The sequence below is a fragment of the Pseudomonas sp. LB1P83 genome (assembly GCF_054897885.1).
In genome coordinates this window covers 6162631-6393316 of the sequence record NZ_CM142709.1, presented here as the reverse complement: position 1 = coordinate 6393316, position 230686 = coordinate 6162631, and the positions used below count along the sequence as shown (strand labels likewise).

General features: G+C 58.7%; 197 protein-coding genes, 2 tRNA genes, 4 rRNA genes and 3 pseudogenes (1 of these 206 cut by a window edge). 113 read left to right on the top strand and 93 right to left on the bottom strand.

The window, feature by feature from the left end; translation table 11 throughout:
• Positions 1-155: 155 nt before the first annotated feature.
• The 8 genes from ACYZTY_RS29375 to ACYZTY_RS29340 form a co-directional block, all read right to left on the bottom strand.
• Positions 156-1076, bottom strand: coding sequence for a LysR family transcriptional regulator (locus ACYZTY_RS29375; protein ID WP_461956534.1), 921 nt, complete (start codon positions 1074-1076; stop codon positions 156-158).
• A 202-nt stretch (positions 1077-1278) separates the two neighbouring features.
• On the bottom strand, positions 1279-2145 hold the full coding sequence (locus ACYZTY_RS29370; protein WP_438658301.1) for an ABC transporter permease: 867 nt from the start codon (positions 2143-2145) through the stop codon (positions 1279-1281).
• A 20-nt stretch (positions 2146-2165) separates the two neighbouring features.
• Positions 2166-3026 (bottom strand): ABC transporter ATP-binding protein, encoded by an 861-nt coding sequence (locus tag ACYZTY_RS29365; protein ID WP_461956533.1) that lies wholly within the window; start codon positions 3024-3026, stop codon positions 2166-2168.
• A 5-nt stretch (positions 3027-3031) separates the two neighbouring features.
• The gene (locus ACYZTY_RS29360; RefSeq protein ID WP_461956532.1) at positions 3032-4057 is read right to left on the bottom strand and encodes an ABC transporter substrate-binding protein; all 1026 of its coding nucleotides are present in this window, start codon (positions 4055-4057) and stop codon (positions 3032-3034) included.
• A 17-nt stretch (positions 4058-4074) separates the two neighbouring features.
• Positions 4075-4962: a TauD/TfdA dioxygenase family protein gene (locus tag ACYZTY_RS29355; RefSeq protein WP_461956531.1), complete on the bottom strand. Its 888-nt coding sequence runs from the start codon at positions 4960-4962 to the stop codon at positions 4075-4077.
• A gap of 322 nt (positions 4963-5284) precedes the next feature.
• A complete protein-coding gene (locus tag ACYZTY_RS29350) occupies positions 5285-6652 on the bottom strand; it encodes an HlyD family type I secretion periplasmic adaptor subunit (RefSeq protein ID WP_461956530.1) in 1368 nt (455 codons plus the stop codon).
• Entirely contained in the window at positions 6642-8798 is a 2157-nt protein-coding gene (locus ACYZTY_RS29345; protein WP_461956529.1) for a type I secretion system permease/ATPase, read from the bottom strand. Before ACYZTY_RS29345 ends, ACYZTY_RS29350 begins: the two co-directional genes overlap by 11 nt.
• Before the next feature lie 36 nt (positions 8799-8834).
• Complete coding sequence (locus ACYZTY_RS29340; RefSeq protein ID WP_461956528.1) at positions 8835-10187, bottom strand: TolC family outer membrane protein; 1353 nt, start codon at positions 10185-10187, stop codon at positions 8835-8837.
• Positions 10188-10543: 356 nt separating this feature from the next.
• Between ACYZTY_RS29340 and ACYZTY_RS29335 the strand changes: the two genes are divergently transcribed.
• Positions 10544-24385 carry a retention module-containing protein gene (locus tag ACYZTY_RS29335; RefSeq protein WP_461956527.1) on the top strand — a complete coding sequence of 4614 codons (13842 nt, stop codon included), beginning with the start codon at positions 10544-10546 and terminating at the stop codon, positions 24383-24385.
• A gap of 148 nt (positions 24386-24533) precedes the next feature.
• Entirely contained in the window at positions 24534-24872 is a 339-nt protein-coding gene (locus ACYZTY_RS29330; RefSeq protein WP_461956526.1) for a tryptophan synthase subunit beta, read from the top strand.
• A gap of 152 nt (positions 24873-25024) precedes the next feature.
• On the opposite strand, the gene lapD is transcribed toward ACYZTY_RS29330, so the two are convergent.
• A complete protein-coding gene (gene lapD, locus ACYZTY_RS29325) occupies positions 25025-26971 on the bottom strand; it encodes a cyclic di-GMP receptor LapD (RefSeq protein ID WP_461956525.1) in 1947 nt (648 codons plus the stop codon).
• A 14-nt stretch (positions 26972-26985) separates the two neighbouring features.
• Positions 26986-27678: a cysteine protease LapG gene (lapG, locus tag ACYZTY_RS29320; protein ID WP_461956524.1), complete on the bottom strand. Its 693-nt coding sequence runs from the start codon at positions 27676-27678 to the stop codon at positions 26986-26988.
• A gap of 220 nt (positions 27679-27898) precedes the next feature.
• Between lapG and ACYZTY_RS29315 the strand changes: the two genes are divergently transcribed.
• From ACYZTY_RS29315 to ACYZTY_RS29295, 5 genes are all read left to right on the top strand, one after another.
• Positions 27899-28609, top strand: coding sequence for a GntR family transcriptional regulator (locus tag ACYZTY_RS29315; protein ID WP_461956523.1), 711 nt, complete (start codon positions 27899-27901; stop codon positions 28607-28609).
• 713 nt (positions 28610-29322) lie between these two features.
• Positions 29323-30099 (top strand): DUF3050 domain-containing protein, encoded by a 777-nt coding sequence (locus tag ACYZTY_RS29310; RefSeq protein WP_461956522.1) that lies wholly within the window; start codon positions 29323-29325, stop codon positions 30097-30099.
• Positions 30096-31025 (top strand): diiron oxygenase, encoded by a 930-nt coding sequence (locus ACYZTY_RS29305; RefSeq protein WP_461956521.1) that lies wholly within the window; start codon positions 30096-30098, stop codon positions 31023-31025. Before ACYZTY_RS29310 ends, ACYZTY_RS29305 begins: the two co-directional genes overlap by 4 nt.
• Before the next feature lie 13 nt (positions 31026-31038).
• Positions 31039-34449, top strand: coding sequence for an amino acid adenylation domain-containing protein (locus tag ACYZTY_RS29300; RefSeq protein ID WP_461956520.1), 3411 nt, complete (start codon positions 31039-31041; stop codon positions 34447-34449).
• A gap of 27 nt (positions 34450-34476) precedes the next feature.
• Positions 34477-34944: an SRPBCC family protein gene (locus tag ACYZTY_RS29295; RefSeq protein WP_461956519.1), complete on the top strand. Its 468-nt coding sequence runs from the start codon at positions 34477-34479 to the stop codon at positions 34942-34944.
• Between the two features lie 128 nt (positions 34945-35072).
• Here the strand turns inward: ACYZTY_RS29295 and ACYZTY_RS29290 are convergent, their stop codons facing one another.
• Positions 35073-36953, bottom strand: coding sequence for a methyl-accepting chemotaxis protein (locus ACYZTY_RS29290; RefSeq protein WP_461956518.1), 1881 nt, complete (start codon positions 36951-36953; stop codon positions 35073-35075).
• A 377-nt stretch (positions 36954-37330) separates the two neighbouring features.
• Here ACYZTY_RS29290 and ACYZTY_RS29285 point away from each other — a divergent pair.
• Together ACYZTY_RS29285 and ACYZTY_RS29280 are read left to right on the top strand one after the other, a co-directional pair.
• Positions 37331-37500 (top strand): annotated as a pseudogene (locus ACYZTY_RS29285) (sigma factor-like helix-turn-helix DNA-binding protein); the annotation flags it as partial.
• A complete protein-coding gene (locus ACYZTY_RS29280; RefSeq protein ID WP_461956517.1) occupies positions 37500-38513 on the top strand; it encodes a FecR domain-containing protein in 1014 nt (337 codons plus the stop codon). The pseudogene ACYZTY_RS29285 and the gene ACYZTY_RS29280, both read left to right, overlap by 1 nt.
• A 129-nt stretch (positions 38514-38642) precedes the next feature.
• Here the strand turns inward: ACYZTY_RS29280 and rrf (ACYZTY_RS29275) are convergent.
• From rrf (ACYZTY_RS29275) to ACYZTY_RS29240, 8 genes are all read right to left on the bottom strand, one after another.
• Positions 38643-38758 (bottom strand): 5S ribosomal RNA (gene rrf / locus ACYZTY_RS29275).
• Between the two features lie 105 nt (positions 38759-38863).
• Positions 38864-38979 (bottom strand): 5S ribosomal RNA (gene rrf, locus ACYZTY_RS29270).
• A gap of 173 nt (positions 38980-39152) precedes the next feature.
• A 23S ribosomal RNA gene (locus ACYZTY_RS29265) occupies positions 39153-42044 on the bottom strand.
• Between the two features lie 239 nt (positions 42045-42283).
• Positions 42284-42359 (bottom strand) — tRNA-Ala (locus ACYZTY_RS29260).
• Positions 42360-42368: 9 nt separating this feature from the next.
• Positions 42369-42445 (bottom strand) — tRNA-Ile (locus ACYZTY_RS29255).
• A 123-nt stretch (positions 42446-42568) separates the two neighbouring features.
• Positions 42569-44107 (bottom strand): 16S ribosomal RNA (locus tag ACYZTY_RS29250).
• Together the 16S, 23S and 5S rRNA genes with 2 tRNA genes alongside form the textbook arrangement of a ribosomal RNA operon.
• 642 nt (positions 44108-44749) lie before the next feature.
• A complete protein-coding gene (locus ACYZTY_RS29245; protein WP_461956516.1) occupies positions 44750-45970 on the bottom strand; it encodes a CaiB/BaiF CoA transferase family protein in 1221 nt (406 codons plus the stop codon).
• Between the two features lie 13 nt (positions 45971-45983).
• Complete coding sequence (locus ACYZTY_RS29240) at positions 45984-47165, bottom strand: acyl-CoA dehydrogenase (RefSeq protein ID WP_010465741.1); 1182 nt, start codon at positions 47163-47165, stop codon at positions 45984-45986.
• Positions 47166-47322: 157 nt separating this feature from the next.
• Here ACYZTY_RS29240 and ACYZTY_RS29235 point away from each other — a divergent pair, with 157 nt between their 5' ends.
• The 11 genes from ACYZTY_RS29235 to ACYZTY_RS29185 all read left to right on the top strand — a co-directional run bounded on the left by ACYZTY_RS29235 (position 47323) and on the right by ACYZTY_RS29185 (position 57427).
• Positions 47323-48222: a LysR family transcriptional regulator gene (locus tag ACYZTY_RS29235; protein WP_461956515.1), complete on the top strand. Its 900-nt coding sequence runs from the start codon at positions 47323-47325 to the stop codon at positions 48220-48222.
• 435 nt (positions 48223-48657) lie between these two features.
• On the top strand, positions 48658-49779 hold the full coding sequence (locus ACYZTY_RS29230) for a Re/Si-specific NAD(P)(+) transhydrogenase subunit alpha (RefSeq protein ID WP_461956514.1): 1122 nt from the start codon (positions 48658-48660) through the stop codon (positions 49777-49779).
• A 15-nt stretch (positions 49780-49794) separates the two neighbouring features.
• Entirely contained in the window at positions 49795-50118 is a 324-nt protein-coding gene (locus ACYZTY_RS29225) for an NAD(P) transhydrogenase subunit alpha part 2 (protein ID WP_003187010.1), read from the top strand.
• Positions 50118-51554, top strand: coding sequence for an NAD(P)(+) transhydrogenase (Re/Si-specific) subunit beta (locus ACYZTY_RS29220; protein ID WP_461956513.1), 1437 nt, complete (start codon positions 50118-50120; stop codon positions 51552-51554). The genes ACYZTY_RS29225 and ACYZTY_RS29220 overlap by 1 nt, the downstream gene beginning before the upstream one ends.
• Positions 51555-51734: 180 nt before the next feature.
• Positions 51735-53228 carry an acetyl-CoA hydrolase/transferase family protein gene (locus ACYZTY_RS29215; RefSeq protein WP_461956512.1) on the top strand — a complete coding sequence of 498 codons (1494 nt, stop codon included), beginning with the start codon at positions 51735-51737 and terminating at the stop codon, positions 53226-53228.
• A gap of 383 nt (positions 53229-53611) precedes the next feature.
• On the top strand, positions 53612-53764 hold the full coding sequence (locus tag ACYZTY_RS29210; RefSeq protein WP_370694728.1) for a DUF1127 domain-containing protein: 153 nt from the start codon (positions 53612-53614) through the stop codon (positions 53762-53764).
• A 259-nt stretch (positions 53765-54023) separates the two neighbouring features.
• Positions 54024-54233, top strand: coding sequence for a DUF1127 domain-containing protein (locus ACYZTY_RS29205; protein WP_461956511.1), 210 nt, complete (start codon positions 54024-54026; stop codon positions 54231-54233).
• A gap of 144 nt (positions 54234-54377) precedes the next feature.
• Positions 54378-54695 carry a DUF2388 domain-containing protein gene (locus ACYZTY_RS29200; RefSeq protein WP_461956510.1) on the top strand — a complete coding sequence of 106 codons (318 nt, stop codon included), beginning with the start codon at positions 54378-54380 and terminating at the stop codon, positions 54693-54695.
• 107 nt (positions 54696-54802) lie between these two features.
• A complete protein-coding gene (locus tag ACYZTY_RS29195) occupies positions 54803-55120 on the top strand; it encodes a DUF2388 domain-containing protein (protein ID WP_461956509.1) in 318 nt (105 codons plus the stop codon).
• A 28-nt stretch (positions 55121-55148) separates the two neighbouring features.
• Positions 55149-55469, top strand: coding sequence for a DUF2388 domain-containing protein (locus ACYZTY_RS29190; RefSeq protein WP_094469762.1), 321 nt, complete (start codon positions 55149-55151; stop codon positions 55467-55469).
• Positions 55466-57427 carry a DUF7844 domain-containing protein gene (locus ACYZTY_RS29185; protein WP_461956508.1) on the top strand — a complete coding sequence of 654 codons (1962 nt, stop codon included), beginning with the start codon at positions 55466-55468 and terminating at the stop codon, positions 57425-57427. The genes ACYZTY_RS29190 and ACYZTY_RS29185 overlap by 4 nt, the downstream gene beginning before the upstream one ends.
• 54 nt (positions 57428-57481) lie before the next feature.
• On the opposite strand, the gene ACYZTY_RS29180 is transcribed toward ACYZTY_RS29185, so the two are convergent.
• The 3 genes from ACYZTY_RS29180 to trpB all read right to left on the bottom strand — a co-directional run bounded on the left by ACYZTY_RS29180 (position 57482) and on the right by trpB (position 60078).
• Positions 57482-57925 carry an anti-virulence regulator CigR family protein gene (locus ACYZTY_RS29180; protein WP_461956507.1) on the bottom strand — a complete coding sequence of 148 codons (444 nt, stop codon included), beginning with the start codon at positions 57923-57925 and terminating at the stop codon, positions 57482-57484.
• A 120-nt stretch (positions 57926-58045) separates the two neighbouring features.
• Complete coding sequence (trpA, locus tag ACYZTY_RS29175; protein ID WP_461956506.1) at positions 58046-58858, bottom strand: tryptophan synthase subunit alpha; 813 nt, start codon at positions 58856-58858, stop codon at positions 58046-58048.
• Positions 58858-60078, bottom strand: a complete 1221-nt coding sequence (trpB, locus tag ACYZTY_RS29170; RefSeq protein ID WP_461956505.1) for a tryptophan synthase subunit beta — start codon at positions 60076-60078, stop codon at positions 58858-58860. The genes trpA and trpB overlap by 1 nt, the downstream gene beginning before the upstream one ends.
• A gap of 112 nt (positions 60079-60190) precedes the next feature.
• Between trpB and ACYZTY_RS29165 the strand changes: the two genes are divergently transcribed.
• Positions 60191-61084, top strand: coding sequence for a LysR family transcriptional regulator (locus tag ACYZTY_RS29165; protein WP_461956504.1), 894 nt, complete (start codon positions 60191-60193; stop codon positions 61082-61084).
• Here the strand turns inward: ACYZTY_RS29165 and ACYZTY_RS29160 are convergent.
• Positions 61081-61407 carry an ElaB/YgaM/YqjD family protein gene (locus ACYZTY_RS29160; protein ID WP_010465712.1) on the bottom strand — a complete coding sequence of 109 codons (327 nt, stop codon included), beginning with the start codon at positions 61405-61407 and terminating at the stop codon, positions 61081-61083. The two genes, ACYZTY_RS29165 and ACYZTY_RS29160, sit on opposite strands and share 4 nt — an antisense overlap.
• Before the next feature lie 157 nt (positions 61408-61564).
• On the opposite strand from ACYZTY_RS29160, the gene ACYZTY_RS29155 reads away from it, so the two are divergent.
• Positions 61565-61780: a dodecin gene (locus ACYZTY_RS29155; protein ID WP_010465710.1), complete on the top strand. Its 216-nt coding sequence runs from the start codon at positions 61565-61567 to the stop codon at positions 61778-61780.
• A 122-nt stretch (positions 61781-61902) separates the two neighbouring features.
• Positions 61903-62124, top strand: coding sequence for a DUF1161 domain-containing protein (locus ACYZTY_RS29150; protein WP_461956503.1), 222 nt, complete (start codon positions 61903-61905; stop codon positions 62122-62124).
• 67 nt (positions 62125-62191) lie between these two features.
• On the opposite strand, the gene ACYZTY_RS29145 is transcribed toward ACYZTY_RS29150, so the two are convergent.
• Positions 62192-63193 carry an LLM class flavin-dependent oxidoreductase gene (locus ACYZTY_RS29145; protein ID WP_461956502.1) on the bottom strand — a complete coding sequence of 334 codons (1002 nt, stop codon included), beginning with the start codon at positions 63191-63193 and terminating at the stop codon, positions 62192-62194.
• 242 nt (positions 63194-63435) lie between these two features.
• Here ACYZTY_RS29145 and ACYZTY_RS29140 point away from each other — a divergent pair, with 242 nt between their 5' ends.
• Together ACYZTY_RS29140 and ACYZTY_RS29135 are read left to right on the top strand one after the other, a co-directional pair.
• Positions 63436-63867, top strand: a complete 432-nt coding sequence (locus ACYZTY_RS29140) for an OsmC family protein (protein WP_461956501.1) — start codon at positions 63436-63438, stop codon at positions 63865-63867.
• Between the two features lie 239 nt (positions 63868-64106).
• On the top strand, positions 64107-64340 hold the full coding sequence (locus ACYZTY_RS29135; protein WP_461956500.1) for a DUF1161 domain-containing protein: 234 nt from the start codon (positions 64107-64109) through the stop codon (positions 64338-64340).
• A 5-nt stretch (positions 64341-64345) separates the two neighbouring features.
• Here ACYZTY_RS29135 and ACYZTY_RS29130 read toward each other — a convergent pair whose 3' ends face one another.
• Complete coding sequence (locus ACYZTY_RS29130; RefSeq protein ID WP_461956499.1) at positions 64346-64762, bottom strand: PA0061/PA0062 family lipoprotein; 417 nt, start codon at positions 64760-64762, stop codon at positions 64346-64348.
• Between the two features lie 40 nt (positions 64763-64802).
• A complete protein-coding gene (locus ACYZTY_RS29125) occupies positions 64803-65225 on the bottom strand; it encodes a PA0061/PA0062 family lipoprotein (RefSeq protein ID WP_461956498.1) in 423 nt (140 codons plus the stop codon).
• A gap of 60 nt (positions 65226-65285) precedes the next feature.
• Between ACYZTY_RS29125 and ACYZTY_RS29120 the strand changes: the two genes are divergently transcribed.
• Positions 65286-66362: an aminopeptidase gene (locus ACYZTY_RS29120; protein WP_461956497.1), complete on the top strand. Its 1077-nt coding sequence runs from the start codon at positions 65286-65288 to the stop codon at positions 66360-66362.
• Positions 66363-66476: 114 nt separating this feature from the next.
• On the opposite strand, the gene ACYZTY_RS29115 is transcribed toward ACYZTY_RS29120, so the two are convergent.
• The 3 genes from ACYZTY_RS29115 to ACYZTY_RS29105 all read right to left on the bottom strand — a co-directional run bounded on the left by ACYZTY_RS29115 (position 66477) and on the right by ACYZTY_RS29105 (position 68345).
• Entirely contained in the window at positions 66477-66935 is a 459-nt protein-coding gene (locus tag ACYZTY_RS29115; RefSeq protein ID WP_461956496.1) for an REP-associated tyrosine transposase, read from the bottom strand.
• A 187-nt stretch (positions 66936-67122) separates the two neighbouring features.
• Positions 67123-67773 (bottom strand): HAD family hydrolase, encoded by a 651-nt coding sequence (locus ACYZTY_RS29110; protein ID WP_461956495.1) that lies wholly within the window; start codon positions 67771-67773, stop codon positions 67123-67125.
• Positions 67774-67799: 26 nt separating this feature from the next.
• On the bottom strand, positions 67800-68345 hold the full coding sequence (locus ACYZTY_RS29105) for a gamma carbonic anhydrase family protein (RefSeq protein WP_461956494.1): 546 nt from the start codon (positions 68343-68345) through the stop codon (positions 67800-67802).
• A 62-nt stretch (positions 68346-68407) separates the two neighbouring features.
• Between ACYZTY_RS29105 and prlC the strand changes: the two genes are divergently transcribed.
• From prlC to ACYZTY_RS29090, 3 genes are all read left to right on the top strand, one after another.
• Positions 68408-70486, top strand: coding sequence for an oligopeptidase A (gene prlC, locus ACYZTY_RS29100; protein WP_461956493.1), 2079 nt, complete (start codon positions 68408-68410; stop codon positions 70484-70486).
• Complete coding sequence (locus ACYZTY_RS29095; protein WP_461956492.1) at positions 70483-70770, top strand: YheV family putative zinc ribbon protein; 288 nt, start codon at positions 70483-70485, stop codon at positions 70768-70770. Before prlC ends, ACYZTY_RS29095 begins: the two co-directional genes overlap by 4 nt.
• Positions 70771-70881: 111 nt before the next feature.
• Complete coding sequence (locus ACYZTY_RS29090) at positions 70882-72924, top strand: M3 family metallopeptidase (protein WP_461956491.1); 2043 nt, start codon at positions 70882-70884, stop codon at positions 72922-72924.
• Between the two features lie 8 nt (positions 72925-72932).
• On the opposite strand, the gene ACYZTY_RS29085 is transcribed toward ACYZTY_RS29090, so the two are convergent.
• Complete coding sequence (locus ACYZTY_RS29085) at positions 72933-73577, bottom strand: phosphatase domain-containing protein (RefSeq protein ID WP_461959411.1); 645 nt, start codon at positions 73575-73577, stop codon at positions 72933-72935.
• A gap of 194 nt (positions 73578-73771) precedes the next feature.
• Between ACYZTY_RS29085 and ACYZTY_RS29080 the strand changes: the two genes are divergently transcribed.
• The 3 genes from ACYZTY_RS29080 (at position 73772) to ACYZTY_RS29070 (ending at position 77422) form a co-directional block, all read left to right on the top strand.
• Positions 73772-74830, top strand: coding sequence for a PA0069 family radical SAM protein (locus ACYZTY_RS29080; RefSeq protein WP_461956490.1), 1059 nt, complete (start codon positions 73772-73774; stop codon positions 74828-74830).
• Positions 74831-75073: 243 nt separating this feature from the next.
• Positions 75074-75805, top strand: a complete 732-nt coding sequence (locus ACYZTY_RS29075; protein WP_461956489.1) for a carbonic anhydrase — start codon at positions 75074-75076, stop codon at positions 75803-75805.
• A 90-nt stretch (positions 75806-75895) separates the two neighbouring features.
• Positions 75896-77422, top strand: a complete 1527-nt coding sequence (locus ACYZTY_RS29070; RefSeq protein WP_461956488.1) for a SulP family inorganic anion transporter — start codon at positions 75896-75898, stop codon at positions 77420-77422.
• Positions 77423-77519: 97 nt separating this feature from the next.
• On the opposite strand, the gene ACYZTY_RS29065 is transcribed toward ACYZTY_RS29070, so the two are convergent.
• The gene (locus ACYZTY_RS29065) at positions 77520-78170 is read right to left on the bottom strand and encodes a hypothetical protein (RefSeq protein ID WP_461956487.1); all 651 of its coding nucleotides are present in this window, start codon (positions 78168-78170) and stop codon (positions 77520-77522) included.
• Between the two features lie 371 nt (positions 78171-78541).
• On the opposite strand from ACYZTY_RS29065, the gene coxB reads away from it, so the two are divergent.
• The 4 genes from coxB (at position 78542) to ACYZTY_RS29045 (ending at position 82998) form a co-directional block, all read left to right on the top strand.
• Entirely contained in the window at positions 78542-79669 is a 1128-nt protein-coding gene (coxB, locus tag ACYZTY_RS29060; protein WP_461956486.1) for a cytochrome c oxidase subunit II, read from the top strand.
• Between the two features lie 82 nt (positions 79670-79751).
• Positions 79752-81338, top strand: a complete 1587-nt coding sequence (ctaD, locus tag ACYZTY_RS29055; protein WP_461956485.1) for a cytochrome c oxidase subunit I — start codon at positions 79752-79754, stop codon at positions 81336-81338.
• A gap of 195 nt (positions 81339-81533) precedes the next feature.
• Positions 81534-82085: a cytochrome c oxidase assembly protein gene (locus ACYZTY_RS29050; RefSeq protein ID WP_461956484.1), complete on the top strand. Its 552-nt coding sequence runs from the start codon at positions 81534-81536 to the stop codon at positions 82083-82085.
• 25 nt (positions 82086-82110) lie between these two features.
• Positions 82111-82998 carry a cytochrome c oxidase subunit 3 gene (locus ACYZTY_RS29045; RefSeq protein ID WP_461956483.1) on the top strand — a complete coding sequence of 296 codons (888 nt, stop codon included), beginning with the start codon at positions 82111-82113 and terminating at the stop codon, positions 82996-82998.
• A gap of 34 nt (positions 82999-83032) precedes the next feature.
• Here the strand turns inward: ACYZTY_RS29045 and ACYZTY_RS29040 are convergent, their stop codons facing one another.
• Positions 83033-83236 carry a twin transmembrane helix small protein gene (locus ACYZTY_RS29040; RefSeq protein ID WP_008152470.1) on the bottom strand — a complete coding sequence of 68 codons (204 nt, stop codon included), beginning with the start codon at positions 83234-83236 and terminating at the stop codon, positions 83033-83035.
• Positions 83237-83306: 70 nt separating this feature from the next.
• Here ACYZTY_RS29040 and ACYZTY_RS29035 point away from each other — a divergent pair, with 70 nt between their 5' ends.
• The 5 genes from ACYZTY_RS29035 to ACYZTY_RS29015 are packed head-to-tail and all read left to right on the top strand — an operon-like array spanning position 83307 to position 87215.
• Positions 83307-84047: an SURF1 family protein gene (locus tag ACYZTY_RS29035; protein WP_461956482.1), complete on the top strand. Its 741-nt coding sequence runs from the start codon at positions 83307-83309 to the stop codon at positions 84045-84047.
• Positions 84013-84606, top strand: coding sequence for a hypothetical protein (locus tag ACYZTY_RS29030; protein WP_461956481.1), 594 nt, complete (start codon positions 84013-84015; stop codon positions 84604-84606). The genes ACYZTY_RS29035 and ACYZTY_RS29030 overlap by 35 nt, the downstream gene beginning before the upstream one ends.
• A 10-nt stretch (positions 84607-84616) precedes the next feature.
• Positions 84617-85696: a COX15/CtaA family protein gene (locus ACYZTY_RS29025; RefSeq protein WP_461956480.1), complete on the top strand. Its 1080-nt coding sequence runs from the start codon at positions 84617-84619 to the stop codon at positions 85694-85696.
• Positions 85684-86583 (top strand): heme o synthase, encoded by a 900-nt coding sequence (gene cyoE, locus ACYZTY_RS29020; protein WP_461956479.1) that lies wholly within the window; start codon positions 85684-85686, stop codon positions 86581-86583. The genes ACYZTY_RS29025 and cyoE overlap by 13 nt, the downstream gene beginning before the upstream one ends.
• Complete coding sequence (locus ACYZTY_RS29015; RefSeq protein WP_461956478.1) at positions 86580-87215, top strand: SCO family protein; 636 nt, start codon at positions 86580-86582, stop codon at positions 87213-87215. The genes cyoE and ACYZTY_RS29015 overlap by 4 nt, the downstream gene beginning before the upstream one ends.
• Positions 87216-87363: 148 nt before the next feature.
• Here ACYZTY_RS29015 and ACYZTY_RS29010 read toward each other — a convergent pair whose 3' ends face one another.
• The 3 genes from ACYZTY_RS29010 to ACYZTY_RS29000 form a co-directional block, all read right to left on the bottom strand.
• A complete protein-coding gene (locus ACYZTY_RS29010) occupies positions 87364-88134 on the bottom strand; it encodes a MetQ/NlpA family ABC transporter substrate-binding protein (protein ID WP_131059103.1) in 771 nt (256 codons plus the stop codon).
• 61 nt (positions 88135-88195) lie between these two features.
• The gene (locus ACYZTY_RS29005; RefSeq protein WP_461956477.1) at positions 88196-88870 is read right to left on the bottom strand and encodes a methionine ABC transporter permease; all 675 of its coding nucleotides are present in this window, start codon (positions 88868-88870) and stop codon (positions 88196-88198) included.
• Entirely contained in the window at positions 88870-89877 is a 1008-nt protein-coding gene (locus ACYZTY_RS29000; protein ID WP_461956476.1) for a methionine ABC transporter ATP-binding protein, read from the bottom strand. Before ACYZTY_RS29000 ends, ACYZTY_RS29005 begins: the two co-directional genes overlap by 1 nt.
• Positions 89878-90137: 260 nt before the next feature.
• Here ACYZTY_RS29000 and katE point away from each other — a divergent pair, with 260 nt between their 5' ends.
• The gene (katE, locus tag ACYZTY_RS28995) at positions 90138-92276 is read left to right on the top strand and encodes a catalase HPII (protein ID WP_461956475.1); all 2139 of its coding nucleotides are present in this window, start codon (positions 90138-90140) and stop codon (positions 92274-92276) included.
• A gap of 120 nt (positions 92277-92396) precedes the next feature.
• On the opposite strand, the gene ACYZTY_RS28990 is transcribed toward katE, so the two are convergent.
• From ACYZTY_RS28990 to zur, 4 genes are read right to left on the bottom strand one after another with little or no spacing between them, the layout of a single operon-like run.
• The gene (locus ACYZTY_RS28990) at positions 92397-93113 is read right to left on the bottom strand and encodes a PA5502 family lipoprotein (protein WP_461956474.1); all 717 of its coding nucleotides are present in this window, start codon (positions 93111-93113) and stop codon (positions 92397-92399) included.
• Positions 93114-93150: 37 nt separating this feature from the next.
• Complete coding sequence (gene znuB / locus ACYZTY_RS28985; RefSeq protein ID WP_017341765.1) at positions 93151-93939, bottom strand: zinc ABC transporter permease subunit ZnuB; 789 nt, start codon at positions 93937-93939, stop codon at positions 93151-93153.
• Positions 93932-94717: a zinc ABC transporter ATP-binding protein ZnuC gene (znuC, locus tag ACYZTY_RS28980; protein ID WP_461956473.1), complete on the bottom strand. Its 786-nt coding sequence runs from the start codon at positions 94715-94717 to the stop codon at positions 93932-93934. The genes znuB and znuC overlap by 8 nt, the downstream gene beginning before the upstream one ends.
• Entirely contained in the window at positions 94717-95199 is a 483-nt protein-coding gene (zur, locus tag ACYZTY_RS28975) for a zinc uptake transcriptional repressor Zur (protein WP_461956472.1), read from the bottom strand. Before zur ends, znuC begins: the two co-directional genes overlap by 1 nt.
• Positions 95200-95265: 66 nt before the next feature.
• Here zur and ACYZTY_RS28970 point away from each other — a divergent pair, with 66 nt between their 5' ends.
• Positions 95266-96186: a zinc ABC transporter substrate-binding protein gene (locus tag ACYZTY_RS28970; RefSeq protein WP_461956471.1), complete on the top strand. Its 921-nt coding sequence runs from the start codon at positions 95266-95268 to the stop codon at positions 96184-96186.
• A gap of 88 nt (positions 96187-96274) precedes the next feature.
• On the opposite strand, the gene ACYZTY_RS28965 is transcribed toward ACYZTY_RS28970, so the two are convergent.
• A complete protein-coding gene (locus ACYZTY_RS28965; protein WP_461956470.1) occupies positions 96275-97225 on the bottom strand; it encodes a homoserine kinase in 951 nt (316 codons plus the stop codon).
• Between the two features lie 58 nt (positions 97226-97283).
• Entirely contained in the window at positions 97284-97574 is a 291-nt protein-coding gene (locus tag ACYZTY_RS28960) for a DUF2782 domain-containing protein (protein ID WP_034149452.1), read from the bottom strand.
• Between the two features lie 74 nt (positions 97575-97648).
• On the opposite strand from ACYZTY_RS28960, the gene polA reads away from it, so the two are divergent.
• Positions 97649-100420, top strand: coding sequence for a DNA polymerase I (gene polA / locus ACYZTY_RS28955; RefSeq protein ID WP_461956469.1), 2772 nt, complete (start codon positions 97649-97651; stop codon positions 100418-100420).
• A 286-nt stretch (positions 100421-100706) separates the two neighbouring features.
• On the opposite strand, the gene yihA is transcribed toward polA, so the two are convergent.
• Positions 100707-101351 carry a ribosome biogenesis GTP-binding protein YihA/YsxC gene (gene yihA, locus ACYZTY_RS28950; protein ID WP_109627074.1) on the bottom strand — a complete coding sequence of 215 codons (645 nt, stop codon included), beginning with the start codon at positions 101349-101351 and terminating at the stop codon, positions 100707-100709.
• A 191-nt stretch (positions 101352-101542) separates the two neighbouring features.
• Here yihA and ACYZTY_RS28945 point away from each other — a divergent pair, with 191 nt between their 5' ends.
• The 7 genes from ACYZTY_RS28945 (at position 101543) to ACYZTY_RS28915 (ending at position 108832) form a co-directional block, all read left to right on the top strand.
• Positions 101543-101833 carry a c-type cytochrome gene (locus tag ACYZTY_RS28945; RefSeq protein WP_008156007.1) on the top strand — a complete coding sequence of 97 codons (291 nt, stop codon included), beginning with the start codon at positions 101543-101545 and terminating at the stop codon, positions 101831-101833.
• 46 nt (positions 101834-101879) lie between these two features.
• Positions 101880-102491, top strand: a complete 612-nt coding sequence (locus ACYZTY_RS28940; RefSeq protein ID WP_461956468.1) for a c-type cytochrome — start codon at positions 101880-101882, stop codon at positions 102489-102491.
• Between the two features lie 200 nt (positions 102492-102691).
• Positions 102692-103333, top strand: coding sequence for a thiol:disulfide interchange protein DsbA/DsbL (locus ACYZTY_RS28935; protein ID WP_461956467.1), 642 nt, complete (start codon positions 102692-102694; stop codon positions 103331-103333).
• A 14-nt stretch (positions 103334-103347) separates the two neighbouring features.
• Entirely contained in the window at positions 103348-104223 is an 876-nt protein-coding gene (locus ACYZTY_RS28930; protein ID WP_461956466.1) for an endonuclease/exonuclease/phosphatase family protein, read from the top strand.
• Positions 104224-106260: a diguanylate cyclase gene (locus ACYZTY_RS28925; RefSeq protein ID WP_461956465.1), complete on the top strand. Its 2037-nt coding sequence runs from the start codon at positions 104224-104226 to the stop codon at positions 106258-106260. It abuts the gene before it with no gap.
• Between the two features lie 103 nt (positions 106261-106363).
• Entirely contained in the window at positions 106364-107143 is a 780-nt protein-coding gene (locus ACYZTY_RS28920) for an N-acetylmuramoyl-L-alanine amidase (RefSeq protein ID WP_461956464.1), read from the top strand.
• Between the two features lie 75 nt (positions 107144-107218).
• Positions 107219-108832 (top strand): EAL domain-containing protein, encoded by a 1614-nt coding sequence (locus ACYZTY_RS28915; RefSeq protein WP_461956463.1) that lies wholly within the window; start codon positions 107219-107221, stop codon positions 108830-108832.
• Between the two features lie 14 nt (positions 108833-108846).
• Here the strand turns inward: ACYZTY_RS28915 and ACYZTY_RS28910 are convergent, their stop codons facing one another.
• Both ACYZTY_RS28910 and algB read right to left on the bottom strand, forming a co-directional pair.
• Entirely contained in the window at positions 108847-110634 is a 1788-nt protein-coding gene (locus ACYZTY_RS28910) for an ATP-binding protein (protein ID WP_461956462.1), read from the bottom strand.
• A 7-nt stretch (positions 110635-110641) separates the two neighbouring features.
• Positions 110642-111988, bottom strand: coding sequence for a sigma-54-dependent response regulator transcription factor AlgB (gene algB / locus ACYZTY_RS28905; protein WP_010465602.1), 1347 nt, complete (start codon positions 111986-111988; stop codon positions 110642-110644).
• Positions 111989-112448: 460 nt separating this feature from the next.
• On the opposite strand from algB, the gene ACYZTY_RS28900 reads away from it, so the two are divergent.
• The 5 genes from ACYZTY_RS28900 (at position 112449) to ACYZTY_RS28880 (ending at position 116937) form a co-directional block, all read left to right on the top strand.
• Positions 112449-112736 (top strand): hypothetical protein, encoded by a 288-nt coding sequence (locus ACYZTY_RS28900; RefSeq protein ID WP_461956461.1) that lies wholly within the window; start codon positions 112449-112451, stop codon positions 112734-112736.
• Positions 112737-112818: 82 nt separating this feature from the next.
• Complete coding sequence (locus tag ACYZTY_RS28895; RefSeq protein ID WP_003177151.1) at positions 112819-112983, top strand: DUF1328 domain-containing protein; 165 nt, start codon at positions 112819-112821, stop codon at positions 112981-112983.
• A 2-nt stretch (positions 112984-112985) separates the two neighbouring features.
• Entirely contained in the window at positions 112986-113450 is a 465-nt protein-coding gene (locus ACYZTY_RS28890; RefSeq protein WP_461956460.1) for an inhibitor of vertebrate lysozyme family protein, read from the top strand.
• A gap of 701 nt (positions 113451-114151) precedes the next feature.
• On the top strand, positions 114152-115483 hold the full coding sequence (gltP, locus tag ACYZTY_RS28885) for a glutamate/aspartate:proton symporter GltP (protein WP_461956459.1): 1332 nt from the start codon (positions 114152-114154) through the stop codon (positions 115481-115483).
• A 224-nt stretch (positions 115484-115707) separates the two neighbouring features.
• Positions 115708-116937, top strand: a complete 1230-nt coding sequence (locus ACYZTY_RS28880) for a nucleoside recognition domain-containing protein (RefSeq protein WP_461956458.1) — start codon at positions 115708-115710, stop codon at positions 116935-116937.
• A 118-nt stretch (positions 116938-117055) separates the two neighbouring features.
• On the opposite strand, the gene ACYZTY_RS28875 is transcribed toward ACYZTY_RS28880, so the two are convergent.
• From ACYZTY_RS28875 to ACYZTY_RS28825, 11 genes and pseudogenes are all read right to left on the bottom strand, one after another.
• Complete coding sequence (locus ACYZTY_RS28875; protein ID WP_461956457.1) at positions 117056-117682, bottom strand: ABC-type transport auxiliary lipoprotein family protein; 627 nt, start codon at positions 117680-117682, stop codon at positions 117056-117058.
• Positions 117679-118617: an MlaD family protein gene (locus ACYZTY_RS28870; protein WP_461956456.1), complete on the bottom strand. Its 939-nt coding sequence runs from the start codon at positions 118615-118617 to the stop codon at positions 117679-117681. Before ACYZTY_RS28870 ends, ACYZTY_RS28875 begins: the two co-directional genes overlap by 4 nt.
• A gap of 1 nt (position 118618) precedes the next feature.
• A complete protein-coding gene (locus ACYZTY_RS28865; RefSeq protein ID WP_461956455.1) occupies positions 118619-119422 on the bottom strand; it encodes an ABC transporter ATP-binding protein in 804 nt (267 codons plus the stop codon).
• Entirely contained in the window at positions 119419-120567 is a 1149-nt protein-coding gene (locus tag ACYZTY_RS28860) for an ABC transporter permease (protein WP_461956454.1), read from the bottom strand. The genes ACYZTY_RS28865 and ACYZTY_RS28860 overlap by 4 nt, the downstream gene beginning before the upstream one ends.
• A 55-nt stretch (positions 120568-120622) precedes the next feature.
• Positions 120623-121651 (bottom strand): DUF5924 family protein, encoded by a 1029-nt coding sequence (locus ACYZTY_RS28855; RefSeq protein ID WP_461956453.1) that lies wholly within the window; start codon positions 121649-121651, stop codon positions 120623-120625.
• A 304-nt stretch (positions 121652-121955) separates the two neighbouring features.
• Positions 121956-123332, bottom strand: coding sequence for a M16 family metallopeptidase (locus ACYZTY_RS28850; RefSeq protein WP_461956452.1), 1377 nt, complete (start codon positions 123330-123332; stop codon positions 121956-121958).
• A 195-nt stretch (positions 123333-123527) separates the two neighbouring features.
• Positions 123528-125186, bottom strand: coding sequence for a Na/Pi cotransporter family protein (locus tag ACYZTY_RS28845; protein ID WP_461956451.1), 1659 nt, complete (start codon positions 125184-125186; stop codon positions 123528-123530).
• 283 nt (positions 125187-125469) lie between these two features.
• Positions 125470-126078 (bottom strand): hypothetical protein, encoded by a 609-nt coding sequence (locus ACYZTY_RS28840; protein WP_461956450.1) that lies wholly within the window; start codon positions 126076-126078, stop codon positions 125470-125472.
• 29 nt (positions 126079-126107) lie between these two features.
• Positions 126108-126746 (bottom strand): hypothetical protein, encoded by a 639-nt coding sequence (locus tag ACYZTY_RS28835; RefSeq protein ID WP_461956449.1) that lies wholly within the window; start codon positions 126744-126746, stop codon positions 126108-126110.
• On the bottom strand, positions 126743-127897 hold the full coding sequence (locus ACYZTY_RS28830; protein ID WP_461956448.1) for a DUF2515 family protein: 1155 nt from the start codon (positions 127895-127897) through the stop codon (positions 126743-126745). The genes ACYZTY_RS28835 and ACYZTY_RS28830 overlap by 4 nt, the downstream gene beginning before the upstream one ends.
• 19 nt (positions 127898-127916) lie before the next feature.
• A pseudogene (locus ACYZTY_RS28825) lies at positions 127917-128414 on the bottom strand (PAAR domain-containing protein).
• Positions 128415-128868: 454 nt separating this feature from the next.
• On the opposite strand from ACYZTY_RS28825, the gene ACYZTY_RS28820 reads away from it, so the two are divergent.
• Positions 128869-129150 (top strand): DUF6124 family protein, encoded by a 282-nt coding sequence (locus ACYZTY_RS28820; protein WP_461956447.1) that lies wholly within the window; start codon positions 128869-128871, stop codon positions 129148-129150.
• 150 nt (positions 129151-129300) lie between these two features.
• Here the strand turns inward: ACYZTY_RS28820 and ACYZTY_RS28815 are convergent, their stop codons facing one another.
• Both ACYZTY_RS28815 and ACYZTY_RS28810 read right to left on the bottom strand, forming a co-directional pair.
• Complete coding sequence (locus tag ACYZTY_RS28815) at positions 129301-130068, bottom strand: TerC family protein (protein WP_461956446.1); 768 nt, start codon at positions 130066-130068, stop codon at positions 129301-129303.
• 85 nt (positions 130069-130153) lie between these two features.
• Positions 130154-131461 (bottom strand): CitMHS family transporter, encoded by a 1308-nt coding sequence (locus tag ACYZTY_RS28810; RefSeq protein WP_461956445.1) that lies wholly within the window; start codon positions 131459-131461, stop codon positions 130154-130156.
• Positions 131462-131879: 418 nt separating this feature from the next.
• On the opposite strand from ACYZTY_RS28810, the gene ACYZTY_RS28805 reads away from it, so the two are divergent.
• Positions 131880-132281: a GFA family protein gene (locus ACYZTY_RS28805; RefSeq protein WP_461956444.1), complete on the top strand. Its 402-nt coding sequence runs from the start codon at positions 131880-131882 to the stop codon at positions 132279-132281.
• Here ACYZTY_RS28805 and ACYZTY_RS28800 read toward each other — a convergent pair whose 3' ends face one another.
• A complete protein-coding gene (locus tag ACYZTY_RS28800) occupies positions 132282-132608 on the bottom strand; it encodes a DOPA 4,5-dioxygenase family protein (RefSeq protein WP_461956443.1) in 327 nt (108 codons plus the stop codon).
• An 85-nt stretch (positions 132609-132693) separates the two neighbouring features.
• Here ACYZTY_RS28800 and ACYZTY_RS28795 point away from each other — a divergent pair, with 85 nt between their 5' ends.
• Positions 132694-133371 (top strand): NAD(P)-dependent oxidoreductase, encoded by a 678-nt coding sequence (locus tag ACYZTY_RS28795; protein ID WP_461956442.1) that lies wholly within the window; start codon positions 132694-132696, stop codon positions 133369-133371.
• Here ACYZTY_RS28795 and ACYZTY_RS28790 read toward each other — a convergent pair.
• Positions 133358-134308 carry a choline sulfate utilization transcriptional regulator gene (locus ACYZTY_RS28790; RefSeq protein WP_461956441.1) on the bottom strand — a complete coding sequence of 317 codons (951 nt, stop codon included), beginning with the start codon at positions 134306-134308 and terminating at the stop codon, positions 133358-133360. The two genes, ACYZTY_RS28795 and ACYZTY_RS28790, sit on opposite strands and share 14 nt — an antisense overlap.
• Positions 134309-134422: 114 nt before the next feature.
• Between ACYZTY_RS28790 and betC the strand changes: the two genes are divergently transcribed.
• The 3 genes from betC to ACYZTY_RS28775 all read left to right on the top strand — a co-directional run bounded on the left by betC (position 134423) and on the right by ACYZTY_RS28775 (position 138602).
• Positions 134423-135937 carry a choline-sulfatase gene (gene betC / locus ACYZTY_RS28785; protein WP_461956440.1) on the top strand — a complete coding sequence of 505 codons (1515 nt, stop codon included), beginning with the start codon at positions 134423-134425 and terminating at the stop codon, positions 135935-135937.
• 16 nt (positions 135938-135953) lie between these two features.
• Complete coding sequence (gene choX, locus ACYZTY_RS28780; protein WP_461956439.1) at positions 135954-136874, top strand: choline ABC transporter substrate-binding protein; 921 nt, start codon at positions 135954-135956, stop codon at positions 136872-136874.
• 159 nt (positions 136875-137033) lie between these two features.
• Positions 137034-138602, top strand: a complete 1569-nt coding sequence (locus tag ACYZTY_RS28775; RefSeq protein ID WP_461956438.1) for a SulP family inorganic anion transporter — start codon at positions 137034-137036, stop codon at positions 138600-138602.
• 103 nt (positions 138603-138705) lie between these two features.
• On the opposite strand, the gene aroE is transcribed toward ACYZTY_RS28775, so the two are convergent.
• Together aroE and hemF are read right to left on the bottom strand one after the other, a co-directional pair.
• Positions 138706-139527 carry a shikimate dehydrogenase gene (aroE, locus tag ACYZTY_RS28770; RefSeq protein WP_461956437.1) on the bottom strand — a complete coding sequence of 274 codons (822 nt, stop codon included), beginning with the start codon at positions 139525-139527 and terminating at the stop codon, positions 138706-138708.
• A gap of 11 nt (positions 139528-139538) precedes the next feature.
• Positions 139539-140453 (bottom strand): oxygen-dependent coproporphyrinogen oxidase, encoded by a 915-nt coding sequence (hemF, locus tag ACYZTY_RS28765; RefSeq protein ID WP_461956436.1) that lies wholly within the window; start codon positions 140451-140453, stop codon positions 139539-139541.
• 155 nt (positions 140454-140608) lie between these two features.
• On the opposite strand from hemF, the gene ACYZTY_RS28760 reads away from it, so the two are divergent.
• Complete coding sequence (locus tag ACYZTY_RS28760; protein WP_461956435.1) at positions 140609-141586, top strand: NADPH:quinone reductase; 978 nt, start codon at positions 140609-140611, stop codon at positions 141584-141586.
• Between the two features lie 128 nt (positions 141587-141714).
• Here ACYZTY_RS28760 and ACYZTY_RS28755 read toward each other — a convergent pair whose 3' ends face one another.
• The 3 genes from ACYZTY_RS28755 to ACYZTY_RS28745 form a co-directional block, all read right to left on the bottom strand.
• The gene (locus ACYZTY_RS28755; protein WP_461956434.1) at positions 141715-142272 is read right to left on the bottom strand and encodes an L-threonylcarbamoyladenylate synthase; all 558 of its coding nucleotides are present in this window, start codon (positions 142270-142272) and stop codon (positions 141715-141717) included.
• A 54-nt stretch (positions 142273-142326) separates the two neighbouring features.
• Positions 142327-143430: a DNA-processing protein DprA gene (dprA, locus tag ACYZTY_RS28750; protein ID WP_461956433.1), complete on the bottom strand. Its 1104-nt coding sequence runs from the start codon at positions 143428-143430 to the stop codon at positions 142327-142329.
• Positions 143431-143509: 79 nt separating this feature from the next.
• The gene (locus ACYZTY_RS28745; RefSeq protein ID WP_461956432.1) at positions 143510-144535 is read right to left on the bottom strand and encodes a LysM peptidoglycan-binding domain-containing protein; all 1026 of its coding nucleotides are present in this window, start codon (positions 144533-144535) and stop codon (positions 143510-143512) included.
• Between the two features lie 167 nt (positions 144536-144702).
• On the opposite strand from ACYZTY_RS28745, the gene def reads away from it, so the two are divergent.
• The 5 genes from def (at position 144703) to ACYZTY_RS28720 (ending at position 149400) form a co-directional block, all read left to right on the top strand.
• On the top strand, positions 144703-145209 hold the full coding sequence (gene def, locus ACYZTY_RS28740; RefSeq protein WP_109627010.1) for a peptide deformylase: 507 nt from the start codon (positions 144703-144705) through the stop codon (positions 145207-145209).
• A 57-nt stretch (positions 145210-145266) separates the two neighbouring features.
• Entirely contained in the window at positions 145267-146226 is a 960-nt protein-coding gene (fmt, locus tag ACYZTY_RS28735) for a methionyl-tRNA formyltransferase (protein ID WP_461956431.1), read from the top strand.
• A complete protein-coding gene (rsmB, locus tag ACYZTY_RS28730) occupies positions 146223-147533 on the top strand; it encodes a 16S rRNA (cytosine(967)-C(5))-methyltransferase RsmB (protein WP_461956430.1) in 1311 nt (436 codons plus the stop codon). The genes fmt and rsmB overlap by 4 nt, the downstream gene beginning before the upstream one ends.
• Before the next feature lie 22 nt (positions 147534-147555).
• Positions 147556-148929 carry a Trk system potassium transporter TrkA gene (gene trkA / locus ACYZTY_RS28725; RefSeq protein ID WP_461956429.1) on the top strand — a complete coding sequence of 458 codons (1374 nt, stop codon included), beginning with the start codon at positions 147556-147558 and terminating at the stop codon, positions 148927-148929.
• Positions 148930-149085: 156 nt separating this feature from the next.
• Positions 149086-149400 (top strand): tetratricopeptide repeat protein, encoded by a 315-nt coding sequence (locus ACYZTY_RS28720; protein ID WP_461956428.1) that lies wholly within the window; start codon positions 149086-149088, stop codon positions 149398-149400.
• On the opposite strand, the gene ACYZTY_RS28715 is transcribed toward ACYZTY_RS28720, so the two are convergent.
• From ACYZTY_RS28715 to tag, 3 genes are all read right to left on the bottom strand, one after another.
• Entirely contained in the window at positions 149401-149640 is a 240-nt protein-coding gene (locus ACYZTY_RS28715) for a PilZ domain-containing protein (RefSeq protein ID WP_461956427.1), read from the bottom strand.
• Positions 149641-149803: 163 nt separating this feature from the next.
• Positions 149804-150691 (bottom strand): lysophospholipid acyltransferase, encoded by an 888-nt coding sequence (locus ACYZTY_RS28710; protein WP_461956426.1) that lies wholly within the window; start codon positions 150689-150691, stop codon positions 149804-149806.
• Between the two features lie 40 nt (positions 150692-150731).
• Complete coding sequence (gene tag, locus ACYZTY_RS28705; protein ID WP_461956425.1) at positions 150732-151289, bottom strand: DNA-3-methyladenine glycosylase I; 558 nt, start codon at positions 151287-151289, stop codon at positions 150732-150734.
• 81 nt (positions 151290-151370) lie between these two features.
• Between tag and glyQ the strand changes: the two genes are divergently transcribed.
• From glyQ to ACYZTY_RS28685, 4 genes are all read left to right on the top strand, one after another.
• A complete protein-coding gene (glyQ, locus tag ACYZTY_RS28700) occupies positions 151371-152324 on the top strand; it encodes a glycine--tRNA ligase subunit alpha (protein WP_008155694.1) in 954 nt (317 codons plus the stop codon).
• A complete protein-coding gene (gene glyS, locus ACYZTY_RS28695; RefSeq protein ID WP_461956424.1) occupies positions 152321-154375 on the top strand; it encodes a glycine--tRNA ligase subunit beta in 2055 nt (684 codons plus the stop codon). The genes glyQ and glyS overlap by 4 nt, the downstream gene beginning before the upstream one ends.
• Positions 154376-154379: 4 nt before the next feature.
• On the top strand, positions 154380-154919 hold the full coding sequence (gene gmhB / locus ACYZTY_RS28690; RefSeq protein ID WP_461959410.1) for a D-glycero-beta-D-manno-heptose 1,7-bisphosphate 7-phosphatase: 540 nt from the start codon (positions 154380-154382) through the stop codon (positions 154917-154919).
• 82 nt (positions 154920-155001) lie between these two features.
• The gene (locus tag ACYZTY_RS28685; protein ID WP_461956423.1) at positions 155002-155781 is read left to right on the top strand and encodes a lysophospholipid acyltransferase family protein; all 780 of its coding nucleotides are present in this window, start codon (positions 155002-155004) and stop codon (positions 155779-155781) included.
• Between the two features lie 205 nt (positions 155782-155986).
• On the opposite strand, the gene dinD is transcribed toward ACYZTY_RS28685, so the two are convergent.
• From dinD to dnaA, 5 genes are all read right to left on the bottom strand, one after another.
• A complete protein-coding gene (dinD, locus tag ACYZTY_RS28680) occupies positions 155987-156823 on the bottom strand; it encodes a DNA damage-inducible protein D (RefSeq protein WP_461956422.1) in 837 nt (278 codons plus the stop codon).
• Positions 156824-156968: 145 nt separating this feature from the next.
• Positions 156969-159392: a DNA topoisomerase (ATP-hydrolyzing) subunit B gene (gene gyrB, locus ACYZTY_RS28675; RefSeq protein WP_008155700.1), complete on the bottom strand. Its 2424-nt coding sequence runs from the start codon at positions 159390-159392 to the stop codon at positions 156969-156971.
• A gap of 5 nt (positions 159393-159397) precedes the next feature.
• On the bottom strand, positions 159398-160501 hold the full coding sequence (recF, locus tag ACYZTY_RS28670) for a DNA replication/repair protein RecF (RefSeq protein ID WP_131059041.1): 1104 nt from the start codon (positions 160499-160501) through the stop codon (positions 159398-159400).
• A gap of 20 nt (positions 160502-160521) precedes the next feature.
• Complete coding sequence (dnaN, locus tag ACYZTY_RS28665; RefSeq protein ID WP_008155702.1) at positions 160522-161625, bottom strand: DNA polymerase III subunit beta; 1104 nt, start codon at positions 161623-161625, stop codon at positions 160522-160524.
• 39 nt (positions 161626-161664) lie between these two features.
• Positions 161665-163185: a chromosomal replication initiator protein DnaA gene (dnaA, locus tag ACYZTY_RS28660; protein WP_461956421.1), complete on the bottom strand. Its 1521-nt coding sequence runs from the start codon at positions 163183-163185 to the stop codon at positions 161665-161667.
• Positions 163186-163752: 567 nt separating this feature from the next.
• Between dnaA and rpmH the strand changes: the two genes are divergently transcribed.
• The 25 genes and pseudogenes from rpmH to ACYZTY_RS28535 form a co-directional block, all read left to right on the top strand.
• Positions 163753-163887, top strand: a complete 135-nt coding sequence (gene rpmH / locus ACYZTY_RS28655) for a 50S ribosomal protein L34 (protein ID WP_003213577.1) — start codon at positions 163753-163755, stop codon at positions 163885-163887.
• A gap of 16 nt (positions 163888-163903) precedes the next feature.
• Positions 163904-164305 (top strand): ribonuclease P protein component, encoded by a 402-nt coding sequence (rnpA, locus tag ACYZTY_RS28650; RefSeq protein WP_208492426.1) that lies wholly within the window; start codon positions 163904-163906, stop codon positions 164303-164305.
• On the top strand, positions 164298-164543 hold the full coding sequence (yidD, locus tag ACYZTY_RS28645) for a membrane protein insertion efficiency factor YidD (RefSeq protein WP_074872215.1): 246 nt from the start codon (positions 164298-164300) through the stop codon (positions 164541-164543). Before rnpA ends, yidD begins: the two co-directional genes overlap by 8 nt.
• A 2-nt stretch (positions 164544-164545) precedes the next feature.
• Entirely contained in the window at positions 164546-166231 is a 1686-nt protein-coding gene (gene yidC / locus ACYZTY_RS28640) for a membrane protein insertase YidC (protein ID WP_461956420.1), read from the top strand.
• Positions 166232-166309: 78 nt separating this feature from the next.
• A complete protein-coding gene (gene mnmE / locus ACYZTY_RS28635) occupies positions 166310-167680 on the top strand; it encodes a tRNA uridine-5-carboxymethylaminomethyl(34) synthesis GTPase MnmE (protein ID WP_461956419.1) in 1371 nt (456 codons plus the stop codon).
• Between the two features lie 551 nt (positions 167681-168231).
• Positions 168232-170130, top strand: coding sequence for a tRNA uridine-5-carboxymethylaminomethyl(34) synthesis enzyme MnmG (gene mnmG, locus ACYZTY_RS28630; RefSeq protein WP_461956418.1), 1899 nt, complete (start codon positions 168232-168234; stop codon positions 170128-170130).
• Positions 170127-170771 (top strand): 16S rRNA (guanine(527)-N(7))-methyltransferase RsmG, encoded by a 645-nt coding sequence (gene rsmG, locus ACYZTY_RS28625; RefSeq protein WP_102594524.1) that lies wholly within the window; start codon positions 170127-170129, stop codon positions 170769-170771. Before mnmG ends, rsmG begins: the two co-directional genes overlap by 4 nt.
• Positions 170772-170789: 18 nt before the next feature.
• Complete coding sequence (locus tag ACYZTY_RS28620) at positions 170790-171587, top strand: ParA family protein (RefSeq protein WP_027926208.1); 798 nt, start codon at positions 170790-170792, stop codon at positions 171585-171587.
• A 9-nt stretch (positions 171588-171596) separates the two neighbouring features.
• Positions 171597-172469, top strand: coding sequence for a ParB/RepB/Spo0J family partition protein (locus ACYZTY_RS28615; protein WP_008027541.1), 873 nt, complete (start codon positions 171597-171599; stop codon positions 172467-172469).
• Between the two features lie 148 nt (positions 172470-172617).
• Positions 172618-173025: a F0F1 ATP synthase subunit I gene (locus tag ACYZTY_RS28610; protein WP_007948092.1), complete on the top strand. Its 408-nt coding sequence runs from the start codon at positions 172618-172620 to the stop codon at positions 173023-173025.
• Between the two features lie 16 nt (positions 173026-173041).
• Positions 173042-173911 carry a F0F1 ATP synthase subunit A gene (atpB, locus tag ACYZTY_RS28605; protein WP_162437614.1) on the top strand — a complete coding sequence of 290 codons (870 nt, stop codon included), beginning with the start codon at positions 173042-173044 and terminating at the stop codon, positions 173909-173911.
• A 133-nt stretch (positions 173912-174044) separates the two neighbouring features.
• Positions 174045-174302, top strand: a complete 258-nt coding sequence (atpE, locus tag ACYZTY_RS28600) for a F0F1 ATP synthase subunit C (protein ID WP_002555987.1) — start codon at positions 174045-174047, stop codon at positions 174300-174302.
• 56 nt (positions 174303-174358) lie between these two features.
• The gene (locus ACYZTY_RS28595) at positions 174359-174829 is read left to right on the top strand and encodes a F0F1 ATP synthase subunit B (RefSeq protein WP_131059033.1); all 471 of its coding nucleotides are present in this window, start codon (positions 174359-174361) and stop codon (positions 174827-174829) included.
• A 12-nt stretch (positions 174830-174841) separates the two neighbouring features.
• Positions 174842-175378: a F0F1 ATP synthase subunit delta gene (locus ACYZTY_RS28590; RefSeq protein ID WP_109626976.1), complete on the top strand. Its 537-nt coding sequence runs from the start codon at positions 174842-174844 to the stop codon at positions 175376-175378.
• Positions 175379-175399: 21 nt separating this feature from the next.
• On the top strand, positions 175400-176944 hold the full coding sequence (gene atpA, locus ACYZTY_RS28585; protein ID WP_461956417.1) for a F0F1 ATP synthase subunit alpha: 1545 nt from the start codon (positions 175400-175402) through the stop codon (positions 176942-176944).
• A 50-nt stretch (positions 176945-176994) separates the two neighbouring features.
• On the top strand, positions 176995-177855 hold the full coding sequence (atpG, locus tag ACYZTY_RS28580) for a F0F1 ATP synthase subunit gamma (RefSeq protein ID WP_461956416.1): 861 nt from the start codon (positions 176995-176997) through the stop codon (positions 177853-177855).
• 27 nt (positions 177856-177882) lie between these two features.
• Entirely contained in the window at positions 177883-179262 is a 1380-nt protein-coding gene (gene atpD / locus ACYZTY_RS28575; protein WP_008155715.1) for a F0F1 ATP synthase subunit beta, read from the top strand.
• A 45-nt stretch (positions 179263-179307) separates the two neighbouring features.
• Positions 179308-179733: a F0F1 ATP synthase subunit epsilon gene (locus ACYZTY_RS28570; RefSeq protein WP_007969909.1), complete on the top strand. Its 426-nt coding sequence runs from the start codon at positions 179308-179310 to the stop codon at positions 179731-179733.
• Between the two features lie 116 nt (positions 179734-179849).
• A complete protein-coding gene (gene glmU / locus ACYZTY_RS28565; protein WP_461956415.1) occupies positions 179850-181217 on the top strand; it encodes a bifunctional UDP-N-acetylglucosamine diphosphorylase/glucosamine-1-phosphate N-acetyltransferase GlmU in 1368 nt (455 codons plus the stop codon).
• A gap of 238 nt (positions 181218-181455) precedes the next feature.
• Positions 181456-182235 (top strand): DeoR/GlpR family DNA-binding transcription regulator, encoded by a 780-nt coding sequence (locus ACYZTY_RS28560; protein ID WP_461959409.1) that lies wholly within the window; start codon positions 181456-181458, stop codon positions 182233-182235.
• Position 182236: 1 nt separating this feature from the next.
• Positions 182237-184069, top strand: coding sequence for a glutamine--fructose-6-phosphate transaminase (isomerizing) (glmS, locus tag ACYZTY_RS28555; RefSeq protein ID WP_461956414.1), 1833 nt, complete (start codon positions 182237-182239; stop codon positions 184067-184069).
• Between the two features lie 78 nt (positions 184070-184147).
• Entirely contained in the window at positions 184148-185050 is a 903-nt protein-coding gene (locus ACYZTY_RS28550; RefSeq protein ID WP_461956413.1) for a LysR family transcriptional regulator, read from the top strand.
• Positions 185051-185180: 130 nt separating this feature from the next.
• Entirely contained in the window at positions 185181-185807 is a 627-nt protein-coding gene (locus ACYZTY_RS28545) for a glutathione S-transferase family protein (RefSeq protein WP_461956412.1), read from the top strand.
• A 63-nt stretch (positions 185808-185870) separates the two neighbouring features.
• Positions 185871-187901 (top strand): 2Fe-2S iron-sulfur cluster-binding protein, encoded by a 2031-nt coding sequence (locus ACYZTY_RS28540; RefSeq protein WP_461956411.1) that lies wholly within the window; start codon positions 185871-185873, stop codon positions 187899-187901.
• Positions 187902-188249: 348 nt separating this feature from the next.
• Positions 188250-189302, top strand: a pseudogene (locus ACYZTY_RS28535) (hypothetical protein); the annotation flags it as partial.
• Positions 189303-189305: 3 nt separating this feature from the next.
• Here ACYZTY_RS28535 and ACYZTY_RS28530 read toward each other — a convergent pair.
• Positions 189306-189935, bottom strand: coding sequence for a LysE family translocator (locus ACYZTY_RS28530; protein WP_461956410.1), 630 nt, complete (start codon positions 189933-189935; stop codon positions 189306-189308).
• A gap of 145 nt (positions 189936-190080) precedes the next feature.
• Here ACYZTY_RS28530 and ACYZTY_RS28525 point away from each other — a divergent pair, with 145 nt between their 5' ends.
• Positions 190081-190554 (top strand): Lrp/AsnC family transcriptional regulator, encoded by a 474-nt coding sequence (locus tag ACYZTY_RS28525; RefSeq protein ID WP_461956409.1) that lies wholly within the window; start codon positions 190081-190083, stop codon positions 190552-190554.
• 127 nt (positions 190555-190681) lie between these two features.
• Here ACYZTY_RS28525 and lpdA read toward each other — a convergent pair whose 3' ends face one another.
• On the bottom strand, positions 190682-192082 hold the full coding sequence (gene lpdA / locus ACYZTY_RS28520; protein ID WP_461956408.1) for a dihydrolipoyl dehydrogenase: 1401 nt from the start codon (positions 192080-192082) through the stop codon (positions 190682-190684).
• A gap of 216 nt (positions 192083-192298) precedes the next feature.
• Between lpdA and hflK (ACYZTY_RS28515) the strand changes: the two genes are divergently transcribed.
• The 5 genes from hflK (ACYZTY_RS28515) (at position 192299) to cfaB (ending at position 199665) form a co-directional block, all read left to right on the top strand.
• Positions 192299-194260 (top strand): protease modulator HflK, encoded by a 1962-nt coding sequence (gene hflK / locus ACYZTY_RS28515; RefSeq protein WP_461956407.1) that lies wholly within the window; start codon positions 192299-192301, stop codon positions 194258-194260.
• Positions 194257-195315 (top strand): protease modulator HflC, encoded by a 1059-nt coding sequence (hflC, locus tag ACYZTY_RS28510; RefSeq protein WP_461956406.1) that lies wholly within the window; start codon positions 194257-194259, stop codon positions 195313-195315. Before hflK (ACYZTY_RS28515) ends, hflC begins: the two co-directional genes overlap by 4 nt.
• Positions 195312-196370, top strand: a complete 1059-nt coding sequence (gene hflK / locus ACYZTY_RS28505) for a protease modulator HflK (RefSeq protein WP_461956405.1) — start codon at positions 195312-195314, stop codon at positions 196368-196370. The genes hflC and hflK (ACYZTY_RS28505) overlap by 4 nt, the downstream gene beginning before the upstream one ends.
• Positions 196367-198277: a cation-translocating P-type ATPase gene (locus tag ACYZTY_RS28500; protein WP_461956404.1), complete on the top strand. Its 1911-nt coding sequence runs from the start codon at positions 196367-196369 to the stop codon at positions 198275-198277. Before hflK (ACYZTY_RS28505) ends, ACYZTY_RS28500 begins: the two co-directional genes overlap by 4 nt.
• Before the next feature lie 206 nt (positions 198278-198483).
• Entirely contained in the window at positions 198484-199665 is a 1182-nt protein-coding gene (gene cfaB / locus ACYZTY_RS28495; protein WP_461956403.1) for a C17 cyclopropane fatty acid synthase CfaB, read from the top strand.
• On the opposite strand, the gene cls is transcribed toward cfaB, so the two are convergent.
• A complete protein-coding gene (gene cls, locus ACYZTY_RS28490) occupies positions 199662-201101 on the bottom strand; it encodes a cardiolipin synthase (RefSeq protein ID WP_461956402.1) in 1440 nt (479 codons plus the stop codon). The genes cfaB and cls overlap by 4 nt on opposite strands.
• A gap of 131 nt (positions 201102-201232) precedes the next feature.
• On the opposite strand from cls, the gene ACYZTY_RS28485 reads away from it, so the two are divergent.
• Positions 201233-201754: a DUF3617 domain-containing protein gene (locus ACYZTY_RS28485; RefSeq protein ID WP_461956401.1), complete on the top strand. Its 522-nt coding sequence runs from the start codon at positions 201233-201235 to the stop codon at positions 201752-201754.
• Positions 201755-201840: 86 nt separating this feature from the next.
• Here the strand turns inward: ACYZTY_RS28485 and ACYZTY_RS28480 are convergent, their stop codons facing one another.
• Genes ACYZTY_RS28480 through folE2 form a run of 7 tightly spaced genes read right to left on the bottom strand, consistent with a single transcriptional unit; the run spans position 201841 to position 207989 of the window.
• Positions 201841-202746 (bottom strand): His/Gly/Thr/Pro-type tRNA ligase C-terminal domain-containing protein, encoded by a 906-nt coding sequence (locus tag ACYZTY_RS28480; protein WP_461956400.1) that lies wholly within the window; start codon positions 202744-202746, stop codon positions 201841-201843.
• Between the two features lie 31 nt (positions 202747-202777).
• On the bottom strand, positions 202778-204115 hold the full coding sequence (locus ACYZTY_RS28475; protein WP_461956399.1) for a dihydroorotase: 1338 nt from the start codon (positions 204113-204115) through the stop codon (positions 202778-202780).
• A gap of 2 nt (positions 204116-204117) precedes the next feature.
• Positions 204118-204678 carry a gamma carbonic anhydrase family protein gene (locus ACYZTY_RS28470; RefSeq protein ID WP_461956398.1) on the bottom strand — a complete coding sequence of 187 codons (561 nt, stop codon included), beginning with the start codon at positions 204676-204678 and terminating at the stop codon, positions 204118-204120.
• On the bottom strand, positions 204675-205550 hold the full coding sequence (locus ACYZTY_RS28465) for a metal ABC transporter substrate-binding protein (RefSeq protein WP_461956397.1): 876 nt from the start codon (positions 205548-205550) through the stop codon (positions 204675-204677). Before ACYZTY_RS28465 ends, ACYZTY_RS28470 begins: the two co-directional genes overlap by 4 nt.
• A gap of 11 nt (positions 205551-205561) precedes the next feature.
• Positions 205562-206428, bottom strand: a complete 867-nt coding sequence (locus tag ACYZTY_RS28460) for a metal ABC transporter permease (RefSeq protein WP_461956396.1) — start codon at positions 206426-206428, stop codon at positions 205562-205564.
• Positions 206428-207096 carry a metal ABC transporter ATP-binding protein gene (locus tag ACYZTY_RS28455; protein WP_461956395.1) on the bottom strand — a complete coding sequence of 223 codons (669 nt, stop codon included), beginning with the start codon at positions 207094-207096 and terminating at the stop codon, positions 206428-206430. The genes ACYZTY_RS28460 and ACYZTY_RS28455 overlap by 1 nt, the downstream gene beginning before the upstream one ends.
• Entirely contained in the window at positions 207093-207989 is an 897-nt protein-coding gene (folE2, locus tag ACYZTY_RS28450; protein ID WP_461956394.1) for a GTP cyclohydrolase FolE2, read from the bottom strand. Before folE2 ends, ACYZTY_RS28455 begins: the two co-directional genes overlap by 4 nt.
• Before the next feature lie 85 nt (positions 207990-208074).
• Between folE2 and ACYZTY_RS28445 the strand changes: the two genes are divergently transcribed.
• Complete coding sequence (locus tag ACYZTY_RS28445; protein WP_461956393.1) at positions 208075-209271, top strand: N-acetylmuramoyl-L-alanine amidase; 1197 nt, start codon at positions 208075-208077, stop codon at positions 209269-209271.
• Here ACYZTY_RS28445 and ACYZTY_RS28440 read toward each other — a convergent pair.
• Positions 209268-209645: a glutamine synthetase gene (locus ACYZTY_RS28440; protein WP_461956392.1), complete on the bottom strand. Its 378-nt coding sequence runs from the start codon at positions 209643-209645 to the stop codon at positions 209268-209270. The genes ACYZTY_RS28445 and ACYZTY_RS28440 overlap by 4 nt on opposite strands.
• 143 nt (positions 209646-209788) lie before the next feature.
• Between ACYZTY_RS28440 and zigA the strand changes: the two genes are divergently transcribed.
• Positions 209789-210997 carry a zinc metallochaperone GTPase ZigA gene (gene zigA / locus ACYZTY_RS28435; protein ID WP_461956391.1) on the top strand — a complete coding sequence of 403 codons (1209 nt, stop codon included), beginning with the start codon at positions 209789-209791 and terminating at the stop codon, positions 210995-210997.
• On the top strand, positions 210997-211647 hold the full coding sequence (locus ACYZTY_RS28430) for a DUF1826 domain-containing protein (protein WP_461956390.1): 651 nt from the start codon (positions 210997-210999) through the stop codon (positions 211645-211647). The genes zigA and ACYZTY_RS28430 overlap by 1 nt, the downstream gene beginning before the upstream one ends.
• Here ACYZTY_RS28430 and ACYZTY_RS28425 read toward each other — a convergent pair.
• Positions 211644-212000, bottom strand: coding sequence for an NADH:ubiquinone oxidoreductase (locus ACYZTY_RS28425; protein ID WP_461956389.1), 357 nt, complete (start codon positions 211998-212000; stop codon positions 211644-211646). The genes ACYZTY_RS28430 and ACYZTY_RS28425 overlap by 4 nt on opposite strands.
• Positions 212001-212027: 27 nt before the next feature.
• On the opposite strand from ACYZTY_RS28425, the gene ACYZTY_RS28420 reads away from it, so the two are divergent.
• Entirely contained in the window at positions 212028-212993 is a 966-nt protein-coding gene (locus tag ACYZTY_RS28420) for a CobW family GTP-binding protein (protein ID WP_461956388.1), read from the top strand.
• On the opposite strand, the gene ACYZTY_RS28415 is transcribed toward ACYZTY_RS28420, so the two are convergent.
• Entirely contained in the window at positions 212990-213403 is a 414-nt protein-coding gene (locus tag ACYZTY_RS28415) for a DUF3301 domain-containing protein (protein WP_461956387.1), read from the bottom strand. The two genes, ACYZTY_RS28420 and ACYZTY_RS28415, sit on opposite strands and share 4 nt — an antisense overlap.
• Before the next feature lie 120 nt (positions 213404-213523).
• Here ACYZTY_RS28415 and pdxY point away from each other — a divergent pair, with 120 nt between their 5' ends.
• The gene (gene pdxY, locus ACYZTY_RS28410) at positions 213524-214396 is read left to right on the top strand and encodes a pyridoxal kinase PdxY (RefSeq protein ID WP_461956386.1); all 873 of its coding nucleotides are present in this window, start codon (positions 213524-213526) and stop codon (positions 214394-214396) included.
• A 115-nt stretch (positions 214397-214511) separates the two neighbouring features.
• On the opposite strand, the gene ACYZTY_RS28405 is transcribed toward pdxY, so the two are convergent.
• On the bottom strand, positions 214512-214994 hold the full coding sequence (locus tag ACYZTY_RS28405; protein WP_131058986.1) for an acyl-CoA thioesterase: 483 nt from the start codon (positions 214992-214994) through the stop codon (positions 214512-214514).
• Between the two features lie 204 nt (positions 214995-215198).
• Between ACYZTY_RS28405 and ACYZTY_RS28400 the strand changes: the two genes are divergently transcribed.
• Positions 215199-216962: a cation:proton antiporter gene (locus tag ACYZTY_RS28400; protein ID WP_461956385.1), complete on the top strand. Its 1764-nt coding sequence runs from the start codon at positions 215199-215201 to the stop codon at positions 216960-216962.
• Positions 216963-217121: 159 nt separating this feature from the next.
• Here ACYZTY_RS28400 and ACYZTY_RS28395 read toward each other — a convergent pair whose 3' ends face one another.
• The 3 genes from ACYZTY_RS28395 to uvrD all read right to left on the bottom strand — a co-directional run bounded on the left by ACYZTY_RS28395 (position 217122) and on the right by uvrD (position 221022).
• Entirely contained in the window at positions 217122-217529 is a 408-nt protein-coding gene (locus ACYZTY_RS28395; RefSeq protein ID WP_007943369.1) for an SMI1/KNR4 family protein, read from the bottom strand.
• Between the two features lie 136 nt (positions 217530-217665).
• Positions 217666-218541, bottom strand: a complete 876-nt coding sequence (locus ACYZTY_RS28390; RefSeq protein WP_461956384.1) for a Tim44 domain-containing protein — start codon at positions 218539-218541, stop codon at positions 217666-217668.
• Between the two features lie 297 nt (positions 218542-218838).
• The gene (uvrD, locus tag ACYZTY_RS28385) at positions 218839-221022 is read right to left on the bottom strand and encodes a DNA helicase II (RefSeq protein WP_131058983.1); all 2184 of its coding nucleotides are present in this window, start codon (positions 221020-221022) and stop codon (positions 218839-218841) included.
• A 258-nt stretch (positions 221023-221280) separates the two neighbouring features.
• Here uvrD and ACYZTY_RS28380 point away from each other — a divergent pair, with 258 nt between their 5' ends.
• Entirely contained in the window at positions 221281-224151 is a 2871-nt protein-coding gene (locus ACYZTY_RS28380) for an EAL domain-containing protein (RefSeq protein ID WP_461956383.1), read from the top strand.
• A 52-nt stretch (positions 224152-224203) separates the two neighbouring features.
• On the opposite strand, the gene ACYZTY_RS28375 is transcribed toward ACYZTY_RS28380, so the two are convergent.
• The 3 genes from ACYZTY_RS28375 to ACYZTY_RS28365 are packed head-to-tail and all read right to left on the bottom strand — an operon-like array spanning position 224204 to position 228949.
• The gene (locus tag ACYZTY_RS28375) at positions 224204-224740 is read right to left on the bottom strand and encodes a hypothetical protein (RefSeq protein WP_461956382.1); all 537 of its coding nucleotides are present in this window, start codon (positions 224738-224740) and stop codon (positions 224204-224206) included.
• A complete protein-coding gene (locus ACYZTY_RS28370; RefSeq protein WP_461956381.1) occupies positions 224724-227414 on the bottom strand; it encodes an RHS repeat-associated core domain-containing protein in 2691 nt (896 codons plus the stop codon). Before ACYZTY_RS28370 ends, ACYZTY_RS28375 begins: the two co-directional genes overlap by 17 nt.
• Before the next feature lie 17 nt (positions 227415-227431).
• Positions 227432-228949 (bottom strand): DUF6531 domain-containing protein, encoded by a 1518-nt coding sequence (locus ACYZTY_RS28365; protein WP_461956380.1) that lies wholly within the window; start codon positions 228947-228949, stop codon positions 227432-227434.
• 370 nt (positions 228950-229319) lie between these two features.
• On the opposite strand from ACYZTY_RS28365, the gene hexR reads away from it, so the two are divergent.
• Both hexR and ACYZTY_RS28355 read left to right on the top strand, forming a co-directional pair.
• A complete protein-coding gene (gene hexR, locus ACYZTY_RS28360; RefSeq protein WP_008027445.1) occupies positions 229320-230186 on the top strand; it encodes a transcriptional regulator HexR in 867 nt (288 codons plus the stop codon).
• Positions 230187-230416: 230 nt separating this feature from the next.
• The gene (locus ACYZTY_RS28355; RefSeq protein WP_461956379.1) at positions 230417-230626 is read left to right on the top strand and encodes a PA3496 family putative envelope integrity protein; all 210 of its coding nucleotides are present in this window, start codon (positions 230417-230419) and stop codon (positions 230624-230626) included.
• Here ACYZTY_RS28355 and ACYZTY_RS28350 read toward each other — a convergent pair.
• Positions 230568-230686, bottom strand: partial view of a LysR family transcriptional regulator gene (locus ACYZTY_RS28350; RefSeq protein ID WP_131058980.1) — the end only. Its footprint extends 844 nt past the window's final position; only the last 119 of its 963 coding nucleotides appear in the window; the start codon falls outside the window, past its right edge; its stop codon occupies positions 230568-230570. The genes ACYZTY_RS28355 and ACYZTY_RS28350 overlap by 59 nt on opposite strands.

Below are 230686 nucleotides of genomic sequence, written 5' to 3'. Positions count from 1 at the left end.
GAAAATTGACTTATTGGCAGGTTATAAATGCGTTCGACGCAGCAATACACCCCCTGTAGGAGCGAGCCTGCTCGCGATAGCGGTGGATCAATCAACATCTAAGTTGAATCTGATGGCCCTATCGCGAGCAGGCTCACAGGGTTTGGGGGTGAACTTCAAGAGGGTTGCGCGGCCAGCCAGGTCTCGTCGCAACAGGCCTTGAGCGTTTCGCGCAGCCAGCGATGCGCCGGGTCCTTGTCGAAACGCGGATGCCAGGCCTGGGTCAGCATCAGGGTGGGCAAGGGAATCGGCAGGGTAAACGAGCGCAGCTTCAAACCCAGGCGCCGTACGCTCAGTAACGCTTCCTTGGGCACCGGCAAAATCAGGTCGGAATCCGGCAGCGCAAACATCGCCGCGTGGAAACTTGGCGCAATCACTGCCACCCGTCGCTCCAGCCCCAAGGTATTCAGTGCCGTATCGATCGGCCCTCGAGCAATGCCGCGACGGGACATGCTGATGTGGGAGAAACCGGCAAAGCGCTCGGCCGTGATCTCTTCGTCGAACAGCGGATGGTCCTCGCGAACCAGGCCAACGAAATGAGTGGAAAACAGATTCTGAACCTTCACTTCCGGGGTCAGCGGCCGGGTGTTGCTGATGTTCAGGTCGATGCGCCCTTCGCGCAGCGCTTCATCGTCGCCGTCGCCTTCGGGGACGAAACGCAGCTCACAATGCGGCGCCTGGCGGTCGAGGGTGTCAAACAGCTTGCCGCCATAGACACCGACGAAGAAGTCATTGGCACGGATGCTGAACCGACGACGCAACGAACCCAACTCCACCGCATCGGCCGAGCGAAACAGCAACGCAGCCTGCTCCACGACGTCGCGCACTTTCTCGCGAAGCTCCAGCGCCTTGGGCGTCGGGACTAAACCACGACCGGCGCGCACCAGAATCGGGTCGCCGATGGCCTCGCGGATACGCGTGAGCGTTCGGCTCATGGCCGCCGGGCTGAGGTTCATCCGCCGCGCAGCGCCCACCACGCTGCCCTCGTCGAGCAAGGCGTCGAGGGCGACCAAGAGGTTCATGTCCGGGAGTTGCATGCTGAGCACTCGTGTCTTGGCTGGATTGTTTCAGACGCAATGCTAGCAAACATCCTTGGGGTGGGTGTTGATTGGGCCGACGCCATCGCGAGCAGGCTCACTCCTACAGGGGTTTTGTGTTGAATACAAAATTTGCATTCGATGGAAATCCACTGTGGGAGTGAGCCTGCTCGCGATGAGGCCAGCTCAGACACCGCAGAACTTACCGCTGCATCCCCCAGCGCTTTACGGTCACCCGCTCCAGCGTGTCAAACACCAGGTTCTCCACCAGCAACCCAATCAAAATCACCACCGCCAACCCGGCAAACACCTTGTCGGTGTACAGCTCATTACGATTCTGAAAGATGTACCAACCCAACCCGCCCTTGCCGCTGGTGGCGCCAAACACCAGTTCAGCGGCAATCAACGTCCGCCACGCAAACGCCCAGCCGATTTTCAAACCGGCAAGGATCGACGGCAGTGCCGCCGGGATCAGGATGAACAGCACAAAACGCATGCCCTTGAGGCCGTAATTACGCCCGGCCATGCGCAGGGTTTCCGAGACGCCGAGAAACCCGGCATAAGTGTTCAACGCCAACGCCCAAAGCACCGAGTGCACCAGCACAAAAATCAGGCTGTTCTGCCCCAGACCAAACCACAGCAGCGCCAACGGCAATAGCGCAATCGCCGGCAGCGGGTTGAACATCGAGGTCAAGGTGCTCAGCAGATCACGACCGAACTGCGTCGACACCGCCAACGTGGTCAGGCCAAACGCCAGGACGATGCCAATCAAGTAACCCTTGAGCAGTACCACCAGCGAAATCCAGACTTTGCCCAGCAGTTCGCCGCTGAGCAAACCGTCATACAGCGCACTGCCGGTTTGCAGAAAACTCGGCAGCAGCAGGTCGTTGTTCTGTACGCGGGCAACCACCTCCCATAGCACCGCGAGCAAAATCAGGATCAGGCTCTTACGCAGCCAGGCCTGTTGCCAGAGGCGCTGGCCGAGCGGCAATTCCCGCTCCACCGGCACGCTGGTCAATGGCTGCAAAACGGTTTCGAATTCTTCACGCGCAGATGATAAATGGCTCATCGGGTACTCCTCTCAATGGCTCAATAAGCGATGCGAATGTCGGAAAAATCCAGCTCACGCTCGGTTTCCGGCGACTGGCCTTCATCGAACAACAGCCGATGAATGCGTCGCGCCGACTCCTGAAATGCCACGCCGCCGAGGCTGTGCAAATCGTATTGATGGCTGTGGACCTCTGCCCGCACCCGACCCGGGTGCGGCGACAGCAACAGAATGCGATTGCCCACCACCAGCGCTTCTTCGATGGAATGCGTGACGAACAGCAGCGTGAAACGCACCTCTTCCCAGAGCAGCAGCAACTCTTCCTGCATCTTGCGTCGGGTCAGCGCATCGAGGGCAGCAAAGGGTTCGTCCATCAGGAGGATCTTCGGCTGCATCGCCAACGCCCGGGCAATCGCCACTCGCGCCTTCATGCCGCCGGACAAGGTGTGCGGATAGGCATCGGCAAACGCCGCCAGACCGACCTTGTCCAGGTAGTGCAGCGCCCGTTCTTCGGCCTCTTTGCGCTTGAGGGTTTTCGAGGCCAGCAGCGGAAACATGACGTTCTGTTTGACGGTTTTCCAGGGCGGCAGTTGATCGAATTCCTGGAACACCACAATCCGGTCCGGCCCCGGCGCATGAACGGTTTGCCCTTGCAGCCGGATCTCGCCCTCGCACGGTTGAATGAATCCGGCGACCGCTTTGAGCAGCGTAGATTTACCGCAACCCGACGGTCCCAGCAGCACAAAGCGGTCTGCCGGATCGATTTCAAAACTGACTTGATGCGTCGCCCGAACCACACGCTGCGGCGTGCGGTATTCCAGGCTGACATTGTCGACGGACAGCAGTGCCTGGGCGGCTGCGATCGGGTTGCTGGCCGTGTGGCCTTGCAAAGGGGCGTTCATCTCGATCAGCTCCCTTGCAGCGGTTTGGCGTCCTGGAAGAAGTAATCCTTCCACGAATCCGGTTTGTTTTTGATCGCGCCGACGCGGTAGAGGAATTCGGCCAATGGGTAAGTATTTTTCGGCGTGACGCTGAATTCGAACTGCGGGTTATCGATGATTTTCAACAACGCGGCACGGTCGATTTTCGCCTTGGTGACACGGATGTACGTATCAGCGGCAGCGCCTTTATCGTTCTGGGCAAACTGCGCCGCTTCGGTCAGTGCGTCGACGAAGGCCTTATAGGTTTTGGGGTTCTCGTCGCGGAATTTCTCGGTGGCGAACAGCACCGTCGGCGAGTTCGGGCCGAGCAGGTCATAGGTATTCAGCACCACGTGCACGTTCGGGTTTTCCAGCGCCTGGTCCTGGAATGGCGGATTGGAGAAGTGCCCGCTCAACTCGGTGCCGCCGGCGATGAGCGCGGCCGTGGCGTCTGGATGCGGTACGGCAATGGTGTACTTGTCGAGGCGATTGAACTCCTTGTCACCCCATTGCTTGGCGGCCGCGTATTGCAGGAAGCGCGACTGCACCGAAACGCCGACCGCCGGCACCGCGATGCGGTCCTTTTCGGTGAAGTCGGCGATGGTTTTGACCTTGGGATTGTTGCTCACCAGGTAGTACGGGAAGTTGCCGAGGGAGGCGACGGCTTTGACGTTTTGCTTGCCGTGGGTGCGATCCCAGATGGTCAGCAGCGGACCGACTCCCGCACCGGCAATATCAATCGAGCCTGAGAGCAGCGCATCGTTGACCGCCGCGCCACCGGACAGCTGGGTCCAGTCGACTTTGATGTCGATGCCTTCCTGCTTGCCATACTTCTCGATCAGGTTCTGATCGCGCACCACGTTGAGCAACAGATAGACGATACCGAACTGCTCGGCGATGCGGATTTCACCTTCGGCGTGGGCCACGGTCGGCGCCACCAGACTGCCGGCGATCAGGCTGAATCCCAAACCGATGGCAGCGGCCAGCGGCGCGAAAGGAAGACGTTTGGACATGGAAGTTCTCCGACAAATCAGAAAGGCGCGTCGCCCTGGATGGTGGTGCGATACAGCTTGCGGCGCAGATGGCTTGGGCATCCGGCGGCGAGGTGGATCAGCGAGCGGTTGTCCCAGAACACCAGGTCGTGGGCCTGCCATTGATGGCGGTAGATGTTTTGCGGCAGCACGCTGTGGGCGTAGAGCTCATCAAGCAGTTGCTTGCTCTCGTCTTCCGGCAAACCAACGATGCGCGTGGTGAAACCTTCGCTGACGAACAAGGCCTTACGCCCGTTTTCCGGGTGCGTGCGCACGATCGGGTGAACCACTTCGGCCACTTGAGCCAGTTGCTCCGGCGTCAGGGTCGGGCGCCAGTTGCCTTCGAATTTGGTCTCGCTGTAGCGCGCCGTGTAGGAATGCGCGGCTGAGCGTCCTTCGACGGCATTACGCAGCGCCTCGGGCAGGTTGTCCCAGGCTTTGTGCATGTCGGCGAACAACGTGTCACCGCCTTCGGAGGGCAGTTCCTGGGCGTGCAGCATCGAGCCCAGGCTCGGCAATTCTTTATAGGAAAGGTCGGAATGCCAGAACTTGCCGGCGTCCCCGAGGCCGAGGGATTGGCCGTTTTCAATGATGTTGGAAACGATGAGGATTTCCGGGTGGCCGGCCAGCAGGAACTGCTTGAGCACATGGATCTGCAACACGCCGAATCGACGGCTGAAAGCGATTTGCTGCTCGGGGGTAATGCGCTGGTCGCGGAACACCACGACGTGATGATCGAGGTGCGCGCGGTGGATGCGGGCGAAATCCTGATCATTGATCGGGCGGGACAGATCCAGACCGATGATTTCGGCACCGACAGCGCCGCTGAACGGACGAATGTCGAAGGTTTGTGGCGCGATTGCGGGTGACGCAGAGACGGCTGACATAAAAATCACTCCCACGCATGGCACGCTTCAAAGCGCGCACGTCGATCAAGAAACTCACGGAGGTCCCGTGTTGGTTCGTGTCGTGCGGCGCGCCGATTGGTCGGCAGGTACGCAGGAGAGTGACTTTATAGGTATAAGAATCTAAATTTAAATACCGTTAGCGAATAACGATATGGCTTTTGAATTGTGACGCTTTTGAGGCCGCCTTCGCGGGCAAGCCTCGCTCCTACAGAGGTTTGTGTCGTATGCCAAATATGTGAACGATACAAATCCTGTAGGAGCGAGGCTTGCCCGCGAAGAGGCCATCAGCCGCGCTCGAGAACTATCGCTCGTGCAACGCCTCGGCCCGCGCCCGAATAATCGGTTTGAGCAAATAGCTGAGAACGGTCTTCTTACCGGTAATGATATCCACCGAAGCCACCATCCCCGGGATGATCAGCAACGGCTTTTCATCCGTTCCCAGGTGACTGCGATCAGTGCGCAGTTTGATGATGTAGTACGTGGTCTTCTTGTCTTCATCGGTGATGGTATCGGCACCGATCTGTTCAAGCCTGGCCTTCAGCCCACCGTAAATGGTGTAGTCGTACGCCGTGAATTTCACCGTCGCTTCCTGGCCTGGATGCAGGAACGCGATGTCTTGCGGGCGGATCTTCGCTTCCACCAGCAAGGTGTCGTCCAGCGGCACGATTTCCACCAGATCGCTGCCCGGCTGGATCACGCCGCCAATGGTGTTCACCAGAAGCTTGTTGACGATGCCGCGTACCGGCGATGTCACCAGCGTCCGGCTGACCCGATCTTCCAGCGCTTTGCCGGTGGCCTGGGCCTTGTTCAGGTCGGTACGCGCCTCATTGAGTTGAGTCAGGGCTTCGCTGCGGAATTTGCCGCGTGTCTCGTCGATCTTGCGCTGCACTTCCTTGATTGCCGATTCGGCGCGAGGGATCGCCAGCGTCGTGGCATCCAGTTGCCCACGGGTTTCGACCTCGGCACGCTTGAGTCGCAACACCTCAACCGGCGATACCGCGCCCTGGGCCACCAGCGGCTCGGACATGTTGATTTCCTGACGTTGCAACGACAGTCCATTGCGGTACTGCGACTGTTTGGAGGTGAATTCGCGCAGCTCTTGCTGACGCTGGATCAACTGCTCCTGTAAACCACCGATCTCATCGTGCAGTTGCTGACGACGGCTGATGTACAACGACTCCTCACTGGCCGCCTGACCGGGAACAGCCTTCAGCACATCGGCGGGGAAGTTCAGCGGACGGTCATCGACCTCGGCGCTCAAGCGCTCCACGCGCAGCAGCATCGACAGACGATCGGCTTCGGTCTCGCCGACGTTGGAGGCAAACCGCGTGTCGTCCAGGCGAATCAGCGGCGCGCCGGCGTCGACAATCTGCCCCTCTGTGACGTACAGCTCGGAGACGATACCGCCTTCAAGGTTCTGGATTTTCTGGATCTTTGACGACGGAATGGCCTTGCCGTCGCCCTTGGTGACTTCGTCGATCACCGCGTAATTGGCCCAAAGCATCAGGAACACGAAGAAACCGATGATCGCCCAGATCGTCAGCCGCACCACACGCGGGGCGTCTTCGATAAGGGCTTTATTGACCTCGGGAAGAGGCTGGCCATGCAGCGACTCGGAGCCTTTGAAGTAACGGCGGATCGAATCCTTGAAACCCGACTTAAGCAACACTGATCTGCCCCTTTTTCAACGCTTCCATCACGGCGGCTTTCGGGCCATCGGCGAGAATTTGTCCACGGTCGATGACGATCAGGCGATCCACCAGCGACAACAGCGATGCCCGGTGCGTCACCAGCACCACGGTCTTGTTTTCAATCACCGCGGCGAGGCGTTGCTTGAGACGTTCTTCGCCGGTGTTATCCATGGCGCTGGTCGGTTCATCGAGTAGCAGGATCGGTGGATTGAGCAGCAACGCACGGGCCAGGGCCACATTCTGGCGCTGACCGCCGGACAGGTTCTGCCCGCGCTCACCGACTTGCAGTTCATAGCCTTGGGGGTGCAGACGGGCGAACTCGTGCACGCCGGCCAGTTCGGCGGCTTGCAGCACCATTTCATCCTCTACATAGCGCGCACCCGAGACCAAGTTGTCGCGCAGGGTGCCGGCCAGCAGCTGGATGTCCTGCGCCACGTAGCCGATGTTGTGGCGCAATTCGCTGACGTCGATCTGACGGATGTCGACGCCGTCCACCAGCAAGGCGCCATCGTCCGGTTGATAGAGACCCACCAGCAGTTTGGCCAGGGAGCTTTTGCCCGAGCCGCTGCGACCGATGATGCCGATCTTCTCGCCGGGCTTGATGCTCAGGTTGATGTTGTTCAGCGCCGCGTTCTGCTGGTTCGGGTAAGTGAAGTTCATCTGCCGGCATTCGATGGCGCCTTGCAGCACCTTGCGGCTCAACGGGCGCTCTTCGAAGTTGCGCTCCTGCGGCAGCTCCATCATTTGATCGACCGAGGTCATGGTCACCCGCGCTTGCTGGTAGCGGGTCAGCAGGCCGGACAACGAAGCCAGCGGGCTGAGCGCGCGGCCACTGAGCATGTAGCAGGCAATCAGACCGCCCATGCTCAAGTTGCCGGCGATGATCTGGTACACGCCGAAGACAATCATGATCACCCCGGCCAGTTGCTGGATCAGCAAGGTGATGTTCATCGCCAATCCGGAGAGCATTTTCACCCGCAGTTCGAGGCGACTGAGGGTGCCGATGGTCTGTTCCCACTGATACTGGCGCTCGCTTTCGGCGTTGTTGACCTTCACCGCATCGAGGCCGGCGAGGGTTTCGATCAGGCTCGATTGACGCTCGGCGCCCAGGGCCATGGTTCGCTCCATGGTCGCCACCAACGGCTTCTGCAGCGCATAGCCGATCAGCAGGGCAATCGGGAACGCCAGCACCGGAATCCATACCAAGTGCCCGCCGAGAATGGCGATGACCATGAAGATCAGCAGCGTAAACGGCAGGTCGATCAGGCTGGTGAGGGTCAGCGAGGCGAGGAAGTCGCGCAGGCTCTGAAACTCATGGATGTTCTGGGCGAAGCTGCCGACCCGGGCCGGGCGGTACTTCATGGCCATGCCGACGATGCGCTCGAACAACGTCGCCGAGATGATCAGGTCGGTTTTCTTCCCGGCCAGATCCAGGCACAAACTGCGCAGGCTCTTGAGGATCAGGTCGAACAGATACGCCCCGGTGATGCCGATGGCCAGCACCCACAGCGTCGATTCAGCCTGGTTCGGCACCACGCGGTCGTAGACGTTCATCACGAACAGCGGCGCGGCCATGGCGATGATGTTGATCAGGAAACTGGCGGCGATGGCGTCGGCGTACAGCCAGCGCGAACGCTTGAGGGTGTCGCGGAACCACGAGCGCGCGCGGGGGATCAGCGTGCCGTGATTGACGTCGAATTTGTGCTGGGGTTGAGCGAAGAACACTTTGCCGATGTAATCGTCGGCCAGCAGTTCGCGACTGACGAGGCTTTCACCGCCGTCGCTTTCGCTGATCAGCAGGCGGGCCTGGTCGTCACCGTGCCAGCCAAGCAGGACGGCACTGCGACCATCCTTGAGCAGCAACAGCGCCGGCATCGCAATCGCCGGAATCTGCTCCAGCTTGCGTACCAGCACGCGCCCTTGCAGGCCGGCACGAGCGGCGGCGCGGGGCAGCAGCTCAACGCTCAGGCGCTGCTTGGGCAACGGCAGGCCGGTGGTCAGCATCGCGGCGCTGGCCGGCTTCTGATGCAAGGTGCAAAGGGCTAGCAGACCATCCAGTAACGGATCGTCGTGCAGCGCGCGTGGATCATGAATGAGTTGAACTCGACTGACTTCTGATTCCACGCTCGGCACTCTTGGCTAACAGTAAAAAGGGAAGACTCAATTCATCCCGGGTAGCTGGACCCTGGGCTTCACGTCGTTCTGCACAACGGACGCCAACGGTGCGACCACTCCCTGGCTCTTGAGCAACTCGCCCATGGTCGCCTTGATTCGGTACTGAGTAAATAACTGAATGTTTTTGATCTCCGCCAGGCGACGGGAAGCGGTGAACAGTTCGTTTTCACTGTCGAGCAGGTCAAGCAAAGTGCGTTCGCCCAAGCTGAACTGCTTCTGGTACGCGGTGCGCACGCTAGTGCTGTGATCGACATATTGCTGGGCGATCGGCACTTGGGCATTGGCGTTGTTCAACGCATTCCAGGCCAGGCCCAACTCTTCGTTCAATACACGCAGCGCGTTATTGCGGATATCCAGTGCCTGGCTGGACAGGTAGGACTTGGATTCCAGGTCAGCCTTGTTACTGCCACCGGCATACAGATTGAAGCGCATGCGCAACATGGCCTGCCATTCGTTGCTGTGACCGTTCTGACCGTCGACATCGTTGTCGGCGGAGCGGCCCAGTTCGGCATCGAAGCGCGGATAGAAGGACGACTTGGCGGCGTCGTACTGTTTTTCGGCCGCGGCGATGTCGGACTCGGCAGAGCGCAGGATCGGGCTGTTTTCCAGCATCTGCGCGCGTGCTTCATTCAAGTTGGCTGGCAACAATGCCAGGAAATCCGCAGGACGCTCCAGTTGATCGGGCATCTGGCCCACGGCGCTGAGGAAGTTGGTCTCGGCGTCAGCCAGATTGGTCTGTTCGGTGATCAGGTTGTTGCGCGCCTGGGCCATACGCGCTTCGGCCTGATCGAGGTCGGCACCGCTGCCGACGCCGCGCTGGGTGCGCAACTTGATCTGGTCAAAAATGCGTTCGTGGCTTTTCAGGTTGTCGGTGGCCAGGCGCACGAATTCGCGGCGGGTCAGTACATCCAGATAAACCTGGGCCACGGTCAGCGCGGTGCGTTCGGACGTGCCCAGCAAAGAATAGGCGCGGGAATTAACGGTGGCTTGTTGACGCCCCACTTCACTGGACGTCGCAAAACCGTCAAAGACCATTTGCGACAGGCGCAAACTTGACTCGCTGCGGTTCAGGGTTTCCCAGTGATTGTTGTTGCCGGCAGCACGCGTGGTGACGTTGTCAGTGCCTTCGCGACCGTAACCGCCCAGCAGATCGACCCGGGGAAGGTATCCACCTTTTGCTGCCTTTAACTGATAATCCGCGGCCAATCGACTATTAACACCTGCCTGGATCTCCGGATGGTCATCCAACGCCTGTTGCATGGCCTCCGGAAGTGACTGCGCCTGAACAAAACTGGCGGCAAGGGCGAAGGGTAAAGCCTTGAACAGGTGCAAACGCATGGTTGGAATTTCCCGGAATTGCTTGTCTTGAATCACTGCAGAACGTGCCGCTGCATCGGATGATGACCATCGGAATGACCGTGTGTCGGAAAGTTGGAATTTGGAACTGGGTCACACTCTTGGAGGCGGGCAGTTACCTAAATATCAATGTGACATTACTGGGACGAGTGTTTAGGATGACAACACTAAGGTCAATAGTTTGGCATATAGTTTATAGCGAAAAAATATAGCCAATTAGTTGACGATTACCCACGTCAAAGTTGGCCTCTAATATTTTGAAAGTACGTCCAGACTGATTGGCTACACGCCATCAGGTTTATGGAAGTCAACTGAACGTGACACCCGGAGAGTCTTCAATGAGCAGTGTTGTTGCCATCGTCAAAAGCATTGTCGGTCAGGTTTTCGCGGTGTCCCCAGAGGGCATTCGCCGCGTACTCGTTGAAGGCGACCGGTTGTTTGTCGGCGATCAGGTAGACACGGGCGCCGCTGGCGCCATTACGCTCGAACTGGCTGACGGCCGGACCCTGGACTTGGGCCGCGACACTCAATGGAGCGCCGCTGACCCGGATTCCAGCACTGACCTGTCAGAAGCCACTGCACAAGCCGCGCCATCGGTTGAAGAACTGCAGCAAGCCATCGCTGCCGGCGCGGACCCGACCACTGAACTCGAAGCCACCGCAGCCGGCCCGACAGCTGCGGGCTCGGGCGGTGCGGCAGGTGGCGGTCACAGCTTCGTGATGCTGGATGCAACCGCTGGCCGGGTCGACCCGACCATTGGTTTCCCGACGGCGGGCCTCACGACTGCGGCACTGGCCGCCCAGAACACCCTCGGCGGGCAGACGGCCAACACCAGCGCCAACGTGCAACGCGAATCGACCCTGAGCCTCAGCGCCACGCCGACCATTACCGAAGCGGGCGGCGTGCTGGTTTACACCGCGACCCTGACCCAGGCACCGCTGACCGACCTGACCATCACTCTGTCTAATGGCTCTGTGATCGTGATTCAGGCCGGCCAGTTGACCGGCACCGTCAACGTCCCGCTCGCACCAAACGACACCGTCTATAACGACCCGACCCAGATCAACGTGACCGTCACCGGCACCACGGGCGGCAACGGCATCACCGTCACCCCGCCGACAACCCCGGCCGTGACCCAGGTTACCGATACCGTCGACACCACCACGGTCACCTTGACCGCTGGTGCCAACGTCACCGAAGGCGGCCAGATCACTTACACCGCCACCCTGACCAATCCGGCTCAAACGCCGGTCACTGTCACCCTGTCCAATGGTTCGACCATTACCATCGAAGCCGGCAAAACCACCGGTTCCGTGAACGTCGACACGCCGGTCAACGACGTCTATCAGAACGGCAGCACCGTCAGCACCACGATCACTGGCGCCACCGGCGGCAATTTCGAGAACCTGGTCCCGAACACTACGCCAGCCGTCACGACCATTACCGACTCGGTCGACAACACCGGCCTGAGCCTCACCGCCACTGGCACCGTCGTCGAAGGTGGCCAGATCACCTACACCGCGACACTGACCAACCCGGCCGGCACGCCGATGACCGTGACCTTGAGCAATGGCTCGGTCATTACCATCGAAGCGGGCAAGACCACTGGCAGCGTTATCGTCGATACCGCGTCGAATGACGTCTACAACAACGGCAGCACCGTCAGCACCACCATCACCGGGACCACTGGCGGCAATTTCGAACAGCTGACCCCGAGCACCACGCCAGCCGTCACCACCATTGCCGACTCGGTCGACAACACCGGCCTGAGCCTCACCGCCACTGGCACCGTCGTCGAAGGTGGTCAGATCACCTACACCGCGACACTGACCAACCCGGCCGGCACGCCGATGACCGTGACCTTGAGCAATGGCTCGGTCATCACCATCGAAGAGGGCAAGACCACCGGCAGCGTGACCGTCGATACCGCCGCCAATGACGTCTACAACAACGGCAGCACCGTCAGCACCACCATCACCGGGACCACCGGCGGCAATTTCGAGCAACTGACCCCGAGCACCGAGCCGGCGCTGACCACCATTACCGACTCCAGGGACGACACCGACCTGAGCCTGTCGGCGTCCACCGAAGTGGCCGAGGGCGGTCAGATTCTGTACACCGCGACCCTGAGCAATCCGGCTGGCACGCCAGTGACCGTCACCCTGAGCAACGGCGCCGTAATCACCATCGCCTCCGGTGCCACCAGCGGTTCCGTGACCGTCAAGGCACCCGCCGACGACGTCTACAAAGACGCCGGCAAAGTCGAAGCGACCATCAAGGATGCGACTGGCGGCAATTTCGAAAACCTGGTCAAAGACCCGGCTGCGGCCGTGACTGATGTGACTGACACCCTCGATACCTCGACGGTCAGCCTGACCGCGACTTCTTCTGTCGCTGAAGGCGGCACCGTGGTGTACACCGCGTCCGTCACTGCTCCTGTGACCGGTTCGCCGGTTGTCGTGACGCTGTCCAACGGCCAGACGATCACCATTCCGGTCGGCGCCAGCAGCGCCAGTGTGAACTTCGTTGCACCGAATGATGCCTTGGCTGGCGGTGGATCCCTGAGCGTCAAAATCGACGACGCCAAGGGCGGCAACTACGAGAAGCTGGATGTCGACGGCAAGTCGGCGGATACCTCGGTGACTGATTCTGCGGACACAACCACTCTTAGCCTGACAGCTACCGATTCGGTCGCTGAAGGCGGTTCCATCGTCTACACCGCCAACCTGACCAATGCGGCCGGCACGCCAGTCACCGTGACCCTGAGCAACGGCGCGGTGATCACCATCGCCGCTGGCGCCACAAGCGGTTCCGTGACCGTCAAGGCACCTGCCGATGACGTCTACAAAGACGCCGGCAAAGTCGAAGCGACCATCAAGGATGCGACTGGCGGCAATTTCGAAAACCTGGTCAAAGACCCGGCTGCGGCCGTGACTGATGTGACTGACACCCTCGATACCTCGACGGTCAGCCTGACCGCGACTTCTTCTGTCGCTGAAGGCGGCACCGTGGTGTACACCGCGTCCGTCACTGCTCCTGTGACCGGTTCGCCGGTTGTCGTGACGCTGTCCAACGGCCAGACGATCACCATTCCGGTCGGCGCCAGCAGCGCCAGTGTGAACTTCGTTGCACCGAACGACACCTTGGCTGGCGGCAGTTCGCTGAGCGTCAAAATCGACGACGCCAAGGGCGGTAATTACGAGAAGCTGGATGTCGACGGCAAGTCGGCGGTCACCTCGGTGACTGATTCTGCGGACACAACCACTCTTAGCCTGACAGCTACCGATTCGGTCGCTGAAGGCGGTTCCATCGTCTACACCGCCAACCTGACCAATGCGGCCGGCACGCCAGTCACCGTGACCCTGAGCAACGGCGCGGTGATCACCATCGCCGCTGGCGCCACAAGCGGTTCCGTGACCGTCAAGGCACCTGCCGATGACGTCTACAAAGACGCCGGCAAAGTCGAAGCGACCATCAAGGATGCGACTGGCGGCAATTTCGAAAACCTGGTCAAAGACCCGGCTGCGGCCGTGACTGATGTGACTGACACCGTCGATACCTCGACGGTCAGCCTGACCGCGACTTCTTCTGTCGCTGAAGGCAGCACCGTGGTGTACACCGCGTCCGTCACTGCTCCTGTGACCGGTTCGCCGGTTGTCGTGACGCTGTCCAACGGCCAGACGATCACCATTCCGGTCGGCGCCAGCAGCGCCAGTGTGAACTTCGTTGCACCGAACGACACCTTGGCTGGCGGCAGTTCGCTGAGCGTCAAAATCGACGACGCCAAGGGCGGTAATTACGAGAAGCTGGATGTCGACGGCAAGTCGGCGGTCACCTCGGTGACTGATTCTGCGGACACAACCACTCTTAGCCTGACAGCTACCGATTCGGTCGCTGAAGGCGGTTCCATCGTCTACACCGCCAACCTGACCAATGCGGCCGGCACGCCAGTCACCGTGACCCTGAGCAACGGCGCGGTGATCACCATCGCCGCTGGCGCCACAAGCGGTTCCGTGACCGTCAAGGCACCTGCCGATGACGTCTACAAAGACGCCGGCAAAGTTGAAGCGACCATCAAGGACGCGACTGGCGGCAACTTCGAAAACCTGGTCAAAGACCCGGCAGCCGCCGTGACCAGCGTCACCGACACCCTCGACACGTCGACCGTCACCCTGACGGCCACCAGCACGGTGGCTGAAGGCGGCACCGTGGTTTACACCGCCTCGGTCGGCGCACCGGTCACCGGTTCGCCTGTGATCGTGACGCTGGCCAACGGTCAGACCATCACCATTGCGGTCGGCGCCAGCAGCGGCACCGTCAACGCCGTGGTCTCGAACGATGTGCAGAGCGGCCATGCGCCGGTGAGTAATTCGATCACCAACGTCAGCGGTGGCAACTACGAAAACCTGGTCGCCGATAAAACCCCGGTCAGTACCAGCGTGACCGACACCATCGACACCACCACTCTTTCGCTGACCGCCACTGGCAACGTCAATGAGGGTGGCTCGATCGTTTACACCGCGACCCTGACCAACCCGGCCGGCACTCCAGTCACTGTGACCCTGAGCAACGGTGCCGTGATCACCATCGCGGCCGGCAAAACCACCGGCACCGTGACCGTCGACGCGCCGAAAGACGACGTCTACAAAGACGCTGGCAAACTGGAAGTCACCATCAAGGACGCCGCCGGCGGCAACTTTGAAAACCTGGTGACCAGCCCGAACCCGGCCGTGACCAACGTCGCCGACACCACTAACACCACACAGCTGACCCTCAGCGCTGACAAGTCTGTACTCGAAGGTTCGCACATCACCTACACCGCGACCCTGACCAACGCCGCGCAAACCCCGGTGACCGTCAAGCTGAGCAACGGCGAAACCATCACCATCGCGGCGGGCAAGACCAGCGGTTCGGTCACCATCGCGGCGCCAAGCGACGACGTCTATAAGGATGCCGGCAAGCTCACCGTCAAGATGACTGACGCCAGCGGTGGCAACTTCGAAAAACTCGACATCAGCAAGGCGTCGGTAAGCACCACCGTCAAAGACACGGTTGACACCACGTCCCTGTCCCTGTCGGCCAGCCATACCGTGAGCGAAGGTGGCCAGATCACCTACACCGCCACCCTGAGCAACCCGACGGACACGGCGATGACCGTGAAGTTGAGCAACGGCGCAGTGATCAACATCGCCGCCGGCGCCACCACCGGTTCGGTCAATTTCGCCGCACCGGCCAACACGCCGTACATCGACGGCGGCAAAGTCCAGGCGACGATCGCCAGCCAGAGCGGCGGCAACTTCGAAAAAGTCGTCACTGATCATTCGCCTGCCGTCACCACCGTTACCGATTCGGCCGACACTACCGGCCTGAGCCTGAGCGCCACCGGCTCGGTCGCCGAGGGTGGTTCGATTGTCTACACCGCGACCCTGACCAATGCCGCTGGCACCGCCATGACCGTGACGTTGAGCAACGGTGCGGTGATCAACATTGCCAAAGGCGCCACCACAGGTTCGGTGAACTTCGCCGCACCCAAGGATGACGTCTACAAAGACGCCGGAAAAGTCGAAGCCAGCATCACCAAAACCACCGGTGGCAACTTCGAAAACCTGGTCGCCGACAAGACGCCAGCGGTCACCGACGTGACCGACACCATCAACAACAGCACCGTTTCCCTGACTGCCACGGCCAGCACGGTCGAAGGCGGCACGGTGGTTTACACCGCTTCGGTCAATGCGCCAGTGACCGGTTCTCCGGTGGTGGTGGCGTTGTCCAACGGCCAGTTCATCACCATCCCGGTTGGCGCGAGTTCGGCTAGCGTTAACTTCGTTGCACCGAACGATGCTCTGGCTGGCGGCGGTTCGCTGAGCGTGAAAATCGACGGCACCACCGGCGGCAACTACGAAAACCTGGTGGCGAATCAAACTCCGGCGGTCACGTCGGTAACCGACGTCAAAGACACCACCACCCTGAGCCTGAGCGCAACGGACTCGGTGGCTGAAGGCGGTTCGATTGTCTACACCGCGACCCTGACTAACGCTGCCGGCACCCCGGTGACCGTGAACCTGTCGAACGGTGCCGTGATCACCATCGCGGCCGGCGCGACTGTCGGCTCTGTGACGGTCAAAGCGCCTGCCGATGACGTCTACAAAGATGCCGGTAAAGTCGAAGCGACTATCAAAGACGCTAGTGGCGGTAACTTCGAGAACCTGGTGCCGAGCACTGTTCCGGCAGTGACTGACGTTACCGACACCATCAATACCTCGACGGTAAACCTGACCGCGACTTCCTCTGTCGCTGAAGGCGGCACCGTGGTTTACACCGCGTCCGTGACCGCTCCGGTCACCGGCTCGCCGGTCGTCGTGACCCTGTCCAACGGCCAGACCATCACCATTCCAGTTGGCGCCAGCAACGCCAGCGTGAACTTCGTTGCGCCGAACGATGCCTTGGCCGGCGGCGGATCCCTGAGCGTCAAAATCGATGATGCGAAGGGTGGCAACTACGAGAAGCTGGACGTCGACGGCAAGTCGGCTGACACCTCGATTACTGATACCGCAGACACCACCACCGTTAGCCTGAGCGCTACCGACTCGGTTGCGGAAGGCGGTTCGATTGTCTACACCGCGACCCTGACTAACGCCGCCGGCACGCCAGTCACCGTGAATCTGTCGAACGGTACCGTGATCACCATCGCGGCCGGCGCCACCAGCGGCTCCGTGACCGTCAAGGCACCAGCCGATGACGTCTACAAAGACGCCGGCAAAGTCGAAGCGACCATCAAGGATGCCAGCGGCGGCAACTTCGAAAACCTGGTGACCAGCCCGGCACCAGCCATCACTGAAGTGACTGACACGATCAATACATCGACGGTCAGTCTGACGGCAACGTCTGCCACTGCCGAAGGCGGCAACGTGGTGTACACCGCTTCCGTCACCGCGCCGGTCACTGGCAAGGACGTGATCGTCACGTTGGCCAATGGTGAAAAAATCACCATCGCGGTCGGTGAAAGTAATGCTTCGATCACCGTTAAAGCGCCGAACGATGCAGTGGTCGGCCACGAACCACTGACCAATGCCATCAAGGATGTAGCCGGCGGCAACTACGAGAATCTGGTCGCCGACAAGACCCCGACCTCGACCGCCATCAGCGATACCCTGGACACCACCAAAGTGACCATGACCGCCAGCGACTACGTGGTCGAGGGTGGCACCATCACTTACACCGTCAAACTCAGCAATGCCGCCGGCACTGACATGACGGTCAAACTGAGCAACGGCGAGAGCGTCGTGATCAAGGCCGGCGAGAAGTCGGGTTTCATCACTGTCCCGGCGCCGGCCGATGACGTCTACAAGGACGGCAGCAAGATCACCGTCGGCATCACCAGCACCGACGGCGGCAACTTCGAAAAACTCGACGTCAGCAAGACCACCCACACCACGACCGTCAACGACACCATCGACACCACCACGCTGAAACTCAGTGCCAATGTGAGCACCGTCGGCGAAGGTGGCCAGATCACTTACACCGCCACGCTGAGCCATCCGGCCGACACGGCCATGACCGTGACGCTGAACAACGGCCTGGTGATCAACATCAAGGCCGGCGAGTCCAGCGGTTCGGCGCCGTACACCGTGCCGAATGACGTCTACGCCGGCGCTTCGCCCGTCAGGGCAGCGATCGCAGACAGCTCTGGCGGCAACTTCGAAAAACTGGACACCGACCGCTCGGCCGTCGTCACCAAAGTGACCGACAGCGCGGACACCACGACGCTGAGCTTGAGCGCGACTGATTCGGTGGCTGAAGGTGGGTCGATTGTTTACACCGCCAACCTGACCAACGCTGCCGGCACGCCAGTGACCGTGACCCTGAGCAACGGCGCAGTCATCACGATCGCGGCCGGCGCTACTAGCGGTTCCATCACCGTCAAAGCGCCTGCTGATGACGTCTACAAAGACGCCGGCAAAGTCGAAGCGACCATCAAGGATGCGACTGGCGGCAATTTCGAGAACCTGGTCAAAGACCCGGCGGCGGCGGTTACCGATGTGACCGACACCGTCGACACTTCGACGGTCAGCCTGACCGCGACTTCTTCCGTGGCTGAAGGCGGCGCCGTGGTTTACACCGCATCCGTCACCGCGCCAGTAACCGGTTCGCCGGTCGTAGTGACCCTTTCGAATGGCCAGACCATCTCCATTCCGGTTGGCGCCAGCAGCGCCAGCGTCAACTACTCCGCACCGAACGACGCCTTGGCCGGCGGTGGTTCCCTGAGCGTCAAGATTGATGATGCCAAGGGCGGCAACTACGAGAAGCTGGATGTCGATGGCAAGTCGGCGGATACCTCGGTTACCGATAAGGCTGACACTACGACTCTTAGCCTGAGCGCGACGGATTCTGTGGCTGAAGGCGGTTCGATCGTTTACACCGCCAACCTGACCAATGCGGCCGGCACGCCGGTGACCGTGACGCTGAGCAACGGCGCGATGATCACCATCGCCGCTGGTGCGACTGCCGGCTCTGTGACCGTCAAGGCGCCTGCAGATGACGTCTACAAAGACGCCGGCAAAGTCGAAGCGACCATCAAGGATGCGACTGGCGGCAATTTCGAGAACCTGGTCAAAGACCCGGCGGCTGCGGTTACCTATGTGACCGACACCGTCGACACTTCGACGGTCAGCCTGACCGCCACGTCCGCTGTTGCTGAAGGCGGCACCGTGGTTTACACCGCTTCCGTCACTGCTCCGGTGACCGGTTCGCCGGTCGTCGTGACCTTGTCTAACGGCCAGACCATCACCATTCCGGTTGGCGCCAGCAGCGCCAGTGTGAACTTCGTTGCACCGAATGATGCCTTGGCTGGCGGTGGATCCCTGAGCGTCAAGATTGATGATGCCAAGGGCGGCAACTACGAGAAGCTGGATGTCGACGGCAAGTCGGCGGATACCTCGGTGACTGACACTGCCGACACCACCACCGTTAGCCTGACAGCAACCGATTCGGTTGCTGAGGGCGGTTCGATCGTCTACACCGCCAACCTGACCAACGTGGCCGGCACACCAGTGACCGTGACCCTGAGCAACGGCGCCGTAATCACCATCGCTGCGGGCGCAACTGCTGGCTCCGTGACCGTCAAGGCACCGGCCGACGACGTCTACAAAGATGCCGGCAAAGTCGAAGCGACCATCAAGGACGCCACCGGCGGCAATTTCGAAAACCTGGTCAAAGACCCGGCAGCTGCGGTTACCTATGTGACCGACACCATCGATACGTCAACTGTCAAACTCACCGCTACCGGCACTGCGGCTGAAGGTGGCATCGTCACCTACACCGCCACCGTCGGCGCGCCGGTCACCGGTTCGCCAGTGACCGTGTCGTTGGCTAGCGGCCAGACCATCACCATCGACATCGGCAAAACCACCGGCTTCGTGACCACCCTCGCGCCAAACGACGCACTGACCGGCCACACACCACTGACCAACGCCATCACCAACGTCAGCGGCGGCAACTACGAAAACCTGGTTGCCGACAAAACCCCGGTCAGCACCACCGTGACCGACACCACCGACACGACCAACCTGTCGCTGAGCGCGACCAACTCGGTCGCTGAAGGCGGTTCGATCGTCTACACCGCAACCCTGACCAACGCGGCCGGCACACCTGTGACCGTGACGTTGAGCAATGGCGCGGTTATCACCATCGACGCAGGCAAAACCACCGGCACCGTGACCGTTGATGCGCCAAAAGACGACGTCTACATCGATGCCGGCAGAGTCCAGGCGAACATCACCACCGCGACTGGCGGCAACTTCGAGAACCTGGTTCCGAACAAAACCGCGGTCGTTACCAGTGTCACCGACACTCTCGACACCTCGACCGTGACCCTGAAAGCCACCGCCTCGGCCGCTGAAGGCGGCACCGTCACTTACACCGCCACAGTTGGCGCGGCAGTGACTGGCAGCCCGGTCACCGTGTCCTTGGCCAACGGCCAAACAATCACCATCGACATCGGTAAAACCACCGGCTTCGTGACCACCCTCGCGCCAAACGATGCACTGAGCGGCCACACACCACTGACCAACTCGATCACCAACGTCAGCGGCGGCAACTACGAAAATCTGGTTGCCGACAAAACCCCGGTCAGCACCACCGTGACCGACACCACCGACACGACCACTGTGTCGCTGAGTGCGAGCAACTCGGTGGCCGAAGGCGGCCAGATCATCTACACCGCCACCCTGACCAACGCCGCCGGCACACCGGTGACCGTGACGTTGAGCAATGGCGCGGTGATCACCATCGACGCCGGCAAAACCACGGGCACCGTGAGCTTTGCCGCGCCGAAAGACGACGTTTACAAAGACGCGGGCACGGTCCAGGCGACCATCAGCAACACCACCGGTGGCAATTTCGAGAATCTGGTCAAAAGCCCGACGGCAGCCGTCACCAACGTCACCGACACCCTCGACAAGACCGAAGTGAGCATCACCGGCAGCACGTCGGTGACCGAAGGCCAGACCGCCAGTTACACCGTCAGCCTGACGAATCCGGCGCAGACCGAAGTCACCCTGAAGATCACCTACAGCGGCACCGCCGCCGACGGTTCGGACTTCACCGGCGTGTACACCGTGAAAATTCCGGCGGGCGCCAGCACGGCGAATTTCAACGTCGCGACCCTGGACGACAGGATCACCGAAGGCACTGAAAACTTCGTGGTCAAGATCGATTCGGCCACCGGCGGTAACTTCGAGAACCTGGCGATCAGCGCGGCCAACGGCAGCGTCAACACCTCGATCATCGACAACGATGCGCCGCCTGTGCTCGACCTGGATGCCAACAACTCCAGCGGTGCCACGGGAGCCAACTACAACGTGACCTTCACCGAAGGCACCACGGGCCAAGGCGTATCGATCGGTGACATCGACCTGAAAATCACCGACGCGGACAGCGCCATGCTGACCGGCGCGACCATCGTGCTGACCAACCGTCAGCCGGGCGATGCGCTGAACCTGGGCAACAGCGTCAACGGCATCACCATCAATGCCAACAGCAAGGATGGCACCGTCACGCTGACGTTGTCCGGCAACGCGACGCTGGCCGACTACATGCAACAGATCAAAAACATCAGCTTCACCAACGGCAGCGAAGACCCGAGCACCGTGCCGCGGATCATCACTGTGACGGTGACCGATGGCAGCAACTACTCCAACACCGCGACCACCACCGTCAACGTCGTGGCAGTGAACGATGCACCGGCCGCCGCACCGGTTAACGTCACCGGCACCGAGGACACCCCGCTGATCCTCGGCTGGTCGACCTTCGGCGTCAGCGATGTCGACAGCCCTGCCGCCAGCCTCGGTGTGAAAATCACCGGCCTGCCGGGCGAAGGCAAATTGCAGTACCTGAACGGCTCGACCTGGACCGACGTAACGACCAACCAGACCCTCTCCAAGGCTGACATCGACGCGGGCAAAGTGCGCTTCCTGCCGGATGCCAACGAATCCGGCGCCAATGGCTACGGCGGCACCGGCGTGGGCAACAATCTGACGGACTACGCACAGATCAAGTTCCAGCCAACCGACGGTTCGCTGCTGGGCAACACCGGCACGATCAAAATCGACATCACGCCCGTTGCCGATGCTCCGTCCCTGAGCGTTGCGGACAACAGCGTCAAATCCACCGGGCTGATCAAAGAAGTCTGGACCGGCCTGTCGGGCCTCGGCACCGATGGCAGCGGCGCCTCTTCGGGCACACTGAAAAGCGTCATCGATGGCGCGGGCAAACCGAACACCAGTGGCACGGTGACCAATGTGCAGTCCGACGGCAGCGTCGCGGCCGGCACGGCGTCGAAAACCTCCGGCCTGATCTACCTCGAAGCAGGCAAGACTTACACCTTCAGCGGTACCGGCGATGACAGCCTGCTCGTGACCATCGGCGGCAAAAACGTCGCGGCGATCACGTGGGGTGCGGGCGGCAAACTGAGCGGTTCGTTTATCCCGACCACCAGCGGTTATTACACGCTGGACATCTACCACCACAACCAGAGCGGCCCGGGCAGCTATGACGTCAACCTGTCGGTCAACGGCGGTGCAGCGGTCGACCTGAGCAGCGCTGGCGTGCCGCTGTACACTGGCGTAGCAGATCTGGCCGCTTCCGGCGTGACGGTTTCCGACCTGCACGGCACAAACGGCGAAGGCTACTACGACGGCTACAAGCTCAACGAAGCGGCCGAAGGCACCAGCGTTCACCTGTCTGCGATCAAGACTGCGCTCACAGATACCGACGGCTCCGAAAGCCTGATCGTGAAGATCAGCGGCATCCCGGCAGGCTCGGTGCTTACCGATGGCGCCGGCCACACCTTCACCGCCAGCACCACGTCGGGTGAAGCCAACGTCACCGGCTGGAACCTCGGTTCCCTGACCGTGACCCCGCCGCCGTACTACAACGGCCAGTTCAACCTGACCGTGACCTCGACCTCCACCGAGGTCCTCGGCGGCTCGGCGACAAGCACCGCGACGATCCCGGTCACGGTTTACCCGACGGTCTACAACGCCGTCACCGCTACCGCGGCCGACGACACCATCACCGGCACCGACGGCAACGACATCATGGTCGCCGACATTGGCGGGCTGACCGTGGTGCCGGGCACCAACTACAACATCGCGTTCATGGTCGACAGCTCAGGCAGCATGAGCGCGTCGTCGGTCAGCGCCGCCAAGGACTCGCTGACCTCGGTGTTCAACACCCTCAAGCAGAGCATGGGTGGCAACTCCGGCACCGTGAACATCTTCCTCGCGGACTTCGACAACCAGGTCAACAAGTCTGTCTCGGTGAACCTGAATGATCCGAATGCGCTGATCCTGCTCAACGCGGTGCTTGATTCCATGGTTTCCGGCGGCGGCACCAACTACGAGGACGTGTTCAAAACCACGGCGAACTGGTTCCAGAGTGCCGACGCCGTGGCGAACACCGGGGCGAAGAACCTCACGTACTTCATCACCGACGGTAAGCCGACCTACTACCAGAGCGGTGAGCAGACTAACCCGACCCTGTTCGGCAACGTGAAGCTCGATGACGTCATCACCACCACCAATTACAAGTTGGGTCAGACCTATTCCGGCTATCTGGACAGCACTCACTACTTGACCATCGATAACTCCGGCACCGTCACGCTGCAGACGTACAAGAACTCGAAGGGCGGTTACTGGAGCAGTGACGAACTGGGCACTATTCGCGCCGAGGGTAACGGCACGTACGAGCTGTCTTATCGCGATGGTAACGGCAGCAGCACCGGCTCCAGCGCCATCGACAACTCCACCGACAGCTTCGCGCTGCTGGGCAAGGTTTCGACGGTAGAAGCCATCGGCCTGAACAAAGACGTCACCCTAAACGACCTCAAGCCGTACGACACGGACAAGACGCCGCAAACCAACATCGATCCGAAAGACCTGGCCAACTCGATCATCGGCCACACCGAAGCAACCATGCCGGGTTCCGACACGGTCAATGGTGGCGACGGCAACGACATCCTGTTCGGTGATCTGGTGAGCTTCAACGGCATTGCCGGCGAGGGTTATCCGGCGATCCAGGCGTTCGTCGCGAAAGAGTCCGGCGTGGACGTCAGCAAAGTCTCGACCAGCAACGTGCACCAGTACATCACCGAGCACTACAGCGCCTTCGATGTGTCCGGTGCCCATGACGGCAACGACACGCTGCTGGGCGGTGCGGGCAATGACATTCTCTTCGGCTCGGGGGGCAATGACCTGCTCGACGGCGGCAAGGGCAATGACATTCTGCTCGGTGGCACGGGTAACGACTCGCTGATGGGCGGTCAGGGCAACGACATCCTGATTGGCGGTTCGGGCGCCGACACCTTCGTCTGGAAGGCTGGCGATACCGGCAGCGACGTGATCAAGGACTTCAAGGCGAGCGAAGGTGATCGCATCGACCTGCGCGATCTGCTGCAAGGCGAAACCGGCAGCACCATCGACAACTTCCTGAAGATCAGCACCGTGGATGGCGTGTCATCGTTGCAAGTCAGTTCCGGCGGCAAGTTCAACTCGGGCGATGCGGCCGCCGCAACGCCGGATGTGACGATCAAACTGGAAGGCAACAACTGGTCCAGTGCCAACATTCACACGTTGATTGCCGGCAGCGACCCGACCATCAAAGTCGACCACAACAACAGCTGATCCAACGAAAAACGGCCGCCCTTATGGGGCGGCCGTCACGTTTGCGCGCATGCCCCCGGTGACGATTTCGTCGCCGCACCGCATACTCGCGTCCAGTTGGCCTATGCTGCTGACAGCATGACGCTGGTTCATTTCTGAGGGATGCTCAATGTTCTACGTGCAACGCGATGCGCAAGGTCAGTTAGTGCGCGTGGAAGCCGCAGCCTACGCCGAGGCCACGGAAACGCTGCCGGCTGACCACCATGAAATCCAGGCCTGGTATGCCAACGAAGTGATGGAAACCAGCCTCAAACAGCTCAAGCAGAGCGACCTGGAAATGATCCGGGTACTCGACGACTTGATTCAGGTGCTGACCAGCAAAGGCGTGATCCGCGTCACCGACTTGCCGGCCGCTGCTCAGGCCAAACTGATGGACCGGAACCAGGCCCGTGAGGCGTTGGGTGGGTTGAGTCATTTGATTGATGATGATGAGACGGGGTTGATTTAAGACTCCGCCTTCGATGTTGGTTTTGCCGACGCCTTCGCGGGCAAGCCTCGCTCCTACAGGTTAACGTGTGCCGCAATCGCGCGAACACCCCGACCTGTAGGAGCGAGGCTTGCCCGCGAACGCGGACTCCCAGACGACCAAATCTTAAAGCCTCACTGCCAGGGCTTCGGTTCACCAAACAGCTGCCCCTGAACCCCATACAACCCCATCTCGCGAATCACCAGCAACTCCCCTTCGGTCTCCACCCGCTCGGCAATCAACGGCAAATCAATGCTATGCGCCGCACGCTGGATCGCCTCGATAAACAAGCGCTTGTCGCTTTCCTGATCAATCGCCCGGATATAACTGCCGTCAATCTTCAGATACGCCAACCCCAGCCGCGCCAGGTTGCCGATCATGCTGAAGCGCCCGCCAAACCGTTGCAGGCTCAGGGAGAACCCAAGCTCATGCAGACGCCGCGTCAGTTCTTCCAGCATCGCTTGCTCGGGCAATTGCTCCTCGCCGATTTCCAGCGTCAGCCGTGGACCGAGATCGGAGTGCACACGCAAAATCTCAAAAATCTTGTTCAGCGCCTGCGGATCGGCCAACGTCGCCGAAGACAGGTTCAGCGCCAGCGACTCTTGATGCTCGGCCATCTGCTCAAGCACCAGCTCCAACATCAGCCGATCCAGGCGCGCGGTCCAGCCAAAGCGCTCGAGCCACGGCAGGAAGCGTCCGGCGGGAATGGTCTGGCCGTCGTCGTCGATCAACCGTGACAGCACCTTGTAATGCAGGACCAGTTGCGTGTCCTGGCTGGCCACCACCGGCTGGAAATACAACTGGAAACGCCGCTGATTCAACGCCTGATCCAGCAAGTTATTCCAGGCGTGATGGTCATCGCCGACGCTGGCCGAGGCGCTGTGGTCGAGGCACGCCCAACTCTGTTCACCCTGCCCTTCAGCCTGAGCCAACGCCTGATCGCCCAACCCGAGCACCGCTTGCGGTGAGTCGCCATGAACAAACGGCGCGAGCCCGATCGACGCCACAGAGGCCACGTCAGTGGCGCCGGTGGCATGCAGGCTCGCCAAGGCACTGTCGAGGTTCTGCGCCAGTTGCAGCGCTTCTTCGCGCACCAGCCCCGGCGCCAGCACGGCGAACTCACCGCCACGGATCCGCGTGACGAGGTTTTGCGTTTCCGGGTACTTGGCGCACTCGCGGGACAGCTGCTCGCCCACCGCTTGCAACAATTGGTCGGTGCGTTGACCGCCCAGCCGCTGGTTCAAACCGGCCAGGTCCTTGACCCGCAACAGCAGCAAATAACCTGAACTCGCCTGCTCCGGATTGCTCACCCGGGCGTTCAACTGCATCTCGAAATAGCGACGGTTGGCCAGGCCCGTCAGGTTGTCCTGATAGGACTCGACCCGCAGCTTTTCACTGCGCTCGGCCTGTTCCTGAAACAGCGCCTTGAGCTTCTCGACCATCTGATTCATGGCCTGCACCACACGGCGCAGTTCCGGAGTGCGCGGCAGTTCCGGCAGGCTGAGGAATTCGCGGCGAGCGATGGCGTGGGATTGCTTGACCATGTAGTCCAGCGGCTTCAGTTGTCGACGCAGCAACAGCGCGCCCAACACCGCGCTCACCGCACCGCAGATCAGCAACCAGCCGAGGCTGCCCAACGCGCTCTGCCACAGTTTGGCCAACGCGAACATCGGATGGCTGACCACTTCGACCCGCGCAGCCTGTTCCCAGCCACGGCTGACCAGCGCATCGCCACCGGCCGGCTCCAGGCCAATCATTTTGACGAACCAGTCCGGCACGTTGTTCACCGCCGGAATGCCGCTGCGCTCGACGATGGTCTGGTCAGTCTTGAGGTCGACCACGCGGATGCTCGCGTAATAACCGCTGTCGAAGATCGAGCTGACCAGCAACTCGACCATCGCCGGGTCGTCGATGTTCGGCGTCAGGGACAGCGCCAATGCGGTCGCGGCGTCCTGGGCGTGGGAGCGCAACTGGTTGACGTACTGGGTGCGCGAGCTTTCCAGGCTGACCATGAAGCTGCCGGTGAAGGCGATCACCAGGAACAGACAGATAGCGATCAACAGCTGTTTGAACAAAGACATCTGAGCGCGTGCTCCTAGTTAGTCGTCTCGACCGGGAAACCTTCGGCCTGCATTTTCTTCAACACGTCCTGCCAACGAGACAAGCGTTTGGTATCACCGACTTTCTTGTTGCCCTTGGCGCCCGGCAACCACAACCCTTCGGCATTGAAAGAGTAGACCGGCAGCAGATCGGTTCGTTGGCTGGCCGGTTTAATCGCATCGATCAGGCTGTCGAGTACCAGCGGCATGGCCTCGGGGCTCGAGTAGTACGTCAGCACCATGTGCGCCCGGTTCAGGCGCAACGCCTTGACGTAGGTGATGCGCAGCTTGTCACTGGAAACGCCGAGATGGCGCAAGCTGAAGTACTTGGCGATTGCGTAGTCTTCACAATCGCCGGCGCCTTTCCACAAGGCTTGGATGGGGGTTTCCCAATAGTCGACCTCGTGCCACAGGTCGATGTCCTCAACGTAGCGCACCTGTTTGTTGAAAAACTGGTTGACCACATTGAGCTGTTCGAGCTCGCTGGCCTGTTTTTGCGTGGCCAGCAACTGCTGCCAGGCATCGATCCGCGGCTTCCCGTCGCCCAACGGCCCGTACAAGGCCTGCGCCTTGCGGCTGATCAGCGAAAAATCCCAATCGGCATGCAGCCCGCCCAGCATGGCGCCGGCCAGCAGCACCGCGCAGCACAGCCAGCGCAAAGTCCGAGGGATCGCGAAACGTACCGCCAATGCGAGGCATCCAGGTCAGGCAGGTGGAATTCGGTTGATGGTGCAGGTTAGCCCGTTAAAAGACAATGGCACGGTGCAATCACCGGCGGCGCGCTAGACTTTGAATGGTGAATGACATGAAAAGTCGCGGGCGGCGATCTTTTGTCCGTTTGACAAGCTGCATGGCAGTCACTAGTGTCCATTTGGATCCAAATATTTCAGCCAAACAGGGTGCGTAGTCGTGACACAGAAGCCCAACCCCCTCAGCAGTATCAAGGTCAACGGGCCGATTCCAGCTCACTTGGCGCGTTCGGTGATTGAAGAAACCCTGCGTTCGGCCATTCTCGACGGGCGTATTCCCTGCGGCACCGCGTTGCGCCAGCAAGATCTGGCCGACCTGTTCGGCGTCAGCCGCATGCCGGTGCGCGAAGCCTTGCGCCAGCTTGAAGCCCAGGCGCTGCTCAACGTTATCGCCCACAAAGGCGCAGTGGTTGCACCGCTGGTTCAGGGCGATGCCGTCGAAACCTATGCGTTGCGAATCCTGCTGGAATCCGAGGCCCTGCGCCTGTCGATTCCCTTGTTGGAGAAGGAAGACTTCGAACAGGCCGCCAGGCATATCGACGACATGGAAACGGAACACGATTACAGCGAGATCGGCCGCCTCAATCGCCTCTTCCACATGGCGCTTTATTGCAAGGCACCTAACGGCCGGCTGTTGCGGCTCGTCGAAGAAGGGCTGAACGAAGAAGAGCGCTTCCTGCGCTTCAACCTGGAAGCCATGGGCCTGGGCAAATTATCCCAGGAAGACCACCGAGCGCTGTTGCTTGCCGTCGAAGACCGCGACATCGAACGCTCGGTGAAGCTGCTCGAAAATCACCTCAATCGCGGTGTAGAGGTGATCACGCGTTACCTCAACAGCCCGGAAGCGCTGAACAAGAAAACATCCAGGTAAATCCCGACGCCAAACCTGGGCGCGCAGTTTGAACTGCGCGTCGGGTTTGCCGTGAATAATCTCCTTACACATCCCCTGTGCTCACACCGAGCTATCCAGCGACCGAACTTCCCTTCCCTAACGCCTTGCCATCGACAGACCTCCCTCAGTTCCATCAATACGCCAGCAAAGATGACGTCCGGGCGATAGCGGCGGCCGTGATTTACGCTCACTCTTGGGCTGCCAACGAATAATGAACGGGCGACGCACCGCATTGGCGGCGCAGTCCTCGCACCAAGAACCTACGGAAGGAGTCTTGTCACGGGAAAGGAAGCACCGGCGTCAATCCCAGCCAACTTCCACCCCTTGAAGCATTCAACGGAACAACTTTGAAAGTTGCTTTGAGTGAGGCATTCACTCTTTATTTGAATTTTGACGATACTTCGTCGAAAGGAGCAACTACGCCCAAATAAAACTGACACTTATAGTTTTATCGGAACTTGTCGCGCGCGAGAAAACACAACTTGCAAATTATATAAAAATAACTTGCCCGACTCTTTGTTCGTGTATTAGTTTTTCTCCGCCGCCAGAAAACACGGCACCGAAACGACTTTATCGCACTTGATGACATCAATTTAATTGAGGCATTCGCTCGCCAATAAAAAACGTTAACGACCGTCACTTATTGATCACAACACCCTTAACGGCATTTCAGATCACTTATAGGCTCGCTCATGAAAACGAATAAAGACCGCCTCATTCAGAAGAAAGCAGAACTTAGTGCGCACCCGATCTTTTCTGAAATTCATTCACTATCGGTACTTCAACGTTTCATGGAAACCCATGTCTTTGCGGTGTGGGATTTCATGTCGCTGACCAAGCGGCTGCAACAGGAACTGACCTGCGTTCAACTGCCTTGGCTGCCGCCGCGAGATCCGCAGGCCGCGCGTCTAATCAATGAGATTGTGCTGGGTGAAGAGTCCGACGATCGTCCGGCCCAGGGTCATTACAGTCATTTTGAGTTGTACCTGGATGCGATGCGCGAAGTCGGTGCCAGCACGGTCGCTGTCGAACGCTTCGTGGCGTTGCAACAAGAAGGCGTGAGTTACGACGTGGCACTGCAAAGCGTTGATGTCGATCCGGCGGCCGCGCAGTTCGTGCGGCACACCTTGCACACCGCGCTGCATGCGCCGGGACACAGTGTCGCTGCTGCGTTTTTGCATGGTCGTGAGAGTGTTATTCCACAGATGTTCCAGCGGATTCTCGACGACTGGGGCATTGGCATCGAGCAAGCGCCGACCTTCCGGTATTACCTGGAGCGGCACATCGAAGTCGACTCCGAGGACCATGGCCCGGCGGCAGAAAAACTCCTGGCACGGCTGGTCAATGGCGATTTGCAACGCGAAGAAGACGTCTACGCCAGCGCCATTGCCGCTGTGGAAAGCCGCATCGCCCTTTGGGACGGTTTGCGTCTGAGCATGAGCGAACCTATGCCTGAGGTGAACGCATGAACGCCGCCGACTACCAATCCTTCGCCGACGCCTGGGAGAGCCGCGCCACCATCCGCACGCGGCCACGGCGAGTGCTGGAGAACGATGACAAGCTGATCTATCCGTTGAGCCGCCAGCCACTGGTACTGAGTGAAACCTTCCTGCGCGAATGCCCGGAGCAACGGGACTTCGCGTTGGTGCAAACGCTCTACAAATTCATCAACGACGTGGTGATTTTCGAAACCGAGATCGTCGACAAGACTGCCCGCAGCATCGCCAAGAATCGCTTCGCCGTGGCGTTCCCGTTCGCCTGTCGGTATGACGCCATGACCGTGGTGGTGGACGAGGATTACCACGCGCTGGTGGCGATGGATTTCATGCAGCAGACCGTCGCCATGACTGGCATCACGCCGATCCAGCTGCCGGATGAAATCGAGCTGAGCCGGGCGATTCCGGCAGCCGTGGCCCTCGCGCCGGAACACTTGCGCAGCGCCGTGGAACTGATTTGCGTGGCCATCGCCGAGAACACCGTGACCGGCGATGTGGCGGCGTTCGCCAAGGACGACACGGTCAAGCAATCGATCAAGGGCCTGATGGCCGACCACTTGCTCGATGAAGGCCGCCACTCAGGGTTCTGGTCGCGGATGGTGCGCATCTATTGGCACACCGCGAGCGAAGACGACCGCCAGCAGATCGCACAGATTTTGCCGGTGTTCATCGGCCATTACCTGACCAACGACATCCAGAAGTCATTCGACTTCCGATTGATCGAATCCTTGCAGATCAGCGACGCGGCACGCCAGGCACTCAAGAACGAAATCTCGGGGATGGCCTTCCCGATCAATCGTCATCACCCGCTGGTCGCCAACATCGTGCGGTTTTTCCGCAGCAGTTCGCTGCTCGATTCGCCGTGCGTGCAAGACGCCCTCAGCGATTACCTGGTTTAACGAGGAGAACATCATGAGACGTCTCGACATTCTGCTCATTGGGCAAAGCCAGGCCTTGACCGACCTGGCGCAGGAACTTGAACAGCATGGTCATTCGCTGGCGCGGCTTGGGGCGTTCGACGAGCCGCCATCGTTTGATTTGCTGATCGATGATGCTAGCCAAGCGTTTTCAGTCCTGAGTGATGCGCCGCAACTGACATTGCAACTGGACGTCGGCGAGTCAGGCATCTGCGGGCTGCCGCCGATAGACCTGCTGTGCATGCACGGATCAAGACTGTTCACTCGCGTGCCGATTGCCGATGAACCTTCGGGAAACGGCCAGGCATTACGCCTGCGAGCTGTGGCGGAACTGGTGGATCACGTCGCGCTGCTGGTCAGCCGGTTCTCCCGGGATGAAGGCTATTTTCTGCACGCCGAACCGGCAGCGGCGGCTCGCTTCGAGCGGGTGGAAAGCCTGCAATTTCTAGAGGGCCTGGCGTTCATCCATCAACTCAACAACACGGCTCAACCGTGGCTGCAGCAACTCGCCCGGATCCCGATGATCGAGCGTCTGGAGCAGCGCTTCGTCGAGTCCGCCGAACGCCCTGCGCTTAACATCGACGGTACCTCGGTCAGCTATCGGCAATTGCACGCCCACAGCCGCGCGATCCAGCAGCGCTTGTTGCCATTGTTCGCTCAGCATCAAGGGCCGCTGGTGGTCGGGGTTTGCCTGCCGAAATGCAGTGCGCTGTATGCGGGGATCCTGGCGATTCTGGGCAGCGGCGCGGTGTACTTGCCGCTGGAGCCGAGCCACCCGCTGCAACGTCAGCAGTACATTCTTTCGAATGCCGGGGCTGTGTTGTTACTGCATGACGGCCAGCATCCCCTCGCCGACGAAATGCCGGGGCTGGACATCAGCCGCATCGACTTCGCAGACGTCGACCTCGGCCAACCCTTAATGCGCCAGCGACCCGACCTCGATGCGCCCTGCATGGCGCTCTACACTTCGGGCACCACCGGGCATCCCAAAGGGGTATTGCTCAGCCAGGCCAACCTCGCGCACTTCACCGCGTGGTACGCAGACTATGTGCAGCTGACCGAGCAAAGTCGGGCCTTGCAGTTTTCATCGTTGAGTTTCGACTCCTCGCTGATCGATATCTTCCCGACCCTGCTTCAGGGCGCCGAGCTGATCGTGCCGAGCGACGACCAGCGCCGCGATCCCTTGCAGCTGGTCGAGCTGATCCGCCATCAACGCCTCAGCCATGCGTTTTTGCCGCCGGCACTGTTGAGCATTCTGCCGCTGGATCAGTTGCAGGTTCTGGATCATGTGATGACCGGCGGCGACGTCTGCGAGCCCTATGTCATCGAGCAGCTCACCCGTCAGGGCAACCTCTACAACCTCTATGGCCCGACCGAAGCCACGGTGCTGATCACCGCGCGTCAGCTGCGCGCCGGCGACAGCAACCGCACACTCGGGGCGCCGATTGCCAACAGCCAGGTGCTGATTCTCGACGAAGCGTTTCAACCGGTGGCCGAGCAGACCGTCGGTGAGTTGTACATCGTCGGGCCGGGGGTGTGCCTGGGTTATCTGAACAACCCGCAGCAGACCGCCGAGCGTTACCTGGACTTGAACTTGCCGGACGGCCAGAGCCTGCGCGCCTACCGGACGGGAGACATGGCGAAATGGACCCGCGACGGTATCGAGCTGTGTGGACGGCGGGACAATCAGGTGAAAATTCGCGGCTTTCGGGTCGAGCCGGAAGAGATCGAACGCTGCCTGCGCGACAGTCAGTTGTACCGCCAGGTGGCGGTGGTCATCGACAGTCAGCGACGGATTCTGGCCTTTCTCGCACAACCTCAGGAGGCACACCCCGGCGTCGCTCGCGAAGCGTTGAAGGCTCATGCGACGCAGTTTTTGCCGGACTACATGCAACCCATCGCCTGGACCGAGCTGCCGAGTATGCCGTTCGCCAGCAACGGCAAGGTCGACCGCAAAGCGCTGCTGGCAATGCCGGTGAATGTTTCCGAACACACGTTGCGGCGCTTGCCCGTCAGTGCCGATGAAGCGCTGTTGCTGGAGATCTGGGCCGAGCTGCTGGAGCTGCCGACCAGTGATATTTCAACCGACGAAAGTTTCTTTAATCTGGGCGGTCATTCAATTCTGTTGTCACGGATGCTGCTGCGATTGCGTGAGGAATTCGGCCGCAGCATCTCGATCAACCGCTTCATTGAATTGCCGACCATTGCGAAGTTGGCAACGTTGGTACGCGGCTCCGGCACCGAGGAAGTCCTGAGCGCGCAGGCGCTGGCGGATGCCTTCCGCGAGCTGGATATTCAGCCGCTGCCCATCAGCCGCCTGGGCGATGTGCACAAGGTAATCGTCACCGGCGCCAACAGTTTTGTCGGTGTGCACATCGTCGAGGCGTTGCTGGCGTGGGGCGTCAGTGAAGTCGCCTGCCTGGTGCGCGATGGCGGCGGGCAATCGGCGGCGGAGCGCTTCGCTCACGCGTTGCGGGAAAACCGTTTGGAGCATCTGGACCTGAGTCGGGTGCAGGTTTACGCGGCGGATATTACGCGCCCGGCATTGGGTCTCGATGCGGACGTTTACGAGCGTCTCGACCGGGAGTTCGGCGCGTTGGTGCACAACGCCGCCAACGTCAATCACGTGCTCGATTACGAGTCTCTGGCGCGGGACAACGTCGAGCCGATTTTCGAATGCCTTCGGCTGTGCGAGGGGCGCAGCAAGAAGATCTTCAATTTTGTCTCCACGCTGTCGGCGTCCAGCACGATTGCCGACGACGGTCGGGTGCTGGAGTTGCCTGCCGCGCAGACCCCGCCGATCTACATCAAGAACGGCTACAACCTGTCCAAGTGGGTCGGCGAACGGATCCTCGAACGGGCGCGCGAGCTTGGGGTGCGGGTCAATCTTTATCGCCCCGGCAACATCAGTTTCAACAGCCTGACCGGCGTCTGTCAGCCGCATAAAAATCGCTTGATGCTGATGCTCAAGGGTTCGATCCAGCTCGGTCAGGTGCCGGAGTTCGCGCTGAACTTTGACCTGATGCCGGTGGACTTTCTCGCCCGCTTCATCGCCTTTCACGCCAGCCGATATTCGCCTGAAAAAGCGGTGTTCAACCTGCACAACCCTGAGCCCCTGAGTTGGGACGACTACGTCGCGTCATTCCGTGAGGCTGGGCGGGAGTTTTCCATGGTCAGCGTTGCCGACTGGCAGCAGCAACTGGGCCGGGTCGACAGCGACAACGCGCTGTTCGGCGTGCTCGGTTTCTACCTAAACGGCTTCGAGGAAGACATCGGCGACATCTCGATGATCGGCCACGACAACGCGCAGGCCGGCGTTCGGCAGATGGGCGCGCACTACCCGGAAAAATCCCCGGCGCTGCTGCGTCGCGGTTGCGATTACCTCAAAGAAATCAATTTCATCTGATTCACTCAAACCCAATGGAGCAAGACCATGAGCACTCTGCAACCCGATACCCTGATCAAAAACCCTCAAGGCTGCCACGTCGTGTCGTCAGTAGAAGTGCCGGCTGACTCAGCGAAGGTCTGGGCAGTGGTCGGCAATTTTGCCGGTTTCGATCAATTCATTCCGGCGCTGTCGCACATCGAGATGACGGGCGAAGGCGTGTCGTCGCTGCGCAAGAAATTCTTCAAGGACGGTAACGTGGTGGTCGAGCAACTCAACTCGCGGGATGACCAGGCGCTGAACATGACGTGGACCACGATTTACAACACGCTGGGCGTGGCCAGTTTGTGGGCGGCGATGAGTGTTGAACCGCTGGGTGCGGGCCAGTCGCGGGCGACCTGGACCATCATTGCCGAGCCGGCGCAGGGGGGTGATGAGGCGTTACCGGGGTTCAAGGATTTTGTGCAGGGGTTTGCGGATGATGCGATGAATAATGTGTTGAAGCTGTTTGCTTAAGGCTTAGGTTCAGCGGTGACTGGTCTACCGCTTTCGCGGGCAACCCTCGCTCCTACAAGGGCATCGTAAAACTCTGTAGGAGCGAAGCTTGCTCGCGAAGAACGATAACGCGGTAGAACTGACCTGAATCAGATCTTGAAGCTATCCACCAACTGCTTCAAACGGTTCGCCTGCAACGACAGCGCATCACAATCCTTCAACGTTTCATTGAGGTTGGCCACGCTCTGCTGGTTCAACAAGTTGATCTGGTTGACGTCGACGTTGAGGGTTTCCACCACGGCGGTCTGCTCTTCGGTCGCCGCGGCCACCGACTGGTTCATGCCGTCGATTTCGCCGATACGCTGGGTCACGCTGACCAGTCGCAGGCCCGCCTGGTTTGCCACTTCGACAGTCTCTTCGCTGGAGACCTGACTGGCGTTCATGGTCGTCACTGCTTCGCGAGAACCGATTTGCAGCGAGGTGATCATCTTGTGGATCTCTTCCGCCGACTCCTGCGTGCGATGCGCCAGGTTGCGCACTTCGTCCGCTACGACCGCAAAACCGCGGCCGGCTTCACCGGCACGCGCCGCTTCGATGGCGGCGTTGAGCGCGAGCAAGTTGGTCTGCTGAGAGATGCCTTTGATCACATCCAGAATGTGCCCGATGTTGTCAGTGCTGGCGTTCAGGGTTTCGATCTGGGTGCAGGACAGGCTGATTTTCTGCGACAGCTCGGTCATGGCCAGGATGGTTTTCTCCACCACCTGACGACCGTCGTCCGCCTGCTCGCTCGCGCCGCTGGCGTGCTGCGAAGCATCGGCGGCATTACGGGCGATTTCCTGAGTAGCGGCACCCAGTTGATTGATCGCCGCCGCCACGCTGTTGGTGCGCGCGCTTTGTTCGTCGGAACCGACGATCGATGCGTTGGACGATGCCATCACGCGCTGCGACAAATCGTGGACCTGACGGGTCGCCGAGGACACTTCGGAAATCGACGCGTGAATCCGCTCAACGAACTGGTTGAACGAACCGCCCAACTCGCCGAACTCGTCTTTGCTTTCCACGGCCAGACGACGGGTCAGGTCACCTTCACCCTGGGCGATGTCCTGCATCGCGCGGCCCATGGTGGTCAGCGGACGCATCAGCACGTTGATCAGCAGGCTCAGCAGCACTGCAATAACGCTGACGGCGATGAACATTGCGATCAGCGCCGAGGTACGGAATTGGCTCAGCGGCGCGTAGGCCTTGTCCTTGTCGATTGACAGACCGATGTACCACTCGGCATTCGGCAAACCGCTCACCGGAGTGAACGAGAGGATGCGGTCCTGCTTGTTCAGGGTGACGTCCTGATTACCCTTCTCGATGCGCACGCCGGAGTTTGGATAAATGTCCTTCAGGTTTTTCATCACCTGGTCTTTGTCCGGGCTGACGATCACCTGACCATCGGCGCTGACCAGGAACGCGTGGCCGATGCCACCGAAGTCCACCGAGTTGATGATCTTCACCAGGGTTTCCAGGCTCAGGTCACCGCCGACCACGCCCAGCAATTGGCCGTTCTTTTTCACCGGCATCGCGATCGTCACCACCAAACCACCGACGGCGGCCATATACGGCGGCGTCAGCATGGTCTTGTCGGCAGCCACGGCTTGTTTGTACCAGGGACGCTGACGCGGATCGTAACCGTCCGGCATCTTCGCGTCGGGGCGTTGCGTGAACACGCCATTGGCCTGGCCAACGTAGGTGAACTGGAAGTTCGAGGTGAAGGCTGGTTGATCAACCAGGCCTGGCAGGTCCGCGCTGGCGCCTTGATGAGCGACGTTCTGTGCGAGGTTTTCCAGCACCAGCACACGGCCGCTCATCCAGTTCTGCACGCTGCTGGCGGTCAGATCGCCGGCTTGCTGGACGGAGGATTCGAGGTTTTGCCGGATGGTGTTTCGCTGCAGATAGTCGTTGTACAAAGTGAACAACGCAAAAGCCAGCACCACGACGCCAGAGGCGGCCAGAAGGATTTTATGGCTGAATTTGAGATTCATTTCATGGGACTTCTTATGCAAAAAGTGGGGATGCGTTCCAGGTGCAACATTCCATGTAACAGCGCAGGCGGCATTCTTCGTCCGCTCTACTTTGGTGCACGCATGTCTCACCAGTCTGTCGGCACAAATCGGAGAAATCTTAGGGGTTTGTAAGAAATGCCCGGCATTCCCGCCGAACGGCACGCTAGAGCGATCGAATAGTATTTTTGTGATGACGGTTGTTAGACCGGCAGTTGCAAATTCCGTAACCCTTGATGACAATGCGACTAATTATCATTTGTGACGTTAGGGCTGCCGCGTTCATGTCCTCACCTGAGTTTGCCGTTCAGACGCTTTACAGTAGCCATCACGGTTGGCTCAACGCGTGGCTGCGCGATCGCATGCTTGAATGCCTGAAGCCGAAAGTGCGTCAGGCATTTTTGTTGGCTCAGTGCGAAGGACTTATTCACAAGCAGATTGCCGAGCAGATGGGCTTGTCCCTGAGTCGGTGGAACGTTATGTCGCTGATGCGCTGTATCACTGCTATGTCTTGCGGTATGAAGCGTGATGTCTGTGGATAACTCGTCACTTCACCGGCGCGGTGAACCTCAGCAGAAGGTGGTCAAACAGGCCATCAATTGGCTGCTGCGGCTGCGCAACAATGCGGCCAATCCAAGGTTGCGCCAGCAATGCGATGTCTGGCGCGCTGAGCATTTTGAACACGAATTGGCGTGGCGGCGTGTGCAGTCCCTGCAACACGAGTTGAGCAGCAATCTGCGTGCGGTGCCCGGTGCTCAAGTTGCTTTCAACACGCTGGAAAACAGCGCCCAGGGATTGGGACGTCGACAAGCTCTGAAGTTGCTGTCGGGCGCATTGCTGATGGGTTCTGTGGCATGGCTGGGCAAGGATGCGGTGGGTTGGCAACAATGGACCGCCGACTTCGCCACCGCCATGGGTGAGCGACGTGGTTTCCAATTGCCCGACGGCACCCGCCTTGAGCTCAACACTGCCAGCGCGGTGGATCTCGATTACACCGCGCAGCAACGGCTGATCAAACTGACGCGCGGCGAGATCATCGTGACCTGCGGCGGGAGCGATGAAGCGTCTTCATTTGACCGACCGTTGCGGGTACACAGTCGGCACGGCGTATATGAAGGTGTGGGTGCGCGGTTCATCCTGCGCCAGGACGATGACTGCACACGCCTCAGTGTCACCAGTGGCATGGTGGCGATTCATTCGCCACGGGCCGCCGACGGTGAGCCGATTCGGGTACAGGCCGGACAGAATTATTTGATCGATCACAACCAGGCGAAGCTGGCTCCGCCTCTGGATATGGATGCCGGGGCGTGGGTCGATGGCCTGATCGTCACTCGCAACATGCGCCTCGGGGATTTTCTCAATGAAGTCGCACGCTACCGGCACGGTTATCTGGCGTGCTCAGCGGACATTGCCGACTTGCGGCTGTCGGGAGTCTTCCGTTTGAAGAACACCGATAAGCTGCTGGCCATCCTTCCGCAAACCCTGCCCGTGCAGTTGCGCCACCGCACTCGCTGGTGGGTGACGCTGGAGCGGCAAGTCTGAATTATTGTTGGGCGTTGGTGGCTCGCAGAAGCAGTAAGGCGCGCAAAGAGTAGTCTGGAGTGAAGTTTTTAGAACTCCAGAACGACAAAACCCCTGTCTGCGTTAGCAGACAGGGGTTTCGGAATTCAATCTTGACGATGACCTACTCTCACATGGGGAAACCCCACACTACCATCGGCGATGCATCGTTTCACTGCTGAGTTCGGGATGGGATCAGGTGGTTCCAATGCTCTATGGTCGTCAAGAAATTCTGTGACCAGCCCGTTACAGCCGTAACGTGCCAGCAAAATTGGTGACTTCTACTAAAACAAAACCCCAACTGCTTGCGCAATTGGGGTTTCGGAATTTAATCTTGACGATGACCTACTCTCACATGGGGAAACCCCACACTACCATCGGCGATGCATCGTTTCACTGCTGAGTTCGGGATGGGATCAGGTGGTTCCAATGCTCTATGGTCGTCAAGAAATTCGGTAGCCGGGTCGTTCTCTCTTGCGAGGTCACGCTCCAGCGAATGGGTATGCGATAGTTTGGTGTTTTGTGAGTATCTCGAACTTTCGGTTCGTTTCGTCTTCACACACCGCAATCTGGCGCTCTTTCGCTTTTCAGCTCGAAGCATGCAAATTGCTTGGGTGTTATATGGTCAAGCCTCACGGGCAATTAGTATTGGTTAGCTCAACGCCTCACAGCGCTTACACACCCAACCTATCAACGTCGTAGTCTTCGACGGCCCTTCAGGGGACTCAAGGTCCCAGTGAGATCTCATCTTGAGGCTAGTTTCCCGCTTAGATGCTTTCAGCGGTTATCTATTCCGAACATAGCTACCCGGCAATGCCACTGGCGTGACAACCGGAACACCAGAGGTTCGTCCACTCCGGTCCTCTCGTACTAGGAGCAGCCCCTCTCAAATCTCAAACGTCCACGGCAGATAGGGACCGAACTGTCTCACGACGTTCTAAACCCAGCTCGCGTACCACTTTAAATGGCGAACAGCCATACCCTTGGGACCGGCTTCAGCCCCAGGATGTGATGAGCCGACATCGAGGTGCCAAACACCGCCGTCGATATGAACTCTTGGGCGGTATCAGCCTGTTATCCCCGGAGTACCTTTTATCCGTTGAGCGATGGCCCTTCCATACAGAACCACCGGATCACTAAGACCTACTTTCGTACCTGCTCGACGTGTCTGTCTCGCAGTCAAGCGCGCTTTTGCCTTTATACTCTACGACCGATTTCCGACCGGTCTGAGCGCACCTTCGTACTCCTCCGTTACTCTTTAGGAGGAGACCGCCCCAGTCAAACTACCCACCATACACTGTCCTCGATCCGGATAACGGACCTGAGTTAGAACCTCAAAGTTGCCAGGGTGGTATTTCAAGGTTGGCTCCACGCGAACTGGCGTCCACGCTTCAAAGCCTCCCACCTATCCTACACAAGCAAATTCAAAGTCCAGTGCAAAGCTATAGTAAAGGTTCACGGGGTCTTTCCGTCTAGCCGCGGATACACTGCATCTTCACAGCGATTTCAATTTCACTGAGTCTCGGGTGGAGACAGCGCCGCCATCGTTACGCCATTCGTGCAGGTCGGAACTTACCCGACAAGGAATTTCGCTACCTTAGGACCGTTATAGTTACGGCCGCCGTTTACCGGGGCTTCGATCAAGAGCTTCGCGTTAGCTAACCCCATCAATTAACCTTCCGGCACCGGGCAGGCGTCACACCCTATACGTCCACTTTCGTGTTTGCAGAGTGCTGTGTTTTTAATAAACAGTCGCAGCGGCCTGGTATCTTCGACCGGCATGGGCTTACGCAGTAAATGCTTCACCCTCACCGGCGCACCTTCTCCCGAAGTTACGGTGCCATTTTGCCTAGTTCCTTCACCCGAGTTCTCTCAAGCGCCTTGGTATTCTCTACCCAACCACCTGTGTCGGTTTGGGGTACGGTTCCTGGTTACCTGAAGCTTAGAAGCTTTTCTTGGAAGCATGGCATCAACCACTTCGTCACCCAAAGGGTAACTCGTCATCAGCTCTCGGCCTTAGAATCCCGGATTTACCTAAGATTCCAGCCTACCACCTTAAACTTGGACAACCAACGCCAAGCTGGCCTAGCCTTCTCCGTCCCTCCATCGCAATAACCAGAAGTACAGGAATATTAACCTGTTTTCCATCGACTACGCTTTTCAGCCTCGCCTTAGGGACCGACTAACCCTGCGTCGATTAACGTTGCGCAGGAAACCTTGGTCTTTCGGCGTGGGTGTTTTTCACACCCATTGTCGTTACTCATGTCAGCATTCGCACTTCTGATACCTCCAGCAAGCTTCTCAACTCACCTTCACAGGCTTACAGAACGCTCCTCTACCGCATCACCTAAGTGATACCCGTAGCTTCGGTGTATGGTTTGAGCCCCGTTACATCTTCCGCGCAGGCCGACTCGACTAGTGAGCTATTACGCTTTCTTTAAAGGGTGGCTGCTTCTAAGCCAACCTCCTAGCTGTCTAAGCCTTCCCACATCGTTTCCCACTTAACCATAACTTTGGGACCTTAGCTGACGGTCTGGGTTGTTTCCCTTTTCACGACGGACGTTAGCACCCGCCGTGTGTCTCCCATGCTCGGCACTTGTAGGTATTCGGAGTTTGCATCGGTTTGGTAAGTCGGGATGACCCCCTAGCCGAAACAGTGCTCTACCCCCTACAGTGATACATGAGGCGCTACCTAAATAGCTTTCGAGGAGAACCAGCTATCTCCGAGCTTGATTAGCCTTTCACTCCGATCCACAGGTCATCCGCTAACTTTTCAACGGTAGTCGGTTCGGTCCTCCAGTTAGTGTTACCCAACCTTCAACCTGCCCATGGATAGATCGCCCGGTTTCGGGTCTATTCCCAGCGACTAGACGCCCTATTAAGACTCGCTTTCGCTACGCCTCCCCTATTCGGTTAAGCTCGCCACTGAAAATAAGTCGCTGACCCATTATACAAAAGGTACGCAGTCACCCAACAAAGTGGGCTCCCACTGCTTGTACGCATACGGTTTCAGGATCTATTTCACTCCCCTCTCCGGGGTTCTTTTCGCCTTTCCCTCACGGTACTAGTTCACTATCGGTCAGTCAGTAGTATTTAGCCTTGGAGGATGGTCCCCCCATATTCAGACAAAGTTTCTCGTGCTCCGTCCTACTCGATTTCATGACTAAGAGATTTTCGCGTACAGGGCTATCACCCACTATGGCCGCACTTTCCAGAGCGTTCCGCTAATCTCAAAGCCACTTAAGGGCTAGTCCCCGTTCGCTCGCCACTACTAAGGGAATCTCGGTTGATTTCTTTTCCTCAGGGTACTTAGATGTTTCAGTTCCCCTGGTTCGCCTCTTAAGCCTATGTATTCAGCTTAAGATAACCATCTTATGATGGCTGGGTTCCCCCATTCAGACATCTCCGGATCAAAGTCTGTTTGCCGACTCCCCGAAGCTTTTCGCAGGCTACCACGTCTTTCATCGCCTCTGACTGCCAAGGCATCCACCGTATGCGCTTCTTCACTTGACCATATAACCCCAAGCAATCTGGTTATACTGTGAAGACGACATTCGCCGAAAATTCGATAATACTCAATTAAGAGCAACTCACAAATTTTACCTTAGCCTGATCCGTTACCAGTGAAAGTAACGTCCAGTCTATCTTTCTATCACATACCCAAATTTTTAAAGAACGATCTAATCAAAGACTAGAAATCAATATTCACTTCAGAATATTCATTTCTAAACTCTAACAGCAGAAGCAGTTAATGGTGGAGCCAAACGGGATCGAACCGTTGACCTCCTGCGTGCAAGGCAGGCGCTCTCCCAGCTGAGCTATGGCCCCATACAAAATTGGTGGGTCTGGGCAGATTCGAACTGCCGACCTCACCCTTATCAGGGGTGCGCTCTAACCAACTGAGCTACAGACCCAATTTCGAGCGCGTAACTGTTAGCTGTGAGCTATCAGCTTGGAGCTTAAAGCTGCTTCTATCGTCTTCTTCAATGAATCAAGCAATTCGTGTGGGAACTTATGGAGCAGCTGATGTCGTCGATTAAGGAGGTGATCCAGCCGCAGGTTCCCCTACGGCTACCTTGTTACGACTTCACCCCAGTCATGAATCACACCGTGGTAACCGTCCTCCCGAAGGTTAGACTAGCTACTTCTGGTGCAACCCACTCCCATGGTGTGACGGGCGGTGTGTACAAGGCCCGGGAACGTATTCACCGCGACATTCTGATTCGCGATTACTAGCGATTCCGACTTCACGCAGTCGAGTTGCAGACTGCGATCCGGACTACGATCGGTTTTCTGGGATTAGCTCCACCTCGCGGCTTGGCAACCCTCTGTACCGACCATTGTAGCACGTGTGTAGCCCAGGCCGTAAGGGCCATGATGACTTGACGTCATCCCCACCTTCCTCCGGTTTGTCACCGGCAGTCTCCTTAGAGTGCCCACCATTACGTGCTGGTAACTAAGGACAAGGGTTGCGCTCGTTACGGGACTTAACCCAACATCTCACGACACGAGCTGACGACAGCCATGCAGCACCTGTCTCAATGTTCCCGAAGGCACCAATCCATCTCTGGAAAGTTCATTGGATGTCAAGGCCTGGTAAGGTTCTTCGCGTTGCTTCGAATTAAACCACATGCTCCACCGCTTGTGCGGGCCCCCGTCAATTCATTTGAGTTTTAACCTTGCGGCCGTACTCCCCAGGCGGTCAACTTAATGCGTTAGCTGCGCCACTAAGAGCTCAAGGCTCCCAACGGCTAGTTGACATCGTTTACGGCGTGGACTACCAGGGTATCTAATCCTGTTTGCTCCCCACGCTTTCGCACCTCAGTGTCAGTATCAGTCCAGGTGGTCGCCTTCGCCACTGGTGTTCCTTCCTATATCTACGCATTTCACCGCTACACAGGAAATTCCACCACCCTCTACCATACTCTAGCTTGTCAGTTTTGAATGCAGTTCCCAGGTTGAGCCCGGGGATTTCACATCCAACTTAACAAACCACCTACGCGCGCTTTACGCCCAGTAATTCCGATTAACGCTTGCACCCTCTGTATTACCGCGGCTGCTGGCACAGAGTTAGCCGGTGCTTATTCTGTCGGTAACGTCAAAACAGCAAAGTATTAATTTACTGCCCTTCCTCCCAACTTAAAGTGCTTTACAATCCGAAGACCTTCTTCACACACGCGGCATGGCTGGATCAGGCTTTCGCCCATTGTCCAATATTCCCCACTGCTGCCTCCCGTAGGAGTCTGGACCGTGTCTCAGTTCCAGTGTGACTGATCATCCTCTCAGACCAGTTACGGATCGTCGCCTTGGTGAGCCATTACCTCACCAACTAGCTAATCCGACCTAGGCTCATCTGATAGCGCAAGGCCCGAAGGTCCCCTGCTTTCTCCCGTAGGACGTATGCGGTATTAGCGTCCGTTTCCGAGCGTTATCCCCCACTACCAGGCAGATTCCTAGGCATTACTCACCCGTCCGCCGCTCGCCACCAGGTACAAGTACCCGTGCTGCCGCTCGACTTGCATGTGTTAGGCCTGCCGCCAGCGTTCAATCTGAGCCATGATCAAACTCTTCAGTTCAAACATCTTTGGGTTTTTAAGAAACCCTAAACTTGGCTCAGCAATCGTTGGTTACATCTTTGATTTCTCGCGGAGTAACTTGTGATGCTGATAATCTTGTTGACTATCAGTCTGACTCCACAAGCACCCACACGAATTGCTTGATTCAGTTGTTAAAGAGCGGTTGGTTAAGATCTTTCGTCTCAACCGAGGCGCGAATTCTACAGCAGCCTCTGTTGCTGTCAAGCGGTTATTTTCAGAAGCTTTCAAAGTTTCCTTTGCAACTTCAACCACTTGCGCTTCCGATCTCTCGTTAGCGGGAGGCGAATTCTACAGCGTTACTCGCTGCTGTCAACACCTCTTTTTCTCCGCTTTCGACCGAGAAGATCGAACCGTCAATCAAGCCCTACAACCTTGCCTGATCAACTCCTTCTGGGCTTCGATGACCTGAAGCAACTCGCTGTCGAAAACTGCGTAACTCATTGTTTACCAAGGAGTTTTCCGTTTCGACTGCGCCGGAAGTGGGGCGAATTATAGACTTCTAGAATCTGCCGTCAACCCCTAATTTAGTCTTTCTATCAATAACTTGCAGAAAGCCGGAAAACAGACCGATTCCCTTCTATATAGGAGAGCAAAACCACTCCCTCTATATAGAAGAAGTCGTCAGAGCACCCCCGCCACTTTGAAAGCGGCGACCGCATCGGCGTCCAGACCCAATACACGCTGAAGAACCTCCAGCGTGTGCTCACCCAGTAACGGAGGCGCATTACGATATTCCACCGGCGTCTCCGACAGGCGAATAGGGCTCGCTACCTGCGGCACCATCCCGGCCAGCACATGGGGCAGCTCGATAGCCAACCCACGCGCCTTGACCTGAGGATCGGCAAACATCTGGGCCAAGTCATTGATAGGTCCACATGGCACACCCGCCTGCTCCAGCTGCAGCACCCATTCAGCCGTGGTCTTGAAGACCGTAGCCTGACGGATCAGCGGAATCAACACAGTACGATTCGCAACCCGCAGTTTGTTAGTCGCGAAGCGCGGGTCATCCGCCCACTGAGGCTGCCCAGCCACTTCCGCAAACTTGCGGAACTGCCCGTCATTACCCACGGTGAGGATGAAGTCGCCATCCGCCGTAGGAAAATCCTGATAAGGCACGATGTTCGGATGAGCATTACCCAGGCGCTTGGGCGCATTTCCTGTAGTCAGATAGTTCATCGCCTGGTTGGCCAGGCACGCCACCTGAACATCAAGCAACGCCATATCGATATGCTGACCGCCACCGCCATGATCCCTATGAGCCAGCGCTGCAAGGATCGCCACCGTCGAATAGAGCCCGGTCAGGATGTCTGTCAGCGCCACACCGACTTTCACCGGCCCTGCGCCCTCATCGCCTTCAGGCCGACCTGTCAGGCTCATCAGCCCACCCAAGCCCTGGATCATGAAGTCATAACCCGCACGCTTGGCGTAAGGCCCGGTCTGACCAAACCCGGTAATCGAGCAATAAATCAGATTCGGATTGATGGCCTTAAGCGACTCATAGTCCAGCCCATAGGCCGCCAGGCCACCGACCTTGAAGTTCTCGATCAGGATGTCGGACTTGGCCGCCAGATCACGCACCAGCTTTTGCCCCTCCGGACGCGTGAAGTCGATGGTCACCGATTGCTTGTTGCGATTGGCCGACAAGTAATAGGCAGCCTCGCTGGTGTTCTCGCCATAGGCGTCTTTCAGGAAGGGAGGCCCCCAGGCGCGCGTATCGTCGCCATTGCCCGGGCGCTCGACCTTGATCACTTCGGCGCCAAGGTCCGCAAGGATCTGTCCGGCCCAAGGCCCGGCCAGCACCCGCGATAAATCCAGTACCCGTAGATGCGAAAGCGCGCCCATGGACGTTCTCCTATTAATAGAACGCCTGGATGCCGGTCTGCGCGCGACCGAGGATCAGTGCGTGGACGTCATGCGTACCTTCATAGGTATTCACCACTTCCAGGTTGACCAGGTGGCGAGCAACCCCGAATTCATCGGAAATACCGTTGCCACCCAACATGTCACGCGCCATGCGCGCGATGTCCAGGGACTTGCCGCAGGAGTTGCGCTTCATCATCGAGGTGATCTCGACTGCCGCAGTGCCTTCATCTTTCATACGACCCAGACGCAGGCAGCCTTGCAGCGCGAGGGTAATTTCGGTCTGCATGTCGGCCAGTTTCTTCTGGATCAGCTGAGTAGCCGCCAATGGACGACCGAACTGCTGACGATCCAGGGTGTACTGGCGAGCGGTGTGCCAGCAGAACTCGGCTGCGCCCAGGGCGCCCCAGGAAATGCCGTAGCGTGCGGAGTTGAGGCAAGTAAAAGGGCCTTTCAAACCGCGGACATCAGGGAAAATGTTCTCTTCAGGGACAAACACGTTGTCCATGACTATCTCGCCGGTGATCGATGCACGCAAGCCAACCTTGCCATGAATAGCCGGAGCACTAAGGCCTTTCCAGCCCTTCTCCAGAACGAAACCACGGATGTCGCCCGCATCATCCTTACCCCAGACCACGAAGACATCGGCAATCGGGCTGTTGGTGATCCACATCTTGCTGCCGGTCAGGCTGTAGCCGCCTTCGACTTTGCGTGCACGAGTAATCATCGCACCCGGGTCGGAACCGTGGTTAGGCTCTGTCAGACCGAAGCAACCAATCCACTCGCCCGAGGCCAACTTCGGCAGGTACTTCTGCTTCTGGGCTTCAGTGCCGAACTCATTGATCGGCACCATGACCAGCGAGGACTGCACACTCATCATCGAGCGATAGCCAGAGTCGACACGCTCGACTTCACGAGCGATCAGCCCGTAGCTTACGTAGTTCAGGCCGCTGCCACCGTACTGCTCGGGAATGGTTGCACCCAACAGGCCCACTTCGCCCATCTCGCGGAAGATCGCCGGATCAGTCTTTTCATGACGGAAAGCTTCAAGAACACGCGGTGCAAGCTTCTGCTGAGCGAATTGCTCGGCAGTGTCGCGGATCATGCGTTCTTCTTCGGTGAGCTGTTGATCCAGCAGCAGGGGATCGATCCAGTTGAAGCTAGCTTTACCGCCCATGAGTGTGTCCTCTCGAATCGGGTCAAATAACGTGGACTGATCCTAGGCCGGGTTTGGCGCTACGGCAAACGAGGATTTTGCATACTGTTGTGCTAATTTCTCACTCCGTAACGTCGCGAAATAGCCTATATGCGATGTATTAGTGAGGTTGAAGTACATGCGCCGGAAAATCCCTAGCACCACCGCCCTAATCAGCTTCGAAGCGGCAGCGCGCCACGAAAGCTTTACCAAAGCGGCGCAGGAGCTTTCGCTCACTCAAGGCGCCATTTGCCGACAGATCGCCAGCCTGGAGGAGTTCCTCAGCGTTGAACTGTTCCGACGCTCAAGGCGCGGAGTGAAGCTGACGGAAGCCGGACTTTCCTACAGCCGCCGCGTAGCCACCCAACTCGACGCGGTGGAACGCGACACCTTGTCAGTGATGGGGCAACAAGGCGCCAACGTGATCGAACTGGCCGTCGTGCCGACCTTTGGCACCCAATGGCTGCTGCCAAGGCTAAAAGACTTCCAGCACAAACACCCGGAAGTGACGGTCAACCTCACCAACCGCACACGCCCCTTCCTGTTTGCCGACACCGACTTCGATGCCGCGATTTACTTCGGCGATGCGGACTGGTCGGGTACCGAATCCCACAGACTGATGGGCGAAAATCCGATGCCGGTGTGCAGCCCCACGCTACTGGGCAAAAAAACCAACCTGACTCCCGATCAAATCGCCGAATTGCCCCTGCTGCAACAGACCACGCGCCCTTATGCCTGGCGCCAGTGGTTCAACTCACAGCACCTTAATGTGCCGCGAGACATGACAGGACCGCGCTACGAGCTATTCTCCATGCTTGCCCAAGCGGCGATGCACGACATGGGGATCGCGCTGATTCCGCCATTCCTGATTCAACGCGAACTGGCGGAGAAGCGCCTGGTGATAGCCAACCCCCAAGCACTGTCGAGCATCAAGGCCTATTACCTGATGATTCCAGAGCGAAAGGTCGAATCGGCCTCCTTACGGGCCTTTCGCGATTGGCTGGTCACTCAGGCACAAAGCTACAGCCTAGAAGGATAAAGGCTTACACCCATTAGCTGACCCCGTAGTCAGCAAAACAAAAGCACTACAGATGTACGTATTTGTCGCATATTCGCAGACTGTATCGATAAGCAGTACAAACGTCCCACAAGTGCCTGCCGACGTGGCTTTGAGCCGCTATTCATCAGCAATGACGCCTCATTCACCGTGCCGATGTGTAAATTCTTGAAATTCGGCCAGAATCCTTACAAGGCACGGCCTGCAAGGGATTGAGGCGGCTGGTTGCGACATTCGGTCACGGGGTGACTTGTAGTTAATTTTCCGTCACCCGTCATAATCCCTTGAAGGGCACAAAGTTCGCCTGCAAAATGCCGCGCCCCGCCCAGATTTGGCGGGATCGTGCTGATCGGCCGCCCCAGCCGCACCATCCGAAGTGCCTGGGTTTACTCAATAAGATCACGCAGGAGATTTGACGTGCACATTGGTGTTCCTCTCGAAACCCAGACGGGTGAAACCCGGGTTGCTGCAACCCCGGAAACCATCAAAAAGCTGATCGGCCAGGGTCACAAGGTCACTGTACAAAGCGGCGCCGGCATTAACGCCAGCGTTATCGACAGTGCCTATGAAGCGGCAGGTGCAATTATTGGCAACGCCAACGATGCGTTTGGTGCCGAGCTGATTCTCAAGGTGGTCGCCCCCAGCGACAGCGAACTTACGCTGATCAAGAGCGGCACCGTTGTGGTGGGTATGCTCAACCCGTTCAGCAATGAAACCATTGCGAAGCTGGCTGAGTGCGGCATTACCGCGTTCGCGCTGGAAGCGGCTCCGCGCACCTCCCGAGCCCAAAGCCTGGATGTGCTGTCCTCCCAGGCGAACATCGCCGGCTATAAAGCCGTGTTGCTGGCCGCCCACCACTACCCACGTTTCATGCCAATGCTGATGACGGCTGCGGGCACCGTGAAAGCGGCGCGCGTGCTGATTCTGGGTGCCGGCGTTGCCGGTTTGCAGGCGATCGCCACGGCAAAACGCCTAGGTGCTGTGATCGAAGCGTCTGACGTGCGCCCTGCGGTAAAAGAGCAGATCGAATCCCTCGGCGCCAGGTTCGTCGACGTGCCGTACGAAACCGATGAAGAGCGCGAATGCGCTGTCGGTGTCGGCGGCTACGCCCGTCCAATGCCCGCCAGCTGGATGCAACGTCAGGCCCTGGCCGTGCACGAACGCGCCAAGCAGGCTGACATTGTCATCACCACGGCACTGATCCCGGGCCGCAAGGCACCGACGCTGCTGAGCGCGGAAACCGTGGCGCAGATGAAGCCAGGCTCGGTGGTCATCGACCTCGCGGCAGCTCAGGGCGGCAACTGTCCGCTCACCGTGGCCGACCAAGTCGTGGTCGAGAATGGCGTGACCATTTGCGGCCCGACCAACCTGGCCGGCGCAGTCGCGGCAGACGCTTCGGCCCTGTACGCACGCAACCTGCTGGACTTCCTGAAGCTGGTCTTCAATAAAGAAGGCCAGTTCGAGATCAACCTCGAAGACGACATCGTCGCCGCGTGCCTCATGTGCCGCGACGGCCAAGTCATCCGCAAAAACGCCTAAGCAGGGATTCAGACGATGGAAGAGCTTATCTCCCCCGGTATCTACAACCTGATCATCTTCGTGCTGGCGATTTATGTCGGTTATCACGTGGTCTGGAACGTTACGCCTGCACTGCACACGCCTCTGATGGCGGTTACCAACGCGATCTCGGCGATCGTCATCGTTGGCGCCATGCTCGCCGCAGCTTTGACCGTGACACCATTGGGCAAGACCATGGGCACACTGGCGGTGGCTCTGGCGGCAGTGAACGTGTTTGGTGGCTTCCTGGTGACCCGCAGGATGCTTGAGATGTTCAAGAAAAAAGCCCCGAAAGCCGTAAAAGAAGAGGCGCCGAAGTAATGAGCATGAATCTTGTAACGACGCTCTACTTGATCGCGTCGATCTGCTTTATCCAGGCCCTCAAAGGCTTGTCCCACCCGACAACCTCCCGTCGCGGCAACGTGTACGGCATGCTCGGCATGGCGCTGGCGATCCTCACCACCGTGGGCCTCATCTATAAGCTGGGCGCTGAGCTGGCAACCGCCGGTATCGGTTACGTCATCGTCGGTCTTCTGGTCGGAGGCACTGCCGGTTCGATCATGGCCAAGCGCGTTGAAATGACCAAGATGCCGGAACTGGTCGCCTTCATGCACAGCATGATCGGTATGGCCGCGGTGTTCATCGCGATCGCAGCTGTCGTTGAGCCGCAATCGCTGGGCATTGTTAAACAGCTGGGTGATTCGATTCCTGCCGGTAACCGCCTGGAGCTGTTCCTCGGCGCCGCCATCGGTGCAATCACCTTCTCCGGTTCGGTGATCGCGTTCGGCAAGCTGTCGGGCAAGTACAAGTTCCGCCTGTTCCAGGGCGCACCGGTACAGTTCGGTGGCCAGCACAAGCTGAACCTTGTACTGGGCCTGGCAACACTGGCGCTGGGTATCACCTTTATGCTGACCGGCAACCTCAGTGCCTTCGCACTGATGCTGGCACTGGCCTTCGTGCTGGGTGTGCTGATCATCATCCCGATCGGCGGCGCAGACATGCCGGTGGTTGTCTCGATGCTCAACAGTTACTCCGGCTGGGCAGCCGCAGGTATCGGCTTCTCGCTGAACAACTCGATGCTGATCATCGCCGGGTCGCTGGTGGGTTCGTCCGGTGCGATCCTCTCGTACATCATGTGCAAGGCGATGAACCGCTCCTTCTTTAATGTGCTGCTCGGCGGTTTCGGCAACACGGCGGACGTAGCTGGCCCTGCTGGCTCGAAAGAAGCCCGTCCGGTGAAATCCGGCTCGGCTGACGACGCGACCTTCCTGCTGACCAACGCCGACACCGTGATCATCGTTCCGGGTTATGGCCTGGCGGTGGCACGCGCCCAACACTCACTGATGGAGCTGGCGGAGAAGCTAACTCACCGGGGAGTCAACGTGAAGTTTGCGATCCACCCGGTCGCCGGCCGGATGCCAGGGCACATGAACGTCCTGCTGGCCGAAGCCGAAGTGCCTTACGAGCAGGTGTTCGAGATGGATGACATCAACTCCGAGTTCGGCCAGGCCGACGTGGTGCTGGTGCTCGGCGCCAACGACGTGGTCAACCCGGCGGCGAAGAACGATCCGAAATCGCCGATTGCCGGCATGCCGATCCTCGAGGCTTATAAAGCCAAGACCGTGATCGTCAACAAGCGCTCGATGGCCAGCGGCTATGCCGGTCTGGACAACGAACTGTTCTACCTGGACAAAACCATGATGGTCTTCGGCGACGCCAAGAAAGTTATCGAAGACATGGTCAAAGCCATCGAGTAAAACCTGCTCCAAAGCAATACCCAAAACCTCAGCCTTTAGTAGGCTGGGGTTTTTTTATTCCCCGTGAAACCCGACCAAAGGCTCTAAATCAGGGCTCTGCATTCGACCATGGTAGCGGGACGGATTTTTTTCAAATCACTAGACTGCACTCCTTGCTTCCGTTACCCGAGATAACCATCCATGTACCGTGATCGTATTCGCTTGCCTTCGTTGTTGGATAAAGTGATGAGCGCCGCTGACGCTGCCGCTCTGATTCAGGACGGCATGACTGTCGGCATGAGCGGTTTCACTCGCGCTGGCGAAGCCAAAGCCGTGCCCCACGCATTGGCCGAACGCGCCAAAATCACCCCGCTGAAAATCACTTTGATGACCGGCGCCAGCCTGGGCAACGACCTCGACAAACAGCTCACCGAAGCCGGCGTACTGTCACGGCGCATGCCATTCCAGGTCGACAGCACCCTGCGCAAGGCCATTAACGCCGGCGAGGTGATGTTCATTGACCAGCATCTCTCGGAAACCGTAGAGCAACTGCGTAACCAGCAGCTCAAGCTGCCGGACATCGCCGTGATTGAGGCCGTGGCGATCACCGAGCAGGGCCACATCGTGCCGACCACCTCGGTTGGCAACTCGGCCAGCTTTGCCATTTTCGCCAAACACGTGATCGTCGAGATCAACCTGGCGCACAACCCGAACCTCGAGGGCTTGCACGACATCTATATCCCGACTTACCGCCCGACCCGCACGCCGATTCCGCTGGTCAAGGTCGACGATCGCATTGGCAGCACTGCCATCCCGATTCCGCCGGAAAAGATTGTGGCGATCGTTGTCACCAATCAGTCCGACTCGCCATCCACTGTGCTGCCGCCGGACGTCGACACCCAGGCAATCGCGGATCACCTGATCGACTTTTTCAAGCAAGAGGTGGACGCAGGGCGCATGACCAACAAGCTTGGCCCGTTGCAGGCCGGGATTGGCAACATCGCCAACTCGGTGATGTGCGGGCTGATCGACTCGCCGTTCGAAGACCTGACGATGTACTCCGAAGTGCTTCAGGATTCGACCTTCGACCTGATCGATGCCGGCAAGCTGAGCTTTGCTTCGGGCAGTTCGATCACCTTGTCGAGCCGTCGCAATACCGATGTTTTCGGCAACCTTGAGCGCTACAAAGACAAACTGGTGCTGCGCCCGCAAGAAATTTCCAACCACCCGGAAGTGGTGCGCCGGCTCGGCATCATCGGTATCAACACGGCGCTTGAGTTCGACTTGTACGGCAACGTCAACTCCACCCACATCTGCGGCACGCGGATGATGAACGGCATCGGCGGCTCGGGCGACTTTGCGCGCAATGCGCACCTGGCAATCTTCGTCACCAAATCGATCGCCAAGGGCGGCGCGATTTCCAGCGTGGTGCCCATGGTCAGCCACGTCGACCATACCGAGCATGACGTCGACATCCTTGTGACGGAGATTGGTCTGGCGGACTTGCGGGGTCTGGCGCCGCGTGAGCGGGCCCGGGTGATTATCGATAACTGTGTGCACCCGGATTATCGCCAGGCACTGGATGACTACTTTACGGCGGCTTGCGCATTGGGCGGACACACCCCGCACATCCTGCGCAAAGCCCTGAGCTGGCACATGAACCTGGAAGAAACCGGGCGAATGCTGGCGGTCTGATCCAGGGGAAAAAACAGCTGACGCAAACACAATTGCGTCAGCTGGCCGTTGCCACATTCCATTCTGTAAAAAACTGTACTGCTGTACCGGTCTTTTCCTACAGCAATTGCTTACCAACCCAAGCCAAAACACCAATATCGCACCACGTTAGTGCGGACAGGTACAGTTGCCTCAATTTCGACCAGTACACCCCCTATTAACAGTTAACTGGTCCCTCACAATACAGGTGAACTGTATCTACAGAGACTAGCCAAACGAGAGGATCATTGGCATCAGTTAAACCACTACCTAATCCCGCCACAAGCGGAAGGATGTCAACCATGGAACGTACACTCAGTTCCGAACTGTTCTTCGAAGATACCGCTGCAAAAACCCAGGCTTCCATGCCTCTTCGCGTTATTGCCAACCTGATGCTGTGGCAGCGCCGCATCTCCAGCCGCCATCAATTGGCTCGCCTGGATTCGCGTCTGCTGGCTGATGCCGGGATTAGCGAAGCACAACGCTACGAAGAGCTGAGCAAGCCGTTCTGGCGCTAACTTAGCGTCGCTGGCTCTGACCCACCGGGTCCACCGCCAGCACTCCAAATTGAAAAAACAAAGCCCGTCGTGGGAAACCACGACGGGCTTTGTCGTTTTCGGCCTTCGTCAGTGCCGGTACAAAAGGAATAGCCGGCGACAGGTACAGTTCTTACAAATTGATGATTGCATCAGTACAATTTCATGGCGGTGTATCTGTATGTCCAGAAGTGAAGGGCTCAATATGGAAGTCCTGACTCGCCGGCAAAAGGATTGCGCCATGAATAACCTGCTGAATGCTTCTGCTCCCGCCCCCCAAATGAAGCCTCGACTCAACAGGCTTAAACGTTTGCTGAGGGTACTCGCCGCCAACCTTGAGAGAGCTCGAACCCGGCGTTTGCTGGGCCAACTCAATGATCAGCAACTCTCAGACCTGGGCATTAGCCACGCAGATCGGGTCAATGAATTGGATAAACCGTTCTGGCGCTAGGGTCCTGCTTTAACACAAGGGACTGTTCGAACCGATAAAAGCAGGCCTAATATCAAACCAGAACGTGGCGAGCGCTGTACGACAGGCGTCTGACTCAACAGCTACCTCATCACCTTTCAATCGGTTATCCAAAGGAGTTACACCATGTCCCGTCTTCGTCCGCTCAGCGCTGCAGCCCTGCTTGCCGTGGCTGCCAATTCCCATGCGACCAGCTTTATCGTAACCACGGACGCCGTTGTCGGCGCTCTGAAGTCCAGTTCCGATGCAACCTCCGATGTCACTTCTTCCTTTCGCGATGACAAGATCGTGCGCGCAGCCCGTGACGATGCCGCCAGCTTCGTCGCCAGCGAAGGCGCCATTCGTGGCGTGAAACTGGAAAGCGCACTTGACCACATTCGCCACCAGGCTCCTCAGATGAACGCCACCGATGCACAGCTGGCACAGGCCATCCTGACGATCTAAGCAACAGGTCTCACATGGGACACGACGGTCGTGTCCCAATGTTTCGGCACTGGCTCTAAACCGGGCATTGCGCTAGCCTTTGGACTCGCTTTCAGCAATCGAGTCTCATGCGTTTTCTTTCAAAACGGTTTTTCACTTCGGTAATTCTCGCGGCCTGCTGGTCGGGCTCGACCTATGCCTACGACGCGTTCAACCTGTCGACACAAGGCATTGTGGTCACCGGTTACGCTACGAGCATGGTGACCGCCGCCCCCTTCGACCGTAAGCTGCTGATTGCAGCACACGATGACGCTGCGGCGTTCATCGCCAGTGACGCCCAACTACGCGGGGCACAACTGGAATCCGCGCTGATTTACCTGCGCCGGACCCAGCCAAAACTTCATGCAAGCGACCTTGAACTGGCGCAGGCAATTCTCGTCCAATAGTTATCCTTTGTCCTTGCGGAGTCGTTCCATGCGTAGCCCTCTGATTGCTGTTGCCCTTGGCCTGCTTTTATTGGCCGATGTGACCCAGGCGCACACCCTGGTCGCCACCAGTAACATCATCATCAATGCCACCCAGCGCACCCTTGATTTCACGTCCGATACCACCACGTCGATCCGCGATTCGAAGATCATCCGTGAAGCCCACGACGATGCCGCCAGTTTCGTTGCCAGCGATGGCGACATACGCGGCGCGCACCTTGAAGCGGCCATCAACACGTTGCGCACCCGTGTGCCGGAAGCCCGGGATGCCAGTGATCAGGTGCTCGCCGAAGCCATCCTCGCACTGTGAAGTCGCCAAGTGCCTGGCTGCTGGCCGGGCTGATGTTGCTACTCTGCAACACGGCCCAGGCTGACCTGGAATTACGGCTCAAGACCGAGGGTCTGAGCCCCGAGCAACAGCAAGCCAGTCAGGCGTTGCTCGATGAAGCCATGCAAGCCTTGCCGCCACGCTTCATCGAGCGGCTGGATCGGCGCATTGATGTCGGCTGGACCGACGACATGCCGAGCAATGCCTATGGCCAGGCTTCACTGGTGTCCGAACTCGATTTGAACCGCAACCTGCTTGCCAGCCTCACGGACGGCAGCGCCGCGACAAAGAAGACCTATCGCCCCCACGGCACCGTCCGCCGCGAAATGCTCGCAACGGTGTTGCATGAACTCACCCACATTTACGACCGTTCGCGTCTGTGGCCAGACGCGGAGCGCACGCTGATCCAGCGCTGTACCCGGCGCAACAGCAGTTCAGGCCTGATCGGCATCCCGGATGAATGCCGTGGTCAATCCGACCGCCGCTTTACCCTTAGCGATGACCCGCGCCTGCTCGACCTGGCCGGCTGGCCGCAATACGTCGGTCGCCGTGGCGAGCGCGAACAGCACAACCGGCAAATCGCCCGCAGCCCGGACATCTACGAAACGAGCAGCCCCAAAGAGTTCGTCGCGGTCAACATGGAGTATTTCCTCCTCGACCCAAGCTATGCCTGCCGTCGTCCTGCGCTGTATCGCTACTACAAAGAACATTTCGGCTGGGCTCCCGCCGCCAAAGACGCTTGCGGCAAGTCCTTTGCCTTCCTCAATGCCGGCAACGACTTCGCCAAACAGCCACTGGGTCAGGTCGATCCGGAACGGGTGTACGCCGTCGACTATCTGCTGGCCGAAGCCAACCAGAACTGGGTCAGCCGCTGGGGGCACAGCATGTTGCGCCTGGTGATCTGCGCGCCGGGTCGGCCACGGGGACCGGACTGTCGACTCGATCTCGACCAGCATCTGGTCTTGTCCTACCGCGCCTTTGTCGGTGACGTGCAGCTCTCTAGCTGGGATGGACTGGTGGGTAAATACCCATCGCGGCTGTTTGTACTGCCGTTGGCCCAGGTGATCGACGAATACACCAAGACTGAACTGCGCAGCCTGGCTTCGGTGCCGCTGAACCTGTCGCGCAGCGAGATTGAAGACGTCGTGGAACACGCCGCCGAGATGCATTGGAGTTACGACGGCAATTATTATTTCCTCTCCAACAATTGCGCAGTGGAAGGCCTGAAGTTACTGCGCAGCGGCAGCAACAACGCGAAACTGGTCGGGCTCGACAGCATCATGCCCAACGGTTTGCTGGAAGTGATGAAGGGCCGCGGACTTGCGAATACCAGCGTGTTGGATGACCCACGCGAAGCGCTGCGCCTGGGCTATCGCTTCGACTCCTTTCGTGATCGTTATCAAGCGATGTTCGAAGTGCTGAAGAAGCACTTGCCGATCAAGCAGGAAAAAGTCGAAGACTGGCTGGCATTAAAAGCGGAAGAACGTCGGCAATGGTTTGAGCAAGCTGACTTGCGCACCAGTGCCGCATTGCTGTTGCTGGAGCAGGCAAGCTTCCGTCAACAGTTGGTGCTGGCCCAGGATGAAGTGAAACAGCGTTATCTGGGCGCTCGGGAATTGAAGAACGGCGGCATGGACAAGGCGAACGCGACCTTGCAGCAGATCCTCGCCAACAGCGGCTTCCTCAGCCGTCCGGCGGAGCTGCTCGGTACCGGAGGATATGGATTGCCCCAACCGAATGAATGGCAACGTCTGGAATCGGAAAGTAACCTGCGACAGAAGCAGCTTCAGGTGCTGACCGGCGATCTGGACAAGGAAGTCAGGGCACTGCTCGAACCGAGCCGGGCGGCCGAGATGGCCGCCAATGAAGCCAACCTGAAGCAAGTTGGCGAACATTTGCGCAAATTGCATAAAGCAGCGGGCGGATTGGAATTGCCATAAACAAGAAGGCTTCGTGGATGATCCAAGAAGCCTTCTTTTTGCCTGCACGTTAGATCAAAGCACGCCTTCCAGTATTTCATAGACGATCCCGGTGCCCACGGCGATCAGCACAATGTCGCCCCCCGCACGGCGCCATTCGTAGCCCGGGTAATACGGCAGTCGTCCCAAGGCTCGATTGTCCAGACGCTCACCGTAATAGCCGTGAGGCAACGGACGGCCACGGACCAGATGAATGCCGGGAGGAGGTGGTGCACCGCGCACGAAATAGCCGTGGTTATCGTGGATAGTCTGGCGCACCGGGTCGAAGTCGCGTGGCGGAGGGCCGCCGCGATGGTTGTCCTGCGGGCCTCGGTGGTCATCACCATGGTTATCGTAATGACCCTGCTGCGGGCCGCCGTGGTCGTGATCGTCGCGCTGATCGGCGCTCGCGTGCAGCAGCGGGGTGGCACTGAGCATCAGTACACCCAGGCTGGCAATCAGACGTTTCGGCATTTTCATCAGGTCTTCCTCACTGCACATACAGCAAAAAGGGCTTCAGAACGTAGTTCTGAAGCCCTCGGTCTTGCTGTTTAGTCTGTGCCGCGAGGCTCTAATTCCTCTGTATCAGGAACTTTACCTTCAGCTGACGCGCGCCTTACGCACGCCTTCAGCCAACGCCGAGCAAAGGCTCAGCACGCCATCAACCGCCTGGTCCGGCGTGGTGGCATTGGCGATGTGATCGATCAACGCCGAACCCACCACGACACCATCGGCCAGACGCGCGATGGAAGCCGCTTGCTCCGGTGTACGAATACCGAAACCGATGCTGATCGGCAGATCGGTGTGGCGACGCAGGCGGGCAACGGCCTCTTCAACGTGCTCCAGGGTCGCCGCGCCCGCACCGGTCACACCGGCAACAGACACGTAGTAGACGAAGCCGGAGCTGCCATTCAGAACGGTTGGCAGACGCACATCATCGGTCGTCGGCGTGGTCAGGCGGATGAAGTCCAGGCCCGCTAACTGAGCTGGGTCGCACAGTTCGCCGTTATGCTCCGGTGGCAGGTCGACGACGATCAAACCATCAACACCTGCTTCGACGGCGTCGGCAATGAAACGCGGCACGCCGTACATGTGAATCGGGTTGAAGTAACCCATCAGCACCAGCGGCGTCTCGGAATTGCCTTCACGGAACTCGCGAACCATTTGCAGGGTTTTCGCCAGGTTCTGCTTGGCGCCCAAGGCGCGGATGTTCGCCAACTGGATCGCCGGGCCGTCGGCCATCGGGTCGGTGAAGGGCATGCCCAGCTCGATCACATCGGCGCCAGCACCGGGCAAGCCTTTGAGGATCGCCAGGGAAGTGTCATAGCTCGGGTCGCCGGCGGTGACGAAAGTCACCAGGGCGGCGCGATTCTGTTCCTTGAGTTCGGCAAAACGCGTTTGCAGGCGGCTCATCAGTGTTTCTCCTGCTTTGATTGTTCCATGTGGTGCATCACGGTCTGCATGTCTTTGTCGCCACGGCCGGACAGGTTGACCACCATCAGGTGATCTTTCGGCAGGTTCGGTGCGCGTTTGAACACTTCGGCCAGCGCGTGGGCGCTTTCCAGTGCAGGAATAATCCCTTCCAGACGGCAGCATTTGTGGAACGCATCAAGGGCTTCGTCGTCGGTCACCGAGGTGTACTGAACGCGGCCGATGTCATGCAACCAGGCGTGTTCAGGGCCGATGCCTGGATAGTCGAGGCCGGCGGAAATCGAGTGAGCGTCGATGATCTGGCCATCGTCGTCCTGCAACAGGAAGGTACGGTTGCCGTGCAGTACGCCCGGCACACCGCCGTTCAGACTGGCGGCGTGCTTGCCGGTTTCAATGCCGTAACCGGCGGCTTCCACACCAATGATTTCGACGCTTTTGTCATCGAGGAACGGGTGGAACAGGCCCATGGCGTTGGAGCCACCACCGATGCACGCTACCAGGCTGTCCGGCAGGCGACCTTCCTGGGCTTGCAGTTGATCGCGGGTTTCCTTGCCGATAACGGCCTGGAAGTCGCGAACCATGGCTGGGTACGGGTGCGGACCGGCGACAGTGCCGATCAGATAGAAAGTGCTGTCGACGTTGGTCACCCAGTCACGCAGTGCTTCGTTCATCGCATCTTTCAAGGTGCCGGTCCCGGCCACGACCGGGATCACTTCGGCGCCCAGCAACTTCATGCGAAATACGTTGGCCTGCTGACGCTCGATGTCAGTGGTGCCCATGTAGATCACGCAATCCAGGCCGAAACGCGCTGCCACGGTAGCCGTTGCTACACCGTGCATGCCGGCGCCGGTCTCGGCGATGATGCGTTTCTTGCCCATGCGCCGCGCCAGCAAAATCTGGCCGATGCAGTTGTTGATCTTGTGCGCGCCGGTGTGGTTCAGCTCTTCGCGCTTCAGATAAATCTTCGCGCCGCCGCAAAATTCAGTCAGGCGTTCAGCGAAATACAGTGGGCTTGGACGTCCGACATAGTCGCGCTGGAAGTAGGCCAATTCTTCTTTGAACGCCGGATCTTCCTTGGCCAATTCGTATTCACGGGCCAGGTCGAGGATCAACGGCATCAGGGTTTCGGCGACGTAACGGCCGCCGAACGAGCCAAACAGGCCGTTGGCGTCGGGGCCGTTGCGCAGATTAGTCTGGGTCATGGGTCGCTCCAGTGGGATTCGTGAGATGACAATGACGGTCACTCTACCTCTGACGCCCCAGACTGAAAACCGATAAGATCGCCATAACCTGTCAGGAAAACTCACAGATCCCATGAGCCACGACCTTCCCCCCCTGAACGCTCTTCGCGCCTTCGAAGCCACGGCACGGCTGAACAGCGTCAGTCAGGCCGCCGAACAGCTGCACGTCACCCATGGCGCGGTCAGCCGGCAACTCAAGGTGCTTGAAGAGCACTTGGGCGTGAGCCTGTTCATCAAGGATGGACGCGGCCTGAAACTCACAGATGCCGGCGTCCGATTGCGCGATGCCAGCGCTGAAGCCTTTGATCGTCTGCGCACGGTTTGCGCGGAGCTGACCCAAAGCACCGCCGACGCACCGTTCGTCCTGGGTTGCTCGGGAAGTTTGCTGGCGCGCTGGTTTATTCCACGCCTGGGACGATTGAATGCGGACCTGCCGGACCTGCGCCTGCACCTGTCGGCCGGGGAAGGCGATCTCGATCCGCGTCGACCGGGGCTCGACGCCTTGCTGGTGTTCGCCGAGCCGCCCTGGCCGGCGGACATGCAAGTCTATGAGTTGGCCAGCGAACGAATCGGCCCGGTGATGAGCCCACGCTTCGCGGGTTATGAAAGGCTGCAAGGTGCGCCGGCCACAGCGCTATTGAATGAGCCATTGCTGCACACCACCTCGCGCCCACAAGCCTGGCCGAGCTGGGCACAGCAAAGTGGCCTCGACGCCAAGGCGTTGAAGTACGGTCAGGGTTTCGAGCATTTGTATTATTTGCTGGAGGCAGCAGTGGCGGGCTTGGGGGTAGCGATTGCACCTGAGCCGTTGGTGGCCGAGGACTTGAAGGCCGGTCGCCTGGTTGCGCCCTGGGGATTCAGTGAAACCCCGGCGCAACTGGCGTTGTGGCTACCCAAGCGCGCCGCGGACGGGCGCGCTCGGCAGTTGGCGCAGTGGCTCAAGGCTGAGCTGCACCAGACAGATTAGTCGCCGCGCTTGAACAGCAAGTACGCCGCGAGCAGACCCAGTGCACCCACAGCGACACCGGCTGTAGTCCAAGGGTGTTCCTGGGCGTAGTCCCGAGTGGCAATCCCGGTTTCGCGGGTTTTGACTTTGACTTCTTCATACGCATCGCTGAGCAGATGGCGCGAATGCTTCAGCGCGTTCTCGGCGTTGCCTTTCAGCGCTTTAAGGGTTTTACGCGACTCGTCCGAGGCGTCGTCCTTCAGGTTTTCCAAAGATTTCAGCAGACTCTCGATCTCGGCTTCCATGCTTTGCAATGAGGCTTTACGTAAAGAGGTGTTGGCCATGGTGGCTCTCCTTCATTGGTGATGAGTAGCGTGTGTTGGTTGGGACTTCAGGGGTTCGAGAAAGTGCAGTAAATCTGAACTTCTGCATCGCATGAGCCGACAGAAGTAATACGAAAAATCACTGCTAGGCTGTATTTCACACCCTGAGGAGAACGCCATGACTGATCATCACACCTACAAAAAAGTCGAACTGGTTGGCTCATCCACCAGCAGCATTGAAGATGCAATCAACAACGCATTGGCCGAAGCCAATAAAAGCATCAAGCATCTGGAATGGTTTGAAGTGACCGAAACCCGCGGGCACATCAAGGACGGCAAGGCTGCCCACTTTCAGGTGACGCTCAAAGTCGGGTTCCGGATTGCCAGCAGCTAAGTTTGAGCCAGTGTTCTGAACTTGCGCACTGGCCGCGTGCCATAGGGAATGGCAAAGCGCTATATGAGTACGTCCGGCTGAGGGCTGGATGCTCCCTTTGATCCGACCAGGGAATGCGACCGATGAAGCATTTTATTTTAGCGGTAGGTTTGTTGAGCCTTGCCGGAACAGCGTTTGCTGAGGGCAAGTCGTGCGAAGAGCTGAAAGCGGAAATCGCGGCGAAACTTGATGCCAAGGGTGTTTCCAATTATTCACTGGAAATCGTCGATAAAGGCGCTGAGGCCGGCGGTAAAGTCGTCGGCACCTGTGAAATGGGCAAAAAGGTCATCGTCTACACGAAGTAGGCTGACTCCTGCGCAAATCAAAAAGCCGACGCACTGCGTCGGCTTTTTTATGAGCGTCGTCCGAGCCTCAGCCCTTCATGACCTGCGCCAGCAGTGCATAGGAGTGCACGCGATCGGCATGTTCGTACAGGTCGCAGGTGAAAATCAGCTCGTCCGCTTGAGTCTGCTCGACCAGCACCTCAAGTTTGGCACGGATTTTCTGCGGACTGCCCACCATCGCAAGACCGAGGAAATCACCCACGGCCTCTTTCTCGTGCGGCAGCCACAGGCCATCCATGGTTTTCACGGGCGGACGTTGCACCAGGCTTTGGCCGCGCATCAACGCCAGGATGCGCTGATAGACCGACGTCGCCAGGTAATCCGCTTGTTCGTCAGTATCAGCGGCCACCAGCGGCACGCCGAGCATCACGTAGGGCTTATCCAACACCGCTGAAGGCTTGAAGTGATTGCGGTAGACGCGAATCGCCTCATGCATGAAGCGCGGTGCGAAATGGGAAGCGAAGGCGTAGGGCAAACCGCGCTCACCGGCAAGTTGAGCACTGAACAGGCTAGAGCCCAGCAGCCAGACCGGGACATTGGTGCCGGTGCCCGGCATGGCGATGATCCGCTGGTCCGGCGTGCGTGGGCCGAGGTAACGCATCAGCTCGGCGACGTCTTCCGGAAACTCGTCGGCGCTGCCGGAACGTTCGCGGCGCAAGGCGCGGGCAGTCATTTGGTCAGAGCCAGGCGCGCGGCCCAGACCCAGATCGATCCGCCCTGGATACAGACTTTCCAGGGTGCCGAATTGCTCCGCGATCACCAGCGGCGCGTGGTTGGGCAGCATCACACCGCCAGAGCCGACACGAATGGTCGAAGTGCCACCGGCCAGGTAGCCGAGCAGTACCGAGGTGGCCGAACTGGCGATGCCGTCCATGTTGTGGTGTTCGGCGACCCAGAAGCGGTTATAGCCGAATTTTTCGACGTGCTGCGCCAGGTCCAGGGAGTTGCGCAGCGACTGGGCCGCGCTGCCGTTCTCTCGCACGGGCACCAGATCAAGGGTCGAGAACTTGATATCGGACAGTCGTTTCATAAGCCTGCTTCTCCAATTGAGGGCGCAGGTTTTTCTCGCGAACGAAAACCTGCCGAATCTATAAGCGTGCTTCATGCAATGAGGGCATATACCCGAGTTTCAATAGCCAGGGCAAAAAAACCTAGGAAAACGGTAGGACTAATGAGATCAGGTGAACTTTGCACCACCGTCTATCCTCAGAACCCTAGCAACCGAAAACCACGAAGGTGCGACGTTTCGCGCCGGATCTTGAGGAGGCAGACATGGCTATTACGAAGAAAGCATCGGCTCATTGGGAAGGTGACCTGAAAACCGGTATCGGCTCGATCTCCACTGAAACCGGTGTACTCAGAGAAGCGCCCTACGGCTTCAAGGCACGTTTCGAAGGTGGTAAGGGCACCAATCCGGAAGAGTTGATCGGCGCGGCCCATGCGGGCTGTTTCTCCATGGCGTTTTCGATGATCCTGGGCGATGCCGGGCTCAAGGCTGACAGCATCGATACCAACGCTGAAGTCACGCTGGACCAGGTCGACGGTGGTTTTACGATCACGGCAGTGAAGCTGATCCTCAAGGCGAAAATCCCCGGGGCCACTCAGGCGCAATTCGAGGAGCTGAGCAACAAGGCCAAAGAAGGCTGCCCTGTGTCCAAAGTGCTGAATGCGAAGATCAGTCTGGATGCGACGTTGGTCAGCTGATAATAGGCGCTGAATGCACTGACGCCTTCGCGAGCAAGCTCGCTCCCACATTTTGAAATGCATTCCAAATGTGGGGAGCGGTCCTGTTCGCGAAGGCGATCTTGTAAGCGACTCAATACCTACGGCAAAAACATGCGCTTTGTGAGCGAAGTCAGAACTCGCTTCGCAAAACTGTGGTCGAATAAATGACAGCAGCCGAAACGCAATACCCTGCGCGCTGCCTCAATGGAGCTTCAACCATGAAACGTTTTGCCTTGGCGATTATCTGTTGCGCGCTGGCCACTTCGGCCCTGGCGGCACCGAAATCCTGTGAAGAACTCAAGGCCGAGATCGAGGCCAAGATCCAGGCCAACAACGTCTCGTCCTACACCCTGGAAATCGTCACCAATGACGAAGTACACGATCAGAACATGGTCGTCGGCAGCTGCGAGAGCGGCACCAAGAAAATCATTTACCAGAAGAATGACCGCTGATCGCCTCAGATGAGGCAATAGGACTCCCGATCTTCAGCGACGATCTCCCGCTTGGCGTTGTACAACCGGGCGCCAGGGGTGAACGCGATCGAACGGCCCTCCAGCACATAACGCTGGCCGGCTTCGAAATGATCGTAGTTGATGGTCAGGTAGCACAGCCGTTCCGCAGGAGAGCTCATCATTCCCCCGCCACCGGGCACTTCAAAGTCAAATCTGACGACCAGCTCATGGCTGCCGGGCGTCACCTGGAAAAAACGCCCGTCGCGCAATCGCTGTTTATCCAGTCGCTCCGCCATAAGCAATTTATCGTTGGGAAATGGCGTCGAGAACTCGATCCAGGCCATCTGCGGATTAACCGCCGGCAACGGGCTCTGGCAGCCTGCAACAACACTTGCAGCGAGCAACAGCATCAACCTGCGCATGATGAATGTCCCAAATGATGGTCATCCAGCATAACGCTGATCAGCTGCGTTGGCAGCCCGCCGGTGTACCCTGGCCAATCACTTTTCGTTGCTGATCATAGAGCTTTGCCCACGGCCGGAAACCGATATTCCCCGCTTGCAGCTGATACCGCTCACCGGCGTTGAAGTCGTTGAATTTCACATTCAACTGGCAGTCACGCCATAAAGGTTGCGCGTCGGGGCCAATGTTAGTGGGCTGGACCGGAAACTGGTAACGAACCGTCAGTTCATGACTGCCCGGATGAACCTCGAAATAGCGCTTGTCGGTGGAGATCTTGTCATCGACTTCCAGCGCTTGCAGCGCGGTGTCTTCTTGCTGTGATTCCAGGTCGATCCACGCTTGAGCCGGATCATGGTGAGGTAATCCAAATCCAGCACAGCCGGTCAGCATCAACAAGCCTCCCGTTAGCATCAACTTGCGCATGGCGGAGCTCCAGTCAGGCGGGATAGTCTTGCGGGCAGACTTTCCAGGGATGATTTTATTTTGATCAGGCCGCTTCCAAGCCTTGGGTTACTTGATCGCGTTTTGCGCGTTTTGTTTCCGGGTGTGTTGCTTTTATTGCTCAGCGGCTGCGCGGGCGTCAGCTATTACAGCCAATTGGCCAGTGGTCAGTTGCAACTGCTGCGAGCCAGGGAGCCGGTGGCCGAGGTGCTTGCCGATCCGTCTCGCGATCCTATGCTGCGTGCGCATCTGACCCACTCACAAAAGGCCCGGACATTCGCCAGCCAGCAACTGCATCTGCCGGATAACCAGAGCTACCGCCTGTACGCCGACATTGGCCGACCGTTCGTGGTCTGGAACGTCTTTGCCACGCCGGAATTCTCCCTGACTCCGCAAAATCATTGTTTCCCCATCGCTGGTTGCGTTGCCTATCGCGGTTACTACAGCCAGAGCGCTGCCCGCGGCGAGGCTGCCTTGCAGCGTTTGCAAGGTATGGACGTGTCGATCGGCGGCGTCGAGGCCTATTCGACGCTCGGCTGGTTCAACGATCCGATTATCAGTTCCATGATGGGTTGGGGCGACGAGCGGCTGGCGACATTGATCTTTCACGAGCTCGCTCATCAGCGCTTCTATGTAAAAGACGACACCGAGTTCAACGAGTCTTTCGCCACCTTCGTCGAGCAGGAAGGCACCCGGCAATGGCGCGCATCGCGGGGCTTGGCACCTGACAACGGTGCACAGGCGCAGCAACGGGACCAGTTCATTCAGTTGGTGCTGGACACTCGCGCACGGCTTGAAAAGCTCTACGCCCTACCAATACCCGCCGACCAGATGCGCCAACGCAAAGCGGCGGAGTTTGAACAGCTGCGCCATGAGTATCGACAACTGCGCGACAGCCGATGGGCCGGGGACAAACGCTACGACGCGTGGATCAATGCACCGATGAACAATGCTCGGTTGTTGCCGTTTGGGTTGTATGACCAATGGGTGCCGGCATTTGCGGCGTTATTCAGCCAGGTGGGTGGGGATTGGGTGAAGTTTTTTGAGGCGGTCGAGCAGCTTGGTGCGTTGCCGGTTGGGGAGCGCAAGACAGCTCTGAAGGCTTTGGCGGGATCATAAAAATTCGGCGGCTGAGAGGGCCTCTTCGCGGGCAAGCCTCGCTCCTACAGGAGCCAGGTGAGGCTACATAAATCCTGTAGGAGCGAGGCTTGCCCGCGAAGGCGTCTTCAAACTTCACAACCAAATCGCATCCCACAGCGGATAGTCCCCCACCTTCTCGACCAGGCCCGCTCGCAACGGATTGGCGACGATGTAGCGAGCAACCGCCTGTAGATCCTCTTCCTTACGAATGGCGCGATCGTGATAGCCATGTTGCCAAACCGGACCTTGGCGTCCTGCCAAGCGATTAAGCGTCACTGCGATGCGTGATTTGGTTCGAGCCATCAACTTGGGTAACTGAGTATTATGCAACTCGATCAGCCAATGGAAATGATCGGGCATGACGACCCAGGCCAGTGACGTCGCAAACCCTTCTCGCTCGGCAGTTCTCAGGGCGTCTACTACCAATCGCCCACTCTTGAAGTCGCGGAATAACGGTTCCCGATTCAAAACCACGGCGGTCAGCAGGCAGATCTGACCCGACTCTGAATATCGTCCAGTGCGTAATCGATGTGCATGTTTTAACTCTGGCAAAGATGATCCTCCTTGATCGTGGCCTCAGCTTTTGAGGCTAGGACGATTAGAAGGAACTTGAGTGATAACTGTTACTCAGGATGTGTCTGGGCGGACGCCTTCGCGGGCAAGCCTCGCTCCTACAGGGACGGTGTCGCTGTCATGTGAGCCATTGTAGGAGCGAGGCTTGCCCGCGAAGGCGTACTGATCAGCGCCGCAAAAACGCTTGATGCATCTCTTCAAGCGTTTCGAAGTGATAGGCCGGCGCTTCTGCGCTCAATTCTTCCCGGCTGCCAAAACCGTAACCAACGGCCGCCGCATCCAGCCCATTGCTGCGCGCGCCGATCAGGTCGTGCTTTCGGTCGCCGATCATCAGGGTGTTGGCCGGGTCCAGGCCTTCTTCAGCCATCAGGTGGGCAATCAACTCGACTTTGTTGGTACGCGTCCCGTCCAGTTCGCTGCCGTAAATCACCTTGAAGTGCTTGGCGAAGTCGAAGTGCCGGGCGATTTCCCGGGCGAAAATCCATGGTTTGGAGGTTGCGATGTACAACTGCCGCCCTTGCCCGCTGAGGGTTTCCAGCAGCGGTGTGACGCCGTCGAACACACGATTCTCGTACAGGCCGGTGACCTTGAAGCGTTCGCGGTAGAAGTTCACCGCTTCCCAGGCCTTGGGCTCGTCGAAGTCGTAGAACTGCATGAACGCTTGCAACAACGGCGGGCCGATGAAGTGTTCGAGCCTGGTCAGGTCGGGTTCATCAATGCCCAGTTTGCTCAGGGCGAACTGGATCGAACGGGTGATGCCCTCGCGTGGGTCGGTCAGGGTGCCATCGAGATCAAACAAAACGGTTGGGTAATGCATGTTGAATCCTGAATAAAGGCGCAGGGTCAGAGCTGGTCGTAGCCTTCAGCCAAGTGCAAATTCTTGAGCTTCACGTAGTTCGCAGCGCTGTAGGTGAAAAAGGCGTTTTCCTTGTCCGTCAGCGGGCGGATCTGCTTCACCGGGCTGCCGACATATAGGAAGCCGCTTTCCAGATGCTTGCCCGGCGGCACCAGGCTGCCGGCACCCACAATCACATCGTCCTCAATCACTGCGCCATCCATGACGATGCTGCCCATGCCGATCAGAATCCGGTTGCCGACGCTGCAGCCATGCAACATGACCTTATGGGCAATGGTCACATCGTCCCCGATCAAGCAGGGAAAACCATCGGGATTGAACGGCCCGGCGTGGGTGATGTGCAGCACACAGCCATCCTGAACACTGGTGCGCGCCCCGATTCGGATGCGGTGCATGTCGCCACGAATCACCGTCAGCGGCCAGACGGAGCTGTCTTCGCCGATTTCGACGTCGCCGATCACCACTGCCGAACCGTCGACAAAAGCGCCTTTACCCAGCAGTGGCGTGTGGTTCTGATACTTGCGAAGGGTCACGATAGGGTTTCTCTCTGTTGCCGATAGCTGCGGTGAGCGTCGATTGTAATTAAGATGGCCGCATGTTTCTTCCAGCCAAGGTGCCAACCGTGAGCGTGAACAACCCTCTTTTGCAGTCCTACGACCTGCCGCCGTTCTCGGCGATCCGTGCCGAACACGTGCAACCGGCCATTGAACAGATCCTGGCTGACAACCGTGCCGCCATTATCGAGATCCTCAAGACCCAGGGCAAACAACCGACCTGGGCCGGCCTGGTGCTGGCGATGGACGAACTGAACGACCGTCTGGGCGCGGCCTGGAGCCCGGTCAGCCACCTGAATGCCGTGTGCAACAGCGCTGAATTGCGCGAAGCCTACGAGTCCTGCCTGCCAGCGTTGAGCGCCTACTCCACCGAGCTGGGCCAGAACCGCGAGTTGTTCGAAGCCTTCGAAGCCTTGGCCAACAGCCCGCAAGCCGCCGGTTTCGACGTGGCGCAAAAAACTATCCTGGAACACGCCCTGCGTGACTTCCGTCTGTCGGGTATCGACTTGCCGGAAGCAGAGCAGAAGCGCTACGCCGAAGTGCAAAGCAAATTGTCGGAGCTGGGCAGCCGCTTCTCCAACCAACTGCTCGACGCGACGCAAGCCTGGGCCAAGCACGTGACCGACGAAACCATCCTCGCCGGCCTCACCGACTCGGCCAAGGCGCAAATGGCCGCGGCTGCCCAGGCCAAAGACCTGGACGGTTTCCTGATCACCCTGGAATTCCCAAGCTATTACGCGGTAATGACCTACGCCCAGGACCGCGCCCTGCGCGAAGAAGTCTACGCCGCCTATTGCACCCGTGCGTCGGACCAAGGCCCAAACGCCGGTCAGAACGATAACGGCCCGGTCATGGAAGAAATCCTCGACCTGCGCCAGGAGCTTGCAAAACTGTTGGGCTTCGCCAGTTTCTCGGAACTGAGCCTGGCCACCAAAATGGCCGAATCCAGCGATCAGGTACTGAGTTTCCTGCGCGACCTGGCCAAACGCAGCAAACCGTTCGCCGCTCAGGACCTGGAGCAGCTCAAAGCCTACGCCGCCGAGCAAGGCTGCCCGGACCTGCAAAGCTGGGACAGCGGTTTCTACGGCGAAAAGCTTCGCGAACAACGTTACAGCGTTGCCCAGGAAGCGCTGCGCGCTTACTTCCCGATCGACAAAGTGCTGGGCGGCCTGTTCGCGATCGTTCAGCGTCTGTATGGCATCGAGATCGCCGAGCTGAAAGGCTTCGACGCCTGGCACCCGGATGTTCGCCTGTTCGAAATCAAGGAAAACGGCCAGCACGTCGGCCGCTTTTTCTTCGATCTCTATGCCCGCGCCAACAAGCGTGGCGGTGCCTGGATGGACGGCGCCCGTGACCGTCGCCGCACGATCAGCGGCGTGCTGCAAAGCCCGGTGGCCAATCTGGTGTGCAACTTCACCCCGGCCGACAGCGGCAAACCCGCCCTGCTGACCCACGATGAAGTCACCACCCTGTTCCACGAATTCGGTCATGGCCTGCATCACTTGCTGACCCGTGTTGAACACGCTGGCGTGTCCGGCATCAACGGCGTGGCCTGGGATGCGGTCGAGCTGCCAAGTCAGTTCATGGAGAACTGGTGCTGGGAGCCGGAAGGCCTGGCGCTGATCTCCGGTCACTACGAAACCGGCGAGCCGCTGCCTCAGGATCTGCTGGAAAAAATGCTCGCGGCGAAGAACTTCCAGTCCGGCCTGATGATGGTGCGTCAGCTGGAGTTCTCGTTGTTCGACTTCGAACTCCACGCCACCCACGGCGACGGCCGCAGCGTGCTGCAACTGCTCGAAGGCGTGCGTGACGAGGTGTCGGTGATGCGTCCACCGGCCTACAACCGCTTCCCGAACAGCTTCGCCCACATCTTCGCCGGCGGTTACGCGGCGGGTTACTACAGCTACAAGTGGGCTGAAGTGCTGTCGGCCGATGCCTTCTCGAAGTTCGAAGAAGACGGCGTACTGAATGCCGAAACAGGTCGTGCGTTCCGCGAAGCGATCCTGGCGCGTGGCGGTTCTCAGGAGCCAATGGTGCTGTTCGTCGACTTCCGTGGCCGTGCGCCATCGATTGACGCACTCTTGCGCCATAGCGGCCTGAGTGAGGACGCGGCAGCATGAGTGAGGGACCTGTGATCACCAAGAAACGCTTTATCGCCGGGGCGGTCTGTCCGGCATGCAGCGAGCCGGACAAGTTGATGATGTGGAACGAAGACGAGGTCCCGCATCGCGAATGCGTGGCCTGCGGTTATTCGGACACGCTCAATGAACAAGGTCTGTCGGTGCCCAAGGAATTGGGCACACGGGTCAATACTTCGGCGCTGAAAGTACCGGACGCAAAGGTTCAGGCCGTGCAGTTCTTCCCGAACCCGAAGCTGAAGAAAAAGCCTGACCAGCAACATTGAGTCAACGCTACCTTCCACCCTTTGACGGGGTGGAAGGTGGTATCTATTTACCACCCTTCCCCCGCGCTTCCTCCTAGGCTGATTCCTTCAGCCCTATTCAAGGAAGACGCCATGCCTGATACCAATCCGCTGCTGCAGCACTGGGACCTGCCGCCCTGGACGGACATCCGTGCCGAACATCTGGTGCCTGCCATCGACACCCTTATTGCCGACAACCGCCAGGCCATTGCGAGGATTATCACGAGCCAATCCGCGATCCCGAACTGGGACGATCTGGTGCTGGCCGTTGATGAAACCGATGCGCGTCTGGATGAGATCATGGGCGTCATCGAAACCCTTTCAATGGTGAAACGCGAGGGCAAGGCTTGGGACCTGGCCAGCGGGACTTGCAGCGATGCCGCCGCGCAGTACACATCTGAAAAGATGGGTAATCACGCATTGTTTCGGGCTTATCAGCGGCTGGCGCAGAGTCCGGCCGCGGTGAATTACGATGAGCCGCGCAAAGCAGTTTTGAACAAAATTCTGCGCAGGTTTCGCTTGTCCGGCATCGACTTGCCCAGCGAACAACAGCAGAAGCTGGTCCGGCTGAACACCAACATCGGTCTGCTGCAAAACCTGTTTCTGAGCAACCTGGAAAGCGCCAGCGCCGCCTGGAGCAAGCGCATCGACGACATCACGCAATTGAGCGGTTTGTCCGCGGCGACACTGGAGCGACTGGCGCTCAACGCGAAACAGGCAGGGCATGAAGGCTGGCTGATGCGTCTGGACCAGGACACCTACACTCGCGTCATGGCCTATGCCGAAGACCGATCGCTACGCGAGGAATACTTTGTCGCCTATTCCACCCGGGCTTCCGATCAAGGCCCCCACGCCGGGCAATTCGATAATGGTCCGGTGCTGGAGGTGCTGTTGTCACTGCGTCACCAAAAGGCCAGGTTGCTGAGGTACGAGAACTTCGCGCAACTCAGCCTTGTAACGGAAATGGCCGATTCCACCGAGCAGGTAACCGGTTTCCTGCGGCGGCAAATCATGCAGGCAACGCCGGGCTTCGAGAGGGATGCACAGGCACTCAAGGCGTTTGCTCTGGAGCGCGGCATGACTGAGGTCCACCCTTGGGACCACGAGTTTCTCGCCGAACAATTACGCCAGCAACGTCTGGGCGGGGCGCTGAAAAACCTGCGAACGTACTTCCCGCTGGACGGGACATTGCAGCGGCTCTGCCTGTTCAGCGAACGCATGTTTGGCATCCAGATCGTCGAGCAGTCGGTATTCAGCCGCTGGCATGACAGCGTGCGCTTGTTAGAAATCAGCGAGCATGGCCAGGTCGTCGGGCACATTTACCTCGACCCTTTTCATCGGGATGAAGCGCCGGACTTTGCCTGGACCTCTACGCCACGCAATCGGCGGTTGGACGCCGAAGGTCGACTGACGCTGCCGATCGCTGTGCTTCATGGCAACTTCACACCCGGGAATGCCGAGCGGCCTTGCCTTCTCGCCCACCAGGATCTGCGCGTTTTGTTCCATGAGTTCGGCCATTGCTTGCAGCACATTCTTACCCGCTCGCCTCACCATCGGCTGTCGGGTATCACCCAGCTGGGACACGATACGGCAGAGTTCACGGGGCAATTGTTCGAGCTTTGGTGCCTGTCAGGGGAGTTTCTGCTGTGGCTGGCCGCTCATTACCAGACCGGCGAGCGCCTGAGCGAAGCGCGAGTCGACGCAGCGCTGACCGCCATTCACTCCCAGACCACTCGGCAAACTGCCGAGCTGTTAATGACCTCATTGTTCGACTTCGAATTGCACCGCAGCCAAGGAGATGGCCGCAGCGTTGAGCAAATCTTCGACGACGTGCTGCGCGAGATTCCCCACCTGCAACTGCCGCCCTACTGTCGATTCGCCAACAGCTTCGATTACATGGTGACCGGATACGCGGCGTCGGTTTACGCCTATAAATGGTCGGGTGTACTGGCGACCGAGGCGTTCAAACGGTTTCAACACGAATGGGTGTTCAACCCGCAAACAGGCAGGGCCTTTCGCGAAGCCTTTTTTTCACCGGGCGATTCGCGCTCGTTGCTGGTCGCCCTGGAAGAATTCCTCGGACAGCCGCTCGCCGAAGGTTTTTTCGCAACGCCACCCAGCAGTGGCTGCCGCTGAACTGATGCTTATTCGACGTGGGCAGATTTAAACCAACTCTTCATCGAGCAAGCCGCAAACGGGCTGGTGCTGCAATCACCGTTGGCTAGCGCGGTTCGAAGCTTGTCGGCATCGGCCTGCATCATGTAACGCACGCCATCCTTGAAATGGACACTGTCACCAAAGCCGCCCTGGGTCATTTCGTTCAGGGCGTCTTCCTTGCTCCAGCCTTGCACCACCACCCGATACATCGCCGCCATCAGGCCGGTGCGGTCCGAACCGTGTTTGCAGTGCATGAGCACCGGACCATTGGATTCGGCGGTCTGGATGGCACGAAGGGCCTTGAGCACTTGCGCATCATCGACGTGATTGGTGCGATAGGGCAGCTGCACCTGGGTAATACCCGGCGTGGACAACCAGCCTGAATCCGACTCGGGCAGAAAAGTGATCACGGTGGCGACGTTGAGTTTCTTCAACAACGGTACGGCTCCGCTGTCGGGCAAGGCGCTGCGGTAAAGCGTCGGGGACATCTGATAGAGGTTGTATTGCACCTCGACCGATTGGGCCCATTCCACCGGGCGCGGCAGGTCGGCGTCATCTGCGCGGGCCAGAGTCAGATTGAGCAATGCGATGATCGAAACACACATCACAGGGAAAAGACGCGATAGGGACATGCTCAAGGGTGACCGTCTGGGAGTTGAGGAGAGGCCATTAGATTGAACCTTCAGCGGTCAAAGGCCTGTGAGGCCGCTGTCAAAGAATCGTGAATCCGACTCTCTCTAGAGATGGAGATGCAGATGCCGAACGGCACTGGTCGCCATGCCCGATCTCGAATACTGTATGCACATACAGCAAAGAGTATTGAGCCATGAGCACGCCCTTGCCCCCTCGCGGCCGCGGCACCGCAACCAACCCGCACAACCGCTTCGCACCAAATCGCTCGGTGGCCGAGGATGATGGCTGGTATCAGGAAGCGCCGGTCACCCAAGGCACGGAAGTGCGCATCGAAACGGCGAAAACCATCATCACCCGCAACAATTCCCCGGACTTGCCTTTTGATCGTTCGATCAATCCCTATCGAGGCTGCGAGCACGGTTGTATTTACTGCTATGCGCGCCCCAGCCACGCCTACTGGGACATGTCTCCCGGGCTCGATTTCGAAACCAAACTGATCGCCAAGACCAACGCCGCCGATGTGCTGGAAGAACAGCTGTCCAAACGCGGCTATCAATGCGCGCCAATCAATCTGGGTTCCAACACCGACCCCTATCAGCCGATCGAACGTGAACACAAAATCACCCGCAAGACGCTTGAAGTGCTGCTGCGTTACCGGCATCCGGTCACGATCATCACCAAGGGCTCGCTGATTCTGCGGGATCTGGACCTGCTGGCCGAACTTGCCGAGCAAAGGCTGGTGGCGGTGATGATCAGCCTCACCACCCTCGACGATGAACTCAAACGCATTCTCGAACCGCGCGCGGCTGCGCCCAAGGCTCGGCTGCGGGCCATTCGAGTGATGCGCGAAGCCAGGATCCCGGTGGGCGTGCTGTGTTCACCGATGATTCCGATGATCAACGACAGCGAACTCGAAAGCCTGCTAACCGAGGCGCATGCCGCCGGCGCCCAGAGTGCGGCCTACATGATGTTGCGCCTGCCGCTGGAAGTGGCGCCGTTGTTCGAAGAATGGCTGGCCGCCCACTATCCTCAGCGTGCCGCTCATGTGTTGAGCCTGATCCGCCAGAGCCGTGGCGGGGAGCTCTACGACAGTCGGTTTGGCGCACGGATGCGCGGTGAAGGGCCGTTTGCCGATCTGTTGGCGCAACGTTTTGCCAAAACCATCAAACGTTTAGGGCTCAATCGTCGGGAAGGATTCGACCTGGACTGCGATGCCTTCTGTCCGCCGGGTCGCCAGATGTCATTGATTTGAGGACAATTAGCCTATTGTTGAGGTGTGGGAAAAGCGCTTGGCCATTAGGCTGGTCACGTTTTCTGTGACCTGGAACACACGTCCTAGAGCGCTTGATTCAGTTTGAGTTAAGTTTCGGCAGATACCTTGTTCGTCGAGTGACTGACGGGTCGAGATGTTCGACCTGAATGTTTTTTAAACAGCCACTGGCTTCACACCGGACAAAACGGGACAATTCCCTGACTCCGCCAAAGAGGATGAATCATGAGTGACAAGGATAAACAGCCGTTGGCTGCGTCGGTTCCAGCCCAACCCGAGGCGGAATCCGCCGATGCAGCGTTGAAGCATATTGTTGACGGCTTTTTGCATTTTCATCATGAGATCTTTCCGCAGCAGGAAGAACTCTTCAAAAAACTCGCTACGGCTCAACAGCCACGGGCGATGTTCATTACCTGCGCCGACTCGCGCATCGTCCCCGAACTGATTACCCACAGTTCACCGGGGGATCTGTTCGTGACCCGCAACGTTGGCAACGTCGTACCGCCTTACGGCCAAATGAACGGTGGCGTTTCCACGGCCATCGAGTACGCGGTCCTGGCGCTTGGCGTGCAGCACATCATCATCTGCGGCCACTCCGATTGCGGCGCGATGCGCGCGGTGCTCAACCCCGACAGCCTGGAAAAGATGCCCACGGTCAAAGCCTGGCTGCGACATGCGGAAGTCGCGAAAACCATGGTGCACGACAACTGCAACTGCACCGACGAAAACGAGACGATGCATATCCTCACCGAGGAAAATGTCATCGCCCAATTGCAGCACTTGCGTACTCACCCCTCTGTAGCCTCGCGCATGGCGAACGGTCATCTCTTCATCCATGGCTGGGTCTACGACATCGAAACCAGCGCAATCAAGGCTTATGACGCGGACCAGGGCGGTTTCCTGCCGCTCGATGGCAGCCATCCGATTCCGGTGGCGACGCCCAAAGCGCGCTTCTAAATCTTCCTAAAAATCTGTGTGGTTTGACCCCGGCCGCTGTTTCAGCGGTCCGGCCTTGCCATGCCTGAAGAAAACTTCGGGAGAATTGCCATGCGTGCTGCGCAACTCAAAGCTGTTCTGCCACGGGAGCTGCTCGCTTCAGTGGTTGTGTTTCTGGTCGCCCTGCCCTTGTGCATGGGCATCGCCATTGCCTCGGGCCTGCCGCCGGCCAAGGGTTTGATAACCGGGATCATCGGTGGCCTGGTGGTGGGCTGGCTTGCCGGTTCACCACTGCAAGTCAGTGGTCCGGCAGCGGGTCTGGCGGTTCTGGTGTTTGAACTGGTGCGCCAGCATGGCATTGCCATGCTCGGGCCCATATTGCTGCTGGCGGGTTTTCTGCAACTGGTGGCCGGGCGCTTGAAGCTGGGCTGCTGGTTTCGGGTCACGGCGCCTGCGGTGGTGTACGGCATGCTCGCCGGGATTGGCGTGTTGATCGTGCTCTCACAGGTGCATGTGATGCTCGACGCCGTGCCCAAGCCCTCGGGGCTGGATAACCTGGCAGCCTTCCCGGCCGCCGTCATCCAGGCCTTGCCCTCCCTTGGCTGGCAAGCCGGGTTGCTTGGGTTGTCGACGATTGCAGTGATGTGGCTGTGGGAGAAATTCCGCCCTCATTCCCTGCGTTTCATTCCCGGCGCACTCCTTGGCGTAGGTCTGGCGACAGTCGCCAGCCTGATGCTCGCCTTGCAGGTCAAACGCGTGGAGGTCCCGGCCAACCTGGCGGAGGCCATCGACTGGCTGAAGCCTGCCGACTTGCTCAATCTCGCCGACCCGACCTTGCTGATCGCCGCTTTCGCCGTGGCCTTCATCGCCAGCGCCGAGACCTTGCTCTCCGCAGCGGCAGTGGACCGCATGCACAGCGGCCAGCGCTCCGACTTCGATCGGGAATTGTCGGCACAGGGTGTCGGCAACATGCTCTGCGGTCTGCTCGGCGCGCTGCCCATGACCGGTGTGATCGTGCGCAGCTCGGCCAACGTCCAGGCTGGCGCCACCACGCGAATGTCGGCGATTTTCCACGGTCTGTGGTTGCTGGCTTTCGTGTTGTTGCTGTCCAGCGTGCTGCAAAGCATTCCGGTGGCGAGCCTGGCGGGTGTTCTGGTGTACACCGGTTTCAAACTGGTCGACCTCAAGGCTTTTCGTGGCCTGGGCCGTTATGGCCGGATGCCGATGTTCACTTACGCGGCGACTGCCCTGGCAATCATCTTCACCGACCTGCTGACCGGCGTGCTGATCGGCTTCGGGCTGACCCTGGCCAAACTGGCCTGGAAGGCTTCACGGCTGAAAATCAGCCTGATCGACCTCCCGGCGGAGGGTGAGATGGAGTTGCGACTGACGGGGGCAGCGACCTTTCTCAAGGTACCGGCGTTAACCCAGGTGTTGGGGACCATTCCCGCAGGCGCGACGGTGCATGTGCCGCTCAATAACCTGAGCTACATCGATCATTCGTGTCTGGAATTGCTTGAGGAATGGGGCCGGGCCAATGCGGCCAAGGGGTCGAAGCTGTTGATTGAAGCGCGGGGGTTGAAGCGCAGATTGGAAGGCCGTTTACGAACCACAGTCGGAGTCGGTTCCACCGCGTAGATAACACTCCCTGTAGGAGCGAGGCTTGCCCGCGAAGGCGTCCTCAAGTACGCCAAAAGCTTCGCGGGCAAGCCTCGCTCCTACAGGGGATGTTGCGTCAGGCGGCGGGCTGATCCAGCTCCAGGCCCACGCCTAACCGGCGAGACATGCAAGGCCAGCGTTTCCACGCAGCCCCCGTGTCCGGGCTGCTGAGCTTTCCACGGTAGATTTCCACCGACTCCAGCGCAAAGCTTTCATCGTCGAGCATGTTGTCCACCGCGTGGTGCACCACTTCATCCAGTTGGTTGGCGAACTCCTCACCGATGAGCTGGTGAGCAATCAGGTTGGCGACAGTCATGTCCAAGGGGATCAGTGGCTGGCCAAAGTGCTTGATGTACAGGTCATTGACCTCTTCGACAAACCGATGCGCCAGATAGGCTTCGTCCAGCAGGCTGTCGAGCCCGATGTGCCCCGCCATGATCATCGGCGGCTGGAGGAAGTACTGTTCGGCAATTTTCAGTACCGGTTTGATCTGTGACTCGATACCCGCTTCCCTGGCGACTTCATTGGCTGCATCCAGCAGATCAGGAACTTCTTCGATGTAGGCGGCGACAAAACGCGTCAGCACGCCATTGGCATCAGCCTCCGGCAATTGGATCGACGGGTGCAGATGAGGCAGTTTGCTTTCCAGCTGACGAGTCAGCAGGCCGGTATCGGCCTCGTGTTGTTGGGCTTTTTGGATCTGCTCGCGCAATGCGGCGGTGTTCATGAAAACTCCAGGAAACAAAGGCAATGAAATAGGGAAGACATAACTTAGCTGGCTTATGAAAAATGCTAAGACGCATTTGTCATAATTGTTTCATCCTTGAGACGCCTCCGTTATATCGATTTGCCACCACTCGTCTGCATCCTTCTCCATTCGTGACCTTGAACGCAAGTCCCAGCTGTTTCAGATCATTTACGCCATCACATTGCGAGGTAGCACTCCCTGTCTATACTCGGGTGGGAATGGAGTTAGCTGATGACGCCCGACTGCACATGCAGCAAGGCTCGGCGATTCAAGTTCGTAGTCTGAAAAAGCCGCTCCCTTGCCGCAGGTGAAAGCCGGCGGGATAACAAGAACGATAAGGGGAACCCGCAATGATGCGACATCCACACGTCTGGATGGGCCTCCTGTTGTGGTCGATTTTCAGTCAGGCGCAAGCCGCCTGGACTGTGAATATGGCGCCGGGAGCGACTGAAATCAGTCACGCAGTATTTGACCTGCACATGACCATTTTCTGGATCTGTGTAGTGATCGGCATCATCGTCTTCGGCGCCATGTTCTGGTCGATGATGGTCCACCGCCGCTCCACAGGGCAGGTGGCCGCAAAATTTCATGAAAGCACCACCGTTGAAATACTCTGGACCATCGTGCCCTTCCTGATCCTGGTGGCCATGGCGGTTCCTGCGACGGCAACCCTGATCAAGATGTACGACGCCAGTGAGCCGGATATCGATATCCAGGTCACCGGCTATCAGTGGAAGTGGCACTACAAATACCTGGGCCAGGACGTCGAGTTCTTCAGCAACCTGACGACCCCCGCCGACCAGATCCACAACAAGGAAGCCAAAAGCGAGCATTACTTGCTCGAGGTCGACAAGCCGCTGGTGCTGCCGATTGGCGCCAAGGTGCGCTTCCTCGTGACTTCCGCCGACGTTATCCACTCCTGGTGGGTGCCAGCTTTCGCGGTCAAGCGCGATGCGATTCCGGGGTTCGTCAACGAAGCCTGGACCCGCGTCGACAAGCCCGGCATCTACCGAGGTCAGTGCGCCGAACTGTGTGGCAAGGACCATGGCTTCATGCCGATCGTGGTTGAGGTCAAGGAAAAGGCCGACTACGAAAAATGGCTGGGCGAGCGCAAGGCCGAAGCCCTGCAGCTTAAAGAGCTGACCAGCAAGGAATGGACCCTCGACGAGCTCAAGGAGCGCGGCGACAAGGTCTACCACACCACCTGCGTCGCTTGTCACCAGGCCGAAGGTCAGGGCTTGCCGCCGATGTTCCCGGCGCTCAAAGGCTCGAAAATCGCCACCGGACCGATCAAGGAACACTTGAACATTGTCTTCCACGGCAAGCCAGGCACCTCAATGGCGGCGTTCGGCAAGCAGCTCTCGGAAGTCGATATCGCAGCGGTCGTGACCTACGAACGTAACGCCTGGGGCAACAACAAAGGCGACATGGTCACTCCTAAAGAAGTGCTGGAGCTGAAACAGGCGGAAAGCAAATGACCCGGTCTATTGCGCAACCAAGGAACCGGTCGGGGCAGCGCGCCCCGGCCTGCCCAGCCCATCTGTTTGCAGGAGACACGCCATGAGCGCCGTCATCGATGACCATGGTCATGCCGATCACGCCCACGGTCCCGCCAAAGGCCTGATGCGTTGGGTGCTGACCACCAACCACAAGGACATCGGCACGTTGTACCTGTGGTTTGCGTTCTCCATGTTCCTGTTGGGTGGCTCGTTCGCGATGGTGATTCGCGCCGAGCTGTTCCAGCCGGGACTGCAAATCGTCCAGCCGGAATTTTTCAACCAGATGACCACCATGCACGGCCTGGTCATGGTCTTCGGTGCGGTGATGCCGGCCTTCGTCGGCCTCGCCAACTGGATGATCCCGTTGATGATCGGCGCGCCGGACATGGCCTTGCCACGGATGAACAACTTCAGCTTCTGGCTGTTGCCGGCGGCGTTCATCCTGCTGGTGTCGACCCTGTTCACCCCTGGTGGTGGACCGAACTTCGGCTGGACGTTCTACGCTCCGCTGTCGACGACCTACGCACCGGAAAGCGTGACGTTCTTCATTTTCGCCATTCACTTGATGGGGATCAGCTCGATCATGGGCGCGATCAACGTGATCGCGACCATTCTCAACCTGCGCGCCCCCGGCATGACGTTGATGAAAATGCCGCTGTTCGTCTGGACCTGGCTGATCACCGCATTCCTGCTGATTGCGGTGATGCCGGTGCTGGCAGGGTGCGTGACGATGATGCTGATGGACATCCACTTCGGCACCAGCTTCTTCAGTGCCGCGGGTGGTGGTGATCCGGTGTTGTTCCAGCACGTGTTCTGGTTCTTCGGTCACCCCGAGGTGTACATCATGATCCTGCCGGCCTTCGGTGCCGTCAGCTCGATCATTCCGACCTTCTCGCGCAAGCCGCTGTTCGGCTACACCTCGATGGTTTATGCGACGGCAAGCATTGCGTTCCTGTCGTTCATCGTCTGGGCGCACCACATGTTCGTGGTCGGCATCCCGCTGGTGGGCGAGTTGTTCTTCATGTACGCCACGCTGCTGATCGCGGTACCCACCGGGGTCAAGGTGTTCAACTGGGCCAGCACCATGTGGCAGGGCTCGCTGACTTTCGAGACGCCGATGCTGTTCGCGGTGGCGTTCGTGATTCTGTTCTCCATCGGTGGCTTCTCCGGACTGATGCTTGCCATCGCCCCGGCGGACTTCCAGTACCAGGACACGTATTTCGTGGTCGCGCATTTCCACTACGTGCTGGTGCCGGGGGCGATCTTCGGGATCTTCGCTTCGGCCTATTACTGGCTGCCGAAATGGACCGGCCACATGTACGACGAAACCCTCGGCAAGCTGCACTTCTGGCTCTCGTTCATCGGCATGAACATGGCCTTCTTCCCGATGCATTTCGTGGGGCTGGCGGGCATGCCGCGGCGGATTCCGGACTACAACCTGCAATTCGCCGACTTCAACATGGTGTCGTCGATCGGCGCGTTCATGTTCGGCGCCACGCAGATCTTCTTCCTGTTCATCGTGATCAAGACCATCCGCGGCGGCGAGCCGGCACCGGCCAAACCGTGGGATGGAGCGGAAGGCCTTGAATGGAGCATTCCGTCACCGGCGCCATATCACACCTTCACCACACCGCCGGAAGTGAAATGAACACTTCAATCGGCGAAGCCCTTGTGGCGAGGGGATTTATCCCCGTTCGGCTGCGAAGCAGTCGTGAAACCCGCCCACACGCTATGCCTGGTACACCTCGATTGCAGGTTTTGGGGCCGCTTCGCAGCCCGACGGGGATAAATCCCCTCGCCACAGGTTTGTGGGCACCACAATTTGGTGTGGAGGGTTCGCACCATGGCTGATTCGATTTCGATGAAGAAGCTGGTCACCCGCCTGCTGTTGGTGGTGGTGGCGATGTTTGTCTTCGGGTTTGCCCTGGTGCCGATCTACGACGTGATGTGCAAGGCGTTCGGCATCAATGGCAAGACCGGCGGGCAGTACGATGGCGAACAAACGGTCGACACTTCGCGCCAGGTGCGCGTGCAATTTCTGTCGACCAATGCCGCCGACATGTCCTGGGATTTCTATCCAAAAAGTGACGAACTGACGGCCAACCCGGGGGCGGTGAACGAGATGATTTTCATCGCGCATAACCCGACCGATCGCCCGATGAGCGCCCAGGCGGTGCCGAGCATCGCGCCGAGCAATGCCGCGGCGTATTTCCACAAGACCGAATGTTTCTGCTTTACCCAGCAAGTGCTGCAGCCCGGTCAACGGATCGAGATGCCGGTACGTTTCATCGTTGATCGCGACATGCCCAAGGAAGTGAAGCACCTGACGCTGTCCTACACGCTGTTCGATATCACCGCCCGACATCCACCGGTGGCTGTAAACACTGGCGGCTGAGCGTGCCCGATAAGGAGAACAATAAATGGCAACTCATGAACACTATTACGTACCGGCCCAAAGCAAATGGCCGATCATCGCCACCGTCGGTATGTTCGTCACGGTGTTGGGCCTGGCCACCTGGTTCAACGACCTGAAGGCTGCGCGGCCGGAATCCCACGGCCCGCTGATCTTTTTCGTCGGTAGCCTGCTGCTGGCGTACATGCTGTTCGGCTGGTTCGGAACGGTGATCAAGGAAAGTCGCCAAGGGTTGTACAGCGCGCAGATGGATCGCTCGTTTCGCTGGGGCATGAGCTGGTTCATCTTCTCGGAGGTGATGTTCTTCATCGCATTCTTCGGCGCCCTGTTTTATGTGCGTCACGTGTCCGGTCCGGCGCTCGGCGGTGAAGGCGCGAAAGGCCTGGCTCACATGCTTTGGCCGAACTTTGAATTTGTCTGGCCGTTGCTGAACAACCCTGACTCGAAACTGTTCCCGCCGCCCAAGGACGTGATCAGTCCGTGGGGCCTGCCGCTGCTCAATACCGTGCTGCTGGTCAGTTCCAGCGTCACCGTGACCATTGCCCACCACGCTTTGAAAAAGGGCCATCGCGGCGCGCTGAAAATCTGGCTGGCGCTGACCGTATTGCTCGGTTGCGCATTTCTTGGTTTCCAGGCCGAAGAATACATCCACGCCTATCAAGAACTGGGCCTGACCCTGGGTTCCGGCATCTACGGCGCAACGTTCTTCATGCTCACCGGATTCCACGGCGCCCACGTGACCATCGGCACCATCATTCTGTTTGTGATGCTGATGCGGATCATGCGCGGGCACTTCGATAACGAGCACCAGTTCGGGTTTGAAGCGGCGAGTTGGTATTGGCACTTCGTGGACGTGGTGTGGATCGGGTTGTTCGTTTTCGTCTACGTGCTTTAAGAGCAGCTTCAAGCTTCAAGCTTGTAGCTTGTAGCTACCACGGAACGTGGGACACCAACTGGCCGCTGAAAAAACCCCAGGCGATCAAGCCGACGGTGATGGCGGCCAGCGCAACACGAACACTCAAGGCAATGACGAGGCGGTTCGAGCTGCTGTCGTCCTTGACCAGAAAAAACAGGCCGCTGAACAGGCTGACAACCGTGGCAATCAGCATCAGGACGATGGCTGCTTTGAGCATGGTGAGACTCCGGGGGAAAGGCGATGCACTTGAGTATAGCTATCGCGATTACTGACTTTCTGGCGACGCCATGAAGCGCTTTCGGCCGGGCATCGTGCCGACCCTGGTGGTCGCGTTGTTGCTGCCCATGCTGGTGTCACTCGGGTTCTGGCAATTGAGCCGGGGCGCGGAAAAAAGCGCGCTGCTGCAAAGCTATGCCGAGCGCCGGGCGGCGGAACCGATGGCCAGCACCGAGCTGCTACACACTGAGGATCCAGCCTTTCGCCGGGTCCGACTGCACGGCCAGTTCGATGCCGCACACAGCCTGTTGCTGGATAACCGCCAACGTGGCGGCAGGGTTGGCGTCGAACTGCTGCAACCGTTTCAGGACCAGGCGACCGGTCTCTGGCTGCTGGTCAATCGCGGCTGGCTGCCGTGGCCGGACCGACGCACCCCGCCGCAGTTCACTACCCCGGCTCAGGCCATGAGTCTCGATGCCTGGGTCTATGTCTCCCCCGGCGCCACCTTCCAATTGCACGCTGACCCGAACACCACCACGTGGCCACAACTGATTACCGCGGTCGAGCCGGCCAGGCTCTGGACGGCGCTGGATCGCGAAGGTTTTGCCTACGAATTACGCGCAGAAACCGGCCCCGCGTCCTATCAGGCCGATTGGCCGGTGGTGGCCATGGGGCCGGAAAAACACATCGCTTATGCCGTGCAGTGGTTCGCCATGTCGATCGCCCTGTTCGGCCTTTATCTCTATCTCGGCTGGCACAACGCAAAGGAGAAACACCATGGGAGCGGCCATGAATCCACCCAGCATGTCTGAGGCGAAAACGCCGGCGAGTCGGCGCAAGGGCCGCTTGCAGTTGCTGCTGATCCTGCTTGGAGTGATCGGTCCGATGATCCTCGCCACCGGCATGTACAAATTGCAGTTCTGGGTGCCGGAGGGCCGCAGTTATCACGGCGAGCTGATCGGCAACGGCCAGACCCGCGCCGACCTTGGCGTGCAGGCGCAAGAGGAGCGTTGGCAATTGCTGGTCACGGCGCCCAAGGAATGTTCGGTGGACTGCCAGCAGCTGGTTTATCTGGCGCGGCAGATCCAGATCGGTCTCGGCCGCGATGCCGGGCGTGCCAGTCACGCCCTGGCCGCGGCGCAACCGCTGACGGCCGATTACGACGCCAAGCTGACCCGCGAATACCCGCAACTGCAACGTTACCCAATGGACCTGACCACCTTCAGCAAGACCACCGGCGACAAAGCCGTGCCCCAGCTGTGGATCATCGACCCCCACGGCAATCTGGTGCTGCGCTACGACCCGACGGTGAAGGGTAAGGACCTGCTCAACGACCTGCGACATCTGCTGAAACTGTCGAACATCGGATAAGGGCATCGTCATGGCCAAACCTGGATTTCGCCTCGCGCTGTTTGCCACCTTGCTGGCACTGATTGTGGTGTTGCTCGGTGCATACACCCGCCTGACCCATGCCGGCCTCGGTTGCCCGGACTGGCCGGGTTGCTACGGCTTTATCAGCGTGCCGAAAAGCGAAGCCCAGTTGGCCCATGCCGAATTGCACTTTCCCGATGCGCCCGTCGAAGCCCACAAAGGCTGGAACGAAATGGTCCACCGCTACTTCGCCGGCACGCTGGGGTTGTTGATTTCGGTGCTGGCCGGTCGCGCCTGGGTGCATCGTCGTCATCCGGGCCAACCGGTGAAGTTGCCGTTGTTTCTGCTGGCGGTGGTGATCGCCCAAGCGGCGTTCGGCATGTGGACGGTGACGCTCAAGCTCTGGCCGCAAGTGGTGACCGGGCATCTGCTCGGCGGTTTTGCGACCTTGAGCCTGCTGTTTTTGCTGACCTTGCGCCTGTCCGGCGTACTGCCGGCGCTGACCGTGCCACGGCGCTTGCAGCACTGGGCGACGGCCGGGTTGCTGCTGGTGATCCTGCAAGTCGCCCTCGGTGGCTGGGTCAGTTCCAACTACGCGGCGGTGGCCTGCATCGACTTCCCGACCTGCCACGGGGAATGGCTGCCACCGGCTGATTTCGCCAATGGTTTTCACTTGACCCAACACATCGGCCCCAATTACCTCGGCGGGCAACTGGACAGCGATGCCCGTACGGCGATTCATCTGACTCACCGAATCGGCGCGTTGCTGGTGACGCTCGTGTTGCTGGGCCTGGCCTGGCAACTGAAAGTGGTCGGCATGACGCGCCTGGCAGGGCTGGTGCTGATCGCCCTCGCGGCACAGATCACGCTGGGCGTCAGCAACGTTCTCTTTCACTTGCCGCTGCCCGTCGCCGTCGCGCATAACGCGGGCGGCGCAGCCCTGTTGCTGACGATGGTGCTGGTCAATTATCACGCGCGGACCAGCCTGGTTCGGGTCAAACAGCAAAACCCTGCGCGCTGGCGTTTCAGCCCGCGTAAACACTCAGCCGGGCCCATAACAATAAAAGGAGAGATGCCATGGCGACTCTGATCGGCGAACGTCACAGCCAGGCGATCTGGCGTGACTACCTGGAGCTGACCAAGCCGAAAGTGGTGGTGCTAATGCTCATCACCTCGCTGGTCGGCATGTTTCTCGCGACCCGCGCCGGGGTGCCGTGGACGGTGTTGGTGTTCGGCAATCTGGGAATTGCCTTGTGTGCGGGCGGTGCGGCGGCGGTGAACCATGTGGTGGACCGGCGTATCGATGCGGTCATGGCCAGAACTCACAAACGTCCCTTGGCCGAAGGTCGGGTGTCACCGGCAGCGGCGCTGACGTTTGCCCTGGTATTGGCGGTGCTTGGGCAAGCCGTACTGCTGGCCTTCACCAACGCGCTGACGGCCTGGCTGACCCTCGCGTCCTTGCTCGGCTATGCGGTGGTCTACACCGGCTTCCTGAAACGCGCGACGCCGCAGAACATTGTCATCGGTGGCCTGGCCGGTGCTGCTCCGCCGTTGCTCGGCTGGACCGCTGCAACCGGTCATATCAGCGCCGAACCCTTGCTGCTGGTGCTGATTATCTTCGCCTGGACCCCGCCACACTTCTGGGCCCTGGCCATTCACCGCAAAGAGGAATACGCCAAGGCCGATATCCCGATGCTGCCGGTGACCCATGGCGAGCACTACACCAAGGTCCACATCCTGCTTTATACCTTCGCGCTGCTGGCGGTCAGCCTGATGCCGTACGTGATCCACATGAGCGGCATGCTCTACCTGATTTGCGCGCTGGGACTGGGCGCAAGGTTTCTGCAATGGGCCGTGGTGCTGTACCGTGGCACTCGACCGCACGCGGCGATCAACACCTTCAAGTACTCTATCTACTACTTGTTCCTGCTGTTTATCGCGCTGCTCGTAGACCACTACTTACTGTTGAACCTATGACTCGAACTCAGAAAACCGTCTTTATACTCGTCGCCCTGATCGCGCTGGTTCTGGGCCTGACCATCAATAAAGTGCTGTCCGGCAAAGGCCAGGGCGATCCGACGGCCCTGATCGACGCCGGGATCATTTTGCTGCCGCAAAGCCGCAACTTGCCGAACGTGACGATGACCGATCAGGACGGCAAGCCAGTCGCGGTCAACGAGCTGAAAGACAAATGGTCGCTGCTGTTCTTCGGCTACACCTTCTGCCCGGACATCTGCCCGACCACCCTCGCCCAACTGCGCCAGATCAAAAGCGAACTGCCGCCAGAGGCTGTGGCCAAGTTGCAGATCATCCTGGTCAGCGTCGACCCGAATCGCGACACGCCCAAGCAGCTCAAGCAGTACCTGGGTTACTTCGATCCGCAGTTTCAGGGCCTTACGGCTTCGTCGGTGGAAGACATCCAGAAACTGGCCAACGCGGTGAGCATTCCGTTCATTCCGGCGGACACCAGCAAGCCGAATTACACCGTCGATCACAGCGGCAACCTGGCGGTCATCGGGCCGGACGGGACACAGCGTGGTTTCATTCGCGCACCGTTGAACAACGCCAAGTTGGTGGCGCAGTTGCCGGTGATGCTTACCCGCAAGTAAGAAACACGCCCCCTGTAGGAGCCAGGCTTGCCGGCGAAGGCGCCCGTAAGACCGCCTTCGCCGGCAAGCCTGGCTCCTACAGGTCGGTGTTACAGGCATAAAAAATGGGGCGCATTCAATGCGCCCCATTTTTCGTTACAGCGTTAAATCAAAACGCCGGCAATACCGCGCCTTTGTACTTCTCGAGGATGAAGGCTTTCACTTCCGGGCTGTGCAGCGCAGCAACCAGTTTCTTCATGTCTTCGCTGTCCTTGTCGTCCGGACGGGCAACGAGGATGTTCACGTAAGGCGAGTCGTTACCTTCGATGACCAGCGCGTCCTTGGACGGATCAAGCTTGGCTTCCAGCGCGTAGTTGGTGTTGATCAGCGCCAGGTCGACCTGGGTCAGCACGCGCGGGATGGTCGCGGCTTCCAGTTCACGGAACTTCAGGTCCTTGGAGTTCTCGGTGATGTCCTTCACGGTCGCCAGGATGTTGTTCGAATCCTTCAACTTGATCAGGCCAGCCTTGGCCAGCAGCAACAGCGCACGGCCGCCGTTGGTGGCGTCGTTCGGGATCACCACGTTGGCGCCGCCTGGCAGCTCGGTCAGCGCTTTGTACTTGCTGGAGTAAGCGCCCAGCGGTTCCAGATGCACGCCGGCAACGGCAACCAGATTAGTGCTCTTGGCCTTGTTGAATTCATCGAGGTACGGCTGGTGCTGGAAGAAGTTGGCGTCCAGACGTTTTTCGGCGACTTGCACGTTCGGCTGAATGTAGTCGGTGAAGACTTTGACCTTCAGGTCCACGCCTTCTTTGGCCAGGGCCGGTTTAACGAATTCGAGGATTTCGGCGTGCGGAACCGGGGTGGCTGCGACGGTCAGGGTATCCGCGTGAGCGGAAAACGCGGCAACGGTAGCGAACGCGACGAGTAGTTTTTTCATTCAGCTAACTCCATGTGAGGCGCCTGTCTTTGGCGCCTGCCAGCGAATGGCCGGCTCAGTCTTATTTACGTGAGAAATGGACAACCAGCTTGTCGCCAACGGTTTGCAGCACTTGCACCAGCACCAGCAGCAACATCACGGTCACGACCATCACATCAGGCTGGAAACGCTGGTAACCGAAACGGATCGCCAGGTCGCCCAGACCACCCGCGCCGACCACACCGGCCATTGCCGTGTAGGACACCAGTGTAATCGCTGTCACCGTAATCGCCGCGAAGATGCCTGGACGGGCTTCCGGCAGCAATGCATTGGTGATGATCTGCCGTGTCGTGGCACCCATCGCCTGGGTGGCCTCGATGATGCCGCGATCCACTTCACGCAGGGCGGTTTCCACCAGTCGCGCGAAGAACGGCGTAGCGCCGATCACCAACGGTGGAATGGCACCGGCAACCCCGAGGGACGTGCCGGTGATCAACACGGTGAACGGGATCATCACGATCAGCAGAATAATGAACGGCAGTGAACGCAGGATGTTCACCATCAGCGACAGCATCGCGTAGACGCCTCTGGCTTCCAGCAACTGACGCGGGCTGCACAGGAACAACAGCACGCCCAACGGCAGGCCGAGCAAAACGGTGAACAACAACGAACCGAAGAGCATCAGCAGGGTGTCGCCGGTGGCCAGCCAGATTTCGAACCAGTCGATGTTTACGAAGAAACTTGTCAGGATTTCCATCAGCGCAGGACCTCCATGTGGACGTCAGCCGCGGTGAAGTGGGCGAACGCCGCCTCCATGTCGCCGCCGGTAACGGCCAGGGTCAACTGCCCGTAGGGGATGTCTTTGATGCGGTCGATGCGACCGGCCAGGATGCTGTAGTCCACACCCGTTTCCCGAGCGACGGTACCCAGCAACGGCGCGTAGGTCGCTTCGCCCTGGAAGGTCAGACGCACGATGCGGCCGGGCACGTGAGAGAAGTCGTCACGCTGTTCGCTTTCATCGATCTGTTCGTCTTCTTGCACGAAACGCTTGGTGGTCGGGTGCTTGGGATGCAGGAACACCTCGGCGACAGAACCTTGCTCGACGATCACACCGGCGTCCATTACCGCGACTTGGTCGCAGACCCGGCGGATCACGTCCATCTCGTGGGTGATCAGGACGATGGTCAGTTTCAGCTCGCGATTGATCTCGGCCAGCAATTGCAGGACCGACGCAGTGGTCTGCGGGTCCAGGGCGCTGGTGGCTTCGTCGCACAACAGGATTTTTGGCTTGGTCGCCAGGGCGCGGGCAATGCCGACACGCTGCTTCTGGCCGCCGGACAGCTGCGCCGGATACTTCTTGGCGTGGTCGGACAAGCCCACCCGCGCCAGCAACTCGGCGACACGCTGGTCGATCTCGCTACGTGACAGTTCACCGGCCAGGGTCAGTGGCAGCGCGACGTTGTCGGCCACGGTCTTGGACGCCAGCAGGTTGAAGTGCTGGAAAATCATCCCGACCTGCTGGCGGAAGCGTCGCAGGCTGTTGGCGTCGAGCGCCGTGACTTCTTCGCCGTCGACGAAGATCTTGCCGCCACTGGACTCTTCCAGGCGATTGATCAGACGCAGCAGGGTACTTTTCCCCGCACCGGAATGACCGATCAGGCCAAAGACCTGACCGTTCTCAATCGTCAGACTGGTCGGGTGCAGGGCGGGGATATCCTTACCGGCGACGCGGTAGGTTTTGTGGACGTTTTGAAACTCGATCACGTAGCGAACCTTGTGGGGCGCGTTGGAATAGGGTCAGCGGTTAGCCGGGCGCGCATTTTAGCCTGTCCGTATAGAGGTTATTAGCATTTATTCCGCATTCAACCTTCCATTTGGCAATAACGCGATCAAAGGTTAGAAAAAAGGAACGGCTAAAAAGCTCATCAGTCACTAATAAGGCAACTCGAAAACGCCCCCGGTGCCGTGCCTGGGGAATGCATATGAGTCCTGGCTACGGGATCGCAACGAGGAGTTTACGACTGATGAGTACTAAAAAGCCTGCCGCCCCCAAAAGCGCAATGGCCGGGACCGATACCCTGGACCGCGGCAACACCAACGCCAAGCTCGATAGCCTGGAAAAATTCCGCTCCGATGCCACCGAACAAGCCCTGCGCACCAATCAGGGCGTGAAGGTGTCGGACAACCAGAACACCTTGAAAGTCGGCGCTCGCGGACCGTCATTGCTGGAAGATTTCATCATGCGTGAAAAGATCACGCACTTTGACCATGAGCGCATCCCGGAGCGCATCGTCCATGCCCGAGGCACTGGCGCTCATGGTTTTTTCCAGAGCTATGAAAACCATTCGGTACTGACCAAGGCTGGATTCCTACAGGATCCGGGCAAGAAAACCCCGGTATTCGTGCGTTTCTCCACGGTGCAGGGCCCTCGCGGGTCGGGCGATACCGTGCGGGACGTACGAGGTTTCGCCGTGAAGTTCTTCACCGACGAAGGCAACTTCGACCTGGTGGGCAACAACATGCCGGTGTTTTTCATTCAGGATGCGATCAAGTTTCCTGACTTCGTGCATGCGGTGAAACCCGAACCGCATAACGAGATTCCTACCGGCGGCTCGGCCCACGATACCTTCTGGGACTTCGTTTCCCTGGTGCCGGAATCAGCGCACATGGTGATCTGGGCCATGTCCGACCGGGCGATCCCAAAGAGTTTGCGTAGCATGCAAGGCTTTGGTGTGCACACGTTCCGCTTGATCAATGCCGAAGGAAAATCACGCTTCGTCAAATTCCACTGGCGCCCTACCGCCGGTACTTGCTCGCTGGTGTGGGATGAAGCGCAGAAGCTCGCCGGTAAAGACACCGACTATCACCGTCGCGATCTGTGGGAGTCGATCGAGATGGGCGACTACCCGGAATGGGAACTGGGCGTGCAGGTCATCGAGGAAGAAAACGAACATAAATTCGACTTCGATATCCTCGACCCGACCAAGTTGATCCCGGAAGAACTGGTGCCGATTACCCCGTTGGGCAAAATGACCCTCAACCGTAACCCCGACAACTTCTTTGCGGAAACCGAGCAGGTTGCGTTCTGCCCAGGCCATATCGTGCCGGGAATCGACTTCTCCAACGATCCTTTGCTGCAAGGTCGACTGTTTTCCTACACCGATACGCAAATCAGCCGACTCGGCGGGCCGAACTTTCACGAAATCCCGATCAACCGCCCGGTGGCGCCGTTCCATAACGGCCAACGGGATGCGTTGCATCGCACCACCATCGACAAGGGTCGGGCGTCCTACGAGCCGAACTCCATCGATGGCGGTTGGCCGAAAGAAACGCCACCCGCCGCGCAGGACGGTGGATTCGAGTCCTACCCGGAGCGCATCGACGCCAACAAGATTCGCCAGCGCAGCGAGTCGTTCAGCGACCATTTCTCCCAGGCGCGCCTGTTTTTCCACAGCATGAGCAAGCACGAGCAGGAACACATCATCTCGGCTTACAGCTTTGAGTTGGGCAAGGTCGAGCGGGAGTTCATCCGGGCGCGTCAGGTGAATGAAATCCTGGCCAATATTGATCTGGAACTGGCCAAGCGCGTGGCACAGAACCTCGGCTTGCCGGCGCCAAAGGCTGGAACCGTCGAAGTGCGTAAAACCTCCCCGGACCGCTCACCGGCCTTGAGCCAGGCCAACCTGCTGCCGGCGGATATCAAAACCCGCAAAGTGGCGATTCTTGCGGCCAACGGTGTCGATGGTGCTGCGATTGATGCGATGAAGAAGGCGTTGAAGGCCGAAGGGGCACACGCCAAGTTGCTCGGCCCGACCTCCGCACCTGTGACCACCGCCGATGGCAAAACACTACCGGTAGATGCGTCGATGGAAGGGTTGCCGTCAGTGGCGTTCGACGCAGTGTTCGTGCCCGGTGGCGCGGCGTCGATCAAGGCGTTGAGCGGCGATGGCGTGGCGCTGCATTACCTGTTGGAGGCGTACAAGCACTTGAAGGCGATTGCGTTGCATGGCGAGGCGAAGCAGTTGCTGGATGTGTTGAAGCTTGAGGTGGATGCGGGGTTGATCGTGGGAGCGGATGCCAAGTTGATCAAACCGTTTTTTGCGGCGATCGGGCAGCATAGGGTTTGGGATCGGGAGCCGAAGGCCAAGGCGGTTCCGGCTTAGGTTTTACATCGATAGGAAGGACGCCTTCGCGGGCAAGCCTCGCTCCTACAGGGTTTCGCGTCGTTCGCCAATGTCGTGAACGATGGGATTCTGTAGGAGCGAGGCTTGCCCGCGAAGCTTTTAGGGTTTACGAGGGCTCAAGACCATCTGCGCCGGAACGTTGCGCAGGATCTGTCTTTCCAGATTCAACTCAAAATTCGAATCCAGCTTCTTCACCCGTTTGGTCAGCAACGTGGCCAACCAAGGGTAATCCTGGGTACGCGGCGCCTGAATACTCACGTCGCACTGGTAATTCACCACATCGGCGGCAATCGCATCCAATTGGCGGCGAAGCTTAGTCATATCGGTGAGGTTTAAAGCAACTGTGGTGCTTTCAGCAGTCGGATCGATCACTTTCGCCTGCGGTTTGGCCTCAGCAGCCAACAGCGCCGCTTCGGCCCTGTCCAGCTCGGCTTTACGCGCATTAACGATGGCGTTGTTGACCCCACCAGTCAGCGCCGGAGCCTTGGGCATCAACGCCCGAGCCCGGGCCAGCGCCGTGGCGGCCGCATTCACATCGCCTTTTTGCAGCACGATCTGGCTGCGGCGCAGATAGGCTTCGGCCAATTGCCGCTGATATTGCACGAGGGACGGGTCGTCGGGCGACTGGGCCTGCAAGGTCGCCAGTTGATCTTCGGCGGTGGCCAGCTCGCTGCTGGCCAGGTTTTGTTCCAGCTGCGCGATCGCCGTGGCGCGAGCATCGGTCGCCTCAGAGGTGGCCGATGGCGTGCTTTGGCAAGCGCCCAGTAGCAGCGAAAATGCGACAAGGAGCAGATAACGGGAGGCTAACAGCTTCATTCCTGCGACTCTCTATTTGCGCAAAAAACGAGCAAGTCTACACCCCTCGACGGGGCAGGACAAAACTCAGCAGAAACAGTGCGGCGGCCGTCACAACAATCGAGGGTCCCGCCGGGGTGTCCTTGAACCACGACAGCGCCAACCCGCCACAGACCGCGAGCATCCCCAGCAGGCTCGCGCCCAGTGCCATCTGCTCCGGCGAGCGGGCGTGACGTTGTGCCGCAGCCGCCGGAATGATCAACAGCGAAGTAATCAGCAAAACACCGACGATTTTCATCGCCACAGCGATCACCACAGCGATCAGCAACATCAGGGTCAGGCGCAGCGCCGGCACCGGCAAACCTTCCACTCTGGCCAATTCTTCGTGCACCGTGATTGCCAGCAATGGCCGCCACAATGTCACCAGCAAGGCTAGAACGGCCGCGCTGCCGCCGAGAATCCAGGCCAGATCGGTCGGGCTGATCGCCAGCAAGTCGCCGAACAGATAAGCCATCAGGTCGATCCGCACTTCGTGCATGAAGCTTAGTACGACCAGGCCCAGAGAGAGCGTGCTCGGTGCGAGAATTCCCAAAAGCGTGTCGGACGCCAGCGGCTGACGCTGTTGCAACGTCACCAGCAGCACCGCCAACAGCAAACAGCCGACGGTGACTGCCACGGTCGGGCTGACATCCAGCAAAAAGCCCAACGCCACGCCGAGCAAGGCCGCGTGGGACAGGGTGTCGCCGAAATAGGCCATGCGCCGCCAAACCACAAACGAACCCAGCGGTCCTGCGACCAGTGCCAAAGCCAGACCTGCAAGCAGGGCGTAGAGCAGAAAATCAGCCATGCTTGCAGCTATCTCCATGGACATGGGTGTGGGCCGCCGGGGCCGCGCTGACTACCGAGCCATGCAGGTCATGGGCGTGGTCGTGGTGGTGGTGATAAATCGCCAGGCTTTGTGCGTTCTTTCCGAACAGCTCGACGAACGCCGGATCACCGCTGACCTGTTCCGGGTGCCCGGAGCAGCAGACATGACGATTCAGGCAAACCACCTGGTCGGTGGTGCTCATGACCAGGTGCAAATCGTGGGAGACCATCAACACGCCGCAGCCGTGACGGTCGCGCAGTCGAGTGATCAGGCTGTAGAGCTCGGCCTGACCGGCCACATCGACGCCTTGCACCGGTTCGTCAAGCACCAGCAATTCCGGCTCACGCAACAAGGCCCGAGCCAGCAGCACCCGCTGCATTTCACCGCCGGAAACACTTTGCACCGGGCTGTCGATCACCTGCTCGGCGCCGACTTCCTTGAGTGCCGCCAAGGCTCGGGCGCGATCCACGCCCGGCACCAGACGCAAGAAGCGCAGCACAGACAACGGCAGCGTCGGATCGACGTGAAGTTTTTGCGGCATGTAACCGACCCGCAATTTCGGCTTGCGCCAGACGCTGCCGCTGTCCGGCTTCAACAGACCGAGTACGGCGCGCACCAGCGTCGTTTTACCCGCACCATTCGGGCCGATCAGGGTGACAATCTGCCCCGGCTCGACGCTCAGCTCGATGTTATCCAGCACGTTTTGCCCGGCAAAGGTGACGGCAACCTGCTCGAGGCGGATCAGCGCGTTGCTCATCAAGCCCCCTGGCAACCCGAACAGAGACCGACGACTTCAACGGTCTGGCCTTCGACGACAAACCCGACATCCTTGGCGCTGCTGATGATCGCGTCGCTGATGGATTTCTGTTCGAGCTCGATGGCGGCGTGGCATTCGCGGCAAATCAGGAACTGGCCCTGGTGGGCATGCTCAGGATAATTGCAGCCAATGAAGGCGTTCAACGAAGAGATGCGGTGGACAAGGCCGTTTTCCAGCAGGAAATCCAGCGCGCGGTACACGGTGGGCGGCGCGGCGCGGCGGCCGTCCTGCTCGCTGAGTACCGCGAGGATGTCGTAGGCACCCAGCGGTTTGTGACTTTGCCACACCAGTTCCAGCACCCGCCGACGCAAGGCGGTCAGGCGCAAGCCTTGACGTGCGCACAAGGCATCGGCCTCCGACAGAGCGCTATGCACGCAATGAGAGTGGTCGTGGGGACGGCTGGCAATCGGTGTTTTAGGCATGAGCGGCGACGAGTTTTGTGAGAGACGTTATTATGTTACCCGTTCTCGCCTCTTCGAGTGGTCATCGTGTCCCGACTTTTTTCTATCTTTGTCGCATTTGTCGCAACTTTTCTGTTGATGGGTTCGGCCCAGGCCGACGTCAAAGTCCTTACCAGCATCAAGCCGCTACAGCTGATTGCCGCTGCGGTGCAGGACGGCGTGGCGATTCCGGAGGTATTACTGCCACCGGGAGCTTCACCGCATAACTATGCCTTGCGCCCTTCCGACGTACGGAAGGTGCAATCGGTGGATCTGGTTTACTGGATTGGTCCGGACTTGGAAGGTTTCCTGCCTCGCGTGTTGAACGGTCGTACGCTGCCGAGCGTCGCCGTGCAAGATTTGCCGGGGCTGAAACTGCGCCGTTTCGCCGAGGACAGCCATTCCCACGCGGAAGAAGCCGACGAACATGACCACGATCATCGTCCAGGCAGCCTGGACGCGCATTTGTGGTTGTCACCGGTGAACGCCCGCGTAATCGCCCGCAAAATGGCTGCTGACCTGAGTGCGGCCGATCCAGCCAATGCGGCGCGTTATCAGAGCAACCTCAAGGCGTTCGATGAGCGTCTGGATGCGTTGGACCTGCGACTGAAGGCGCGCCTTGCGGGGATCGCGGGCAAACCGTACTTCGTGTTCCACGAGGCTTTCGACTACTTCGAAGAGGCTTACGGCCTCAAGCACACCGGGGTATTCAGCGTTGCAGCCGAAGTGCAGCCGGGGGCTCAGCATGTCGCGGCAATGCGCACGCGCTTGCAGGAAGTTGGAAAGACCTGTGTGTTCAGTGAGCCGCCGTTGCGTCCGCGCCTGGCGGAAACGCTGGTGGCCGGTCTGCCGGTGAAGTTGGCGGAGCTGGATGCGCTGGGCGGGTACACGCCGGCGACTGCTCAGGGGTATGAGCAGGTGTTGGAGAAGTTGGGGAATGATTTGGCGGGGTGTCTGGAGTCGTTGTAATTCCAGAATTGCGGCGCCCCATTCGCGGGCAAGCCTCGCTCCTACAGATCACACCAACCTGTAGGAGCGAGGCTTGCCCGCGAAGCTTTTAGAGGGCGAACGGCAGCGGTGTGCTGACCTTCTGCCGCTGCGCCAACCGCTGCTGGAACTCCATCGGATCGTGAATCAACACGTCCTGCCCGGCGAAAGATTCCGCGGCGATCAACCGTGACAACCAAAACCGCACACACGCCACGCGCAGCATGGTCGGCCACAGCTCGGCTTCGGCTGCCGTGAACGGCCGCAATGCCGCATAAGCCCCGAGCAATGCTCGCGCTCGCGGTCCGTCGATCAGACCGTCATCGTCTGAACACCAGTCATTCAAGGCAATCGCCACGTCGTAGAGCATCGGTCCCGAACAGGCGTTGTAGAAGTCGATCAGCCCGGTCAGGTGCGTGCCTTCGAACATCGCGTTGTCGCGAAACAGGTCGGCGTGGATGTTGGCCCTTGGCAACGCCAGAATTTTCGTTTTCTGCTGCGTGATTTCGTCCAGCGCCCGTTGCAGCAGATCGCTTTGCTCGGCATTCAGGTGGGACAGCAACTGCGTGCCCTCCTCCAGCATCCAGTCCAGGCCACGATCGGTTTTGCGCTTGATCATGTTGGCCTGGGTCGCCAGGTGCAGATGGCCCAGCAACTCGCCGACTTGAGCGCAATGCTGCGCGTTGGCGACCTTGATGTGCTTGCCGGCCAGACGTGGCTGCAACAGCGCAGGCTTGCCGGCCAGTTCGCGCAAGGCAACGCCATCGGTGGTGCGCAGCGCGTACGGCACCGGCAGATCGGCTTCGTGCAGCACGTCGAGCAGTTCGATGAAGAACGGCATCTCCTGAACCGGACCGCGCTCAACCAGGGTCAGGACAAATTCGCCCTGCTCCAGACTGATGAAGAAATTGGTGTTCTCACTACCGGCGGCAATCCCCTGGAAATCAAGCAGGCGGCCGAGCCCGTATGGGGCGAGAAAGGTTTCCAGCTCGGGCCGAGCCAGCGGGGTGAACACAGACATGTTTAAACTGCCAGTACGGGCGCCGCTGCTTGAGCCAGCGCCGATTGAAATTAAGAAACTACTTCCACTCAAAAATTTTCCACGACGGAATCAGCATATCCGGCTGATCCGAGCGGATGAAGTTTGCATCTGTACCGTCCGCACGCACCAGAAAATAGGGCGGTGCCCCCTTCGGCGTGACCTTGATCGCGTACAGGAAACCGTTTTGGCGGTATTCCTGAATGACCTTGTCCCCTTCCGTGCGGATCGTGACTTCCGGCTCCGGTGTCGGCGCATCGTCCGCCGCCATGACAGCCAAGGGAACGGTTGCAAACAAGCCAGCCAGCAACAGGCGATTTAGTGTGCGCATGATAACCTTGTCCCTTTGTCGTCAACGGTCCCGCTATTCTAGCGCCGGACCCGCCGAAAAGGTTGATCCTGCTCATGAGCCAAGCCCCCCTCGTCCTGGTGGACGGTTCTTCTTACCTGTACCGCGCCTTTCACGCCCTGCCGCCGCTGACCACTTCCAAAGGTTTGCCGACCGGAGCGGTCAAAGGCGTGCTGAACATGCTCAAGAGTCTGCGCAAGCAGTACCCGGGCAGTCCGTTCGCCGTGGTGTTCGACGCCAAGGGTGGGACGTTTCGCGATGACATGTACGCCGAATACAAGGCCAACCGTCCGAGCATGCCGGATGACATGCGCGTGCAGATCGAGCCACTGCACCAGAGCGTGATCGCGCTGGGCTTCCCGCTGCTGTGCGTCGAAGGCGTCGAGGCCGATGACGTGATCGGCACACTGGCCCGCAGCAGCGCGGCGGCTGACCGCCCGGTGGTGATCTCCACCGGCGACAAGGACATGGCGCAACTGGTCGACGGCCACATTACCTTGGTCAATACCATGACCGGTAGCAGCATGGACGTGGAGGGCGTGAAGGAGAAATTCGGCGTCGCTCCCGAGCAGATCATCGATTATCTGGCACTGATGGGCGATTCTTCCGACAACATTCCGGGCGTTCCGGGCATTGGTCCGAAGACCGCTTCGGGCCTGCTGGTCGGTGTGAACGGCGGCCTGACCGAGCTGTACGCACAGCTCGACATCGTCCCGACCCTGCCGATTCGCGGCGCCAAGACCCTGCCGGCCAAGCTCGAAGAGCACAAGGAGATGGCGTTCCTCTCTTATCAACTGGCGACCATCAAGATCGACGTGCCGCTGGACATCGGCCTCGACGACCTGCAAATGGGCCCGCCGGATCACGACAAACTCGCAGAGCTCTACACCCTGCTGGAATTCAAGAGCTGGTTCGACGACAACCAGCGCGACGCCAAGCGTTCCGGCCAGGAAGTCACCGCTCCGGTGGTTGAAGAAGCCGCTGTCGAGACTGAACTCAAGTACACCACGATCCTCACCCAGGCCGATTTCGACCTGTGGCTGAAGAAGCTCAACGACGCCAAGCTGATAGCCTTCGATACTGAAACCACTGGCATCGATGCGCAGCAGGCGCAACTGGTCGGGCTGTCTTTCGCGGTACAAGCCAACGAAGCGGCCTACATCCCGCTGACCCATTCCTACATGGGCGTGCCGGATCAGCTCGATCGCGATACTGTGCTGCGCGCGCTGAAACCGATTCTGGAAGACCCGAACAAACTCAAGGTCGGCCAGCACGCCAAGTTCGACATGAACATCCTGGCCAACTGCGCCATCGGTGGTGACCAGAGCTGCGGCATCACCGTGCAAGGCATCGCGTTCGACACCATGCTCGAATCCTACGTGCTGGATTCCACCGCGACCCGTCACGACATGGACAGCCTGGCGCTGAAGTACCTGAACCACACCACTACGAGCTTCCAGGACATCGCCGGCAAGGGCGCCAAGCAGCTGACATTCGACCAGATCTCGCTGGAACTGGCTGGGCCTTACGCCGCCGAAGACGCCGACGTAACGCTGCGCCTGCATCAAACCTTGCAGGAAAAGCTCAATGCCATCCCGAGCCTGAGCAAAGTCCTGAGCGAAATCGAAATGCCGCTGGTGCCGGTGCTGGCACGGATCGAACGCCAGGGCGCGTTGGTCGATGCCAACCTGCTGGGCATTCAAAGCGTTGAGCTGGGCGACAAAATGGTCGCACTGGAGCGTGAGGCATTTGCCATCGCCGGCGAAGAATTCAACCTCGGCTCGCCGAAGCAATTGGGCGTGATCCTGTACGAAAAGCTCGGGCTGCCGATCCTCAGCAAAACCGCCAAGGGCCAGGCATCCACCGCCGAAGCCGTCCTCGCGGAATTGGCCGAGCAGGATTACCCGCTGCCCAAAGTGCTGATGCAGTACCGCTCGATGAGCAAACTGAAAAGCACTTACACCGATCGCTTGCCGGAGCAGATCAACCCGCGCACCGGGCGGATTCACACGTCTTATCATCAGGCTGTCGCGGCGACCGGGCGTTTGTCGTCCAGTGATCCGAACTTGCAGAACATTCCGATCCGCACGGCTGAAGGGCGTCGGATTCGTCAGGCGTTCGTCGCGCCTAAAGGCTACAAGCTGCTGGCGGCGGACTATTCGCAGATCGAACTGCGGATCATGGCTCACCTGGCCAAGGACGAAGGTTTGCTGCACGCGTTCCGCAACGATCTGGACGTGCACAAGGCCACCGCCGCCGAAGTGTTCGGCGTGGAACTGGCCGATGTCACCACCGATCAGCGTCGCAGCGCCAAGGCGATCAACTTCGGTTTGATCTACGGCATGAGCGCGTTTGGCCTGGCCAAGCAGATCGGCGTGGATCGCAAGCAATCCCAGGCGTACATCGACCGTTATTTTGCCCGCTACCCGGGTGTTCTGGAATACATGGAACGCACCCGCGCCCAGGCGGCCGAGCAAGGTTTTGTCGAGACGATCTTCGGTCGTCGCCTGTACCTGCCAGAAATCAACGCGAAAAACCCGGCCCTGCGCAAAGGTGCCGAGCGCACGGCGATCAACGCCCCGATGCAGGGCACGGCGGCGGACATCATCAAGAAAGCCATGGTGGCGGTGGATAACTGGCTGACCTCATCGGGCCTGGACGCCAAAGTCATCCTGCAGGTGCACGATGAATTGGTGCTTGAGGTGCGTGAAGATCTGGTCGACCAGGTCCGCGATGAAATTCGCGCGCACATGAGCGACGCCGTGAAGCTGGATGTGCCGCTTCTGGTCGAGGTTGGCGTAGGCAATAACTGGGATGAGGCTCACTGAGCCATCTGAAAAGGCGTTTTCTGCTGCGGCATAGCGCCGCGGCAGAAAGTCGAAGGGCTCTTATTTCGAAAAATGCTTGGACTTATTCCGAATGGATTTTGATCGCCTGAGGAACTAAACCCGTGAACCGCCACTCAGAGTTACTGAATGGCTGGTGAAGCCCTTCGATGCTCCTATGTTGTGTTAAGTGTTGGCAGATATCTGGACCCCGCCCTAACGGTCCGGAACTTGAACCCCGGAACTTCCCCCTCCCCATAAGAAGTCCGGGGTTTTTTTTGCCTGCGATTTATTGCTGGGCAACTTCGGAGCCTTTGTCCGCCAGTTCCATCCAGCCTGCCAGTACAGTGTAGGCGTCTTCCAGGCCCATGCGTTTTGGCGCCGAAAACAGCTGAATACTGATCGCATCGCCCCACCCTTTGCGGATGTCTGTCTGGACCTTGAGCAGGACGTTTTTTGCCGCGCCGTAGGTCAGCTTGTCGGCTTTGGTCAGCAAAATGTGCATCGGCATGCCGCTGGCGACGGCCCAGTCGAGCATCAACAGGTCGAAATCGGTCATTGGATGACGGATGTCCATCATCAGAATCAGACCTTTCAAACTCTCGCGACCACCCAGATAAGCTTCCAGGTGACGCTGCCAGTGCAGCTTCAACGGGATAGGCACTTTCGCGTAACCGTAACCCGGGAGGTCGACCAGACGACGATCATCGTCTAGCTTGAAGAAGTTCAAGAGCTGCGTGCGACCCGGGGTTTTCGAGGTCCGCGCCAGGCTGGCGTGCGTCAAAGTGTTCAACGCACTGGACTTGCCGGCGTTGGAACGACCGGCGAAGGCCACTTCAAAGCCTTCGTCGTCGGGACATTGGTCGACTTTGGCGGCGCTGAGCATGAAGGTGGACTGTTGGCACAGGCCGAGGATGGGGTTCTTGAGTTGCATGGGATTTCCGATGTGGGCGGCGCCGGGAATGGACGCGGCAAGCGGTGTCGTTTCCGTTTCAGTGACGCCAGTATATAATGCCGCAGATTTTGTGTGCGCTTTGTCCCAGCGTAGGATGAAGTTCACGAGAGCGATTGACCTTGATTGCGCATTAGAACGCAGAACGCTCTCAACCCTGAAAAGGTCGTTTTATGACGAAATGGCTGCTAGCTGCCGGTGTCTTGATGCCGCTTTACAGCGCTCAGGCTACACAGGATCCGGAAGCTGTGTACAACCGTGTTTGTGGTGCCTGTCATTCCGGCCAACTCCCCATGGCGCCCAAAAAGGGCGATCAGGAAGCTTGGACGCCGAGGTTGGCGAAAGGTATGGAGACGCTGGTGCAACACGTGACCCAGGGTTTCAAGGCGATGCCGCCGCGTGGTTTGTGCATGGACTGCAGTGCCGAGGATTACCAAGCCATCATCCAGTGGATGAGCGAGTGATCCCGGCCCATAACTCTTTAACCCTTAGCCGTAGTTGGATTAGCTGATGAACAAATTGATCGTGAGTCTGCTGTTGACCGTGGGGATCTCCGGCATAGCCCATGCTGCAGGTGATGCAACTGCTGGTCAGGCGAAAGCCGCAGTATGTGGCGCCTGTCATGGCCCGGATGGCAACAGCATGGCGCCTAACTTTCCGAAACTGGCAGGCCAGGGCGAGCGTTATCTGAACAAGCAGCTGCACGACATCAAGTCCGGCAAGCGCACCGTTCTGGAAATGACCGGCCTGCTGACCAACCTGAGCGATCAGGACCTGGCCGATATCGCCGCCTACTACGCCAGCCAGAAAGGCAGTGTTGGCGCCGCCGACCCGAAAGTCGTGTCTCGCGGTGAAGCATTGTTCCGTGGCGGCGACCTGGCCAAGGGCCTGCCAGCCTGCACCGGCTGCCACTCTCCGGACGGCAAGGGCAACGCGGCTGCCGGCTTCCCGCACCTGGGTGGCCAGCATGCTCAGTATGTTGCCAAGCAATTGACCGACTTCCGCAAGGAAGAAGGCGGTCGTGCCAACGATGGCGATACCAAACCGATGCAGACCATTGCCAAAAAGCTGAGCGACGAAGATATCGCAGCGGTGTCCAGCTACATTCAGGGCCTGCATTAAGACCGGCGAATCGGGCGCCGCGCGGGGCTTACATCTCCTGCAACGTTAACGCTCCATTAATCCGTCGCAGCAAGTATAAAAAGGGTGGCTCAGGCCGCCCTTTTTTGTGGCCGCTGCCGTTACACTACAGAACTCAAGCCCGCCAGGACCTGTCTGAAAACAGGTCGCGCGAGGCGACCAAAATTGTCCAGGAGTAAAGCATGCGTAATCTGATCATCAGCGCCGCACTCGTCGCTGCCAGCCTGTTCGGCATGACTGCCCAAGCCGCCGAAGCACCCGCCGCCCCTTATGTCGAACTGAGCAACCCGGTTCCGGTCGCCGTGCCTGGCAAGATCGAAGTGGTGGAGCTGTTCTGGTATGGCTGCCCGCATTGCTACGCGTTTGAGCCGGTGATCAACCCTTGGGTCGAGAAGCTGCCTTCCGACGTGAACTTCGTCCGTATTCCGGCCATGTTCGGCGGCCCGTGGAACGCACACGGCCAGCTGTTCCTGACCCTTGAAGCCATGGGCGTCGAAAACAAGGTTCACGCTGCGGTATTCAACGCCATCCAGAAAGAACACAAAAAGCTAGTCGACAAGAATGAAATGGCAGACTTCCTGGCCACTCAGGGCGTAGACAAGGACAAGTTCCTGGCCACCTTCGACTCCTTCGCCATCAAGGGCCAGATCGTCAAGGCCACTGACCTGGCCAAAAAGTACGAAATCACCGGCGTTCCGACCATCATCGTCAACGGCAAGTATCGCTTCGACGTGGGCTCTGCCGGCGGCGCCGAGCAAGCATTGCAACTGGCCGACAAGCTGATCGACAAAGAGCGAGCGGCTAACAAGGCTGCTGCCAACTAAGCGCGGCGACTGCCATGCGCCGCTGGGGTACTGAACGCGTCGTTGGCCTGCATGATCCGCGGGTCAACGAGCATCATCTGGAATCGACGGGCCTGCCCGCAGACAGCCGTCTGCGTTTGCTCAGCTTCAATATCCAGGTCGGCATCAGTACCGAGCGCTATCGGCACTACCTGACTCGAGGCTGGCAGCATCTGTTGCCGCACACCGGTCGTGCCGACAACCTGCAAAAGATCGGCAATCTGTTGGGCGACTTCGACCTGGTCGCCTTGCAGGAAGCCGATGGCGGCAGCCTGCGATCAGGCTACGTCAATCAGGTTGAACACCTGGCGCAGCTCGGCGCCTTCCCCTACTGGTATCAACAACTCAATCGCAACCTCGGTCGCCTCGGCCAGCACAGCAATGGCGTGCTCAGCCGCCTGCGCCCGTGGGCGATTGAAGATCATCCGCTGCCGGGGCCCAAGGGTCGCGGGGCGATTCTGGTACGCTTCGGCGAGGGTCCGGAGGCGCTGGTAGTGGTAATGATGCACCTGGCTTTGGGCGCTCGGGCCCGCACCATGCAACTGGCTTACATCCGCGAGTTGATTGGCGGTTACAAACACCAGGTGCTGATGGGCGACATGAATACCCACGCCAGTGACTTGCTGCAAACCTCCCCGTTGCGTGACCTCGGCCTGCTAGCGCCGCAACTGGAAGCGACCTTCCCCAGCTGGCGCCCGCAGCGCTGCCTGGACCATATTCTGCTCAGCCCCACTCTGACCCTTGAAAAGGTCGAGGTGCTGGCACAACCGATTTCAGATCACCTGCCCGTCGCGGTAGAGATTCGTCTGCCGGGTTCGCTCACGGCCGATGCATTCCCCGCGTTGAGTCCTGCCCCTTCGCGGATCCCATGAATGAGCGACGAAACACAGCGCTGGAAAGAGAAATACCTTAAAAGCATCGAACAACAGGAAAAGCTCGAACGCCGATGGGACGCCCGGCTCGACTTGCTGCGTCGTGGGCTGGTGCGCAGTACGCTGGCCGCAGAAGGCACCGATCGCGCCGTTGACCTATGCATGAAGGAAATGCGCGAAGTCGTGCGCACCGATGACATGGACGCCGGCCTGGCCGCCCTGCTTCCGCGACTGGAAAAGGCCGTACTTGATTCCGAACAGCGCCGGGAAACCCGGGTCAATCAGACCAGCGCCGCACTGACAGCACTGGTCACTCAGCTGCAAACACTCCCGTTGCCTCGCGAAGTCAGCCGACCGCTCAAGAACTTTGCCAAACAACTGGACGGCCGAGTCAGTCAGGCGCGTGAGATTCCGTTGCTACTCAGCGAACTGAGCGGCCTGCAAGGCAAAGCCCTGCGCCAACTGGATACCCCGGCAGAACCTGATCGTCCCGGTTTTCTGCAACGACTGTTCGGCAATCGGGAAGCGGATGAAGCCGCGCCGCAAATCGCCGCTCCTGCGGTGCAAACGGCTACTGTCGAACCCGTTGCCGCGCCGCTGGCCGCAACCCCGAATGAAACGGTCGAACTCGCATCTGCGGTCGAGCAGCCGCCAGTCGTACCGCCAACGGTACTCGACGCCCAACCCGCCGCTGCCACTCCTGAAACCCTTGAGACACAGCCATCAGTCGCAGAGGCACCCTCTCCTGAAGTGGTGGCCTTTGTCCCGCCTGTGCTTCAGCCAGAGACTGCATCTGCGCAAACTGTAGAGCCACACGTACAGCCGAACATTGAACAACTGCAAGAGCCGGCGCTTCCAAACATCGTGCCAGCCGAGCTTCCTCAACAGGCAATCAACCCGGATGAATTGACCCCGGCATTGGCGACCATCGATGTGGGCCACCTCGAGCCAGAGCATATTCTTTACGCCCTGCCCGACTCGCCCGAGCCGTCCTACAGTTCGGTTGCCAAGCACATCGAAGACACGCTCCTTGGCCTGCTCGACGACCTGACGTTGCCCGAACGCCATCGACCGCAAGCCGAAGCAATGCGTGATCGCCTGCAAAACGGTTTGAACTGGTATGAGTTGATCCCGATCCTCGACGATCTGGCGACCTTGATGCTGGCGATCACCGACAGCGGTCAGCACGAATTCGAAGCTTACCTGCAGCAACTCAACGAGCGCCTCGAGTCGTTCCAGAGCAACTTGCAGGCTGCCAGCGACGGCCATGCCGACAACCGCTCTGCCGCGCGCGAGATGGATACGCAAATCCGTGAGCAAGTCGATGGCCTGCAGAGCAGCATGCAGGAGGCGGCGGACCTGGACGACCTCAAGCACGTCCTGGAGAACCATCTCGAAGGCTTGCTGGGCACCATGGATCAGCACCAGAAGCAGCGCGACGAACGTGAACAGGAAGTCGCGGCACGCTTGCACAGCCTGGCCGAACGCGTGGCGCACATGGAACAGGAAGCGCTGGGCTACCGCGAACACCTTGAAGAACAACGGCAGAAAGCCCTGATCGATCCACTTACGAGCCTGCCCAATCGCGCGGCCTGGAGTGAACGACTGGAGCACGAAATCCGCCAATGGCAGCAACACGGCAACACCCTGTTGCTGGCGATGCTCGATCTCGACCATTTCAAACGCATCAATGATAACTACGGCCACCTGGCAGGCGACAAGGTGCTGAAAATCATCGCCAACGTGCTGCGAACACGCCTGCGCGGGACGGATTTCATTGCGCGGTTTGGCGGTGAGGAGTTTGTCTTGCTGATGCCCGACACTTCGCTGCCAAACGGGGCAAAACTGCTGGAATCCCTGCGCGCATCAATCGAAGCCTGCCCTTTTCACTTCAAGGGCGAGCGGGTAACCATCACCATTTCCATGGGTGTGACTGCATTTAAAGCCGGCGAACACAGCGATTTGGTACTGAAAAGAGCCGATCAGGCGCTATACCGTGCAAAAAACGCCGGTCGCAATCGAGTTGAGGCAGGCTGACAGCCAATTGTTCCATTTTATTTAAAACAGCGCTTTTGCCCTCGGCGCGCAAGGCAGTACGTTACACTGTTGCATTACTGTCTTGCGTGTATGCCTTCTTGCCATGAAATGTCTTGCCCTTATCGTATCGCTGCTTCTGTTGGCCGGCTGTGCCAGCGGTCCCCGGATCGACACCCGCCACCCTTCAGCCAATCACGACAGTCGTATTCAGTTCGTGGTGGTGCATTACACCTCCGCCTCGCTCGAGCGCTCGCTGCAATTGCTGACCCACGGCGAAGTCAGCAGCCACTACCTGATCGGCGATGACAAAGGCGCCACCATCTATAAGCTGATGGATGAAAATCTTCGAGCCTGGCATGCAGGCGAAAGCGAATGGCAAGGCCGGACGTGGCTGAATTCCAGCTCCATCGGCATCGAGATCGTCAATCCTGGCTTCAAAGACACGCCCACCGGCCGCCTCTGGTATCCCTACAGTGAAGATCAGGTTCAGTCGTTGATCTTCCTGCTCAAGGACATCAGCAAACGCTACAACATCAACCCTCGCTCCATCATCGGCCATAGCGACATCGCGCCGCTGCGCAAGCTCGACCCCGGCCCGCTGTTCCCCTGGAAGCGCCTGGCCGCCGAAGGGCTCGGCGTCTGGCCAAACGAGCAGGCCGTCGCCCGCCAGCAATCCCAATTTGCAACAGAACTGCCGAGCATCAGTTGGTATCAGGGACAACTGGCTCGCCTGGGTTATGCCACGCCACAAACGGGCGAGCTTGATGTGGCCACGCGTCACGTACTGGCGGCCTTCCAGATGCATTTTCGCCCCTCCCGATTCGACGGCACACCGGACGCCCAGACTGCGGCGCTCCTGCAAATCTTGAATCAGACAAAATAATGACGCCCGCCCGACGGTAAGGGCTTTTTCTCAATCAGCAGCTATAACTCATTGGTAATTCTTCGGATATCCATAATGACTGTAGCTCGAGAGACGCTTCGTAGCTGGTTCTATCGCCCCTGGTTTTTGGCGATGCTGGCTGCTGCCTTGAGCGCAACACTGTTGATGGCCGCCAGCCTGTTTGTAGCGATGAATCAGGTCGAGCAGAGGGAAAGCCAGGAAATGAACGCCCAGGGCGAACGCTTCCTCGCCCGGCTGGAGCAGCTGTTCGGACAGCTGCGCGAAAGCCTCGACGATCTGGAAGCCCAGCCGCTGCGAGGCTGCGATGATGAAATGATCGCGACCTTGCAACAGGTCAGTTTCAACTACCGATTCGTTTACGAAGCCACTTACATGGATGCGTCGCGGATCTGCTCGAATCGCCCTCGCCAGGGAGGGCCGTCAATGATTCGCCCCCCGGACATCAAGGGCCCCACCTACAGTTTCTGGCTGAACACCACCACCGAACCCGATGAAAACCGTGCGGCGCTGATGCTGGGACGCGGCAATTTTCGGGTCGCAACGTCTCGCGGCCATTTGACCGACATGGTCGATCTGTCGCCGGGAAGCAGCCTTCTGGTGGTACTCGACCATGGCACACGCGCGATTCCTGTCCTGGGTGTCCCACAGGCCTGGCCACCCAAAGAGTCCTTGCCCCTGACAAGCCGCGACGCCTTGCAAGTGACACAAACCCGCTTGATTTACCGTATGCCCACCAACAATCCCGAATACCAATTAGTGCTGATCACCCCGCGCACGGGCATGCATGTGCCAGGAGTGTGGTGGTGGTTGCTGCCGGCCAGTCTGGCGCTAGGCATGTTAGTCGGTTTCATGGTGTTTCTGCTGGTGCGCCAGCGTCAGTCATTGGACGCTGAACTGAACGGCGCCATTCGACGAGGCGAATTACAGGTGTTGTATCAACCGATCTTCGATCTCGACAGTCGCAACTGTGTCGGGGCCGAAGCCTTGCTGCGCTGGCGAAGGCCGGACGGCACGCTGACCAGCCCTGACCTGTTCATTCCGATGGCGGAGAATACCGGCCAGATCCGCCAGATGACCGACTTCGTATTGCAGCGACTTCTCGAACAACTAGGGCAACTGCTACGCGCCAATCCGCAGTTGTACATCTCCGTCAACCTTGCAGCTTGCGACGTCATGGTGCCGCGTATCGGCCAGGTGATGGCACGCCTGCTGACCTTGCATCGGGTCGCGGCGAAGCAGATTGCCTTTGAGGTGACTGAGCGGGGCTTGATCGATGTGGTGGTGGCCAGGGAAAACCTGCAAGCCTTGCGCGATGTCGGGCATCAGGTGCTGATCGATGATTTCGGCACGGGCTATTGCAGCCTCGCCTACCTGCAAACCCTGCCGGTGGACTGCCTGAAAATCGACAAGGCGTTCATTGATGCCCTGGGCCATGACGCCGCCAGCAGCGGCGTGGCGCCGCACATCATTCACATGGCCCAGGCCCTGCAACTCAGGGTGATTGCCGAGGGCATCGAACATGAAGCGCAAGCGGCATTTCTGAGCAGCGAAGGGGTGAAGTACGGTCAGGGCTGGCTGTTTGCTCATGCACTGAGCGCCGTGCAGTTCATCGAACTGATTACCCGTGGTCGCCGGCTGAGCAATCGACGCCTGGATGATGAAGCCTGAGGAGACTGCCGGGGTTAAACCGCCAGCGCCATGTAGAACTGCGTACCCTGCCCCGGCCGCGAATAAACGCCCATCCGCCCGCCATGCAACTGCACGATTTCCTTGCACAACGCCAAACCAAGCCCGGCACCGCCCTTCTTGCGACCAACCTGAACAAAGGGTTCGAAGATCCTCCCCTGTTGACCATAGGCAATGCCTTCGCCGTTGTCTTCGACGCTGATAATCACCCGCTCCCCATGGCGTCGCGCCTGCAGACATATCAGTCCATCCTGGGCGGTATGGCGCAAAGCGTTATCGATCAAGTTATCGAGCACCCGGTCCAATTGCGCCTGATCGGCCTGCAATCTGGGTAACGGGCCCTGCACTTCCACCCGCATTTCGATGCCCTTCTGCGCCGCAGCCTCGGCAAAACGCGCCTGAGCCTCACCCAGTAAATCTTCGATTGAACACGGCGCCAGCGTGAGCTTCTGCAATCCGTTCTGGTAGCGAGAGAAATTCAGCAGATCGTTGATCAGCTGCATCAAGCGCTGCATTTCTTCGTTCACAGTGTCCAGCAAGTCGGCTTCGCGGGAATCCTCAGGAAATTTCGCCCGCTCGCGAAACAGGCCGAAGGCCATGTGCATCCCCGTCACCGGGGTGCGCAACTCATGGGAGGCGCGCAAGACAAACTCGCTGCGCACCCGCTCGAAGGCACGCTGTTCGGTGACGTCATGCAACACCATCACGGCGCCGAGGATATGGCCCTGTGTGTGGCTGACCGGGGTCAGGCTGTAAGTCAGTAACCTCGATTCACCATCGACCTCAATGCTCAGGTCTTCCGGCGCCCGCTCCAGGGTCCCGCCGCGCAGTACCAGTTGCAGCTGCTCATCGAGTTCGGGGCGATCGAGCGCTGTGCCCAGCCCTTGGCCGAGACGATCGGAGTCCCAACCCAACTGCCGCTGGGCCACTGGATTGAGGTGCTCCAAATGGCCTTCGCGGTCGATCATCAACAACCCATCGTCGATGCTGTCGAGTACCGCCTGCAAACGTTGCTGACCGGCGAGCAGCTCGTCGATATTCATCACCTGGTGCTCACGCAGCGCCTGCGCCATGATGCCGAAGCGCTTGGTCAGCTGGTTCATTTCCTCGGCGGAGGAAACCGGCAGGGTCACTTCGAAATTGCCCTGGCCGATGTTGTCGGCGGCCTGGACCAACGCTTCGATCGGAGCGCCAAACCGCCGGGCGATCGCGTGAGCAGTCACGAAACCGATGATCAGCACCGCCAACCCCACCAACCCGAGCAGACCGGCAATCAGCAACGCGCGTTCGCGGGCCTTACGCTCGGTATCGTTGATGTTATCCAGTGCGCGCTTTTGTTCAGTGACCAGACCGTTGCGCAAAATATTGAATTTTTCCGTCAGCGCCTCATTGCCGCTCAACGCAGGCGTCGGTGCTTGTGTCTGATCGTAGACCTGAAGAAAGTCGAGGTAGTCAGCCTTGGCCTGTATGAAACCGTAGCCGCCGTTACCGGATTGCTGAAGGGTGATGCCTTCTTTGAGCAACTCGAGGTAGTGTTGCCTGGTAGCCTCGAATGCCGCGGGATCAGGCTTGTCGCTGATCATGATCATGAGCTGGTCGCCCAGGGTCTGACGCAATTTCAACCCCAGGTCCAGCGTAACTAAATTGTTGCGAACCAGCACTTCCTGGGTCCCGGCCATCTGCATCACGCTGACCAGCCCGAGCAAGAGCCCGAGCAGTGCCACGGTGATCAGCGCCGAAATACTCAGAAACAGCCGAGTCCGCAGCTTCATCGCCAGTTTCATCGCAGGCTCACAAGTTGTACTGCTTGCGTTTGCGGTACAGGGTCGAGGCATCGATGCCGAGAGTCTTGGCCGCCTGGTCCAGCGTGTCGGCGGTGGCGAGGACGGCGCCGATGTGGGCTTTCTCCAACTCATCCAGGCTCAACGCCGCACCAATACGCGGCGCGTTATTGGTCGGGGTCTCGGCCATGCCCAAGTGGCTGATCTCGACCCGCTCCTGAGGGCAGATAATGCTCGCCCGCTCCACCACGTTACGCAGTTCGCGAATGTTGCCCGGCCAGCGGTAACCCAGCAATGCTTCACGGGCTTCATCGCTGAAGCCCCGTGCAGGACGCGCGTACTCCTTGACGAAGCGAGCCAGGAAACGGTCGGCCAGGTTCAGGATGTCTTCCCGGCGTTCGCGCAGTGGCGGCAAGTGCAACGTGATGACGTTCAGGCGATAGAGCAGGTCTTCGCGGAAACGGCCGTCGCGCACCATGTCTTCGAGGTTCAGGTTGGTCGCCGCAAGAATTCGCACATCGGCGCGGCGGGTCACCGGATCACCCACGCGCTCGTATTCCTTATCCTGGATGAAACGCAGCAACTTGGGTTGCAACGTCAGGGGAAAATCGCCGATCTCGTCGAGAAACAATGTACCGCCATCCGCTTGGTTGACTCGCCCCAAGGTGCTTTCGCTGGCACCGGTGAACGCGCCTCGGCTATGGCCGAAGAGTTCACTTTCCATTAATTCCGCCGTCAGCGACGGGCAGTTGATGGTGACGCAGGACTTCTTCTGGCGCTTGCTCCAGCCGTGAATGGCTTGGGACAGTTCACCTTTACCGGTGCCGGACTCGCCAAGGATCAGAATGTTGGCGTCGGTGCTGGCGACCTGGCGTGCGGTTTCGAGTACCACTTTCATCGCCGGGCTATGGGAATCCAGACCGTCCTTGGGTTTACGCACTTCGCCTTCAAGTGCTTCCAGGCGGGCCGAGAGCTGCCGCACTTCCAGCTGCTTGGCGGTGGCCAGTCGCAACTGGTCGGGGCTGCAAGGCTTGACGAGGTAATCGGCGGCACCGGCCTGGATCGCGTCCACGGCGGTGTCCACGGCCGAGTGCGCGGTGACGATCACCACCCGCATCCATGGCGCCTGGATGCGCATCTGGGCCAGCACATCCAGGCCATTATCTTCACCCAGGCGCAGATCGAGGAAGCACAGATCGAACACCTGACGTTGCAGCAAAGCATCGGCCTGCGCCGCGCTGTTCGCGGTGGCCACGCTATAGCCTTCATCTTCGAGGCAATAACGGAAGGTTCGCAGAATGGCGGATTCGTCATCCACCAGCAGAATGCGGCCTTGATGCTCAGTGGCTGATTCCATGTTCCTGCGCTCCTTTAATGAATGATCTTGGTCAGTCTAATGAATGATCTTGGTTAGTCCCGGAAAAATCGGGCAAGTTGCATGGTTGATTCTGATCCTTTCCAGCCATGGCAGGGTAGCTGTCTACTCAACCATTAGCTAATGGGCTGATTTCCCTGGTTTTTTACCAAAAGACCGCTTTCGGTGGTTACCCATACCCTTTTCTGACATCTGCGCCCTCCTCGCAATTCAAAAATAATCAAAGTCTCCGGATATCGATCGTGCAATACGCACGACCCTGCGCGGCCCATCGTGCAGGATGCGTCCACCGTGATTTCTACTAACAAACTAACATATTGATTTAAAACAGTTTTTTCCTGTGAAAAAGCTGGCATGCAGGCTGCAATAGTCTGGGTAATCAGGGCCATTTTGAATCGACGCCCTCTAACAAGATCACCACCAGAGTGGGAGGAGTTTCAGGATGAATCGCCAACGTGTCGCCCCATTGCGCATCTCGCCTTTGTATATTCAACAAGGACTGTTTGGCCTCCTGGCGCTGTTGATCACGCTGATCGCCGGCCAGCAGTTCCTTCTGTGGGAGCAGAGCCAGCAACCCGAGGCGCCGCACGTGTCGATTCAACGCGCAACCCAGACCCACTTCAGCGCCGTCAGCAGCCACCAGGCTGACCTCGCCCCAATGCGCATGATGGACGTCGACCAGGCTCAGCCTGTGGATGAGATGCCTCGTCAGGAACGTTGGGTGTTCTGAGCAAACGAACTTGGCGCGCTCGATGCGCCGGGAAAAGCACCTCAAGCAGCATCTCTAATATAGAAGCGTAAGGAGAATCACCATGTTGAGCTGGGCAATCACATTCTTGATCATTGCCATCATCGCCGCCGTACTGGGCTTCGGTGGTATCGCGGGCACCGCCACGGGTATCGCCAAGATTCTCTTTGTCGTGTTCCTGGTGATGTTCATTGCTTCGTTCTTCTTTGGCCGTCGCGGTCGAGGCTGAATATGAGCGTTACGTTAAAGACTCTGGCAGCCGCCCTGCTTCTGGGCGGTAGTGCCATGGCGACCGCGGCCAATGATGGCCAGACGCGGGCCAGCGAATTGCTGAATTCGGACCCGCAGTACCGTGAAACCTGGACTAAAGTCGTTAAAAAGGAAGAACGACTGCCGGAATGGGTGATGAACCTGTCTGGCGATGCCGAACAAATGAATGCTGTTGAAGAGGATGGCGACAAGTACCTGGTCGGGCCGCTTTGCGAAACGCAACCGACGTGCCTGAACAAGCGCCTGATCGTGGCCTTCAGCTTCGACAAAAAGGACGCCTACGCCATGCTGGTCGAAGTGCCTGCGGGACTGCCGGCCGACAAGTCGCCAACGCGACATGCCGATTACCGCTTCCTCGGGAAGCCAGACCAGGGCATGCAGGACCTGTTGATGGAACAACTCAAGAAAGATCCGAACTGGTACTGAGTTTGTAACACGAGAGGAGCAGCATGCTCCTTTCCAGTGCGCCACCCGAGGAAGGCAGGCGCATGACCAAGGGGTCGGGACGTTCTGCCTGTTTCTGGGGCGGAGTGACCTACGGGCACATGGAGTGTCTGCGCAAGGGCCGGGTCAGGTATGTATAAAGCTGCGACGCAAGTTCGCCAGCCCCGAGTGGCTCGACGGACTTGCGAAGAGCTTCAACGTGCAAAACGTTGATCTAGAGCACTGCGCTCATTCCCTTCTGCTGCATATTCCCCGCAAAACCGTTTCGCGGTGTTTCTTCACGACCGTATATCGAGAAACCTTCGACTTTCAGCGTGTGAGTTTTCCCCGTTAAACGTAGGCTTTTTCGCAAATTTTGCCCTGAATTCAACTGTTTAAAAATTGACCAACCTCCTCTGAAATGGCCGGTTCATGGCACTTATGCCTGCCGAAATGTCGTATTCGAACCGGTTGGGACGCGAGTTTCAATTAAAAAAGCTCATGCCGATTCGGCATGGGGTAGGCGTTTACGGCATTAGACGTCGCTTCCTTGCATCGGAATAGTTGCGCCTTTTTTCGCCTGCCAGAGAGCCGTAATAAAGCGCTCCGGGGCACCTTATACGGGGGCAGATGCACAGACTTTTTCGCCACAAGCGTTCCAGTTCTTGCATTCGCCTGAGTCAAACGCAAGTAAGGGTAAAGATATGAAGAAGGCAAAGCTCAGCCTCGCCTGGCAGATCCTCATCGGTCTGGTTCTGGGGATAGCAATCGGTGCGCTGCTCAACCATTTCAGTGCCGAAAAAGCCTGGTGGATCAGCAACGTCCTGCAACCGGCAGGCGATATCTTTATCCGTCTGATCAAGATGATCGTGATTCCGATCGTCATCTCCTCGCTGATCGTTGGCATCGCTGGCGTAGGTGATGCGAAGAAACTCGGGCGTATCGGCCTCAAGACCATCATTTACTTCGAGATCGTCACCACCATCGCCATCCTGGTCGGTCTGGTGCTGGCCAACGTGTTCCATCCGGGCACCGGCATCGACATGAGCACCCTGGGCACTGTGGATATTTCCAAGTACCAGGCAACGGCTGCCGAGGTTCAGCATGAACACGCGTTCATCGAAACCATCCTCAATCTGATCCCGTCGAACATCTTCGCGGCCATGGCCCGCGGCGAAATGCTGCCGATCATCTTCTTCTCCGTGTTGTTCGGTCTCGGCTTGTCGAGCCTGCAATCGGATCTGCGCGAGCCGCTGGTGAAGATGTTCCAGGGCGTGTCGGAAAGCATGTTCAAAGTCACCCACATGATCATGAACTACGCCCCGATCGGCGTGTTCGCACTGATCGCAGTGACCGTGGCCAACTTTGGTTTCGCGTCCCTGGTACCGCTGGCCAAACTGGTGATCCTGGTTTACGTCGCCATCGCCTTCTTCGCCTTCGTGGTACTGGGCCTGATCGCCAAGCTGTTCGGCTTCTCGGTGATCAAGCTGATGCGCATCTTCAAGGATGAGCTGGTGCTGGCTTACTCCACCGCTTCTTCGGAAACCGTGCTGCCGCGTGTGATCGAGAAGATGGAAGCCTACGGCGCGCCGAAAGCCATTTGCAGCTTTGTGGTACCGACCGGTTATTCGTTCAACCTCGACGGTTCGACCCTGTACCAGAGCATCGCGGCGATCTTCATTGCCCAGCTCTACGGCATCGACCTGTCGATCAGCCAGCAATTGCTGCTGGTGCTGACCCTGATGGTGACGTCCAAAGGCATCGCCGGCGTACCGGGCGTTTCCTTCGTGGTGCTGCTGGCCACGCTGGGCAGCGTGGGTATTCCGCTCGAAGGCCTGGCGTTCATCGCCGGTGTCGACCGCATCATGGACATGGCGCGTACCGCGTTGAACGTGATCGGCAATGCCTTGGCCGTGCTAGTCATCTCCCGCTGGGAAGGCATGTACGACGATGCCAAGGGCCAGCGTTACTGGAATTCACTGCCGCACTGGCGCAGCAAGGAAAAGCTGCCGGTAGGCGAAGTCTCCAGCAACTAACGCAAAAACCTGTAGGAGCATGGCTTGCCAGCGAAGAACGATAACGCGGTGTAACTGAAACACCGCGGCGTCCCATTCGCGGGCAAGCCTCGCTCCTACGGTACGAGGTAGCACGCACGTTATGTGTATGACGCAATCTCGCAAACAAACCCCGGAGAAATCCGGGGTTTGTCGTTTCTGGCTACCTCGCTATCATTCGCGGCATTCTTCGGGGGATTTAACTGATGCTCAATGGCCTGTGGCTTGGCTTCTTCATCGTGGCGGCCGTTTCGGCGCTGGCGCAATGGCTGATCGGCGGTAACGCCGGGATCTTCGCGGCGATGGTGGAAAGCATTTTCGCCATGGCCAAGTTATCGGTCGAGGTCATGGTCCTGCTGTTCGGCACCCTGACCCTCTGGCTGGGCTTTCTGCGAATCGCCGAGAAGGCCGGGATCGTCGAGTGGCTGGCCAAGGCGCTGGGCCCTTTGTTCTTGCGCCTGATGCCGGAAGTGCCGGCCGGTCACCCGGCCATCGGCCTGATCACGCTCAACTTCGCCGCCAATGGCCTGGGGCTGGACAACGCCGCCACGCCGATCGGCCTTAAAGCCATGAAGTCGCTGCAAGAGCTCAACCCCAGCGACACCATTGCCAGCAACGCGCAGATCCTGTTCCTGGTGCTCAACGCCTCATCGCTGACCCTGCTGCCGGTGACGATTTTCATGTACCGCGCCCAGCAAGGTGCGCCGGATCCGACGCTGGTGTTTCTGCCAATCCTCCTGGCAACAAGCTGCTCGACGCTGGTTGGCCTGCTGTCGGTGGCGTTCATGCAGCGTCTGCGCCTGTGGGACCCAGTGGTGCTCGCGTATCTGATTCCCGGTGCCCTGGCCCTCGGCGGCTTCATGGCGCTGCTGGCGACGCTCTCGGCGACCGCTCTGGCCGGGTTGTCATCGATCCTCGGCAACCTGACGCTGTTCGGGTTGATCATGCTGTTTCTGGTGATCGGCGCATTGCGCAAAGTGAAGGTCTACGAAGCGTTCGTCGAAGGTGCCAAGGAAGGCTTCGACGTGGCCAAAAACCTGCTGCCGTATCTGGTGGCAATGCTTTGCGCCGTCGGCGTGCTTCGGGCATCCGGGGCGCTGGATTTTGGTCTCGACGGCATTCGGCATCTGGTGGAGTGGGCCGGTTGGGACACGCGCTTCGTCGATGCGCTGCCGACGGCGATGGTGAAACCGTTCTCCGGTAGCGCCGCGCGGGCGATGCTGATCGAGACCATGAAGACCTCCGGGGTGGACAGCTTCCCGGCGCTGGTGGCGGCGACGATTCAGGGCAGTACCGAGACGACGTTCTATGTGTTGGCCGTGTACTTCGGTGCGGTGGGGATTCAGCGGGCTCGGCATGCGGTGGGGTGTGCGTTGCTGGCGGAGCTTGCCGGCGTTCTAGGTGCCATCGGGGTTTGCTACTGGTTCTTCGGCTAACCGAGATCCCCTGTAGGAGTGAGCCTGCTCGCGATAGCGGTGTAACAGTCAACATTTGTGGCGACTGTTACACCGCTATCGCGAGCAGGCTCACTCCTACAGGGGGTTTGTGTTGGCTTTAAGGGCGGGGTGGCGGGGCGACTTTCTGGCCTTGTTCAACCGCCCAACTCACCACCTGCGCCGTCAACTTGTCATTGGCCTGGCCAAACCCGACCACCACCGCCGGCACCTTCACATCGTTCAATGGCTGACGCACTTCAAAGCGTCGGCTGGCGAGTATTCGCTGGTCATACCCGCGCACCAGCAATGCATCCAGGCGCACGACCACGCTCGCGGCGGTGCCTTGGTATTCAGTCTGGAACGCTTGCAGACTTCCGCCCAATTCCAGATCCGCCTGGAAGTTACTGTCATCCGTACTCAGCAACGGCACCCGACCGTCCCGCTGGAAACCATCAAGCAGTCGATTACGCAGCAACACCGGCGCCGGATCGCTCCAGCGCGAGGCGGTGTAGCTGCTGATCAGATCACCTTGCGGGATCACGGCGATTTTCGGGCTGTTCAACGCTTCGCTGGCCTGAGGCTTGTTCAAGCGCAGCGACCAGCGTTGCGGCGCGCCGGGACTGGCCGATACGCTGCTCTGGCCCGACGGCAAGCGATAGACATCGGACGGCTCGGACTTGGGCAAGATCGAGCAGGCACTGACCAACGTGAAGCTGGCGAGGAGGGCGAGGGTCGCAAGCTTCATGGCGTGAACTCCTTGTTCTTGTCATTGCCCAGCAAGTAACCGCTGGGGTTGGCTTCCAGGCGTTGGGAGATGGCGCGCAACGACGTCAGGGTGTCGCGCAGTTCACGCACCGCCGGCGCCAGGCCATTGAGGCCCTGCATGCCGCTGTTCAGAGAATCCTGATTGGTCGTGAGCAAACTGTTGATGGTCGCGCTGCTTTGCTCCAGCGATTTCATCGCCTGCTCGGCGCTGCCGAACATCTGCTTGCCCTGATCGTTGAGCAGGCCATTGGCGTTGCGCATCAACGCCGATGTCTGCTCCAGCATGGCGCCAGCCTGCTTGCCGACCGACGCCAGTTGCTGCATCGCCTGACGAATATCACCGCGCTGATCGGCGATGGTGCCGGTGGTTTGTTCCAAGTGTTCCAGCGTCTTGCTGATGCGCTCGACGTTCTCCGTGGAAAACATCAGGTTGGCGTTATGCATCAGCGTGTTCACGCCGGCCATCAGGTCGCCGCTGTCGTTCAGCAGACGGGCGATGGGCGAGGGCGACGCGATAATCACCGGCAGATTGCCGTCCTTACCCTTGAGGGTCGGACTTTGCGGCGTACCGCCGCTGAGCTGAATGATCGACGTGCCGGTAATCCCCGTCAGCGCCAATATGGCCCGGGTGTCTTCCTTGATTGGCGTATCGCCGCCCAGGCGAATCCGCGCCAATACCCGGCGCGGGTCTTTCGGGTCCAGGCGCAGCGTCACCACGTCGCCGACCTTGATCCCGCTGTATTGCACGGCGCTGCCCTTGGACAAACCGCTGACCGCCTCGTTGAAAACGACTTCGTAATCCTTGAACTCGGTGTCGACGCTGGACTTGGCCAGCCACAAACCGAAGAGCAGGGCGCCTGCCACCACAATCACGGTGAACAGGCCGATCAATACATGATGGGCTCGGGTTTCCATGTCAGACCTCATTCAACTGTTGAGCGGCCGTCAGCGCCGCGCGGCCGCGAGGGCCATGGAAGTATTCGTGAATCCACGCATCGTCGGTTTCCGAAACCTTGTCGATGGCGTCCGCCACCAGCACTTTTTTCTGCGCCAGCACCGCCACCCGGTCGGTGATGGTGTAGAGCGTGTCGAGGTCGTGGGTCACCAGGAACACACTCAGGCCCAAGGCATCACGCAGCGTCAGGATCAGTTGATCAAAGGCTGCGGCGCCAATCGGATCGAGGCCGGCAGTGGGTTCGTCGAGAAACAGAATGTCCGGGTCCAGCGCCAAGGCCCGGGCCAGCGCCGCGCGCTTGATCATGCCGCCGGACAGCGAAGCAGGGTATTTGTCCGCCGCCGACAGCGGCAGCCCGGCCAACGCCAGTTTCACCGCCGCCAGGTGCTCGGCGTCTTCACGGCTCAGGCCGGCGTGCTCGATCAGGGGCAGGGCGACGTTTTCGGTCACGGTCAGCGAAGAGAACAGGGCCCCCTTCTGGAACAGCACGCCGAAGCGCCGTTCGACCATCGAACGCTCGCGTTCGGACAGGGTCGGCAGGTTTTTGCCGAAGACCTTCACCATCCCTTCGCTGGGCTGGCGCAAGCCGACGATGCTGCGCAACAGCACCGATTTGCCGCTGCCGGAACCGCCCACCACGGCAAGGATTTCACCTTTGTACAAATCGAGGTCGAGGTTCTCGTGCACGCTCTGGCTGCCGAAGCGATTGCACAGCCCACGGACTTCGATCACCGCCTCGGAGGGCGCTCGGGGTACTCGACTCACCAACCCATCTCCATGAAAAATAGCGCGGCCACGGCGTCGAGCACGATCACCACGAAAATCGACTGCACCACGCTCGACGTGGTGTGCGCACCCACGGATTCGGCGCTGCCACTGACCTTGAAGCCTTCAAGGCAACCGATCGCAGCGATCAGGAAGGCGAAGATCGGCGCTTTGACGATCCCCACCAGAAAGTGCTGAACGCCGATATCGGTTTGCAGCAGCGACAGGAACATCGCCGGCGAAATATCCAGCGACACCGCGCACACCACGCCACCGCCGATAATGCCCGAGAGCATCGCCAGAAAGGTCAGCATCGGCAGCGCCACCAGCAATGCCAAAACCCGTGGCACCACCAACAACTCCATCGGGTCGAGGCCCAACGTGCGGATGGCGTCGATTTCTTCGTTGGCCTTCATCGAGCCGATCTGCGCGGTGAACGCACTCGCCGTACGCCCGGCCATCAGGATCGCGGTGAGCAACACGCCGAATTCGCGAAGAAAGGAGAACGCCACCAGGTCCACGGTAAAAATACTCGCACCGAAACTCGCCAACACCGTCGCGCCGAGAAACGCCACCACGGCACCGACCAGAAAGGTCAGCAGGGCCACGATGGGCGCGGCGTCGAGGCCGGTCTGTTCGATGTGCGCAACCATTGGCGTGATGCGCCAGCGCTTGGGGCGAAACAGCCCACGAGCGATGGTTTCCAGAATCAGGCCGACGAAGCCCAGCAATTGCAGGGTGTCTTGCCAGACTGCGTCGACTGCGCGACCGATGCGGGTCAGCAGTTGAATGCCGACGCTGATTTCCGGTTCCTTGATCGGCACGCAGAAGTCGCTGAGCGAGCAATAAACCGTCTGCAGCAAGGCACGGTCAGGAGGGGACAACGTGCAATCGGGATGTTCGGCGGATCGGCCCAAACGCTCGGACCCGAGCAATTCGACCAGCAGCGACGCACCGGCAGTGTCGAGCGCACCGAGGCCATTGAGGTCAATGTGCGTGCTGTCGTCGTATTGGCCGCGCAGCTTTTCGCTCAGGTTCTTGAGATCGGCGTAATGGGCGAGCGTCCAGTCACCCGTGACCCGCAGTTGTGCGGGTGAGTGAGAGGCGTCTAGCTGGGCATTGCCGGCCGTAATGCTGTTGGTCATAAGCTCCGTGCTTGTTCGGCTATTTGCGCAGATCTACGTAATAGCACGAACCGGATTACTTTTCTTTGATCGGTGTGCTGTCCGTGATTTTGAAGCGCAACACACCGATCAACTGGCCGTCTTCGGTCAGCACCCGGACCTGCCATTTACCCGCAGGATTGCCCGGGAAATTCCGCTTGTGGGTCCAGGCGCGGTAGCCCTCCTTGCGCCCGCCGTGGATGTCCAGCGGGATGCGATCGACCTCTTTGCCGTTGAACTGCCAGACGTGATAAATCCGCTCATCCAGGCCGCGCGGGGCGTTGATCGCGGTGTAGGCGTACAGGCCGTCGCCACGGATCTGCTCGGCGCTGACTTCTTCCAGGCTTTTGCCGGGCGTGCGGTCCTGCATTTGGGTGCTGATCGCCACATCGGTCATCCACAGGGTTGCCGGCGGCACCCACGAACGCAGCACCCAACCCACGCCGCCGATGCCGACGGTGATACTCAGGATTGCCAACGCGTTGCGCACGGTTCGGATCGGGAAGATCGACGCCAGGCTCGGGAACGACAGGACGACGGCCGTGCCCAGCGCCAGTTTGAAGCTCTGGGAAGTGGTCAGGTGCAGGATGACGGGCAGGGCGGTCAGCAGCGCCGCGAACAAGGTCAGCGTGTGTAACGCCAGGAACGCCCAGCGACGCGGCGCCAGCCATTTGTAGTAGAGCGGATCAGTGATGGAAATCAGCGCGGCGATGCTCAGCAACCCGGTGAAGAACAACTGGCCGCTGTTCCAGGTGGTGGTGATGAAAAAGAACGGCAGGACGAAGAACAGGCTTTCCTGGTGAATCATCTGCGTGGCGTAGCGCAGCAACGGCTGGGGAATTTCGCGTTTGAAGATTCGGGTGAAAAGCTTGGTGAGGCTGTTTTCCAGCATCAGCCAAATCCAGCTGAGCACCATGATGATGGTGATCCAGGTCGCCAGGCCTTGCTGACGATCCACCAGCATGAAGCTGCCGACCCCGGAGATAAAACCGCCGAGCGCAATCACCCCGGGATAGCGCTTCATCAATTCCAGGATGCGCTGGGCGTAAAGGGTCAGAGTAGGCATTCGGCGGTTCACAATAGTCGTGGGAAAAATCCTCGACAGAGTACCGCCCGGGCGCAGGCGTGGCGAGGGTGCCGGTCACTTTGGTTGAACACAAAACCCGGATTGGAAATCTACTGTGGCGAGGGGATTTCTGTGGCGAGGGGATTTATCCCCGTTCGGCTGCGCAGCAGTCGCAGTCCAGTCAGAGCGGTGGGTCTGAAAAAACAGGGTCGCCCATTTTGGGGCCGCTTCGCAGCCCAACGGGGGTAAACCCCCTCGCCACAAAAGCCCCTTCACCACAAAGCTCCTCAGCCACAGGGATTAGCTATCGGCGGCGATGGACGCGCCACGCCAATACCCCGAGGACGAACAATCCAAACACCCCGGCCATCGCCCACATCAACTGGTCATAACTCATGACCGGCTTCTCGATCCGCAGATACCCCGGCTGCATGAGCAGCACGCGCATGGCCTTGTTCGCTTCTTCCAGCGTCACGCCTTGCAGTTCCCTGGCTGGGTCGGCGAAACGCCCGTCCTGGTAGTCCCCAAGCGCGCTCCAGTAATAATCGGCCAGCGCGCTGTTGCCTTGCACCGCCCAGGCCTGGCGGGCGATGGCAGCCTGTTTGAGGCGGTTGAAGGTGTCTGCATTGAGACCGTCCTTGAGCAAACCGGCCTTCAAATCCTCCAGCACTTGTTCGGCTTCAGGCACGTCGTCGCGCTCAAGGTCAGCGTTCAGGCTCATGAAGCCCACTCCGCCAAACACCTCGCGCTCGGCCGAGGGACCGTAGGACAAACCGTGGGACAGGCGTAATTGGCGATAGAGCGCCCAGTCCAGATAGTCCTTGAGCAGGTCGAAGGTTTCGTCGTGCTGATCCTCCAGCACGGGTTCCGGCACCAGCCAGTGCAACTTGGCACCACCGCCGACAAAGCCGTTGCTAAGCGTGCGCTCATGGGCAGCGCTGGCCTGGATTTCCGGCAAGGGCAGGTGATCGCTGGGGTCGACGGCTTCAAGTGCGCCATACGAGCGTTCCAGATACGCCGGCAACAACTTGTCGAGCTCGCCGACCACGATCAGCGTCATGTTGTTGGGCGCATACCAGGCCTTGCGCACCGCCTCCAGTTGCTCGCGGGTCAGGTAATCGACCTCGGCCCGCTCGGGGCATTTGAGGCCCAGCTCCACCGCCAGCTGATTGCTCGCCGTGTGGCCCAGGTCCTGACGGTCCAGCCAACGCTGCAAGTGCGAGTAATGGCCGCCGTCTTCGCGCTCGACCACTTGTTTGGCCGCGTTAATGGCGTTGTCGTCGATTCGGGTCTGCGTCAGCAGCGCCAGCAGCAGGTCGAGCACCTTGCGCTGGTTCTTCGCCGGGGCTTCGATGACGAACGTGGTGTCGGCGTTGCTGGTGAACGCGTTCCACTCACCGCCCAAGGCCTGCATCCGTTCTTCCAGGCCACCTTCGCCGGTGGCATCGATGCCGCTGAACAGCAAGTGCTCAAGCAGATGCGGCAGCTCCTTGTCGGCGCAGCTGAAATCATCCAGCCCAACGCCGACCACCAGACGGATCGCCACATGCCCGCGCTCGGTGCCGGGCTTAAGCAGCAATTGCAGGCCGTTGGGCAGCGTATAGCCCTCGACCTGAAAGCGATCCAGGGCAAACGAAGGAAATGAGCCAAGCAATAGACAGGCGAACAGCAGACAACGCATAGCAAGCTTCCAGGCAACCAATCGGAGATCCGTGTCGTCAGTCATGCCGCCTTCGCGAGCAAGCCCGCTCCCACAGTGGATCTTTGTTGCACTTGGAAACAGTGTCCGACTCAGATCACCTGTGGGAGCGGGCTTGCTCGCGAAGACGGCGTTGAGGCTGAGTACATGTTACTGACTGACCACACCGCCAGACGTTCAAGGCGAATGCGTGATGTCAGCCATATCGTCGACCGCCAGTGCACCCGTGTCCGACGTTTCCAGCACCGCATAAGCGCTGCTGCAGAACAGCGAATTCAAACGCTTCATGTCGGCGATCAGCTCCAGGTGCAGTGAACTGGTCTCGATACTCTGCACAATCTTACGTTGCAACCGGCTGACATGAGCATGGGCCAGGCGGCGTTCCTGTGCGCGAAAGCGACGTTTCTCACGCAGTAACTGGCGGGCGCTTTCCTTGTCCGCACTGAGAAATACCGACAACCCGAGACGCAGGTTTGAGATCAACTGGTTGTGCAACCCGGCCAATTCTTCCAGACCGACCTCGGAAAAAGACCGGCGCTGCGAGGTTTTCTGCTGCTGCACCTTGCGCAGCATGCGTTCGATCAGGTCACTGGCCAGCTTGAGGTTGATCGCCAGTTCGATGATTTCCGCCCAGCGCCGACTGTCTTGATCGCTCAGGTCTTCGCGGGGCATTTGCGCCAAATAGAGCTTGATCGCGCTGTAGAGCGCTTCGACATCATCCGTCAGTTTGCGCATTTCCTGGGTGATGGCGGATTGATTGCCGCGCAGCACGTCGAGCATCGCTTCGAGCATATTGTCGATCAAATCGCCCATGCGCAGGGTTTCTCGCACGGCGTTGGCCAGTGCCAGGCTGGGGGTGACCAGCGCTGTCGGGTCGAGGTGCCGGGGTTTCGCCATGCCGTTGAGCTCCGGCCGCTCCGGCAGCAGCCACGCGCAAAGCCTGGCCATCGGGCCGACGCTGGGCAGCAGGATCAGACAGCGCGCGGTGTTGTAGAGCAGGTGAAAGCCGATGACCATTTCCTGAGGACTGAAGTCGAGGCTGTCGATCCAGTGCACCAACGGGTCCAGCACCGGAATAATCAGCAGCAAGCCGATCAGCTTGTACAGCAGGCTGCCGAGCGCCACCTGGCGCCCGGCGGCGTTTTGCATGCTGGTGCTGAGGAACGCGAGGACGCCGCTGCCGATGTTGGCACCGATCACCAGGCCGATAGCCACCGGCAGACTGATCACGCCGGCGCCCGCCAGGGTCGCGGTCAGCAGGACGGCGGCCAGACTGGAGTAGGAAATCATCGCGAACAGCGCGCCAACCAGGGCATCGAGCAGGATGTCGCCGGTCAGCGAGGCGAAAATCACCTTCACGCCCTGCGCCTGGGTAATCGGCGCGGCGGATTCGACGATCAGTTGCAGCGCCAGAATGATCAGCCCGAGGCCGATGCTGACGCGGCCCATCTGACCCAATCGGGTCTGCTTGCGGGACAGAAAGAAAATCACCCCGAGGAAGATCAGCAGCGGCGACAACCATGACAAATCGAGCGTCAGCACCCGCGCCATCAACGCGGTCCCGACATCGGCGCCGAGCATGGTCGCAAGCGCGGGAGTCAGCGCCATCAGTCCCTGACCAACGAAAGAGGTGACAAGCATGGCGGTGGCGTTGCTGCTCTGGACCATCGCGGTCACGACGATCCCCGAGATGAACGCCAGCCAGCGTTTGGACATGTTTTGGCCGATCACATGGCGCAGATTGGAACCGTAGACCCGCAAGATGCCGGTTCGGACGATGTGCGTGCCCCAGATCAACAAGGCCACGGCAGATAACAAATTGAGCAGGGTGAGCATGCAGGCCCCCTGTGGTGGTAGCGCCCCAAAGGGGCAAGTTGACGGTGCCGCGACGTTCTACGTTCTGTTACTTAAGCTGTAGTTGGCTAACGGTCTGGGCGCCAGCATCGCATAGCTAAAGAAGTGTTTGAAACAAAACTGTCATAAAAACAGGTTCATGCGGAGATGAAAAAGGGATCCGAAGGTCTCAGCCGGACAGTTGAAAAGGTGCGCGGACACAAACCCTGTGGCGAGGGAGCTTGCTCCCGCTGGGCTGCGCAGCAGCCTCGTCTGGAGCGACTCTTCATTCGCTGTAGTAATCCGAACCGACGCTAAGGTCGATTAGGTACTTCGCCGTTTTCGGGTTGCGCTCATCGCACCGTGCGTAGCATTTGACGTTTAGCGCAAGACCATATTTGTGCGGAACCAGAAGCATCACAACAACAACTTGATCGAACAACAGGTTCTGCAAAGCATTTCTATTGACCTCATTACTTACCCTTAACCAAGCGTGGCTTTCATTATCCCGCGGTACCCATCCAGAATTTTTTAACATCTCCTGCAAATGGATGATTAAGGGAGCCAACTGATCGTAGGGTAGAGCCTCCAACATCGGAGAAGTAGTAAGAGTTGATACTTTCTCTCCTTTGTAACCTACAGCACCAAATTTCGTTGGCGGTAAGGTGAAGCCGTGTTGCGGGTCATCAAATTGGACAACAACTGGACTGCTAATCCAAGTTGAGTCCATTTCTGGTGGTTCACTTGGATATATCGCGGTTTTAGCTTTGACTGGAAATGATGAGTCACGCACGACTTCTATGTATGGCTTCCCGATATAAACGTTCAAAAAATCAACCGAATGGTGAAAGGAAGTCAGGCAAATGAACACCATAAAAAATGCTGCAATTTGCAAACATCGACGCCGCCGTCTGGAGCGACTCTTCATTCGCTGTAGTAATCCGAACCGACACTGACATCAATCAAATACTTCGCCGTTTTCGGGTCTCGCTCATCACAGCGGGCGTAGCATTTGACGTTTAGCGCAAGACTGTACTTGTGAGGTATAAGTAGCATCACAATAACAACCTGATCGAACAATTTACTTCGAAGCGAATTTCTTTCAGTTTCATTTGTTGTTACCAGCCAAGCATGATCACTGGTGTCTCGCGGTGTCCAACCTGCTTCTTTCAACATGGTCTGCATTTTGTCTAGAAGGGGCATGAGCTCCTCAAATGTCAAAGTCTCTAGCATTGGAGATGTGGTAAGGGTTGCAACTTTGCTCTTGTTGTACGTCACGGCACCAAATTTGGTTGGTGGCAAGATGAAGCCATGCTCGGGATCATCAAACCGGATTACAACAGGGCTGCTGATCCAGGTTGAACTTGGATGAGGTGGTTCACTGGGGTAAACGGCTGTCTTGGCGTGTACGGAGAACGTTGAGTCTCGTACTACCTCCTCGTACGCTTTACCAACGTGAACGCTAAGCACGTCTATGCTTCTATTTGAGTACGCCGCATAAGCAACGAGAGTAGTAGCGATGCCAACAACTAACAATCGAATATGCTTTGGGAGAATCCTCATTTGACGCCTCCGCCGTGGGATATCTCTGTTATGGATTTCTCCAATTGGGTATGTGTTAAGGAGTCTTTAAGTAAACGATCAAATTGCGCTGCAGCTCGAAGTACAAAAGCCATACGCTGATCTTTGTCCGACAAATCAGAGAATGGATTGCGACCAAATGTGACTTTATAATCAGGAGCCTTACATTGGCTGGCTAGAGTAAGTTGAATTTCTTCAGAAATTCCAGTGAATAAGCCAGTTACCACAGACACAACATCACCGGCTTGAGTGCCTTGCATAAGTCTTGCAAAGCGGGTCACGTCATACATGGCTGGCTGAAGAATATTTAGCTGCTCATGAGCAGCCATAAGCTCAACGCTTGTAGCAATGTCACCGGCCTCGATTGCCTTAAAGGTATCGGATACCTCTGTCCGGAACGCACCGAATTCAACTTTATCTGCAATGGGCCAAAGCACTTCATTTTTTAGACTGCTACGGTCAGGCAGACACTTCTCCATTTCCTTGAATCCTCGCACCATAAAAAACCGATGTAGTGGATACACATCTAGGAAAAGAGCCGTGTTTCCAAGTGCCAGCATTTCGTGAACGTATTGCAACTCTTCTTGCAGAAATGCAATCCCGTCACCTGACAGCGGATCACTCGTCAAGGGAACCGGGTTCTGCTGCTTAGCCTGATCCCACTGGTTCCAAAGCTCAGGATCCGAACGCAATTTGTTGACCACGATGCGTTCATACAAATCCTTAGACTGGCTGTCTTTTAATGTCTGGTATGCCTTTTTTTCCGCTTCGATTCTCTGGTCTAGCGTGGTGGCATGAATCAACCCACACCCCACCTGCTTAGAAGCAAACGCCGCCAACCCCGCCCATTGAAACCGGTTATCCGCCAGCCACAACTGCGCATAGGCCGCGTTGATCTTGCGGTTACGAGCTTGCGGGTCGGCAATCAACACGCCGCCCGGTGCGACCCACTCTTCGGCTTCTTTCTGAAACCTGCGCCACAGGCAGTTACAGGTCAGCAATGGCACTTCGACGCGGGTTTTCGGGTTGGGGCCGGCCTTGGTGGTTTCGCGCTTGCAGGCGGGGAGTTCGCAGGTGCTGTCCCACAGTTTCTTCATGTCCAGGTCGTCTGGGGCCATGCATTGTCCAGTCATTTCATTCTTCCTTGAGGCGTCAGACAGTCCAGCGGACTACGGCGAGGTCGGGCTGCAGGGTGGCGACGCTTTGGGTCATGCCCTCAGCGTTGGTCTGGCCTTTGACGATGCGGCCTTCGGCGGTTTCGATTTCGTAGTCCTGTTGGGCAATCGGCTCGCCATTGCCGGCGCTGACGGCTTTGAACTCGACCAAGGGCTGACCAATGATCGGCAGGGGCGGAGTGAACGGCGTGGGGGTATGAGAGCTGCCGATGATGACGTCGCCGGAGCCGCCAATCACCACACCGCCATGGCTGGTGGTGCTATCGAGCGTCATGGCGTTCAGGCCGTTGATGAACACGGTTGAAGAGAATCAGCCGTTCAGGGTCTGACCGCAGGTGCATGTGTCGCTGACCCGAGCGGCCGCAAGACCGTTGAAAAACACATCGGGAGAACCGCTGGCAATCGGGTTGGTGCCGTGGCCGGGGAGGGGGCAGGTGGTGGGGTCCGTGAGGCGTGCAGCCGGTTTTCCAGACATATGCATTCCTTGTCATGTCGGTTGAAGCGAGCGAGGGACGCTAACCACCAGAGCTCGGTGCGTCAACCTTTTGAAAAAAGCAGTCCGCTGTTTTGATGTGATTCACGCGTTTTTGCAGTGCGTGTTTAAAGACACCCGGCGTTACTTCTCGGAGGCTACAACGCCTTGCGTCGTTGCCTACGGCTACGCCAGAATCCGCCGGCTTGTGCGCCTTGACCCTGCTCTCTATCGTTTGTCCGTCGCTAAAAACAGCGATCGGGTTTGGTAGCCCGGAGTCTGGCGCATAGCCACTTTTGCGGACGCTTTTTCAGGTCGTAGATTATGGTGGCCATGCGCAGGGTCCCTTCGGGGGCGCCGGTTCCAGTACTCCGGTCTACCAACCTGTGTATGGCCACCACCCATCGTTTGGTAGCGAGAGTGAGGGCTCCAAGTAACCAGTACTGGAGTTCTATCTATGTTCAAGGCAACGCCCAACCCACCGGACACCGATCCGGTCGCTCACGACTTCCCACCACGCAAACCCAGCACGATCTTCTTCATAGACCCCAAGGTCGATAACGAAACCCTGCTCGCTCACGCCTGCGAATCGTTGGCGTCAGCCAGTGTCATGGCCAGTGATCTCGCCGCACGAATGGAAGGCACACACCGCAACACCCTGCTGGGGATTCAGCAAAACATCATGTTGGGGGAGTTGGCGGTGAATCGAGTGCTGGATAACCTCGATCCGCCTGGGTAACCACTGAGCAAAAAAAATGTGGGAGTGAGCCTGCTCGCGATAGCGGCCGCTCAGTCAACATTAAAGTTGAATGTAACGGCCTCATCGCGAGCAAACTCGCTCCCACAGGTTTTGTGCACTGACTGACACCAGCCAGTGCACAGGTTCGGGTTACTGCCCCGGAATGTCCTTGCGCAGCTTCACCGGATCTTGCTGTTTGCGTTTTTTCGCAATCGCGGTGCGCATCTTGATGTTGATCGCTTCCACCGCCAGCGAGAACGCCATGGCGAAGTACACGTAGCCTTTTGGCAAATGCACTTCGAAGGACTCGGCAATCAACACGGTACCGACCAGCAACAGGAACGACAGCGCCAGCATTTTCAGCGACGGGTGCTTGTCGATGAATTCGCTGATGGTGCCAGCCGCCAGCATCATCACCAGTACGGCGACGATGATCGCTGCGACCATGACCGGCACATGGGAAACCATACCCACGGCGGTGATCACCGAATCCAGGGAGAACACGATGTCGATAATCGCAATCTGGATGATGGTGTACAGGAAGCTGCCACCCTTGGCGGTCGGTTCCTCGTGGGTCTCATCCTCGCCCTCCAGCGCGTGGTACATCTCTTGCGAGCTCTTCCACAGCAGGAACAGACCACCGAAGAACAGGATCAGGTCTCGCCCGGAAATGCCCTGGCCGAACACTTCGAACAAGTCAGCGGTAAGGCGCATGACCCAAGTGATCGACAGCAACAACAGGATCCGCGTGACCATGGCCAGCGCCAGGCCGAAGATCCGGGTGCGCTGCTGCATGTGCTTGGGCATGCGGCTGACCAGGATCGAAATCATGATGATGTTATCGATACCCAGGACGATTTCCAGGGCGGTCAGGGTAAAGAAGGCAACCCAGATTTCAGGGTTGGTCAGCCATTCCATGTGTATTCCTTTGAGGATGTGTTAAACCACAAAAGGCCCGGGCTTCGAACAGCGAAGCCTGGACCCGTTGTGGTGAGTCTTGGGCTTATAGAGTGCTGAACAGCGGAAAAATCCCCATCAGCAATGCTGCAACCAGTATGCACATGCACACCAGCACTGCCCATTTCAGGGTGAAGCGCTGATGGTCACCGAAATCGATACCGGCCAGGGCCACCAACAAGTAAGTCGATGGTACCAGCGGGCTCAGCAAGTGGACGGGCTGACCGACGATCGAGGCACGTGCCATTTCAACCGCGGTTATACCGTAATGACTGGCTGCTTCGGCAAGTACTGGTAACACGCCGTAATAAAATGCGTCGTTCGACATGAAGAACGTGAACGGCATGCTCACCAGCGCAGTGATTACGGCCAGGTACGGACCGAGGAAATCAGGGATCACCGCCAGCAGGCTTTTCGACATGGCATCGACCATGCCGGTGCCCGTCAGGATACCGGTGAAAATGCCCGCGGCAAAGATCAGACCGACCACCGCCAGCACGCTACCGGCGTGAGCCGCGACGCGATCCTTCTGCTGTTGCAGGCAAGGATAGTTGACGATCATGGCAATACTGAACGCCACCATGAACAGCACCGGCAGCGGCAACAGACCGGCGATCAAGGTGCACATCAGTGCGAACGTCAGGGCGCCGTTGAACCAGATCAGTTTTGGACGACGGGCATCCGGGAACTGCGAAACGCTGATTTCGCTGTGGTCGATTTCGTCGCCCACCAAGTGCAGTTCACCCAGACGCGCACGTTCACGTTTGCCGTAGAAGTACGCGATAGCCAGGATGGCCAGGACACCGAAAGCCATCGCCGGAATCATCGGTACGAAGATGTCCGACGGGTCCACGTGCAGCGCACTGGCTGCACGGGCCGTCGGGCCGCCCCACGGGGTCATGTTCATCACGCCACCGGCGAGGATGATCAGACCGGCCATGATCCGCGGGCTCATGCCGATGCGGCTGTAGAGCGGCAGCATGGCGGCCACGCAGATCATATAAGTGGTCGCGCCGTCACCATCGAGGGAAACGACGAGCGCCAGTACGGCGGTGCCCACCGACACTTTCAACGGGTCGCCCTTGACCAGTTTGAGGATCTTGCGCACGGCCGGGTCGAACAGGCCGGAGTCGATCATCAGGGCGAAATACAGGATGGCGAACATCAGCATCACGCCGGTCGGCGCAAGCTTGGTGATGCCTTCGAGCATCATTGGGCCGATCTTCGGCGCAAAACCACCGAACAGGGCGAAGACGATTGGAATGATGATCAGGGCGATCAGCGCAGACAGGCGCTTGGTCATGATCAGGAACATGAACGTGATGACCATGGCAAAGCCAAGGAAAGTCAGCATGGGATTACTCCAGGCGTAGCGCGGCTAGGGAATGGGCGAACCGGGTGGGTCAGCGCAGAACGGGAAGCACGAGGCGTACGGGCGGAGTTGCAGCGAAGCGGCGGGTAGCAAAGGACATCAGGATCACCATTGTTGTTGTTAAATGGGCTGTGCGAGCGATAAAACACTGGCATTGGCCGACCGGTCTTTTGCCGGCAGTGGGGGCGATCCTAATCGGAGAAGCTTTCAGCCAGCTTTCGCTGGTGAAAGCATTGACCGGATGTGTGACCGGTCGTCGGACCGGGGCAGGGCATTAAACCGGGTTGAGCCCATCGCGAGCAGGCTCACTCCCACATTGGATTTACGTCGAACACAAATCCCCTGTAGGAGTGAGCCTGCTCGCGATGGCGTCGGTACATACGCATCAGGAGGAATGGTCATGAACGAACTTCACACCGGCGGCTGCCACTGCGGACAGCTGCGCTATCAATTCAGCGGTCCATTGCACGACATCGCCCACTGCCACTGCTCGATCTGCCGGCGAGTCAGCGGTGGGATCGTGACGACCTGGATCACCGTGCCCTCGTCGGCCTTCAAATGGCTGAAAGGGAAACCGGCTCAGTACGATTCCTCGACAACCTGCGTGCGCTATTTCTGCCCGACTTGTGGGGCGCAACTGGCGCTGACGACGCACCTCAGCCCCGAGAGCATCGACGTGACCATCGCCACCCTCGATCACCCGGAGCAGGCCCCGGCCGAGCGGCACATCTGGACCGACAGTCGTTTGCCCTGGCTGCACCTGGACGAACATCTGCCGGGCGAAGCCGAAGAAAGCGCCTGATCAAAAAATAGACAGATCCAGCGGCCGGATCGCACCCATCCAGATCGCGTGCTCGGTGTGGTCCAGCAAATCGTTGCCGGTGTCCGGGTGCAGGAACACCACCAAACCCTTGCGGTTGAGCGCCAGCCACGGCAGCACGTCACCGATGAGCTCCGGCCCGAACGCCAATTGGCAACTCCAGTCCGGGTGCGGGCCCACCGGGCGTTCGTGCACTCGGCCCATTTTCAGCGGGAACAATTGCGCCGCTTGCTCACACAACGCTCGCGCCTGATCAATGCTGCTGGCGTCGAAGTAGACATGGGCGTGGTAGCCCTTGATCTGTTGCATCTGAAACCCTCTAAATCCCAGTCGAACCCTCACCGATTCCTACAGGTCACACGACATATACGTCGGAAAACAAGGAATCCCAGCCATGAAAAATGCCGAAACCCCCGTGGTGAAAGTGGTGCTTTATGGTGCCATGAGTAGCCTGGGCAGTGCGCTGATGGCTGAAATGTTGCGGCGCCAACATGAAGTGATCGCGATTCTGGATGACCTGACGGCGCTCCCACCGCGCCCGGGTTTGCGCACCAAGACCGGCGATCTGTTCGAGGCTGAACGGGTCAAGCAAAGCGTGGCGGGCAGTTCGGCGGTTATTTGCCTGCTGGACGCACCAGGATTGCCGTTCAACAGCGAGTACGTGGAAAAAACCATCGTGCCAGGCCCGGTCGAGCAGGTGCTGGCAGTGGATGCCCTGATCGAGGGCATGCAGGCGGCGAGCATTGCCCGACTGTTCCTGGTGGGGGATTTCGCCGAACTCGACGAAACGGAGGCTGAAGCGCTGAATCCCCTTCAGCGGCATGCCGCCGAGGAAATCCTCGATGCGCTGCAAAGCAGTGCCTTGCACTGGACCTTGGTGAATGCACCTCGCGGCGTGCCGGGGCTGACGATCGAACATTTCAGCCATATCAGCAGCAGCCTTGAGCCCGGTCTGGCTGAACCGCTTGAACGGCTGAACCGCGTGGCGGTGGGGATTGCCGATGAGTTGCAGCTCAATCTTCACGTTCGCGAGCACGTGAACTTCGTTGCGACCGACCCTACACCGCGATAGACGGCAGGGGCATGCCTTTAAGCGATTGGGCGCTGCTAGCCTGCTCAGCCATCAACCAGTCCACAAACTGTTGAATCAGTGCCCCACGCCGTTTTCGCTGAGGCAGGACCACGTAATAGCCAAGCCTGGAAATCACCGTGTCGGCAATCGGTCGGCACAACAGACCTTGCGCCAGCAAGTTATCCACAAGGTGCCGCCAACCGATCGCCACGCCTTGGCCGCCGATCGCCGCTTGAATCAGCAGCGTGTAATTGTCGAAGCGCAATTGCCCGGGGGCCGGCGCCGACGTGATCCCCAACTCGCGAAATACGCCGCTCCAGTCGAACCAGTTACTGCTGTTTTCACCGCGCAAATGTAGCAGCGGGAATTCCAGCAATGACTGGGCCGGCAAGGGCAGGGGACGGTCCTTCAATAACAGTGGGCTGCACACGGGGAACACTTCTTCGCTGAACAGCCAATGGCTTTCGCCCTGTTTAAACCGGCCATCGCCAAACAACACCGCCACGTCGATATCGGTGCGCAGCATGTTGTGGCTGCGTTCGCTGGTGACGAGGCTGACATCCACCTGAGGATTGGCGGCGTGAAAACGGTGCAGACGCGGCATCAGCCAATACGCGGCGAAGGCGAAATCGGTCGCAACCTGCAAGACCTCATGTTGATGCTGTGCGCTGATCGCGCTTAATCCTGCATCGATATTCTGCAAACCGAGCTGAACCTGCTCGAAAAGTATGGTTCCAGCCTCCGTCAGTTCGATGCCGCGATAGATGCGATCAAACAGGCGCGTGGCAAGTTGTTCTTCCAGCCGCTTGATCTGCTGGCTGATCGCCGGCTGCGTGGTGCCGAGCTCGACCGCAGCGGCGGTGAAGCTGCGCTGACGGGCCGCCGCTTCAAAGGCACGAAGCAGGTCCAAGGACAAATCACCAAGGGCGTCATACATAAGCTGTGCTTATCCTAGTCATTGCCGCGCATGGGCTTTACCACAAAGTGCGTGGACTCCATGCTCGATCGCAGCACTCTCGCATAAATATTCACTATGGAATGCCGCGATCACATGAAGCGCAAGAATATTCTTTTCATCATGGCCGATCAGATGGCCGCGCCAATGTTGCCGTTCTACGGTCCTTCGCCCATCAAACTGCCTAATCTCAGCCGCCTCGCCGCCGAAGGCGTGGTGTTCGACGCCGCTTATTGCAACAGCCCACTGTGCGCGCCGTCGCGTTTCACCCTGGTCAGCGGTCAGTTGCCGAGCAAGATCGGCGCCTACGACAACGCGGCCGATTTTCCCGCCGATGTACCGACTTATGCCCACTACCTGCGTCGACTCGGCTACCGCACCGCGTTGTCGGGCAAGATGCATTTTTGTGGTCCGGATCAGCTCCACGGCTATGAAGAACGCCTGACCAGCGACATCTACCCGGCGGATTACGGCTGGTCTGTGAACTGGGATGAGCCAGATGTGCGTCCGACCTGGTTCCACAACATGTCGTCGGTGCTGCAAGCCGGGCCGTGCGTGCGCACCAATCAGCTGGATTTCGACGAAGAGGTGGTGTTCAAGGCCCAGCAATACCTGTTCGATCACATCCGAGAGGACGGCGATCAGCCGTTCTGCCTGACCGTGTCGATGACTCACCCACACGATCCGTACACGATTCCCAAGGCTTTTTGGGATATGTACGCCGACGCCGACATCCCGTTGCCCGAAACCCCGGCGCAAACCGAACTCGATCCGCATTCCCAGCGTTTGCTCAAGGTGTACGACCTGTGGGACAAACCGCTGCCTGTGGATAAGATTCGCGACGCTCGCCACGCGTATTTCGGCGCGTGCAGCTATATCGACAGCAACGTCGGCAAACTCGTGCAAACACTCGAAGAAACCGGGCTGATCGACGACACCATCATCGTCTTCTCCGGTGACCACGGCGACATGCTCGGCGAGCGCGGGCTCTGGTACAAAATGCATTGGTTCGAAATGGCTGCCCGCGTGCCCCTGTTGATAAGTGCACCGGGACAATTCGGGGCCGGGCGAGTCAGTGCTGCGGTTTCCACCGCTGACCTGTTGCCCACCTTCGTCGAACTGGCCGGCGGATCGTTGGAGCCAGGCCTGCCGCTGGACGGCCGCTCGCTGGTCTCGCACCTGCAAGGGCAGGGCGGTCACGACGAAGTCTTCGGCGAATACATGGCCGAAGGCACCATCAGCCCGTTGATGATGATCCGGCGCGGCGCCTATAAATTCATCTACAGCGAAGACGACCCTTGCCTACTCTTCGATGTACACAACGATCCGCGTGAACAGGAAGAACTCAGTCAATCGCCGCAACATCGGCCGTTGTTCGAAGATTTTCTGGCCGAAGCACGGGCCAAATGGGACATTCCGGCAATTCACCAACAGGTGCTCGCCAGCCAGCGGCGCCGGCGTTTCGTCGCCGAGGCGCTGACCATCGGCAAGCTGAAGAGCTGGGATCACCAGCCGCTGGTGGACGCCAGTCAGCAGTACATGCGCAACCACATCGATCTCGACGATCTGGAGCGCAAAGCACGTTATCCACAACCCTGCCAAAACCAATAATGTTAAGGGGAAGTCCATGCAAAAGTTATCCACAGTACTGACGGTCGGGCTATTGGCTCTGGGCAGTGCCTCGGCATTTGCCGACCAGAGCTGCGACACGGTGAAAATGGCCGACCCAGGCTGGAGCGACATCGCCGCGACCAACGCCATTACCGGGTTTCTGCTGGACGGCATGGGCTACAAGGCCAAGGTCGACACCCTCGCAGTGCCGATCACCTTTGGCGGGTTGAAGGATGGCCAGGTCGATGTGTTCCTGGGTAACTGGATGCCGGCGCAGCAGGGCTTCTACGACAAGTTCGTCGCCACGGGTGATGTCACGCAACTGGCGAAGAACCTCGACGGCACCGAATTCACCCTGGCAGTCCCGGATTACGTGTGGGATGCGGGTGTGCATAACTTTGCCGACCTGAACAAATACGCCGACAAGTTCGACAAAAAGATCTACGGCATCGGCTCCGGTGCGCCAGCAAACATCTCGTTGCAAGAGATCATCAAGAAGAATGACTTCGACATGGGTCAGTGGAAACTGGTCGAGTCCAGCGAGCAGGCCATGCTGGCCGAAGTGTCCCGCGCGGTGAAGAAACAGAAGTTCGTGACCTTCCTCGGCTGGACGCCGCACCCGATGAACGTGCAGTTGAAAATGCATTACCTGAAGGGCGGCGAGAAGTACTTCGGCGACACCGGCAGCGTTCATACACTGACCCGCAAAGGTTATGCACAGGCCTGTCCGAACGTTGGCAAGCTGCTCACCAACCTGAGTTTCACCCAGGAGATGGAGAACAGCATCATGGCCGAGGTGGTGAACAAGAAAGTCAGCAATGCCGATGCGGCCAAGGCGTGGATAAAGGCCAATCCCGCCATACTGGATAAATGGCTGGATGGTGTGAAAACCGTGGACGGGAAGGATGCGTTGTCAGCCGTAAAAGCCAAGCTCTAACCAATCCTTGTAGGAGCGAGGCTTGCCCGCGAAGAACGATAACGCGGTTCTTTAGAAAAACCGCGTTATCGTTCTTCGCGGGCAAGCCTCGCTCCTACAGAGGGAAGGATCGTCGTCTGTCCTGTTACCCTTGCGCAAAATTCTCAACCGAGAGGACCCATGGCCTTCCCCAGCCGCCATTCACTCTTCCCCTTCCTTTCCTGGTTGCCCCGGCAAACCCGCGCCAGCGTCGGCCGTGACCTGATCGTTGGCCTCAGCGGCGCCATTCTTGCGCTACCACAATCCATTGCCTACGCCTTGATCGCCGGTCTCCCGCCGGAATACGGCCTGTACGCCGCGATCATCCCGGTGCTGATCGCTTGCCTCTGGGGTTCGTCGTGGCATCTGATCTGCGGTCCTACGGCGGCGATTTCCATCGTCCTCTACGCCAGTGTCAGTCCTCTGGCCGTTCCCGCGACAGAGGACTACGTCACCCTGATCCTGCTTCTGACGCTGCTCGCCGGGATTTTCCAGTGGCTGCTCGGTTTGCTGCGCTTTGGCGCCCTGGTGAATTTCGTTTCGCACTCGGTGGTGCTGGGCTTCACCCTCGGCGCGGCGGTGGTGATTGCGATCGGCCAACTGCCGAACCTGCTGGGGCTGGACCTGCCCAATCAGTCCACCGCACTGGACAGCTTTTTGATGGTGTTCCATCACCTCAGCGAAGTCGATAAACCTTCGCTGGCACTGGGGCTGGCCACCGTCATGGTCGGCGTGATCCTGAAATTACTGCTGCCACGCTGGCCGACGCTGTTAATCACCTTGGCGCTGAGCGGCCTACTGGCGTGGTTCTGGCCCTCGATGTTCGGCCATGTGAAGCTGGTCAGTGCGTTTGTCGGGCGGTTGCCGCCTTTCAGTCCACTGCCACTGGACCTGGATCTGATCCTGCGGTTGCTGCCCAGCGCCGTGGCGGTGGGGATGCTCGGACTGGTGACCAGTCTGTCGATTGCCCGTTCCTTGTCGGCTCGCTCACAGCAATTGCTCGACGCCAATCAGGAAGTCCGCGCCCAGGGTTTTTCGAACATGGTCGGGGCGTTTTTTTCCGGCTCGCTGTCAGCCGGCTCCTTCACCCGCTCGGGCCTGAGCTACGAAGCGGGCGCCTGCTCGCCGTTGGCCGGCGTGTTTTCAGCGCTGTGGGTGGCGCTGTTCGCAATCTTCGGCGCGGCGTTGATCGCGCACATTCCGATTCCGGCCATGGCCGGTAGCATTTTGTTGATCGCCTGGGGCTTGGTGGACCATCGGGGCATTCGCGCGCTGTTGCGGGTCAGCCGCGCCGAGTTTCTGGTCATGGCGCTGACCTGCGTTGCCACGCTATTGCTTGAGTTGCAGACAGCAATCTATGCCGGGGTCTTGGCTTCGCTGTTCTTTTACCTCAAGCGTACTTCGCAACCACGGGTCCAGCATTGGCGCGAAGGCGATGAAGACATTCTGCGGGTCGGCGGCTCAATCTTTTTCGGCGCCAGCCATTACCTGCAAGTGCGCCTGCAACGGATGCACGGCACGCGTGTGGTGATCGAGGCGCAGCAGATCAACTTTATCGACTATTCAGGGGTGGAAATGCTGCATCAGGAGGCGCGGCGGTTGCTCAAGCAGGATCGCAGCCTGACCTTGCGGCGCGCACGGCCGCAGGTGGTGGAGGAGTTGCGCAAGCTTGAAGGCGCGGAAAAATGCCCGATCCGGTTTGAGGATTGAAATACCGTCTCCTGTAGGAGCGAGGCTTGCCCGCGAAGCCTTTGGCATTCTTGAGGACGCCTTCGCGGGCAAGTCGGACCGCCGCACCGCTCGCTCCTACAGTTTATGCGGCCAGCTGGCGACGGAGTTCAGCCAGCACCGGCGCTGTATCCGGGCGCACACCGCGCCACAGGAAGAACGCTTCTGCCGCTTGTTCAGCGAGCATTCCCAACCCATCCATCGACACCGCCGCGCCGTGTTCACTGGCCCAGCGGCAGAACGAGGTCGGTTCCTTGCCGTACATCATGTCGTAGCAAACGGTCTTGCCCGGCTCGATCAGGCTGCTGGCAATCGGCGGTACATCGCCTGTCAGGCTGGCGGATGTCGCGTTGATGATCAGGTCCACCGATTCCCGCAGCCAGTCGAAACCGCTGGCCGACACTGGCCCCAGGTCCGCGAACAACTCCGCCAGCAATTCAGCTTTCTCCACCGTGCGGTTGGCGATGATCACCGACGCCGGTTGCTCGGCCAGCAACGGTTCCAGCGCACCCCGCACCGCGCCGCCGGCACCCAGCAGCAGGATGCGTTTGCCCTTGAGGCTGACACCGGCGTTGACCGTCAGGTCCCGCACCAGCCCGGCGCCGTCGGTGTTGTCGCCCAGCAGGCTGCCATCGGCGAGTTTGCTCAGGGTGTTGACCGCGCCGGCTCGCTGCGCCCGCTCCGTCAGACTGTCGGCCAGGCGATAGGCCTCTTCCTTGAACGGCACCGTCACATTCGCCCCGCGACCTTCGAGGAAAAACGCCCGGGCGAAGTCGGAAAAGTCGTCGAGTGGCGCCAACGAGGTGCTGTAGTCCAGTTGCTGAGCGGTCTGCTCGGCGAACAAGCGATGGATCAGCGGCGATTTACTGTGGCCAATCGGGTTACCGAATACGACGTAACGATCCATCAGGATTCCTCTCAGGCCTTGGCCAACCAATCGCGGTCTTGCAGGAAGTATTCAGTCAGGCGGGCTTCTTCGCTGCCCGGCTCGGCCTTCCAGTCGTAGCCCCAGCGGACTTGCGGTGGCAGGGACATGAGGATCGACTCGGTACGCCCGCCCGATTGCAGACCGAACAACGTGCCGCGGTCGTAAACCAGGTTGAACTCGACGTAGCGGCCACGGCGGAATTCCTGGAATTCGCGCTGCTTGGCGGTGAACGCATCGTTCTTGCGGCGCTGCACGATCGGCAGGTACGCCTCGATGTAGGCATCACCGATGGCGCGCATGAAAGCGAAGCTGGTGTCGAAGTCCCACTCGTTCAAGTCATCGAAAAACAGACCGCCGATGCCCCGTGGCTCGTGGCGATGCTTGATGTGGAAGTAACTGTCGCACCAGGCCTTGTAACGCGGATAGACGTCCGGGCCGAACGGCGCGCAGGCCTGCTCGGCGACGCGGTGCCAGTGCACGCAGTCTTCTTCGTTGCCGTAATAAGGGGTCAGGTCGAAACCGCCGCCGAACCACCAGACCGGTTCTTCGCCTTCTTTTTCAGCGATGAAAAAGCGCACATTGGCGTGAGAAGTCGGCACCTGCGGGTTGTGCGGGTGAATCACCAGCGACACGCCCAGGGCTTCGAAACCACGGCCGGCCAATTCGGGGCGGTGGGCGCTGGCGGACGGTGGGAGACCGCTGCCAAAGACGTGGGAAAAGTTGACGCCGCCCTTTTCGATCACAGAGCCGTTTTCGATCACGCGCGTGCGACCGCCACCGCCGGCAGGCCGGGTCCAGGCGTCTTCGACGAATTGCGTGCCACCGTCTTCGGCTTCCAGGGCAGCGCAAATACGGTCTTGCAGGTCGAGCAGATAGGCTTTTACGGCCTCGGTGCGGGTCGTCATGTCATCACCTTGAATCGGGCAAAGCTGCGCGGCGTTTGACGGCCGGCGGCAAATTGCTGCGTAGGATAACACTGCACCTTGCCCCGCCGCAGTTGACGAAGATCAAGCTTAGGAGTCCGATAGGGAGCTTCGCAAATGACCTAAGGAGAGTTCTGATGGCAAAGCGTATCCAGTTCAGCGCCCATGGCGGCCCCGAAGTGCTTGAGTATGTCGACTATCAACCCGCCGAGCCCGGCCCGCAGCAGGTTCGCGTGACCAACAAGGCCATCGGACTCAACTTCATCGACACCTACTACCGCAGCGGTCTCTATCCGCCGCCCGCGCTGCCATCGGGTGTGGGTTCGGAAGGTGCGGGCGTGGTCGAGGCGGTCGGCAGCGAAGTCACCCGTTTCAAGGTCGGTGATCGCGTGGCGTACGGCAGCGGCCCTTTGGGTGCCTACAGCGACGTTCACGTTCTGCCGGAAGCCAATCTGGTGCACCTGCCGGATGCCATCAGTTTCGAGCAGGCCGCCGGCGTGATGCTCAAGGGTCTGACCGTGCAGTACCTGCTGCGTCAGACTTATGAACTCAAGGGCGGCGAAACCATCCTGTTCCACGCCGCTGCCGGTGGCGTCGGATCCCTGGCCTGCCAATGGGCCAAGGCCTTGGGTGTGAAGTTGATCGGCACGGTCAGCTCACCGGAGAAAGCCGCACTGGCCAAAGCCAACGGCGCGTGGGCGACCATCGACTACAGCCACGAAAACGTCGCCCAACGCGTACTGGAATTGACTGACGGCAAAAAAGTCCCGGTGGTGTACGACGGGGTCGGCAAGGACACCTGGCTGACGTCGCTCGATAGCGTGGCACCACGGGGTCTGGTGGTGAGCTTCGGCAATGCTTCCGGGGCAGTGGATGGGGTGAACCTGGGGATATTGTCGGCGAAGGGTTCGTTGTACGTGACCCGGCCGACACTCGCGACTTATGCGAACAATGCAGAAAACCTGCAGCGTATGGCGGATGAGCTGTTTGAGATGATCATCAGCGGCAAGCTTACGGTGGACATCAGCCAGAAGTATCCATTGGCTGAGGCGGCGAAGGCGCAAACCGAGTTGTCGGCGCGGCGTACGACGGGTTCGACTGTTTTGTTGCCTTGAGAACGCCTTCGCGGGCAAGCCTCGCTCCTACAAGTCTCATGTCGTACACATAATTCGTGTTCGACCACAGACCTGTAGGAGCGAGGCTTGGTCTGGGCGGCATTCCGACGAAGAACGATGACTCGGTCTTAGTCCGGGCGAATGACGTTCCCGGTCGCGAGATCGCGAATCACGCTCGGATTCTTGCGCCCGCCAAGGTTACCGCCAAGGATAAAATCCACCTGCCCTCGGAAATACTGCTCGACGCGAATCCGCGTCCGCGCCGCCGGCCGGCCCTGAGGGTTAGCCGATGTCGACACCAACGGCCCCACCATCGCACATAAATCCCGCACCTGCGGGTGGTCGCTAACGCGCAGCGCCACCGTTTCATGCTTACCGGTAATCCACAGGGGCAACAAATTCTGATGCGGCACCAGCCAGGTGTTCGGCCCTGGCCAAGTGCTGGCCATGCGGTCCATCCACAGTTCGGGAAAGTCTTCGAACAGGAAGTCGAACTGACGGATATTGTCGGCCACCAGAATCAGGCCCTTTTCCATAGACCGGCCCTTGATCATCAGCAGACGAGAAACCGCGCTTTCGTCCCACGGATCACAACCCAGGCCCCAGACCGCTTCGGTTGGATAGGCAATCACCGCCCCTGAGCGAACGGCTTGTGCGGCTTGTTGCACACGCCAATTGTTGACCATGAAAAACTCTCCGGAATAAGGCTCTGCGCAGTTTACCGATCTTCCTTGTAAAACCTAGCTCACCCGCGCAAACCAGCGCCCGTTTTCGCACACCGCCAGGCCATCCATTTCCAGTTCCGTCAGCGCTGCCAGCACTTTGGACAAGGTCCAGCCACTGCTGACCGACAACGCTTCACTGGTATGGGGCGCGGCGTGAAGCAACATGAGCAGTGGATGAGTGGGTGCTTGCAGTGTCTCTGTGGAGAACGGCAGCCGTTGCCAGCCGCGCAAGGCTTCGAGGATATGCTCGATGGTTTCAACCAGCATCGCGCCGTCGCGGATCAATTGGTGACACCCCTTGGCGCCCGGGTGATGGATCGACCCTGGAATCGCGTACACCTCGCGCCCTTGCTCCGCCGCCAACCTCGCCGTGATCAATGAACCGCTGGCGACACTCGCCTCGACCACCAGCACCCCAAGGGATAAACCGCTGATGATCCGGTTGCGCCGAGGGAAGTTGCCGGCGCTGGGGCCGGCGTCCAGCGGGAACTCGGAAAGCACTGCGCTGCCCGACGCGATCATGGCGTCGGCCAGCCGCCGATTGCGCTGTGGATAAAACTTTTCAAGTCCCGTGCCAACTACCCCGACCGTTCGCCCACCGACGTCCAGCGCGGCTTGATGCGCGGCGGCATCGATGCCCAGCGCCAGACCGCTGGTGATGACGAAACCGGCGCTGGCCAGACTGCGCGAAAACGCAGCTGCGGTGTCCATGCCCGGCCGCGAGGCGCGACGACTGCCAACCATAGCCAATTGCGGTTTTTCCAGAATGCCCGGATCGCCTGCCACAAATAACAGCGGCGGCGCATCACTGATTTCCGCCAGCAGCGCCGGGTACTCAGGCTGGTCCCACATCAGTAAATGCTGGCCCGGACGCTCTAGCCAGGCCAATGCGTGGCTCGCGCCATCACGCACTTCGTTGGCGCGTCGGGCCTCGGCGCACGCCAGTGGCAAGCCCAGCGAACGCCAGGCACTGGCCGGTGCACTGATGGCTTTTGACGCCGAGCCGAAGGCTTCGAGCAATTTCTTGAAACGCGCCGGCCCGAGTTCCGGCAACCGATGCAGACGTAGACGAGCTTCCAGTTCCGCAGGGGAAACCGGTGTGGCAGCAGACAGCGACATGGATCATCCTTGATCGTTATGAGCCCCGTTCAAACGGGAATAAGCTGTGGATAACTCTGTTGGTAACTTGTGGAGCAGGCTAAGGGTTTCGCACCTTGTCCATGACGGCCAGCGAGCGCGAAGCGTGGAGTACCAACCCGTAGCTGAGCTTGTCGTAAGTGCGGAAAACCATCAGCAAACCGGCACGCTCATCGGGAATTTTCAGCGGTTGGCCAGTGATCCGGTCACGCACGGTTTCACCGGTTTTCATCACCACCAGCACGTTGCCTTCAGCCAGGCCATCGCGTTGACCCTTGTTCAGCGTGACCACATCCAGCGCGCCAATCTGGGTGACCCCGCGCGGCACATCGATGATCAAGCCATTGACCTGGGTTTTTGGCGCACTGGGCATGAAGGTGGAGTTGATGGATCGCTCTTCACCGCTGAACAAACGGTCGCCGAGACGCACTTCCTGAGTCGTGCGTTGCAGCGCCAACGTGGCGACGTCGCCTTCGGTGGCCACAATCTCGCCACCGCCGATATCATCGGCATTGATCCCCAAAAACTCTTTGCTGTCGGGATCGGTGTAAACCTTACCCTGACGGAAGATGCCGTAGACCGGTTGGTTCGGATCGAAATGGCCACGGGCGAAAATACGGTCACCGGTGCCGCTGAGCACGCGTTCGGCATCGCCAGCGACGATGTAAGGCGCCTTGTCGAAGTCCTCGACCTTGTCGACGATGCGGTTGCTCAGCAGAAAGCTGTTGATCGATTGCAGGGGAATGCTCGGAATTGCATCGGCCACCGGCGAGCTGCGCACACGTGGCGAGAGCTTGATGGTGCCGCGCGAAGCCCCGCGATTGAGGGTCAGGCGCGGCTGGCCGTTGACGTAGACCAGCGACAACGAGTCGCCGGGGTAGATCAGATTGGGGTTTTCGATCTGTGGATTGGCCTGCCACAACTCCGGCCACTTCCATGGCTCCCGGAGGTATTTTCCCGAAATGTCCCAAAGTGTGTCACCCGCCACCACTGTGTATTGCTGTGGAAAACCTTCCTTGAGTTGCACTTGCCCGTGCGCCAAACCGGCCGAGGCCAGAAGGAGCAAGGCGAGTAGTGATTTCCTCATGCGGTGAATCCCTTTATTATGTGCGTTCGCGTGAAACGCCAGAGCCCTCGTGGCTCGCTCCTCGTTTCTGAAAAGAAAAGGGAGCTACGCTTCACAACGGTAGCCGGCATCTTCGGACCCGCCAGGCCATCGCCCGACTTTACCTCACACGTGCAGCAATTAAGCTTATGGCCATTTTAGACATCCTCGAATTCCCCGACTCGCGCCTGCGCACTATCGCCAAACCTGTGGCCGTAGTGGACGACGAAGTGCGTCAGTTGGTCGATGACATGTTTGAAACAATGTATGAAGCGCCAGGCATCGGCCTCGCCGCGACCCAGGTCAACGTGCACAAACGTATCGTCGTGATGGACCTCTCCGAAGACCGCAGCGAACCACGGGTGTTCATCAACCCGGAGTTTGAATCCCTGACCGACGAGATGGAGCAATACCAGGAAGGCTGCCTCTCGGTGCCGGGCTTCTACGAAAACGTCGACCGCCCGCAAAAGGTCAAGGTCAAGGCCCTGGACCGCGACGGCAAACCTTACGAACTGATCGCCGAAGGCCTGCTCGCCGTGTGCATCCAGCACGAATGCGACCACCTCAACGGCAAATTGTTCGTCGACTACCTGTCCAACCTCAAACGCGACCGAATCAAGAAGAAACTGGAAAAGCTCCATCGCCAGAACGCTTGATGCCCTTCTTTCAAAGGCTTGCTGCGGCAAGCCTTTTTCTTTTCAGAGATTGCTCCCATGACTGAGCCACTGCGCATCGTCTTTGCCGGCACCCCGGAATTCGCCGCCGAACACCTCAAGGCCCTGCTCGACAGCCCTTACGAGATCGTCGCGGTTTACACCCAGCCGGACCGTCCGGCGGGCCGTGGGCAAAAGCTGATGCCGAGCCCGGTCAAGCAGTTGGCTCTGGAAAACAATATCCCGGTGTTGCAACCGCCAACCCTGCGCAACGAAGACGCTCAGGCTGAACTGGCCGCACTCAAGCCGGATTTGCTGGTGGTGGTTGCCTATGGTCTGATCCTGCCGCAAGCGGTGCTGGACATCCCGCGCCTGGGTTGCATCAACAGCCACGCCTCGTTGCTGCCACGCTGGCGCGGAGCGGCGCCGATCCAGCGTGCCGTTGAAGCGGGCGACAGCGAAAGCGGCGTGACCGTGATGCGCATGGAGCTGGGCCTCGACACCGGGCCGATGCTGCTGAAAGTCACCACGCCAATCACCGCTGAAGACACCGGCGGCAGCCTCCACGACCGTCTCGCCGAAATGGGTCCGCCAGCCGTGATTCAGGCGATTGCCGGCCTTGCCGCCGGAACGCTGGAAGGCGAAGTGCAGGACGACAGCCTCGCCACGTATGCTCACAAATTGAACAAGGACGAAGCGCGCATCGACTGGAGTCGTCCGGCGATTGAGCTGGAACGCCTGGTCCGCGCCTTCAACCCGTGGCCGATCACCCACAGCACGCTGAACGGTGAAGCGCTGAAAGTGCTGGCCGCGAGCCTCGCCGAAGGGCAGGGTGCACCGGGCCAGATCCTCAGCGCCAGCAAGGACGGTTTGATCGTCGCCTGCGGTGAGCAAGCCCTGTGCCTGACCCGTTTGCAATTACCCGGCGGCAAGGCGCTGAACTTCAGCGACTTGTTCAACAGCCGTCGTGAGAAATTCGCCGTCGGCACCGTGCTCGGTCAAGCGGCGGACGCTCAATGAATCCACGTCTGGCCGCCGCCAAGGCACTTGCTGCTGTTCTTAACGGAAAAGCCTCACTCAACAGTTCTCTGCCGACACAAATGGACAAGGTTGAAGACCGTGACCGCGGCTTCACCCAGGACCTGGCGTTCGGCACGGCGCGCTGGCAACCCCGTTTGTCGGCGCTGGCGGCCAAGTTGCTGCAGAAGCCATTCAAGGCCGCGGACGCCGATGTCGAGGCGCTGCTGCTGGTCGGCCTTTATCAATTGCTCTACACCCGCGTCCCGGCCCACGCCGCCATCGGCGAAACCGTCGGTTGTGCCGACAAGCTGAAAAAACCGTGGGCCAAGGCCTTGCTCAATGCTGTGCTGCGCCGCGCCCAGCGTGAAAGCGAAGCATTGCTGGCTGAGCTGGAACACGATCCGGTGGTGCGCACCGCGCATCCGCGCTGGCTGCAAAAATCCCTCAAGGCGTTCTGGCCTGATCAGTGGGAAGCCATTTGCGCGGCGAACAACGCGCATCCGCCGATGATTTTGCGGGTCAACCGTCGTCATCACTCCCGTGATGCTTATCTCGTATTGCTGACTGAAGCCGGCATCGCCGCCACGCCGTGCGTTTACAGTCAGGATGGCATCATCCTCGAAGCGCCGGCCGACGTGCGCAGCCTGCCGGGCTTCGCCGAAGGCTGGATCAGCGTGCAGGACGAAGCGGCGCAACTGGCCGCCGACCTGCTCGACCTCGCGCCGGGCCAACGGGTGCTCGACGCCTGCTGCGCACCGGGCGGCAAGACCTGCCACATCCTCGAAGCCGAGCCAAAACTGGCGGGCGTCGTGGCGGTGGATCTCGAAGCCAAGCGTCTGGTGCGCGTGCGCGAGAACCTCGCACGCCTGGGCCTGAGCGCCGAACTGATCGCTGCCGATGGCCGCGACACCGCCACCTGGTGGGACGGCAAACCGTTTCAGCGCATCCTGCTCGACGCGCCGTGCTCGGCCACCGGCGTGATCCGTCGTCACCCGGACATCAAGCTGACTCGCCAACCGGATGACATCGCGGCACTGGCAGTGCTTCAGGGCGAATTGCTCGATGCCATGTGGATAACGCTGGAGGTCGGCGGGATTCTGCTTTACGCCACCTGCTCCACATTGCCGACCGAGAACACCGAAGTCATCGAAGCCTTCCTCGCCCGCACGCCGGGCGCCCGTGAGCTGGACCTCGCCACGGCGGCCGGTATCAAGCAACCTCACGGTCGCCAGTTGCTGGCCCAGGAAGGCGGCCACGACGGGTTCTACTACGCCAAGCTGATCAAGATCGCCGCCGCGCGCGGTTAATGGGTTTTAAGGGAGTGACTGGATGAAAATCATCATCCTCGGCGCAGGGCAGGTCGGCGGTTCGCTGGCGGAACATCTGGCCAGCGAGGCCAACGACATTACCGTGGTCGACACCGACGGCGAACGCCTGCGCGACCTCGGCGATCGACTGGACATCCGCACCGTGCAAGGCCGCGGCTCACTGCCGACGGTGCTGCGTCAGGCCGGCGCGGACGATGCCGACATGCTGGTGGCGGTGACCAACAGTGACGAAACCAACATGGTGGCCTGTCAGGTTGCCCACACCCTGTTCCACACCCCGACCAAGATCGCCCGGGTCCGCGAAGCCGCGTACCTGACGCGCTCCGAGCTGTTTGATAACGACGCGATTCCAGTGGACGTGCTTATCAGCCCGGAACAAGTGGTGACCAATTACATCAAGCGCCTGATCCAGCATCCGGGTGCGTTGCAGGTGATCGACTTCGCCGAAGGCAAAGCGCAACTGGTGGCAGTGAAGGCGTACTACGGCGGGCCATTGGTGGGTCAGCAACTGCGCCAGTTGCGTGAACACATGCCCAACGTCGAAACCCGCGTTGCCGCGATTTTCCGCCGTGACCGGCCGATCCTGCCCCAGGGCGATACGGTGATCGAAGCCGATGACGAAGTATTTTTCATCGCCGCCAAGGCGAATATTCGCGCGGTGATGAGCGAAATGCGTCGTCTGGATGAAACCTACAAGCGCATCGTCATCGCCGGTGGCGGGCAGATCGGTGAGCGTCTGGCCGAGGCGATCGAAAGCCGTTATCAAGTGAAGATCATCGAGATGAACCCGGCCCGCTGCCGCCATCTCTCGGACACCCTCGACAGCACCGTGGTGTTGCAGGGCAGTGCCTCCGACCGCGACCTGCTGATGGAAGAGAACATTGCCGACGCGGATATCTTCCTGGCCCTGACCAACGATGACGAAGCCAACATCATGTCCTCGCTGCTGGCCAAGCGCCTGGGCGCGAAGAAGGTGATGACGATCATCAACAACCCGGCGTACGTTGATTTGATCCAGGGCGGCGACATCGACATCGCCATCAGCCCGCAACTGGCGACCATCGGCACGCTGCTGGCCCACGTGCGACGCGGCGATATCGTCAGCGTGCACTCATTGCGGCGCGGGGCGGCGGAGGCCATCGAGGCGATTGCCCATGGCGATGCGAAGTCGAGCAAGGTGATTGGCAAGTCCATCGAGAACATCGGTCTGCCGCCGGGCACTACGATTGGCGCCATCATTCGTGATGAAGAAGTGATCATTGCTCACGACGACACCGTGATCGCGGCGGGTGACCATGTGATTTTGTTCCTTGTGGATAAAAAGCATATTCGGGATGTGGAGAAGCTGTTTCATGTGGGGCTCAGCTTCTTCTGAACCGAGGGCCTCTTCGCGGGCAAGTCGGATCGCCGCACCGCTCGCTCCTACAGGTCCGAGTCGTACACATAATTGGCGAATGACCCTAAACCGTAGGAGCGAGGCTTGCCCGCGAAGGCAATTCCGAACTCCACACATAAACAAAGGTGTTGCCCGATGCTCGAATCCCTGGAAAAAATGCTCGCCAAGGGTGTGGATAACTCGTTGCTGCGCTTCGGCCTGGGCAAGGGCTATCTGGACCTTGGGGAAAACGCCAAGGCTGCCGAGCATTTCCAGCGCTGCGTCGAATTCGATCCAAAGTATTCGGCGGCCTGGAAGCTGTTAGGCAAGGCCCATCTGGCGCTGGCAGACTTTGCGGCTGCGCGTCGGGCGTGGGAGCAGGGTCTGGAAGCCGCCCGCGCCCATGGCGACAAGCAGGCAGAGAAAGAGATGACGGTGTTTCTGAAAAAGCTTGAGCGTCAGGCGCACTGATCAGAGGTAGCGCAGACCAATGCCGTCCGCATCAACAAGCACCACTTCCATGCGTACTCGCGGCGCACCTGTGGGTAAGTCCTGCACCTGTCCATAAACCACCGCGCCTTTAGGCAACGACGACAAGTCCGGATGCTTGACGTAGACGCCCGTGGTCGAGAGGTTGCGGGTCTGGCCGAGGCACTCGCCGAAGCTTTCGTGAGTGATCTTGATGCGAAACGATTTGCGATGGTCGGACATCTTTTGCGCCCTTTCTTGAACAATTGTGGATAACTTGTGTAGGAGCGAGGCTTGCCCGCGAAGACGTCGTTACTTCCGACATTGATGTTGGATGTGACGACGTCTTCGCGGGCAAGCCTCGCTCCTACAAGAAAACGTTAATCCACAGATCGTGCCATTAACGTTAATACCAACGTTCTTCGCCCGGCGGCCGCTTTTTGAAGCGCTTCATGCTCCACATGTACTGGCTCGGATACGCCCGCACGTAACGCTCGACCACCTGGCTCATGGCCGCGCAGGACGTTTCCGTATCGGTGCTGTACATGGCTTCTGGGGCAGCTTCCAGGATCACTTTGTACCCCGAGCCGTCCGGCAGCCGCAGCGCATGCAGGAACACGCCGACCGCTTTGCCGCCGGCGAGCATATTCGGTACGAACTTGCTGGTCAGCGCCTGCGTGGCGAAGAACGGCACGAAGATCCCGGCGGATTCGGACGGTTCCGGGTCAGCGGGAATGCCCACTGCACCACCTTTGCGCACTTCCTTGATGACGCTGAGGATGCCTTCCTTGGTGGAAGCGGCCACACGGTTGCCCAGTTGAACCCGCTGTTTGCGCAGCAAATCATCCACAGCCTTCAGCTTTGGCGGACGATAGAAAATGATCGGTTTGCACTGGTTGCAGTAGAAGTGGTTCAACACTTCCCAATTGCCCAGGTGACTGGTGATGCCGACGACACCTTTGCCGGAGGCGAGGGCTTCCTTCAACACGTCGAGCCCTTCGACTTCACGGACCAGGTCGATGGAACGCTGGGCGGGCCAGATCCACGCGCAGGCGCTTTCAGTCAGGGACTTGCCGATGTCTCTCAGGCTCTGGCCGACAAGACGCTCGCGTTCAGCCGGATCCATCTGCGGGAAACACTTGGCGAGGTTGATCCGCACCACATCGCGGGAACGGTTGGGGGTTTTCCACATCACCCAGCCAATGGCCGAGCCCACTGCCTGCACTGCCCGCCACGGGAGCAGGGCAAACAGCCGCAGAGCGCCTACCAGCAAGGCGCCTTTAAACTTATCCACAGGTCACTCCTGATCTTGTGCTGTGCGCGAGGCGGCTATTCTAACCGCCGTTCGCCAGTGTCGCGTAGCGATCGCAATCGCGGGTGTGGTCCATGACCATGCCCGAGGCCTGCATCAACGCATAGCAAATGGTCGGACCGACGAACGTGAAACCGGCCTTTTTCAGGCCTTTGCTCATCTCCACCGCGACCGGCGTGACCGCCGGCACCTCGGTGCGATCCTTGAAATGATGGATCACAGGCGTGCCGCCGACGAAGGACCAGAGAAACGCTACCGGGTCCTCCAGCGCCAGCCAGGCCTGAGCGTTGCGACGGGCCGCATTGAGTTTGAGGCGATTGCGAATGATCCCCGGATCGAGCATCAATTCATCGATTTCCGCGTCGCTCATCTGCGCCACCCGTTGGACGTCGAAGCCGAACAATACCTCGCGATATCGCTCACGTTTACGCAGCACGGTGATCCAGGAAAGGCCGGCCTGGAACCCTTCGAGCAAAAGCAACTCGAACAATCCCTGCGCATCGCGTAGCGGCGTACCCCACTCCTGATCGTGATAAGCCATGTACAGCGGATCTTCGGAACACCAAAAGCAGCGTGGCATAAGGCTCCAGGGGGCGTGCGCAGGACCGAATCGGGTATACTCCCGCTCTTTAAATCGCAGCCCAAGAAACAGGTGAATTTCGTGAGCCAGCCTACGCCAGCCGTGCGTACCTTCCAAGACTTGATCCTCGCCCTCCAGCAATACTGGGCCGAGCAAGGTTGTGTGGTACTTCAGCCCTACGATATGGAAGTAGGCGCCGGCACTTTCCACACCGCTACATTCCTGCGCGCCATTGGCCCGGAAACCTGGAACGCCGCTTATGTGCAGCCCAGTCGTCGCCCGACTGACGGCCGCTACGGCGAAAACCCGAACCGTCTGCAGCACTACTACCAGTTTCAGGTAGTCCTGAAGCCGAACCCGGACAACTTCCAGGAACTGTACCTGGGCTCCCTCAAGCACGTCGGCCTGGACCCGTTGGTCCACGACATCCGCTTCGTCGAAGACAACTGGGAGTCGCCAACGCTGGGCGCCTGGGGTCTGGGCTGGGAAGTCTGGCTCAACGGCATGGAAGTGACGCAGTTCACTTACTTCCAGCAAGCGGGCGGCATCGAGTGCTACCCGGTGACCGGCGAGATCACCTACGGTCTCGAGCGTCTGGCCATGTACCTGCAAGGCGTGGACTCGGTCTACGACCTGGTCTGGGCTGACGGCCCGATGGGCAAGGTCACCTACGGCGACGTGTTCCACCAGAACGAAGTGGAGCAGTCGACCTACAACTTCGAACACGCCAACGTCGAGAAGCTGTTCGAGCTGTTCGATTTCTACGAAAGCGAAGCCAAGCGCCTGATCGAACTCGACCAGCCGTTGCCATTGCCGAGCTACGAAATGGTATTGAAGGCGTCCCATACCTTCAACCTGCTGGATGCGCGCCGGGCAATTTCCGTGACTGCGCGTCAGCAATACATCCTGCGTGTGCGCACCCTGGCGCGTTCCGTTGCGCAAGCCTACCTGCTGGCTCGCGCCAAGCTGGGCTTCCCGATGGCGACCCCGGACCTGCGTGATGAAGTACTGGCCAAGCTGGAGGCTGCACAATGAGTGCTCAAGATTTTCTGGTTGAACTGGGCACCGAAGAACTGCCACCCAAAGCCCTGAACACCCTGGCCGACGCGTTCCTGGCCGGTATCGACAGGGGCCTGCAAGCCGCTGGCCTGAACTACGAGACCAAAACCGTCTACGCCGCGCCACGTCGCCTGGCGGTGCTGATCACCTCGCTGGCGACCCATCAGCCGGATCGCAGCGTCAACCTCGACGGCCCGCCGCGTCAGGCCGCATTCGATGCCGAAGGCAACCCGACTCAAGCAGCCCTGGGCTTCGCCAAGAAGTGCGGCGTCGACCTGAGCGAAATCGATCAGAGCGGTCCGAAACTGCGCTACAGCCAAAGCATCGCCGGCAAGCCGACCGCGAGCCTGTTGCCGACTATCGTCGAAGACTCCCTGAACGACCTGCCGATCCCCAAGCGCATGCGCTGGGGTGCTCGCAAGGAAGAATTCGTTCGCCCGACCCAGTGGCTGGTAATGCTGCTCGGTGACCAGGTCATCGATTGCACCATCCTCGCCCAAAAGTCTGGCCGTGATTCCCGTGGTCACCGCTTCCATCACCCGGAAAGCGTGCGCATCACCTCGCCGGCCAATTACCTGAGCGACCTGCGTGCCGCCTACGTACTGGCCGACGCCAACGAGCGTCGCGCGATCATCAGCAAGCGCACCGAAGAACTGGCGACGATGCAGGAAGGCACGGCGATCGTTCCGCCAGCCCTGCTCGACGAAGTGACCGCGCTGGTTGAATGGCCGGTGCCGCTGGTGTGCTCGTTCGAGGAGCGTTTCCTCGACGTGCCGCAAGAAGCCCTGATCACCACCATGCAGGACAACCAGAAGTATTTCTGCCTGCTGGATGCCGACGGCAAGTTGCTGCCACGTTTCATTACCGTGGCCAACATCGAAAGCAAAGACCCGCAGCAAATCATCGCCGGTAACGAGAAAGTGGTTCGCCCACGCCTGACCGACGCCGAGTTCTTCTTCAAGCAAGACAAGAAGCAGAAACTCGAGGACTTCAACCTGCGCCTGCAAAACGTGGTGTTTCAGGAAAAACTCGGCAGCGTCTACGACAAGGCCGAGCGCGTTTCCAAACTCGCCGCGTTCATTGCGCAACGCATCGGCGGCAACGCAGCCTGGGCTTCCCGTGCCGGCCTGCTGTCCAAGTGCGACCTGGCGACCGAGATGGTCGGTGAGTTCCCGGAGATGCAAGGTGTCGCCGGTTATTACTACGCCCTCAACGACGGCGAGCCGGAAGAAGTCGCACTGGCACTGAATGAGCAGTACATGCCGCGCGGTGCCGGTGCTGAACTGCCGACCACCCTGACCGGTGCGGCCGTGGCCATCGCCGACAAGCTCGACACGCTAGTGGGCATTTTCGGCATCGGCATGTTGCCTACCGGCAGCAAAGACCCGTATGCGTTGCGCCGTGCTGCACTCGGCGTGTTGCGCATCCTGATCGACAAGAAGCTCGACCTCGACCTGAACGATGCCGTGGCGTTCGCCGTGAATGCGTTCGGTGCCAAGGTCAAGGCTGCCGGCCTGAACGATTCGGTGCTGGAGTTCATCTTCGACCGTCTGCGTGCCCGTTACGAAGACGAAGGCGTGGATGTCGGGACTTACCTGTCGGTTCGTGCCCTGAAGCCGGGTTCTGCCCTGGACTTCGACCAGCGCGTACAAGCGGTAGAGGCGTTCCGCAAATTGCCGGAAGCCGCTGCCCTGGCCGCGGTGAACAAACGCGTTTCGAACTTGCTGAGCAAGGTCGAAGGCTCTGTTCCGTCGGTCGTCGAAGCCAAGTACTTCGACAACGCCAACGAGTTCTCCCTGTACTCGGCGATCCAGCAAGCTGACCAGGCTGTGCAACCGATGGCCGCTGCGCGTCAGTACAGCGAATCTCTGGCACGTCTGGCTGCCTTGCGCGAGCCGGTGGACGCGTTCTTCGAAGCGGTAATGGTCAACGCGGAAGACGCTAAGGTCCGCGCCAACCGTTATGCATTGCTGGCACGTCTGCGTGGGTTGTTCCTCGGCGTCGCCGATATTTCGATGCTGAGCTGAGGGGCTGCTGTTGAAACTGCTGATTCTCGATCGTGACGGGGTGATCAATTACGACTCCGACGCTTACATCAAGTCGGTGGATGAGTGGATTCCGCTCCCCGGTTCGATCGAAGCCATCGCGCAGTTGAGCAAGGCCGGCTGGACGGTGGCAGTCGCTACCAACCAGTCGGGCATTGCTCGTGGCTATTACGACATCGCCACCCTCGACGCCATGCACGAGCGCTTACGCTCGCTGGTGGCGGAGCAGGGTGGCGAGGTCGGGCTGATTGTCTATTGCCCGCACGGGCCGGACGAGGGCTGCGATTGCCGCAAGCCAAAACCCGGGATGTTGAAAACCATCGCCGCGCATTACAACGTATCGCTGACTGATTTATGGTTCGTCGGCGACAGTCTTGGTGACCTGGACGCCGCAAAAGCCGTCGATTCTCAGCCAGTTTTAGTAAGGACCGGGAAAGGCGAAAAGACTTTGGGCAAGACCCTACCGGTAGGCACCTTGATATTTGACGATCTGGCGGCGATTGCCGCAGAACTTATCCACAATTAGAGTGCTTCTGATATTCCTGGCCAAGGATTGTTCGGGGGTGCGCTTTATATAGACGGGCAGAGCCCGCACGGTAAACGTCACCATGTCGATACTGCAGGCCATCAGAACGTTCCTCTTTTATCTGTTGCTGGGCACCAGCTCTTTGCTTTGGTGCAGCCTGAGCTTTTTTATCGCGCCGTTTCTGCCCTTCAAGGCCCGCTATCGCTTCATCAACGTGTACTGGTGTCGCTGCGCCTTGTGGCTGAGCAAAGTGTTCCTGGGCATCCGCTACGAAGTGAAGGGCGCCGAGAACGTGCCTGACCAGCCTTGCGTGATTCAGTCGAATCACCAGAGCACCTGGGAGACATTCTTCCTCTCCGCCTACTTCGAGCCGTTGAGCCAAGTGCTCAAGCGCTCATTGCTGTTTGTGCCGTTTTTCGGCTGGGCAATGGCCATGCTGCGACCGATCGCCATCGACCGCGACAATCCGAAAGCCGCGCTCAAGCATGTGGCGAAGAAGGGCGATGAACTGCTGAAGGATGGCGTCTGGGTGCTGATCTTCCCTGAAGGGACGCGAGTTCCTTATGGCACCATCGGCAAGTTCTCGCGAGGTGGCACCGCGTTGGCGGTCAACGCCGCACTTCCCGTGCTGCCAATTGCGCACAATGCTGGCAAGTTCTGGCCGAAAACCGGTTGGGCGAAGAAGCAGGGCGTCATCACCGTAATCATCGGAGAGCCGATGTACGCCGTGGGCACTGGGCCGCGCGCCATTGCCGATCTGAACGACCGGGTGCAGAGCTGGAACGAGCAGATGCAACGGGAAATGGGCTCTATTCCGCCCGCTCCGCAAGCGCCGACTGCCAGTGATCAGATAGCTGTCTGAGATTCTGTGGATAACCTGTGTACCGTTTTGCTGAAAACTAACGTTTTTTGATTTTATCTTTATGATTTATATACATATTTCTTAAACTCATAAAACTCGGTAAATGGTGCATAAGTTTTTTTCGGGCGCAAAAAACCGGCTGATATAGCCGGTTTTTTTATGGGTGTTATTTGCTGTTCATTAAAGTCTAAAACACAGATACCGCTCATTCCTGAGAAGATTTGTTCTGCAGCTTTTTCACAGCGGACGCTATTTGCTTAATGCTATTTTCAGGGGTGGGGAGATCCTCCGGCATGGTGCCTCCCAAATCTGCGATGGTGTCGCGGACCTTCTTACCAACTTCTAAGTGAACTTGATTTGCGTGCTGCTTGTTCTTGACGTCATCGCGTCGAAGTTTTTCTTCAGCTTGCGTAGCACGGAACAGATTGGCAGCCAATTCAGTAGAACCCATATGATCAAGAATCTTCTGGCTCCTCTTGAGGTCTTTACGCTTGTGGATAGCTTTCTGATCAAGGCCCCCATAGAGCCCCTGATATCCATGGTTTTGAAAAATTGCGAAGTCTAGTCCGGTTTCTACCCCAGCTTGCTGCGCGACCTCCACAAGCTGCTTGTTATGCTCCTTCAACTCATTGCGCAGCAGTAAGCGCTTCTGGTCTTCCTTCAGTTGCTGGAAGGTAGAGTCATCGGCGAGCTCCTGCCGACGTGTCTGAAGGGCGAAGTACGTTTGCCCAGCAGCAATAATTGGCTTGGACGGATCACCGTTCTGGACAACTAGATAGCAGGCGTAGCGCGAAAGCATCACATCCCGCAGTTCCCTTTGAGCCCCTGACCCAATCCTGACCATTACGAGCACATCCTCGAAATGGTCCTCAATAGTAAGACCGCTGTTCGAACATGCCTCTTTAGCTCTACTCAAAACAGACTGAAAATGGCGATATTCAGAATAATCGAGCAGCTTTGAAAGGTTTCTCGCAGACCAATATTCCGCTCCTTGCTCGTCGATCTGCTTTTGCGTTTCAAAAGACTGGTATTGCTCGTCCATTATTCTCATCCCTCGTCGTTCATCAGCTCAATGTCGTGGCGTTCAGGTCAGCGGTCCTATTCTCAACCTATTAACGAAAAAAAACCCCGACCAAACGGCCGGGGTTTATTTTAGTGAGCTACTGAATGTGTCCAGGTAATCCGGATCAGAAGTCCAGGTTGGACACCGCCAGGGCGTTGCTTTCGATGAAGTCACGGCGAGGTTCGACCGCATCACCCATCAGGGTGTTGAAGATCTGGTCTGCGCCAATGGCGTCTTCGATGGTCACTTTAAGCATCCGGCGCTGGCTTGGGTCCATGGTGGTTTCCCATAGCTGATCCGGGTTCATTTCACCCAGACCTTTGTATCGCTGGATGGTGTGACGCTTGGTGCTTTCAGCCATCAGCCATTCAAGGGCTTCCTTGAACTCGGTCACCGGCTTCTTGCGCTCGCCACGCTGGATGTACGCGCCGTCGTCCAGCAAGGTGCTCAGTTGAGCGCCCAGGGATACAACGGTTTTGTAATCGTTGCTGCCGAAGAAGTCGCGGTTGAAGGTGACGTAGTTCGAAAGGCCGTGGGAGATCAGTTCGACCTCTGGCAGCCAGACGTTACGTTCACGGTCTTCACGCAGGCTGGCTTTGTAGACCAGGCCGGATTTTTCGACAGTGCGCAGGCGAACTTCGTACTGGGCCATCCAATCCTGCATTGCTGCGTGATCGGACAATTGCTCCAGGCTGACAGCCGGCAGGTAGATGAAGTGCTCGGTCAGTTCCTGTGGGTACAGGCGCGACAGACGCTTGAGCGTCTTCATTACCAGACGGAAGTCATTCACCAGACGCTCGAGGGCTGGTCCGGAAATACCCGGGGCTTCCTCGTTCAGGTGCAGGCTTGCATCTTCCAGGGCCGACTGCGTCATGTACTCTTCCATGGCGTCGTCGTCTTTGATGTATTGCTCTTGCTTGCCTTTCTTGACCTTGTACAGCGGGGGCTGGGCGATGTAGATGTAGCCACGCTCGATCAGCTCCGGCAACTGACGGAAGAAGAAGGTCAGCAGCAGGGTACGGATGTGCGAACCGTCGACGTCAGCATCGGTCATGATGATGATGTTGTGATAACGCAGCTTCGCGATGTTGTATTCATCGCGGCCAATGCCACAGCCCAGCGCGGTGATCAAGGTGCCCACTTCTTGCGAAGAGATCATCTTGTCGAAGCGCGCCTTCTCGACGTTCAGGATCTTGCCCTTGAGCGGCAGGATGGCCTGGGTGCGGCGGTTACGTCCCTGCTTGGCGGAGCCGCCAGCAGAGTCACCTTCCACGAGGTACAGTTCGGAGAGGGCAGGGTCTTTTTCCTGGCAGTCAGCCAGTTTGCCCGGCAGGCCGGCGATATCCAGCGCGCCTTTGCGACGGGTCATCTCACGGGCTTTACGCGCGGCTTCACGAGCACGAGCCGCGTCGATCATCTTGCCGACGACCAGCTTGGCTTCGTTCGGGTTTTCCAACAGGAAATCGGAGAAGTACTTGCCCATTTCCTGTTCGACAGCGGTCTTCACTTCGGAAGAAACCAGCTTGTCTTTTGTCTGGGAGCTGAACTTCGGATCCGGCACTTTTACCGAAATGATCGCGGTCAGGCCTTCACGGGCATCGTCACCGGTGGTCGCGACTTTGTGCTTCTTCGCCAGACCTTCAGCTTCGATGTAGGTGTTCAGGTTACGCGTCAGTGCGGAACGGAAACCCACCAGGTGAGTACCGCCGTCGCGCTGCGGAATGTTGTTGGTGAAGCACAACAGGTTCTCGTTGAAGCTGTCGTTCCACTGCAGGGCGATTTCCACGCCGATGCCGTCTTCGCGCTGGATGTTGAAGTGGAACACCTGGTTGACCGGAGTCTTGTTGGTGTTCAGGTACTCAACGAACGCACGCAGGCCACCTTCATACTTGAACAGCTCTTCCTTGCCGCTGCGTTCATCCTTGAGGACGATACCGACACCGGAGTTGAGGAAGGACAGTTCACGAATCCGCTTGGCCAGGATGTCCCAGCTGAAGTGGATGTTCTTGAAGGTCAGGTCAGATGGCTTGAAGTGAATCTGGGTGCCAGTGGTTTCGCTCTCGCCGACGATTTTCATCGGCTCTTTCGGAACGCCGTGGATGTAAGTCTGTTCCCAGATCTTGCCGCTGCGGCGAACGGTGAGGACCAGCTCTTCGGACAGGGCGTTAACAACCGAAACACCCACACCGTGCAGACCGCCGGATACTTTGTAGGAGTTGTCGTCGAACTTACCGCCGGCGTGCAGCACGGTCATGATGACCTCGGCTGCCGAAACGCCTTCTTCTTTGTGCACGTCTACCGGGATGCCACGACCGTTGTCACGAACGGTGATGGATTCATCCGGGTGGATAATGATGCTGATGTCGTCGCAGTGGCCAGCGAGCGCTTCATCGATGGAGTTGTCGACTACCTCGAAGACCATGTGGTGCAGACCGCTACCATCGTCGGTGTCACCAATGTACATACCGGGACGTTTGCGTACGGCATCCAGGCCTTTCAGCACTTTAATGCTCGTTGAGTCGTAGGTATTCGTATTTTCTTCGCTCAATGCCTTCACTCCCGATGGTCGTGGGTCTGGGTGATACGGCCCTGTTCCACGTGGAACAGAGCGACTGGCGTTTCCGTCTGCCAGCCTTCCCTCAATAATTCGTGATCTACACAGGTGATAAACACCTGGCAGCGTAAGTCTTCCAGCAAGCGGCAAAGCGCGCGGCGGTGGTGCTCGTCCAGTTCGGACGGCAGGTCATCCACCAGATAAATACACTGACCGCGTCGGGCCTGGCTCACCAGGTGCCCTTGGGCAATCCGTAACGCACAGACCACCAACTTCTGCTGTCCACGGGACAAGATGTCCGCGGCGTTATGTGCGCCCAATCTAAGACGCAAATCAGCACGTTGTGGTCCGGCCTGGGTATGACCCATTTGCTGATCCCGCTGAAGGGACCCGGCGAGCACTGCACTCAGCTCCCGGTCCTTGTCCCAACCGCGGTAATAGCTAAGCGTTAAGCCCTCGAGCTCAACCAGTTCGCTCAAGGTCTGTTCAAAGACTGGTTTCAAGGCTTTGATGTAAGCGCGGCGGTATTCATCTATTTCAGCGCTGGCCTGGCACAGTTCCCTGTCCCAAACCGCTTGCGAAACGGCGTCAAGTGTACCATGCCGCAGCCAAGAGTTTCTCTGGCGCAGGGCCTTCTGCAAGCGCTGCCACGTGGACATGAATCGCGGTTCCACGTGGAACACGCCCCAGTCGAGAAACTGTCGTCGAATCTTCGGCGCGCCCTCCAGCAAACGGAAGCTGTCCGGGTTAATCAACTGAAGCGGCAGGATCTCTGCCAGTTGCGCCGCGCTGCGGGCGTTCTGGCCATCGATGCGGATCTGGAACTCACCCTGACGGTCGCGAGATATCCCCAATGCGCTGTGGCCACCTTCGGCCAATTCAACCTGCCCAAACACCGTGCATGCCAATTGCTCGTACTGAATGACGGGCAACAGACGGGTGCTACGAAACGAACGGGCAAGCCCCAGCAGGTGAATGGCTTCCAGAACACTGGTTTTGCCGCTGCCGTTGGCGCCGTAAAGAATATTGATTCGGGGGGAGGGGGAGATGGTCACCGGGTGCAGATTGCGCACCGCGGTGACCGAGACGCGACTTAAGGACATCTAGCTTCTGCTGAGCATGATTACAGACGCATCGGCATAACAACGTAGGCCGAGTCATCGTTGTCGGACTCTTGCACCAGCGCGCTGCTGTTGGAGTCGGACAGGATCAGGCGAACCTGCTCGGTGGTCATCACGCCCAGCACGTCAAGCAAATAGCTCACGTTGAAGCCGATTTCCAGATTGCCGCCGTTGTACTCAACACCCACTTCTTCTTCAGCTTCTTCCTGCTCCGGGTTGTTCGCCTGGATCTTCAGCTGACCGTTGGCCAATTGCAGACGGATACCGCGGTATTTCTCGTTGGACAGAATCGCGGTACGGCTGAACGCTTCACGCAGGGCCTGACGATCGCCGAGTACCAGTTTGTCGCCGCCTTTTGGCAGAACGCGCTCGTAGTCAGGGAATTTGCCGTCGACCAGCTTGGAAGTGAAGGTGAACTCGCCGGTAGTGGCACGGATGTGGTGTTGACCCAGCACGATGCTGACGATGCCGTCCGGCTCGGTCAGCAGGCGCGCGAGCTCAAGGATACCCTTGCGCGGCACGATGACCTGGTGGCGATCCGGCTGACCGATATCAGCCTTCATCGAGCACATGGCCAGACGGTGACCGTCAGTGGCCACTGCGCGGATGATCCCTTCAGAAACTTCCAGCAGCATGCCGTTCAGGTAGTAACGCACGTCCTGCTGGGCCATGGCGAAGCTGGTGCGTTCGATCAGACGACGCAATTTGCTCTGCTCCAGGCTGCAAGTCAGCGAGCCTGGGCCTTCTTCGACTGTCGGGAAATCGTTGGCCGGCAGGGTCGACAGGGTGAAGCGGCTACGGCCGGCCTTCACCACAAGCTTCTGCTCGTCGACCTTGATGTCGATCAGCGCGTCGTTCGGCAGACTCTTGCAGATGTCCATCAGCTTGCGCGCAGGCACGGTGATGGAACCTGGATCCGCAGGCTCTTCAAGTTGCACACGACCGACCAGCTCGACTTCCAGGTCGGTACCGGTCAGCGACAGTTGCTGGCCTTCGACAACCAGCAGCACGTTGGAGAGCACCGGCAAGGTCTGTCGGCGCTCAACGACGCCTGCGACCAGTTGCAGGGGTTTCAACAGGGCTTCGCGTTGAATGGTGAAATGCATGGTCTAGTCCCTTGCCTTAATAAGCTGCGCTGGTGTTCATCAAGTGGTCAGTGTACGCAGCAGGTTCTTGTAGTCCTCGCGGATGTCCGCGTCGGATTCCTTAAGTTCGTTGATCTTGCGGCAGGCGTGCAAAACGGTCGTGTGGTCGCGGCCGCCAAACACATCGCCGATTTCCGGCAGGCTGTGGTTAGTCAACTCTTTGGACAACGCCATTGCAACCTGACGCGGACGTGCGACCGAACGTGAACGACGTTTGGACAGCAGATCGGAGATCTTGATCTTGTAGTACTCGGCGACCGTGCGCTGAATGTTATCCACAGAGACCAGTTTGTCTTGCAGCGCCAACAGGTCTTTCAGGGATTCGCGAATCAACTCGATGGTGATATCGCGGCCCATGAAGTGCGAGTGGGCGATGACGCGTTTGAGCGCGCCTTCCAGCTCACGGACGTTGGAGCGAATACGCTGGGCAATAAAGAACGCTGCATCGTGTGGCAGATCGACTTTGGCCTGGTCGGCCTTCTTCATCAGGATCGCTACGCGGGTTTCCAGCTCCGGCGGCTCGACGGCAACCGTCAGGCCCCAGCCAAAGCGGGATTTCAGGCGTTCTTCAAGGCCTTCGATTTCTTTCGGGTAGCGGTCACTGGTGAGAATGACCTGCTGGCCACCTTCAAGCAGGGCGTTGAACGTGTGGAAAAACTCTTCCTGGGAACGCTCTTTGCGGGCAAAGAACTGAATGTCATCGATCAGCAATGCATCCACCGAACGGTAGAAGCGCTTGAATTCGTTGATCGCGTTCAGTTGCAGCGCCTTGACCATGTCGGCCACGAAGCGCTCGGAATGCAGGTACACGACCTTGGCATTCGGGTTCTTCTTTAATAGATGGTTACCCACCGCGTGCATCAAGTGGGTTTTACCCAAGCCAACGCCACCATAAAGGAAGAGCGGGTTGTAGCCGTGCTTCGGGTTATCCGCTACCTGCCAGGCCGCAGCCCGGGCCAGTTGGTTGGACTTACCCTCGACGAAGTTTTCGAAGGTGAACGTGCGATTCAGGTAACTGGTGTGCTTGAGCGCGCCTTCGACCTGCACCGTGCGCTGCTCGGAGCGAACCGGTGCCTGTTGCGAACTGGCCCCGGCCATCGGGTCGAAGCTGTCGCGAGACGGCTCTTCACTGACTTCGGCAACCTTTTGCGTTGAACGCTTGGTCTGTGGGGCAGAGGGGGCAGGTACTGGCGCGCTGACCGGTGCTTGAGCGGCCTGAGCCTGGGAAGCAGCGGCGGCCAACGGTGCATTCGGCGCCGCACGGGGCGCCGAACTGCGTTTGCTGCCTATTAATAAGGAGAGCGCAGGCGCCATGCCATTGCCATGCTCATCCAGCAGTTCAAGGACGCGGCCCAGGTACTTTTCGTTGACCCAGTCGAGAACAAAACGATTCGGCGCGTAGACACGCAACTCGTCGCCTTCGGCTTCGACCTGTAGTGGACGGATCCAAGTGTTGAATTGTTGGGCAGGCAGCTCATCGCGCAAAAGCTCCACGCACTGCTGCCAAAGTTCCACTGACACGGATATCCCCTAAGTTGAAAGCCGGTGAGGCAAAAACAAGCGGCCATTGTAGCGGCCAGACGTCCACTTATCCACATGCAGGTTGCGCACAGGGAATGAATTATCAACGCATTAGCCGCAAAAAAGACGACCAATGGTATGTGCATAAGCTCTGTGGATAACCGCCCATGAGGGCACTGGACAAGTGGGGGCGAAACCCGGTGGATAACCTGCCTGTGGATAACTGCCCATTCCACACACAGCTTATCCGACAGCGCAGCACAGGCTGACCACCGTTTTCCACCATAGTTGTCATTCTCTGTACAGCACGAGATAGAAGGGCTAAAGGTAGTTATCCACAGAGGATCGTGTCCCTAGCTTTTATAAGCTTTACAGAAAAGCTTTAAATAACTTCCTTCTTTATTTCTATATCTAGCGAAGGACCTGCGGACGAGAAAACGCCTGGAGATCTATTTATAAGGAAACGCTGGTTGGAAATTGACCTAGAGGCTTGCTTTCTCTAGAATCCCCGGTCTCTTAAAACGGGGGCCATTCCGGCCCGTTGTGGACGAACCAGGTAACACGACAATGAAACGTACTTTCCAACCAAGCACTATCAAACGCGCTCGTACCCACGGTTTCCGTGCTCGCATGGCTACCAAGAACGGTCGTGCCGTTCTGTCGCGTCGTCGCGCCAAAGGTCGTGCGCGTCTGGCAGTTTGATAAGCCGGCACTGGAGGTGAGTCAGGACTTCAGTCGGGAAAAGCGTCTGCTTACTCCCCGGCATTTCAAGGCAGTCTTTGACTCCCCTACCGGCAAGGTTCCGGGGAAAAATCTCCTGCTCCTTGCGCGCAACAACGATCTCGATCACCCCCGTCTCGGGCTGGTTATCGGGAAAAAGAGCGTAAAGCTCTCCGTCGAGCGCAATCGCCTCAAACGTCTGATGCGCGAATCGTTTCGCCTGCACCAGGATTCACTGGTCGGTTGGGACATCGTTATCGTCGCGCGCAAAGGTTTGGGTGACGTAGAAAACCCCGAATTGATTCAGCATTTCGGCAAACTCTGGAAGCGTCTGGCACGTAGCAAGCCGGTACCAGCAGTCAAAACCGAAACTGTAGGGGTAGACAGTCCCGATGCGTAAACTGGCACTCGTTCCGATCCAGTTTTATCGCTATGCCATTAGTCCCCTGATGGCCAGTCACTGTCGTTTCTACCCCAGTTGTTCCTGCTACGCGTATGAAGCCATAGAAAATCATGGCCTTCTGCGCGGTGGCTGGCTGGCCTTTCGTCGTTTAGGTCGCTGTCATCCGTGGAATCCCGGTGGTTATGACCCGGTTCCATCTATCCCTACCTCCCGTTCTTCTTCGATGGCCGAGTAATCATGGATATCAAACGCACGATCCTGATCGTCGCCCTGGCAATCGTGTCCTACGTTATGGTTCTTAAATGGAACCAGGACTATGGTCAGGCTGCCCTGCCGACTCAGAATGTTGCTTCCAGTACTTCCGCACCGGGCCTACCGGACACGGCGACTGGCAATAATGCTTCTGTCAGTGACGACATTCCACGCGCCGCAAGCGATACCAGTGCAACTGCACCTGCTGAAACTCCAGTAGCTGCAAGCAAAGACCTCATCCAGATCAAAACGGATGTACTCAACCTGGCAATCGATCCACAAGGTGGTGATGTTGCCCAGTTGACGCTGCCGCTGTATCCACGTCGCCAGGACCATCCGGACATTCCATTCCAGCTGTTCGATAACGGCAACGAACGGACTTATCTGGCCCAGAGCGGTTTGATCGGCACCAACGGCCCGGACGCAAATCCTGCTGGTCGTCCGGTTTACTCCTCGGAGAAGAAGGTTTACCAGCTGGCTGACGGTCAGGACCAATTGGTCGTAGACCTGAAGTTCAGCAAGGACGGCGTCAACTACATCAAGCGTTTCACCGTGAAACGTGGCCTGTATGACGTAACCGTTTCCTACCTGATCGATAACCAGAGCGCTCAGCCCTGGTCCGGTGCAATGTTCGCGCAGTTGAAGCGCGACGCCAGCTCCGACCCTTCTTCCAGCACGGCCACCGGCACCGCGACTTACCTGGGCGCCGCCCTGTGGACAAGTAACGAGCCGTACAAGAAAGTGTCGATGAGCGACATGGACAAGGCTCAGCTGAAAGAAACCGTTAACGGTGGTTGGGTTGCCTGGTTGCAGCACTACTTCGTGACCGCTTGGATTCCGGCGAAGGGCGAAAATAACGTCGTCCAGACCCGTAAAGACAGCAAAGGCAACTACATCATCGGCTACACCGCCCCGGCGATGACTGTCGCGCCAGGTGCAAAAGCCGAGACCAGCGCCGTTCTATACGCCGGTCCGAAAAGCCAGGCTGTGTTGAAAGAGTTGTCCCCAGGTCTGGAACTGACCGTCGACTACGGCATTTTGTGGTTCATTGCCCAGCCAATTTTCTGGCTGCTGCAACATATCCACGCGCTGATCGGCAACTGGGGCTGGTCAATCATCTTCCTGACCATGCTGATCAAAGGGATCTTCTTCCCCCTGTCGGCAGCCAGCTACAAATCCATGGCCCGCATGCGTGCAGTGGCACCGAAACTGGCCGCGCTGAAAGAGCAACATGGCGACGATCGGCAGAAAATGTCGCAAGCCATGATGGAGCTGTACAAGAAAGAGAAAATCAATCCGCTGGGTGGTTGCTTGCCAATCCTCGTGCAGATGCCGGTTTTCCTTTCGCTGTACTGGGTTCTGCTGGAAAGCGTTGAAATGCGCCAAGCGCCGTTCATGCTGTGGATTACTGACCTGTCGATCAAGGATCCGTTCTTCATTCTGCCGATCATCATGGGTGCAACCATGTTCATCCAGCAGCAGTTGAACCCGACTCCTCCGGATCCGATGCAGGCCAAGGTGATGAAGTTGATGCCAATCATCTTCACCTTCTTCTTCCTGTGGTTCCCGGCTGGTCTGGTGCTGTACTGGGTGGTGAACAACGTTTTGTCGATCGCCCAACAGTGGTACATCACTCGTAAAGTCGAAGCGGCTACCAAAGCAGCTGCCTGATTTACACTGTGAATACCACTCAAAACGCCCCCTAGTGGGGCGTTTTGCTATCTGTCACTTTTGTCTGGATATCGGTTTATGAGCGTTCCTCGTGAAACCATCGCAGCTGTCGCCACCGCTCAGGGTCGCGGCGGTGTGGGCATCGTCCGTATTTCCGGGCCATTGGCGAGCATTGCCGCCAAGGCGATCAGCGGTCGCGAACTGAAACCCCGATTTGCCCACTACGGCCCGTTTCTCAATGAAAACGAAGAGGTGCTGGACGAAGGCATCGCGCTGTATTTCCCGGGACCGAACTCCTTCACCGGCGAAGACGTGCTTGAACTGCAGGGTCACGGCGGGCCAATCGTTTTGGATATGCTGCTCAAACGTTGCCTGGAACTGGGCTGCCGTCTGGCACGGCCGGGTGAATTCAGTGAGCGTGCGTTTCTCAATGACAAACTCGATCTGGCCCAGGCCGAGGCCATTGCCGATTTGATCGAGGCCAGTTCTGCACAGGCTGCGCGAAATGCACTGCGGTCCTTGCAAGGCGCCTTCTCCCAGCGTGTGCATAACCTCACCGAGCAGTTGATTGGCCTGCGCATCTACGTCGAGGCAGCCATCGATTTCCCGGAAGAAGAAATCGACTTCCTGGCCGACGGCCACGTCCTGGCGATGCTCGACAAAGTACGCGATGAATTATCCACAGTGCTTCGTGAAGCCGGGCAAGGAGCCTTGCTGCGCGATGGGATGACCGTGGTCATTGCTGGCCGGCCGAATGCCGGCAAGTCCAGCCTGCTGAATGCCCTGGCCGGCCGAGAAGCCGCGATCGTGACCGAGATTGCCGGCACCACCCGGGACATTCTTCGCGAACATATCCACATCGACGGCATGCCTTTGCACGTGGTCGACACTGCCGGTCTGCGAGATACCGATGACCAGGTGGAAAAAATCGGAGTCGAGCGGGCGTTGAAAGCCATCGGCGAGGCAGATCGCGTTCTGTTGGTTGTCGATGCGACCGCTCCTGAGGCACTTGATCCGTTCGCGCTGTGGCCGGAATTCCTCGAAACCCGCCCGGATCCGGCCAAAGTCACGCTGATTCGTAACAAGGCTGATCTGACCGGTGAAGCCATTGCCCTGGAGGTCAGTGACGATGGCCACGTCACCATCAGCCTGAGTGCCAAGTCTGCTGGGGATGGCCTGGAATTGCTGCGCGATCACCTCAAGGCCTGCATGGGCTACGAGCAGACCTCGGAAAGCAGCTTCAGTGCACGCAGGCGTCACCTTGAGGCGTTGCGACATGCCAGTGCATCCCTTGAGCACGGCCGTGCGCAGCTGACACTAGCGGGTGCCGGTGAGTTGTTGGCCGAGGATTTGCGCCAGGCTCAGCACTCTCTGGGTGAAATCACCGGTGCATTCAGCTCCGATGACCTGTTGGGACGCATCTTTTCCAGCTTCTGTATCGGTAAATAGTCCTTCCGTTATCCACAGACAGGCCATTCGCGCCTGCCTGTTCCCTCCCTTCTCTCAAATCTGCTTCAAGTGCCGAGCAGATTCTTACTGCTTGAGCGGATTTTCCGCGTGCGGAATTTGCTCGATCAGTGCTTTTCTGTGGATTAAGCCCTGTGAGTAACTGCCACTAAGGGCAGTTGATAACAGGGCCTGAAAACTGAAGATAACCGCACCTGTGGATAACCACCCCTTTCATCCACAGGCTTAAACCGGTTATCCAACGGCCTCCTTGGCACATGGCCACAGGGTTTTGAATCTCTATACACATCGAATATAAAGGCCTGTAGAGATCTATCCACAGAAAGGTGCCTCAGTAGAAATAAACATAAAAACAAAGATTTAATAAATTTCTCTTTTTTTAATTTCTATAACCCCGACTTCTCCACAGCTGGTTAAATTTTGTGCAAAGGGTTCTTTAGGAAGGGCGAAGTCCCTATACTTGCCGACCAGGTATAGAAACCTGAGCTCAAACTATTCCTGATTACCTGACTGAAGCAGGCACGAGGTGCGTGGTGGATTTCCCTTCCCGTTTTGAAGTGATCGTCATCGGCGGCGGTCATGCCGGTACCGAGGCAGCACTGGCCTCAGCACGTATGGGTGCAAAAACCCTGTTGCTGACGCATAACGTGGAAACCCTCGGTGCCATGAGCTGCAACCCCGCCATTGGCGGGATCGGTAAAAGCCATCTGGTCAAGGAAATCGATGCCCTTGGCGGCGCGATGGCCATGGCCACCGACAAAGGTGGTATTCAATTTCGCGTGTTGAACAGCCGCAAAGGCCCGGCCGTACGAGCGACTCGCGCTCAGGCCGACCGGGTTCTGTACAAGGCTGCTGTCCGCGAAGCATTGGAAAACCAGCCGAACCTGTGGATATTTCAACAAGCCGCTGATGACCTGATCGTCGAACAGGAACAAGTGCGCGGTGTTGTCACCCAAATGGGCCTGCGTTTCTTCGCGGATTCAGTGGTGTTGACCACCGGCACCTTCCTCGGTGGACTTATCCACATCGGCATGCAGAATTATTCCGGCGGTCGCGCCGGTGATCCGCCATCGATCGCCCTGGCTCACCGTTTGCGTGAATTGCCGCTGCGCGTTGGTCGTTTGAAAACCGGTACACCACCGCGTATCGACGGTCGTACCGTGGATTTCTCGGTGATGACCGAGCAAGCAGGCGATACCCCGATCCCGGTGATGTCGTTCATGGGTTCGAAAGAGCAGCATCCGAAACAGGTGAGCTGCTGGATTACCCACACCAACGCCCGCACCCACGAAATCATTGCCGCCAACCTTGATCGTTCGCCGATGTATTCCGATGCAGGGTTGATCGAGGGCATCGGCCCGCGTTATTGCCCGTCGATCGAAGACAAGATCCACCGCTTTGCCGACAAGGAAAGCCATCAGGTCTTCATCGAACCGGAAGGCTTGACCACTCACGAGCTGTACCCGAACGGGATATCCACAAGTTTGCCGTTTGACGTGCAATTGCAGATCGTGCAATCGATTCGCGGCATGGAAAACGCGCACATTGTTCGTCCGGGCTACGCCATCGAATACGATTATTTCGACCCGCGTGACCTGAAATACAGCCTGGAAACCAAAGTGATTGCCGGCCTGTTTTTCGCCGGGCAAATCAACGGCACCACCGGTTACGAAGAAGCCGGCGCCCAGGGTTTGCTCGCCGGCGCCAACGCTGCACTGCGTGCGCAGGGCAAAGACGCTTGGTGTCCGCGTCGCGATGAGGCGTACATCGGGGTGTTGGTCGACGACCTGATTACCCTCGGTACTCAAGAGCCGTACCGGATGTTCACATCCCGCGCCGAGTACCGTTTGATCCTGCGTGAAGACAATGCCGACCTGCGCCTGACCGAAAAAGGTCGCGAGCTGGGTCTGGTCGATGACGCGCGTTGGGCGGCGTTCTGCACCAAACGTGAAAGCATCACCCTGGAAGAACAACGCCTGAAAAGTACCTGGGTCCGCCCGGGCACCGAGCAGGGCGATGCGATTTCCGAAAAGTTCGGCACGCCGCTGACCCACGAATACAATTTGCTGAACCTCTTGAGCCGTCCGGAAATCGACTACGCTGGTCTGATCGCAGTGACTGGCGGTGGCGCAGAAGATCCACAGGTCGCCGAACAGGTCGAAATCAAGACCAAGTACGCCGGCTACATCGATCGCCAGCAGGATGAAATCGCCCGTCTGCGGGCCAGCGAAGATACAAAGTTGCCTGTGGATATCGATTACACGAACATTTCCGGTCTCTCCAAAGAGATCCAGAGCAAGCTCGGTGCGACCCGTCCAGAGACCTTGGGCCAGGCGTCACGTATCCCGGGCGTAACGCCAGCAGCGATTTCGCTGTTGATGATTCATTTGAAAAAACGCGGCGCGGGCCGTCAGTTGGAGCAAAGCGCTTGAGTTCGTTGGTCACCTCGCAACATGCCGAAGAGTTATCCACAGGTGCTCGCCAGCTCGGTGTCACGCTGACAGAAGCCCAGCACGCGCAGCTGCTGGGCTACCTGGCCCTGTTGATCAAATGGAACAAGGCTTACAACCTGACTGCCGTTCGCGATCCGGATGAAATGGTCTCCCGTCACCTGCTCGATAGTTTGAGCGTGATGTCGTTCGTCGAGAACGGTCGCTGGCTGGACGTTGGCAGCGGCGGCGGCATGCCCGGTATTCCGTTGGCCATCCTGTTTCCAGAGTCGCAAGTGACCTGTCTGGACAGCAACGGCAAGAAAACCCGCTTCCTGACCCAGGTCAAACTCGAACTCAAACTGGATAACCTGCAAGTTATCCACAGCCGTGTCGAAGCGTTCCAGCCTGCACAGCCATTCAACGGGATCATTTCCCGGGCGTTCAGCAGCATGGAAAACTTCAGTAACTGGACTCGCCACCTCGGCGACGCCGATACACGCTGGCTGGCAATGAAGGGCGTTCATCCGGCCGATGAGCTGGTAGCATTGCCGGCAGACTTCCACCTCGATAGCGAACACGCCCTGGCCGTACCTGGTTGCCAAGGCCAACGCCATCTGCTGATACTGCGCCGCACGGCATGATTGGGAACACAAGCAAGAATGGCTAAGGTATTCGCGATAGCGAACCAGAAAGGTGGTGTGGGTAAAACCACCACCTGCATCAACCTCGCAGCTTCCCTGGTCGCTACCAAGCGCCGGGTGCTGTTGATCGATCTCGATCCACAGGGCAACGCCACCATGGGTAGCGGTGTGGATAAACACGGGCTGGAAAACTCGGTCTACGACCTGCTGATCGGCGAGTGCGACCTGGCCCAGGCCATGCACTACTCCGAGCACGGTGGTTACCAGCTGTTGCCGGCCAACCGCGACCTGACCGCTGCCGAAGTGGTTCTGCTGGAAATGCAGATGAAGGAAAGCCGTCTGCGCAGTGCGCTGGCGCCGATCCGTGAAAACTACGATTACATTTTGATCGACTGCCCGCCGTCGCTGTCGATGCTGACGCTGAATGCCTTGGTCGCGGCGGACGGGGTGATTATCCCCATGCAGTGCGAGTACTTCGCGCTCGAAGGTTTGAGCGACCTTGTGGATAACATCAAGCGCATCGCTGAGTTGCTGAACCCGAACCTGAAGGTCGAAGGCCTGTTGCGGACCATGTATGACCCGCGCCTGAGCCTGATGAACGATGTTTCGGCGCAGCTCAAGGAACACTTCGGCGAGCAGCTCTACGACACGGTGATTCCGCGCAACATCCGCCTGGCCGAAGCGCCAAGCTATGGCATGCCGGCGCTGGCGTACGACAAGACATCACGGGGCGCCATTGCCTATCTGGCATTGGCGGGCGAGATGGTTCGCCGTCAACGCAAAAACTCACGCACCGCCGCCGCTCAGGCAACTTAAGGAATCCCCATGGCCGTCAAGAAACGAGGTCTCGGACGTGGACTGGATGCACTGCTGAGTGGTCCGACTGTCAGCTCGCTGGAAGAGCAAGCGGTCCAGGCCGATCAGCGTGAGCTGCAGCACCTGCCCCTGGACCTGATCCAGCGCGGCAAGTACCAGCCGCGTCGGGACATGGACCCACAGGCGCTGGAAGAGCTGGCGCAGTCGATCAAGGCCCAGGGCGTGATGCAGCCGATCGTGGTTCGTCCGATCGGCAGCGGTCGCTTCGAAATCATCGCCGGTGAACGCCGCTGGCGCGCCAGCCAGCAGGCTGGCCAGGAAACCATCCCGGCGATGGTTCGCGATGTGCCGGATGAAACCGCGATCGCCATGGCGCTGATCGAGAACATCCAGCGTGAAGACCTCAATCCGATCGAAGAAGCCGTGGCCTTGCAGCGTTTGCAGCAGGAATTCCAGCTGACTCAGCAACAAGTGGCCGAAGCCGTGGGCAAATCCCGCGTGACCGTGGCCAACCTGCTACGCTTGATCGCGTTGCCGGAAGTTATCAAAACCATGCTGTCGCACGGTGACCTGGAAATGGGTCATGCCCGTGCTTTGCTCGGTTTGCCGGAGAATCAACAGGTTGAAGGGGCGCGACATGTTGTCGCACGGGGTCTGACTGTGCGCCAGACTGAGGCACTGGTTCGCCAGTGGTTGAGTGGCAAACAGGAGCCTGCTGAACCGGTTAAACCGGACCCGGATATCGCCCGACTCGAGCAGCGCCTGGCTGAACGCCTAGGCTCTGCGGTGCAGATCCGCCACGGAAAGAAGGGGAAAGGGCAGTTGGTCATTGGTTACAACTCCCTCGATGAGCTTCAGGGTGTGCTCGCGCACATTCGCTGAAACATTTCCTCATGTAGCGTGCAGTCGGAAATCACTACCTGACAGTTGAATAGGGGCTGAACCGCCCCTATACTCTGCGCGCATTTTGTCGGCACAAATTATGCCAAGTTATTGAATTCTGGCAGCCGATCATTGGGGAGCAAAAACGATGGAGAGCCGCACGCCAAACCGCTTGCCGTTCCATCGCCTGGCAGTTTTTCCGGTCTTACTGGCTCAATTTGTCGTTTTGGTACTGGCCGCTTTGGCGCTCTGGTACTGGCATGGAGTCGTAGCCGGGTACTCAGGACTCTGCGGAGGCCTGATAGCCTTGCTGCCCAATGTTTATTTCGCTCATAGGGCATTTCGGTTTTCCGGCGCCCGAGCAGCTCAAGCCATCGTCCGGTCTTTTTATGCCGGTGAGGCGGGCAAACTGATTTTGACGGCAGTGCTCTTTGCATTGACGTTCGCAGGTGTGAAGCCATTGGCGCCGCTAGCTGTATTCGGCGTCTTCGTGTTGACCCAACTGGTCAGCTGGTTCGCGCCCCTGCTGATGAGAACAAGACTTTCGAGACCTTAGGGCGTTTGAGGCAACCATGGCAGAGACAACCGCTTCGGGCTATATCCAGCACCACTTGCAGAACCTGACCTTCGGTCAGCACCCAACTGGCGGGTGGGGTTTTGCCCACACCGCAGCAGAAGCCAAAGAAATGGGCTTCTGGGCTTTCCACGTCGATACCCTCGGCTGGTCGGTCGCGTTGGGTCTGATCTTCGTTCTTCTTTTCCGCATGGCGGCAAAGAAGGCGACTTCCGGTCAGCCTGGTGCTTTGCAGAACTTCGTTGAAGTATTGGTCGAATTCGTCGATGGCAGCGTGAAAGACAGCTTCCATGGCCGTAGCCCGGTGATTGCACCGTTGGCACTGACCATCTTCGTCTGGGTCTTCCTGATGAACGCCGTCGACCTGATCCCGGTCGACTGGATTCCTCAGTTGGCCATCCTGATCACGGGTGATGCGCACATTCCTTTCCGTGCCGTATCGACCACTGACCCGAACGCTACCCTGGGCATGGCCCTGTCGGTGTTCGCGTTGATCATTTTCTACAGCATCAAGGTCAAGGGCATCGGCGGCTTCATCGGCGAACTGACCCTGCACCCGTTCGGCAGCAAGAATATCTTTCTTCAAGCGCTGCTGATTCCGGTGAACTTCCTGCTGGAGTTCGTGACGCTGATCGCCAAGCCTATCTCCCTGGCACTGCGTCTGTTCGGCAACATGTACGCCGGCGAACTGGTCTTCATTCTGATTGCTGTGATGTTCGGCAGCGGTCTGCTCTGGCTTAGTGGCCTGGGCGTAGTTCTGCAGTGGGCGTGGGCTGTGTTCCACATCCTGATCATCACCCTGCAGGCGTTTATCTTCATGATGCTGACCATCGTTTACCTGTCGATGGCGCACGAAGAGAACCATTAAGACCAGTCTCGACTAGTCTGATGTCCCACTCGGTCAAACGAGTGGGTGCCCGAACAGGGCTATGAAACGATTTGTTTTACCGCTTTAAAATCTAAAAAACCTAAACCATACGACGTAAAAGTCGGGAGGAAAGATGGAAACTGTAGTTGGTCTAACCGCTATCGCTGTTGCACTGTTGATCGGCCTGGGCGCACTGGGTACCGCAATTGGTTTCGGCCTGTTGGGCGGCAAGTTCCTGGAAGGCGCAGCGCGTCAGCCAGAAATGGTTCCAATGCTGCAAGTTAAAATGTTCATCGTTGCCGGTCTGCTCGACGCCGTAACCATGATCGGTGTTGGTATCGCTCTGTTCTTCACTTTCGCGAACCCATTCGTTGGTCAACTCGCTGGCTAATTACTCGAACCTTCGAGTAATTGGTGTGATGTGCAACGAACGAGCGAGGTGTTGGCGTGAACATTAATGCAACCCTGATTGGCCAGTCCGTTGCGTTCTTCATTTTTGTACTGTTTTGCATGAAGTTCGTGTGGCCTCCGGTCATCGCGGCTTTGCACGAACGTCAGAAGAAGATCGCGGATGGACTGGACGCTGCCGCCCGAGCAGCTCGCGACCTGGAGCTGGCCCAAGATAAAGCGGGTCAGCAACTGCGCGAAGCTAAGGCTCAGGCAGCCGAAATCATTGAGCAAGCCAAGAAACGCGGTAACCAGATTGTTGAAGAGGCTGTTGAAAAAGCCCGTATCGACGCTGACCGTGTGAAGGTTCAGGCTCAGGCCGAGATCGAGCAGGAACTGAACAGTGTCAAAGACGCGCTGCGTACCCAACTGGGTAGCCTGGCAGTCTCCGGCGCCGAGAAGATCCTGGGTTCCACAATCGATCAAAACGCGCACGCGGAGCTGGTAAACAAACTGGCTGCTGAAATTTAAGCGAGGGCGATCATGGCAGAATTGACCACGTTGGCCCGACCTTACGCTAAGGCAGCCTTCGAGCACGCCCAGGCCCACCAGCAACTGGCCTCTTGGTCAGCCATGCTCGGCCTGGCTGCAGCAGTGTCGCAAGACGACACTATGCAGCGCGTGCTCAAGGCCCCGCGACTGACGAGCGCAGACAAGGCCGCCACGTTTATTGACGTGTGCGGCGACAAGTTTGATGCCAAGGCACAGAACTTCATTCACGTCGTTGCCGAAAACGACCGTCTCCCGCTGTTGCCGGAGATTGCCGCTCTGTTTGACCTGTACAAGGCCGAACAAGAGAAGTCGGTAGACGTTGAAGTGACCAGTGCTTTTGCATTGAACCAAGAACAGCAAGACAAACTCGCCAAGGTTCTCAGTGCACGACTCAACCGGGAAGTGCGCCTGCAAGTCGAGGAAGACAAATCCCTTATTGGGGGCATTGTCATCCGCGCCGGCGACCTGGTTATCGATGGCTCGGTTCGCGGCAAACTCGCGAGCCTTGCCGAAGCATTGAAATCTTGAGTTTGAAGGGGCAGCAGAGCAATGCAGCAACTCAATCCTTCCGAAATAAGTGAAATTATCAAGGGCCGCATCGACAAGCTCGATGTGACCTCCCAAGCCCGTAACGAAGGCACTGTCGTCAGCGTATCTGACGGTATCGTGCGGATTCACGGTCTGGCCGACGTCATGTACGGCGAGATGATCGAGTTTCCGGGCGGCGTCTTCGGTATGGCTCTCAACCTGGAGCAAGACTCCGTAGGTGCCGTTGTATTGGGCTCCTACCAGTCTCTCGCTGAAGGCATGAGCGCCAAGTGCACCGGCCGCATCCTCGAAGTTCCGGTTGGTAAGGAACTGCTGGGTCGCGTAGTCGACGCATTGGGTAACCCAGTTGACGGCAAAGGTCCGCTGAACAACACCTTGACCGATGCGGTCGAGAAAGTTGCTCCGGGCGTGATCTGGCGTAAGTCGGTAGACCAGCCTGTACAGACTGGCTACAAGGCTGTCGATGCCATGATCCCTGTCGGCCGTGGCCAGCGTGAGCTGATCATCGGTGACCGTCAGATCGGTAAAACCGCTCTGGCGATCGACGCGATCATCAACCAGAAAGACAGCGGCATTTTCTGCGTCTACGTAGCTATCGGTCAGAAACAATCGACCATCGCTAACGTGGTTCGCAAGCTGGAAGAAAACGGCGCACTGGCTAACACCATCGTCGTGGCAGCGAGCGCTTCGGAATCTGCAGCACTGCAATTCCTGGCACCGTACTCCGGTTGCACCATGGGTGAATTCTTCCGCGACCGCGGTGAAGACGCGCTGATCGTTTATGACGATCTGTCCAAGCAAGCAGTGGCTTACCGCCAGATTTCCCTGCTGCTGCGCCGTCCACCAGGCCGTGAAGCTTACCCAGGCGACGTGTTCTATCTCCACTCCCGTCTGCTGGAGCGCGCATCCCGCGTTTCGGAAGAATACGTAGAGAAGTTCACCAACGGCGCAGTGACCGGCAAAACCGGTTCCCTGACCGCACTGCCGATCATCGAAACCCAGGCTGGCGACGTTTCCGCGTTCGTTCCGACCAACGTGATTTCCATCACCGACGGTCAGATCTTCCTGGAATCGGCCATGTTCAACTCCGGGATCCGTCCTGCTGTGAACGCCGGTGTTTCGGTATCCCGTGTGGGTGGTGCCGCTCAGACCAAGATCATCAAGAAGCTCTCCGGTGGTATCCGTACCGCTCTGGCTCAGTACCGTGAACTGGCGGCATTCGCCCAGTTCGCTTCTGACCTGGACGAAGCGACCCGTAAGCAACTTGAGCATGGTCAGCGCGTTACCGAGCTGATGAAGCAGAAGCAATACGCACCAATGTCGATCGCTGACATGGCGCTGTCGCTGTATGCCGCTGAGCGTGGGTTCCTGACTGACGTTGAAATCGCCAAGATCGGCAGCTTCGAACAAGCGCTGATTGCTTTCTTCAACCGCGATCACGCCGATTTGATGGCGAAGATCAACGTGAAGGGTGACTTCAATGACGAAATCGACGCTGGCATGAAAGCCGGTATCGAGAAGTTCAAGGCCACCCAAACCTGGTAAGCCGCAGCGGGGGCCGCAAGGCTCCCGCTTGCTAACCTGATAGGTGTTACATGGCAGGCGCAAAAGAGATTCGCAGTAAGATTGCGAGCATCAAAAGCACGCAAAAGATTACCAGCGCCATGGAAAAAGTGGCGGTCAGCAAAATGCGCAAGGCACAAATGCGCATGTCGGCTAGCCGTCCTTATGCGGAGCGCATCCGCCAGGTTATTGGCCATCTGGCCAACGCCAACCCGGAATATCGCCACCCGTTCATGATCGACCGTGAAGTAAAGCGCGTCGGTTACGTCGTGGTGAGCAGTGACCGTGGTCTGTGTGGTGGCTTGAACACCAACCTGTTCAAGGCCCTGGTCAAGGACATGGCGGTAAACCGCGAAAACGGCGTCGAGATCGATCTGTGTGTTGTTGGTAGCAAGGGTGCGGCTTTCTTCCGCAACTTCGGCGGTAACGTCGTAGCAGCTATCAGCCACCTGGGTGAAGAGCCGTCGATCAATGACTTGATCGGCAGCGTCAAGGTGATGCTGGATGCCTACCTGGACGGCCGTATTGACCGCCTGTCCGTGGTGTCCAACAAGTTCATCAACACCATGACGCAAACGCCTACCGTGGAGCAATTGATTCCACTGGTGGCAACCCCGGAACAGGAACTCAAGCACCACTGGGATTATCTGTACGAACCGGACGCCAAAGAGCTGCTTGACGGCTTGATGGTCCGTTACGTGGAGTCGCAGGTCTACCAGGCGGTGGTCGAGAACAACGCGGCTGAACAGGCTGCGCGGATGATCGCGATGAAGAACGCTACCGACAACGCCGGTGATTTGATCAGCGATTTGCAGCTGGTCTACAACAAGGCGCGTCAGGCTGCGATCACCCAAGAGATCTCGGAAATCGTCGGCGGCGCTGCCGCGGTTTAACGGTTCAAATATTCAGAGGATCCAGCTATGAGTAGCGGACGTATCGTTCAAATCATCGGCGCCGTTATCGACGTGGAATTTCCACGCGACAGCGTACCGAGCATCTACAACGCGCTGAAAGTAGTGAGCGCGGCTGAAACCACCCTCGAAGTTCAGCAACAGCTGGGCGACGGCGTGGTTCGTACCATTGCGATGGGTTCCACCGAAGGCTTGAAGCGCGGTCTGGAAGTCACCGACTCTGGCGCTGCCATCTCCGTACCGGTCGGTAAAGCGACTCTGGGCCGGATCATGGACGTTCTGGGCAACCCGATCGACGAAGCTGGTCCGATTGACACCGAAGAGCGCTGGGGCATTCACCGTCCTGCGCCAACCTTCGCTGAACAAGCGGGCGGCAACGACCTGCTGGAAACCGGCATCAAGGTTATCGACCTGGTTTGCCCGTTCGCCAAGGGTGGTAAAGTCGGTCTGTTCGGTGGTGCCGGTGTAGGCAAAACCGTAAACATGATGGAACTGATCCGTAACATCGCCATCGAGCACAGCGGTTATTCCGTTTTCGCCGGTGTGGGTGAGCGTACTCGTGAGGGTAACGACTTCTACCACGAGATGAAGGATTCCAACGTTCTGGACAAAGTGGCACTGGTTTACGGTCAGATGAACGAGCCGCCGGGTAACCGTCTGCGCGTAGCACTGACCGGCCTGACCATGGCCGAGAAGTTCCGTGACGAAGGTAACGACGTTCTGCTGTTCGTCGACAACATCTATCGTTACACCCTGGCCGGTACTGAAGTATCCGCACTGCTGGGCCGTATGCCTTCCGCAGTAGGTTACCAGCCGACCCTGGCCGAAGAGATGGGTACTCTGCAAGAGCGTATCACTTCGACCAAGAACGGTTCGATCACCTCGATCCAGGCGGTATACGTACCGGCGGATGACTTGACTGACCCGTCGCCAGCGACCACTTTCGCCCACTTGGACGCCACCGTCGTTCTGTCCCGTGACATCGCTTCCCTGGGTATCTACCCAGCGGTCGATCCACTCGACTCGACTTCGCGCCAGCTGGACCCGAACGTAATCGGCCAGGACCACTACGACACCGCTCGCGGCGTACAGTACGTTCTGCAACGTTACAAAGAACTGAAGGACATCATTGCGATCCTGGGTATGGACGAGCTGTCGGAAGCCGACAAGCAGTTGGTAAACCGTGCTCGTAAGATCCAGCGTTTCTTGTCGCAGCCGTTCTTCGTGGCTGAAGTCTTCACCGGTGCATCGGGTAAATACGTTTCCCTGAAAGACACCATTGCTGGCTTCAAAGGCATCCTCAACGGTGACTACGACCACCTGCCAGAACAAGCGTTCTACATGGTCGGCGGCATCGAAGAAGCGATCGAGAAAGCCAAGAAACTGTAATCCCGGCGCCCGGCAACGGGCGCTAATTTAGGTTGAGGCAATCAGATGGCTATGACAGTCCATTGCGATATCGTCAGCGCGGAAGGGGAAATCTTCTCCGGCCTGGTCGAGATGGTGATTGCGCACGGTGCACTGGGTGATCTTGGTATCGCCCTGGGCCACGCGCCGCTGATCACTAATCTCAAGCCTGGCCCGATCCGCCTGGTCAAGCAGGGCGGGGAAGAGGAGGTGTATTACATCTCCGGTGGTTTCCTCGAGGTTCAGCCGAACATGGTCAAGGTTCTTGCCGACACCGTGCAACGTGCTGCCGACCTGGACGAAGCCTCCGCTCAGGAAGCCGTTAAGGCTGCCGAGAAGGCCTTGCATGAGCGGGGCGCGGAATTCGATTACGGTTCTGCTGCCGCACGTCTGGCCGAGGCTGCAGCTCAGCTGCGCACCGTCCAGCAGATCCGCAAGAAGTTTGGCCACTAATAGGCCATTGCTTGTTGTGCGATTGATTAAAAAGGGTAGCCTCGGCTACCCTTTTTTCTTTTCCGATTTTCATAACCTGGTCGCAGCCGCTGACCACCCAGGATTGGTAGCCAGTCATGTCTCTTGAAATCGTTATCCTCGCTGCCGGCCAAGGCACTCGCATGCGTTCGGCGTTGCCAAAAGTCCTGCACCCGATTGCCGGCAATTCGATGCTTGGCCATGTTATCCACAGCGCACGGCAACTTGATCCACAGCGCATCCACGTGGTGATTGGTCATGGCGCCGAAGCGGTGCGCGAGCGCCTCGCGGCGGACGATCTGAATTTCGTCCTGCAGGACAAACAGTTGGGTACTGGTCATGCGGTGGCTCAGGCTGTGCCGTTCATCGAATCCGACACCGTGCTGATCCTGTACGGTGACGTACCGTTGATTGAAGTCGAAACCCTGCAACGTTTGCTCAAGAAAGTCGCACCGCAGCAACTGGGCTTGCTCACCGTTGAGCTTGAAGACCCGACCGGTTACGGCCGCATCGTCCGCGATGCCGCGGGCAAGGTCACGGCGATCGTCGAGCAGAAAGACGCCAACGAAACCGAGCGCGCAATCACCGAAGGCAACACTGGCATCCTGGCGCTGCCTTTCGCGCAACTGGGTGGCTGGATGAGCCGTCTCTCCAACAACAATGCCCAGGGCGAGTACTACCTGACCGACGTGATCGCGATGGCGGTCAGCGATGGTCTGGTGGTGGCCACCGAGCAACCCCATGACGCCATGGAAGTGCAGGGCGCCAACGATCGCAAGCAGCTTTCCGAACTCGAGCGTCACTATCAATTGCGGGCCGGTCGCCGTTTGATGGCTCAAGGCGTGACCCTGCGTGACCCGGCACGCTTCGACGTGCGGGGTGAAGTCACCGTAGGCCGCGATGTACTGATCGACATCAACGTGATCCTCGAAGGCAAGGTCGTCATTGAAGATGACGTGGTGATCGGCCCGAACTGCGTGATCAAGGACAGCACCCTGCGCAAAGGCGTGGTGATCAAGGCCAACAGTCATATCGAAGGCGCGATTCTGGGCGAAGGCAGCGATGCCGGTCCATTCGCACGCCTGCGCCCGGGTACGGTGCTTGAGGCGCGTGCGCATGTGGGTAACTTCGTCGAGCTGAAGAACGCTCACTTGGGCGAAGGCGCCAAGGCCGGTCACCTGACCTACCTGGGTGATGCCGAGATCGGTGCGCGTACCAACATTGGCGCGGGCACCATCACCTGCAACTACGACGGTGCCAACAAATGGAAAACCGTGCTGGGTGAAGATGTGTTCATCGGTTCCAACAACTCGTTGGTAGCGCCTGTGGATATCTCTTCCGGTGCGACGACGGCGGCCGGTTCGACCATTACCCAGAATGTGGATAACGCACAGTTGGCGGTGGGGCGGGCACGTCAGAAGAACATCGATGGTTGGAAACGGCCGGTGAAGATCAAGAAGAGCTGAGTTATCCACAGCGCTTTGCGGCGGTTTTGAGATTGCCTTCGCGGGCAAGTCGGATCGCCGCCCGCTCGCTCCTACAAGTTTTCAGGTGTTCACATAATGTGTGAACGACGCTGAACCGTAGGAGCGAGGCTTGCCCGCGAAGCTTTTTATCCACAGATATTTTTCTTGTGCAGGCTTGACGAAGTTTCGCCAATACGTTTTGATTGCTTTCATTATCTTTCGAATCGAAACTTACCAGATCATGTCGAAACGCAATACACCCCAACGCCGCCACAATATCCTCGCCTTGCTCAATGAACAGGGCGAAGTCAGTGTGGATGAGCTGGCCAAGCGCTTCGAAACGTCGGAAGTTACGGTTCGCAAGGATTTGGCCGCGCTTGAGAGTAATGGCCTGTTGCTGCGCCGTTATGGCGGAGCGATCACCATGCCTCAGGAACTGGTCGCCGACATCGGCCAACCGGTCTCCAAATACAAGCAGGCCATTGCCCGTGCCGCTGTCACGCGGATTCGCGAGCATGCGCGGATCATCATTGACAGCGGCAGCACCACCGCTGCCATGATCCCGGAACTCGGCCAGCAGCCGGGACTGGTGGTGATGACCAATTCCCTGAACGTTGCCAATGCATTGAGCGAACTCGAACACGAACCGGTGCTGTTGATGACCGGTGGCACCTGGGACCCGCATTCCGAGTCCTTTCAGGGGCAGGTCGCCGAGCAGGTACTACGTTCTTACGATTTCGACCAGTTGTTCATTGGTGCCGATGGCATCGATCTGGTTCGCGGTACCACCACCTTCAATGAATTGCTGGGTCTGAGCCGAGTCATGGCTGACGTCACCCGTGAAGTGATCGTGATGGTGGAGGCCGACAAGATCGGCCGCAAGATTCCCAACCTGGAACTGCCCTGGAGCAGCGTCCATACCCTTATTACCGATGAACGCCTGCCGGTTGCGGCACGCGATCAGATTCAAGCCCGCGGCATCAATTTGATTTGCGCGGCTGTCAGTCAGGAGAAATAGCATGTGTGGAATTGTCGGCGCAGTCGCAGAACGTAATATCACCGCCATCCTGCTCGAAGGCCTCAAGCGCCTGGAATACCGTGGCTATGACAGCGCCGGTGTGGCGGTCTTCACCAACGATGAAAAGCTTGAGCGCATGCGTCGTCCGGGCAAGGTCAGCGAGCTGGAAATCGCCCTTGAAGCCGAACCGCTGGTTGGTCGCCTCGGCATCGCCCACACTCGTTGGGCCACTCACGGTGCGCCGTGCGAGCGCAACGCGCACCCGCATTTCTCAGGCGACCTGGCCGTGGTGCACAACGGCATCATCGAAAACCACGAAGCCCTGCGTGAACAGCTGAAAGCCTTGGGTTACGTGTTCACTTCGGACACCGACACCGAAGTCATCGCTCACCTGCTGAACCACAAACTCAAGGACCTGCGCGACCTGACCGTGGCCCTCAAAGCCACCGTCAAAGAGCTGCACGGTGCTTATGGTCTGGCGGTTATCAGCGCCGATCAGCCGGATCGCCTGGTTGCAGCCCGCAGCGGCAGCCCGTTGGTGATTGGCCTGGGCCTGGGTGAAAACTTCCTCGCTTCCGATCAGTTGGCCCTGCGTCAGGTCACCGACCGTTTCATGTACCTGGAAGAAGGCGATATCGCCGAAATTCGCCGCGACAGCGTGCACATCTGGGACGTGAACGGCCAAGCCGTCGAGCGTGAAGCCGTGCAGTACCGTGACGGCGCCGAAGCGGCCGATAAAGGCGAATACCGCCACTTCATGCTCAAGGAAATCCACGAGCAACCGTCCGTGGTTCAACGCACCCTCGAAGGTCGTCTGAGCCCGAATGGTGTGCTGGTACAAGCTTTCGGCCCACAGGCCGCGGAGCTGTTCGCCAAAGTACGCAACGTGCAGATCGTCGCCTGCGGCACCAGCTACCACGCCGGCATGGTTGCCCGTTACTGGCTGGAAGAACTGGCCGGTATCCCGTGCCAGGTCGAAGTCGCCAGCGAATTCCGCTACCGCAAAGTCGTGGTACAGCCGAACACCCTGTTCGTGACCATCTCCCAGTCCGGCGAAACCGCCGACACCCTGGCCGCCCTGCGCAACGCCAAGGAACTGGGCTTCCTCGCCAGCCTGGCGATCTGCAACGTCGGCATCAGCTCACTGGTGCGTGAATCCGACCTGACCCTGCTGACCCAGGCCGGTCGCGAAATCGGCGTGGCCTCGACCAAAGCGTTCACCACTCAATTGGTCGGTCTGCTGTTGCTGACCCTGTCCCTCGGTCAGGTTCGCGGCACCTTGGCCAAAGGCGTCGAAGCCACCCTGGTCGAAGAATTGCGTCGTCTGCCAACCCGCCTGGGCGAAGCCTTGGCCATGGACGGCACCGTAGAGAAAATCGCCGAACTGTTCGCCGAGAAGAAGCACACCCTGTTCCTCGGTCGTGGCGCGCAATTCCCGGTAGCGATGGAAGGCGCCCTGAAACTCAAGGAAATCTCCTACATCCACGCTGAAGCCTACCCGGCTGGCGAACTGAAGCACGGCCCGTTGGCGCTTGTGGATAACGACATGCCCGTGGTCACCGTGGCGCCGAACAACGAACTGCTGGAGAAGCTCAAGTCCAACCTCCAGGAAGTCCGCGCCCGTGGCGGCCAGTTGATCGTCTTCGCAGACGAAAAGGCTGGCATGACCAACGGCGAAGGCACCCACGTTGTGCACATGCCGCACATCCACGACATCCTGTCGCCGATCCTCTACACCATCCCGCTGCAGTTGCTGTCGTACTACGTGGCGGTGTTGAAAGGGACTGATGTTGACCAGCCGCGGAACCTGGCTAAGTCGGTGACAGTGGAATAAGTTATCCACAGCTGACTGAACAATAAAAATCGCAGCCTATGGTTGCGATTTTTTTTATCCAAATGAAGGACATGCCCTATGGACCGATTCCAGGAAATGCAGGTCTTCGTCGCCGTTGCCCAGGACCAAGGCTTCTCAGCGGCAGCCCGGCGTTTGGGGATGTCGGCCGCCAGTGTGACCCGGGCGGTGGCGGCGCTGGAGAAGCGCATCGGCACGCAGTTGCTCACCCGCACCACCCGCAGCGTGCATTTGAGCGAGGCGGGGCAGCGTTTTCTGGAAGATTGTCGGAGGATTCTCGCCGAGGTGCAGGAAGCCGAGGATTCGGCAGCCGGAAGCCACGCCCAGCCCCGTGGGCAATTGACGATCACCGCGCCGGTGTTGTTCGGTGAGTTGTTCGTCACGCCGCTCACGGTCGGTTACCTCAATCAATTTCCTGAAGTCACCATCAATGCGCTGCTCGTCGACCGGGTGGTGAGCATGGTCGAGGAGGGCATCGATGTGGCCGTGCGCATCGGTGAATTGCCTGACAGCAACCAGCATGCAATCCGAGTGGGCGAGGTGCGGCGGGTGATTTGTGCTTCTCCAGCGTTTTTGGCGAGCCGCGGCAAGCCTCGGCACCCTAATGATTTGAACGGGGCGCCGATTATCGCCACCTCGTCCATTGGCCAACTGAGAACCTGGCCGTTTCTTGAGGCGGGGGAGCCGATCAGCGTTCGTCCTGAACCGCGCCTCGTGGTCACCGCCAACCAGGCGGCTATCACTGCTGCCGCCATGGGACTGGGCCTGACCCGAGTCCTGTCGTATCAAGTCGCGAGCAAGGTGGCTTCCGGTGAGCTGGAAATCGTTCTCGCGGACTTCGAACTGCCGCCATTGCCCATTCATGTGGTCTACCAGGGAGGGCGCAAGGCTCCGGTGCGGGTCCGCAGTTTTGTCGACTTCGCGGTGAAGGCGTTGCGTGAGCACCCGGCCCTGCACGGCTGACGGTTTATTGCGTTGGTTGAAATAATGGATTGCGTTTGCTGGTTATTCTGTTGTTTTGGTTGATGGTGGAAGATGACTCCCATCGGCGCTGATCTTTCCTGAACGGCGCCACTACCCAGCGGAGTCGACCATGCAAGCCATCAAACTCTACAACTTCCCTCGCTCTGGCCACGCTCACCGTGTGGAGCTGATGCTGTCCCTGCTGCAACTGCCAACCGAGCTGATCTTCGTTGATCTGGCCAAGGGCGCGCACAAGCAGGCGGATTACCTGGCACTCAATCCGTTAGGTCAGGTGCCGGCAATTGATGATTCAGGCGTGGTGCTGGCCGATTCCAACGCGATTCTGGTCTACCTGGCGCAGAAATACGGCAACGGTCGCTGGCTGCCCACCGATCCGGTCGGTGCGGCCAGGGTTCAGCGCTGGTTGTCGATCGCCGCAGGGCCGATTGCCTTTGGCCCGGCAAGAGCAAGGTTGATCACGGTGTTTGGTGCGTCTTACAACGCTGAAGAGACGATCGCTTACGCCCACACTTGGCTGAAAATGATCGATCAGGAACTGGCCGCAACCCAATACCTCGTCGGCAACGAGCCGACCATTGCCGATGTCTCGGCCTACAGCTACATCGCCCATGCGCCGGAAGGCAACGTGTCACTGGATGACTACGCCAACATCCGCGCCTGGCTGGCGCGCATCGAAGCCTTGCCAGGGTTTGTCGGCATGCCGCGCACCGTCGCCGGTTTGCAAAAAACTGCCTGAAGCTCACGGCCCGACTCAGTCGGGCCGTTTTGGTTGCGCGATGAGCGCAGGGGAGAAGCCGTTATGGACCGTTCACCTTGGCACGCTGGTGAGAAACAGTTGCAGGCTCACGTCGGTGTAGCCGAGCGAATGGATACATTAGGTCGTAGGGTGATTCGCGGCGAGATGCCGGATCAGCACCGCCAGTTCTATCAGCAATTGCCGTTCATGCTGTACGGCGCGGTGGATGCTGACGGCAACCCTTGGGCCAGTATTCTGGAAGGGACGCCGGGTTTTGCTCATTCTCCAGCGCCTGCGCTGTTGCAGTTCGACAGCCTGCCCGGCAGCGACGACCCTGCGCAATTGCAAGAAGGCGCGGCGATCGGTCTGCTCGGCATCGAGCTGCACACTCGGCGTCGCAACCGAATGAATGGCCGAGTCGGCGCTGTGACGGCGAACGGCTTCGGGGTGACGGTGGAGCAATCGTTCGGCAATTGTCCGCAATACATTCAACTGCGCCAGTTTCGCTCGGTGCCCTTGGCGGATCCGGCGACCCGTGTGGCGCAGCACCTCAATGCGCTGGATGACGCAGCCCAAGCCATGATTGCTGGCGCCGATACCTTCTTTGTCGCCAGCTATGTGGACGTCGAGGGCCAACGCTCGGTGGACGTTTCTCATCGGGGAGGCCAGGCCGGTTTCGTCCAGGTGGAAGGCAATCGCCTGACCATCCCGGACTTCGCCGGTAACCTGTTCTTCAACACCTTGGGCAACCTGCTGATCAATCCTCGTGCCGGTTTGCTGTTCATCGATTTCAATTCGGGCGACCTGCTGCACCTCAGCGGCCGCACGCAAGTCATCCTCGAAGGCCCGCAAGTCGAAGCCTTTCAAGGGGCCGAGCGGTTGTGGACTTTCGAAGTGGAGCGCGTGGTGCGCCGGCCTGCGGCGCTGGCCTTGCGCTGGCGCTTTGACGGCGTGTCACCCACCAGTTTGATGACCGGCACCTGGGCGCAGGCGAACGCTCGCCTGCAAGCCAAGGCCCTGGGCGATCGCTGGCGGCCGCTGCGGGTGGCGCGTATCGAACGGGAAAGCCACAACATCCGTTCGATCTATCTGGAGCCTGCCGATGATGCCGGGTTGCCGGTGTTTCAGGCCGGGCAACATTTGCCGTTGCGATTCAACATTGCGGGCGATGTGCATATCCGCACATACAGCCTGTCGAGCGCGCCGTCCGATGACTTTTTCCGCATCAGTGTGAAGCGGGATGGGTTGGTGTCTTCGCACTTGCATGAGCAAATCCGTGTTGGCGATGTGCTGGAAGCCCGTGCGCCTCAGGGGCATTTCACCGTGGCGGCCAATGAGCGGCGGCCGCTGGTGCTGCTGGCTGCCGGCGTCGGTATCACGCCGCTGCTGTCGATGGTGCGTGAGGTGGTTTATCAAGGCCTGCGCACACGGAGCATCCGCCCGACCTGGTTTTTCCAGAGTTCGCGAACCTTGGCCGATCAACCGTTTCGTCCTGAGCTGGATCGCTTGCTTCATGGCCTCGGAGACGCGGTGCGCGTGCTGCGGTTGCTCAGTCAGCCGGAGCCGGACGCCCATGAAGGTGAAGATTTTGACCTGACCGGGCGCATTGACGCCGACCTGCTCAAGACGACTCTTGAGGTGGAAGACTACGACCAAGTGGATTTTGTCCTCTGCGGCCCGGGCAGTTTTACCCAAGGGCTGTACGACAGCTTGCGGGATCTGGACATTCGCGACGCAAGGATTCACGCCGAAACCTTTGGCCCATCGACGCTACGGCGCACGCCGGACCCGGACGCCATAGTCATTGAGCAACCACCGGCCGCCACCGTTTCGGTGCCCGTGGTGTTCCAGCGCTCGGCCAAAGAGGCACGCTGGCAGCCGGACGGCGGCAGTTTGCTGGAGCTGGCGGAAAGCCGCGGATTGCGCCCGGAATTCAGTTGCCGCGGTGGTTCCTGCGGGACCTGCAAGACTCGCCTGATCAGCGGGGAGGTGAGTTACCCACAGCCTCCGGCGGAGGTGCCCGATGCTGGAGAGGTGCTGATTTGTTGCGCGGTGCCGGCGCAGGGTTCACAGCCGTTGGTGCTGGATTTGTGACCAATCTAAAGAACACAGAACATCCCCCGTAGGAGTGAGCCTGCTCGCGATAGCGGTGTGTCAGCCCACTTCAATGTTGAATGTTAAACAGCGATCGCGAGCAGGCTCACTCCTACATTGGGCCGATGTTGGCCTGAAAAATACGTCGAGCGTCCTACAGACTTGAGTGTTCCTGGAGACGATTCCGACACGTTCTAGCGGTTGTCGTGTCGGAAGTCGGGGGGATAGGCTTTGGGTGTCGCTGCACATCAGTGACCGGGCATCGCGGCCCGAATTAGCTTACTTGGTGCATAATCACCCGCCCCAATCGACAGTCTTGAGCGTTCGTCGTTTGGTCTTATGGTGGCTCTGCTGGCGCAGGTGCGAAAAGCCTTCGAGCAGACCCGTCAGATGAGCATCGACGGCTTCAGCGACCCGCTGGAACTGGGCGTCGCCAGCCTCGGCGAAGAGGCCCGCGTGGCACGCACCGCTGGCGACTGGAACCGCGCCATCAACCTGTACGCCACGCAGAATCGTCACGGCTCGGCGGTGGGGTACACCTCGCTGAAGCTGCTGATGGCGGATCTGCTGGCGATGCCTGAGGATCAGTTGACCGAGTTGCTCAAGGGCAAACCGGTGCAGCAACTGGTGACAGCGTCGCTGATCAGTCGCTTGGGCTGGTCATTCGGTGATCAACCGCCAAACGAACTGAAACTGATCAAACTGCTGCAAAGCAGCACGCGCGGCAGCCTGGACATCGCTGACCGACTGGCGGCGATGAATTATCAGCAGGGCGATTACGCCAGCACCAAAGCGTTCCTTGAACACGCTGGGGACGGTGGTCTGGCGTGGTGGCTGCGAGCGAAACTGGCGCTGCGTGATGGCGACAAAAACGCAGCGGCTGCGGCGTATGCCAAGGCTGCCCAGGCCGTCCCGCAGAACGAGTCGTGGGGCGAGCGACGCACGCCGGATTACGATTTCGAAAGCCTGCAGCCCAAGTGTCGGGTCGAGGGTGAAAGCGCGATTCTTGCGTTGCAACGCGGGGACTACCTGCAAGCGTTCGATCAGCTTTATCGCAGCCAAAGTATCTATTGGTTCGATGCCGCGACCGTTGCCGAGCGGGTGCTGACCGTCGATGAACTCAAGCATTACGTCGACACCCAGGTGCCGGCACCGCCAGCGCTGAGCCACCAGCGCTACGTCAAAGAAGGCCCGTATGTGGATTGGGCGGTGGATTTCGGTCACCAGTGCCCGTATCCCGACTTGGAGAATGCCAGCAAACGTTATGTGACCCAGGCGACTGACGCCACCCGTTCGGTGCTGCGACCGTACAAGTGGCCGTTGCAGATCGGTGGCGTCATCGCGGTGATGGCCGCGGCGCTGTTGTTGGTCAGCCGACGCCGTCGCCGTAAAGCGCAGTGAGGCTCAGGCCTGTTGAACAAAGGCCAGCCGCACGGCGAAACCGATCAACAGGCTGCCGAACAACCACTGTTGCAGGCGCTGGGCCGAGGGACTGCGTTGCAGCCAGCGGCCCAGTGCGGCGCCGGTCAATGCGTAGGCGCTGTCGAAGAGTAAACCGACGCCGACCAGCAGCACGCCCAATACTGCAAATTGCGCGAGCACCGGTCCGGCGTGAGGGTTGATGAACTGTGGCAGCAACACCGAGCAGAACAGCAACGCCTTGGGGTTGAGCAGGTTGGTCAGCAAACCGCGCTGGATCGCGTCCTGCCAGCGAGGTTTTTCGAGGGCGGCATCGCTGCCATTCAGGTTCGGCAACATCGTGGTTCGCAGGCACTGAATGCCGATCCACAGTATGTAAGCGGCCCCCGCCAGACGCACCACGTCGAATGTCCATGGCGCGGCTTTGAACAGCGCCGCCAGCCCCAATGCGGCCAACGCCACATGACAACCACGGGCAATGCCCAGGCCCACCGCCGTCGCCAATGCCGCGCCTTTGCACTGACGGGCGCCGGTCTGCAGCAGCAGAATCATGTCCGGGCCGGGCAACAGATACACCACCGCCAGCGCCATGAAAAACAGCCAGAGTCCTTCCACGTTGCACCCCATTCGTTGTCGATTCGGTAGCGCCAGTCTAGGACCGAAGGGAGGGGCAGGTGCTTGCGTAGTCAGCTTCTAAAGCATCGATAATTGGCATAACCTGCCACTTCGTCGCGATAAAACCATCAGGATCTGCCAAACCATGAAACTGGACGCCTACGACCGGAAAATCCTCGCAGCCCTGCAACGGGATGGTCGCCTGAGCAATGTGCAATTGGCCGATGAGATCGGTTTGTCCGCTTCGCCATGTTTGCGCCGGGTGCGGATGCTGGAGGAGGCCGGGGTGATTCGCGGCTATCAGGCCAATCTTGATCGGGATGAAGTGGGGCTTGGGCTGACGGTGTTTGTCGGGGTCAAGGTGGAGCGCCACAACGATGAACAGGCCGAAGCCTTTCGCCAGGCCGTGACGGCACTGCCCGAGGTGATTTCGGCGTTTCTGGTGTCAGGGGAGTCGGATTTTCTGCTGCAAGTGGTGGTGCCGGATTTGCGCGGGTATGACCGCTTTCTTACGGAGCGGCTGCTGAAATTGCCGGGCGTCAGTGACATCCGCAGCAACTTTGCGATTCACACGGTGAAGACACCGGGGGCGTTGCCGTTGGGGCATTTACCGGGTTGAGACCGAGTCGACCCCATCGCGAGCAGGCTCGCTCACACAGGGGATTTGTGGCGTTCACAAAACCAGTGTAGGAGTGAGCCTGCTCGCGATGGCGGCCTGACTGACGACATCAATCCATCAGGCTGACTTACATCTGCGTCGCCATCCCCTCCACATTCATCGCCGCCTGACGCAACGCCTCGGACCGCGTCGGATGCGGGTGGCATGTCAGCGCAATGTCTTCAGCCGAAGCGCTGAACTCCATTGCCACACAATATTCACCAATCATTTCACTGACACTCGGCCCCACAAGGTGCACGCCGAGAATCTCGTCGGTGCGCTCATCGGCCAGCACTTTGGCGAAGCCTTCGGTCTCGTGGTTGATCTTCGCCCGGCTGTTGGCGGTGAAGGGAAACTTGCCGACTTTGTACGCGCGACCTTCAGCCTTGAGTTGCTCTTCGGTCTTGCCGACGCTGGCCAGCTCGGGCTTGGTGTAAATGACGTTGGGGATCAAGTCGTAGTTGACTTCGCCCGCCTTGCCGACGATCTGCTCGATGCAGGCCATGGCTTCATCTTCGGCCTTGTGGGCGAGCATCGGCCCGGACGTGACGTCGCCGATCACCCACACGCCAGCGGCTTCGGTGCGGTGGCCCTTGTTGGCGAGCATGCCGCGTTTGTCGGTGCTAAGGCCGACGTTTTCCAGACCCAGACCCTCGGTGTAAGGCCTACGCCCGATAGAAACCAGCACGTAATCGGCCTCTATCGTTTCGGCCGTGCCACCGGCTGCGGGTTCGACGCTGAGCTGAACGCCGGTTGCCGAGGGTGTCGCATGGGTGACTTTTGAGCTCAATTTGAAGCTGATGCCCTGTTTGCTCAGCGAGCGTTGCAGGGTTTTGCCTGCTTCACCGTCCACGCCGGGGCAGATCCGGTCGAGAAATTCGACCACGGTCACCTGAGCGCCCAAGCGCCGCCATACCGAGCCCAGTTCCAGGCCGATCACGCCGGCACCGATCACCACCAGGTGCTTCGGCACTTCGGCCAGTGACAGCGCGCCGGTGGAGTCGAGAATGCGTTTGTTATCGATCTCGACGCCAGGCAGGGGAGTGGGTTCGGAGCCGGTGGCGATAATGATGTCCTTGGCGCTCAGTTCAGTCTTGCTGCCCTGGCTGTCGGTCACCGTCACTTTGCCCGGTCCGTCGATGTGGCCCCAGCCTTTGATCCAGTCAACTTTGTTTTTGCGAAACAGAAATTCGATGCCCTTGGTCAGCCCGGTCACGCTTTCATCTTTCTGCTTCATCATCTGGGCGAGGTTGAGGGTCGGTTTGACCTCGATCCCCAGGTTGGCGAATTCTGAGCCCATGGCCGCGTCGTAGAGTTCCGAGGCATGCAGAAGCGCCTTGGATGGCATGCAACCGACGTTAAGGCAGGTCCCGCCGAGCGTCGCCCGACCTTCCACGCACGCCGCTTTCAAGCCCAGCTGACCTGCGCGGATCGCTGCGTTGTAACCGCCGGGGCCACCGCCCAGAATCACGACGTCATAAGTGCTCATGGATGTACTCCTGGACTGAAAGGGCAATGGCTGGGTAACCGTAGTCTTTGATTAAAATTACGGACGTAATATGTGCGTTTCGGGCTATTTCGGTCAAGGCTTCAGCAAGGCGACAGGTCGAGCGTCTTTAGATAGAACGAATTAGTACAAAAATTTCACCACTTTCGTTATATCGTAACGAACTGCGATGTGGTCAATGATAAACACTGGGGTGGTATGCAAGTCGATCTCGAAGTCGATGGAACACAGGTAGAAGGGCTGCCGCGCTTTCAGCAGGCGGTCTTTCAAGGGCGGCGATTGCGTCAGTTCGCCATCGGCCTGGGCGCCTTGGCGGCGGTCGGTCTGTTATTGGCGTTTTTTGTCGGGCTGTTTGCACCGCTGTCGCTGTGGGCTCCGTTGCTGGTCAGTCAGAGCGCCGGTTTGCTGGTGCTGGTTGCCGGTCTGCAATCGGCTTGGTGGGTGACTCAGTGGCGTGCGCAGGCGATGAGCCCGACGCTGCCGGTGGTGGTCTCGGACGACACCGTTGCCCCGGAAGGCTGGTATGAACGATTGCTGGAGCGACTCAGTCAGCGTTGGGTGCGCATGCTTGGGCAGATCGGCGCGCCGACCCTCTGGCTCGCCGGTTGGGCGCTGTTGACGATCTTCAGCATCAGCCAGTTCTGGAACCTCACGTTACCGCCCGCTGCGTTGGGCTTATCGGCAAGCGTCGGCGCCGCATTGTCGTTATTGCTGGCCTTCGGTTTGCTGGTACTTGAGCGTCAGCTCGCCCAGGAAAACGTCGCCCAATGGCCAGAAGCGGGGCAGTTGGCGCAGATGAGCCGGGTGGCGATCATTGGCCTGGTGTTAAGCGCTTTATGTTTGTTGTTCAGCAACGAAGCATCAGTCTGGCCTGCGCGGTTGGCGGTGCTGATCGGCTTGCTGCCAGGGCTGGTCGCGGTTGAGTTGCTGTTGCGCGCGGTGTTGTCGCTGTTCAGCCCTCGCCGTGAACAACTTGAACCGACATTGCTGGCACGCAGCTTCGTCGCCGACATGCTGCGCTGGCCGCCACAACCGTTGCTGGCATTGCAGCATGAACTGCATAACCGCTTCGGCATCGACTTGCGGCAGATCTGGGCCTTCACCTACATGCGCCGGGCGTTTTTACCGGTGATGGCGGTGGTGGCGATCGTCGGGTGGTCGCTCACCGGCATTCACGAAATACCGCTGCAAGGGCGGGGCATCTACGAGCGTTTCGGCAAACCGGTGGAAGTGTTCGGTCCTGGTCTGCATGCCGGTCTGCCGTGGCCGTTGGGCCGGGTGTTGAGCGTTGAAAACGGTGTGGTTCACGAGTTGGCCACCAGCGTTGGCGAAACGTCGGCGCCGGTGGTCGTCTTGGAACCTGCGGAAGGCCCGGCACCGGCGATTGCCAATCGTTTGTGGGACGCCAGCCATGTCAACGATAAATCCCAGGTCATCGCCAGCAGCCGTGCCGACAAGCAGAGTTTTCAGATCGTCAACATGGACGTGCGTTTTGTCTATCGCATCGGCCTGACCGATCAAGCCGCGTTGGCCGCGACGTACAACAGCGCCGATGTACCGACGTTGATTCGCAGCACCGCCAGCCGGATTCTGGTTCACGACTTTGCTTCGCGAACCCTCGATGGTTTGCTCGGCGAAGACAGGGTAGGGCTGGCCGAAGAGATTGGCCACGCCGTGCAGGCTGATTTGCACAAACTCGACAGCGGCGTGGAAATCCTCGCCACGGTGGTGGAGGCCATTCACCCGCCAGCCGGTGCGGCCAATGCTTATCACGGTGTTCAGGCGGCGCAGATTGGTGCCCAGGCATTGATCTCCCGCGAGCGCGGTGCGGCAGCGGAGGCGACCAATCAGGCGCAGTTGCAGGCCAGCATCGCTCGCGATCAAGCGACAGCCAGTGCGCATGAAATCAACTCCACCGCCCAAGCGGCGGATCTGAAATTTACAGCCGAACAAAAAGCGTATGCCAGTGCCGGCCAGGCGTTCGTGCTGGAACAGTATTTCAGCCAACTGACCCAAGGCCTGGCCAACGCCAAACTGCTGGTCCTCGATCATCGGCTGGGCGGCAGCAACAATGCGCCGACCATCGACCTACGTACTTTCACGCTGCCGGCCGATCCTGCGTCGCCGCGCAATAGCGCTCAGCCAGGAGCTGCCAATTGAGCCAGTCGCATACTCACGATCACGATGATCACGATGATCACGATGACCACGCTGGCCACGATCACGGCCATGGCGGACATCACCACGGTCATCACCACCATCACCACGGTGATCCACAAGAAGCCGGGCCATTCCCGTGGCGGCGCATGGGCTGGGCGGCGTTGCTGGTGGCATTTGCCATCGCGGCAGCGAGTCTGGTGCAAGTGCGCTCGGGGGAGGCCACGGTGATCACTCGCTTCGGCAATCCGTCGCGGGTGTTGCTGGAGCCGGGCCTTGGCTGGCGTTGGCCGGCACCGTTTGAGGCGGCCATTCCTGTCGATTTGCGGCTGCGTACCACCTCCAGCGGTTTGCAGGATGTGGGGACGCGCGACGGTTTGCGCATCATTGTTCAGGCGTATGTGGCGTGGCAGGTGCAGGGCGATCCGGACAACGTGCAGCGCTTTATGCGGGCCGTGCAGAATCAGCCGGACGAAGCGGCGCGGCAGATTCGTACGTTTGTGGGCTCTGCACTGGAAACCACCGCGAGCAGTTTTGATCTGGCCAACCTGGTGAACACCGACGCCAATAAGGTTCACATCGCAGATTTCGAGGCGCAGCTGCGTCAGCAGATCGATCAGCAGTTGCTGACCACGTATGGCGTTCGGGTGCTGCAAGTGGGCATCGAGCGTCTGACCCTGCCGTCGGTGACACTCACCGCCACCGTCGATCGCATGCGCGCCGAGCGTGAAACAATCGCCACCGAGCGCACCGCCATCGGCAAACGAGAAGCTGCGCAAGTTCGTTCTGCCGCCGAGCGTGATGCGCGCATCGTGCAAGCCGATGCGACGGTGAAAGCCGCTGATATCGAAGCTCAATCCCGCGTCGAAGCTGCGCAGATTTATGGCCGTGCCTACGCCGGTTCACCGCAGCTCTACAACTTGCTGCGCTCCCTCGATACCTTGGGCACGATCGTCACCCCGGGCACCAAACTGATATTGCGCACCGATGCCGCGCCTTTCCGGGTGTTGGTGGATGGTCCGCCGACCCTCGATAACAAGTCCGGGTCGCAGCCATGAATTTAGTTCCACGTGGAACACATGAGTTAAGTAGCCCTTGGATTCAGGCCGGGCGATTGGCTTTTCTGGCGCTGTATGCGGTGACAGTTCTCGCCGCGTTGGCCTGGGCATTCTCCAATGTGCGGCAGATTGATCCACAGAATCGTGCGGTGGTTTTGCACTTCGGCGCGCTGGATCGCATCCAGAATGCCGGGTTGCTGCTGGCCTGGCCGCGTCCTTTTGAGCAGGTGATTTTGTTACCCGCAGCCGACCGGGTGATCGAGCGTCGGGTGGAAAATCTGCTTCGCAGCGACGCCGCATCGCAGGCTGATCGGTTGGCCTCTTTCGCTACACCGCTGAGCGATGCGCTTGCCGGCTCGGGCTATTTGCTGACCGGTGATGCGGGCGTGGTGCAACTCGATGTGCGGGTTTTTTACAAGGTCACCGAGCCCTACGCGTTCGTGCTCCAAGGTGAACATGTGCTGCCGGCACTCGATCGGTTGGTCACTCGCAGCGCTGTTGCCCTGACTGCTGCGCGAGACCTGGACACCATTCTGGTGGCGCGACCCGAGCTGATCGGCACCGACAATCAGGCGGCCGAGCGCCGCGAACGCCTGCGGGGTGATTTGGTGCAGGGCATCAATCAGCGTTTGGCGGAGCTGACCGCGACGGGGCAGGGACTGGGTATCGAAGTGTCGCGAGTCGACGTGCAATCGAGCCTGCCCGGCCCAGCGGTGAATGCGTTCAATGCGGTGCTGACCGCCAGCCAACAAGCGGACAAAGCCGTCGCCAATGCGCGTACCGAGGCCGAGAAACTGACCCAGGCTGCGAATGAGCAAGGTGACCGAACGCTGCAAATAGCTCACGCCCAGGCAAGTGAACGGCTGGCCAAAGCCTCGGCCGATACGGCCACGGTGTTGAGTCTGGCCAAGGCGCAACAACAGGGCACCGACCCGCAAATGTTGCTGCGCATTTACCGCGAACGGATGCCGAAGATTCTCGACCAGGCCGGCTCGGTGACGACGGTCAACCCGAAAGACGATTCCCGCCTGATCATTCAGGGAGCAGCACAATGACCGCCCAAACCGCCGCCACACCGAGCCTGTTGTCTTCGGCTGAACAACGCAGCGCTGCGCGCCAATTGACCTTGGCCATGCTCGCACTGGGCTTGCTCAGCCTCGGGTTGATCTGGCGTTGGCTGTCGCCGGAGCAGACCGGCGTCAGTCAATTGCTGTTGGGTTTTGCTTCGTTACTGGTGGCCGTGCCGGTGATGCGTTCGGCGTGGTACAGCCTGCGTTATCCGAGCCTGCACGGGATCACCGATCAGCTGATCGCCCTCGCCATGCTCGGCGCCTGGGCCACGGGAGACCTGCTGACCGCCGCGCTGCTGCCGATCATCATGATCTTCGGCCACGTATTGGAAGAGCGCAGTGTGATCGGTTCCCAGGAAGCGATTCGTGCCCTCGGCAAACTGACACGCAGTCACGCGCGCAAGGTTCAGGCTGACGGAGCCATCGTCGAAGTCGACAACGGCACACTCAAGCCCGGCGACATTGTGGAAGTGCGTGCGGGTGATCGGGTGCCGGCCGATGGTCGGGTGTTGTCCGGTCAGGCGAGCCTCGACACGGCGTCGATTACCGGCGAGTCGGTGCCGATCGAGGCCGGCATCGGCATGCAGGTGTTTGGCGGGGCAATCAACCTCGACGGTCTGCTGCGCATCGAAGTGACGCGCACCGGCAACGAATCGACCCTCGGTAAAGTCATTGCCCTGATGCAAAGCGCCGAGCGTTCAAAGCCGCCGATCACGCGTTTGCTCGAACGCTATGCCGGCAGTTACATGGTGCTGGTGTTGCTGTTGGCCGCGGTGACCTGGTTCGTCACCAACGATGCTCAGGCGATGCTCGCGGTGCTGGTGGCGGCGTGTCCTTGCGCATTGGTGTTATCGGCTCCGGCCACGGCGATTGCCGGCGTGGCGGTGGCGGCGCGGCACGGGATTCTGATCCGCAGTTCAGCGTTTCTCGAAGAGTTGGCGGACCTGACTTCGCTGGTGGTCGACAAGACTGGAACCCTGACGTTTGGCACCTTGCGATTGCAGTCCATCGACAGCCCGCTAGAAGACCGCAGCCATGTGCTGAAACTCGCCGCCAGTCTCGGCTCGGCGAGTAGTCATCCGGTGAGTCGTGCACTCGCCGGGTTGGTCACGCAGGAACATTTTCTGCTGCTCTCGGACATCCGTGAGCGCCAGGGTCTCGGCGTGGTGGCGATGACGGAGCAGGGCGAGGCAGCACTCGGGCGTCCAGAGTTGTTCGCGCAACTGGGCATCGCCACTTCAGTCGTTCCCGAACACGATGGCCCGATTGCAGGGCTTGCACTCAACGGTGAATTCCTTGCCTGGCTGTTGCTGGCCGACAGTGTCAAACCCGAGGCGCGTTTTGCCTTGAGCGAATTGCGAGAGCTGGGTTTGGGTCGCCAGTTGTTGCTCACCGGCGATCGGCACAGCGTGGCGCACACGCTGGCGCGCGATGTCGGCATCAGCGATGTTGAAGCGCAGGCCTTGCCTGAGGACAAACTCAATCGCGTGCTAACAGAAATCGGCAACGGCTTTCGGCCGATGGTGGTGGGGGATGGCATCAACGATTCGCTGGCACTCAAGGCGGGCGTCGTGGGTGTGGCCATGGGCGCGGGTGGCGCGGACATCGCACTGGCGTCGGCGGACATTGTGTTGATCGGCAGCGACCTGCGTCGCCTCGGAACTTGTGTTCGGTTGAGTCGCCAATGTCGACAGACTTTGCAGGTCAACGTGATCATCGGTCTGGGCTGGACCTTGGCGATTGTTGCCTTCGCTGCATTCGGCTGGCTCGGCGCTGCGGGGGCAATGATTGCGGCGTTGCTGCATAACCTCAGTACGTTGCTGGTGCTCGGAAACGCGGGGCGTCTGCTGCGTTTTCAGGAGCCTTTATTGAAAATCAAAGACGAGGCTTGAAAGGCTCTAAACCAAGGAGATGAAGGCAACACTAACTTTTTAGAACTGCACTTCAAGTTCGTAGTCATCTAGGGTAAGGACCATCGCCCACGACGGCTGGTTACGGCGCCGCGAGTTATGCAAAAACGCTATTAAATCGATAGCCAGCTATTTTTCCAGGATGGTCTACCCTCAAATCAGACGTCTGAAACAAGGGGGGATTCTCCATGCTCGCGCAACTTCCACCGGCCTTACAGAATCTGCAGTTACCGTTACGCCTGCGACTCTGGGACGGCCATGAATTCAATCTGGGGCCGACGCCCAGCGTCACGATTGTGGTCAAGGACCCACAAATGGTTTCCCAGTTCACCCATCCAAGCCTGGACGCGCTTGGAGCGGCGTTCGTCGAAGGTAAACTTGAGCTCGAAGGTTCCATCAGCGACGTGATACGCGTCTGTGATGAGTGGAGCCAGAAATTGCTCGGTGACCAAGACAGTCAGCCAGTGCGCACCGCCCATGACAAGGAAACCGACGCGAAGGCGATTTCCTACCACTACGACCTTTCCAATGCGTTTTATCAGCTGTGGCTCGACAGTGACATGGCGTATTCCTGCGCGTATTTCGAGACCGGCAGCGAAACGCTGGAGCAAGCCCAGCAAGCCAAATTCCGCCACCTGTGTCGCAAGTTGCGGCTGCAACCGGGTGAATACCTGCTGGATGTTGGTTGCGGTTGGGGTGGGCTGGCCCGGTTTGCGGCGCGTGAGTTCGGCGCGAAAGTATTCGGAATTACCCTGAGTAAAGCGCAACTGGATTTGGCCCGCGAAAGGGTTAGTGCCGAAGGTCTGGACGATCTGGTCGAGTTGCAACTGCTCGACTATCGCGATCTGCCTCAGGACGGGCGCTTCGACAAAGTGGTCAGCGTCGGCATGTTCGAACACGTTGGCCACGCCAACCTGGCCGAGTACTGCAAAACCTTGTTCGGTGCGGTGAAAGAGGGCGGGCTGGTGATGAACCACGGCATTACCGCCAAGCACACTGATGGCCGTCCAGTGGGACGCGGTGTCGGAGATTTCATCGAAAAGTATGTGTTCCCCAACGGCGAGTTGCCGCACTTGTCGATGATCTCCGCCGAGATCAGCGAAGCGGGGCTGGAGATCGTCGACGTCGAGAGTTTGCGCATGCACTACGCGCGTACCCTCGATCATTGGAGCGAACGCCTGGAGGACAATCTGGAAGCGGCTTCCAGACTGGTTCCGGAACAGGCGCTGCGAATCTGGCGGTTGTACCTGGCCGGGTGCGCTTATGCGTTCGCCAGAGGCTGGATCAACCTGCACCAGATCCTCGCGGTAAAAGCCCATGCCGATGGCAGCCATGAACTGCCATGGACGCGAGACGACATCTACCTTTAGAGAATCGGTGAGATAAGCCGGGCGATCCGCATGCCGACCTGTTGCAGGCGGCGGGTCTCCCGGCTTTCTTCTTTGGCGATCTCGTGGGCCTGGGCGAAGTCCTCGTTGAGCATCTGTTCCACCTCGGCGGCAAACGTGCTGTCGACGGTCAGCAACATCACTTCGAAATTGAGCCGGAACGAGCGGTTATCCATATTGGCGCTGCCTATGGCGCTGATTTCGCTGTCGATCAACACCACCTTCTGATGCAGGAACCCCGGCTGGTAGCGGAACACTCGCACGCCTGCGCGCACCGCTTCGAACGCGTAGAGGCTCGAGGCGGCGTAGACGATTCGGTGGTCCGGTCGTGAAGGCAGCAGCAACCGCACATCCACGCCTCGCAGAACCGCCAGTCTCAACGCGGCGAATACCGCTTCGTCGGGGATGAAGTAGGGGCTGGTGATCCATACCCGTTCTGTCGCCGCATGGATGGATTCGACGAAGAACAACGAACAGGTTTCGTAGGAATCGGCCGGGCCGCTGGCGAGTAATTGGCAGAGCACACCGTCGTCCGGATACTCGTCCGGCAGGATCAGCGGTGGCAATGATCGCGCTGCCCAGAACCAGTCTTCGGCAAAAGATTCCTGCATGCAGGCGACCACCGGCCCGCGCACACGGACGTGGGTGTCGCGCCAGGGCGCCAACGGTGGTTTCTCGCCCATGTATTCGTCGCCGACGTTATGCCCGCCGACGAAGCCCAGAATACCGTCGACCACGACGATCTTGCGGTGATTACGGAAGTTGACCTGGAAGCGGTTGAGCCAGCCGCTGCGGGTGGCGAAGGCTTTGACCTCGACGCCGGCATCACGCAACGGTTGCACGTAGCTGTGGGGCAGGGAATGGCTGCCGATGCGGTCGTACAGCAAGTAAACCGCCACGCCTTCGGCGGCTTTCTTCAGCAGCAGGCTTTGCAGGCGTTGGCCGAGGCGGTCGTCATGGATGATGAAGAATTGAATCAGCACGGCCTCTTTCGCGCTGTCGATGGCTTCGAAAATCGCTTCGAAGGTGGCTTGGCCATTAATCAGCAAGCTCACTTCGTTGTTCGCCAGGCACGGCATGCGCCCCAGTTTCGGCATGGCTCTCAGGGACGCGTAAGCGTTGGAGGCGCGTGCGGTCAACGCTTCTTCCACCCAAGGGCGCCAGTTGAGCTCGGAGATTGCCTTGCGCATCTCTTCGTTGGCCTGGCGTCGGGCCTTGATGTAGCCATCGAAGGTGCTGCGGCCGAAGACCAGGTATGGAATGAGCGTGAGGTAAGGCATGAAGATCAACGAGAGGGCCCAGGCGATGGATCCCTGAGCGGTGCGGACGGTGAGAACGGCGTGGATGGCTGCGATCAGGCCCAGCGTATGTAGCAGTGCGATCGTGTAGCCGAAAATGTGCGGTCCAAAGTAATCCATGGGGCAGCCTTGCTCCTGAAGATTCAATGCTTAACAGACCATGTTCCGTGCAGAATGTCGCTATTTAATTGGCCCATGAACTGAAGCCAATGGCTGACGTCTAACGGCCACTACTGATCAGGAGTTACTCGATGAACGTTCGTCTGCTGGGTTTGGCCGTGGCTTTTGGTTTAGCACTTCCTGTGGCCGCTCAGGCACAGATGCTGCAGCCAGGTTTGTGGGAATTGACCACCAGCAACATGAAGGTCGATGACCAGAACCTGCCGGATTTGCAGTTGATCCTCGGCCAGTTGCAGGGCCAGATGACCCCGGAACAGCGCGCGCAGTTGGAGAAGCAGGGCATCACCATGGGCGGAAAGGGGATTCGGGCGTGTCTGACGCCGGAGCAAGTGAAGTCAGACAATATTCCGCTGACGGATCCGCAATCGGGCTGCAAACAGGAAATCACTGAGCGCAGCGGTAATCAGTGGAAATTCCGTTTCAGTTGCCCAAAAGCGCAGGGTTCGGGTGTTGCCACCTTCCTCAATGATCGTGAGTTCACCACCAAGGTCAACGGCACGTTCAACGCGACTGGTATTCAGCAGAAGGGTAGCCTGGATACCCGCGCGGTTTGGTTGGGGCAGGATTGCGGGACCGTTAAGCCGAGAGCTTAAGAGCCTAAGAGCTTCGCGGGCAAGCCTCGCTCCTACAGGGTTTACGCCGCCCTGTAGGAGCGAGGCTTGCCCGCGAAGGGGCCGGTTCAGACACCCGCAACACCTATTGACCTCAACCAGTCACACACCGCATCAACGTCCATCCTGCCGAAATCCTCCCCGGTACGGCTGCGCACACTGACAAACCCACCCGCTTTTTCTTTCTCTCCGATCACCACCAGATATGGCACGTGCTGACTGTGCTCGCGGATCTTGTGGCGGACTTTCTCGCTGCGCAGATCCGCGCGAGCGCGTACGCCGCTTCGGCGCAAAACCTCGGTTACCGACTGTGCGTAATCCGCCTGACGCTCGTCCATGCTGACGATGATTACGTGCGGCGGCGCCCGCCAGTCTTCCAGTTCCTGTTGGCAGGACCAGCACGTGCCATAGATCCGCTGTGGCGCCGTGCCGCTGATGTGATCGAGCGCGAACACCTGAAGCACTCGGGTTGCGGGAACATGCGGGCCCACCGATAGACACTCGAAGTCCCCAAGGAGATAGGGCAATGACTTTTCCGTGAGCGTTGATCCGGATAACGGTTTGCGGCGTCGGATCGAATGATTGGTTGCCGCCAGTGTCTTCATGCGTGCTTCGATGCCAGCAAGGTCGACCAGGTTTAAAAGGCGCTCAAACGCAAACTCAAAAAAGAAGCCATCACCCAGCGCCGATCCGGTCTGCAATTGCGCTTTTGGATAGAGTTGTTTAAGGGCCACCGCCAGCATCAATGCGCAGGAGCGTCGCAAGATCTCCAGCCCATCGGGCTCTTGAGGCGTGACAATGCTGACCCGGGCGTCGGCCTCGATCATGAATTCACAGTCCACCAAAACGCCGTCCACCCGACCGGCCACGGCCGCTTTGGCCAGCCCGGCACCGATGCTCGCGGCGAACTCATACACCGACAACGGTTGGTCGTATTCACGCAATGAACCATCGCTCAGGGTGATGTGAATCATGTCGGTGCTCTCGAGTGCTTATAAACGCGCGTCAGCGCATGAACCGTAGGGGTAAACCCTGGCAGTTGTCATTAAGACGTTTGGCGTGCCAGGCAATTTGCCCCGATACGATCGTGGTGCTGACGCTGTGGCGAAAAAGCTGTCGGGCAAAAGGCGTCCAGCCGCATTGCGACAGGACCGGCTCCCTGGATACGGCAACGCCGCCGGGCTCGGGTTTGATAAGAACAAGGTCAGCCCAGTAACCCTCACGCAGATAACCACGGTCGGGAATAGCGAACAGATCAGCCACGCGGTGGCTGGTCTTGGCCACGAGGGTAGTTATCGGCAGCACTTCATCAATCACCAGTTCCAGCAGCGCGGGCAGGGCGTGTTGCACCAATGGCAAACCGGAAGGGGCTTGTTGGTAGGGCCGTTGTTTTTCCGCCCAGGTGTGCGGCGCGTGATCGCTGCCGATAACGTCCAGGCGATTACTCAGCAACGCATGACGCAAGGCGTCACGATCAGCCTGGCTCTTGATCGCCGGGTTGCACTTGATCAGGTTTCCGAGGCTCGGGTAGTCGCGATCATCGAACAGCAAATGATGCAGGCAGACTTCGGCGGTAATGCGTTTTTGGGCCAGCGGTTTGTCTTCGAACAGCGCCAGTTCCCGCGCAGTGGTCAAATGCAAAACATGCAGTCGGGTGCCGTGCCGCTTGGCCAGGTCCACGGCCATTGAGGAGGAGCGAAAGCAGGCTTCGGCGTCGCGAATCTGTGGGTGCACTGCGGCGGGAATGTGTTCCCCAAAACGCTCAAGCACCTTCGTGGTATTAGCTTCGATGCTCGGCGTGTGTTCGCAATGGGCCAGCAGAAGGGTCGGCACCTCGGCGAACAGTCGTTCAAGCGTCTGCGGATCGTCCACCAGCATGTTGCCGGTCGAGGCGCCCATGAATACTTTCACGCCGGCCACTTCGCAGGGATTGAGCGCCGCGACGGTGTCGAGGTTGTCGTTGCTCACGCCGAAGTGAAAGCCGTAGTTGGCGACAGAGTTGATCGCCGCTCGACGCTTTTTGTCCGCGAGTGACGCGAGTGTCAGGGTTGCCGGATTTGTATTGGGCATGTCCATGAAACTGGTGATGCCGCCGGCCACGGCCGCCCGCGACTCGGTGTAAAAGCTACCCTTGTGAGGCGCCCCGGGATCTCGGAAATGCACTTGGTCGTCGATCATGCCGGGCACTAGCCACTGCCCGTTTGCATCGATTTCGACGTCGGCATTTTCTCCGTGAATGCTACCGGCTATCTTCACGATCCGGCCGTTGCTCACCAGCAGATCGCCATCGAATTCCTGACCTTCATTCACTAGTCTGGCATTGCGAATCAGCACGCTGCTCATGGTCAAAACTCGTTCTGCAGGGCTTTGTAGCCGCGCACCAGATCGACATTGGTGCGCGCCACGTCCTCGGAAAACTCCGAGGCACTGACGCTCACCGGTGGGAACTCTGAGAGGTCAGTGTTGGGGCCGATGCGGGTGGTGGAGGGCACGTAAAAGTCTTCGGGCAAATCACGACCGTCGACCACCGAGTTGTGCCGCACCACGCAGCCATCGCCGACCGCGCAGTTGAACAGCACGCTGTTGAAACCGATGAACACCCGGTCGCCAACCGTGCATGGGCCATGAACGATGGAGCGGTGAGCGATCGAACTGAATTCGCCAATGGTCACCGCCGCGCCGGACTTGGAGTGAATGACCACGCCATCCTGAATGTTCGAATTGGCGCCGATGGTGATCGGCTCCATCTCGCCTGACGCATCCACTTCATCGGCGCGAATGACTGCGTAAGGACCGACGAACACGTTTTCGCCGATCACCACTTTGCCGCAGATGATTGCAGTTTTATCCACATACGCGGACTCCGCAATCCGTGGCAAATCACCTGAGGGGTTCTTGCGGATCATGGCTTGCTCAACGCGTCGTAGAGGGTGTTGAGGTTGTATTCGAACAATCCGGCAAAGGTACTCGCCGGACCGCTTGCGGCCAGGGCATCGGAGTACAGCGTGCCACCGATGTGCGCGCCGCTTTCGTCGGCAATCTGCTTGAGCAGACGCGCATCCTTGATGTTTTCCATGAACACCGCTTTGACCTTGGCCTGGCGAATCTGGGTAATCAACGCAGCGACTTCGGCGGCTGAAGGTTCGCGCTCGGTGGACAGACCTTGCGGCGCCATGAAGTCGATGCCGTAGGCCTGTCCCAGATAACCGAATGCGTCATGAGAGGTGACGATCTTGCGGTTGCCCGGTGGCAGCGAACCGAGCTTGGCCTTGGCTTCGGCGAGCAGTGCGTAGATCTGTTTCAGGTAGGCCAAACTGTTGCGTTGGTAGTCGGCTTTGTTCGCCGGGTCGGCGGCGATCAGCGCCTTGGTGATGTTGCTGATATACAGCTCGGTGTTGGCCAGGTTGTGCCAGGCGTGAGGGTCGGGCACGGTCTCGCCGTCTTCATCCAGCGCGCGCGGGATGACACCGTGGCTCGCGCTGATCACCGGGGCTTTGGTCTCGGTGCTGGTCACCAGACGGTCCAGCCATGGCTCGAAACCCAAGCCGTTTTTGATGATGAGTCTGGTCTTGAGCAAGGCTTTGGCATCGTCCGGAGTTGGCTCGTACGTGTGGGCATCGGCGTCGGGACCGACCATGTTGGTGATCTGGATATGGTCGCCGCCGACCTGATGGGTCATGTCGGCGAGGATGCTGAAACTGGTGACCACCTGAAGTTTTTCCGCAGCAGACAGCGACATCGACAGCATCAAACTGAACAGCACGAGTAAAGCGCGCATCGGAAAGCACCTCATTGGGATGTGAGCAAAGGCGGGCGGCGCAGCAAACCGTGCACCGGACCGAACACCACGGACAGCACATACAAACCACCCGCCACCAACACGATCGCTGGGCCGCTGGGCAGTGAGTAATAGAACGACAGCAACAAACCGAGCCACACCGAGAGGCAGCCGAGCAGGGCGGCGATCGCGATCAACGTCGGCAAACGGCGACTCCAGAAGCGCGACGCGGCGGCGGGTAACATCATCAGGCCGACCACCATCAACGCACCGATAGCCTGGAAGCCGATCACCAGGTTCAGCACCACCAAGGTCAGAAATACGCCGTGTGCCAATGGACCGAGGCGGCTGACGGTTTGCAGAAAGAGCGGGTCGAGGGTGTCCAGCAATAACGGTTTGTAGATGAGCGCCATGGCGATCAGGCTGAAACCGGAGACCCACAGCATGCCTGTCAGTGTCGGCCCATCGACTGCCAGTGCCGAGCCGAACAACAGATGAAGCAGGTCCAGACGTTTGCCTGCGATGCCGAGAATCAGCACGCCGCTGGCGAGGGAAATCGGGTAGATCGCGGCGAGGCTCGCGTCTTCGCGCAACCCCGTCCGACGGGTGATCCAGGCCGCGAGTCCGGCCATGCTCAGACCTGCACCGAGTCCGCCGAGGGTCAGTGCCGGCAGACTCAAACCGGCGAACCAGAAGCCGAGCGCAGCACCAGGCAGAATGCCGTGAGCGACCGCATCGCCGATCAAGCTCATGCGGCGCAGGATCAGAAACACGCCCAGCGGAGCCGTGCTGCAGGCCAGGACTAATCCACCAAGGAGTGCCCGGCGCATGAACACGAACTCGTGGAAGGGTTGCCAAAGATGAGCGGCAGCGAGCATCAGGCCACCTGCGTTTGCGGTTGTTGATGGATCAGTTCGGTACTCGGTCCAAGGACGCAGCCGCTGCTTTTGATCAGCAAGCTTTGAGGAATGTGTTGGCGAACAGCGGCCAGGTCATGACACACGATCACCAGGGTTCGACCTTCGGCGTGCCAGGCATGGAGGTGTTTCCAGAGCAGCGCTTGGCCCAGCTCATCGAGCGCGGCGTGGGGTTCGTCGAGCAGCACCAACGGCGCTTCGGCGAGACTCAGGCGTGCGAGCAAGGCGCGCTGCAATTCGCCGCCGGAGAGGGCCATCAACGGGCGCTGTTCCAAACCCGTGAGGCACCAGTTTTCCAGCACGGCTTTGAGGCGTTGGCTGCGTACCTCAGGGGATAGTTTGCTGCCCCAGAAACCAGCGGCTACCAATTCCTGGAGGCTGATGGGGAATTGCCGGTCCAGGTGTTGTTGCTGGGGGAGAAAGGAAACCGAACCCTTGCGTGGAACATCGAGGATGATTTTTCCAGTCAGTGGCTTTTGTAGCCCTGCGATGACTTTCAGCAGGCTGCTTTTACCCGAGCCATTGGCCCCGATTACGGCAGTCAGACTGCCTTTGGGTAATACGAAATCCAAGGGCGGTGTGAGCGGTTGCCCAGGCGCGCCCCAGCGCAAAGCGTGGCAACGGATCATGCGGCCACCCAATTCCATCGGCTTTCGGCGACGGCATCGTGGGCATGGAGGCTTTCGGCGTGGACGACGCGTATGTGGAAGGCGTTGATACCGGGGGAGCGTTTCAGGGCCAAATTCAAGCGGCGGGCGGCGTCCTCGCAGAACATCAAATTTTGACCATTGGCCCGAGCGAAGGCTTGCTCATCGGCGCGCTTTACCGCGGTTTGCACGGCGGTCCCCAGTGCGGCTTCGGCGTCATTGATGAACGCAATCAGCGGCAGGTCATCCAGATAATCGTCCAGTCTCAGGTGTAAAAGTGCATGGCTGCGTTGGCTGTGAGGTGTTGCAACGATGCCTTTTGTAGAGCCAAGCCACGCCAATACATCCGCGTGTTGCAGGGACTTGTTGGCGAAGTCGTCGACGAATTGTTGCTGAATCAACTGCCGGGAGAGTGCGGCTGAACACGGGCAGGTTGAGGAATAAGGAACGTCGATTTTTAGTTCCACGTGGAACATCGTGTTTTTCAAACGCGCTTCGATGCTCACTGGATAGGTTTTCCACCCGGCCAATGGGCTGATCAACGCCGGCCTTTTCAGCAGTAAATCTGCACTGATTTTTAAGTAAGCGCTTTGGGACAGTCCTTCATGACTGTCGAGAAAACTTTGTAAAACTCGCCGCAACAGCGCAGGTGTCAGGTTTTCCCGCTCCAGCATTTCCAACGCCAAATACAGCCGGGACATGTGAATGCCGCGTGCTTCTCCATCATCGAGGCTCACGCCTGCGTCAGCCTTTGCGCTCAGCCGTTGACCATCGAATAAAACAGGAAGAGCAATGCCGCACATGCCCACCCATTCGAGTGGCAGGGCTTGGCGTGAAGCCTGCGCGGCGATATCCGGCAGAGTCAGCGCATTCATGAGCAGGTCCATCGTGGGAGTTTGTATCGCATGTTATGTTATTACATTAAAATCGACTACGCCTTTTTCACGAGCGGCTTTCAAAATGCACAGACGTCACTTGCTCAACTGGATGCTGGCCAGCGCAGCCTTCGCTTTACCCTTCGGTGTTTCGGCCACGCAGATTCGCAACGCGCGGCTCTGGCGTTCGGATGACAAGCTACGTCTGGTGTTCGATTTGAGCGGGCCGGTGCAGTACAAGACCTTTTCACTGAGCGCTCCCGAACGACTGATCATCGATCTGAGTGGTGCCACCCTCAGCGGTGATTTCAGTCAGCTGGCGCTTGGCAATACGTTCATTCGGTCGATCCGCTCCGGGCATTTTGGCCAAGGCGATACGCGGATCGTCCTCGACCTCAGCGCCCCGGTGCAGCTCAACAGCTTTCTCCTGCCGCCACAGGATGGCCAAGGCGATCGGCTGGTGCTCGATCTGAAGTCGGCGGCGCCTATGCACATCGCAGTGGCGCCCCAGGCGAGCGTCGACAAGGCTCACCCCAAGCGGGACATCATTGTGGTGGTCGACCCTGGTCATGGCGGCAAAGACCCAGGCGCGGTGGGCGCCAAAGGGGAGCGAGAGAAAGACGTCGTCCTGGCCATTGCTCAGTTATTGGCCAAGCGGCTGAAACGCGAGAAAGGCTACGACGTGAAACTGGTGCGCAACGACGACTTCTTCGTTCCGCTGCGCAAACGTGTCGAGATTGCCCGCAAGCACAATGCGGATATGTTCATCTCCGTGCATGCGGACGCTGCGCCGCGTCTCACCGCTTCAGGCGCGTCGGTGTATTGCTTGTCTGAAGGCGGCGCCACCTCGGCCACGGCGCGTTTCATGGCGCAACGGGAAAACGGCGCGGACCTGTTGGGCGCCACCAGTTTGCTCAACCTCAAGGATAAGGATCCGATGCTCGCCGGGGTGATTCTCGACATGTCGATGAACGCCACCATCGCCGCGAGCTTGCAGTTGGGCAGCACCGTCCTCGGCAGTTTGGCGAGCATCACAACGCTGCATCAAAAACGCGTGGAACAAGCGGGATTCGCAGTACTGAAGTCGCCGGATGTGCCGTCGATCCTGGTGGAAACCGGCTTCATGTCCAACGCCCGCGACAGCCAGCGACTGGTGACCGCGCGCCATCAGCAGGCTGTGGCTGACGGATTATTCGACGGATTGCAGCGCTATTTTCAGAAGAATCCGCCGCTCAACAGTTACATCGCCTGGCAACAGCAGCAGAAAAAAGCGCAGGCCTAGCAGCCGGCAATCCGGCTGCAGGTGAATTTGGCGCTGCTGCCGCCGGAACTGGAGAAGCGGTTGATGGTGGTCCAGCCAACCCGACGGTTGTAACCAACCCAGGCTTCACCGTCGGAGGCGATACCGGTGAAGAAGGTGAGTTGTCCGTAGCGGCTGTTGGTCTGTGCCCAATAGCGTTTGCCCGTCATTTCGAAGCCGCGCAAATAAATCGTGCTGCCGACGGTGTTGACGCTATAGGCGTTGCCGTCGGCATCCACGCAGGCGAGCAGATTGGCGCTTCGGGTGCATTTGGCCAGGGTTGGGATTTGCGCCCAGGCGTTTACGGCGAGCAACAGCGAAAAGCTTATCAGCGCTGATTTCAGGGCAATACGCATGGGATTTCTCTCGGGCCGGACGGGGTTCAGCATCGTGCCCTTTGCTGTTGTGGGCAAGAGCGGGCTGGCTTGATTGCATCGTTATACTATAACATTGAAATCAGCCCGGCACTGCGATCGGGCATCTCTGTGAGGAATTCCTGATGCCCAATCGTCTCCCCGTGACCGTCCTGTCGGGCTTTCTCGGCGCCGGTAAAAGCACGTTGCTCAACTACGTGCTGCGTAACCGCGAGAATCTGCGAGTCGCCGTAATCGTCAACGATATGAGCGAGATCAACATCGATGGCAGCGAAGTCCAGCGCGATGTCAGCTTGAACCGCGCTGAAGAAAAACTCGTGGAGATGAGCAATGGCTGCATTTGCTGCACCTTGCGCGAAGACTTGCTCGAAGAAGTCAGCAAACTCGCCAGGGACGGGCGTTTCGATTACCTTTTGATCGAATCCACCGGCATCTCCGAACCATTGCCGGTGGCGGAAACCTTCACCTTCCGTGATGAAGAAGGGCAGAGCCTGGCCGACATCGCGCGGCTCGACACCATGGTCACGGTGGTCGACGGCATGAACTTCCTCCTCGATTATCAGGCCGCCGAAAGCCTCGCTTCCCGTGGTGAAACATTGGGCGAGGAGGACGAGCGTTCGATAACCGACCTGTTGATCGAGCAGATCGAATTTGCCGACGTGATCCTCATCAGCAAGATTGATTTGATCAGCAGCCGCGAGCGCCAGGAGCTGATCGCGATCCTTGAACGCCTGAACGCTCAGGCAGAAATCATTCCGATGGTCATGGGCGAAATCCCCTTGGCGAAAATCCTCAATACCGGCCGTTTTGACTTTGAGAAAGCTGCTCAGGCACCAGGCTGGTTGCAGGAATTACGCGGAAAACACGTGCCGGAAACCGAGGAGTACGGCATTGCCTCGACGGCCTACCGGGCCCGCCGACCGTTTCATCCACAGCGCTTTTTCAGCTTCATCGATCGGCCGTGGGTGAACGGCAAACTGCTACGTTCAAAAGGTTTCTTCTGGCTGGCCAGCAAGCACATGGACGCCGGCAGTTGGTCCCAGGCTGGCGGCCTGATGCGCCACGGTTTCGCCGGGCGCTGGTGGCGTTTCGTGCCGAGAAACCAGTGGCCACAGGACGAAGAAAGCACGGCCGGAATCATGGACAACTGGACCGCTGCTACCGGAGATTGCCGCCAGGAATTGGTGTTCATCGGGCAGAACATCGACTTTGCGCAACTCACCGCCGAACTCGACAATTGCCTGCTGACCGATGATGAAATGGCGTTGGGTGCCGAGGGCTGGCGCCTGTTGTCAGATCCGTTCGGTCCTTGGCACGAAGAGGTCGCTGCCTGATGTTGGCGCCCAGTCTGAAGTGGCAGCAGATCGTTCATCAGGTTCTAGGTGACATGCCGCAAACCCTGACCCGAATCCTTGATGACGGGGTGAACCTCGCCGTCTGGCGGCGCAAACTCCCTGCGCACATTGATGATTTCGGGCGCTTGCTGCTGTCCCTGAACGAACCGCTGGCCGAGTCTCTGGTCCTGGAGTTGTCCAGCGATGAAGCCGAACCCAATCTGCAGGGATTGGCCTCAGGATTCAGCGATCTTGAAGGGTATGCGGGTTTCATTGCAGACGTGTCCTGGCTGGTCAGCGCCTTCGCCTGTTTGTTGGGCGCCAAGCGCATCGGCCTGCGTGTGCGGGTTCTGGACAAGGCAATGTGCCCACGCTTTCACGTCGATCACGTGCCGGTACGGTTGATCACTACGTATTCCGGCATCGGCAGTCAGTGGCTGAAAGAAGGGGTGATGGATCGCCGGCAACTGGGCAAGTCTGAGGTCGAACCCACAGAAGATTCGCTGATCGAGGATATCGCCAGCGGCGAAGTGGCACTGCTAAAAGGCGAAAAATGGCACGGCAACGAAGGTTTCGGCCTGATCCACCGTTCGCCACAACCCGCGCCGGGCGAACGCCGTTTGATTCTTACCCTGGATTGGCTGGGTTAAGGCTTGAACCAGTTGCCTTGACTCTGGCCTTCGCAAAACGGCTTCAGATACGCTGCATCGGTCGCCACGCCGTAATAGTGAATATCCTGGCGGTAAGGCATATTGGCGACTTGGGCGTTGCTGCACACACCGAACGCGCCGGTGGGGCATTGGTCGACGTATTGCACCTCGACGTTCTGCCCAGGAAGGTTCGGTTGGCAGAAGCCGTCGGCGAAGAGCTTTTCCGGGATGTTGCGGTTCTGCTGGCAGACTTTCACGTCGAGTCTCTCGGCCGTGCTATGTACCACGCAAGCCTGAGCCAGCGCCTCGCCGGAAACGAGCGCCAAGAGCAACGTCCAGCCAATCAACCGCATCCTTTACCTCCTCAGAAAACTTCGACCATGTTGCAGAACATTCCCACTCACGTCATTGCCGGCCCATTGGGCGCGGGCAAGACCAGTTTGATCAAGCACCTGCTGGCTCAACGGCCAGCGAACGAACGCTGGGCGGTGCTGATCAACGAGTTTGGCCAGATCGGCCTCGATGCCGCGCTGCTGACCCAAGACGCCGATGGTATCGCACTGGGGGAAGTGGCCGGGGGCTGTTTGTGTTGCGTGAACGGTGCGCCGTTTCAGATCGGCCTCGGGCGGTTGCTGCGCAAGGCGCGGCCGGATCGGCTGTTCATCGAACCCTCAGGGCTGGGGCATCCGGCGCAGTTGCTCAGGCAATTGAGTGAGGCGCCATGGCAAGGTGTACTGGCGGTACAGCCTTGTGTGCTGGTGTTGGATGCCCAGGCGCTCGCCACTGGCAAACCATTGCCGGAGGCGCAACAGGAGGCGTTGAGCAGCGCAGGTTTGTTGGTGCTGAACAAGGCGGAAGGCTTCGACGTCAATGATCGCCAGCGAATCGCCGCGCAACTGCCTTCTCGTCCTCTTTACTGGACGCAGCAAGCGCTCCTGCCGCTGAGCAAATTACCGGGGCTTGGCGCTCAGGCGGTGGCGGGTGTGGATAACTTCATCGTGCCCAAGGGATTGGCGCAGATGCCGGCCATCTGGACCGATCCTTCGCTGCCGATTTGCTTGAGCCAGGCACAGGAGGGGGGCTGGAGCATCGGCTGGCGTTGGCATCCGACTCAGACCTTCGATGTGGTACGCGTTGGTCAGTGGCTTGAAAGCATTGCCTGGCGGCGAGCGAAGCTGGTTATCCACAACATCGACGGTTGGGTGTCGGCGAATGCACTGGATAACTCGGAACTGGAATGGCGGCCCAGCGAGTGGCGCCAGGATTCGCGGATCGAGCTGATTTTCAGTGAACCGCAGGATGTTGATTCCCTACAAAGAGCGTTGGCCGACTGTCGGTCGGGTTAAGGACGCCACTTGGTGTGTTCCTGCCGCCACTGACTCAATTCGATCACCTCTGCACGGGGTTTCGCGACATCGACCACCACCGGCTCGTCGTCGAACGGCATCGGGTAGGGCGCCAGTTCGATCTGCGCACTGTGGGCGCCGAACTGGGTGATGGTACCGTTGTGCCGGGTTTCGCCAGTCACGGTGAACTCGAAGTTATACACACGGGCCAAGCGCCGCCGGTCGTTGGCGTCTTTGATGAACGCGATCTTTTTCAACGCCACGTTGCCATCCAGCAACTCGATCCCGAGCTTGGTGCAATGCAGCTTGACCCGTTCCAGAGCGCGTTCGCGCAAGCCGTGGTTGTGCCACAGCCACGCGCCGCCCGTGGCGAGCAGCATCAGCACGAAGATATTTCCGAGGGTCAGCATCAACAGGTTGCTCCAACAAGATAGTGCCAGCTTAACTGTGTCGCCGGTCTGTCGTACAGGCCGTGTTTAGTCGCATACTGCGCGGCTCGAATTTCAATCGTTTGACGGAAAACACACCGCATGAAACGTACGCCCCATCTGCTCGCCATTCAGTCCCACGTGGTGTTCGGCCACGCTGGCAACAGCGCCGCGGTTTTCCCGATGCAGCGGGTCGGGGTGAATGTCTGGCCGCTCAACACCGTGCAGTTCTCCAACCATACGCAGTACGGCCAGTGGACCGGCGAAGTGCTGGCTCCGCACCAGATTCCCGAGTTGGTCGAAGGGATCGCGGCGATAGGCGAGCTGGGCAACTGCGATGCAGTGCTGTCCGGTTACCTCGGCAGTGCGGCCCAGGGCCGGGCGATCCTGACCGGCGTGGCGCGGATCAAGTCGATGAACCCCAAGGCGCTGTACTTGTGCGACCCGGTGATGGGCCATCCGGAGAAGGGTTGCAGCGTACCGGCCGAAGTCAGCGATTTCCTGCTGGAAGAGGCGGCCTCGGTGGCGGACTTCATGTGTCCGAACCAACTGGAGCTGGACAGCTTCTCGGGGCGCAAGCCGCAGTCGTTGTTCGATTGTCTGGCGATGGCCCGGGCTCTGCTGGCTCGCGGGCCGAAGGCGGTATTGGTCAAGCATCTGGCCTATCCCGGCAAGCCGGCGGATGGCTTCGAGATGTTGCTGGTCACGGCTGAAGGCAGCTGGCACTTGCGTCGGCCGCTGCTGGCGTTTCCGCGTCAGCCGGTGGGCGTTGGCGACCTGACGTCGGGGCTGTTTCTGGCGCGCGTGCTGTTGGGCGACAGCCTGCTGGCGGCCTTCGAGTTCACGGCGGCGGCGGTGCATGAAGTGCTGCTGGAAACCCAGGCGTGCGCCAGCTATGAGCTGGAGCTGGTGCGGGCTCAGGACCGGATTGCGCATCCGCGGGTGAAGTTCGAAGCGACTGCGATCAGTCTTTAAAAGCTTCGCGGGCAAGCCTCGCTCCTACAGGTCCCAGTCGGACACAAGATATGCGAACGACTGGGACCTGTAGGAGCGAGGCTTGCCCGCGAAAGCGATCTAGAGCCCGAACACGTCAGGCATCACCCTTGATTTCCTGATACCGCTTTTCCAGTTCCTGACGAATCTGCCGACGTTGCTGGGCCTGGATGAAGCGGCGCTTGTCTTCGCTGTTCTGCGGTTGCAGCGGCGGTACGGCAGCCGGTTTGCGGGCGTCATCCACCGCCACCATGGTGAAGAAGCAGCTGTTGGTGTGGCGCACCGAGCGCTCGCGGATGTTCTCGGTCACCACCTTGATGCCCACCTCCATGGAGGTGTTGCCGGTGTAGTTGACCGAGGCCAGGAAGGTCACCAGCTCGCCGACATGGATCGGCTCGCGGAAAATCACCTGGTCCACCGACAAGGTCACCACGTAGCGGCCGGCGTACCGGCTGGCGCAGGCGTAGGCCACTTCGTCGAGGTATTTGAGCAGGGTACCGCCGTGAACATTGCCAGAGAAGTTGGCCATGTCGGGGGTCATCAATACCGTCATCGACAGCTGGGCGTTTCCGGGTTCCATAGCGTTCTCACGGGTCAAGGCAGAATGTCGGAAGGGCGGCACCTCTGCGGGTGCCTGGTCGGTTTTTTACAAACCACCGTTATCGGGACGCCGGGCGGGTGGTCGCCGTCACGCCGGATCGATCTGTTTCCATATATTGCACCGCCTTTCTGGCGGAAGTCGCGGTGTTAACCTCCGAAAGTCCACCTTAAGGAGCCCCACACCATGCATGCCATCAGTTTTATTCAGGACCTGGCGGTGATCATGCTGGTCGCAGGTGTGGTGACGGTGCTGTTCCACCGCTTCAAACAGCCGGTAGTGCTGGGTTATATCGTCGCGGGCTTCATTATTGGCCCGCACACGCCGCCATTCGCCCTGATCCACGACGAACGAACCATCAAGACCCTCGCAGAACTCGGGGTGATTTTCCTGATGTTCTGCCTGGGCCTCGAGTTCAGCCTGCGCAAGCTCTTCAAGGTCGGCGCCACGGCCTTCATCGCGGCGTTCCTGGAAATCGTGCTGATGATCTGGATCGGCTACGAAATCGGCCAATGGTTCGACTGGAACACCATGGATTCATTGTTCCTCGGCGCTATCCTGGCGATTTCTTCGACCACCATCATCGTCAAGGCGCTCAACGACCTGAAGATGAAGAACGAGCGCTTTGCCCAGCTGATCTTCGGTGTACTCATTGTCGAGGACATCCTCGGTATCGGCATCATTGCCTTGCTGTCGAGCATCGCAGTCAGCGGCACCGTCAGTTCCGGTGAAGTGTTTTCCACGGTGGGCAAGCTCTCGCTGTTCATGATCGTCGCGCTGGTCATTGGCATCTTGCTGGTGCCGCGATTACTGGCCTACGTGGCGAAGTTCGAGAGCAACGAAATGCTGCTGATCACCGTGCTGGGCCTGTGTTTTGGCTTCTGCCTGCTGGTGGTCAAACTTGAATACAGCATGGTCCTGGGCGCGTTCCTGATCGGGGCGATCATGGCCGAGTCGCGGCAATTGCTGAAGATCGAGCGCCTGATCGAGCCGGTTCGTGACCTGTTCAGTGCAATCTTCTTCGTCGCCATCGGCTTGATGCTCGATCCAATGATCCTGCTGCAATACGCCTGGCCGATCGCGGTGATCACCGTGGCCGTTGTACTCGGCAAAATGCTTTCCTGCGGCCTCGGGGCTTTTATCGCCGGCAATGACGGACGCACCTCACTGCGTGTGGGGATGGGGCTTTCGCAGATCGGCGAATTCTCCTTCATCATCGCTGCGTTGGGCATGACGCTGCAGGTCACCAGCAACTTCCTCTACCCGGTCGCCGTGGCGGTCTCGGTGATTACCACGTTGCTGACGCCTTATCTGATCCGCGCGGCGGATCCGCTGTCGATCAAACTTGCCGCAGTGATGCCGAAGCGACTGGGTCGGGTATTGGGGATGTACGGTGAGTGGCTGCGCAGCATCCAGCCTCAGGGCGAGGGCGCGTTACTGGCGTCGATGATCCGGCGGATCCTGTTGCAGGTCGGGGTCAATCTGGCGCTGGTGATTGCGATTTTCTTTTCGGGCGCGTTCTTCGCCGAACGCATGTCCGCTTACCTGCAAGACTGGATCAGCGATCCGAGCTGGCAGAAAGCGTTGATCTGGGGTGGGGCGTTGCTGTTGTCGCTGCCGTTCCTGATCGCCGCCTATCGCAAGCTCAAGGCGCTGTCGATGCTGTTGGCGGAGATGGGCGTGAAGCCGGAGATGGCGGGGCGCCACACGCAGCGAGTGCGCCGGGTGATCGCCGAAGTGATCCCGATTCTCTCGCTGCTGGTGATCTTCCTGCTGCTGGCAGCCTTGTCGGCCAGTATTTTGCCGACCAACAAGTTGCTGGTACTGATAACCGTGGTAGCGGCCGCTGTGGCGGCGTTGCTCTGGCGCTGGTTCATCCGTGTGCACACGCGGATGCAGGTTGCCTTGCTCGAAACGCTGGACAACCATAAGGAAACGTCCGGGCATTGAAATTGGACCTGTAGCAGCTGGCGTAGCCTGCGTCCGGCTGCGCAGCAGTCGCAAAATAAAGCAATGAAGTGTTTCAGGCTAACCGAGTCGAGCATTTACGACTGCTGCGCAGCCGGACGCAGGCTACGCCAGCTGCTACAAAGTCGGCGTCAAGCCCGATCAGCTTTCCAGCCAGACGTCCCGCGCCCAGTGCCACACCGATTCCCAGGTTTCTTCGGCAATCAGTTCTTCTTCGGCCTGCCACAGCACCACGGTGCCGTCTTCTTCGACGAGGTAGTAGTCGTCACCATCCTGGCAGATCGGGATCATGCTGCGGTCGACGCCCGCGTCCCAGGCGTTGGCAGCAACGTCCGGCAGGTAGGTGTGAGATTGCGGGTCGGTGACGGTCACCGGCTCCAGGCTGCCGTAGACCACGTCACTGACGGTCAGCAAAAACTCTCTGAAGACGAAGGGAATGTCGATGAACAGTTGTTCCTCGATTTCCACGATCTGGTCTTCGTCAGGCAACTCCAAGGGGACCGGTACCGGTTCGTTGGCTTCACGCAGTTGTTCGATGATTTCTTCCACGTCCGGGATCCTCTTGCTTGATGGCGCGGTTTAGTTGGGGCGGTTTATACAGTAGCTCGCTATAGATGCAACTGCGAAATAGAAAAACCCCGGCTAGGCCGGGGTTTTCATTACAGCATGCGTAGCGCAGAGGGGATCAGCCGTTCTGGCGGATACCGGCTACCAGCCAAGGCTGGTTTTCGCCCTGCGGACGTTCCATGTTCCAGCTTTCGCTGAACACTTCGCCCTGGTCGAAACGCGAAGTCTTCGACACACCGCTGAAGGTCAGGGTGGCGATGGTCTTGTCGGCACGATCATCCACGCCGTCCAGTTGAACATTGAGGTTATCAATGTAAGTGGACTGGAAAGCTTCGCCCAGGTCGGCACGTTCGCGCTTGAGGAACTCCAGCAGTTGCGGGGTCACGAACTCGGAGATCTTGTCCATTTCGTTGGCGTCCCAGTGTTGCTGCAGGGACTGGAAGTGGTTGCGGGCCGCTTCAACGAAGTTCTGTTCATTGAACCAGGCCGGAGCGTTGATCACCGGACGAGCGGCAGCAGGTGCTGCCGAACCGCCGAAGATCGAACCCATGGCTGCTGGCTTCTGCTCGAACACTTCACGCTGCATCGGCGCGCCGGCTGGAGCCATATGCTCCTGCTGCTTGCGGCGACGAGCGGCGATGAAGCGGAAGACCAGAAAGGCGATGACCGCCATGATCAGGATGTCGAAGATCTGCATGCCCTGGAAGCCGCCGCCCATGAACATGGAGGCCAGCAGGCCACCGGCGGCGATGCCGGCCAGAGGGCCGAGCCAGCGTGAAGCACCGCCGGCCTTGGCGGCAGCGCCAGCGGCACCGGCCGCGCCCGCAGTGGCGGCAGCACCACCCGCGGCAGAAGAAGGAGCCATTTGGCTGGTCTGGTGAGTCGGCGCAGCGCCGGAGCTCTTGCCGCCACCAAAGCGCTTGGCGGCATTGGCGTCGAGGCTCATCGTCAGGCCAATGCACAACGCCATGGCGATGCTAAGAAAACGTTTCATAAAGGGAATTCCCATTTGTGGAAGGCACGCGCGCCATGTTGCACAGCTGAAGTGTTACTGGCTAGCGGCAGAGTGTTTCGGGCTTTTGCCTGACAGGTTGCGTTCAGCTTCAGTCAGCGCAATAAGGCCTGTTAACTTTGGTCTGTAAGACGAGTGGATAAGTTCTGTAGGAAGGGTGTCCGGTCGGACGACCCCTGTGTGCGAGCCTGCTCGCGATGGGGAGAGCGCGGTTCATCTAAATGACCGCGTTATCGTTCATCGCGAGCAGGCTCACTCCCACATAAAAGCGGGCAGTTCTTAGATCGCTTCCAGCTTGGCGTAACCGAGCATCAGCCACTTGCTGCCTTCGCCGAAGTTCACCTGGACCCGGGCCTGAGCACCGGCGCCTTCGAAGTTCAGGATCACGCCGTCGCCAAACACCGAATGCCGCACGGCTTGGCCCAGGCTGAACCCGGTGTCCGGAATCTCGCTGCCGCCAAACAGGCTGCTGGAACTTTGCTGCTGACCACCGCCGAACGGACGGCTGACGCTGTTGGACAGCCGCACTTCCTGGATCAGGCCTTTCGGCACTTCACGTACGAAACGCGACACCTTGTTGTAGGTCTCGCTGCCATATAGACGTCTTGTTTCAGCGTAGGTCATCACCAGGTTCTGCATGGCCCGGGTGATGCCGACGTAGGCCAAACGGCGCTCTTCTTCAAGACGCCCCGGCTCTTCGAGGCTCATCTTGTGCGGGAACAGGCCTTCTTCCATGCCCACGAGGAACACGTAAGGGAATTCCAGGCCCTTGGCGCTGTGCAAGGTCATCAGCTGAATGCTGTCTTCGTGCTCGTCGGCCTGAGTATCCCCGGCCTCCAGCGACGCATGACCGAGGAACGCCGCCAATGGCGTCAGGTCTTCGTCTTCTTCAGCGTTTTCGAAGTTGCGCGCGGCGCTGACCAGTTCCTCAAGGTTTTCTACCCGGGCCTGGCCTTTCTCGCCTTTTTCCGCTTCGTGGTAGGCGATCAGCCCCGACTGTTCGATAACTGTCTGGGTCATGAGATGCAGCGGCATTTCCATGCACTTGGCGGCGAGGTTCTCGATCAGCTCGATAAACGCGCCAAGTGCGCCAGCTGCGCGACCGGTCAGGCCTTTATTGGCGACCAGCAGGCGCATGGCTTCCCACATCGATACATCACTGTGGCGCGCATGGTCGCGAATCGCTTCAACGGTTTTCTCGCCGATGCCACGGGCCGGAACGTTGATCACCCGCTCCAGCGCCGCATCGTTGCCGCGACCTTCCAGCAAACGCAGATACGCCATGGCGTTCTTGATTTCTGCCCGTTCGAAGAAGCGCTGACCGCCATAGATGCGATACGGAATGCGCTCGCGCAGCAAGGCTTCTTCCAAAACGCGCGATTGGGCGTTGGAGCGGTACAAAATCGCGATATCGCTGCGGGCCAAGCCGGTTTTCAGCGCGCTTTCGATGGTTTCCACCACGTAGCGTGCTTCATCGTGTTCGTTGAACGCGGCGTACAGGTTGATCGCTTCGCCTTCGCCACCATCGGTCCAGAGCTCTTTGCCCATGCGTCCGGTGTTATTGGCGATCAGGGCGTTGGCAGCCTTGAGAATACCGGCGGTGGAGCGATAGTTCTGCTCCAGACGAATAGTCTCGGCGTCCGGGAAGTCGTCGGAGTACTGATAGATGTTCTCGATTTTCGCGCCGCGCCAGCCGTAGATCGACTGGTCGTCGTCGCCCACCACCATCAGGCTGTCGCCGCCCTTGGCCAGCAGACGCAACCAAGCGTACTGCACGGCGTTTGTGTCCTGGAACTCGTCCACCAGAATGTGCCGGAAGCGCTTCTGATAGTGGGCCAGCAGACCCGGGTGATCGCGCCACAGGTCCAGGGCACGCAGCAGCAGTTCGGAGAAGTCGATAACGCCGGCGCGTAGGCAAGCGGCCTCGTAGGCCTCATAAATGCTGCGCATGGTCGCCAGGAACAGGTCGCCGCTGGCTTGAATGTGTTGCGGACGCAGACCTTCGTCTTTTTGCCCGTTGATAAACCACTGGGCCTGACGGGCGGGCCAGCGTTGCTCGTCCAGCCCCAGCTCGCGGATTACTCGCTTGACCAGCCGCTGCTGGTCGTCGCTGTCGAGAATCTGGAAGGTCTGGCTCAGGCCGGCTTCCTGCCAGTGCGCCCGCAACAAGCGGTGCGCCAGGCCGTGGAAGGTGCCGACCCACATGCCGGCCGGGTTGAGACCCATCAGCTGCTCGATGCGATGACGCATCTCGGCAGCAGCCTTATTGGTGAAGGTCACCGACAGGATCGAGTGGGGCGAAGCGTTCTCGACCTGGATCAACCAGGCGATACGGTGCACCAGCACTCGGGTTTTACCGGAACCAGCACCGGCCAGGACCAACTGACGACCCACGGAGGCAGCTACGGCCTGGCGTTGGGCATCGTTGAGGGAGTTCAGCAGAAGGGAGAGATCATCGCGCATCGGGGCATTCTAGGGTGCGCCGTCACACCGGGCAAACCGAGCTTTGCATTAGCCGATGAAAGAAGCACGAATGACGACCGGTCGGTCACTGGCTGCAAGCGTTGGCGGGGCTCGCTCGAAGGGTTTTCAGGGGGCGGCGGGGGCCGGAAATTTTGTCGAATTTATGATCTGGGGCAGTTTGGTAAGGGCATTGGCTTGTGTATGCTCCGTCCACGTTTCGGGCTCATGCTCATCATTATAAGAACAAGAACATTGCCTATGACCCTCAGCTCTGACCTGTCGGGCCCCTCTGTGGAGCCTCGGGTTATCCGCAAACAGTACGCCATGGAAATGGCGGTCGAGCGCACGCGTCTGCTCTACCAGGGTTCGCTGCTGCCTACGCTGTTCATGCTGACCAACGGTCTGGTCTGCGCCGGACTGCTCTGGAGTCCGCAGCGCTACTTCCTCGTCAGCGTCTGGCTAATCTGGCTGTTGTCGCTGGTGGCCTTGCGGGTGATTCAAGTCGCAGCCTTCGATTCGGCCATTCCTGACCGCCAGGCCCATCCGGTCTGGCGTCGCATGTTCCTGCTGGGCTCCGCCATGACTGGCCTGACCCTGGCCGGTGCCGGCATCGCCTTGGTGCCCGCTGACAATTTCATACAACAAGCCTGGGTGTTTGGCCTGATCGGCGCTGCCGCCCTGTCGGCCAGCGTCGCGTACGCGGTCAGTCTTCCAGCGTTTCTGTCCTTTACCTTGCCCTGCCTGTTGCCGGCCATCGCCTATCTATTCTGGGGTGGCGATGAACAAGGCCGGGGGTGGGGCTGGTTTGGGCTGATTTTACTCGGGGCGTTGAGCGTGGTGGCCTGGCAGGTCAATCGGCTGATCGACAGCGGCTTGCTGCGGCGCTTTCAGAATCAGGCCCTGATCGAACACTTGCAGCAGGCGCAGAGCTGCGGCGACCAACTCAATCACGAGTTGGCCAAAGAAATTGATCACCGCCGGTGCGCCGAAGGCAAACTGCGTGAAGCCCAGGTCGAGCTGGAAAACCGTGTCGCCCAACGCAGCCTTGAACTGGACGCGGCCAACCAGGCCCTGAGCAAGAGCGAAGCACGGTTGGCGCTGGCGTTGAAGGCCAGTGAGCTCGGGCTGTGGGACTGGAACCTGCAAACCGACGAAGTCCACCACACCCAGCTTCAGGAGTTGTTCGGCCTGGAACCGGAATTCGTGACCGCGATGCTCAGCCACCTCAAGCCGCGGCTTCACCCCGAAGATCTGCCGTCGCTGCGCCGTGCCCTGGTCGAGCATTTGAAAGGCCGGAGCGAGGATTACCAGATCGAATACCGTGTGCGGCATGGCGACGGTCACTGGGTCTGGATCGAGGACCGTGGACGGGCGGTCGAGCGCAGCGCAAATGGTCGGGTCATTCGCATGGTCGGCACCCGTCGCGACATCAGCGCGAGCAAGGGCCAGGAAGAACAGCGCCAACTGGCAGCGACGGTGTTCGAGGCGGCCAGCGAAGGCATTGTGATTTTCGACCCGAATTACGCGCTGATCGCAGTCAATCAGGCGTTCAGCCGCGTCACTGGCTACGACATCGAGGACATGATCGGGCGCAACGTCGTCGAGTTGCCGTGTAGCCGCGATGCGCGTCGGCACTACGGCGCGATTCATCATGCGCTGGAACAGCACGGTACCTGGCAGGGCGAGCTGGTGGAAACCCGCAAGAACGGTGAGCTCTATCCTCAGTGGCTGCAACTGAACGCTGTTCGAGATGCTCGGGGAAATGTGAGCCATATTGTCGGCTTCTTCGCCGATCTGTCCGCTCGACGGGAATCTGAAGAGCGTATGCGCTATCTGACCCATTACGACGAGCTCACTGGCCTGGCCAACCGTTCGCTGTTTCGCGAACGGCTGCGTGAGGCACATCAGCGAGTGCGTCAGGGCGGGCGCCGCAGCCTGGCACTGCTGCATATCAACCTGGATCGTTTCAAGCTTCTCAACGACAGCCTTGGCCATGAAGTTGCCGACCAGTTACTGCAGAAAATGGCCCGGCGGCTGGTCAACGCGCTGCCAGAGGCGGACACCATCGCGCGGCTTTCCGGTGACGAATTTGCGGTGATATTCGATGCCTACGGCAACCTGTCGAGCCTTGCGCGAGTGGCGACCCGCTTGTCGACCAAGCTGCGTTCGCCGATTACCGTCGATGGCCACGAACTGGTGGTCAGCGCCTCGATGGGCATCAGCATGCTGCCGGACACCGCGCGGGAAATTTCCGCGCTGGTCAGCCAGTCGAACATTGCCATGCAACACGCCAAGCATTTGGGCGGCAACAACTTCCAGTTCTACACCGAGAGCCTGCAAGCCAGCACCCTTGAGCGATTGCAGCTTGAGAATCAGCTGCGCAAAGCCATCGAAGAAAAGCAGCTGCAAGTCTATTACCAACCGAAACTCTGCCTCGCCACCGGACGCCTGAACGCTGCCGAAGCGCTGGTGCGATGGGATCATCCGACCATGGGGCGCGTGCCGCCGGGGGACTTTATCGGTCTGGCCGAGGAAACCGGGCTGATCGGTCCGATTGGCGAGTTCGTGTTGCGCCAAGCCTGTTGGCAGGCTTGCGAATGGCAGCGCCAGGGGCTCGATCCGATTCGCGTGTCGGTCAATTTGTCGGTGCATCAATTGCGCCAGGGCAAGCTCGTCAGTCTGGTGCGTCAGGTGCTGGAAGAAACCGGTCTGGCGCCGCACTACCTGGAACTCGAACTCACCGAAAGCCAATTGCTGGACAGCGTCGAGCACATCATCGCGACCTTCCAGCAGTTGCGGGATCTGGGCGTGAAGCTGGCGATCGACGATTTCGGTACGGGCTATTCGTCCCTGAGCTATCTCAAGCGCATTCCCGTGGATTACGTGAAGATCGATCAGGCGTTTATCCGCGGCCTGGGGCAGGGCAGCGAGGACGCAGCGATCACCCGGGCGATCATCGCCATGGCGCACGGCTTGTCGCTGAAAGTGGTGGCTGAGGGTGTGGAGCGAACCGAACAGCTTGAGTTTTTGCAGGCTGAAGGCTGCGACGAGGTGCAGGGTTACCTAATCAGTCGCCCGGTCGAGGCAAATGACTTAGGCTGCTTGTTAAAAGAACAAGATGCTAAATGAGATGCTTTGCTGAGTCAGCAGGCAGAGTGCCGACTCAGTAAGGGAGGATCTGCTAAGCAAATCGTCTGATCCACCATGTAATGTAAGATTCAAGTTGGTTGTTTGACCATGAAATATACTTCAGTCCTTGGTAGTTGGTCGAATGCCGGACGCTTGTCTCGTTTGATTCCTTTTCGGGGTATAGGTTAAATACGATTTCTGGATTTTTTGGTGTGTAAATTATTGAAGATAAACGACCATTGATGAATCGAAACTGAGCAACACCGCTATTAGGGTCTCCTTCGATTTTATAGTTGTTTATTTCAAATATTTTGTAATCAAATCTTGCTTTAAATGGGCCTCGGCTTGTATTGGATTTCTCTAAGGTAGCGAGAGTGTAGCCTTCGTGCTCAAGATTGTTTACTACCTGTTCAATGAGGCTGCAACTGTGAATTTTGTTTACCAGTAGTGGCGAGTTACTATCGCATATTTGATCAAGGTTCGCCGGGTAGTAGTATTTTGCCGCTATGAAAGCGAAGGAACAGGCCAGTAGCAAGATAAGTGAGGCGATCTTTAGTGTTGAAATTCTATATTTAATAATAGGCGCCATTCGAAGTTACCTCCTTAATCAAAACATTGTTTTCAAGAAGAGTCATGCAGGTTTTTGGGCAGTCATCAGGGCTTTTCTTGTCTTTGGCCGCACATAATCCAACTTGATTGTTCCAGTCGTCCATGGCCCTCTCGTCTTTGCTTTGTCCAAAGTTCGATACTTCATGTACCCATCCGGCAAATCTGCTTGTTGATTCCCCCCAATTTGATGATGCAATCATGCACGACGCGACACAGTGTCTGAAAGCGTCCCGGGGACCGTTATGTGTTCCAGGTAGCCCGCTTTTTTCGGCTATGTCCTCGGCTTTGGAGGACCATTCAAACACAGATTCCAATCCAAAGGGATCAACGTATTTCAACGGATTGCTTGTGGCATATCCATAGGTGTTAAACCCACCTTTGAGGCCCATTGGATCACTTTCCAAATAGCGTCCTGTCTCCGGGTTATAATTTCTGAAGTAATTGTAATGCAACCCAGTTTCAGCATCGTAGTACTGACCGGGGAAACGGAGGTTTAGAGTCAAAGAGCCGCTGGCTTTCTCCAAACCAAAAGCGTCAGATTTCCATTCCCATATAATTTCCTGAGCCGCGTTAATTACGATACGGGGAGTGTTGAGGTGGTCGCTATGAATGTAGAACGGCATGCTATTAGTAATTACTCCTGTCACATCATAATTAATACTCACACCGCCCAATGGCAGGCCATCAAGCCAGAAGTAGAATTGACTTACGAGTTTGTTGCCTTCGCTACTGAACATCGTTTCGCCTAGCAGTTGTCCATCAAGTCCGTAGAGAAATGTGGTAACGCCTTGTGGGGTGATTTTCTGGGTGCGTTGACCCAGAGCGTTGTAGCGAAACTGAGCCCGGATCATTCCGTCAATTTTCACGCTGCTCAGGCGATTCTGTTCGTCGTATGAGAATTGGCGATTGTCGTGGTCTTTGATCAGATTGCCTGTCGCGTCGGAACTCACCAAATGGTCGTCTATTTGGATCAAACGATTGTTACTGGCTCCATACTGATAAGTCATGACTGCACTGTCTTGCACCTTGCCTTCTGCCAGAGAAGTGAGAGTTTTGTTGGTGCGGTTACCAACAGCGTCATAGGTAAAAGTTTGATGTCGGATGGCATTTGTTTCTTCTGTCAGGCGATCGAGCGCGTCGTAGCTGTAATTTAAATCGCCGAACGAACTGCTTTGTACTTTGGTAACGTTTCCGGTGACATCGTAGGTATAGGCATTGCTCCAGCCGGCGGCGGTTTGTGCAGTTAACCGATAGTCCAGATCGTAGGTACGTTGAAGCGTAGTCCCATTGTTCCAGGTCAGGCTTTTAAGCGGACCGAAAGGTAGGTAAGTGAGGTGCTGTGCAAAGGCGATGGGTTTGTCTGTTCCATGCCGAATTTCAACTTGGTTAACCTGTCCGGCGGCGTTACGAAGATAGTGGATGCTGAATCCGGCGGGATAGTCGATTCGATGGAGTTGATTTGCACTGTCGTAGCCATAGTTAATTAGTTCGGCTTGAGCCACATCATTCATCGGTGGAATGTGCTCCTGAACGATAAGGTTGCCGTGCGCGTCATAGGAGTAGCTCAGTACTCCAGTTATATCCTCCACGGCAGTCAGCCGGCCGATTCCCCTGTTGTTCGCGGCAATCGAGTCGTAGTGGAAACGTGTGTTGAGCGTCGGGTTCGCCGGATACCGATGAGTGATCAAGCGATTGAGAGCATCGTATGTAAAGGACGTGACTACCCCACGTGCATCCGTTTTCTCTGTGATGTTACCGGCTGCGTCATATTTATATTTACTGCTGCCGCTATCGGGACTGTCCAATTGGGTCAGGTTACCAAAACCATCGAAGTGATACTGAGTGCTTGCTCCACGTGCGTCGCGGGCGTGAGTGAGGTTACCTTGAGCATCGTATTTAAACTGCGAAGAGCCGTTTAATGGATCAGTGCTCTTCACTAAACGGTCGAGCGGGTCATAGGCGGCGCTATAGCTAAGGCCACGAGGCGTAACGGTTGTAATGAGATTATTATTAAGGTCGTATTTCATATGGGTTGTTTGGCCACTAGCACCCACCGATTGAAGTAAGCGACCCAGTTCGTCATAAACCCATTTATGCTGTTTTGTCGGATTTCCCCCATTGTCCATCACACGTGCCGCTGTGTGGTTTCCCATTGGATCGAGTTCAAGCTCGACCTGTTCCATTAAGTTGTTTGTAATCCGAATGAGCCGCCTGGCGTCGTCCCAAGTGTAAGCAAGCCAGCTTTCGTCGCCTCGGATTAACTTGGTTATGTCGCCGGTAGCGTTGTATTCGAACTGTGTTTTTATATCTGCAGTACTGACAGACGACAACCATCCTTGGGGCGCATAGCTCAGTAGTGTTACAACTCCATTGGGATCAATAATAGTTTGCGGTTTCCCCATGAAATCAAAATTCGATAGCTCGGTGATGTGTCCAAGCGCATTAGTAACGCGCGTCAGATTTCCCTTCGTGTCGTATTCATAGCGAGTGATATCGTTTACATCAGTTCGTGGCCCATCTGTGGACTCAAGTAAACCTGCACCATTGTAGACGAATGACCGTCCGCGCTCTGGTACTTGCCATAGTGGAACGGTAAGAAAAGATCCGCCTAGTGCCAGCGCCAGAAGGCCTACTCTCAATATCAATGTATTCATGTTCAGATCCTTCTGAATCAACGGGCCCTAATTGCCTGAGTGAGTTGTCGTCCTTCAGCGTCGTAGGTGTAGTGAATTGATCGGTTCGGTTGGGTGATGCGCACGGGAAGAGGCAGGGTCGCGTGCCATTCTGTAATAATGGTTCTGGAGTCGGGTGTTCCGCTTGCTTCCGTTCGGGAAATTTCTAAGCCGCGATCATTGTGGGTATATAGCGTCGTATTCTGGTTGTTATCAGTTTGCGACTTAAGAAATCCGCGTTCGTCATAAGTGAAGGTTGAGTTGCTTCTCGGACAATTAACGCTTGGCTCGCCGTCAATCGATGTGATGCGTTTGATACCCTGAAAATAGCCAAACTTATAAGTTGTACTTTTTCCTAGGGTATTCGTTACAGTGGTTGAATCGTCGATATGGTATTGAATAGTTGTTTTTTCAGCGCCTTCCGCGTGCTCGCTTGAGATAGCGCGACTGTGATCGTCATAGCTCCATGACGCATAGTTGACTCCACGCTCGTCAATTATTGATGTTAATAACCTGCTGTCTCGAGGGTCTTGGTAGAGGTATCTCTTTTTGTTAACTATATTGGGATATGTTTTTGATACTGACATTAGTTGTCGATAGTCATCATACTCATATTCGATCTGCATAACGTCGGACGAAAAGCGCAGAGGCTGACTCTTGTTGTCTTCTGTAAAATTAATAGAATTGCCATAGCTGTCGGTGACGTAAATGTGGTTTTCATAATATTTGATCAGTTGCACTGCTCCCAGTTTTCGGATTTCAGAGAGCCTGCCTTTCTCATCAAAAATGTAAAAGTAATTTTCTGGTGACTGGTATTCCCATTGAGTTTCAGTCTTGATCAAGTACTCAGCGATTGGTTTTCTCGGTAAATAAACGCCATTTATTTTATTAAACGTCGATATTCTTCCATCGGCATGAACAATCGATACGGAGTTTGCATCAGAGAATAATCGAAAAGCGTAATTATGCGTCCATGCACCGTTTTTGCTGGTGTAGTTTCGTGAGAACTCAATTTCGTTGACTTTACGTTTTTCTTTGGTTGACGGGAAGTCTATTTCTGATTCGATTTTATGACCTGTCAGAAAATCAATTGGATTTCCTACAAGGCTTGATGGGCAGCTATCGTTTATATTTTCAACTTCGCACATTCCTGTCAGCTTGTTAAGTGACTGATTCTCTGCGCATGAGTCTCCACTGAGGAGTATTTGAGCTGTAAACGTGCCTGGGTCAGGTCCGCCGTCTTCCTCCTCTACCTCGATTGGTACGTAGTCTATTTTGCATAACCATTTCCAGTCATAAATTTCATGAGGTATTGCAGTGTTATATCCCAGTATTTCCTCATTTTCAGCGCTGAGTTTTTTATGGAGTGCTTGGCATGCTATTTCTGGAGAGTTGTGCTGCGTGGGGTGGTCGTGGAGACTCCATGCTTTCCAGTTATATATTTCAGCTGCTGAATATTGATGGGCCGTTAACGTTAAAAGTAAAATTGTAATTTCAAGAGCTTGTTTAGTCTTCATTTGATCTTCCGTGATCAATATTTATATTTTGTAGGTCGGTTTATTAGGCGCACATTCATTTTGTGCGCTGCAGTTGGCCCATATGCGGTATATATATATTGCAATTGTAAATTCATGCGTCGTTACGGCTTCGTATCACTTTGGCAGGCGAGGCGAAGGGAGGAAAGGGAGGAAAGGGAGGAAAGGGAGTCTAGGAGGGGCTGACCGGGCAGTGGGCATGAGAAACCCTCTGTCGGTGCTACATGGAGCGCATGTGGCGTGGAATGGGGACATCGAGTTACGCATTGAGCAGGCAAAAAGCCGATTCATGTAGTATAACTACAAGCTTGCTACATCTCCGGCACCTGCCAATAACAAAGAGTCCAGCCCTTTGAATCTGCTGCAACACATCGCCCAGTCACGCCACCTCTTACGCAAGTCGGAGCTCAAGGTCGCCGACCACGTGCTGCTTGATCCTGCGGCGGTGATGCACAGCTCCATGGCCGACCTGGCCCATAGCGTGGGCATCAGCGAGCCGACCATCGTGCGCTTCTGCCGCGCCATCGGTTGTTCCGGTTTTCAGGACCTGAAGTTGAAGCTGGCGCAGAGTCTTGCGGCAGGCGCGAGCTTCGGCCAGTTTGCGATTCATGAAGACGATTCGGTCGCCGACTACAGCCTGAAAATCTTCGACACCACCCTGCACACCCTGATGGAGGTTCGCGAGAAGCTCGATCCGGTGGAATTGCAGCGGGCAGTGTCGCTGATGTCCCAAGCCCAGCGCGTCGAATTCTACGGCTTCGGTGCATCGGGCGCGGTGGCGGCGGATGCCCAGCACAAGTTCTTCCGGTTGCTGCTGACGGCGGCGGCGTATTCCGACCCGCATATGCAGGCGATGTCGGCGGTGACCTTGAAGCCGACCGATGTGGCGATCTGTATTTCCCAGTCCGGGCGCTCCAAGGATTTGCTGATCACGGCAAACCTGGTGCGTGAAAGCGGCGCCTCGTTGATCACCTTGTGCCCAAGCCAGACGCCGTTGGCCGAGCTGTCGACCGTCAATCTGGCGATCGATGTGCACGAAGACACTGAAATCTACACCCCGTTGACCTCGCGTATCGCTCACCTGGTGGTGATCGACGTGTTGGCGATGGGCGTGGCCATGGCGCGCGGGCCGAGCCTGGTCAACCACCTCAAGAGCGTCAAACGCAGCCTGCGCAGCTTGCGGCTTTCGCCCAAGTCGGTGAAAGCGCTGGACGACTGATTCAAGACGGCACGGACCCTGTGGCGAGGGGATTTATCCCCGTTGGGCTGCGAAGCAGCCCCCAAACTCGTAAGTACGACGCCGCATGCGATTGTTTTACGACTGCTTCGCAGCCAAACGGGGATAAATCCCCTCGCCACAACATTCATCTCCCTGTAACGCACAAGCCGCCAAACCGTCATCCCGTGCGCCTATCTTGAAACTCCCGTAATCGCCTTGGGAGACTCGAAATGGCCCAGCCCTACGAAGAACGCAACAGCGCCGCCAAAACCCGTCGTCAGCAAGAAGATCAGCGCCGCATGGAATTTCGCCGCGCCATCGAAGATCGCTGCGAACGCCGTCAGCTGCTGGCAGAGATCGGTGATTTCCCCGAGCTGGAGCTCAACTACTGGCAGGCAGCTCCCGCAACTTCCCGTCGAAGCGCTCAACCAGCGCGCTGATCTGCACCCGCTCGCTGCGGATAAACGCAAGGAACGCGTGCGCCACCGGTGACAGCCGTT

Excerpts from the sequence above, each read along its gene's own strand:
- ACYZTY_RS28815 (WP_461956446.1), bottom strand. The coding sequence starts at position 130,068 with ATGGAATGGCTGACCAACCCTGAAATCTGGGTTGCCTTCTTTACCCTG.
- ACYZTY_RS29135 (WP_461956500.1), top strand. The coding sequence starts at position 64,107 with ATGAAACGTTTTGCCTTGGCGATTATCTGTTGCGCGCTGGCCACTTCG.
- ACYZTY_RS28745 (WP_461956432.1), bottom strand. The coding sequence starts at position 144,535 with ATGAGGAAATCACTACTCGCCTTGCTCCTTCTGGCCTCGGCCGGTTTG.
- ACYZTY_RS28940 (WP_461956468.1), top strand. The coding sequence starts at position 101,880 with ATGAACAAATTGATCGTGAGTCTGCTGTTGACCGTGGGGATCTCCGGC.
- ACYZTY_RS29040 (WP_008152470.1), bottom strand. The coding sequence starts at position 83,236 with ATGCTCAAAGCAGCCATCGTCCTGATGCTGATTGCCACGGTTGTCAGC.
- ACYZTY_RS29045 (WP_461956483.1), top strand. The coding sequence starts at position 82,111 with ATGGCAACTCATGAACACTATTACGTACCGGCCCAAAGCAAATGGCCG.
- ACYZTY_RS29130 (WP_461956499.1), bottom strand. The coding sequence starts at position 64,762 with ATGCGCAGGTTGATGCTGTTGCTCGCTGCAAGTGTTGTTGCAGGCTGC.
- ACYZTY_RS28500 (WP_461956404.1), top strand. The coding sequence starts at position 196,367 with ATGACCGCCCAAACCGCCGCCACACCGAGCCTGTTGTCTTCGGCTGAA.
- ACYZTY_RS29180 (WP_461956507.1), bottom strand. The coding sequence starts at position 57,925 with ATGAAAATGCCGAAACGTCTGATTGCCAGCCTGGGTGTACTGATGCTC.
- ACYZTY_RS29215 (WP_461956512.1), top strand. The coding sequence starts at position 51,735 with ATGTACCGTGATCGTATTCGCTTGCCTTCGTTGTTGGATAAAGTGATG.
- ctaD (WP_461956485.1), top strand. The coding sequence starts at position 79,752 with ATGAGCGCCGTCATCGATGACCATGGTCATGCCGATCACGCCCACGGT.
- ACYZTY_RS29330 (WP_461956526.1), top strand. The coding sequence starts at position 24,534 with ATGTTCTACGTGCAACGCGATGCGCAAGGTCAGTTAGTGCGCGTGGAA.
- ACYZTY_RS29085 (WP_461959411.1), bottom strand. The coding sequence starts at position 73,577 with ATGTCCCTATCGCGTCTTTTCCCTGTGATGTGTGTTTCGATCATCGCA.
- ACYZTY_RS29125 (WP_461956498.1), bottom strand. The coding sequence starts at position 65,225 with ATGCGCAAGTTGATGCTAACGGGAGGCTTGTTGATGCTGACCGGCTGT.
- ACYZTY_RS29155 (WP_010465710.1), top strand. The coding sequence starts at position 61,565 with ATGACTGATCATCACACCTACAAAAAAGTCGAACTGGTTGGCTCATCC.
- ACYZTY_RS28720 (WP_461956428.1), top strand. The coding sequence starts at position 149,086 with ATGCTCGAATCCCTGGAAAAAATGCTCGCCAAGGGTGTGGATAACTCG.
- ACYZTY_RS28405 (WP_131058986.1), bottom strand. The coding sequence starts at position 214,994 with ATGGAACCCGGAAACGCCCAGCTGTCGATGACGGTATTGATGACCCCC.
- ACYZTY_RS28755 (WP_461956434.1), bottom strand. The coding sequence starts at position 142,272 with ATGGTCAACAATTGGCGTGTGCAACAAGCCGCACAAGCCGTTCGCTCA.
- tag (WP_461956425.1), bottom strand. The coding sequence starts at position 151,289 with ATGCCACGCTGCTTTTGGTGTTCCGAAGATCCGCTGTACATGGCTTAT.
- ACYZTY_RS28915 (WP_461956463.1), top strand. The coding sequence starts at position 107,219 with ATGACTGTAGCTCGAGAGACGCTTCGTAGCTGGTTCTATCGCCCCTGG.
- ACYZTY_RS29140 (WP_461956501.1), top strand. The coding sequence starts at position 63,436 with ATGGCTATTACGAAGAAAGCATCGGCTCATTGGGAAGGTGACCTGAAA.
- ACYZTY_RS29335 (WP_461956527.1), top strand. The coding sequence starts at position 10,544 with ATGAGCAGTGTTGTTGCCATCGTCAAAAGCATTGTCGGTCAGGTTTTC.
- ACYZTY_RS29205 (WP_461956511.1), top strand. The coding sequence starts at position 54,024 with ATGAATAACCTGCTGAATGCTTCTGCTCCCGCCCCCCAAATGAAGCCT.
- ACYZTY_RS29190 (WP_094469762.1), top strand. The coding sequence starts at position 55,149 with ATGCGTAGCCCTCTGATTGCTGTTGCCCTTGGCCTGCTTTTATTGGCC.
- ACYZTY_RS28455 (WP_461956395.1), bottom strand. The coding sequence starts at position 207,096 with ATGATCCGTTGCCACGCTTTGCGCTGGGGCGCGCCTGGGCAACCGCTC.
- ACYZTY_RS28880 (WP_461956458.1), top strand. The coding sequence starts at position 115,708 with ATGCTCAATGGCCTGTGGCTTGGCTTCTTCATCGTGGCGGCCGTTTCG.
- ACYZTY_RS29310 (WP_461956522.1), top strand. The coding sequence starts at position 29,323 with ATGAAAACGAATAAAGACCGCCTCATTCAGAAGAAAGCAGAACTTAGT.
- glyS (WP_461956424.1), top strand. The coding sequence starts at position 152,321 with ATGAGTGCTCAAGATTTTCTGGTTGAACTGGGCACCGAAGAACTGCCA.
- ACYZTY_RS28460 (WP_461956396.1), bottom strand. The coding sequence starts at position 206,428 with ATGCTCGCTGCCGCTCATCTTTGGCAACCCTTCCACGAGTTCGTGTTC.
- ACYZTY_RS29290 (WP_461956518.1), bottom strand. The coding sequence starts at position 36,953 with ATGAATCTCAAATTCAGCCATAAAATCCTTCTGGCCGCCTCTGGCGTC.
- gltP (WP_461956459.1), top strand. The coding sequence starts at position 114,152 with ATGAAGAAGGCAAAGCTCAGCCTCGCCTGGCAGATCCTCATCGGTCTG.
- ACYZTY_RS28485 (WP_461956401.1), top strand. The coding sequence starts at position 201,233 with ATGAACGTTCGTCTGCTGGGTTTGGCCGTGGCTTTTGGTTTAGCACTT.
- ACYZTY_RS28790 (WP_461956441.1), bottom strand. The coding sequence starts at position 134,308 with ATGTATGACGCCCTTGGTGATTTGTCCTTGGACCTGCTTCGTGCCTTT.
- ACYZTY_RS28365 (WP_461956380.1), bottom strand. The coding sequence starts at position 228,949 with ATGAAGACTAAACAAGCTCTTGAAATTACAATTTTACTTTTAACGTTA.
- glmS (WP_461956414.1), top strand. The coding sequence starts at position 182,237 with ATGTGTGGAATTGTCGGCGCAGTCGCAGAACGTAATATCACCGCCATC.
- betC (WP_461956440.1), top strand. The coding sequence starts at position 134,423 with ATGAAGCGCAAGAATATTCTTTTCATCATGGCCGATCAGATGGCCGCG.
- ACYZTY_RS29370 (WP_438658301.1), bottom strand. The coding sequence starts at position 2,145 with ATGAGCCATTTATCATCTGCGCGTGAAGAATTCGAAACCGTTTTGCAG.
- ACYZTY_RS28945 (WP_008156007.1), top strand. The coding sequence starts at position 101,543 with ATGACGAAATGGCTGCTAGCTGCCGGTGTCTTGATGCCGCTTTACAGC.
- ACYZTY_RS28930 (WP_461956466.1), top strand. The coding sequence starts at position 103,348 with ATGCGCCGCTGGGGTACTGAACGCGTCGTTGGCCTGCATGATCCGCGG.
- ACYZTY_RS29070 (WP_461956488.1), top strand. The coding sequence starts at position 75,896 with ATGCGTGCTGCGCAACTCAAAGCTGTTCTGCCACGGGAGCTGCTCGCT.
- ACYZTY_RS28355 (WP_461956379.1), top strand. The coding sequence starts at position 230,417 with ATGGCCCAGCCCTACGAAGAACGCAACAGCGCCGCCAAAACCCGTCGT.
- ACYZTY_RS28430 (WP_461956390.1), top strand. The coding sequence starts at position 210,997 with ATGTTGGCGCCCAGTCTGAAGTGGCAGCAGATCGTTCATCAGGTTCTA.
- ACYZTY_RS29110 (WP_461956495.1), bottom strand. The coding sequence starts at position 67,773 with ATGCATTACCCAACCGTTTTGTTTGATCTCGATGGCACCCTGACCGAC.
- fmt (WP_461956431.1), top strand. The coding sequence starts at position 145,267 with ATGACTGAGCCACTGCGCATCGTCTTTGCCGGCACCCCGGAATTCGCC.
- zur (WP_461956472.1), bottom strand. The coding sequence starts at position 95,199 with ATGCCTAAAACACCGATTGCCAGCCGTCCCCACGACCACTCTCATTGC.
- trpB (WP_461956505.1), bottom strand. The coding sequence starts at position 60,078 with ATGACCCAGACTAATCTGCGCAACGGCCCCGACGCCAACGGCCTGTTT.
- ACYZTY_RS28925 (WP_461956465.1), top strand. The coding sequence starts at position 104,224 with ATGAGCGACGAAACACAGCGCTGGAAAGAGAAATACCTTAAAAGCATC.
- prlC (WP_461956493.1), top strand. The coding sequence starts at position 68,408 with ATGTTTCTTCCAGCCAAGGTGCCAACCGTGAGCGTGAACAACCCTCTT.
- ACYZTY_RS29220 (WP_461956513.1), top strand. The coding sequence starts at position 50,118 with ATGAGCATGAATCTTGTAACGACGCTCTACTTGATCGCGTCGATCTGC.
- ACYZTY_RS28875 (WP_461956457.1), bottom strand. The coding sequence starts at position 117,682 with ATGAAGCTTGCGACCCTCGCCCTCCTCGCCAGCTTCACGTTGGTCAGT.
- ACYZTY_RS29075 (WP_461956489.1), top strand. The coding sequence starts at position 75,074 with ATGAGTGACAAGGATAAACAGCCGTTGGCTGCGTCGGTTCCAGCCCAA.
- ACYZTY_RS28855 (WP_461956453.1), bottom strand. The coding sequence starts at position 121,651 with ATGCCTACTCTGACCCTTTACGCCCAGCGCATCCTGGAATTGATGAAG.
- yidC (WP_461956420.1), top strand. The coding sequence starts at position 164,546 with ATGGATATCAAACGCACGATCCTGATCGTCGCCCTGGCAATCGTGTCC.
- ACYZTY_RS28935 (WP_461956467.1), top strand. The coding sequence starts at position 102,692 with ATGCGTAATCTGATCATCAGCGCCGCACTCGTCGCTGCCAGCCTGTTC.
- ACYZTY_RS29145 (WP_461956502.1), bottom strand. The coding sequence starts at position 63,193 with ATGAAACGACTGTCCGATATCAAGTTCTCGACCCTTGATCTGGTGCCC.
- ACYZTY_RS29360 (WP_461956532.1), bottom strand. The coding sequence starts at position 4,057 with ATGTCCAAACGTCTTCCTTTCGCGCCGCTGGCCGCTGCCATCGGTTTG.
- ACYZTY_RS28850 (WP_461956452.1), bottom strand. The coding sequence starts at position 123,332 with ATGCGTTGTCTGCTGTTCGCCTGTCTATTGCTTGGCTCATTTCCTTCG.
- ACYZTY_RS28475 (WP_461956399.1), bottom strand. The coding sequence starts at position 204,115 with ATGAGCAGCGTGCTGATTCGCAATGCCAGACTAGTGAATGAAGGTCAG.
- ACYZTY_RS29165 (WP_461956504.1), top strand. The coding sequence starts at position 60,191 with ATGAGCCACGACCTTCCCCCCCTGAACGCTCTTCGCGCCTTCGAAGCC.
- ACYZTY_RS28470 (WP_461956398.1), bottom strand. The coding sequence starts at position 204,678 with ATGATCCGCAAGAACCCCTCAGGTGATTTGCCACGGATTGCGGAGTCC.
- atpA (WP_461956417.1), top strand. The coding sequence starts at position 175,400 with ATGCAGCAACTCAATCCTTCCGAAATAAGTGAAATTATCAAGGGCCGC.
- ACYZTY_RS29300 (WP_461956520.1), top strand. The coding sequence starts at position 31,039 with ATGAGACGTCTCGACATTCTGCTCATTGGGCAAAGCCAGGCCTTGACC.
- ACYZTY_RS28960 (WP_034149452.1), bottom strand. The coding sequence starts at position 97,574 with ATGCGCACACTAAATCGCCTGTTGCTGGCTGGCTTGTTTGCAACCGTT.
- znuC (WP_461956473.1), bottom strand. The coding sequence starts at position 94,717 with ATGAGCAACGCGCTGATCCGCCTCGAGCAGGTTGCCGTCACCTTTGCC.
- ACYZTY_RS28620 (WP_027926208.1), top strand. The coding sequence starts at position 170,790 with ATGGCTAAGGTATTCGCGATAGCGAACCAGAAAGGTGGTGTGGGTAAA.
- hflK (WP_461956405.1), top strand. The coding sequence starts at position 195,312 with ATGAATTTAGTTCCACGTGGAACACATGAGTTAAGTAGCCCTTGGATT.
- glmU (WP_461956415.1), top strand. The coding sequence starts at position 179,850 with ATGTCTCTTGAAATCGTTATCCTCGCTGCCGGCCAAGGCACTCGCATG.
- ACYZTY_RS28540 (WP_461956411.1), top strand. The coding sequence starts at position 185,871 with ATGGACCGTTCACCTTGGCACGCTGGTGAGAAACAGTTGCAGGCTCAC.
- ACYZTY_RS29015 (WP_461956478.1), top strand. The coding sequence starts at position 86,580 with ATGACTCGAACTCAGAAAACCGTCTTTATACTCGTCGCCCTGATCGCG.
- ACYZTY_RS29295 (WP_461956519.1), top strand. The coding sequence starts at position 34,477 with ATGAGCACTCTGCAACCCGATACCCTGATCAAAAACCCTCAAGGCTGC.
- lapD (WP_461956525.1), bottom strand. The coding sequence starts at position 26,971 with ATGTCTTTGTTCAAACAGCTGTTGATCGCTATCTGTCTGTTCCTGGTG.
- ACYZTY_RS28965 (WP_461956470.1), bottom strand. The coding sequence starts at position 97,225 with ATGTCTGTGTTCACCCCGCTGGCTCGGCCCGAGCTGGAAACCTTTCTC.
- ACYZTY_RS28800 (WP_461956443.1), bottom strand. The coding sequence starts at position 132,608 with ATGCAACAGATCAAGGGCTACCACGCCCATGTCTACTTCGACGCCAGC.
- ACYZTY_RS28380 (WP_461956383.1), top strand. The coding sequence starts at position 221,281 with ATGACCCTCAGCTCTGACCTGTCGGGCCCCTCTGTGGAGCCTCGGGTT.
- def (WP_109627010.1), top strand. The coding sequence starts at position 144,703 with ATGGCCATTTTAGACATCCTCGAATTCCCCGACTCGCGCCTGCGCACT.
- rpmH (WP_003213577.1), top strand. The coding sequence starts at position 163,753 with ATGAAACGTACTTTCCAACCAAGCACTATCAAACGCGCTCGTACCCAC.
- lpdA (WP_461956408.1), bottom strand. The coding sequence starts at position 192,082 with ATGAGCACTTATGACGTCGTGATTCTGGGCGGTGGCCCCGGCGGTTAC.
- folE2 (WP_461956394.1), bottom strand. The coding sequence starts at position 207,989 with ATGAATGCGCTGACTCTGCCGGATATCGCCGCGCAGGCTTCACGCCAA.
- ACYZTY_RS29365 (WP_461956533.1), bottom strand. The coding sequence starts at position 3,026 with ATGAACGCCCCTTTGCAAGGCCACACGGCCAGCAACCCGATCGCAGCC.
- ACYZTY_RS28990 (WP_461956474.1), bottom strand. The coding sequence starts at position 93,113 with ATGAAGCTGTTAGCCTCCCGTTATCTGCTCCTTGTCGCATTTTCGCTG.
- atpE (WP_002555987.1), top strand. The coding sequence starts at position 174,045 with ATGGAAACTGTAGTTGGTCTAACCGCTATCGCTGTTGCACTGTTGATC.
- ACYZTY_RS29200 (WP_461956510.1), top strand. The coding sequence starts at position 54,378 with ATGTCCCGTCTTCGTCCGCTCAGCGCTGCAGCCCTGCTTGCCGTGGCT.
- ACYZTY_RS28910 (WP_461956462.1), bottom strand. The coding sequence starts at position 110,634 with ATGAAACTGGCGATGAAGCTGCGGACTCGGCTGTTTCTGAGTATTTCG.
- ACYZTY_RS29025 (WP_461956480.1), top strand. The coding sequence starts at position 84,617 with ATGGCCAAACCTGGATTTCGCCTCGCGCTGTTTGCCACCTTGCTGGCA.
- atpB (WP_162437614.1), top strand. The coding sequence starts at position 173,042 with ATGGCAGAGACAACCGCTTCGGGCTATATCCAGCACCACTTGCAGAAC.
- ACYZTY_RS28525 (WP_461956409.1), top strand. The coding sequence starts at position 190,081 with ATGAAACTGGACGCCTACGACCGGAAAATCCTCGCAGCCCTGCAACGG.
- uvrD (WP_131058983.1), bottom strand. The coding sequence starts at position 221,022 with ATGCGCGATGATCTCTCCCTTCTGCTGAACTCCCTCAACGATGCCCAA.
- ACYZTY_RS29195 (WP_461956509.1), top strand. The coding sequence starts at position 54,803 with ATGCGTTTTCTTTCAAAACGGTTTTTCACTTCGGTAATTCTCGCGGCC.
- cyoE (WP_461956479.1), top strand. The coding sequence starts at position 85,684 with ATGGCGACTCTGATCGGCGAACGTCACAGCCAGGCGATCTGGCGTGAC.
- ACYZTY_RS28775 (WP_461956438.1), top strand. The coding sequence starts at position 137,034 with ATGGCCTTCCCCAGCCGCCATTCACTCTTCCCCTTCCTTTCCTGGTTG.
- ACYZTY_RS29150 (WP_461956503.1), top strand. The coding sequence starts at position 61,903 with ATGAAGCATTTTATTTTAGCGGTAGGTTTGTTGAGCCTTGCCGGAACA.
- dinD (WP_461956422.1), bottom strand. The coding sequence starts at position 156,823 with ATGGACGAGCAATACCAGTCTTTTGAAACGCAAAAGCAGATCGACGAG.
- ACYZTY_RS28860 (WP_461956454.1), bottom strand. The coding sequence starts at position 120,567 with ATGACCAACAGCATTACGGCCGGCAATGCCCAGCTAGACGCCTCTCAC.
- ACYZTY_RS28895 (WP_003177151.1), top strand. The coding sequence starts at position 112,819 with ATGTTGAGCTGGGCAATCACATTCTTGATCATTGCCATCATCGCCGCC.
- ACYZTY_RS29210 (WP_370694728.1), top strand. The coding sequence starts at position 53,612 with ATGCCTCTTCGCGTTATTGCCAACCTGATGCTGTGGCAGCGCCGCATC.
- ACYZTY_RS29240 (WP_010465741.1), bottom strand. The coding sequence starts at position 47,165 with ATGGGCGGTAAAGCTAGCTTCAACTGGATCGATCCCCTGCTGCTGGAT.
- ACYZTY_RS29090 (WP_461956491.1), top strand. The coding sequence starts at position 70,882 with ATGCCTGATACCAATCCGCTGCTGCAGCACTGGGACCTGCCGCCCTGG.
- ACYZTY_RS28795 (WP_461956442.1), top strand. The coding sequence starts at position 132,694 with ATGAAAAATGCCGAAACCCCCGTGGTGAAAGTGGTGCTTTATGGTGCC.
- ACYZTY_RS28830 (WP_461956448.1), bottom strand. The coding sequence starts at position 127,897 with ATGACTGGACAATGCATGGCCCCAGACGACCTGGACATGAAGAAACTG.
- ACYZTY_RS28550 (WP_461956413.1), top strand. The coding sequence starts at position 184,148 with ATGGACCGATTCCAGGAAATGCAGGTCTTCGTCGCCGTTGCCCAGGAC.
- ACYZTY_RS28900 (WP_461956461.1), top strand. The coding sequence starts at position 112,449 with ATGAATCGCCAACGTGTCGCCCCATTGCGCATCTCGCCTTTGTATATT.
- hflK (WP_461956407.1), top strand. The coding sequence starts at position 192,299 with ATGCAAGTCGATCTCGAAGTCGATGGAACACAGGTAGAAGGGCTGCCG.
- ACYZTY_RS29030 (WP_461956481.1), top strand. The coding sequence starts at position 84,013 with ATGGGAGCGGCCATGAATCCACCCAGCATGTCTGAGGCGAAAACGCCG.
- ACYZTY_RS29305 (WP_461956521.1), top strand. The coding sequence starts at position 30,096 with ATGAACGCCGCCGACTACCAATCCTTCGCCGACGCCTGGGAGAGCCGC.
- ACYZTY_RS28375 (WP_461956382.1), bottom strand. The coding sequence starts at position 224,740 with ATGGCGCCTATTATTAAATATAGAATTTCAACACTAAAGATCGCCTCA.
- ACYZTY_RS28760 (WP_461956435.1), top strand. The coding sequence starts at position 140,609 with ATGGCAAAGCGTATCCAGTTCAGCGCCCATGGCGGCCCCGAAGTGCTT.
- ACYZTY_RS28870 (WP_461956456.1), bottom strand. The coding sequence starts at position 118,617 with ATGGAAACCCGAGCCCATCATGTATTGATCGGCCTGTTCACCGTGATT.
- ACYZTY_RS29225 (WP_003187010.1), top strand. The coding sequence starts at position 49,795 with ATGGAAGAGCTTATCTCCCCCGGTATCTACAACCTGATCATCTTCGTG.
- ACYZTY_RS29245 (WP_461956516.1), bottom strand. The coding sequence starts at position 45,970 with ATGGGCGCGCTTTCGCATCTACGGGTACTGGATTTATCGCGGGTGCTG.
- ACYZTY_RS28590 (WP_109626976.1), top strand. The coding sequence starts at position 174,842 with ATGGCAGAATTGACCACGTTGGCCCGACCTTACGCTAAGGCAGCCTTC.
- ACYZTY_RS28805 (WP_461956444.1), top strand. The coding sequence starts at position 131,880 with ATGAACGAACTTCACACCGGCGGCTGCCACTGCGGACAGCTGCGCTAT.
- ACYZTY_RS28890 (WP_461956460.1), top strand. The coding sequence starts at position 112,986 with ATGAGCGTTACGTTAAAGACTCTGGCAGCCGCCCTGCTTCTGGGCGGT.
- ACYZTY_RS28415 (WP_461956387.1), bottom strand. The coding sequence starts at position 213,403 with ATGCTGACCCTCGGAAATATCTTCGTGCTGATGCTGCTCGCCACGGGC.
- znuB (WP_017341765.1), bottom strand. The coding sequence starts at position 93,939 with ATGGCTGATTTTCTGCTCTACGCCCTGCTTGCAGGTCTGGCTTTGGCA.
- ACYZTY_RS28480 (WP_461956400.1), bottom strand. The coding sequence starts at position 202,746 with ATGATTCACATCACCCTGAGCGATGGTTCATTGCGTGAATACGACCAA.
- ACYZTY_RS28685 (WP_461956423.1), top strand. The coding sequence starts at position 155,002 with ATGTCGATACTGCAGGCCATCAGAACGTTCCTCTTTTATCTGTTGCTG.
- ACYZTY_RS28420 (WP_461956388.1), top strand. The coding sequence starts at position 212,028 with ATGTTGCAGAACATTCCCACTCACGTCATTGCCGGCCCATTGGGCGCG.
- ACYZTY_RS29160 (WP_010465712.1), bottom strand. The coding sequence starts at position 61,407 with ATGGCCAACACCTCTTTACGTAAAGCCTCATTGCAAAGCATGGAAGCC.
- algB (WP_010465602.1), bottom strand. The coding sequence starts at position 111,988 with ATGGAATCAGCCACTGAGCATCAAGGCCGCATTCTGCTGGTGGATGAC.
- coxB (WP_461956486.1), top strand. The coding sequence starts at position 78,542 with ATGATGCGACATCCACACGTCTGGATGGGCCTCCTGTTGTGGTCGATT.
- atpD (WP_008155715.1), top strand. The coding sequence starts at position 177,883 with ATGAGTAGCGGACGTATCGTTCAAATCATCGGCGCCGTTATCGACGTG.
- ACYZTY_RS28835 (WP_461956449.1), bottom strand. The coding sequence starts at position 126,746 with ATGAGGATTCTCCCAAAGCATATTCGATTGTTAGTTGTTGGCATCGCT.
- ACYZTY_RS28920 (WP_461956464.1), top strand. The coding sequence starts at position 106,364 with ATGAAATGTCTTGCCCTTATCGTATCGCTGCTTCTGTTGGCCGGCTGT.
- ACYZTY_RS28615 (WP_008027541.1), top strand. The coding sequence starts at position 171,597 with ATGGCCGTCAAGAAACGAGGTCTCGGACGTGGACTGGATGCACTGCTG.
- ACYZTY_RS29065 (WP_461956487.1), bottom strand. The coding sequence starts at position 78,170 with ATGAACACCGCCGCATTGCGCGAGCAGATCCAAAAAGCCCAACAACAC.
- ACYZTY_RS28390 (WP_461956384.1), bottom strand. The coding sequence starts at position 218,541 with ATGAAACGTTTTCTTAGCATCGCCATGGCGTTGTGCATTGGCCTGACG.
- rsmB (WP_461956430.1), top strand. The coding sequence starts at position 146,223 with ATGAATCCACGTCTGGCCGCCGCCAAGGCACTTGCTGCTGTTCTTAAC.
- mnmE (WP_461956419.1), top strand. The coding sequence starts at position 166,310 with ATGAGCGTTCCTCGTGAAACCATCGCAGCTGTCGCCACCGCTCAGGGT.
- ACYZTY_RS29355 (WP_461956531.1), bottom strand. The coding sequence starts at position 4,962 with ATGTCAGCCGTCTCTGCGTCACCCGCAATCGCGCCACAAACCTTCGAC.
- aroE (WP_461956437.1), bottom strand. The coding sequence starts at position 139,527 with ATGGATCGTTACGTCGTATTCGGTAACCCGATTGGCCACAGTAAATCG.
- dprA (WP_461956433.1), bottom strand. The coding sequence starts at position 143,430 with ATGTCGCTGTCTGCTGCCACACCGGTTTCCCCTGCGGAACTGGAAGCT.
- ACYZTY_RS28445 (WP_461956393.1), top strand. The coding sequence starts at position 208,075 with ATGCACAGACGTCACTTGCTCAACTGGATGCTGGCCAGCGCAGCCTTC.
- polA (WP_461956469.1), top strand. The coding sequence starts at position 97,649 with ATGAGCCAAGCCCCCCTCGTCCTGGTGGACGGTTCTTCTTACCTGTAC.
- ACYZTY_RS28400 (WP_461956385.1), top strand. The coding sequence starts at position 215,199 with ATGCATGCCATCAGTTTTATTCAGGACCTGGCGGTGATCATGCTGGTC.
- trpA (WP_461956506.1), bottom strand. The coding sequence starts at position 58,858 with ATGAGCCGCCTGCAAACGCGTTTTGCCGAACTCAAGGAACAGAATCGC.
- dnaN (WP_008155702.1), bottom strand. The coding sequence starts at position 161,625 with ATGCATTTCACCATTCAACGCGAAGCCCTGTTGAAACCCCTGCAACTG.
- trkA (WP_461956429.1), top strand. The coding sequence starts at position 147,556 with ATGAAAATCATCATCCTCGGCGCAGGGCAGGTCGGCGGTTCGCTGGCG.
- ACYZTY_RS29095 (WP_461956492.1), top strand. The coding sequence starts at position 70,483 with ATGAGTGAGGGACCTGTGATCACCAAGAAACGCTTTATCGCCGGGGCG.
- ACYZTY_RS29235 (WP_461956515.1), top strand. The coding sequence starts at position 47,323 with ATGCGCCGGAAAATCCCTAGCACCACCGCCCTAATCAGCTTCGAAGCG.
- recF (WP_131059041.1), bottom strand. The coding sequence starts at position 160,501 with ATGTCCTTAAGTCGCGTCTCGGTCACCGCGGTGCGCAATCTGCACCCG.
- hemF (WP_461956436.1), bottom strand. The coding sequence starts at position 140,453 with ATGACGACCCGCACCGAGGCCGTAAAAGCCTATCTGCTCGACCTGCAA.
- cls (WP_461956402.1), bottom strand. The coding sequence starts at position 201,101 with ATGGATTACTTTGGACCGCACATTTTCGGCTACACGATCGCACTGCTA.
- ACYZTY_RS29035 (WP_461956482.1), top strand. The coding sequence starts at position 83,307 with ATGAAGCGCTTTCGGCCGGGCATCGTGCCGACCCTGGTGGTCGCGTTG.
- ACYZTY_RS29050 (WP_461956484.1), top strand. The coding sequence starts at position 81,534 with ATGGCTGATTCGATTTCGATGAAGAAGCTGGTCACCCGCCTGCTGTTG.
- ACYZTY_RS28820 (WP_461956447.1), top strand. The coding sequence starts at position 128,869 with ATGTTCAAGGCAACGCCCAACCCACCGGACACCGATCCGGTCGCTCAC.
- ACYZTY_RS28465 (WP_461956397.1), bottom strand. The coding sequence starts at position 205,550 with ATGCGCGCTTTACTCGTGCTGTTCAGTTTGATGCTGTCGATGTCGCTG.
- yidD (WP_074872215.1), top strand. The coding sequence starts at position 164,298 with ATGCGTAAACTGGCACTCGTTCCGATCCAGTTTTATCGCTATGCCATT.
- ACYZTY_RS29010 (WP_131059103.1), bottom strand. The coding sequence starts at position 88,134 with ATGAAAAAACTACTCGTCGCGTTCGCTACCGTTGCCGCGTTTTCCGCT.
- ACYZTY_RS29005 (WP_461956477.1), bottom strand. The coding sequence starts at position 88,870 with ATGGAAATCCTGACAAGTTTCTTCGTAAACATCGACTGGTTCGAAATC.
- yihA (WP_109627074.1), bottom strand. The coding sequence starts at position 101,351 with ATGCAACTCAAGAACCCCATCCTCGGCCTGTGCCAACAGTCCACCTTC.
- pdxY (WP_461956386.1), top strand. The coding sequence starts at position 213,524 with ATGAAACGTACGCCCCATCTGCTCGCCATTCAGTCCCACGTGGTGTTC.
- cfaB (WP_461956403.1), top strand. The coding sequence starts at position 198,484 with ATGCTCGCGCAACTTCCACCGGCCTTACAGAATCTGCAGTTACCGTTA.
- choX (WP_461956439.1), top strand. The coding sequence starts at position 135,954 with ATGCAAAAGTTATCCACAGTACTGACGGTCGGGCTATTGGCTCTGGGC.
- zigA (WP_461956391.1), top strand. The coding sequence starts at position 209,789 with ATGCCCAATCGTCTCCCCGTGACCGTCCTGTCGGGCTTTCTCGGCGCC.
- ACYZTY_RS28845 (WP_461956451.1), bottom strand. The coding sequence starts at position 125,186 with ATGCTCACCCTGCTCAATTTGTTATCTGCCGTGGCCTTGTTGATCTGG.
- ACYZTY_RS29280 (WP_461956517.1), top strand. The coding sequence starts at position 37,500 with ATGTCTGTGGATAACTCGTCACTTCACCGGCGCGGTGAACCTCAGCAG.
- ACYZTY_RS29340 (WP_461956528.1), bottom strand. The coding sequence starts at position 10,187 with ATGCGTTTGCACCTGTTCAAGGCTTTACCCTTCGCCCTTGCCGCCAGT.
- atpG (WP_461956416.1), top strand. The coding sequence starts at position 176,995 with ATGGCAGGCGCAAAAGAGATTCGCAGTAAGATTGCGAGCATCAAAAGC.
- ACYZTY_RS28810 (WP_461956445.1), bottom strand. The coding sequence starts at position 131,461 with ATGCTGACTTTCCTTGGCTTTGCCATGGTCATCACGTTCATGTTCCTG.
- ACYZTY_RS28370 (WP_461956381.1), bottom strand. The coding sequence starts at position 227,414 with ATGAATACATTGATATTGAGAGTAGGCCTTCTGGCGCTGGCACTAGGC.
- ACYZTY_RS28440 (WP_461956392.1), bottom strand. The coding sequence starts at position 209,645 with ATGCGTATTGCCCTGAAATCAGCGCTGATAAGCTTTTCGCTGTTGCTC.
- ACYZTY_RS28425 (WP_461956389.1), bottom strand. The coding sequence starts at position 212,000 with ATGCGGTTGATTGGCTGGACGTTGCTCTTGGCGCTCGTTTCCGGCGAG.
- ACYZTY_RS28715 (WP_461956427.1), bottom strand. The coding sequence starts at position 149,640 with ATGTCCGACCATCGCAAATCGTTTCGCATCAAGATCACTCACGAAAGC.
- katE (WP_461956475.1), top strand. The coding sequence starts at position 90,138 with ATGAGTACTAAAAAGCCTGCCGCCCCCAAAAGCGCAATGGCCGGGACC.
- ACYZTY_RS28570 (WP_007969909.1), top strand. The coding sequence starts at position 179,308 with ATGGCTATGACAGTCCATTGCGATATCGTCAGCGCGGAAGGGGAAATC.
- ACYZTY_RS28545 (WP_461956412.1), top strand. The coding sequence starts at position 185,181 with ATGCAAGCCATCAAACTCTACAACTTCCCTCGCTCTGGCCACGCTCAC.
- ACYZTY_RS29375 (WP_461956534.1), bottom strand. The coding sequence starts at position 1,076 with ATGCAACTCCCGGACATGAACCTCTTGGTCGCCCTCGACGCCTTGCTC.
- ACYZTY_RS29080 (WP_461956490.1), top strand. The coding sequence starts at position 73,772 with ATGAGCACGCCCTTGCCCCCTCGCGGCCGCGGCACCGCAACCAACCCG.
- ACYZTY_RS28610 (WP_007948092.1), top strand. The coding sequence starts at position 172,618 with ATGGAGAGCCGCACGCCAAACCGCTTGCCGTTCCATCGCCTGGCAGTT.